The sequence below is a fragment of the Arthrobacter jiangjiafuii genome, assembly GCF_018622995.1.
In the GTDB taxonomy this organism is placed as follows: domain Bacteria; phylum Actinomycetota; class Actinomycetes; order Actinomycetales; family Micrococcaceae; genus Arthrobacter_B; species Arthrobacter_B jiangjiafuii.
The window spans coordinates 1869830-2099952 of the sequence record NZ_CP076022.1 but is presented as its reverse complement, the minus strand read 5'-3'; the positions used below and the strand labels follow the sequence as shown (position 1 = coordinate 2099952).

Here is a 230123-nt window from a genome sequence, read left to right as displayed (position 1 = left end):
GCCCGGATGATGAAGAAGGATGCCGCCCGGGCCTGATAACGGCATAGACAGGCATAAAGGAAGGGCTGCTCCAACCGGAGCAGCCCTTCCTTTTTTGGTTTGATGCGTTTTGCGCGCCTTGGCTAGGCGGGCTTTTCGCCGCGCTTGACGAGGGCCTTGGGCAGGCGGAACCGGCGCAGCTGCAGTGCGCGGGATACGCCGTACCAGACGTCGCCCGGATTGGTGGCGCCGAACTTGGCACTCACGCGCCGGCGGATGAGCGCCCGCAGGATGAATGAGTCGGCGATGACGGCCAGGATCAGGACCCAGAACGCCAGCATGATGATGCTCTGCACCGTGAGGTTCGGGATGAAACTGACCACCACAAAGACCAGGGCGGCGATCATGACAAACTCGCCGAGGTTCCAGCGGGAGTCCACCACGTCGCGGATGAAGCGGCGCTGCGGACCCTTGTCGCGCAGCGGCAGGTAGCGCTCGTCGCCGGTATCCAGGGCGGCGCGCGTCTTCAGCCGCTCCTCACGCATCGCTTCGCGGCTGGCATTCTTCGCGGCCTTGCGGTCCGTGGGGACCAGGGGACGCTGGCGTGCAGCTACCTGGTCTTTCCGCTTAGGAGTGGGTGTTCCCTTCCCCGCAGCGGCGCGGGCTGAGCTGGTCTGGGCTGCCGCGGCAGCCTGATCCACAGTTTCCTGCGCGGTGGGCGCTTCATTCTTTCGTCCGAACACCCCTCTAGGATACCTTGGCGCCGGCCCTGTGCGGGGAGGTTACGGTCGGCGGCCGCCGGGTGCACGGCTGTACTGTTTTGTTATGACTTTGAATCCAGAATCCTCTTCCCCGTCCGTGGACGTGGATGCCCTGCGCACAGCCGTGACTGCAGACTTCCCCCGGACGGTTGAACAGCTCAAGTCCCTGGTTGCCATTCCAGGCATCGCCTGGGACTCCTTCGACCCGGAACGCCTGAACGAGAGCGCCGCCGCCGTGGCAGCCTTGATCCGTGAGGCAGGCCTGTCCGATGTACAGACCCTGCGCGTGGACAACAATGGCAAGCCCGGTGGTCCGGCAGTCGTTGCCCGCCGGCCTGCCAAGGCAGGAGCGCCCACGGTGCTGCTCTATGCCCACCACGACGTGCAGCCGCCGGGGGACCTGGCCCTCTGGGAATCCGAGCCCTTCACGGCTACCGAGCGGAACGGCAGGCTTTACGGACGCGGTGCAGCGGATGACAAGGCCGGCATCATGGCGCACATTGGCGCCATCCGCGCCCTCGACGAGGTGCTGGGGGAAGAATCCGGCGTCGGCATTACCCTGTTCATCGAAGGGGAGGAGGAGGCCGGCTCTCCCACCTTCCGTGACTTCCTCGAAACGTACCGGGACCTCCTGGCGGCAGACGTCATTGTGGTGGCCGACTCCGGCAACTGGAAGGTCGGCGTCCCGGCCCTGACCACCAGCCTGCGCGGCCTGGTGGACGGCACCGTGGAGGTCCAGGTGCTGGACCACGCCGTGCATTCGGGCATGTTCGGCGGCCCCGTGCTTGACGCCCCCACTTTGCTGGCACGCCTGATCGCGACCTTCCACGACGACGCCGGCGACGTCGCCATCGCCGGGCTGGCGGCGTCCGACGACGCCGCCGTGGAATACGCCGAAGCCGACTTCCGTGCCGACTCCTCGGTGCTCGACGGCGTTCAGCTCGCCGGAACGGGGTCCATCGCCTCCCGCCTCTGGACCAAGCCGGCACTGTCCATCATCGGCATCGACGTTCCGTCCGTGGACATGTCCTCGAACACCATCCAGCCCAAGGCGCGTGCCAAGTTCAGTCTGCGCCTGGCTCCGGGGCAGAGCCCGGAAGCTGCCATGGCCGCCGTCGAGCGCCACGTCCAGGCGAACGCGCCGTTCGGCGCCAAGGTCACGTTCACGCCGGGGGAGCAGGGGCAGGCTTTCGCCACCGACACGTCCGCACCGGCCGCGCGCACCGCCCTGTGGGCGCTGCGGGAAGCCTGGAGCGGCGTGGATCCGGTGGAATCGGGCATGGGCGGCTCCATCCCGTTCATCGCCGATCTGACCGAGATGTTCCCCGCCGCGCAGATCCTGATCACCGGCGTGGAGGATCCGGATTCCCGTGCGCACAGCGCGAATGAATCCCTGGACCTGGGCGACTTCCGTAACGCCATCCTGGCCGAGGCGCTGCTGCTGGCCAGCCTGGGGCAGAGCAACTCCTAAGTCACCGGCCGGAAGCGGGTGGGTCAATCACCTGCAGCCGGCAGGGAGGCCGGGTTCGGAAATGTTTCCGGGCCCGGCCGCGTTGCCTCCACCGGGACGCTCGGACGTACCATGGAGAATGAACTGGCCCGGGGCCCGGGGGAGCGCAACTGCCCTCCCGTGCACGGACCACGTGAGAAAGAGAGAAGTTATGAGTACTTCCACCAGCGAAACGGCCACCGGCGTGGATACTGCGGCGGCCACCGCTCCTGAAACGGAACTGCCGACCCATGATGTTGCCCTCTCCGAGGTTGCTGCCGGCAAGGTACGCAGCCTGCTGGAGCAGGAAGGCCGGACCGACCTGCGGCTCCGCGTGGCTGTCCAGCCAGGCGGCTGCTCGGGCCTGATTTACCAGCTCTACTTCGACGAGCGTGTCCTCGACGGCGACGCCGTCCGGGATTTCGACGGCGTGGAGGTCATCGTCGACAAGATGAGCGTGCCGTACCTGTCGGGCGCGTCCATCGACTTCGAGGACACCATTTCCAAGCAGGGGTTCACCATCGACAACCCCAACGCAGGCGGATCATGCGCCTGCGGAGACTCGTTCCACTAGACTCCGTCCCGGATGCCCCGTTTCACTGACGGGGTCCCGGCGGAGCCGTAACAAGCGGAATTATGCCGGGACGCGGTGCGGTCTGTCACTGGATGGCCACGCGTGCGGGTAAGCTCTACACGTAGTAGTAAAACTGATCGTGCGCAGTTGGGGGCTTTTGTCTGCCTGCTGTGCCGCACTTGCACGTAACAAGAGGAAGGGCCGTCTGTGAGTTCGCAGGACCGAACCAGCAGCCGACGCGCCAGGATCTTTAAGATCTCAGCCGTAACGTCGGCCGGCGCGTTGTTTTTATCGGGTTGTTCGTCAGAAGTCCAAAGAGGCTGGTTGCCCACGGAACGCGACATGACCAACCACACCGGCCGAATCATGGACCTGTGGGTCAATTCATGGATCGCCGCTCTGGCAGTTGGCGTGCTGACCTGGGCACTGATTCTTTGGTGCATCGTCGCCTACCGCCGCCGGAAGAACGAAACCGGCTACCCGCGGCAGATGAGCTACAACCTTCCCCTGGAAATCTTCTACACGGCGATCCCGCTGTTCATGGTGCTGGTGCTGTTCTACTTCACCGACCAGGACATCCGTGCCATCAGCGAGCGGGTGGATGATCCCGACGTCGTTGTGGACGTACGCGGCAAGCAGTGGTCGTGGGACTTCAACTACGTCAATGAGGACAAGTACGACCTCAACGTCCAGGTGAACCTGGACGGCACGGAAAAGGCAGAGGCCGAAATGCCCACCCTTTACCTGCCGGTCAACCAGACCGTTGAGCTCCAGCTGAACTCCCGCGACGTGCAGCACTCGTTCTGGGTTCCCGCCTTCCTTCAGAAGATGGACCTCTACCCGGGACGCACGAACTACATCAACATCACTCCCGGCGTCGAGGGTACCTACGAAGGTAAGTGCGCCGAACTCTGCGGCGAATTCCACTCGGAAATGCTCTTCAACGTCAAGGTGGTTTCGGAGGCCGAGTACGACGCGTACCTGGCCACCCTGCCCGAAGGCCAGGCAGGCTCCGAGTACGACCGCGTGTACAACTCAGAATCAAGCGAAGTAAGGAGGTAGGAGGAAGCTGTGACTACTCTCGAATACACTTCGGAAGATACTCAGGTTGCACCGCGCGTCGTCCCCGTCTCCAAGGGACGCATCATTGTCAGTTGGATCACCTCCACTGACCACAAGACCATCGGGTACATGTACCTGATTGCATCGTTCATTTTCTTCTGTCTCGCAGGTGTGATGGCTCTGGTCATCCGTGCCGAGCTGTTTGAACCCGGTATGCAGATCCTGCAGACCAAGGAACAGTACAACCAGCTGTTCACCATGCACGGCACCATCATGCTGCTGATGTTCGCCACCCCGCTGTTCTCGGGCTTCGCAAACGTCATCATGCCGCTGCAGATCGGTGCGCCGGACGTTGCGTTCCCCCGCCTGAATGCCTTGGCCTTCTGGTTCTTCCTCTTCGGCTCCACCATTGCGGTGGCAGGCTTCATCACCCCGCAGGGTGCTGCGTCCTTCGGCTGGTTTGCCTACGCACCGCTCTCGAACACCACGTTCTCCCCGGGCGTCGGCGGAGACCTCTGGGTCTTCGGCCTGGCACTGTCCGGTTTCGGTACGATCCTGGGTGCGGTCAACTTCATCACCACGATCATCTGCATGCGTGCCCCGGGCATGACCATGTGGCGGATGCCGATCTTCACCTGGAACACCCTGGTCACCGGTATCCTCGTCCTGATGGCCTTCCCGCCGCTGGCAGCAGCACTGTTTGCCCTGGGTGCCGACCGCCGGTTCGGAGCGCATATCTTCGATCCCGAGCGTGGCGGAGCCATCCTCTGGCAGCACCTGTTCTGGTTCTTCGGGCATCCGGAGGTCTACATCATTGCGCTGCCGTTCTTCGGCATCATCTCTGAGATCCTGCCGGTCTTCAGCCGCAAGCCGATCTTCGGCTACAAGGGCCTGGTCTACGCAACAATCGCCATCGCAGCCCTGTCCGTGACCGTGTGGGCACACCACATGTACGTCACCGGCGCAGTCATGCTGCCGTTCTTCTCCTTCATGACGATGCTGATCGCGGTGCCAACCGGCGTGAAGTTCTTCAACTGGATCGGCACCATGTGGCGGGGATCGATCACGTTCGAGACTCCCATGCTGTGGAGCATCGGCTTCCTGATCACCTTCCTGTTCGGTGGCCTCACGGGCATCATCCTGGCGTCGCCGCCGCTCGACTTCCACGTTTCCGACACGTACTTCGTGGTGGCTCACTTCCACTACGTGATCTTCGGAACCGTTGTCTTCGCGATGTTCGCCGGCTTCTACTTCTGGTGGCCCAAGTGGACCGGCAAGATGCTCAACGAGCGCCTTGGCAAGATCCACTTCTGGATGCTGTTCGTTGGCTTCCACGCCACCTTCCTGGTTCAGCACTGGCTGGGCGTGCTCGGCATGCCGCGCCGCTACGCCGACTACCTGCCGGAAGATAACTTCACCCTGATGAACCAGTTCTCCACCTTCGGTTCGTTCCTGCTGGGCGCCTCAATGATTCCGTTCTTCTGGAACGTGTACATCACCTGGCGCCACGGCAAGAAGGTTGAAGTTGACGATCCCTGGGGCTTCGGTGGATCGCTCGAGTGGGCCACATCCTGCCCGCCGCCGCGCCACAACTTCACGTCCCTGCCTCGCATCCGTTCGGAGCGCCCGGCACTGGACCTGCACCACCCTGAACTGCAGCAGACCGTGACCGATGCCACGGCTGCCGGCAAGGTCTTCGGACCTGGCGACCGTAAGGAGAAGGTCAATTGAAGGTAGAGACTAAGCTCTTCGCTTATCTGGCCCCGTTCTTCCTGGTGGTCGGTGTTGTGTACGGCTTCCTCGTCGAGTGGATGGAGCCGGTCGGATATCTGGCCCTGTTCCTCACGGCCGGCATGTCGGCCATGATCGCCTTCTACATCGGCTTCACCGGACGCCGCATTGGTGCCCGTCCCGAAGACCGCCTCGACGCCGAAATCCACGAAGGATCCGGCGAGCAGGGCTTCTTCAGCCCCTGGAGCTGGTGGCCCCTGCTGGTCGGCCTTTCGGCCGCCGGCGGTTTCCTCGGCCTGGCCGTGGGCTGGTGGATCCTGTACATCAGTGCAGGCCTGGCGATCATCGCCCTGGTCGGCTGGGTTTATGAGTACAGCCGTGGAGCCCACGCACACTAGGGCCTCGGTACGGCAGGTTGTGCGCAGCTAAAACAGCTGCCGCACGGCTAGAGAACATGACAACGACGAAGGGCCCGCAGGCAACTGCGGGCCCTTCGTCGTTAATGCTTGTTATCCTTGGAGGAGCACCAGCGCCCAGGGAAGGAACCGGATGCGCAGCAGTACCCGTTCCGGAATCCGGCGGCCATGAGCGATCGCACCCTTGGCACCTTTCCGGACCTGATTGATCCGACGGCCGGAATCGCCAAGCACCTGCAGCTGCAGAACATCCTGAGGCGCTTCGTCGAACAGCGTGGAGCGGCCGGTTCCGCCATACCCTCGGAGCGTGAACTCGCCGACCACTTCGGCGTCGCCCGCATGACGGTACGGCAGGCCATCGACGCCCTTGTTGCCGACGAAGTACTCGAACGCGTGGTCGGCCTGGGCACCTTTGTCGCCCGCCCCAAAGTGGACCTGCAGATCAAACTGACGTCGTACAGCGAAGAAATGCACCGCCGCGGCATGGTTCCGGATGCCCGGGTCCTGAGCTTCGAACAGATCGGCGCGTCGCACCTGGTGGCCCGCGAACTGCAGATCGACCACGGACAGCCTGTGATCCGGTTCCGGCGGCAGCTGCTCGCTGACGGCGAGCCGATGAGCGTCGACGAGAACTTCATCCCGGCCGTGCATGTCCCCGGCATGCTCGACGAAGAGCCGCCCACGTCCCTCTACCGGGTGCTGAGCGAGCGTTACGGGATGCTGATCGAGTGGGGCGAGGACACCATCGAGGCTACGGCGGCGTCGGCTTCGATCGCCCGGCTGCTCAACGTCGAGCTCGGGGCGCCGCTGTTGAAAATCCAGCGGCACGCTTACGTCTCACGGTCCATGGTGGACTATTCCGTCTCCTACTACCGTGCAGACCGCTACAAGCTCTGGGTGCCGCTGCAGCGGCCGGGAATGCGGACTCCGCGTTCCTACCACCCGGGACGGCATCCCGGCTCCTGACGCGGTTCTCCGGACCGCCGGGATACCCGCCAGTCCAGCCGCCCGGGCACCTGCCAGCAAAGGCCGGCACTGTATGTGCGGGCACTGCGCCAGCCTTTTGGCCGGCCCAGCGGGGGAGAGCCTCCGCCGGGCGTGCCGTGGACGCGGTCGGCCCCCACACCACATGCTTCGATATTTCCGATCAGCCCAGAAAGGCTATGACCAATGAGCACTATCATGATGTACCACCGGGACGGCAAGGGGGTCCTGCATTTCCGTGAGGCCATGTATGACGAGGAGTCCGCGGAATTCATGATCACGCAGGGTCCTGTTGGCTTTATGGCCAACGGCAGCACTGTTGCAGGCATCGACGCCGAGGCCGCAGAGAAGAAGTTTGCTGCCTTTGCTGCGAAGTCCGCGGAACTTGGCTATGCGGAGATCCCGGCAGAGGAACAGTATTGGGTGGTTGCCCAGTACGCATTGAAGTCCGCCGAGGGCTCCGAGCGTGACCGCTACCTTGAGTACAAGGCCCGCACCGCACTGGAATCCTATTTCGCCTGGCGCGGGCTCGGCACCGTGGAAGAAAGCGAATTCGTGCCGGGCAAGCTCAACATTTTCTGCCTGGTCCCCGATGTGCCCAAGGCAGTGAAGGGCATGCTGGTGGTCCTGCGCGAAGCCAACCTGGACTTCACCAAGCTGGGCATCGGCTCGGCTCCGTTTGCCGACCCGACAGCGTGGAAGCGCCGGCACCCGCTGCCCGCTAAGAAGCCTTTCGTCCTGGGCTAGGGACACAGAGAAAGGGAGCCGGTCAGCAAATGCTGACCGGCTCCCTTTCGTTTATCTCAGTGTCGAATGAACCTAGCGGTTCGTGATCGACGTCTGGTCTTCTTCCACCGCTTCAACTTCAGCGGGGGACTCGTGGTGGTGCGCTGCTTCGAGTTCCTTCGGCGTGACCGGGGCAACCCGGTCCTCGAAGAAGAACCTTGAGAGCCTGCCGCGCAGCTTCTCCTTGCCGGAGATCTTGCCGCGGGCATCCGGCTGGGCCGGAGTCACTTCGTAGGAGCTGAAGTCAACCAGCTTGTAGCGCTTGTACTCGTCCACAGGCTCGTGGACCTCGATGTACTCACCGTGCGGAAGCCGGACGATACGGCCGCTCTCCACGCCGTGAAGCACGATCTCGCGGTCCTTGCGCTGCAGGGCGAGGGCAATCCGCCGGGTCACGGCAAAGCCGATCAGCGGTCCGAAGATCACCAGGAAGCGCAGCCAGTAGGTCACATCGTTCAGCGACACATGGAAGTGCGTGGCGATGAGGTCGGAGCTGGCAGCTGCCCACATGGTGCAGTAGAAGATGATGCCGGCAACGCCGACGCCGGTGCGGAACGGGGCGTTCCGCGGGCGATCCAGCAGGTTGTGGACGCGGGTGTCCTTGGTCAGCCAGGCTTCAATCCACGGCCAGGCGAACAGCAGGGTGAAGACGATGCCGGCCGGAACCAGCGCCGGGAACAGCACGTTCATGGAGAGCGTGTTGGTGCCCCACGGGAACGGAATGTTCCACTCCATCGGGATGTTGCCGATCCAACCCGGCATCAGGCGCAGCGCGCCGTCAACCCAGCCGATGTACCAGTCAGGCTGGGTACCGGCGGAGACCGGGGAGGGGTCGTACGGGCCGTAGTTCCAGATCGGGTTGATCGTGAACAGGCCGGCAATGATCGCGATGATGCCGAAGACGATGAAGAAGAATCCACCGGCCTTGGCGGCGTAGACCGGACCGACAGGGAAGCCGACAACGTTGTTGTTGGTGCGTCCCGGGCCGCGGTACTGGGTGTGCTTGTGGATGACCACCATGAACAGGTGGATGGCGATCATCAGCAGGATCAGGGCCGGTACCAGCAGGATGTGCAGCATGTACAGGCGGCCGATGATGTCGGTGCCGGGGAACTCTCCGCCGAAGAGGAAGAAGCTGATGTACGTGCCGACTACCGGGATGGCCTTGACGACGCCGTCGATGATCCGCAGGCCGTTGCCGGAGAGCAGGTCATCGGGGAGGGAGTAGCCGGTGAAGCCGGCTGCCAGGGACAGGATCAGCAGGACGCCGCCCACCACCCAGTTCAGCTCGCGGGGCTTGCGGAAGGCGCCGGTGAAGAAAACGCGCAGCATGTGCACGGATACAGCGGCAACAAACAGCAGTGCGGACCAGTGGTGGACCTGGCGCATGAAGAGGCCGCCGCGGACATCGAAGGAGATGTTCAGGGAGGACTCGTAGGCAACGGACATTTCCACGCCCTTGAGCGGGACGTAGCTGCCTTCGTAGTGGGTCTCAGCCATCGACGGATCGAAGAAGAACGTCAGGAACGTTCCGGAGAGCAGCAGGATGACGAAGCAGTACAGCGCCACTTCACCGAACATGAAGGACCAGTGGTCGGGGAAGACCTTGCGGCCGAATTCCTTGACCATGGCCGATCCGCTGACCCGGGAGTCGACGAAGTTGGTGACGCGGCCGAGACGGGTTTTAGCCTCGTAGGGAGTAGCAGAGGGAACACTCATGGTTAGCCACGCTCCCAGTAGCTCGGTCCAACGGGTTCATGGAAATCGCTCTGGGCGATCAGGTAGCCTTCGCTGTCAACGGCGATAGGCAGCTGCGGCAGCGGGTGGACAGCCGGTCCGAAGATGACCTTGCATTCCTGCGTGAGGTCAAAGGTGGACTGGTGGCACGGGCAGAGCAGGTGGTGGGTGTGCTGTTCGTACAGCGCAACCGGGCAGCCCACGTGCGTGCAGATCTTGGAGTAGGCGACGATGCCGTCCACGTTCCAGTCTTCACGGCCGGGGGAGGGGTTCAGGGACTCCGGGTCCAGGCGCATGAGCAGGACGACGGCCTTGGCCTTCTCCTCCAGCTTGTGCTCTGACTCGTTCAGGCCCTCGGGGATGACATGGAATGCGGAACCCAGGGTCACGTCCGAGGCCTTGATCCGGGTACCGCTGGGATCGCGGGTCAGGTGTACGCCTTCATCCCACATGGTGTGCCGCAGGGTGTTGCCCGGCAGCGGACCGAGATCGCGGAAAACGGCGATGGCGGGAAGCGGCGCGAGGACCATCGCGCCGAGGAGGGTGTTGCGGATCAGGGGACGGCGCTTGATGCCCGTTTCCTCGATGATGTCGCCGACAATCTTCTCGGCAACCACGCGGTCTTCCTCGGGACGGATTTCGTGCCGTTCCTCGGTGATTTCGTGGTCCGGCATAAGCGTCTTTGCCCAGTGGACAATGCCGACGCCGATGCCCAGCATCGCGAAAGCGGTGCCGAGGCCGAGGAGCAGGTTCTGCACCCGGATATCGGCGATGGTGTGATCGCCTTCAAGCTTGATACCGAAGTACCCGACAAAAAACACGAGCGTGCCGATGATGGAGACGACGAACAGCGCCGCCACCTGCTTCTCGGCCCGCTTCTCAGCGCGGGGATTCGTATCGGCCAACCGTGGGCGGTGCGGAGGAAGCCCGGGATTCCGGAACTTCTCCTCGTCGCCCTGGCCAGCCGTAGCGACGGTGCCCGAGGTGTTCGGACTGCCGTGACTATGGTCGCCCATGATCCCCCTCATCCTTCTCTTGAAACTGCATTTATAGACCTATGTGTAACTGTGATGTCACCCCGTGGGGGTGAGCGCGGGTGATGTCTAGGAAGACCGGGAGGTCAACCAAATGGTGAAAGCGATAATGAGGCCAAGTCCGGCCGTCCAGATGAACAGGCCTTCGGAAACAGGGCCGAGGGAGCCGAGTTCGGCGCCGCCCGGGGAGCCATTGGCTTCCGTGGTCTTCAGGAAGGTGATGATGCTCTGCTTGTCCTCGGGGGTGATGTTGGAGTCGTTGAAGACAGGCATGTTCTGCGGGCCCGTGACCATGGCCTCGTAGATGTGCTTCTCCGAGACGCCCTCCAGCGAGGGAGCGAACTTGCCTTCCGTCAGCGCGCCACCGGCACCGGCAGCGTTGTGGCACATTGCGCAGTTGACGCGGAAGAGCTCCCCGCCCTCGGCGGCATTGCCCTCGGCGTTTGCGATTTCGCTGCTCGGGATGGTGGGTCCGGCGCCCAGGCTTGCAACGTAGGCCGCAAGCTGGCTGGTCTGCTCTTCGGTGAACTGGACCGGCTTCTGCTGGGCCTGCGGTCCGTGCATTGCCATAGGCATGCGGCCGGTGCCGACCTGGAAGTCGACGGATGCGGCGCCCACGCCGACGAGGGACGGGCCGTTGTCGGAGCCGGAGGCGTCCATGCCGTGGCAGGTGGCGCAGTTGGCGATGAAGAGCTTCTCGCCCTGGGCTTCGTCATCAGGCGTGTAGCCGGCGGTGCTCGTGGCAGCCTTGGCTTCGTTGGCGCCGGAGACTGCTGCGTAGAGCCCACCCGTAACGAGGAGTCCCAGCAGCAGCAGCGCAACTGCTGCTAGGGGATGACGTCGCCTTTGCGATAGTGCCTTCACTTGGTGGTTCCTAACTTGTGTGGTCTTTTGTGTGCTGGTGCCACTTTGGGGGTTCTTAACTGTTGCCGGCTCTGGTGCCGCTGGGACTACTTCAGGAAGTAGATGATGACGAACAGGGCAATCCAGACTACGTCCACGAAGTGCCAGTAGTAGGACGTCACGATTGCGGAGGTCGCTTCGAAGTGCCCGAAGCGCTTCGCTGCATAGGCGCGTCCGATGATGAACAGGAACGCGATGAGACCGCCGGTCACGTGAAGGCCGTGGAAACCGGTCGTCAGGTAGAAGGACGACCCGTAGGAGTTCGACGAGATCGATACGCCTTCGGTCACGAGGGTTGCGTATTCGAAGGCCTGGACGGCAACGAAGACGGCGCCCATGACGAAGGTCAGGAGGAACCACTCGACCATGCCCCAGCGGGAAACGTTGAAGAGTCCCCCTGTGCGGCGCGGCTGAAGGCGTTCGGCGGCAAAGACGCCGAACTGGCAGGTAACGGAACTAAGAACGAGGATCACCGTGTTCGCGAACGCGAAGGGAACGTTGAGCTTCTCCGTCTCCATGGCCCACAGATCGCTCGACGTGGAGCGAAGGGTGAAATACATGGCAAAGAGGGCGGCGAAAAACATCAGTTCGCTGGCCAGCCACACTACGGTTCCAACGGAAACCATATTGGGGCGGTTCAGCGTGGGGTGAGCCGGGGTACTGGGGGCATGGGTCGCTGTTGTCACATAGACATTATGGACGTAAAACTCCCCACTTCTCCAACAGCTATAGACGGACGGCGCGTCTAAAAAGTGCCTAAACCCCGCGGATCCCAGTAACGGCGCGGAACTGGCTCACCAGAAACAAATCAGCATTTTCTACGATTCGTAGATAACCTTGGGGATGTGACTACGAATCCGAGCGCCGAACACACCTGGCCGCACCTGATAAACGCCCTCATCCTGCGGCAGGACCTGAGCAGCGGCCAGACACGCTGGGCGATGAACACCATCATGGCCGGAGACGCCTCGGATGCGCAGATGGCAGGGTTCCTCGTGGCGCTGAGGGCCAAGGGGGAAACGGTCCAGGAGCTGGCCGGACTCGTGGAGGCGATGCTGGAGAACGCCCGTCCCATCGAGATCCCCGGTGAGACCCTCGACATAGTGGGCACCGGTGGAGACCGGCACAACACGGTGAACATCTCCTCCATGGCGGCCCTGGTCTGCGCCGGCGCCGGCGCCCGGGTGGTCAAGCACGGCAACCGTGCGGCGTCGTCGGCCTCCGGGTCAGCCGACGTGATCGAGGCACTCGGGGTCCGCCTGGACCTGACGGTCGAGCGCGTTGCGAAAGCGGCGGTCCAGGCCGGCATCACCTTCTGCTTTGCCCAGGTCTTCCATCCCTCGATGCGGTTTGCCGCCGTACCCCGACGGGAAATGGGCGTTTCCACAGCCTTCAACTTCATGGGTCCGCTGACCAACCCCGCCCGGCCCAGCGCTTCGGCGATCGGCGTTGCCGACGCCCGGTTGGCGCCCCTGATGGCGGGCGTGCTTGCTGCGCGGGGCGTGCGTGCACTGGTGTTCCGGGGCGAGGACGGCCTGGACGAGATGACGACCACCGGTATCTCCACCGTCTGGGAGGTCCGTAACGGCACCGTGGAGGAGTCAAAGGTGGATCCGCTGGACCTGGGGATACCCCGGGCCACGCTGGACGATCTGAGGGGCGGGGACGCCTTGGCGAACGCGGCCGTGGTGCGCAGCGTCCTGGCGGGCGACCGCGGTCCCGTGCGCGACGCCGTCGTGCTCAACGCCGCCGCAGCGCTGGTGGCACTCGATACCCACGCCGACGGGCCCCTCACCGGCCGGCTGGCCGCAGCGCTGCGCCGGGCCGAGGCAGCGATCGACACGGGTCAGGCGCAGGCCGCTCTTGACCGCTGGATCGACGTCACCCGCTAGGTTTTTCGGGAATTTTCCGGAATTTTCAGGGTTGCAGCAGCCCGCAAAACCACCCGCGGAGCGCCCGGAATTTTCCGCAGGCGGGGTGGGTCCGGAGCCTAAAGCGGCTTTTCTCAGCACCTAATTGTTATCAAAATGAGACCCAAAGGTCGCCCATCCGTGATAAAACGGCTGCCCGCTGCAGTTGTTTAGCTGTCGAACCCGAGGGAAAATGCCGCGTCGAGATCATGCTGGGAATAGGCGCGGAAGGCAATCTGGGTGGTGGTCTCCACGACGCCCTCGACCTTGGAGAGACGGTTGGCAATGGTGTCGGCCAGGTCCTCGTGGCGGCGCACCCGGGCAATCGCGATGAGGTCCCACTCGCCGGTGACGGAGTAGACCTCGCTGATGCCGTCGAGCTCGGAGATCTCCTCGGCGCACTCGGGGATGCGGGCCGAGTCGGTCTGGATGAGTACAAAAGCGGTGATCATGGTTTGAGCCTTTCGTGTGCTGCCGCGGTGCCGGCTGCCGGAGGGGGATTGGGACTGCTGCGGGGCGTCAGGCCCTGTCTGTGAGCCTATCTCCTGCGGATGCCGGCTGCCCGGACCGCCCGGGCTGCCGGTTCCGCCGGCTGCGGCGCACCAGTGCCGCCACGGCGCGGGGCAGGAGCAGGAAGAGTCCCAGGACCAGGAGTGTCACCACGGCAAAGCTGGGCGCGACGCCGCCTCCGGCCAGGGCACGGATCCCCAGCCCGGCGGCCACGGTGAACAGCCACAGGATGATGCCGGCGGGCCAGATGCGCGCGGGGGAGCGCCAGCGGCCCAGCAGCGCCCACCCGGCCAGGCAGGCCGCCAGGAAAGGGGAAGCAGTCACGAGAACGCCGGCCGGGTCCAGGCCGTGTTCGTGGGTGTCGCGGCCGAGTGCGGCAAAAACGGTGATCAGGACGACGTCGAGGGCCAGGAGCGCGAAGCGGCTGCGGCTGGCGGGAGAGATGTTTGTGGCGTTCACGGCTGCGACTTTCCGCGGTCACCGCTGCGGTGCCCGCGTACGTAGGGTTCGAGGAGTTCGGTGACGCGGGCGTTGACGGATTCAACGGGCGAGCCGGACTCAAGCAGCTTCGTGGCCGAATGCACAATGGCGTTGATCAGCTCGGCCGTGGCGGCCGGATCTTCGGCTCCGAGTTCACGGAGGGTGCCAACGAGCGGATCCAGGAGCTGGCCGTGCATCAGCGAGCTCTGGGCATTGAGTTCCTCACTGGGCGCCACTGCGGCCAGTGCACTGCCGACGGCGTGCTCGCCTTCGGCGACCAGGGCAATGTTGGTGAGCACGTAGGCGAGGACCCGGTCTGCAGGATCCTGCTCGGCGGCCATTGCCTCTTCAACCCGCTGCGCCCAGCGTGGAAACACGTCGAGCACGAGGGCATTCAGCAGGTCGGTGCGGGACTTGTAGTACTGGTAGGCACTGGGCCGGGCGAGGCCCGCCAGCGCGGCGACTTCCGCCATGCTGGGTGCCTCGCCCGTTTTTGCCAGGAGGGTCTTGGCGGCATCCAGGAGTGCCCGTTGCTGGGCAGCCCGGTGCTCGGCAACCGTCGGGGCATTAATACGGGGCAAAGACCCCTCCTGTTCCTGTGTGCTCTAGCCGGCCAGCCGGCCATCCACCATCTCTACGACCCGGTCGCAATGATGTAGGACATCGTGGTCGTGCGTCACCATAACTGTAGCAACGCCCTGTGTATGGGTTTCCCTGGCAAGCAGCTCCACCACCTCCTGGCTCCGCCGGCGGTCCAGCGCTGCGGTGGGCTCATCAACCAGCAGCAGGGTGGGCTTGGTCACCAGTGCGCGGGCAATCCCCACCCGCTGGCGTTCGCCGCCGGACAGCTGATCCGGGCGGCTCTTGAGCTTGTGTCCCATTCCCACGGCATCAAGCAGGTCGTGTGCGTTGAAGACCCCCGGCATTTTGGCCATTCGGTGGACAAGCTCCAGCTGTTCCGCTGCGGTCAGGGCCGGAATCAGGTTGCCGGACTGGAAAACGAAACCGATGTTCTCCAGGCGGAAGCGGGCCTTGGCCGCCTTGCCCAGCCCGGAGAGGTCAGTGCCGTTGACGCTGACCCGGCCGGAATCGGGGGTGGTGAGGGCGCCGGCGACAGCCAGCAGGGATGACTTGCCGGCTCCGGAGGGACCCACGACCGCGACCAGTTCCCCGGGTTCAACGCGGAGGCTCACGGCGTCCAGGGCCTGGACGCTTGACGAGCCGTCCCCGAGGGAAAGGCTTGCTCCCTCAATCGACAATCCGCGGGTGCGGACTGTATCTGCTGCATTTGTGGTCTGCATGCTCATCGCTGTCCTCCAAGGGCAGCCAGGGGGTCAACCCTGGAAATACGGACGATGGCCACGGCAGCGCCGAGAATACCCATCAGGATGGTAATCAGCGTCGCTGCGGCTATGGGTGCCGGCTCGAGGGCGAAGGGCATGGCGGTGCCGGACATCCAGGCACCCATTCCCAGCCCTGCGGCCAGGCCGACGGCGGTCGAGAGGACCAGGATGACGACGGCCTGGAAGATGCCGTCGCGCAGCAGGTATCCGGTGGATGCACCGAGGGCACGAAGGACTGCCAGCTCATGCTTGCGCTGGATGGTCCAGACGGTGAAGAAGGCGCCGACCACCAGGGCGCAGATGGCGTACAGGAAGACCTGGATCATCTGCAGCGTGAGGGTTTCAGCGGAATACCCGGGCGAGGCGCCGAAGGATTCCTTGAGTGTTGAGCTGACAGTCCCTGCCGCTGCATCGCCGGCAGCGAGGTCCAGCGTTGCGCCGTCGGCGGCGCGCAAGGCGATCGTGCTGGCGGTGTCAAAATCCAGGGCCGCGGTATCGGCTTCAGTAGGGGCGCCGGGGCTGGAAGAGCCGCTGGCGATCAGCTGCCACGTTTCCAGCGGCAGATAGGCCACAGTGACGTGTCCGAAAGTCGCCTGGCCCTCGGTGTACCCGACAACGGTTAGCTCGACGTCGAGGCGCTCCAGGGTGATGACCGATCCGATGTGCAGTCCTTCGTCTGCGCCGGTGGGGGAGACCACCACCTCATTGACGGCGTTGATGCCGCGCCCTTCGCCTACAACGGGAGCCAGGAAGGATTCAGTGTCGATGCCGAACAGGGAGAGATCAACCTGTGTGCCCTCATCCGTCACGCCGTTCATCATGGTCGAGCCCATCATGGTCACCTCCTCGACGCCCGGCTGCCCGCGCCAGGCCTCGGCCTGCGCGGGGTCGACGACGCTGCGGGAGAAGGCATTGTCGGTCTTGGTGCCTTCGTTGAAGGCAAAGGCGGTGGCGGGCATGCTCTTGAGCCCCGAAACGCCGTCGTTTACGAGACCCGAGGAAAGGCCGGACAGCAGGACCATCAGCACGGCGATAAGGGCGATGACGCCACCCATCAGTCCGAACCGGGCCCTGGCAAAGCGCAGTTCGCGCAGTGCTAGAAACATGGGAATACTCCGTGGGTAGGAAGTGATCCTGACGGACTGTCAGGAACATACCAACATCATGTCAGAAAAGTTTCACTTCCCTCAATCCCGCGCCGTCCCCCGGCTCACTGTTGTCCTGGGCGTCGCTCTGTTGTCCTTGATGGATGAACCGGCAGCGCATGGGAACCGCCTGGAGTCGTGCCAGGCAGTCCCGGCTTCTGCGCTGGGTTGTAGTGATCCTGGCCCTCGTGCTGGTGTTTGAGTATGTTGTCCTGCCTCAGCTGGTCGGATCGGACAATGTGATCTTGGCACTGCTGAAGCTGCCGCCGATCCTGGTGGTTCTAGCGGTCCTCCTGCAGGCGCTGTCGCAGGCCAGCTACAGTCTTCTCACCCGCGCCGTCCTGCCCGGCGAGACCCTCCCGGGGTTCTTCACTCTCTTCCGGATCGACCTGACCGACCTGGCAATCAACCACACTGTTCCGGGCGGCGGAACCACCGCCGCCGCAGCCCGGTTCCGCCTCCTGACGCGCTGCGGCGTCATGTCCCAAAATGCACTCAGTGCTGCAACCATCCAGGTTGTCGGTTCCAACCTTGTCCTGGCGGGACTGTTCGGGGGTGCGCTGCTGGCCACGCGCGGAGGCGTCGGCGGAGGTAGGTATTTCACGACAGCCGGCGCGGTGGTGGTGGCGCTGCTGGTGCTGTCGATTGTCGTTCTGATGGTCCTGGACCGGCATCTGGCCGGGGCTGTGCGGGCCGTGCGGGCGGCAGCGCGCGCAGTCCGGGTAATCAAGCCGGAGGCTGCTGAACAGTTCGTGCGGACCCTTGCCGCCGAGATCCACATGTTCCGCGAAAACCCCCGGCGGCTTGTGGCTGCCGTTGTGCTGGCCGCAGCGAGGTATGTCCTGGGCGCCGCCTGCCTCTGGGTTTTTGTCGCCGGTTTTGGGTATGCACTGGAGCCGCAGCTGCTGCTGCTGGCATATTCGCTCGCCACCCTGCTGGCGCTTGTGCCGTTGACGCCCGGCGGGCTGGGTCTGGTGGAAGCTGTGCTGGTGCCGATGCTCGCGGCCATGGGGGCGCCCCAGCATGTGGCAGTCATGGCCGTGCTGTGCTGGCGGGTGGTGCAGTTCTGGCTGCCGATTCCCGTGGGAGCCCTGGCATACCTGTCGCTGCGGCTGGGGGTGCTGCGGCATTCTGCGGCGCAGTGACGTGCGCCCGGCGCAGTAACAGCGGGTCCGGACGCGAGACCGGCCCCGGGCCCGGATACGGCGGCGGCCCCGGGCTCAAAGTCCCGGGGCCGCCGTCGTGCGTGCGGGTAAAGCGGCTGTACTGCCTACCCGCGGCAGGAGGATTCTCAGGCGGAGATGCTCTGCCCGCTGCCGCCCCAGATGTCGTCGCCGCGCAGGGTCGCGTCGGCGCCGCCGTCGGTGTAGATGGTCTGGCCGGTGGTGTGCGTGTTTTCCTCGCTCGTCAGCCAGGCCAGCAGCCGGGCGATGACGACCGGCTCGGAGTGGCCGTTCAGCGGCATCGGCACGGAGGAGTCGACCATCTGGCGACCCTCGGGGGTGGCCAGCAGGTCCTTGGTCATGGCGGAAAGGACGGTTCCGGGAGCGACGGCGTTCAGCGGGATCCCGGCGCCTGCCCACTGCTCGGAAATGCTTGCGCGGCGTACCCAGCGGCTCAGGGCGCGCTTGGAGGACGGGTAGTTCAGGTACCCCACGCGCGGACCCTGCTCGGCCAGGGCTGCACCGATTTCCAGCGCACGAGGCTCGTCTCCGGCCAGGAGCGCGTCCACGAGCTCGGGGGAGTTCGGCTGCAGGGATGCCATGGAGCTCACTACTGCGGCGCGCGGTGCATCACTCTTGGCCAGCGTCGGTGCCAGCAGCTCGAGGAATTCCGTGACGCCGAAGTAGTTGACGGCCACCGTGATCGGTGCCGGCGCGGAGATGCCGGCACAGGCGATGACGGCGTCCACCTTTCCGTTGGCGAGCTCAAGCGCCTTCTGGGCTGCGGTGCGGCGGCCCTCCGGCGTGCTGAGGTCCGCTTCAACCTCGGCGCCGCGCAGGTCCACGCCCACAACGGTGTAGCCGCGCTCACGCAGCAGTTCGGCCGTGGCGGCGCCGATTCCCGATCCTGATCCTGTAACGATGTATGTACGAGTCATATCTCTAGTTTACGCCGTATACATGGAAAAGCGTCCAACCCCGGGAGGATAGGCCAGCCGTTTCGGAGTTCGCCGGAAACTAGCCCAACAGGTCCTGCCAGTTCGCGGGTACCCGACCTGCCGGACCGGGGACGGCCTGGGTGGCCGGATGGTGCTGCGGCGGTGCCAGCAGCGGCCCTTTAAAGGTGGAAGAGGTCCGGTAGTCCCAGAACCAGTCCTCACCGGGTTCATAGCTGCGGATCACCGGGTGGCCGGTGGCCTCCTCATGTGCCGAGGCGTGGCGGTTCGGCGACGAGTCGCAGCAGCCGATGTGTCCACACTCCGCGCAGCGGCGCAGATGGAACCACCAGCTTCCCTCGGAGGTGCATTCCACGCAGCCGGGGCCGGAGGGTGGAACGCCTGCGTTGATGCCGGTTACGTCATACATGGAACCTTCTTCCGCGGACCACCCCGCATCCACGGTAGCCAGCGCAGCGGCGCCGGAACAGGGGGAGCAGCCTCTCAGGCCGCCCGCGCCAGCCCCACCATCCAGGCGCTCTCGTCCCAGAGCCGCGCGGCCAGGGCGGCGTCGTACGCGTCCTTGTTGGCGGTGGAGATCTTGCACTTGTAGTAGTACTTGCCCTGCTGCCAGTCGTGCCCGGGCTCGGTGGTGGCCAGCCAGAGAAGTGTCCGGGCGCCCTGGTCCGGTGAAATCAGGAACCGGTTCAGGATGCTCCGGTACATCACGCGCATGATGCTGGTGGACCCCTTGGCGAAGGAGGTGGCAACAGCGCCCGGATGGAAGGCCGCAGTGGAAATGCCGTCTGCGCGGTACCGGGAGTCGAGCTCGCGGGTGAACAGGATGTTGGCCAGTTTGGCGTTGCCGTAGGCCAGGTTCGGGGTGTATCTGCGGTGTGCTTCCAGGTCATCGATGTCGAAGTGCGCAAAAAGACTGTTGGCCACGCTCGACGTGTTGATCACGGACGCCCGCGAGTCAATCAGGCGCTCAGCAGCAGGTTGGTCAGCAGGAACGGTGCCAGATGATTGACCTGCAGCGTCTTTTCGTGGCCGTCGACGGTCTCTTCGCGGCTGCCCATTATCCCGCCGGCGTTGTTCACCAGGACGTCGATCCGCGGATACCGCTCCAGCAGGGTTCCGGCCAGGGAACGGACGTCGTCGAGCCGGGCGAAATCGGCAACCAGGTAGTCACAGTCCAGCCCGCGGGCCACCGCTGCGGTCTTCTCGGGAGAACGGCCGACGACGACGACGCGGTTCCCCAGGTTGTGCAGCGCTCGGGCCGCCGCGGCACCGATGCCGTCGCTGGCGCCGGTAATAACGATGGTTCGGTTGGACACAGGAGGCCTCTCGGGTGGGGACTCTCCCAGTATTGCCCGGTGCCCGCGATCAGCCAATGCATCGTTGCCCGGGTTGCGCCGTGTTACCCGTGCAGTGCGCCGCAGGTTCCTGGTTCAGCGACCGGAGCGTGGTTCAAGGATCCGGCAGGCAGCAGCAACGGCGGCGTTCCGGCGTCGTCCCCGTGAGTCCGTGTCCGGATCAGCGGCGCCGGTAAACAGGGCTTCGGGGGACTGCGCCCAGGCGGTGGCGAGGGAAAAGAGCAGGATGAGGAGGTCGTCGGGATTCCAGGCCGGGTCAATAACGCCTGCCTCCTGCGCGCGGAGCACTGCATCGGAGGTGGGCCCGGGCCGGCCGCAGGGGACCCGGGGCAGAAGGTCCGGATTCTCCTCCAGCCTGGCCCAGTCGAGCATGCGCAGGTGCTCGGGATGTTCCTCCGCGTGGTCAAACATGGCGCCGACAAAGCCGGACAGGTCCCGGGCGTCCCGCGGGATCAGGTCGGCGGTCTCCTGCAGGTTCAGGGCCAGGACAGTGGCAAACAGGGACCGTTTGTCACCGAAGTAGGCATAGAGGCGTTCCTTGCTGGCACGGGCTTCGCCGGCGATCCGGTCCACTCGTGCCCCGGCCAGTCCGTAGCGGGCAAATTCCGTCCGCGCAGCATCGAGGATCCGGCTCCGGGTCGCTTCGCCGTCTGATCTCATACCTGTAGTCTAGCTAAGCCAACCAACTAGTTCGTTTGAATGAGGATCTCCCGTATATGAACCGCCGCACCACCTCAGCCGGATTGCCTCCGGCTCACGACCATGCAGCGCACCCGCACCGCTGGTTGCTCCTTTCCGTCCTGGCCCTGGCCCAGCTGATGGTGGTCCTGGATGGGACCATCGTTAATATCGCCCTGCCGGACGCCCAGCGCGAGCTCGGCATGTCCGACGGCGACCGCACCTGGGTAGTTACCATCTACGCGCTGGCCTTCGGCTCGCTGCTGCTCCTCGGTGGACGCATTGCCGACTACTGGGGCCGCAAGCGCACGTTCATGGTTGGCATGGCCGGCTTCGCCCTGGCCTCGGCACTGGGCGGCTTCGCCGAGAGCACCGAAATGCTCCTTGTTGCCCGCGGCCTGCAGGGCGCCTTCGCCGCGCTCCTGGCACCTGCTTCGCTGGCTATCCTCACGATCACCTTCCCCTCCGGCAAGGACCGGATCAAGGCGTTCGCCGTTTACGGTGCCATCGGCGGCGGCGGCGCCGCGGTGGGGCTTCTGCTCGGCGGCGTCCTGACGCAGTACGCCTCCTGGCACTGGTGCCTGCTGGTGAACGTGCCCATCGCCGTCGTCGCCATAGCTGCCGGACTTCCGCTGATCCGCGAGAGCAAGGCGCACGGCAACACCCGTTACGACCTGCCCGGTGCCATCCTGGTGGTGGGCGGACTTGCCGCGCTTGTCTACGGTTTTGCGCAGGCTGAAAACGGCTGGGCCCGGACCGGGACCATCGGCTTCCTCGTAGCCGGCGTCGTTGTCCTGGCCGCCTTCGTGTTTGTGGAGTCCAAGGTCTCCAACCCGCTGCTGCCCTTGCGGGTGCTGACGAACCGGGTCCGCGGCGGGGCGTTCCTTGTCTCGACCCTGACCGGTGCGGCCCTGCTGGGCGGCATCCTGTTCCTGGTCTTCTACTTCCAGATTGTGCTGGGCTATTCGCCGCTGAAGTCCGGCCTGGCATCGCTGCCCATGACCCTGGCCATCACGGCGGGCGCGGGTGTGCTGTCCAACTTCCTGCCGCGCACCGGTGTCCGGCTGCCGATGACGCTGGGACCGGTGGTTGGCGCCGTCGGCCTCTTCTGGCTCTCCTTCATCACGGTGGAGGGCAACTACGCCGTGGAGGTCCTGCCCGGACTGGTGCTGCTGGGCTTCGGCCTCGCGATGATTTTCGTACCGCTGCAGAATGTCGCCCTGGCGGGTGTCAACGAGCACGACGCCGGTGTGGCCAGCGCCGCCGTTTCCGCCACCCAGCAGATCGGCGGTTCCATCGGAACCGCGCTGTTCACTGCCATCTACACCGCCGCCATCTCAACCTACTTGGAGAGCAATGGTGCCCTGCCGGATGCGCAGCTTCAGGCCCTGGTCAGCGGCTACTCGTCGGCCTTCGTCTGGGCCGGCGCCGCGATCCTTCTGGCGGCCCCGATCAGCTTCTTCATGATCCGCATGACCAAGGCGGACCTGGTGCAGGCTCCCGTGGTGGCACACGTCGGCTGATGTGCTGATGGATCTGATGTGCTGATGGATTAAGGAACACAGCTGTTCACACAGTGATGGACCGGCTCCTGCTTTTGCAGGGGCCGGTCCACACTTTTATGCGCACGTGTTTTATGTGCCGGTGCTCGTCAGGATGCGGAGGCTCAGGCCTTCTGCACCGTGATGGACCACTCCGCCGCGCCGATCTTGGAGAAATCGGTCACCGGGTAGCCGCTTTCGGCGGCCCAGCGGGGAATGGCATCGGTGGCCTGGGTGCAGTCAAACCGGATGACCAGTTCGTCGCCGTCAGCCATGGTGGTCATGGCCTCCTTGGCTTCGACGAGGGGGAAGGGGCAGACCTGCCCGTTGGTTTCAAGCAGTACCTGTGCCATGTGAATCGTTTCCTTTCAGGAGGGGTGCTGTGCGCCGGGGGATCAATCCCCGGGAAGGTTGGAGGGATGGAGGCATCAGGAGCGCGCCGGGGCAGCTGCCCCGGCAGGGCGTGCCGCACCCGAAACGGCTCCGGCACCGCCGCCGGAGCCGGCTGGCGGGCGCCGCTTCATGATGGTGAGCCGCGCGGCAAGACCGGTGCCGAGGATCATGCAGACCAGTGCGGTCCAGCCCTGGAAGCTGAACTGCGCGGTCTCGACCATGGCATTGCCGATGGTGCAGCCGCCGGCCAGTGCCGCTCCGACACCCATCAGCGCTCCACCGCCCAGGCTCTTGAGCACGGTATTGGCATCGGGCACCCGGATCCGGAACTCGCCGCTGCCCTTGGCCGCGATGAAGGAGCCCACCAGGATGCCCAGGACCAGGAAGACGCCCCAATCCACGAGTTCGGCATCTCCGGTGACCAGGAAGTTGACGGCGTTCGACGATGGCGTGGTGATGCCCAGTCCGGCCTCGCGCCCGGTGGCCCAGCTCAGCGGCCAGGCCGCAATTGCAATCAGCCCGATCACCACGGCGGTGGCAAAGGCGTTCCAGGGCTTCTCGAACAGGAGATGGGCCAGCCCGGACTTGGACGCCGGCAAGGCCGCCATTGTGAACTTCGGCTTGCGCAGGTGGTGGCGGACGGCGACGCCGACGGCGGCGGACAGCAGTGCCACAAGGATCCACGGAGAGACATTCAGTACCGAGTGGAACGTGCCCTGTTCCACAGTCACCGACCGCATGGAGGAAGTGAATCCGGCCAGCGGACCGGTCTTCATGATGGCGGCAAAGAGGGCGTAGGTGATGAGGGCCAGCCAGCTGCCCACCAGGCCTTCACCGGCACGGTAGTACGTACCGGTTGCGCACCCGCCCGCCAGGACGATGGCAAATCCGAAAATGAGGCCGCCCACGATGGTGGCCAGCCAGGGGAAGGCAGCCGGCTCGAGGGCGATCACGCCGGCGGCATCCAGGGCGAACACCCCGACACTCTGCACGGCCACAACCACCATGAAGGCAGTCAGCCAGCGGGTGTTGCGGGTGACCCAGATGTCCCGGAATGCGCCGGTGACGCAGAAACGCCCTCGCTGCATGACAAAGCCCAGGGCGATGCCCACAAACAGGCCGGAGATAAGCATGGAGAAGAATCCGTTCCGTGGAGGACAAAAGCTGCGGGATGAAGGCCATCAACGCTAGCCGCCGCGGTTTTGGTGCACCAAAGAATGTGGCTCCGCATGAACTTCCGGTCACCGGAATGTGGGCAATGCAACAACCGGGGTCACCCGGGACGGCCCATCAGCCTCCCCTCACAGCCTCCCCTCACAGCCTCCCACGCACCCCAAGAGCCCGGAATCAAAATTCCGGAACGCTAGCAATTACTAGGAAGTCCAAGTAAGTTGGCGTGCACGGCACCGATGGAGGGCAGGGCATGTTCGAACTTACGGAAGATCAGCTGGCGATCAGGGACATGGTGCGGGATTTCGCCGCCGAGGCGCTGGCGCCGAATGCCGCGAAATGGGATGAAACCAAGCACTTTCCCGTGGATGTCCTGGCCCAGGCCGGTGAACTGGGCATGGGCGGCATCTACGCTGCAGAGGAATACGGCGGCTCGGGCCTCTCCCGCTCCGACGCGGTGCTGATCTTCGAGGAGCTCTCCGCGGCAGACCCGTCGATTGCCGCCTACATCTCGATCCACAACATGGTGGTGTGGATGATCGATTCCTTCGGGACCGCTGACCAGCGCGCCCGGTGGGTCCCGGAGCTCGCCTCCATGACTGCCCTGGGCAGCTACTGCCTCACCGAACCCGGCGCAGGCTCGGACGCGGCAGCACTGACCACCAAGGCGGAGCGCGACGGCGGCGAGTACGTCCTGAACGGCGTCAAGCAGTTCATTTCCGGAGCCGGGGCATCGAAGTACTACATCGTGATGGCCCGGACCAGCGGCACCGGGGCACGCGGAATCAGCGCCTTCGTGGTGCCGGCGGATACCCCCGGGCTGTCCTTCGGCCCGGCCGAGCGCAAAATGGGCTGGAACGCCCAACCCACCGGACAAGTGATCTTCACCGACCTGCGCATTCCCGCGGGCAACCTGCTGGGCGCCGAAGGCGACGGCTTCGGCATCGCCATGAAGGGGCTGAACGGCGGCCGCATCAACATGGGCGCCTGTTCCCTGGGCGGTGCCCAGTCCGCCCTGGACAAAACTGTGGCGCACCTGAAGCAGCGCACGGCGTTCGGGAAGCCGCTGATCGAGCAGACCTCGCTGCTGTTCCGGCTCGCCGACATGGAGATGGACCTGCAGACCGCCCGCACCATGCTGTGGCGCGCCGCGCAGGCGCTGGACCGCGGCGCCCCCGACGTCGTAAAGCTCTGCGCCATCGCCAAGCGGGTGGCCACTGACAACGCCTTCCGGGTGGCCAACGAGGCCCTGCAGCTGCACGGCGGCTACGGCTACCTTTCCGAATACGGCCTGGAGAAAATCGTCCGGGACCTGCGGGTCCATCAAATACTGGAAGGCTCCAACGAGATCATGCAGCTCATTGTCGGCCGGAACCTGGCGGAGGCCGGAGCATGACGCACACCCACCCCGAACCCGAGGTCCGGTTCGAACGCACCGGGCATCTGGGCCGGATCATCCTGAACCGGCCGCGCGCCATCAACGCCCTGACCGCCACCATGGTCTCGCTGATCGCCGACACTCTCGATGCATGGGAGCACGACGACGGCGTGGCCACCGTCCTGCTCTCCGGCGCCGGCGAGCGCGGGCTCTGCGCCGGAGGGGACATCGTGGCGATCTACCGGGACGCAGCCAACGGCGGTGCGGACTCGGCCCGGTTCTGGGCCGAGGAGTACCGGCTCAACGCCCGGATCAGTTCCTATCCCAAGCCCTACGTCGCACTGATGGACGGGATTGTCCTGGGCGGCGGCGTCGGCATCTCCGCACACGCCCGGCACCGTGTCGTCACCGAACGGACCAAGGTGGGGATGCCCGAAACCGGCATCGGCTTCATTCCCGACGTCGGCGGCACCTACCTGCTCTCCCGTGCCCCCGGGGAGCTGGGTACGCATGCGGCCCTGACCGCCGGCACCCTGACCGGGCCGGATGCCGTGCTCATGGGCCTGGCGGACATCTACGTAGACAGCGGACGGCTTCAGGATCTTGCCGCCGCGCTCGCGGAAAAGCCGGTACAGGAGGTCCTCGACGCGTTCGCGCAGGAGGTGCCGCCGGCCCCGCTGGCCGCCGCGCGGCCCTGGATTGATGACTGCTACGGCCACGACGACGTCGAAACCATCGTGGATGCGCTGCACCGCGCCGGCACCGCCGACGCAAACCAGGCCGCCGGCGTCGTCCTGTCAAAGTCCCCGTCGGCGCTGAAGGTGACCCTGGAATCGCTGCGGCGGGCGCGGGCCCTGCCGGACCTGGAAAGCGTGCTCGAACAGGAATACCGGGTCTCGCTCAACGCGCTGGCCGCCCCCGACTTCGCCGAAGGCGTCCGCGCCCAGGTCATCGACAAGGACCGGTCCCCGCAATGGCGGCCGGCCACGCTGGCCGAGGTGCGGCAGGCCGATGTCCACGCGTACTTTGACGCGCCGCAGGGCCGGCCCGGCCTGTGGGAGAACCATCCACTCACATCCCAGGAGCAACGATGAGCGACACACAGCAGACCCTGCCCCGGCTGGGATTCATCGGTATGGGCAACATGGGCGGACCGATGGCCGCTAACCTGGTCGCTGCCGGCTACACCGTGACCGGGTACGACCCGGTACCGGCTGCGGCGGAGCGCGCAGCCGCGGCCGGCGTGCGGATGGCCGGAACGGGAGCGGAGGCGGTGGCGCAGGCCGACGTCGTGATCACCATGCTGCCCACCGGCCGGCATGTGCTCAACGCGCTGTCCGGCGACGGCGACACCCCCGGCCTGCTGGCCGCAGCGGACGGTGACACCCTGTTCCTGGAGTGCTCCACGATCTCCGTCGATGACGCCACCACCGCCCACGCGCTGATGCTCGAGACCGGGCACCGCGGGCTGGACGCGCCGGTCTCCGGCGGCGTGGTGGGCGCAGAGGCCGGAACCCTGACCTTCATGGTGGGCGGCGCCGCGGAGGACTTCGCCGCAGCTCTGCCGGTGCTGGAGGTCATGGGCGGCCGCGTGGTGCACTGCGGCGGACCCGGCGCCGGACAGGCAGCGAAAATCTGCAACAACATGATCCTTGGCGTCTCGATGATCGCCGTCAGCGAGGCCTTTGTCCTGGGCGAGGAACTGGGCCTGAGCCACCAGGCGCTGTTTGACGTCGCGTCTGCCGCCTCCGGGCAGTGCTGGGCCCTGACGACCAACTGTCCGGTTCCCGGCCCGGTGCCGGCCAGCCCCGCCAACCGGGACTACCGCCCGGGCTTTGCCGCGGCGCTGATGGCCAAGGACCTGGGCCTGGCCGCCGATGCCCTGGATTCGACCGGCGTCAGCGCGGAGCTGGGCCGGCGGGCCGGGGAAATCTACCGTAATCTCACCGAGTCCGGTGGCGGGGGAGAGGACTTCTCCGCAATCATCAACACCATCCGCGCCAACAGCACCCAGCCCGGTCCTGCCGGGTCCGCGGGCGTCGCAGGAACCGCAAGCCAGAGAACAGCCGGGCAGCAGCCGGCAGAACAGAGTGGAACAGCATGAGCGAGTACGAGAACATCCTCCTGGAGCGCAGCGGCCGGGTGGGCATCATCACCCTGAACCGGCCCAAGGCGCTCAACGCCCTGAACTTCGGGCTGATGCAGGACGTGGTGGCCGCAGCCACCAACCTGGACGAGGACCCGGAGATCGGCGCCATCATCATCACCGGATCGGAACGGGCCTTTGCCGCGGGAGCGGACATCAAGGAGATGTCCGAGAAGACCTACGTGGACATGTACCTCGGGAACTGGTTCCGCGGCTGGGACACCCTCGCTGCAGTGCGCACCCCGGTGATTGCCGCCGTCGCCGGCCATGCCCTGGGCGGGGGCTGCGAACTGGCGCTGCTGTGCGACTTCATCATCGCGGCCGACACGGCGAAGTTCGGGCAGCCGGAAATCAAGCTCGGCGTCATTCCCGGAATCGGCGGCTCGCAGCGCCTGACCCGTGCCGTCGGCAAGGCCAAGGCAATGGAAATGATCCTCACCGGCCGGACCATCGGTGCCGAGGAGGCCGAGCGGGCAGGAATGGTGGCACGGGTGGTGCCGGCTGCGGAACTGCTCGACGACGCCCGCTCCACTGCCGAGACCATTGCCTCCATGTCGGCTCCGGTGGCCATGCTCGGCAAGGAACTGGTGAACGCGGCGTTCGAGACCACGTTGGACTCGGGCATCCGGCTGGAGCGCCGGGTCTTCCATTCCGTGTTTGCTTTGGAGGACCAGAAGGAAGGCATGGCTGCGTTTATCGAAAAGCGCAAGCCGGAGTTCAAGCACCGGTAAGCGGGAGCTCTCCCAGCAGGCACGACAGCCCGGCAGGGCACCAATACCGGCAGCAGCAACCAGGGAACCAGCGGCAACCAGCGACCAACGAAAACGAGGGCACCATGACCGAGCTCAACACCCCGACGGACCCAGCGAAGGACACCACTGCAAGCCGTCCAGCCAGCGGTCCCGCCGGCACACCCGATTCCAGCGCTGGTGCCGACCACAGCGCGTTCCTCTCCGGGGTCGACCAGCCGATGTGGATCGGCGGCGAACCGGTGGAGGCTGCCTCCGGGCAGTGGCGCGAGGTGAAGAACCCGGCCCGTCGGGAAGCCGTCATTGCCCGCGTTCCTGCCGGCGGCCCGGAAGACGTGGACCGGGCCGTAGCGGCCGCCCGGTCCGCCTTCGGCGGCTGGAGCAGCGCCCACTTCACCGTCCGTTCCAGGGCCCTGAACCTGATCGCGGATGACATCGAGGCCCGGGCCGAAGACTTTGCCCGCCTCACCGCACTGGATACCGGCAACGCCCTGCGCACCCAGGCCCGGCCCGAAGTGGCCACCCTGGTGGCGCTGTTCCGCTACTTCGCAGGGATCGCCGGGGAGGTCAAGGGCGTGACGCTGCCGGCCGGGGACGGCCAGCTGCAGTACACCCGGCTGGAACCGCTGGGCGTGGTGGCCTGCATCCTGCCGTGGAACTCACCGCTGATGATCGCCGGCTTCAAGCTCCCCGCCGCACTGGCAGCCGGCAACACCGTGATCCTCAAGGCAGCCGATGATGCGCCGCTGACGATCCTGCTGCTGGCGGAGATCTGTGGACGGCACCTGCCCGCCGGCACGGTCAATGCGCTGACCGGCCGCGGCTCCGTCATCGGGGCGGCGCTGGCCGAGCATCCCGGCGTCGACAAAGTGTCCTTCACCGGATCCACCGAGGTGGGCCGCGGCGTCGCACGCACTGCCGGTGAGCGGCTCGCCCACGTCTCGCTGGAACTGGGCGGGAAAAACCCCTCGATCGTGTTCCCTGACGCCGTTGATGATGACCTGATCGACGGGCTGCTGCTGGCCTCCCGGTTCACCCGCCAGGGTCAGAGCTGCACGGCCGGTTCACGGTTGTTCCTGCACGAGGACATTTACGACGAGGTGTTGGAAAAGCTGGCGGCGAAGCTGGGCGCCCTGACCGTGGGCGATCCGCTGGACGAGGCCACCGACATGGGCGCCATCATCAACAACAGCCAGTTCTCCTCGATCAGCGGGTACCTGGACGAGGGGCGCAGCTCGATGACGACCATCCTGGGCGGCTCGGTTCCGGAGCAGGGCCCGCTCACCGAAGGCTACTTCCACCTGCCCACGATTTTCGGCGGGGGCCGCAATGACTTCCGGCTGGCGCAGGAGGAGATCTTCGGGCCGGTGCTGGTGGCCATCCCGTGGCGGGACACCGACGAGGTGATCCGGATGGCCAACGAGTCGCACTACGGACTGGCGGCCTTTGTCTGGTCGCACAACCTGGACAACGCACTGAACACCGCCCACCGGGTGGAAGCGGGCTGGGTCCAGGTCAACCAGGGCGGCGGCCAGGTGGTGGGCCAGTCCTACGGCGGCTACAAGCAGAGCGGAATCGGCCGCGAAGTGTCCCTGGAGGGGATGCTCGCCGGCTTCACCCAGACCAAGCAGATCAACGTCAAGCTGCGCGGCTAGAGGGCCATCATGGGCAAGGGGACGCTGCGGGTGGAACGGGACGGACCGGTGGCGACGGTCTTCCTGTCCAATCCCGGCCGGCGCAACACGCTGACTGCGGGGATGTGGCGCGAGTTCGCCGTCGTCCTGGCTCCGTTGGCGCAGGACGACGGCGTCAAGGTCGTCATCATCCGCGGCGAGGGAGAGGACTTTTCCGCGGGGGCCGACATCTCCGACCTGCGCACCATCCTGCACAATCCGGAGAACGGCCTGCACGACGGCGGCCATGTCACCGCCGGGGAGGAAGCCATTGCGGCGTTCCCCAAACCGGTGATTGCCGCAGTGGACGGCTACTGCCTGGGCGGAGCATGGCAGGTGGCCGGGGCCTGCGACTTCCGGCTGGCCTCGGACCGGGCCGTCTTCGGCATTACCCCGGCGAAGATCGGCATCGTCTATCCGCTCTCGGGCATCCGGCGGCTGGTCCGGCTGGCTGGTCCCGGAGCGGCCAAGTACCTGCTGTTCAGCGGCGACTTTGTGCCCGCCGAGCAGGCCCTGCGCCTGGGGCTGGTGGAGCGGGTGATTCCGCAGGCCGACTTCTGGACCGACGTCACCTCCTTTGCCCGCCGCCTGGCCGGCCGGTCCCAGCTGTCGCTGCAGGCCATGAAGGAACTCGTAGACGTCATTGCCGCCGTGGGCCCGGATGACGGAGCGGGCAATGAAGCCGGCACCGGCATCCCCGGCATCCCCGGTAGCCCCGGGCCCGTGGAGCAGGCAAGCCGCCGCTGGCAGCAGGAAATGTCAGCGTCACCGGATCCGGCTATTGGTGTCCGGGCGTTCCTCGCCAAGGAGGAGCCGGTCTTTATCTGGACTGCTCCGACGGTTGCGGCTGCTCCGGCGGCCTCGACTCCACACCGCCACGGCACCAACATCAACCAGGAAGAGGCACGATGACCCCGAAGAGCGCCACCACCGTGTTTTGCGAGGCCCGCGACGAGCTCCTGGCCCTGGCCGGCAACTATGAAAAGGCAGTCGAAACGTTCACCTGGCCGCGGCTCGAGGGCCGGTTCAACTGGGCCGTGGACTATTTCGACGCCATGGCCCGCGGCAACGACGCCTGCGCCCTGTGGATCGTGGAGGAGGACGGATCGGAGCAGAAATACAGCTTTGATTTCATGTCCTGCCGGTCCGACCAAGTAGCTGCCTGGCTCTCGGGACAGGGTGTACGTGCCGGTGACCCGGTGATGCTGATGCTCGGCAACCAGCTGGAACTCTGGGAGTGCATGCTGGCGGCGATGAAGCTGGGCGCCGTCATCATGCCCACTGCCTCCGCGGCGGGAACCGCCGACCTTGCCGACCGGATCGAGCGGGGAGGCGCCCGCTGGGTGATCGCGAATGCGGCCGATGCGGGAAAGTTCGACGACGTTGCCGGGGGGTACGGCCGGATCCTCGTCGGGGATGCCGGTTCCGGTCCCGGCAGCGGCTGGCTGGATTACGCCCGCTCTTCCGAGGTCGAAGCTGTCCCGCTGCAAACCGTCACCGATGCCGGCGATCCGTTGCTGTTCTACTTCACCTCGGGCACCACCAGCCGGCCCAAGCTGGTGGAGCACACCCAGGTGTCGTATCCGGTGGGCCACCTCTCTACCATGTACTTTCTGGGCCTGCAGCCAGGTGACGTGCATCTGAACATCAGCGCTCCCGGTTGGGCCAAGCACGCCTGGAGCAGTTTCTTCGCGCCGTGGAATGCCGGGGCCACGGTCTTCATCTACAACTACGCCCGCTTTCGGCCCGAGGCCCTGCTGGAGCAGCTGCACCGTGCGGAGGTCACCAGCCTGTGTGCGCCGCCCACCGTGTGGCGGATGATGATCCAGTCGACGCTGGGGGAGCGCCCGGCCCGGCTGCGGGAGCTGATCGGCGCCGGGGAGCCGCTGAACCCCGAAGTGATTTCCCGGGTGCAGTCGGCGTGGGGGCTGAGCATCCGCGACGGCTTCGGCCAGACCGAAACCACGGCCCTGGTCGGGAACACCCCGGGCGCTGACCTGCATCCCGGATCCATGGGCCGCCCGCTGCCGGGCGTGCCGGTGGTCATTGTGGATCCGGCGACCGGGGAGCCGGCCGACGAGGGGGAGATCTGCCTGGATCTGGCCCGCAGGCCCCTGAACCTGATGACCGGATACCGCGGTGATCCGGAACGGACCAGCGCTGTGATGGAGGGCGGATATTTCCATACCGGAGACATCGCTGTCCGTGATGCCGACGGGTACATCACCTATCTTGGCCGGACCGACGACGTCTTCAAGGCCTCCGACTACAAGATCAGCCCCTTTGAACTCGAGAGCGTCCTGATCGAGCATCCTGCGGTGGCCGAGGCCGCCGTCGTCCCCGCCCCCGACGAGCTCCGCCTTGCCGTGCCCAAGGCGTATGTGGCGCTCGCAGAAGGTTGGGAACCGAACCGGGAGACGGCGTTGTCGATCCTCACCTATGCCCGGGAGCATCTGGCCCCGTATCTGCGGGTACGGCGGCTGGAATTCCACGACCTGCCGAAGACGATGTCCGGAAAGATCCGCCGCGTGCAGCTGCGGGCCATGGAGAACGACGGCGACGGCGACGGCGACGGCGGGGGAGCGGGCAGCCGGGCGGGCCGGGCTGGCACGGAGTTTCGGGACGATGAGTTTCCGGAGCTGCGCCAGTGACGCCAGCACCTGGAACCGGATCTGGATCCGAACCTGAATCCGGATCATCACCTGACACGCCGGTCCCCGGAGCACCTGGCCTGGAATCCGCCCGGGATTCCTCGGTCTCCGGAACACATTCCTCGGTCCCCGGAACACCCGTTCCGAAGCCGGAGCCTCCGCCCCTGCCCCAGGACCCGATAGCCGAGGCACGGAGGCACTGGGAAGACCATGGGTGGGGTGCGGCCGCGGACGGTATGGCTGCAGTCACCGCAGTGATGCGTGCCCACCAGATTCTATTGACCCGGGTGGAGAAGGTGCTGAAGCCGTTCGGACTGACGTTCGCCCGGTTTGAGCTGCTGGCCCTCCTGAGTTTTACCGGAAGCGGAGCCTTGCCTATGGCCAAAGCCGGGGCGCGGCTGCAGGTCCATCCGACCTCGGTCACCAGCGCCGTGGACCGGTTGGAACAGGCAGGGCTGGCCTCGCGCAAGAGGCACCCGACTGACGGCCGGACCGTGCTGGTGGAAATCACCGACGCCGGGCGGGAACTGGTGCCTGTCGCCGCCGAAGCGCTCAACAGCGAGGTGTTCTCCCGCCCTGGGTTCTCCCGGCACGATCTGGCCGCCCTCACCGACATCCTGACCCGCTTCCGGCTGGAGGCCGGCGACTTCGAGAAGCCTGGAAGGCTGGAAGGTTAGAAGGGCGGCGGATCTGCGTCGGAATCAGGCAAGTCGTCCACCTCGGCTGGCGGCGGCACTTTGACTGGCAGCGGGACGACCGGGAGCGGCGCATCGGCTGCCAGCGGCACGGCCGGCGAGGTCACCATCTGCAGGTGGGGTTCTGTTCGGTAGGTCCGCCCACCCGGTGAGGTCCACTCGATAATCCCCGCTTCCGGTTGGCAGGCCTTCCAGAACCCTTCGGTTTTGAACATGTGGTGCCGCCGGCAGAGGTGCTCGAGATTGTCATGGTCGGTTTTCCCGCCCTGCGCCCAGGGCCGGGTGTGGTCGATCTCGGAGATCACCGCGTTCGACCGGCAACCCGGGAACCGGCAGGTTCCGTCCCGTGCGCGCAGCCAGCGCTGTAGCCCGGCGGGGATTTTCCGCCGTCGTCCGACCCGCAGGATTTCCTCGGTCACCGGGTCCCGTTCCACCGGTGTCCATTTCGCTGCCTCGCGGGCCATCCGGCGGGCGGTTTCCGGGCTGATGGGTCCGTAACCGTGTAGCTCCGCGGGCTGTTCGTCCGCTCCGAAGAGAGTTTCGGCGTTGATAAGGACCAGGATCTCGGTCCGTGCCTTGCTCCGGTTCGTCCTCCCGCGGGTCTTGCCGCCAGTCTTCCTGCCGCCAGCCCCCTTCCCACCACAGGAGGAGCCGCCCGAGGTATCGCGGTCATCCCGGTCCAGCAGCAGGTCCTCGAGGATGTCCGCCCGTAACTGATCCACCATGCGCGGGTCTCCGGCGGACCGCTCGCCCCGGGCGGCCTTGGTCAGCTGGATAAACACCGCCTGGGCCTTCTCCGACGGGAGCAGGGCCGAAAGCCAGGACATCCCGTCACAGTCCGGATCCAGCACCACACGGCGCTTCTCAAAGGCCGTGCGCTGCCGCTTCTGCATCGTCTCCGGATACTTGTTCTCCCGCAGCCGCCGGGCCTTGACCCGAAACTGGGAACCCGTCTGCCCCGCAACTGCCACGCCCAACAGCTCCGCCTCAAAACCCGGCAGCTCGCCGGCGGGAATGCTCTGGGACTGATCCAGCACCGTCTGCACATGTCCGTAGCTCAGCGCCCCGGACTCGAGCTTCGCCAGTGTGGCGGCGTGGGTCCCGCAGAGAGAGCCGGCTTCGTTCATCCGCATGGCCGCCGTGCCGGTGGGGATCCCCAGGATGGTGGCTGCCTCTTCGGCGGCGAGACTGAATGCCAGGCCGGGCTCGGGTTTCCCTGATGCGAAGAACATTTCGTCCCGGAAGATGTCCTCGATTCGGTGCAGGACTTTGGCCTGCTGTGCCTGCACCCATCTGCCCAGCTGATCCAGCCGGGTCAACACCACCCCGGCCTGGTCCTGATCCAGAATTTCGACGCCCTGCAGGACCAGCGACCCGGTGAAGGATTCCAGGCCGGCGTCGAAAACCGCCCGGCTGCGCTCCGCCGCGGTCGCGCCCGCCCCGCCACAACCGCCGTCGGCCCCACCGCCGTCGTCGTAGCCGGCGTTATTGCTGGCGCTGTTGCCGGGAAACGTCCTGTCATGATCCATGCCTTAAGGCTTTCATCTGCCTCTGACATTTCCGGCGCGAAAAGGGCCCCAAAAGCGCCAAATCAGCTGCTTTTTGGGGCCCTCAGATACCCGACTTTTCAGGTCAATTACCTGGCTAGGCGCTCCTTTACCTGTGTCGGGTACCTCAGCCAGGCGCCGGAGCAGAGCCTAGAGCAGACCCTGCCCGGCGCTTCCGGCGGGATGCGGCTGCAGCACCTGGACGTCCATGTCAGCAGCCATCTTTCCCTCCAGGGCAGCGGTCAGGGCCTTGAAGGCGGGGCTGACGGAATGGGCCTGAAGGTCCTCCGGCGTGGCCCACTTCTCGATCATGACCAGCCGGTCCCGGCCCTCGTTAAGGCTGTAAAGCTCACAGCCGGCATCTTCGGAGTGCACCCGGTCGATCACGGTCTCGAGGGTGGAAATGACCTCGTCCCGGAACTCGGGTTTGGGAAACATGGTGGCGACGATGACCAGGCTCATGCGTTTTGCTCCTTAAAGCTGTCCAGGGCGGTGTCAATGGCGACGCTGCCGTTGTTGAACTGGATGGTCTGCCCGATCGTACCGGGCCGCTCGAGAACGGCGGCAGCCACGAGGGCAACATCCTCGCGGGATACCTGGGTACCTTCGATCCCGGCTCCGATTTCAATCTTGCCGGTGCCTGGATCCATGGTCAGTGCACTGGGGCCCAGGATGGTCCAGTCCAGCCCGCTGTGGCGCAGGTACTCATCCGCGGCGGCCTTGGCTTCGGCGTAGGCATAGAAGCCGTTGTCCTCGGGAACACCGTGCTCAGGTCCGGCGCCGAAGTAGGACACCATCACATAGCGCCGCGCACCCGCTGCCACGGCTGCATCAATGGAACGGATCGCGGCATCGCGGTCAACGGCATAGGTGCGCTCCGGCGCACCTCCGCCCGCACCGGCCGACCAGACGACGGCGTCGGCGCCCTCAAGCTTCTGCGCGATTTCTTCGGTTGAAAGGTTCTCCACATCGGCGACGACGGCGGTGGCGCCCGTGGCCTCGACATCGGCCGTGTGCTGCGGGTTGCGGAACAGGGACGTGACCTGGTGCCCATTGGCGGTGAGGTCGCGGGCCAGGTGCAGGGCAACCTTGCCGTGGCCGCCGATGATGGTGATGCGTGACATGGGGAGTCCTTTCATGGGGAACAGTGTCCCTGCCACCCTAAGCACGCTGATCGTTTCACCGCCTACCCGTTCCGCTCATGGCTGAGCAGGCGGCGGACCAGGCGGCCCGGTTCAGACCGGCAGATCCCGCAGCAGCCCTCCGAGGCGCATCATTTCCACCGGAATGTGTTTGGCCAGGCTGAACCCGACAATCGGCGCCACGGCGGCTGCGTCGCTGACCAGCCGCACCAGCTCGGCACTCCGCAGACCACTGGTCTGCCGCCCCTGGGTATCAGTGAAATCGCGCGGATCGAGCACATCCAGGTCAACGTGCACGGCCAGCGCCGTGGCGCCGGAGGCCGCTATCCAGTCCATGACCCGGCGGTTGTCCTCCGGAGTTCCGGTAATGCCCACGCTCTGGATGCCCAGGCGCTCTTTGACGGCCATGCCCGCATCGTCGCGGTGCGCCAGCCCCACCAGCAGGATGTTCCTGGGCGGCACCAGCGCGGGCAGCGAGGCGACAATGCCGGGATCGCCCTCACCGGCGAGGGTGGCCAGCGCCATGGACCTGAACCCCGTGTAGGAATCCCCGGGTACGCCGGTGTCAGGATGCGCGTCAATCCACAGGACGGCCAGAGAGTCGCCGTAGACCGACGACAAATAGCTGAATGGTGCCACGCTCACGGAGCATTCCCCGCCAAAGGTCACCACCGATTCAGGTGCTGCGTCGCGGAGCACCCGCAGGGCCTCGCCAAGTTGCCGGACGATGGCGTCACGGGCGTAGATACCGTCCACCGTCGCCAGCGCCTCGTCGCTGGTGTCGGTACTGACCGGCACATACGCCGTAGGCCCGTCATGGTTGGGGGACATCAGCTCCAGCAGCGCCGGTCCCAGGTGATAGGAGAGCTGCCCCTCATGGCTGTCCACGCCGGGCAGCGCCTGGTGCCGCTGGGGTCCGGAGGCGCCCTGCCACTGCGGGAACATGAGGCGCAGCGCACCGGGTCCGGTTGGGGGAAACGACGTCATGGGCCCCAACTTACGCCGCCCGCGGCGGCCCGGATAAGGGTTAGGGCCCCTGCAGGCGGCCGGATCAGCAAAAAGCCCTCCGGGCACAAAATAGGATGGAGGTATGACTGCAACACTCGTAGCCCGGGATCTCTCCGGCGGTTACGCCCACCGCACCCTTTTCTCCCACCTGAACCTGACCGTCGCGCCGGGCGACGTCGTCGGCGTCGTGGGCTCCAACGGTGCCGGAAAATCGACCCTGCTGCGCCTGCTCGCCGGAGCCGACGAACCCCAGGCCGGCACTGTCTCCACCTCCCCGGCCGATGCCTTTGTCGGCTGGCTGCCCCAGGAACACGAACGCATCGAAGGCGAAACGATCGCCGGGTACATTGCCCGGCGGACCGGTGCCGCCGCCGCCACCGAGGCGATGGAAGCGACGGCGGAGGCGCTGGGGTCCGGGGCAAAGGGGGCCGACGACGCCTACGCCGTTGCCCTGGATCACTGGCTGGCGTGCGGCGCGGCCGATCTGGAAGACCGGATTCCCGCCGTCCTGGCCGAACTGGGCCTGGAGGTGGGGGCGGACGCCCTGATGACCTCGCTCTCGGGCGGACAGGTGGCACGGGTCGCACTGGCCGCCCTGCTGCTGAGCCGCTTCGACATTGTCCTGCTGGACGAGCCCACCAATGACCTGGACCTGGCCGGGCTGGCCCGGCTGGAGGAGTTCGTGCAGGGACTGCGCGGCGGCGTCGTCCTGGTGTCGCATGACCGCGAATTCCTTGCCCGCTGCGTGACCACGGTGGTGGAACTGGACCTGGCGCAAAACAAGGTGGCTGTGTACGACGGCGGCTACGATTCCTTCCTGGAGGAACGCGATGTGTCCCGCCGGCACGCCCGCGAGGCGTATGAGGAATTCGCCGACAAGAAGGCGGACCTGGTCTCCCGGGCCCGGACCACCCGGGAATGGAGCTCGCAGGGCGTCCGCAACGCGATGAAAAAGGCGCCGGACAATGACAAGATCCGCCGCCGCGCCTCGATGGAATCCTCCGAAAAGCAGGCCCAGAAAGTCCGGCAGATGGAGTCGCGGATCGCCCGGCTGGACGAGGTGGAGGAACCGCGCAAGGAGTGGCAGCTGCAGTTCACCATCGGGTCGGCTCCGCGCTCCAGCTCCGTGGTTGCCACCCTGAACAACGCCGTGGCAACGCGCGGCTCCTTCACCCTGGGCCCGGTCTCCGTGCAGGTCAACGCGGGTGAGCGGATCGGCATCACCGGCCCCAACGGCGCCGGCAAGTCCACCCTGCTGGCACTGCTGCTGGGCCGGCTGGAACCCTCCGGCGGAACGGCTTCCGTCGGTTCCTCCGTGGCGGTGGGGGAGATCGACCAGGCCCGCGGCCAGCTGGATCCGTCCCTGCCCCTGGGGGACGCCTTCGAGGCGGCCGTTCCGGCGCTGAACAGTGCCGAAGTCCGCACCCTGCTGGCCAAGTTCGGGCTGAAGGCTGACCAGGTGAACAGCTCCGTCCAGGCGTTGTCCCCAGGCGAACGCACCCGCGCCTCGCTGGCACTGCTGCAGGCACGCGGAGTCAATCTGCTGGTCCTGGATGAGCCCACCAACCACCTGGACCTGCCCGCCATCGAGCAGCTGGAAGAGGCGTTGGAAAGCTATGAGGGAGCCCTGCTGCTCGTCTCCCACGATCGGCGGCTGCTGGAAAACGTGCAGTTGGACGCCCGGTGGGACGTTTCAGGGGGCACCGTCACAATCCGGTGAGGCAGCCCCCGGTTACCACAGTGGGTAAACAGTGTGGTAAAAGTTACACACGGCGTGCATCGAAACAGGTAATGCAGCTGGATCCGGGGGGAGAAGTTAACATGGCTTCAACGCAGCTGCCTGCAGGGACTGACCTGTGAAAGGCCCGCACGTCATTGATGTGCCGGTACTGCTGAGCGTCTGGGTCCTCTGTGTCGCGACCGACTGGTCCACCGGCACCAAAATCGCCCTCAACGTTGCCGCTGTGGCAGTGCTGTGCCTGAAGGAAGTGCTGCTGCACCGCCGCCTTCAGCGGCTGGCCCTGACCGCTGCAGGCACGTCCGCAGCGAAAGCCCGGCACCGCTCCTTCGCGGCTGCCTAGCTGCCTCCGCTTCCCGGGCCTGTCGGCAGACTGAGCCAGTCAGCGGCCTGAACCTCTCAGCGGCCTGAGCCTCTCAGCGATCCTCCTGGACCTGGCGCCGACATGACCGCGCTCACAGGTCGACCGGCACAGGAGTAGTCTCGGTACCCCGGCACCCTGCCGGTCTGACTTGGGAGTATGCATGAGCAGCACAGCCACGGACCGCGCTTTGAAAACGCTGGGCGTGATCGCCACCTCGCGCAAGACCGACGAGCGGCGGCTGCCCCTTCACCCCCGCCACGTCGAACGGATCGACGCGGACCTGCGGTCCCGGATGATCCTGGAGCAGGGGTTCGGGGAAAGCTTCGGCCTCTCCGATGCCGAGCTTGCACCGCTGGTGGGCCGGATGGCTCCCCGCAGCGAGGTCATTGCGGCAGCAGATATTGTCCTGCTGCCCAAGCCGCAGCCCGCCGACCTGCAGGAACTCTCCGACGGCCAAGTGCTTTGGGGCTGGCCGCACTGCGTCCAGGACAGGGCCATCACGCAGTTGGCGGTGGACAAATCCCTGACACTTATCGCCTTTGAAGCCATGAACCACTGGACCGCAGACGGCGGCTTCGGACTGCACGTCTTCCACAAAAACAACGAACTGGCCGGCTACAGCTCCGTACTGCATGCCCTGGAGCTGACCGGGGCCACCGGCGACTACGGGCGTCGGCTCAGTGCCGTCGTCATCGGTTTCGGCGCCACCGCCCGCGGCGCCGTCACAGCCCTGAATGCTCTGGGGATCCATGACGTCCAGGTGCTGACCAACCGCGACACCGCGGCCGTGGGCTCTCCTATCCATTCCGCCCGGATCCTGCGCTTTGAGCGCGACGCCGATCAGCCGCACCTTAGCCACGTACTCACCGACGACGGCGCCGAGCCGCTGGCGCCCTTCCTGGCCAGCTTTGACCTCGTGGTCAACTGCACGCTGCAGGACCCCAACGCACCACTGACCTACCTGCAGGACGCCGACCTGGCCTCTTTCTCACCGGGCAGCCTCATCATTGATGTCTCCTGCGACGAAGGCATGGGCTTTGCCTGGGCCAAGCCCACCACGTTCGCGGCCCCCATGTTCGAGGTGGGGGACGGCATCCGGTACTACGCCGTGGACCACAGCCCCTCGCATCTGTGGGACTCGGCCACCTGGGAGATCAGCGAAGCCGTGCTGCCTTTCCTGCGCACGGTCATGTCCGGTCCTGCCGCCTGGGACCAGGACACCAGTGTTGCCCGGGCCATTGAGATCCGGGACGGGCGGATCCTGAACCCCGCCATCCTGGCCTTCCAGGACCGTTCCGCAGAGTACCCGTACGTGACGGCAGCCGGCTGACGGGCCGGGATTCTTGGCCGGGCGGGCCCTCCGCCCGGCCTGCTGCCTAGGAAGCGGACGAGGAACGGGTCTATGGTTTTAGGGCCGCCCGCCTGACCGTCGAGAGGAGCTGCTCATGAGCACGAACGTGGCCTCCCTGCTCGTCTCCACCGCTTCCGGCGTGGTCCGCGGCGTGGTCGACGACGGCGTCCGCACCTGGCGGGGCATCCCGTACGCCGCACCGCCAGTGGGCGAGCTGCGGCTGCGGGCTCCCGAACCGCCGCATCCATGGCGCGGCACCCGGGATGCGGGCAGCTTCGGAGCCACGCCCCCGCAGTCCCGCAATCCCTCGCTGACCGGGCGCCGCCGCGCGGTGACCATGGACGAAGACTGCCTGACCCTGAATGTCTCTGCACCGCTGGAACCGGCATCGGGGCGGCTCCCCGTGCTCGTCTATTTCTACGGCGGTGCGTTCAGCTCCGGCTCCGCCGCGGTCAAAACCTACCGCGGGTCCCGTCTGGTCCGGACCGGGGAAGCGGTGTACGTCTCGCTGAACTACCGGATCGGCGCCCTGGGGTTCATGGACTTCAGTTCCTTCTCCACCGCCGGCCGCACGTTCGATTCCAACCCCGGGCTGCGCGACCAGATTGCGGCACTGGAGTGGGTGCGGGACAACATCGCCGGTTTTGGCGGAGATCCGGGGAACGTGACCATCTTCGGCGAATCGGCCGGCGGGATCTCCGTGACCACGCTGATGTGCATCCCGGCGGCCGCAGGGCTGTTCCACCAGGCCTACGCCCAGAGTCCGGCTCCCTCCAGTGCGTACTCCCGCGAACTGCACGCTGCGTGGGCACGGGACCTGCTGAAGATCCTTAATGTCCCGTACACGGATGCCGCCGAGGCGCTGAGCGTCCTCCCGGCCAAGGCCCTGGTGCGTGCCACCAGCCGGCTGACCTCCAAGATCGGTCCGGTGGCGATGCCCGGTTCGCTGAGCGTTTCCCCGGTGATCGATGGCGTGATCCTTCCCCAGCACCCGATCGACACTTTCAGGGAGGGCCGGGCGGCTCCGGTGCCGCTGGTGTTGGGAACGATGGCCCGGGAAGGGGCGCTCTTCGCCAAGATCGTGGATATCCTGCCCTCCACGCCCGAGCGGATCGAGAGGATGTTCGCCGGCACCGATCCCGAGGCCCATGACCGGGTGGTTGCCGCGTACCCCGGTTATCCGTCCAAGGAACGGGCCGTGGAAATCAGTGGTGACCTGGTGTTCTGGTATCCCTCCACCATGGTGGCGGAGTCCCATTCGCTGGTCGCCCCCACATGGTCCTACCGCTACGACTTCGCCACGCCCCTGATGAATCTGCTGGGCTTCGGTGCGACCCATGCCATGGATGTTCCGGTGATGTTCGGGGAGACGGGGGAACCGATCACCCGGGCGCTGTCCCTGCTGGGAGGCGCCGCAGCGCTGAAGGAACTCTCGGCCAGGTTTCAGGGCACCCTCCTGAGCCTGGCCCGTACCGGCAGCCCGGGCCCGGACTGGCCCCGCTATGAACCGGTGGAACGCCGGACGAGGATCTTTGATCTGGAAGACCGGATCGAATCCGATCCTTTTCCCGAACGCCGTCGCGCGTGGTCAGGTTACCGCGGCTATGTGTGATGGAGTCCACAGGCCCGGCGTGAGAGGGTTAACCGAGCTTGTGAGTTTTAACCCCTGCCGCCGTTGCGTATAAGGAGAGTTGGCCAGCATGAGTGAACATTACGACGTCGTGGTCCTGGGAGCCGGCCCGGGCGGCTACGTAGCAGCCATCCGCGCGGCCCAGCTTGGCCTGAGCGTGGCCGTGGTGGAAGAAAAGTACTGGGGCGGGGTCTGCCTGAATGTGGGGTGCATTCCCTCGAAGGCACTGCTGCGGAACGCTGAACTGGCGCAGATCTTCTCCAACCAGGCCAAGACCTTCGGTATCAGCGGCGATGTCAGCTTCGATTTCGGTGCCGCTTTTGACCGCAGCCGGGTGGTGGCCGACGGGCGGGTCAAGGGCGTGCACTTCCTGATGAAAAAGAACAAAATCACCGAGTACGACGGCCACGGGGTGTTCTCCGACGACCACACGCTGGAGGTCTCGCTCTCAAAAGGCGGTACCGAAACCCTGACCTTCGACAACGCAATCATTGCCACCGGGACCTACGTCCGGCTGCTGCCCGGGGTGGAACTCTCCGACAACGTGGTGACGTATGAGGCGCAGATCATGGACCGGGACCTGCCGAAGAAAATAGTGATTGTGGGTGCCGGTGCCATCGGCATGGAATTCGCGTATGTCCACCGCAGCTATGGCGTGGACGTGACCATTATCGAATTCCTGGACCGTGCCCTGCCCAACGAGGACACTGACATTTCCAAGGAAATCACCAAGCAGTACAAGAAGCTGGGCATCCCCATCCTGACCTCCACCAAGGTGGAAACGGTCACCGACAACGGCTCCTCGGTCACTGTCACGTACAAGGATAAGGACGGTAAGCCCGGGTCCATCGAAGCGGACCGGGCAATGCTGTCGATCGGCTTCGCGCCGCGGACCGAGGGCTACGGGCTGGAAAAGACCGGTGTGTCGCTCACCGAACGCGGCGCCATAGCCATCGACGACTTCATGCGCACCAACGTGCCGCATATCTATGCGATCGGCGATGTCACCGCCAAGCTGCAGCTGGCCCACGTCGCCGAAGCCATGGGCGTGGTGGCGGCCGAGACCATCGGCAACGCCGAAACGATGGCGCTGGGGGACTACCGGATGATGCCCCGGGCCACCTTCTGCCAGCCGCAGGTGGCCAGCTTCGGTCTGACCGAACAGCAGGCCCGCGACGAAGGGCACGACGTCGTGGTCAGCACGTTCCCCTTCACCGCCAACGGCAAGGCCCACGGCCTGGGTGAACCGGTGGGCTTCGTGAAGCTCGTGGCAGACAAGGAGCATCTGGAGCTGCTTGGCGGACACCTGATCGGCCCCGATGTCTCCGAGCTCCTGCCCGAGCTGACGCTGGCGCAGAAGTGGGACCTGACCGCCCACGAACTGGCACGCAACGTGCATACGCATCCGACGCTCAGCGAAGCGCTGCAGGAGACATTCCATGGCCTGACCGGGCACATGATCAATTTCTGACTAGACCCGGGAACCCCCGGCACAGGGGCCCCACCGGAAGGGCGGCATCATGAGAACTAGCCGGATCATCATGTTGGTCGTGGGGAGCCTTTTGATCCTCATCGGACTTGGCCTGGCCGCCGGCGCGGCCGCCCTGGGGGTCTTGAACGCCAATCAGGGCGAGGACCGCTTCCTGTCCGTTCCGGACGAGCGCTACGAGGTGGACGGCCATGCCCTGACCCTGCCCGACATTGACGTGGACGACGGCGTCAGCGGGGAGGACGCGTATGGCACGCTGCAGGTATCCGGGGAGAGCGCCGGTACCGGCGGGGAACTGTTCATCGGCATCGGTCCCAGGATCGCCGTCGAGCGTTACCTCCTTGATGTAGCGCACAGTGAGCTCCAGGACGTGACGTTCAACCCGTTCCGCGCCTATTACCAGGACCTGGAAGGGACGGCCGAGCCGGCGCCTCCCGGGCAGCAGGATTTCTGGGCAGCCTCCGCCAGCGGCAGCGGAGAGCAGTCCGTGGAATGGAATCTCGAAGAAGGCGACTGGACGGTCGTGGTGATGAACGCCGATGGCAGCCGGCCGGTCGCCGCGGACTTGCAGATGGGAGTCCGCTCCGACCTGCTCGGGCCGCTGACCTGGACCCTGCTGATCAGCAGCATTGTCCTGCTCATCGCCGGAATCGGGCTGGCGGTGGCGGGTGCCGCCGGACTGCGGCGAAGGGATGCTGCAGCAGGTGTCGGCGGTGGGCAGGGTGGACAGCCCGGAGGCAGCGCCGGCGGTTACTCCGGTGCCGGCGGTTACGCTGCGGCCGGCCAGGGCCCGGGGACCGGCCCTCCGGCTGCGGCGGGACAGGCAGCCGGGCGGGCTCCGCAGACCTATGGACAGATGCAGGATGCGTACGGGCGGCAGCAGCAACAGGGCGTACCCGGGGCCGGCGGGACGGGGTCCGGCGCGGCGGGCGGCGTCACGGCGGCGGCGGGAGCTACCGCCGCCGGGATCGCCGGGGCAGGGGGATACCGCGGGGGATCCCGCGGAGGAACCGCAGTTGGAGTCAGGGACCCGGGGCTGTCCGGGCCACGCTATCCGGCGCGGCTCTACGGGGAGCTGGATCCGGGGCTTTCCCGCTGGATGTGGCTGGTGAAGTGGTTCCTGGCCATCCCCCACTACGTCGTGCTCTTTTTCCTCTGGATCGCGTTCTTCGTGGCTACGGTGATTGCCGGCATCGTGATCCTCTTTACCGGCCGGTACCCGCGGGGCCTGTTCGACTTCAATGTGGGAGTCATCCGGTGGAGCTGGCGCGTGACGTTCTACGCCACCCGGGTCCTGGGCACCGACAGGTACCCGCCGTTCACCCTCGAGACGACCGACTATCCGGCCGATTTCAGCGTCGACTACCCCCGCGAACTCAGCCGCTGGCTGGTACTGGTCAAATGGTGGCTGCTGGTTATTCCGCAGGCGCTGGTGGTCAGCGCCATCACCGAGTCAGCCACGGTGGTGTACCGTTTCTGGGGCCCCGGCGCCGGCGGAGCCAGTGCCGGAGGCTGGAACCAGGTCTGGGATGACGACGGCATGTTCTCCGGTAGCCGGTGGGGGCAGCAATGGCCGGCGGTCACCGTTTGGGAGGGCCTGTCGCTGCTTTCACTCCTGGTCCTGATTGCGGTGATCATTCTGCTGTTCACCGGCCGCTATCCGCGGCAGCTCTTTGACCTGGTGATGGGCCTGAACCGCTGGACCTACCGTGTCCTGGCCTACGGGGCACTGATGCGGGACGAGTATCCGCCGTTCCGGCTGGACCAGGGCCCGACCGACCGCCGCGACGAAGCCGCGGGGTTGGGCCGTCCGGTCCCCGGTCCAGGCGCCGGAACCGGTTAGGCCGGGGACGCCGGCTGCGCTGAGGCCTGTTCCTGACCCTGCGTCTGACCCTGCTCCTGCCGTGAGCCTAGGATGCAGAATTCATTGCCTTCGGGGTCCGCCAAGACAATCCAGGACACGTCCGGACCCTGCCCGACGTCGGCCCGTACGGCTCCCAGTGCCAGCAGCCGCTCCACTTCCTCTTCCTGCGTGCAGCCCACGGCATGCAGGTCAAGGTGCAGCCGGTTCTTGGCTGTCTTGTGCTCCGGCACCGGCAGGATGTCCAGCGGAGGACCGGAACCATCATTGGGAGCGAGGAAGATGAAGTCGCCGTCCTCTTCGGCGATCCGGTAGTCGAGGGCCTGGGTCCAGAACTCGGCCATCCGCCGGGTATCGACGGCATCGAGGGCAAAGGAAGAGAATGCACTGGTCATTTTCAGGCTCCTAAAGGTGGGTAGCGGTGGGGAGGCAACGGTGGTAGCGGCGGGAAGCGTGGGTAGCGGGAAGCGTACTGGCGGCAAGCGGTTATTCGAAGACGGGCACGCAGCAATGACGGAATTTCCCATGAGCACCCTTGCAGGTGGAACGACTGTTGCGGAAGGGGGATGGTTTATTCCAGGGCATGTTCCTGCTGCGGCTGGTCAGGAAAGAGGAGCGGGGCCCTCGCCGGCAACGGCGTCGATCTCAAAAGCGATCAGCAGCACCCGAAGGTGACCGGCAAGCAGCTCACGGTCCTGGTCGGGGAGGGAGGACATCACCTGCGCCTCATGGGCAGCCACCGCGGCCAGGACAGGCAGCAGGAAATCCGGAGCCCCTTCGCTCATGCGGACGAGGGCTCCGCGTCCATCCAGGGGATTAGCCTCGCGCAGGGCCAGCCCGGCCGCCACCAGCTTGCGGATCCGCTTGGTGGTCCCGGCTCCCGACGTCATCAGATCGGCGGCCAGTTCCGAGGGGCTCATGGGCCGCCCGGTCCGGTGGAGCAGCGACAGCAGATCAAATTCCGCGCGTGAGATGCCGTGGCGGAGGAGGACGGCATCGGTGCTTGCCTGCAGGTGCTGGGCCACGCGCTGGATGCGGCCGGCCAGCGCAGCTGTGTCCGTTACCAAATCCGGGTTCACGTCCCGCCACTGTTCCTGTGCACGATCAACGTAATCCTTCACGGGAAAATACCTTACGCTCACGGTGTTTCCCGTCACCGGGCGGCGACGGGAAACCCCGGCATGGCGGTGAAGGCGGAGAAGAGGCGGAGCGCGGCTGTGACCGTGGTCCGTCAGCCCGGTCACAGCCGTCACCCGGTGCCCTTTACGCCTCGTTAGTCTTGAAACATGGACCACGAAAACATTAATTTCCACACTCGGAAGTGGGTCCGTCCCGAAGACCTCAACGCCAACGGCACCCTGTTTGGCGGCAGCCTTCTGCGATGGATCGATGAAGAAGCCACTATTTACGCCATCCTGCAGATGGGCAACGGACGCGTCGTCACCAAATTCATGTCGGAGATCAACTTCGTGAGCTCGGCACAGCAGGGCGACATGATCGAAATGGGACTCCGTGCCACGAAATTCGGCCGGACTTCCCTGACCATGCGCGCCGAAGTGCGGAACATGATCACCCGGCGCAGCATCCTGACCATCGACCGCATTGTCTTCGTGAGCCTGGACGAGCATGGCCATCCGGTGCCCCACGGCTTCACCGAGATCACGTATGACCGGGACCGGCTTCCCGACCATCACATCCCCCCGGTGATGCTCGACGCCTGATCCGCAGCTGGATTTTTCGGCTGGGCGGAGTCGGCAGCACGCTTTCGGGGCAGGCAGGGGGCAGGCGGCCGTGGGATACTCGAGGCAAGCGGAGGAACGGAGCCTGCATGCCGAATCGCCAGCATCTCAGCACGGAATCGCTGATCGGAGACTGGCTGGAGAACCCCGCCGGCCGCACCGTCCTGATCGACATGCTCGCCCGCCGCAGTCCCGACGCGCGTGCCCTTTACGCCATCCGGGAACTGCCGCTGTCTTCGCTGATCACCCTCAGCAACGGGCGGGTGACCACTGACTACCTCCAGCTCCTCGTCGAGGCAGCCAACCGGATGACGGACCGGACCCCGGGGGACACCACGACGGGGCACCTCTTCGCCTCCGCCCCGCCGCCTGCTCCGGATGATTGGGAAGAACCACTGATCGAGGGCCGGTTCCGGGGCAAGACGGTGGTCGTCACCGGAGCCACCTCAGGGATCGGCCGGGCCACGGCAGTCCGTGTGGCCCGGGAGGGTGGCCATGTGCTCGCCATCGATCTCAGCACTCTGCGGATGGAGGCCCTGCTGGAGAAGAACCAGGACCTGGATATCACCGGCGTCGTGGGGGACATCTCCAACCAGGACGACGTCAACAAGATCGCCGTACGGGTTCGCGGTCGGGTCGACGCCCTCGCCGTTGTAGCCGGGGTAGCGGACAACATGGTGGCCCTGCACGAAGTGGAGGACGAGCTCTGGGAGAGCGTCTTCCGCATTAACGTGGACGGCCCGTTTCGGATCTCGCGGGCGCTGATCCCGATCATGCTCTCGCGGGGGGTGGGATCAATTGTCAACGTCTCCTCGCAGGCCGGCCTGCGGGGGTCCATCGCCGGCTCTGCCTACACCGCCTCCAAGCATGCGGTGATCGGCTTGACCCGAAGCGCCGCGTATATCTACTCCCCGCGGGGGATCCGGGTCAACGCCGTGATCCCGCGGCCCACCAAGTCTGCCCTGGAATCGAACTACGGCTCCCTGGGCGGCGCCGGCCCGCTGCCGTCCGGGCCGCTGACATCGCCCGAGACAGAGGCAGCGCAGATCGCCTCGCCGATGACCTACCTGCTGAGCGACGACGCCGCCAACGTCACGGGCGCCATCCTGCCGGCCGATGACGGCTGGGGCCTCGCCTAGCCTCGTCAGGATCCAGGGTCAGGCGGAGTTCAGGGCCAGACAGGATCCAGGGGTCAGGCTGAGGGACCGCCGGATCGCCTGAGGCCTGCCTCCAGCGTCTCCAGCACCTCCTCGGTCACCGGTGTTCCGGGAAACCGGGCGAGACGGTTCAACGGGAGGTTCCCGATGAGGGCCAAGGCGCCGCCGAGTCCGCCTCCGGTACCGCCGTCGTCGGCCGGGTCAGCCGCACCTGCCTCGCCCGTACCGCCCGTTCCCGTACCGCCCGCACCGCTCAGTGCAGCGACCAAGGCACCGGCAGCCTCCGGATTCTCCAGCCACTCCTGGATGGTGGACGAGGTAGTCAGCGCCCGGGCGGGAACCGTGCCGTCCAGGACCGCGGCCGAGGCCAGCCTGATGTCCCGTGAAGAGGCTCCGACTTCCACCCGGTATTCGCCGGCATCGGCCACCCACGCGTTCGACTGCGGATCAAAACGGGACAGGGCCCGGACATCCAGCTCGAACTCCACCCGCCGGCTTTCTCCGGGCGCCAGGGCCAGCTTTTCGAATCCGCGCAGTTCCCGCAACGGCCGCAGCGGACGCTGCTGGCCGCCGTCGTCCTCCGGGGCGCCCGTGTACAGCTGTACCACTTCGGTGCCGGTACGGCGTCCGGTGTTGGTGACTGTCAGCCCCACCCGCACCACCTGCCCGGACCCCGTCCCGGCGCTCCGGACCTCCAGGTCCCTGTACGCAAAGGTGGTGTAGGAAAGTCCGTGGCCGAAGGGAAAGGCAACGTCCAGGCCGCGGGTGTCGTACCAGCGGTATCCCACCAACAACCCCTCGCCGTAGCGGACGGTGCCACCCTCGCCGGGGTAGTTTCCGAAGGCGGGAGTGTCCTGCAGCCGGTGAACCATCGTTTCGGCCAGGCGGCCACCGGGATCGGCAAGCCCGAACAGGACATCGGCGACGGCGCTGCCGCCGGCCTGGCCCGGCAGCCAGGCTTCCAGCACCGCAGGGACGGCCTCCGCCCACCCGGTCTCCACCACGCCGCCGTTGCAGAGCACGACGACAGTCCGCGGGTTGGCGTCCAGGACGGCGGCGAGCAGCGCCAGCTGGGCAGCGGGCAGGTCCAGCGTGGTCCGGTCCCGGCCTTCGGACTCGGCCTCTTCGGGCAGGCCAAGGAAGACGACGGCGGTATCGGCGGCTGCTGCGGCTGCAGCGGCTGTCTCCAGCAGATCATCCGGGTTGCAGGGCGAATCGGCGCCCAGGACATACCCCGGTTCAAAGACCAACTCCGCTGCGGCATCCTGGAGCGCCGTCAGCGCGCTGACCAGCCGGACCGGATTCACCTGTGAGGACCCGCTGCCCTGGTACCGGGGGCGGCGCGCCAGCTCCCCGACCAGGGCGATGCTGCCGCCGGCGTCCAGGGGGAGGATCCCGCCGTCGTTCTTGAGCAGGACCATCGACGCGGCAGCTGCGCGGCGGGCCAGTTCGTGATGGGCGGCCAGGTCCACGGCATCCGGTCCTGTTCCCCGGCCAGTGCTGCGGGATCCATTGTCAGCTCGGTGGACCAGGTCGAGGATCCGGTTCACGGAGGTATCCACCTGCTCTTCGGTGAGGGTGCCGGCCTCCAGCCCCGCACCGAGTTCGCGTGCGCCCAGTCCATTGCTGAAGGGCATTTCCAGGTCCAGGCCGGCGGCGAGCGCAGCTGCGCGGTCCGTGACCGCACCCCAGTCCGAGACCACCACGCCGTCATAGCCCCACGTCCCGCGCAGCACGGTGTCCAACAGCCACGGATTCTCCGTGGCGTGCAGGCCGTTCACTGAGTTGTAGGCAGCCATCACGGTCCAGGGCTGCGCCTTGCGCACCACAATCTCAAACGCCTGCAGGTAGATCTCGTGGAGGGTGCGCAGGTCAACGACAGCATCCACCCGCATCCGGTCCGCCTCCTGGTTGTTGGCGGCGAAGTGCTTCGGGCAGGCCCCCACGCCGGCGGCCTGCACCGCTGCGGTCCAGGCGGCCCCGAGCTCCCCGGCCAGCATCGGATCCTCGGAAAAGTACTCGAAGTTGCGGCCGCACAGGGGAGTGCGCTTAATGTTCAGCCCCGGTCCGAGCAGGACATCCACGCCCTGGGCGCGGGCTTCGTGCGCGACGGCGGTGCCCAGTTCAGCGAGCAGGCTGCGGTCCCAGGAGCACGCCGTGGCACATTCGGCAGGAAAACAGGTGGCCGGCGCCGACTCGCCCGGCGCGGCCTGGCTCTCTTCGTCGGGCCGGCGAAGTCCGTGCGGGCCGTCAGCGAGCACCAGTGACCGGATCCCGCGGCCGGGAACAGCGGCTGTCCGCCACATGTCGGCCCCGGACAGCAGGGCGAGTTTTTCCTCCCGGGGCAGGTTCTCCTCCCGGGGCAGGTCCGGAAACGGTGGGATCTCCATGTGTGCGGCTTCCCCTCTGGCTTGGACCCGTATCCACGGCTCCCTTGCCCGCCCCGAGTCTAAGGCGCCGGCCTGAACTGCGAGAAGGCAGCGGGCCCTGTTCCAACGTCAGCCGGGACCGATAGGGTTCAAATGCGAGCCGTCGCCGGGAAAGGGGAGCTCAGCGTGAAGACCCACCTCGACCGCTACCGGCAGATTGCCGAGATCCTCTACCGCAACGGACTCGGTTACCTGGTGGCTGCCTCGGGCCTGGAGGAGCGGTTGCCGTTCGGCCGCAGACCACGGCCCGGAGACCGTCCGGACGGGCCCGCCAGCCGCCCCGAGTACCTGCGGATTGCCCTGGAAGAGCTGGGGCCCACCTTCGTCAAGCTGGGCCAGCTGCTCTCCACCCGGCAGGACCTGCTCCCGCCTGCGTACCAGGCGGACCTGGCGAAGCTGCAGGACAACGCCGAGCCAGTACCGTGGGAACAGATCGAGCCGGTGCTCACCGGGACACTGGGGGCCGGTGCCCTGCACCGCTTCACGCGGTTTGATACAACACCGCTGGCCAGTGCCTCCATTGGACAGGTCTACTCCGCCGGCCTGCCGGACGGCACCGACGTGGTGGTGAAGATCCGCCGCCCCGGAGTGGACGTGGAAGTGAACCGGGACCTGGACATCCTGCAGGGGCTGGCGGGGTACGCCGGCAAGCACTGGGAAGCTGCCCGGGACTACGACCTCCCGGGGCTGATGGACGAATTTGCCGACACGCTGCGCTCCGAACTGGACTACGCCAGGGAAGCCGCGAATACCGAACGCTTCAGGATGAACTTCGAAGCGAATCCGGCAGTGCAGATTCCAGCCGTCTACCGGGACTACAGCTCCTCAACGGTCCTGACCCAGGAACGCCTCTACGGGCTGAAGGTCACCGACACCGCTGCCATCGATGCAGCCGGAATCGACCGCAAGGCGCTCGCCGTGAAGGCAGCGGATGCCGAAATGAAGATGGTCTTTGACGACGGCTTTTTCCATGCCGACCCCCATCCGGGCAACATCTTCGTGGAATCCGGAGGCCGGATCGGGCTGATCGACTTCGGCATGGTGGGGGAGGTCGATGACAAGCTCCGGGCCCAGCTTTCGGCATTGTTTATCTCGATCATGCGCAGGGACCCGGACCGGATGGCCTCCTCCCTGCTGCGGATGTGTGCCACTGCCAGGCGCCCGGACCGGGTCCGGCTGAGCCTGGACCTGCGCCAGCTCATGCGGCTCTATTCCGGAAAGACCCTGGGCGAGGCGCCGGTGGGACGGATCATCAATGCAGCCCTGGCCATTGTCCGCAACCACCATCTGCAGCTTCCCCGGGAAATGGCGCTTCTGCTGCGCATGCTCATCATGACCGAAGGCATGGGCGAGGTGCTGGATCCGGACTTCAGCATGGGCAACACGCTGGCGCCCTACGCCCGGCGGATGACCATGGCACAGCTGAATCCGGTGAACTTCGCCCGACGCCTGGGCCAGGCGGGAGTCGAAACCCTGGAACTGGGAGCCGAGCTGCCGGACCAGGTCCGCCGGCTTCTGAACACGCTGGACATCGAGGGACTGGAGGTGCACCTGCGCGCCGCGGAACTGCTGCCCCTGGTCGAGCGGCTGGAACGTGTGGGCAACCGGATGGTGGCGGCGATTTTCGCTGCGGCCTTCATCCGGGGGGTGGGGGAACTGACCCTGGGAGACACTGACCGCTGGAAGACCTGGCAGGCGCCGCTGATGACCGCAGGTCTGGCTTCCACCGGCCTGCTGGGCGGGTATTTGGCGTGGTCAGCGCGCAGGCAACGGATTCGGGAGCTGTAAATGGACTTGTCACTGGCCGGAAAGAAAGTACTCGTTACCGGCGGCACCCGCGGCATTGGCCGCGCAGTGGTGCAGGCATTCGCCAGGGAGGGCGCCAGCGTTGGATTCTGTGCGCGCACCGCGTATGAGGTCCACATGACCGAGGAGCAGGTGGCGGCGAACGCCGAAGGCCGGATTGCCGGCTCCACCGTCGACGTCACCCATCAGGGCGAGCTGGCCCGGTGGGTCAGTGACTGTGCACTGCTCTTCGACGGAATCGACATCGTGGTGTCCTGCGCTGCCGTGATGGTCCTGGATGACACCGATGAAACCTGGGGCCTCGCCCTGCAGGTTGACCTGATGGGGACAGTGCGGCTGGTGAAGGCCGCCCTGCCTTACCTGATGGAAAGCCGCACGGCATCAATAGTGGCCGTCTCCGGCGTCGCGGGCCGCGAAGCTGACTTCGCCGCCGGTCCCTATGGCACTGCCAAGACAGCCGTCGTCGGTTACGTGGCAGGCCAGGCGCACCGGCTTGCGGCCCGGGGTATCCGGGCCAATACAGTCAGCGCGGGGCACACCTATTTCCCGGGCAGCTTCTTTGCGATCATGCAGGAAGAGGATCCAGAGGGTTTTGCATCGGCCCTGGGCGCCAACCCGACCGGGCGGATGGGCACTCCGGCGGAGGTGGCCGACGTCGTCGTCTTCGTTGCCAGCCCCCGTGCCTCAAGGGTCACGGGGGCCAACATACTGGTGGACGGCGGACTGTCCCGGGGGATCCAGCTTTAGCGCATGCCCAGCTGTGCGGTGGGAATCTTGTACGTTTCCTTGGCCGTCAGCGCCGATACGGACGCAATCAGGCTGATCGCCGCAGTGAAGAGGCTGATGACCACCCAGCCGCCCGGCTCCAGGCCACCCAGTGCGGCAACGATGGACGGCGCAAAGCCGGCCATGAGGAAGCCCAGCTGGGTGCCGATTGCCAGGCCCGAGAACCGCACCTTGGCGCTGAACATTTCAGCGTAGAAGGATGGCCAGACGGCGTTGGCCGCTGCGTAGCCGCCGGAGAAGACCGCCACGGACAGCACGAACTGCAGGAGCGTGTTTCCCGATTCCATCGACAGCAGGTAGAACGGCATGATCGCGGCGGAGGACAGGGCGCCGTAAATGAAGACGGGCTTGCGGCCGATCCGGTCAGCCAGGCTGCCGAACAGCGGCTGTGTGCCCAGGGCCACCACGTTGCCGGCCACCACCAGCCAGAGGGTGATGTCCTCCTTGACGTTGCCGACTTCCGTTCCGTACTTGATCGCCAGCGTTCCGTACACGGTGGAAACAGCGGCGATGAACGCGCAGCAGATCACGCGCAGCACGTCGCGCCAGTGGTGCTTCAGCAAATCGCCGACGGGGAGCTTGGAAATCTGGTTGTTGGCCTTGGCATCCGCGAAGGTGGGCGTTTCATGCAGGGAACGGCGGATGAAGTAGGTGACTACGACGACGACGGCGCTGAGCCAGAACGGAATGCGCCAGCCGATGCCGTATTTGATGTCATCCGGCAGCGCCAGGACGGGGATGAAGACCAGGGCGGCCAGGATCTGTCCACCCTGGGTGCCGGTGAGGGTCCAGGAGGTAAAGAAGGAGCGGCGGTTTTCCGGTGCGTGCTCGAGCGTGAGGGAACTGGCACCGGCCTGCTCGCCTGCGGCGGAGAGGCCCTGCATCAGGCGGCACAGCACCAGAAGAACAGGTGCCCACCAGCCGATGACGTCGAAGCTGGGAAGGCAGCCGATCAGGAAGGTGGAGGCACCCATGAGGACCAGCGTGAACATCAGGACCTTCTGGCGCCCCACGCGGTCCCCGAAGTGGCCCAGCACCACTGCGCCCACGGGGCGGGCAATGTAGGCGAAGCCGAACGTCGCCAGCGACATGACGGAGGCCTGCGCACTGGAGTCAGGGAAGAAGACAAACGGAAAGATCAGCGCTGCAGCTGTTCCGAAGATGAAGAAATCGTAGTACTCGACGGCGCTGCCCATGAAGCTGGCGGCCGCTGCCTTTTTGGGTGTTTTGGCCTGTGTCTTATCGGCCGGAACAGTCTCGGTCATGGGGGGGGTCTCCTGTTGGCAGGTGCGCTGTTGGTGATTTGGCGCGGTCTATCAACTGCGGCCATTCTCCACTGTGCGCTTAGCGCACACGTGTGCATAATTCGTACAGTTCAAGTAATGTAGCTCACAAGGGTGGGGTGCGGCAACGTGGCCCCCCAGATGACAAACCGGCAGGAAAGCACGGACACGGCGGGCAGCGCCCGGCGGCAGCGGAAGGAACATCGGTGTGAGCAGCCCCTCGGAATCCTATTTGGTCGGCCTCATCGGCGAGGGTGTCACGCCCTCGCTGACCCCGCCCATGCATGAGCAGGAGGCTGGCCAGCTGGGCCTGCGCTACCTCTACCGCCCCGTCGATCTCTCCACGCTGGTTCCGGTGGGTGGCGACGACGGCGGTCCCGGGGACACGGCAGCGCAGCTGCGGGAACTGTTGCACCGCGGCCGCGATCTGGGCTTCAACGCCTTCAACATCACCCATCCCTGCAAGCAGCTGGTCCTGCAGTTCCTGGACGAGGTGTCCGACGACGCCGCGCGGCTGGGTGCTGTGAATACCGTCCTGATCCGGGACGGAAAGTTCGTGGGGCACAACACCGATTTCTCCGGGTTCACCACGGCGCTGGCGGCCGGACTGCCGTCGGCGGCGCTGGACAGCGTGGTCCAGCTTGGCGTGGGTGGCGCCGGTGCAGCCGTGGCCTACGCCCTGCTGAAGGCGGGAGCGGCGGAGCTGACCCTGATCGACCTGGCTCCGGCCAGGGCGCAGGAGCGCGCCGAGGCCCTGGGCCGGCTGTTCCCTGAGGCCCTGGTAACCGCTGCCCCGGCGGCCGGGCTGCCGGCAGCCCTGGCCGAGGCGGACGGGCTGGTACACGCCACTCCGGTGGGAATGCACTCCCATCCCGGATTGCCGCTGGACCTGGACTTGATCTCCCCCGATCAGTGGGTGGCCGACGTCGTCTACCGCCCGCTGGAGACCGAACTGGTCCTGGGTGCGCGGGCCAAGGGCTGCGCGGTGCTCGACGGCGGGTATATGGCCGTGGGGCAGGCCGTTGATGCCTTTGAGCTGATCACGGGCATCCGGCCCGATGCGCAGCGAATGCGGGAGCATTTCCTGGACCTGATTGCACGCGGACTGTAGGGGAGAACCGATCATGCGTACCTCCATTGCCACGGTCTGCCTCAGCGGCACACTCGAAGAGAAGATGAACGCGTGTGCAGCAGCGGGATTCGACGGCATCGAGATTTTCGAGCAGGACCTGCTGGTTTCCCCCTCCAGCCCGGAGGAAATCCGCGATCTGGCTGCAGGGCTGGGCCTGACCTTGGACCTGTTCCAGCCCTTCCGGGACTTTGAAGGCGTGACCGAGGACCTCCTGGCGGAAAATCTGTACCGGGCGGAGGCCAAATTCGAGCTGATGAACCGTCTGGGCACCGACACCATGCTGGTCTGCAGCAACGTCGCCACCGCCACCATCGACGACGACGTCCTCGCGGCCGCCCAGCTGCGCCGCCTGGGCGAGCTCGCCGCCCGTTACGGTATCCGGCTCGCCTACGAGGCACTGGCCTGGGGCCGGTACGTGAACGACTTTGAGCACGCCCAGCGGATCGTGGACCTGGCCGATCATCCAAACGTTGGCACCTGCCTGGACAGTTTCCACATCCTCTCCCGCCGCTGGGATCCGGCCGGAATCGAGAAAATCCCTGCCGAAAAGATCTTCTTTGTCCAGCTGGCTGACGCACCGGAGCTGTCCATGGACGTGCTCTCCTGGAGCCGCCACTACCGGGTGTTCCCCGGTGAGGGCGCCTTTGACCTCACCACCTTCATGGCCCACCTGGTCCGGAGCGGTTACGACGGGCCTGTGTCACTGGAAATCTTCAATGACGTGTTCCGGCAGACCGCCGAGGAACGCACGGCCGTGGATGCCATGCGTTCGCTGATCTGGCTGGAGGAGCGCACCTCGGTTTTCCTGGCCGAACAGGATGCCGAAGCCAACGCCTACCCCATGAAGCTCGCCACGCTGCCGGCAGTGGCCGAGCCGACCGGTTTCAATTTCGCCGAGGTCAAGGCCGAAGAAACCGCCGACGTCGAGGAGCTGCTGTTCCAGCTCGGGTTCCGGTGCGAAGGCAGGCACCGCAGCAAGCCGGTGCAGCTCTGGAGTGCCGGAAGTGCCCGGATGATCATCAACCAGCAGCAGGCCCGCGGGCTGATGCCGGGCATCTCCGCGCTGGGGCTGGATGTCCAGGATCCGCTGGCGGCTGCCTCACGGGCCGTGCAGCTGAAGGCCCTGCCCGTCAGCAGGCGCAGCCAGGCCGACGAAGCCGTTCTGCAGGCAGTCTCGGCTCCCGATTCCACTGAAATCTTCCTTTGCGAATCCACTCCGGACGGCATAGTGGCCTGGGCGGAGGAATTTGGCGCACCGCAGGAGACGGCAGCCGGCTCCGGGCCGGATCCGGCCGGGCTGATCACGCACATTGACCACATCAACCTGTCCCAGCCCTGGCAGCACTTTGACGAGGCGGTGCTGTTCTACGAATCCACCCTTTCGCTGGCGCCCCGGGCCTCGCAGGAAGTTCCGAGCCCCATGGGCCTGGTGCGCAGCCAGGTGATGCGCAACGACGACGGCACGGTCCGGCTGGCCCTGAACATCGCGCCGCTTGCCCTGGAGCAGGGCGGCCCCCGCGGCGGTTCGGACTATCCGCAGCACGTGGCTTTTGCCTGCACCGACGTGGTGGCGCTGGCCCGGCAGGCGCAACAGCGTGGCCTGGAATTCCTGCCGGTCCCGCCCAACTACTATGAGGACCTGCGGGCCCGCTTCCGGCTGGACGGGAATCTGCTGGAGACCCTGAGGTCGCTGAACCTGCTGTATGACCGCGACGCCGACGGCGAATTCCTGCATTTCTACACGGCCACCGTGGGAAACGTGTTCTTCGAGGTCGTGGAGCGCCGGAGCGGTTACGACGGCTACGGCGCCCCCAACGCACCGGTGCGCCTTGCCGCACAGTACGCCCGTTCGCGCAGTGCCGGCAGCGTCCGCAGTGCCGGCAGGGCGGGACGGCGCTAGCCGTGGGGGCCGACGACCCGTACTACGTCAAATCCGTGGAGAAGACCTTCGCGGTCCTTGGAGCCTTTACGCCCGAACACCCCCGGCACAGCGTCAGCTCGGTGGCAGCGGCCGCTGATCTTAGCCGCGCTGCTGCACGGCGGTTCCTGCTGACGCTGTGCGATCTGGGCTATCTCAGCAGCAGCGGTTCCCTGTTTGAACTGGCGCCGCGCTCCCTGGACATCGGCTCTGCCTTCCTGGCCACGCTCTCCCTGCCCACGTTGGCGGAACCCCATCTCAAGGCGCTGGCTGCCGAGCTGGGGGAGACCACCTCACTGTGCATCCTGGACGGTATGCATGTCGTCTATGTCGCCCGGGTGGCACCGCCACGGCTGGTGCACGTTTCCGTGAATGTCGGAACCCGTTTTCCGGCCTGGGCAACGTCAATGGGCCGGGTCCTGATCGCGGCCCTGGAACCGGAAGCGCGTGAGGCCCACCTGAACGCCGTGGAACTGAAGCCCTACACGCCGCACTCCGTTTCGACCCTGGACGAGCTCCGTGCGGAAGTGGAGCTGGCCGGCAGCCGCGGCTGGGCCAGGGTCAGTGACGAACTCGAGGGCGGGCTGCGCGGGGTGGCGGTGCCGGTGTCCCGCTACGGGTCAGTGGTCGCAGCGGCCAATGTGTCCCTGCAGATGCACCGCGATCCGGATGAGTCGCTGGAGGAAACCGTGGTGCCCCTGCTGAGATCGGCGGCGCAGCGCATCACCGCCGATCTCAACATCCGCTGAACGGGCAGCACCTACTGGGCGAAGTCCGTCGCGTTGTAGATGTTCAGGTTCAGCGCCGAAGCCACTTGGGCTACCGCCTTCTGCGCCTTGACGCTGTTGCCCGCCGGATCCAGCGGCGGTGAGAACGCGGCGATGGCCAAGGTGCCCGGCATGATGGCCAGGATCCCCCCGCCCACGCCGCTCTTGCCCGGCAGACCCACTTTGTAGGCCCAGTCCCCGGAAGCGGTGTACAGGCCTTCCATCGTCATTTCCGCCAGGATCGGCGGGACCAGTGACGGGTCAAAGACCTGTTCGCCGCTCACCGGGTTCCGGCCGCGTGCAGCCACGGTAGCCCCCATGGTGGCCAGGTCAGCGGTGGTGACCAGGGTGGAACACTGGCGGGTGTACACCTCGCACGCCTCCATTGGATCCGAATACATGGTGCCGCCCGAATACAACAGCCACGCGATCGCCCGGTTGTGGAAGTTGGTGGACTGCTCCGAGTTGTTCACATCGTCACTCAGGCTGATCCGGCGGCCGGCAAAGGCGCTCTGCATATTGAGGATCTTTGCCCACCGTTCCTCCGGGGAGGCCGCCGGTATCAGTGAGACCGTGGACATGGCACCGGCGTTTACCAGCGGGGACAGCGGTTTGTCCCCGTGCAGTGCCAACGCAATGACGGAGTTGAACGGCTCACCGGTGGGATCGGCCCCCACCTTGTCGTGGAACTCCGGCAGGCCAACGTCCTGCATGGCCAGGGCCATGGAGAACACCTTGGAGATGGATTCGAGCGCAAATTCGAACCGGGCATCACCGGCTTCGAACACCTCGCCGTCTGCCGTCACCACGCATACGCCGAACAAGGCCGGATCCACCGACGCCAGATAGGGGATGTAACTGGCGTTGGCGCCGCCGGTGTCGTTGGCATGGTCGGCGTGGGCTGCCTGGACAGCCTGCCTGATGGCCGCTTTGTCGGGGATCACGGTGCTGCACTTCCTCCCATGGCCGGTCCCGGACGGGGCCGAAGCGGCGGTTTGCCGGCTTCTCCGGGTTGTCCTGCAGCAGGTGCGTCACCGGCTGCCGTGCCCGGTTGCCCCGCGGAGCTTCCGGCAGCGCCGAGCGCCCGGTCAGTCAGCACCGCGGTTGGAACCGAGGACTGTGTCTGCACCCCCGGATGGCGGTGCTCCAGCTCCCAGGTAAAGGGTGCGAAACTGTTGGCCGGATCCCGCCAGTGCGGTTTGCGCAGTGCGTAGATCACCAGGGGAAGGATGAAGAAGAACGCCGCCCCGCCCGCCAGGATGCCCACATAGAGCGCGGGGGATCCGACGGAAATCTGGTCCGGCGGGATGAAGCTGAAGATAAAGGCCATCAGCGAGCCCAGGAAACCGATGCCGCCCACCACCCACATGCCTGCTTCGCCGCCGGGCACCCGGTAGGGCCGGGGCCGGTTGGGCTGGGTGTACCGCAGGTACATGGCGGCCCCGAACATCAGCAGGTACATGATCAGGTACAGGATCACGGTGAGCTGGCTCAGGATCTGGTACGCGGCCTGCACTGAAGGCAGCACCACGTAGACCAGCCCCAGGGCCGTGACCACAAATGCCTGGAAAAGCATGATGTGGACGCCCATGCCGTGCTTGTTGGTGCGCTGCCAGAACCGGGGCAGATAGCCGGCCTTCGCCACTGCGAGCAGGCCGCTGGACGGACCGGCCACCCAGGTCACCACCCCGGCGAGGACGCCGATCAACAGCATGGCCGCAATGATGGGCCCGGCCCAGCCGATGCCGGCCCACTCGAACATGTCGTTGTAGGAGGTCAGCAGGGATTGGGTGAGGTTGATGTCCGCCTGCGGCACCACGAACGCAATGGCCAAGGTGCCCAGCACGAAGATGACCACGGTCCCCAGTGCAGCGATCAGCACGGCGAGCGGATAGTCACGGGTCGGGTTCTTCACTTCCTTGACGTGGATGGCGTTCATTTCCATGCCGGCGTAAAAGAGGAAAATACTCGCCGCCAGCACCACATTGGAGAAGTTGGAGAAGTCCGGAACCAGTTCACCCCAGCCCATCTCGATCTGCGGGGTGTTTCCTGCGAAGTAGTAGGAGAATCCCAGCACGATCAGGACGGCGGCCGGAATGATGGTGCCGACGATGCCGCCCCACTGGGCCACCTTCGAGAACGCGGAGGCGCCCCGGAAGGCGATGAAGGTAGCCAGCCAGTAGACCACCAGCACCACCGCCAGGACAAAGGCCTTGTTTCCCGAGAGCTGCGCATCAAGGTTTTGGTCGGTCCCGGTGTAGGCCAGTGACACGGCTCCAAACGTCAGGACGGTGGGGAACCAGATACTGACCTCGATGAACAGCATGAACATGGCGACGAAGGCCCAGCGCGGGCCGAACGCTTCACCCACCCAGCGGAACACGCCGCCCTGTTCCGGCCAGCCCGTGGCCAGTTCGGCGGCGACGAGGGACACCGGAATAAGGAAGACCACAGCAGCAAGCACGTAGTAGAAGATCGAACTCAACCCGTACTCCGCCTCGGCGGGCAGGCCGCGGAGGCTGACCACGGCCACGATGTTCATGACGGCCAGGGCGCCGATGGTGATTTTGGCTGTCTGCTTGGCCTTGGCTTTCGCCTGGTCGCCCGATGGGACGGATGAGCCGGTCGACGCCGTGGAGTCACTCGATGAAGTGGAATCAGTCATAGGGGCTCAGCTCCTGGGTCTAGTGGTGGAAGCCCGGCTGTTCGGCTTCCTGGGGCATCGGCGACTCAAGCCGGTCGAGGAACTCGGTTTCGGTCCGGATGTCCTGCAGGAGGCTGTCGGCCAGGTCCATGCTGAGACCGTTGCGGACCACGATGCGCTCCACAGTCAGGTTCTCCAGGTTGGAAGGCATTGGATACGCCGGGACGAGCCAGCCCTTGGTCCGCAGCCGGTCCGCCAGGTCGTAGAGGGTCCATTTGTCGGTGTGGCCTTCCTTGAGCCGCCACGCGAACACCGGGATATCCGAGCCGTCGTTCCACAACTCAAAGGCACCCAGCTCTGCAATGCCGGCGGATAGATACCGTGCCACGTCCTGGCAGGCCTGCTGGACCTTGGCGTAGCCTTCACGTCCCAGACGGAGGAACAAGTAGAACTGCAGGACGACCTGTGCCCCGGGCCGGGAGAAGTTCAGCGCGAACGTGGGCATGTCCCCGCCCAGATAACTCACATAGAAGATCAGGTCTTCCGGAAGCCACTGCCGTTCCCGCCAGATCACCCAGCCGAGGCCGGGATACACCAGCCCATACTTGTGACCCGAGGTGCTGATGGAATGCACCCGGCTTATCTGGAAGTCCCATTCCAGCTCCGGCTGGATGAACGGCGCGATCATCCCGCCCGAGGCCGCGTCCACATGGATGTTGATGTCCAGTCCGGTGGAGGCCTGGATCTCGTCCAGCTTGGCCGCGATCTGCTTCACCGGTTCGTACATGCCGGTGTAGGTGACGCCCATGATGGCGACGACGCCGATGGTGTTCTCGTCGACGTATTTCTCCAGCTCGAAGCCGTCCAGGCACTTATGCTCCTCGCTGATGGGAACCAGCCGGGCCTCGACGTCGAAATAGTTGCAGAACTTCTCCCAGCAGACCTGCACAGCCGAACTCATGACCAGATTCGGCTTGTCGGTGGGTTGGCCCTTCGCCTTGCGCGCGTTTTGCCATAGCCGCTTCAGGGCCAGCCCGCCCAGCATGCAGGCCTCGGAAGAGCCGACGGTTGACGTCCCGATGGTGCCGTCCGGATCCGGTGCATGCCACAAGTCGGCGAGGATCGTTGCGCAGTTCTGCTCGATCCGGGCGGTCTGCGGGTACTCGTCCTTGTCGATCATGTTCTTGTCGTACGTCTCGGCGTACAGCTTGTTGGCGTGCTCGTCCATCCAGGTGCTGACGAACGTCGCCAGGTTCAGGCGCGCATTCCCGTCCAGCATGGTTTCGTCGTGCACTATCTGATACGCCGTTTCGGGCAGCATCTGTCCGTCGGCGAGCCTGGTCTTCAGGGCAACCGAGTCCTCGCCGGGACGGGAAAACAACGGGTTTACGCTCAATGAACTTCTGTCGCGTTCAGGCATGGTCCTTGACCTTTCATGGCAGTCTCGGAATCGGAAAACCCGGCCGTAGTGAGCGGCTGCTGTGGCTTTCCGAAGCAGGTTGTGACCTCAGGGGGTAAGGCTGCGCGTGCCCCTGAAACGTTACGCGCGGCCCAAAGGGGTGGCTAGGTTCGGGCGCCCCGGGGACCGTTCGCGACCAGACTTTCGGCCAGTGGGGGTCCGGTTCGGCCCTCTCCGCCGGAGGAGCCGCCCGGACCGTTGAGGCTCCTGAAAGGCCCGCGTACTGTTTGAACCGCAACCGATGAACCACCATCCATCGCCCCTGGCCCGGCAACGCAGTGGCGCCGGTTACCCCAGCGGGGCACACCTGTGAGGAGAAACCCATGGCTGGACTTGCACGGCGTGACCGGTTTGAACTGCCCGAACCGGTCCGCAAATTCTTCGAAGGCGACTGGGAGGTTCCGGCGTTCCCCGTGGAGGAATACCGGGACGGCACCACCATGGTGGTGAAGGCCGAGCTGCCCAACATCGACCCGGACAAGGACCTGGACGTGACGGTGAGCGAGGGCGTTCTGCACATCCGCGGTGAGCGCCGGGAGCAGACGGAACACAAGAGCAAAAACGGCTACCGCTCGGAGTTCCACTATGGCTCCTTCACCCGCGATATTCCGCTGCCCGCCGGCTGCAGCCAGGATAGCGTCTCGGCTTCCTATAACGACGGCGTCCTGGAAGTGAGGATTCCGGTGCCGGACGTCGGTACCTCCACCACCAAGGTGCCCATCTCCCGGGGTTAGCACGGCGGGGGAGATCGGGTTAACCCGGTGACCGGCCGAAAGTATCCGGACTGGGTGGTCATAACCACCCTGGCCTGCGGCGGCGTCGTCGTCTCCCTGGAAAAGACGGCGGTGGTTCCGCTGCTGCCGGAGTATCCCCGGATTTTTGGCCTCTCCAGCGACGACGTCTCCTGGATGGTCACCATCACGCTGCTGACCGCCGCCGTGGCCACGCCGATCGTCTCCCGGCTCGCGGACATGTACGGCAAGCGGCGGATGCTGCTGCTGGCTATGGCGATGATGGTGGCCGGGTCATTAACCGCTGCCGTCGGTGGGACCTTCGCTTGGGCGCTGGTCGGGCGCGGGCTGCAGGGTTTCGGTGGAGCGGTGATTCCGGTGGGGATCAGCATCCTGCGCGATGCCCTGCCGCAGCGCAAAATCGCCGCTGCCGTGTCATTGATGAGTGCGAGCTTCGGGATCGGCAGCGCGTTGGGCCTTCCGCTGGCGGGGCTCATCTATGAGCGGCTTGGCTGGCGGGCAACGTTCTGGGTTGTCGGCGTGATCGCGGCGTTGCTGATCGTAGCCGTGGTGGTGTTTGTGCCTGAATCCCGGGTGCGGAGTCCGGGGCGCTTTGATTACCAGGGAGCGTTCCTGCTGTCCGGAGCCATGACCGCCCTGCTGCTGGCGATCACCAAGGGCGGCGTCTGGGGATGGACCAGCGACCAGGTTCTGGGTTTGCTCGCAGCCACCGCCGTGCTGCTGGGATTGTGGTTTCCCCTGGAGCTGCGCAAGGGTCAGCCCCTGGTGGACCTGCGGACCTCCGCCCGCCGGCCGGTCCTGTTGACCAACGTGGCAGCGGTCCTGGTGGGCTTTTCCATGTACGCGAACATGCTGATCACCACGCAGCAGCTACAGCTGTCCCCGGAAACCGGGTACGGCTTCGGGTTCAGCGTGCTGGTGGCGGGGCTGACCATGATCCCCTCGGGGCTGGCGATGGTGGCTGCGGCACCGCTGTCCGCGCGCGTCACCAACACCTTTGGTGCGAAGACCACCCTGGTGGCAGGGTGCGCCATCATGGCGGCCGGTTATCTGTGCCGGATGGTGCTGGTGCACACTGCCACGGGGATCATTATCGGAGCGGTGATTGTCTCGGTGGGAACGGCCATTGCCATGGCGGCCATGCCGACCATCATCATGAGTAACGTTCCACTTACGGACACCGCTGCCGCCAACGGCGTGAACACCCTGCTCCGGTCGGTCGGGACTTCCACCTGCAGCGCTGCAGCAGCCACCATTCTCGCCTCCATCACCATGGTGGCGGGGGAGAGGGTCTTCCCGGCACTGGATGCCTTCCGCCTGATCTTCGCCCTCGCCGGTTTCGCGGCGCTCGCAGCCACCGGCATTGCCTGCCTGATTCCCCGCTCCACCCGCCGGGAGTCCACCCACCCGCAGTTGCATGCAGCCCCGGGCAGGCACCAGCCGCCACAGGCCGGATCCAAGCAGGAGGTCATGGTGGCCGGTGCCCTGCTTGCCGCAGACGGCCGCACTGCGGTTCCCGGCGGCATCGTCACCGCGCTGGATGAGGACGGCGAGCCGGTGGACTGGGACCGGGCGGGCGACGACGGCCGATACGCCGTCGTTCTGCCGGGGAGCGGGCGCTATCTGCTGGTGGCGACGCAGCGGCAGTGGCGGCCCGTCTCGGGCATCCTGACGGTTCCCGGCGGGGCTGAAGTCGCCAGGCATGACATCAGCTTTTCCGAGCGGCTGGTCTTGACGGGGCAGGTGCGCCACAACCGGCGCCCGGTCGGCGGGGCGCTGGTGAGCCTGGTCGGGCCGGAGAACCGGAACACCGCGGCCGTCCGGGCCGACCGCCGCGGGAACTACGAACTGGAACTGCCCCGCCCGGGGACCTACGTACTGACAGTGGTGGAGCCCGACGGCATCACTACCCACACCCGGCGCGTGCTGCTGCCGGCACCGGGCACCGTGATCGACGTCGAACTCGGCAATGAAAGCCCCACCACCGGGCTGCGGATCTAAGGCCACAATGTCGCCCCGGCCGTTCCGGGGAGACCAAGGGCACATCCCTGTCTTTGGTCCCGGATCGGTTGAGCGCATAGGATCAATCTGGCGTAAAGCGGGTGCGGTGCCCTGGAGCACCGGAGGGGGCCCTGCAATCCGGGTTTGCCGGACTGCGCAAGCTGCGCCGCCGTCCGCCGCTTCGAAGCCCGCGGATGTGGTTTCGAGGGGGAGACGGGACTCCTTTTCCTTTTTGTCTTTTAGTTAGGGTATGTGGTGGATCTCACCCTCATGGTGGCGCTGGTGATCGCGCTTGCTTTATTCTTCGACTTCACCAACGGCTTTCACGACACAGCCAACGCAATGGCAACGCCCATTGCTACCGGCGCGATCAAGCCGAAGAACGCTGTGGCACTTGCCGCAGTCCTGAACCTGGTGGGCGCTTTCATGTCCACCGAAGTCGCCAAGACCATTTCCGGAGGCATCATCCGGGAAGGTGACGGCGGCATCCAAATTACTCCGGTGATGATTTTCGCCGGACTCCTTGGCGCCGTGATCTGGAACCTGATTACCTGGCTCCTCGGGCTGCCCAGCAGTTCCTCGCATGCACTGTTTGGAGGCCTGATCGGTGCCGCCATTGTTGGCGCCGGCTTTGGTTCCGTGGACTACTCGGTGCTGTTGTCCAAGGTGATCCTGCCGGCCTTTATTGCCCCGGCGATTGCCTTGAGCGTGGCGTACCTGGCAACCAGGCTCGCCTACTCCATCACGCGCCGGCACGATGCAGATTCCGGGGACAAGCTGCCCCGCAAGCGCGGCGGCTTCCGCTACGCCCAGATCTTCTCCTCCTCCTTGGTCGCACTGGCCCACGGCACCAACGACGCGCAGAAGACCATGGGTGTCATCACCCTGGTGCTGATTTCCGGCGGGTTCCAGGTAGTCGGCACCGGTCCGGTGTTCTGGGTTGTCGCAGCTTGTGCAGTCGCAATTGCTGCCGGCACCTACGCCGGTGGCTGGCGCATCATCCGCACCATGGGCACCGGCCTGACCGACGTCAAGCCGGCTCAGGGCTTCGCTGCCGAGACCAGCACCGCCGCAGCGATCCTGACCTCGACCCACCTTGGCATGGCGCTTTCGACCACGCAGGTCGCTTCGGGGTCCGTTATCGGTTCAGGCCTTGGCCGCAAGGGCGCCGAGGTCCGCTGGGGAACTGCCCGCCGGATCGCCGGCGGCTGGCTGCTGACCCTTCCCGCTGCCGCCGTTATGGGCGCCGCAGCGGCCGCCGTCGCCAGCATCGGCACGGTCGGCGTGATTATTGACGGCGTCCTTGGCCTGGCCATCATGCTGTTTATCTTCTTCCGGTCCCGCACCAACCGCGTCGGCCATGACAACGCCGTCAGCAACATCGATACCGCCGGGGGAGCCGTACGCATCAAGAAGCGCAAGTCCCGCACCAAGAGCGCCGCAGCGGCCCGCACCAAGAATGCAGACCGCACCAAGATCAAGGAGAACTCAAAGTGAGCATCAACTGGGTTGCCTACCTGATTGTCGCCGGAGTCACCCTGCTGGCCACGCTCGTCGTCGTCGGCCTGTATTCCACCGGTGTCCGCCTCTACGCCGTCGCATCCGACCGCAATCCGGGACCGGAGGCAAAGAACCGCCTGGCCCTGGTCAAGGCCGGCGCGTACGCCTGCTTCGCCGTCTGTGGAGCAGCTGTGCTCTTTGGCGTCTACCTGATCATTCCGGCCCTGCACGGCTAAGGGTTCCGGGTCAGCGCCCTCCGGAGACGAGAGCACGCAAAAGCCCGGCGGAGGCAACCTCAACAACGGTTGCTGCCGCCGGGCTTTTCTGTGCCTGAGAATAATGTGCCCAGGGATTTCCAGGTCCAGGAAGCTCCGTGCCTAGGAAGCTGTGGCGTACTCCGGGTAGTCCGTGTAACCGGCTGCGCCCTGCGTGTAGAAGGTGGAGGGGTCCATGGGGTTCAGCGGCAGGTCTTCCTGCCAGCGGTGCACCAGGTCAGGGTTGGCGAGGGCAGGACGGCCCACCACTACGCCGTCGCACAGGTCATTGGCGAGCAGGCCAATGGCTTCCTCGCGGGTGGTGACCATGCCGAAGCCCGAATTCAGCAGCACCGGTCCGCCGAAGGCCTTGCGCAGTTCCTGGACCAGGATGTCGGACGGGTCCTGGTGCAGGATGCTCAGGAACGCCGGCTTCAGCGGAGCGATTCCCCGCACCAATGCTGTGTATGTGGCCAGGACCTCGGCAGGATTGGTTTCCAGGGCGCCCTGGATATTGTGTTCAGGGGAAATGCGAAGTCCGGTACGGTCTGCGCCGATGGCTTCGGCAACTGCCTGGTAGACCTCGACGACGAAGCGGGCGCGGTTGTCGGGCGAGCCGCCGTACATATCTGTCCGCTGATTGGATTCCGCCGAGAGGAATTCGTGCAGCAGGTAACCGTTGGCACCGTGGAGCTCGACGCCGTCGAACCCTGCTTTCATGGCCGCGACGGCCGCCGCGGCGAACTCGGCGACGACGCCGGGCAGCTCGCCCGTTGTCAGGGCGTGCGGCACCGGGTAGGGCTGCTTGCCTTCATAGGTGTGGGTCATGCCGTCAATTGCGATGGCACTGGGAGCCACAAGCTCGCGGCCTCCGGTGATGCCGGGGTGGCTCACGCGGCCCGCATGCATCAGCTGGGCGACAATGCGTCCGCCGGCCGCGTGGACCGCGTCAGTGACATTCTTCCAGCCGGCAATCTGCTCGTCCGTGACAAGCCCGGGCTGGCCCGTGAAGCCCTGGGCCGTGAACGACGTATAGGTTCCCTCGCTGACGATCAGGCCCAGGGACGCACGCTGGCTGTAGTGCTCGGCCATCAGCGCCGTCGGGACGCCGTCCCGGCCGCTGCGGGTGCGGGTCAGCGGAGCCATGATCAGGCGGTTGGGCAGTTCAAGAGCGCCCAGGGTCATCGGTGAAAAAAGGTTCAAGGGTAAAGGCTCTTCCTGTAGATTGCGCTGGTGTTCAGCGTTCCAGTTCGCGTTGTGATGCAACGTTGTTGCTGGTGCAACTGGTTGGTATGCGCCTACTGGGCCAACCGGGACGGTGCGCTGAGTATTCCGCAGCTTCGGGTTCCGCAGCTTGGGTTCCATAGCTTTGGCGTTGCCCTCGGCTCGGTTCCGCAGCTTGGGCGTTGCGCCTCTCATGTGGGTGCCCCTCTCCTGTGTTTACCCGGCGGCGGGGCTAGCATGGGCGCCATGGCCACGACTGTTTATCATGTTGCTGCGTCCCTTGACGGCTATCTAACCGGGCCACGGCCGGCAGCGGGGCTCCAAGCAGCGGGCCCTGCGACGGGCGTGGAGGATGGCGGAGACTGGCTGTCGATTGTTGATCCGGCGTCGGTTGGGGCCATTGTCATGGGGGCGCAGACCTACCGGTCGTTCATCGAGGAAAACCCGGCCGCCTGGGCGTTCGGCACCATTCCTGCCTGGATCTTTACGCATCATGAGTTTCCCGGAATTCCGGGTGCCGATATCACCTTCGTCCGCGGTGACGTTGCCGAATTCCATCCGGATATTGCACACGATGCAGGCGTCAAGGACATCGGACTGATCGGCGGTGGCAACCTTGCCGCGCAGTTCCTGGATTCCGGACTCCTGGACGAGGTGGTGCTGACCCTTGTCCCCGTGGTCTTGGGCGGTGGGCGTCCGATGCTGCCGGTCAGCAATGCCACGGATTTCGCGGTCCTTTCCGGCAGTCGTTCCCACGGACCCGGGTTGGTCGAGCTGCACTATTCCTTTGCGCGTTAACGGATCCTTCGTGCATTAGTGCTGGTGTCAGCGGCCGCTAGTAATTGACGCTGCAAAAGTGAGTATAAGTCCGGTAGGGCAACCGCGTCAGGACTATTGAGTGGTGACTTCTAGGAAAATAGACTAGTAAACATGTTCGAATCGAGGCGGGCCCAAAGTGCGGAACCTCCACAAGAGAGTGTGGAGCCTGAACAAGGGTTTCCGGAAGTTTCCTCCTGGATGGAGCAGTTGGGCCGTTTTAGCGGCCACGAAATCCTGGACCAGCTACTTCAGGATCAGCACGTTGTAAGCATGGAACCCCCGCTGCAGACAGCTGCCTTCAACCCTGCGGCTGGAGACCCAGCCGGAGTGAGGCGGGCGGACGCCAACCCGGCTCAACTCATCGATCAGATCCGGGCCTTGGAGGAGTTGAAGGCAGCTGCCTCAGCGGCGCAGGTCCGGGTCACCGCGGTCTTTGACGCCCTGACCCGGCAGGCCCAGGCCACAGCCGGGTTGAAGGCCGATCAACTCGGTAAAGGGGTCGGGGCTCAGATCGGGCTGGCGCGGCGGGAGTCTCCGAACCGCGGCACCCGGATGCTTGGCATTTCCCGGATCCTGACCCGGGAAATGCCGCATACGCTGCACGCCCTGACCCGGGGAGTGATCAACGAGTGGCGGGCCACCATCCTGGTGAAGGAAACCGCCTGCCTGTCCCTGGAAGACCGGCAGCGCATCGATGAGCAGGTCGCCGGGAACCTGGCCGAGCTGGAATCCCTGGGGGATAACCAGTTGATTGCCCGGACCAAGACCCTCTCCTACGCCCTGGATCCGCACAGCGTGGTGAACCGGGCGTCCAAGGCGGCCTCGGAACGGTATGTGTCCTGCCGTCCGGCACCGGACACCATGACGTATCTGACCGGGCTGTTGCCGGTCGCCCAGGGCGTGGGGGTGTTTGCGGCGCTCACGCGGGAAGCGGACCGGCTGCGGGCGGCCGGGGATTCCCGCACGAAGGGCCAGATCATGGCCGACACCCTGGTGGAGCGGGTCACCGGCCGGGCGAAGGCCGAGGATGTGCGGGTTCAGGTGCAGCTGGTGATGACGGACCGGGCCTTGTTGGCCGGGTCCGCGGAGCCGGCGGTGCTGCCCGGATACGGGATGGTTCCGGCGCAGTTCGCCCGGGATTTGGTGCGGAAGACAGGCAGCCGCACTGATAAGGCCACCCGGACTTGGCTGCGGCGGCTGTACACGGAGCCCTCCACCGGCCAGCTGGTCGGGATGGACTCCCTGGCGCGGCTGGTGCCGGAGGGTTTGGCACGGTTCATTGCGGTCCGGGACCAGGTTTGCCGGATGCCGTGGTGCGGGGCGCCGATCCGGCACTTCGACCACATCAAACCATTCCGCGACGGCGGCACAACCAGCGCAGAAAATATCCAGGGCTTATGCGAGGCCTGCAACCAGGCCAAGGAAGCACCGGGCTGGAGCGCGGCCGTGGTGACACAACCCGCTCCTGGCAACACGGGCGCAGCAGCCGCAACCAGGCACACGGTCGAGACCATCACACCCACCGGACACCGCTACGGATCCACGTCACCACCGCTGCCAGGAGCCACGGAGTCTGCTCAGTCCGAATCCGACTCCAATGAGCACCTCTTTAATGAGTCAGTCTCCGCAGCGGAGGCAATCATTAGACCGTTCACCGTTGTTCCGCATCCGGACGGGCTGTTTCCGTTGCAGTTCATCGATTTGCGGGCGGCATGATCAAGAACCCGGCGAGCAAGAACCTAGCGGGCGTCCCGGAGCATGTTCGTCATCCGGGCGGTGCTGAGCCGGCGTCCCTGCTCGTCGGTCATGACAATCTCGTGGGTCACCAGGGTTCCGCCGAGATGGATTGCAGTCGCAGTACCGGTCACGAGTCCGGACGCAACCGCGCGGTGGTGGGTTGCGTTGAGTTCAATCCCCAAGGCCTGCCGCCCGGGACCACCATGAATCGCGGCACCGAACGAGCCCAAAGTCTCGGCCAGTACCAGATGGGCACCGCCGTGAAGGATGCCGGCCACCTGCTGGTTGCCCTCCACCGGCATCGTGGCCACCAGTCGTTCCGCCGACATCTCGGTGAACCTGATACCCAGCTTCACCACCAGGGATCCAGGGCCGTGAGCGCTCAACCAACCGTGCATCTCGGACGGGATCCCAGCCGCCACCAGCTCCTCCGTGTAGTCCCGGGGAGCCTCGGAGGGGGCGCCGGCGCCCGGCGTGAAATTGTCGCTCATGCCCACTAGGCTTACATCTGTGAGTGAATCTACCAAACTGGCCGATGTACAAGCAGAAATCCCTGCCGAAACCGTTCTCGACGGGGTAGCGGAACCCGGTTCTGCACCCGCACCCGAAGCGCTCGGAAACGCTTCAGCGGGAGGGCACAGCCGGTTGCTGGTGATTGATGGACACTCCATGGCGTTCCGTGCCTTCTATGCACTTCCCGCCGAGAATTTCTCCACCGACACCGGTCAGCACACCAACGCCGTCTACGGCTTCACCTCCATGCTGATCAACCTCATCAAGGAGGAGAAGCCCACCCACCTGGCGGTGGCCTTCGACCTCGACACCCCCACCTTCCGCTCCGAGGAGTACACCGAGTACAAGGGCGGCCGGAACAAGACGCCCGAGGAGTTCCACGGCCAGGTGGACCTCATCATCAAGGTGATGGAAGCCATGCGTATCCCTACCCTCTCGATGGACGGATACGAGGCAGACGACATCCTGGCGACCCTGGCCGAGAAGGCCTCGGCCCGGAGCTGGGACGTCATGGTGGTCTCCGGCGACCGGGACGCATTCCAGCTCGTCGATGACCGCGTCACCGTGTTCTACCCGAAAAAGGGTGTCTCCGACCTGCCACGGATGGATGCCGCCGCGGTGGAGGCCAAGTACCTGGTGCCGCCGGACAAGTACTCCGACCTGGCCGCCTTGGTGGGGGAGTCGGCAGACAATCTTCCGGGCGTTCCGGGCGTCGGACCCAAGACCGCAGCCAAGTGGATCAAGCAGTACGGCGGGCTCGAGGGCATCCTGGAGAATCTCGACGCCATCAAGGGCAAGGTCGGAGACTCGCTCCGCGCCAACATTGAAGACGTCAAGCGCAACCGCCGCCTGAACCGGCTGCTCCGCGACCTGGACCTGCCGGTGGATCTCGATGCCATGGTGGCGCAGCGTCCGGACCGCGAAGCGGTCGAGGAACTTTTCGACGCGCTGCAGTTCAACGCCCTGCGCAAGCGGCTCTTCGACATTTACGGTGAGGAGGAAACGGCTTCTGCGGGAGCCGAACTCACCCCTCCCGCGCATGTCGTCATCACAGACGCGGCCGCCCTGAAGGACTGGATCGCTTCCACCAACCAGGCCAAGACCGCCGTCCAGCTGGTGACCGAGGGCGCCGCGGGAGGACGCGACGTCGTCGGCCTCGCCCTGGTGACGCACACCGTGGCCGCTTATGTGCCGCTGACCGAGATCGACGCCGATACCGAGCAGGTGCTCGCCGGCTGGCTCGCGGACCTGGACGCGCCGAAGGTTGTGCATGACTTCAAGGATGCCTACAAGGCGCTGGCCGCCCGCGGACTCCACCTGGCCGGCGAAGTGGATGACACCGCCATTTCCGGCTACCTGATCCAGCCGGACCGGCGCAGCTATGACCTCGCGGACCTGAGCCTGCACCACCTGCGGATGTCCCTGGCCACGTCCGCTCCGGGCTCCAACCAGCTCCAGCTCGCGCTCGAAGAGGAAGATGTTGCTTCCCCGGCCGTGATGGAGGCCTTTGCGGCGCTGGCTCTGAGCGACCACTTCGCCGGCCAGCTGGTGGACCGCGGTGCCAACCAGCTCCTCGGTGGGTTGGAACTGCCGCTCTCCGAGGTCCTGGCCGAAATGGAGCTGGCCGGCATCGCCGTCTCCACTGAAAAGCTGGAACGCCTGCTGGACGATTTCAGTGCAACCATCGCCCAGGCCAGCAGCGAAGCTTTCAGCATCATCGGCAAGGAAATCAACCTTGGCTCTCCGAAGCAGCTGCAGGTGGTGCTCTTTGACGAACTTGGCCTGCCCAAAACCAAGAAGATCAAGACCGGCTACTCCACCGACGCCGATGCCCTTGCGGACCTGATCATCAAAACCGGCGGGCACCCCTTCCTGGCCAACCTGATGGCTTACCGTGATGCCACCAAGCTGCGCCAGACCGTAGAGGGTCTGCGGAAGGCAGTGTCCGACGACGGACGCGTGCACACCACGTACGTGCAGACCGCGGCGGCCACCGGACGCCTGTCCTCAACCAACCCCAACCTGCAGAACATCCCCATCCGGTCCGAGGAAGGCCGGCGCATCCGCGAGGTCTTCACCGTGGGCGAGGGGTACGAAACGCTGCTGACCGCCGACTACTCGCAGGTGGAAATGCGGATCATGGCGCACCTTTCCGGTGACGAGGGCCTGATCCAGGCTTTCCGCGACGGCGAGGACCTGCACCGGTTCGTCGGCTCCCACATTTTCGGTGTCGCGCCGGAGGAAGTCACCAGCGCCATGCGCTCCAAGGTCAAGGCAATGTCCTATGGGCTGGTCTACGGGCTGAGCTCCTTCGGGCTGTCAAAGCAGCTGACCATTCCCGTGGACGAGGCCCGCACCCTGATGCGCGACTACTTCGACCGGTTCGGTGCCGTCCGCGACTACCTGCGCGGCGTCGTCGAGCAGGCCCGCAAGGACGGCTTCACCTCCACCATCGAAGGCCGCCGCCGCTACCTTCCGGACCTCTCCAGCGACAACCGGCAGCTGCGCGAAATGGCCGAACGCGCCGCCCTGAACGCCCCCATCCAGGGTTCCGCAGCGGACATCATCAAGAAGGCCATGCTGGGCGTGGACGCCGAACTGAAGGCGCAGGGCCTGAAATCCCGCATGCTGCTGCAGGTCCATGACGAACTGGTGCTCGAAGTCGCCTCGGGGGAACGGGACGCGGTGGAGAAGCTGGTGCGGGAGCAGATGGCCTCCGCAGCGGACCTGTCCGTCCCACTGGATGTTTCGGTCGGTATTGGTGTCAGCTGGCACGAAGCCGGGCACTAGGCAGGCGCCGGTGCACCCTGCTGCAGCGAGCGTTTCTGAGGGAGCATCAGATTACCCGCAGGAAAGTGTCCCCGGTGCTTTGACCTGAGTTGCACGCTGCGGCTAGACTGATCTGGCGCGTAATTGCGCAGTAGATTACCAATTCTGTCCATCTCCGGACAAACACGCACTGTCTTGCGGCAGGCCTCCATGGCTGTCCTAGTTCGGTGGGAGCCCATCCGGAATACAAAACAACTTCCACATCGGAGTCCCAACTACATGACCATCACCACCACCGAGAAGTCCGGTACCCCGCAGGTCGCTATTAACGACATCGGAACTGCCGAGGACTTCCTCGCCGCCATTGACGCAACGATCAAGTACTTCAACGACGGCGATCTCGTCGAAGGTACCGTCGTCAAGGTTGACCGCGACGAGGTCCTGCTCGACATCGGTTACAAGACCGAGGGTGTCATCCCTTCCCGTGAGCTTTCCATCAAGCACGACGTAGATCCCGGAGACGTAGTTTCCGTCGGCGATCTGGTCGAAGCTTTGGTCCTCACCAAGGAAGACAAAGAAGGCCGCCTGATTCTCTCCAAGAAGCGCGCACAGTACGAGCGCGCCTGGGGCGACATCGAAAAGGTCAAGGAAGAAGACGGTGTCGTCACCGGTACCGTTATCGAGGTTGTCAAGGGTGGCCTCATCCTGGACATTGGCCTGCGAGGCTTCCTGCCTGCATCCCTCGTCGAGATGCGTCGTGTCCGCGATCTGGCTCCGTACATCGGCCAGCAGATCGAAGCCAAGATCATCGAACTGGACAAGAACCGCAACAACGTTGTTCTGTCCCGCCGTGCATGGCTCGAGCAGACGCAGTCCGAGGTTCGCTCCACGTTCCTCAACAAGCTGGAAAAGGGCCAGGTTCGTCCGGGCGTTGTTTCCTCCATCGTCAACTTCGGTGCATTCGTGGACCTTGGCGGCGTAGACGGTCTCGTCCACGTTTCCGAGCTGTCCTGGAAGCACATCGACCACCCCTCCGAGGTCGTTGAAGTTGGCCAGGAAGTCACCGTTGAGGTTCTGGAAGTTGACCTCGACCGCGAGCGTGTCTCCCTGTCGCTGAAGGCTACGCAGGAAGATCCGTGGCAGACCTTCGCCCGCACCCACGCCCTGGGCCAGGTTGTGCCGGGTAAGGTCACCAAGCTGGTTCCGTTCGGTGCGTTCGTTCGCGTCGAAGACGGCATCGAAGGCCTGGTCCACATCTCCGAGCTGGCAGTCCGCCACGTAGAGCTGGCCGAGCAGGTTGTTTCCGTTGGAGACGAACTGTTCGTCAAGGTCATCGACATCGACCTCGAGCGTCGCCGGATCTCCCTGTCGCTGAAGCAGGCCAACGAGGGTGTAGACCCCGAAGGCACCGAGTTCGACCCGGCTCTGTACGGCATGGCCGCAGAGTACGACGAAGCCGGCAACTACAAGTACCCGGAGGGCTTCGACCCCGAGTCCAACGAATGGCTCGAAGGTTACGAGACCCAGCGTGCAGCTTGGGAGCAGCAGTACGCTGACGCCCAGGCTCGTTGGGAATCCCACAAGAAGCAGGTTGCACAGCACGCTTCCGAGGACATCGCAGCTGCTTCGGATACGTCCGAATCCGGCACCACGAGCTACTCCTCCGAGCCGGCCGTTGCTGAGACGGGTGCCGGCACGCTGGCTTCCGACGAAGCTCTCGCCGCTCTGCGCGAGAAGCTCACGGGCAACTAATTTCCCCTGGTTGAACTAACCGGTTGAAATAGCCAAAAAGCGGGCCCCCACTTCGGTGGGGGCCCGCTTTGCTGTGTCCTGTGAAAACCCGTGTCCGCTGAAGTCCCGCTAGGCGGAATCCCTGACCACCAGCGACGTCGGCAGCCGATGGATCCGTTCAGCGGCCCTGCCTTCGATCAGTTCCACCAACAGCTCCGCCATCTTTTCGCCCAGGGCGGCGATGGGATGGTGGATGGTGGTCAGCGCTGGACTGAGGCTGGTGGCGTACAGGTCGTCATCGAAGCCGACGACAGCGATGTCTTCCGGGATGCGCAGCCCGCGTTCCTTGATGACGGAGTAGGCGCCTGCCGCCATCTGGTCATTGGCAGCGAAAACCGCGTCCAGTGGCTGGCCGCGGTCCAGCAGCCGGCGCATCGCGACCGCCCCCGATACCACGGTGAAGTCACCGGTTTCGGCCAGTGAGTCACTCAGCCCGGCATCAAGGAGGGCTGAGCGCCAGCCCTGGAGCCGGTCCACGCCCGGAGGCATGTCCTGCGGGCCCGCGATGGTGGCGATATGGCGGCGTCCGCCCTCGATCAGGCGGGACGTTGCTGCCGATGCACCCTCCTCGTTGTCCACTTCCACGAAATAGCTGTTGGCGGCGTTGACCAGGGGCCTGCCCGCGAAGACAGTGGGCAGGGAAGCGTTCAACTGCGTCCAGGAGTGGTCTCCGCTGTGGTGGGAGACCACGAGGACGCCGTCCACGTTGCCGCCCAGCAGGTACCGGCGGGTCTTCTCCGGATTCGCCTCCGAAGAGGTCACCATGTTCAGCATGTAGTCGGTGGTGTTCAAATACCGGGCCACGCCTTCCACCACGGTGGCGAAAAACGGATCGGCAAAAACCTTCGACGTGGACTCCGGAACGAGCAGGGTCACCGTATAGGTTCTCCGGCTGGCCAGGGTCCGCGCCGCCCGGTTGGGGACGTAATTCAGGGTTTGAACCGCCTTCTCCACCGAGCTGGCCAGATGCGGGTCAACGGATGGTGCGCCGTTGACCACGCGCGACACTGTGGCCCGGGATACGCCAGCCAGGGCCGCCACCATTTCGAGGGTGGGGGTGGGCCTGTCGGCACCGGATTCAGCACTCACTTCTGGCTCCCTGCATGGTTGGGCCGGATTTGCGGCTGGAGGTCCATTTTATGGGTTTTCAAGCTACCGGAGCGGCAGCGTTGGCCCGGTCCGAATCCGCGTCGCGGCTGCGGCTGTCCGCTATCAACCGGCTGTAGGCCAGTCCGCTGTCCTTGATGGTGCGGAGCTGTGTCTCGTAGTCCACGCGGACAATGCCGAACCTGCGCTCATAGCCCCAGGACCACTCAAAGTTATCCAGCAGCGACCAGACAAAATAGCCGCGGACATCTGCGCCGGCGTCGATGGCCTGGCCAACGGCGGCGATGTGGTCGAGGATGAACTGCTTGCGCTCAATGTCCGGGACGCTGCCGTCGGAGGCGACGACGTCGTCGTACGCTGCGCCATTCTCCGTGATGTACAGCGGAGGCAGGGACGGGTACTCCTTCCCCAGACGGACCAGCAGTTTGCGCAGGCCGTCGGGATTGACCTCCCAATCCATCGCTGTGCGCGGCAGCCCCCGGCTCGGAAAGCTGATGTGCTCCGCACCGATCCAGCATGACGGCGCTTTGCGCCCCGAACCGCCGGAGTGCCCGTCCGCCCCGGAGGTGTCCGGATGCCCGCTGATCTGGTCATCGTGGTAGTGGTTCACGCCGAGGAAATCGATGGGCGCGGAAATGATCTCCAAGTCGCCGGGCCGGATGACCTCGGACAGGCCGAAGGGTTCCAGGTCCCGCAGGGAATCCGCCGGATAGGCCCCACGCAGGATGGGGTCGAGGAAAATGCGGTTCTGCAGGGAATCGAAGAGTCTCGCCGCTTCAAGGTCCACCGGATCGGCCGGGTCGCGGGGGATGGAGTTGCTCAGGTTCAGGGTGATCCCCACGTGCTGGGCGCCACGGCTGCGCAGTTCGTTAACGGCCAGGCCGTGGGCCAGATGCTGGTGATGCACAGCGGCGATGGCTGCGCGGGGCTCTTGGCGGCCGGGGGCGTGGACGCCTGATCCGTAGCCCAGCAGCGAGGAGCAGAAGGGCTCATTGAAGGTGGTCCAATGCTGCACCCGGTCGCCGAGAGCCGCGTAGACATCGTTGGCGTAATCCACGAAGCGGTAGGCGGTGTCCCGGTTGGCCCACCCGCCGGCTTCTTCCAGTGCCTGCGGCAGGTCCCAGTGGTACAAGGTCAACCAGGGCAGGATCCCGGCCTCAAGCAGTTCGTCCACGAGCCGGGAGTAGAAGTCCAGGCCCTTGGCGTTGGTGGTTCGGCCACCGGGCCGGACCCGCGCCCAGCTGGTGGAAAACCGGTAGGAATCCAGGCCCAGCTCCTTCATGAGCGCGACGTCGGCCGGCATCCGGTGGTAGTGGTCCACTGCAATGGCCGGTGTGTCCCCGTTCAGGACGTTGCCGGGGGTATGGGCGAAGGCGTCCCAGACTGAGTCCTCCTTGCCATCCTCGGCGGCGGCGCCTTCGACCTGGGCGGCCGCGGTGGCCGAGCCCCAGATGAATCCGTCCGGCCAGTTGTTCCCCTTCGGGGTGTTGTTCGTCATTAACCCTTCACTGCTCCCTGCATAATTCCGGATATAAGTTGTTTTCCTGCCACTACAAAGAGGATCAGCAGGGGGATGGTCGCCATGACGGCGCCGGTGAGGACCACCGAGTAGTCCACGTACCTGTTGGACTGCAGCTGGCTGAGGGCCGTCTGCAGCGTCGGGTTGCCGGGGTCGAGGACCAGCAGGGGCCAGAGGAAGTCGGTCCAGGCCATCATGAAGGTAAACAAACTGAGGATGGCCATGGCCGGCTTGGCAGCCGGCAGTGCCACATGCCAGAACGTCCTGATCATATTGGCGCCGTCCATACGGGCGGATTCGATGAGCTCATCCGGAATGACGTCCACGAGATACTGCCTCATGAAGAAGACACCAAACGCGGTGACGAGCGTGGGAATGATGACGGCGCCGATTTCGCCCGTCCAGCCGAAGGTCCTCATGACCATGAAGAGCGGAATGATGCCCAGCTGGGTGGGAATGGCCATGGTGGCTACGACCGCCACCATCAGGGCGGCGTTTCCGCGGAACCGGAGTTTGGCGAAGGCATAGCCGGCCAAGGTGGAGAACGTCACCACTGACACAGTGATGATGGTGGAGATCAGGATGCTGTTCCATAGCGCGGTCCAGAAGGGGATGGTGTCAAAGACCTCCCCGACGTTGGTCCAAAAGTTGCCGCCCGGAAGCAGCGGAGGCCATTCCAGCCCCAGCGCCTCATTAGACCGGCTGCCGACGACGGCGGACCACCACAGTGGATAGGCCGACCCCAGGAAGAATGCCAGGAGCAGGCCATAGGTCAGGTACCCCGGCCGAAGTGCATTGCCGAAGATCCGCTGGCTGAGGGGCCGCCCGGTGCGGGCGGGCACGGAAGCGGTGTGTTTCGGTGTGTTTTTTTCCAGGATGCTCATCTGCGTTTCCCTTCGGCGGCGGCGCGGCGCTGGGCCCGGTTTGCCGGGGCCTTGGTATCGGCTGACGCAATCCTCTTCGAGATGGAGAAGTTGACGATTCCGATGATGACGATCAGCACGAACAGCAGCCAGGCAATGGCGGAGGCCTTGCCGAAGTTCTGCCGCTGGAAGCCCATCTCCCAGAGGTAGAGCACCGTGGTCTGGAACTGGCGCTGGGCTCCGCCGGCATCGGTGGGATCGAAGAGCCGTGGTTCCGTGAAGATCTGCAGGCCGCCGATGGTCGAGGTAATGATGACGAAGATCATGGTGGGACGGATGCTCGGCAGCGTGATGCTGAAGAAGCGGCGGACTGCTCCCGCCCCGTCAATGGCAGCGGATTCGTACAGGTCACGGGGAACTGATTGCATGGCGGCCAACAGAATCAAGGCGTTGTAGCCGGTCCAGCGCCAGTTGACCATGGTGGCAATGGCAATATGGCTCGGTATGGTGTCCGTCCGCCACATGATGGGGTCAATGCCGAAGTTGCCCAGGATGTTGTTGATCAAGCCGTAATCCTCGCCGAACATGTTCGTGAAGATCAGCGCGACGGCCACGGGCGTGACGACGTAGGGGAGGAGGACGCTCATCCGCCAGAAGGTTTTGGCCCGCAGGTTCTGGTCCAGCACCGCAGCAATAACCAGGGCGCACACGAGCTGCGGAATGGAGGAGAGCAGGAAGATGCTCATGGTGTTGCGAAGCGAGTTCCAGAAGAACCGGTCCTGCAGCACTTCGATGAAGTTTGATATTCCCACGAAGTCGCCCTGGCCCTTGAGCAGGTGCCAGTCGTGCAGCGATACCCAGAAGGTATAGCCCAGCGGGAACAGGCCCACGAGTGCAAAAAGCAGGAAAAACGGAGAAATGTAGAGATAAGGAGAGAACTTTACGTCCCAGGCACTCAGCCGGTGCTTAAACGGGGACTTGGTTTTTTGCGGCAGCGCCGCTGGGGCAGGAGGCTTCAGGGTAACGGTCATGACTGGTCTCGCAGTCCATCTGGGGGGCCTCCGGCTGCGCCGGAGGCCCCGCGGTCGACGATGTGCTAGTTGTTGACTACGAGCTCGTTCAGGAGGGTAATCGCTTCGTTCCACGCGGCTTCACCATCGGCGTCGCCGGCGTCGAGCTTGCCCAGCGCGGCGCTGAAGACCTTGTCCTGGATGATCGAGTCCTCCGGACCCTTGAACTGAGCCTTCACGCCTTCCGCGCGCGACGCGAGGATTGCTCCGGTGGGTGCGTCGTTGAAGAGCGCGTTCGGTGTGGCTTCCTCTGCCAGCTGCTTCTGCGCTTCGACGGTGCTGGGGAAGTTGTTCGCCGCGGCGGACTGCTTCACCTGCTGCTCCGGTGCAGTCAGCCAGGCAGCGAGGGCTGCGGCCTCTTCCTTGTGCTCGGACATTTCCGGAACTGAGAGGAAAGCGCCGCCCCAGTTGGAGGCTCCGCCGGGGAACACATCGGCAAAGTCCCAGCCGGCTTCTTCGCCCGCATTTGCGGACTCGAGCTGGGTCTTGATGGTGCCAAGCATCCAGCCCGGGCAAACGAAGGTTGCAAAGGAGCCGTCGGTGAAGGCCTTGCCCTTACCCCAGTCCCACTTCTTCTCATTGGCAGACAGTCCTGCCTCTGTTCCGGCGGCCAGCTGCAGGAACTGCTCCTTCATGGCGGCATTGCCTTCGATGTTCAGCTCGCCCTCTGCGGTGTAGTAACCCTCTTCCATCTGGTTCACCATGGAGTTCCAGACAAACCCGGACTGGTCATACCAGGGGTTGCCCGTGGCGGCGTGGTACTGCTGGCCGATCTCGAAGTACTTCTCCCAGGTGGCGTCGTCTCCGCCGAAGAGTTCAGCGACAGCCTCGCGGTCACTCGGCAGCCCGGCGGCTTCAAAGAGCTTGCCGTTGTAGCACAGGCCCTGGGGCCCGATATCCGTTCCGTAGCCGATAACCCGGCCGTCCGGATCGGTGCCCTGGTTGAACTTCCAATCGACCCAGTTGTCCTTGATGTCCTCCGCACCGTATTCGTTGAGATCAACGAACTGATCGGAGACCTCCATGATGGAACCCAGCCAGCCTTCTTCGATGGCCACCACGTCGCTGAGGCCGGAGCCGGCAGAGATTTTGGTGAAGGCATCGGTGCGGGCGTTCTCACCACGGTCAATATTGGTGGGCTTGATGGTGATGCCCGGGTTGGCTTCCTCGTACTCGGCGTACAGGTCGTCATACCCGAAGGTTCCGAAGGTGGTCACGGTCAGCTCGACGGGATTGTCGGCGCTTGCCGCTTCCTTGTCGCCGCCGCCGCAGCCTGTGGCGAGCAGCGCCACGACGGCAGCACCGGCAATTGCCGCTGCGGGATGTCGGAAATTCTTCACGGTCACTCCTTTGTGTGTGGATAGAGCACATTTGATATCCCGGAGCAGTGGACCGTGCCGTGTGGAACTGGGAGGCCTGATCAACGGAAGCGGGAAGCGAAGGCGAAAGCGGAACAGAGTCGTACGCTCCGGTGGAAACGGGTGGAATTCCGTGTCCGTGTGAGAGAGCGCTCTCTTGACTTCACCCTCACCCTAGGAGTGATGGGGATCACTGTCAAGAGAGCGCTCTCTGAGATTTTTCGGCAGGCACGCAGGACGCTGGGCTTCCGGCCGGCGCTGACTCCGGTGGGCTAGGCTGATCGACGCCGCACACGACCACGCACCGTCCATAACCAGGGGGAAAACATGCCGGTGTCCAACGCCGGGCAGGCCGAGCCCGGGCCGCCGCCACCACCGCAGATGTATCAACCGACGCCGCAGGGACAGATGTACTCCGGGCCGCCACCACCGCAGATGCATCAACCGGCGCCGATGTATCAGCAGCCCCCGCCGCTGGCGTATGGCCAGCAGCCGCAGTGGCCGGACCCTGTGCACCGCCCCAAGCGGCCCGCCGCCGAGCTCGGGGTCCTCATTGGCGGTTCAGTTCTCATACTGGTCGTCGGAGGGCTGACGATGGCGCTTGGACTGTTCGCATGGGCCGGGATCTTCCTGGTCCCTGAGTACTCGAATGCGCCGCGGGACGAGGCCGCTGACCGGTTCCTGGCGTCCGTGCTCTTTCCGGGCCCGGTGGTGGCACTGGCAGCGGCGTGGGCAGGCTACGGAATCCTGCGCCGGCTGTCGCTGCGGGTGGCGGGGCTGGTCCTGTTCGGTGCCGTGCTGCTGGCTTGGCTCGTCATCCTTACCGTCGTCGCCGGACCGGTGCTGCTGTGAGCCGTGCCTATCCTGCGGATGCTTCCGGGCAGCATCCGGAGGATGATATCCGCAGGCGCACCAGGGCCGCCGTGGGGACCCTGGACCCGGTCCGGATGGCTGACCTGATCCACGGCGGACATGAGACGCAGCAGGCTCTTCGGCAGCGAGGACTACTCCGGTCTCAGCGGCGTGTACTGACGGTCACGGTGAATTTGGGGTTCCGGGCGACCTCCCGGGTGGGGCCGACCAGCCGGTTGAGTGCCGGCTTGTACATGAGGTGGCTGTTCCAAACGGTCCAGAGTTCTCCGCCGGGCCGCAGCACGCGGCCGGCGTCAGCGAAGAGTTTCAGCGCAATCCCGGCGTGCACTGTGGCGCCGATGTGGAACGGCGGATTGAGCACGATAAGGTCCTCGGAACGCTCGGGGAGCCAGCTCAGCCCGTCGGCCCGGGTCACCACCGCCCGTTCCGACACCCCGTTGGCGTAGAGGGTCTTGGCGGTGGACCGCACAGCGGCCTCCGACTGGTCCGACGCCATGATCTGCAGGTCCGGCCGGGTCAAGGCCAGATAGGCCGCGATGGTGCCGGTGCCGCAGCCAAGATCCACGGCGCGTTCCGCGTCCCGTGCGCCGGACAGGTGGGGGAGCAGGAACCGGGTGCCGGGGTCCAAGGCCGAACCGCCGAAGGCCGCGCCGTAGGCCCAGAGTTCCAGCGGTGCCGCCAAACCGACGTCGTGCCGTTCGCACACCGGAAAGCGGCGGGGTCCACGCGCCTCCGCAGGCAGGGGAGCCGAAACGGTGAGGACCCGGGACTTCTGCCGGGCCAGCCCCGCCGTGACGGAGCCGAAGTACCGTCCCAGGACGCCGTTCATGGCCGTGGTCATGTGCTTGAGCCGGCCGCCGGCGAACACCATGACATCGGGAGCGGCATGTTCGGCCATCAGCGAGGCAATTTCCTCGAGCGCGTTCAGGGAGCGCGGCAGCCGAAGCAGCACCACCCGGGCGCCGGCCAGCAGCCGGGCGTCCAGATGGTGGTGCGCATACGCGTCTTCCAGTCCCAGGCCTGTGGCGTTGGCCTCGAGCGCCTGCTCACCGGTGAGCGGATCCTGGTGCACCCGGATGCCGCGCAGTCCGTGGCCGGCTGCAGCGCCCAGGGTCAGGGCGCCGTAGGCGTCACCGATGACGACGACGCCGCCATCCGCCGCGCCGTTTCCAGCCCGGGTGGCCGCTGTTTCCAGTTCGTGGGCGGCGGTGTCGAGCAGGAGCCGGTCAGCGGCGTCGTACGCCTGGAGGTTCTCCGCCTCCACATCGGGGCGGCGGCGCAGGCCCGTGAAGTCGAAGCCCGGGGCGGAGTCAGTCAAGGTCGATCCATTTCGTTCCGAGGGGGACCGGGTCGGAGGTTCCGGCGGTCAGGGCGGCAAGCCGGGCATGGAAGGTCTCCAGTGCGTCCGGGCGGTCCGGCAGCGCGACATTGAGTTGCACGCCGTCGGCCCCGTAGTCGGTGCCCAGCACGCTCACGCCGGCCGAGCGGAGGTCGTTCTCCAGCCGTCCCGCGGCGGAGTGCCCGGCAGGTATGCCGTACAGCTGCATCCGTCGGCGCCGGATGAGCCGGGCCGTTGCCACTGCGGAGGAGACCGACTCGGAGTATGCGCGCACCAGGCCGCCGGCACCGAGCAGGATGCCGCCGAAGTAGCGCACGGTGACGGCTGCGATGTCGCTCAGGTCGGCGGCGCCGTCGAACGTCTCACGTTTGGTCAGGGCCTCCAGCATGGGAATGCCGGCGGTTCCGGAGGGCTCGCCGTCGTCGCTGGAGCGCTGTACGCTCCGGTCCGGGCCCAGCACAAAGGCGCTGCAGTGGTGCCGGGCGTCATGAAACTCGCGGCGAAGCCCGGCCACCAGCTCGCGGGCCTGCTCCTCGGTTTCCACCCGGCGCAGGACGGTGATGAAGCGTGAGCGCTTGATCTCCAGCTCATGGCGGTGTTCGCCGGCGACGGTGGTGTAGCGTCCCGCTGTGCCCACCAGTTCATTCACCCCTCCAGTTTAGGCGGTGTGGGGCGGCGCCCTGGGCCGTCCGCACGGGCCAAGGTTCCACGGTAGCCTTGGCCCATGCTGAGAGTAGGACTGACCGGCGGAATCGCCGCGGGAAAATCGTTGGCCGCAAGCACACTGCGGGAGCTGGGGGCGCTGGTGATTGATGCCGACGCGCTGGCCCGCGAGGTGGTGGAGCCCGGCACCGAGGGGCTGGCCGCCGTCGTCGAGGCCTTTGGATCCGGAATGCTCGACGGCGAGGGCCGGCTGGACCGCCCGGCGCTGGCCGCCGTCGTCTTCGGTGATGAGGAGAAACGGAACACCCTGAACGGCATCGTCCATCCCCGGGTCCGGGCGCGGGCCGCGGAGCTGGAGCAGGCTGCGGCACCGGGGAGGATCGTCGTCCACGACATTCCTCTGCTGGTGGAGACCGGCCAGCATCGGAACTTCGACTTCGTGCTGGTGATTGACGCCCCCGAGGAGGAACGGATCCGCCGCATGGCCGCTGACCGCGGCATGAGTGAAGAAGCGGCCCGGGCACGGATTGCCGCCCAGGCCGGCGCCGAGGAGCGCGCCGCGGCTGCCGACGTCGTCCTCATCAACGACGGCGCGGCGCAACAATTGGTGGACGCGGTGCGCGAGCTGTGGGAGAGCCGGCTGGTGCCGATGAATGCCGCCAAACGGGATGCGGGGAAGTGATGGCCGTGCGGTTCCGCCGATAGCTAACCGCCGTCTCTGCGGACGTGACCTGACCGCAGTGCGGAGTAGCTTTTAATCATGAGTCTTGCGCAGGACATCAAGAGAGTTGTTGCCCCCTTCGAAGTAATCAGCGATTACTCCCCGGCAGGCGATCAGCCAACCGCCATCAAGGAACTTGCCGAGCGCATCAACGCCGGCGAAAAGGACGTGGTCCTCCTCGGTGCCACCGGTACCGGTAAGAGTGCGACGGCGGCCTGGCTGGTCGAGCAGGTCCAGCGGCCCACGCTGGTGATGGTGCAGAACAAGACCCTCGCCGCGCAGCTCGCCAACGAATTCCGTGAGCTGCTGCCCAACAACGCGGTGGAGTACTTCGTCTCGTACTACGACTACTACCAGCCCGAGGCCTACGTCCCGCAGACTGACACCTTCATCGAGAAGGACTCCTCGATTAACGAGGAAGTGGAACGCCTGCGGCACTCCGCGACCAATGCGCTGCTGACCCGGCGCGACGTCATCGTGGTGGCCACCGTTTCGTGCATTTACGGCCTGGGCACGCCGGAAGAGTACATCGAGGGCATGGTCACGCTGCGCAAGGGCCAGCAGATGAACCGCGACGACCTGCTGCGCCGGTTCGTGTCGATGCAGTACGCGCGCAACGACATGGACTTCCACCGGGGCACCTTCCGGGTGCGCGGGGACACCGTGGAGATCATCCCGATGTACGAGGAAAACGCGCTGCGCATCGAGTTCTTCGGCGACGAGATCGAGAACATCTACACCCTGCATCCGCTGACCGGAGACGTCATCCGGGACGAAGAGGAAATGTACGTCTTCCCTGCCTCGCACTATGTGGCAGGGGAAGACCGGATGCACCGGGCGATTAGGCAGATCGAGGATGAGCTGCAGGTGCGGCTGGCGGAACTGGAATCCCAGAACAAGCTGGTTGAGGCGCAGCGGTTGCGCATGCGCACCACCTACGACCTGGAAATGATGCAGCAGATGGGCTTCTGCAACGGCATCGAGAACTATTCGCGGCATATCGACGGCCGCGGACCGGGAACGGCACCGCACTGCCTGCTGGACTACTTCCCGGACGATTTCCTGCTGGTGGTGGACGAATCACACGTGACCATCCCGCAGATCGGCGCCATGTACGAGGGCGATATGTCCAGGAAGCGGACCCTGGTGGACCACGGCTTCCGGCTGCCCTCTGCCATGGATAACCGGCCGCTGAAGTGGGACGAGTTCCTGGAGCGCATCGGCCAGACGGTCTACATGTCCGCGACGCCGGGCAAGTACGAGCTCTCCAAGTCCGACGGCTACGTGGAACAGATCATCCGTCCCACCGGGCTGGTCGATCCGCAGGTGATCGTCAAGCCGTCCAAGGGCCAGATTGATGACCTGCTGGGGGAGATCCGGATCCGCACCGAGCGGAACGAACGCGTGCTGGTGACCACATTGACCAAGCGGATGGCCGAGGACCTGACCGGCTACCTGCTGGAGCACGGAATCAAGGTCGAGTACCTGCACTCCGACGTCGATACCCTGCGCCGCGTGGAGCTGCTCCGCGAACTGCGGATGGGCACCTTCGACGTGCTGGTCGGCATCAACCTGCTCCGCGAAGGCCTGGACCTGCCCGAAGTGTCGCTGGTGTCGATCCTGGACGCCGACAAGGAAGGCTTCCTGCGCTCCTCCACCTCGCTGATCCAGACCATCGGCCGTGCTGCCCGTAACGTCTCCGGCGAAGTGCACATGTACGCGGACCGGATCACCGACTCCATGGCCAAGGCCATTGACGAAACCAACCGCCGCCGCGCCATCCAGGTTGCGTACAACAAGGACCACGGCGTGGATCCGCAGCCGCTGCGCAAGAAGATCGCCGACATCACCGATTCCCTCGCCCGGGAAGACGCCGATACCAAGGCGCTGCTGGCCGAAGCGGCGGAGAAGAAGAACCGCAAGACCACCGGCAAGGGCAAGGGCGGCATCCGCAAGGACGGCCTGGCTGCCGCTCCGGCCGAGGATCTGGCCGGGCTGATTGCGTCGATGACCGAACAGATGCACGCCGCCGCGGCGGAACTGCAGTTCGAACTCGCCGCCCGGCTGCGTGATGAGGTGGGCGACCTGAAGAAGGAACTGCGCCAGATGCAGAACGCCGGGCACGCTTAAAGAGCGCGAAAACGAAGCCCGGCCCGACCCCGTGATTCGGGAGTCGGACCGGGCGCCTCGTGGATGTGAATGGTGACAGGCTTAGCGTGATACCAAAGACGGGACGAATCGGCGAAGGGCGTTCAGCGAAGATCCTTTGGACTGTGGGTCTTCGACCCGCCCGCTGCGCGGATAGAGTTTTAAAGCTTCGGCACGCTTTTGGTCGGTGAGTTTCCCTAGCTTAGTGCGTAGGGCCTCGACACCCGGCGGGATTTTATTGACAGGCGCATCGGGAGTGTCCAGGGCCCAGCCGCTGCCCAGCGAAATCAGAGAGGTGTGCTTGATGTCGTAGTACCCCTGCTTGACGCCGTAGGCGATGCCACGGGCGCCTGCTGCGGATGCCAGCAGATGAAAGTGGAAGCGGGTGGTAATCCAGACGTGATTGGACCCGAGAGGCAGTCCTTCCTCCCAGACCCTTGTGAAGGGGAGAAAGTCCTCCTCGGGGATCAGATCGGAGAGCAGGTCGTACGCCGGGCGGTCGATGCCCGGGATGGCCTCGAGATAATAGACCTTCTTTCCCTGATCCACTGCGGCCCTGATATGTACCCGTGCAGCAGCTACAATGTCGCTAAAGCGGCCTTCATCATTCATATCGCTTTGAATGCAAACAAACATGGCAGCGGGACCATTGACTGCCTTTGCCGTCTCGGCAGCCGCACCCAGGAACGCATCGTCGATGCCCAGTTGAAGCGAGTAGGCCTGGGCGCTCTCGGCATCCCGCACGCTGACATGGTCGAAGCCATCGAACAACTCAAAGGCTTCCGAAGTCGTGCCGACTAGGGGCATCAGACCTTGCCCGGTTGCGAACAGCTGTGCTCCGGTGATCTCTTTGACCGCCTTCATGCCGCTGACCAGGGCAGCATGATGAGGCCAGATACCATTCACGTAGCCCCCGCCCAAAAGGTGCAGGGATTTTGCTGTACGAAGTTTGACCAACCCCAGATCGTAATTGGGTGACCCCAGGTTGTGGACGAGGTCCGACACCCGCTTAGAGACGTCGCTCGGGACGAGGTCCCCGGCCTCCCAAATCGCGCGCCAGAGAGTGTTGGTAATTCGCAGGCGCGGGTGCAGGTTCTCAAATAGCAATTGCGCAACGCCGGGCTGTGGGCAATCGAGCCAGACATCAGTGTCCGGAGCGGTCTCCGCGAGGAAGCGAAGCCAAGAGGCAGTTATGAATTCGTCGCCGAAATTTGGGTAACCGGCCGTTGCAACCAAATAGTGGGATGGGGTGTCCATACCGTCAGACTATCGGAACTTCCGTGCCGAGCGGGTTCAAACTCGCCAGGCCGCACGAGTGGTGCAGTGTGACCGGGAAGAGTCTGTAGGGACTACCTGCCGACCCTTCCCGGCCCTGTTGTACCATCGCGGCTACGGCTTTGCTGGGGCGCCGGGGCACTGCCGGGACCCCTCGGCTGCCGCTCCAATCACAACGACGTGAAGGAACGCGATGAAGACACGTGCAGCTGTTTTATGGGAAGCACCCGGAAAATGGACAGTCCAGGAAGTCGATCTGGATGAACCGGGCCCAACAGAAGTCCTGGTGGAAATGGTGGCCACCGGGCTCTGCCATTCCGATGACCATTTTGGCACCGGTGATCTGCAGATTGGCATGACACCAATGGTGGGCGGCCATGAAGGGGCCGGAGTTGTCCGGAAGGTCGGGACCGAGGTCCATGACCTGGCGGAGGGCGACCATATTGTCACGGCCTTCATCCCTGCCTGCGGGAAGTGCCGCTGGTGCGCGATGGGAATGCAGAATCTCTGCGACTACGGGGCCATTATCCTCGAAGGGGCCCAGCCCACGGGCGGCTTTCGGATGCACGCTGACGGAACGGACGTCGGCACAGTCAGCACACTGGGCACCTTTGCCCAGTGGCAGGTCTATGACCAGATGTCAGTGGTGAAGATCGATCCAGAGGTTCCGTTGGACGTTGCCTGCCTGGTGGCCTGCGGTGTTGCCACAGGCTTCGGCTCGGCCACGAACGCCGCAGCGGTCCGCGCCGGGGACGTGGTGCTGGTCGTCGGTGCCGGCGGCATTGGCATGAACGCCGTCCAGGGCGCTGCGCTCTCAGGTGCTGCCCATGTGGTGGTGGTGGACCCAGCGCCGGCCAAGAAGGACTTCGCCCCGCAGTTCGGTGCCACCGAGGTGTTTACAGACTTCGACGAGGCTGATGCCTTCGTCAAGAGCATCACCAACGGACAGGGAGCCGACTCGGCGATCATTTGTATCGGCGTGGTGTCGGGCGCAGACATCGGGCGGGCGTACGGTGCCATCCGCAAAGGCGGAACCGTCGTCGTTACCGGCATCGGCAAGGACACCGACGACGGGATTCCCGGCATCAATGCCTTCACGCTGGCCATGTTCCAAAAGCGCATCCAGGGTGCCCTCTACGGCATGGCGTCCCCGCGCGAGGCAATGCCCATGCTCCTGCGCCTCTACCAGTCCGGCAAGCTGAAGCTCGAGGAACTGATCACCCGGCGCTACTCACTCGACGAGATCAACGAGGCCTACGACGATATGCGTGAAGGCATCAATATCCGCGGAATCATCGAGTTCAACAGGTCCTGAATCCGTTCCGGATCTGGCTTGGTGACAGCCCCGGGGAGGTGTGGGCGGCGGCCGATAGGGTGAGCAGATGCTGTCCATCCTCATCACTCCGCCGCCGGCTTCTCCGCCGGACATTGCCTCCACCGCGGGCAGCTACGCCCAATGGTGGGAGGTTCTCGGCGCCCTGGGGCCGCTGGCCGTCCTGATGGCCGCGGTCCTGACTTTTATCATTGGTTGGAAGACCCTGGACCAGCGCCGCAGGGCGGATCAGCGGTCCGAATGGTGGAACCGCGCCCAGTGGGCTATCGAGGCGTCTATGTCGGATGATCCCCGGCGGCAGGAAACCGGACTGGGAGTACTGGACCTGCTGGCGCAGAGCGATCTGGCCGGAGAGGAAGAAACCGCTATCATCAGCATTGCCTGGGCGCGCCCGCTGACGGCTCTAATGGACTCCAACGCTGAGATGGGCCAGAATGAAACCACTAGTACACCCGGATCGGAGGAAGCTGACGATGAGCACAGCAGCACTGCCGCTGGCACACGGAGGTAAGTCCGCCGCCAGGGCCGAGAAGGACACCCGGGACAGGGACCGCGAACGGGTGCAGATCCGGGCTGCACGGCTTCGGCTGACCACTGACCGGAAACTCGGAAAGACTACTCCGGACTGGGTTGTGGAGCTCGCCAGAAAGCCGCTGTAGCCGAAGGGCGGAGGAACGAACCCGTCCAGCTGGTTTTGACTTTTCGCCGCTGCCGACCACGGCGGCTGATGTAGAACGCCGGTTTCGACGCCGGTCGTGGGGGACAGAGTGTTACAGGGTAGCCGTCAGGAACCGGCCGTTCGGCGTACCGGGGTCGTTTCTCCGGCGATCCATGTAGACCAGACACTGGTTTTCGACTTTGACTCCTTGGAGCAGAAATCCCTGGACCCGGCGGTGGATCCCGGGAATGGCCCCGCGGGACGGCTGCCCTTCGCTGGAGTGCTCCGTGCTGCCGACATCCTCAGTCAGCGGATCCTCCTGCTCGACGTGCAGGTTCTCGACGGTGCGTTGTTCCTGACCCTGGGCCCTGATGGCATCCGGAATATTCTGGCCCGCACCGATTCCCTGGACGGGGTCCTCGCGGTGGCCTCTCGGAAGCCGACCCTCGCGGAAAGCCTGCGATCCATTCTGCTCGGGAGCGATCTGGACAGGACTGTCCTGGCGCGCTTTGAATTCTCCGCGCTTACCGCGTTCTGCGTGCAGCCGCTTCCGCTGGCGGACCGGCTCCAACTCCGCGACAGTGAGAGACTGCGGAACTGCCCGCCGGAGGAGGTGGCCAGAACGGTGGCCGCGGAGCTCCAGGCTGCCGCGGAGTCGGATAACCCGGCGCACCAGGTCCATGAACCCACCGGGCCCTTCGCCCAATTGGAACTGGCGTGGTCGGCTTGGATCGACGAGGTGGATTCGGGCCGCCTGAGCCTGAAGGAATGGGACGGTGGCTTCGACCTCGCCGCGGCCTTGGAGCGGCGGGTCGTCCCGTCCGGGCTGGCCACCGCAGGGGATCCGGCGGTTGACGCTGCTGTGGCTTTCCTGTCGAGAAGTGTCTACCGGACCGAGGCTTTGGCCTATCTCAGCGATCATGCCGCAGCACTCAACGACCGGGAGCAGCTGCTGCGCGATTGGTGGATGAACGCCTACTTTGATGCGCTGGCCGCCATGCATGGCACCAACTGGCTGCGGTTCAGCCCGGATCCGGGCACCCAGGACTCCTTGCCGCCCAGGCGGTTTGGGTCTCGGCGCCGGGCAATGGGACGGAACGGTGCGACCATCCAGTTCCAGGGCAGTCTAGTGAGCACCCTGCATGAAATGCAGCCTCCCGTGTACGCGCTCCTGCGGCACCAGGCCAGGGCGGCCATCCGCGAATGGCAGCGCAGTCCGAGCCAGAAGTCCTCTGATGAACTTGCCTACGCGGTGGCCCGGGCGGACGCAGTAATCAGCCGCAGGCAGGCCCGCCGCACCGTGCGGACGAGGGTGCTGCTGACACTCTTCCCGGTGCTGGTGGGTACGCTGGCGTCAAACATCACTGCAGGCCTGGTATCCGCAGTTGCCGCAGTACTGCTGGGGGTTCCCCTGGCTGAGTTCCTTGAACTGCGTGAGAGCGGCAGGAAGAAAATGCGGGCACACATCCATTTCCCGGCGGTGCCGCGGTGAACATGGAAGGCGCAGGGCCCGAGTTGGCCTACGCATGGGACGGACCTCCGCGGCTGGAGCTTTGGACGCAGCAGGTCTCCCATAACGGCAGGTCGTGGCGGCAGCACCGCCTGGTCGCTGACAACGGGACACCGGGCGTGGTGGTTGTGGGAGTCCACGGGGGCCGCTTCGCCATGGTTGAACACTGGCGCCCTGCCGCCGGCCGCAGCTTCCTCGAGTTCCCGCGCGGTTTCGGCACGCCGGGAGCGGGACCCGGACGGGATGCCGCTGAGCGGGTGCTGGAGGACGCCGCACGCGAACTGCGCGAGGAGACCGGGCTGGCGGGAACCCACTTCAGGTTACTGGGCCAGGTCTGGGCTGACACGTCGCTGCTGGCCGGTTCTGCATCGGTGGTCACCGCCGATCTCTGCCCGGCTGACACCTTAGGGCCGCTGGACGGCGAGATTGACGGCCTGCGGTGGGTCGACGTCGAGGAGTTCCCGAGGCTGATGGCTTCCGGGGAGATTGCCGACGCACTCACCCTTGCCGCGCATGCCCATTGGCTGGCCGCCCGCTGACTGGCTCTGCGTCCGGGGGAGGTAGGGTCGGCTAGGCCGTTGACTCCTGCTCCGGTCCGCCCCGCACCATCCCCAGCAGCCGGGTAAAGATACCCTCGCCGTCGTCGGCAATGCCGTCATGGTGGAAGTCGGCGCTTTCCCAGACCTGCAGGCCCTTCACTGCCCCCGCCGTTTCCAGGGACAGGTCCCGGTCCACGTAAATGTCATCGGTGTAGACGGCTGCGGCGACCGGCACGGTGTTCCGGGCCAGCTGCCCGACGTCGTACAGGGCCGGCCAGTCCGCCTTGGCCGCCAGCAGTTCCGCGGTTTCCTTCAGCGGGACCAGCGCGGGATCTTCCTCGAAATACCAGGGGTAGACCATTTCACCGGTGTACAGCGGCTCGGCCGCCGTGGGCTCGAACTCCGGGAACTCCGCCAGAACCCGCTCCGCTGCCCAGTTCGTCGCTTCGCCCTGGCCGTAGATGGACTCGTGGATCAGCGCGTACAGCGGGTTGGAGGCCCGGCTGACCAAGGAGTGGACCTGCTCCAGGAAGGAATCCGAGAGCCGGTCGCCGTGGGGCGTGGGAACGAAGGCGTCCTCCAGCAGATGGTGCAGGCCATCCATCCGGGTGTTCCCGCCCAGGAACGAGCCGGCCATCTGGAACCGGCGGACGGTCAGCCGCTCACCGGAGGGCAGGAACTCCGGGACGGCCTCCAGATGCCGGGCAATGCGCGTGGTCGCTTCCCGATCCTGCGGATACTTGGCGAAGTATTCGGCGTTACGCGCGGCGACACGGCGGAAGGTTGCGCGGTAGACGCGGTCCGCCGGCCCGGTCAACGGAGCCAGTCCGCCGGTGATGAGCGATTCGCGCAGCCCATGCGGAGCAAAGGACAGATACGTCAACGTGCAGAAGCCGCCGTAGCTTTGCCCGTAGGTCGTCCATGGACCGGACCCCAGAGTCTCACGGATGAGTTCCGCATCGGCCACGATTGAATCCGCCCGGAAGCGGCTCAGGTACTCCGCCTGCGCCGCGGCATCGCCCCGCAGGGCCAGAGTCTGCCGGGTGGCCGGGGTGGAGAGACCGGTGCCGCGCTGGTCCAGCATCAGGATGCGGAAGTGCTTGGAGGCTGCCTTGGTCCAGCCGCCGAACTGCAGCAACCGGTTGCCCCGGCCTCCGGGTCCGCCCTGCAGGTACAACAGCCAGGGCAGCTGCTCCGCTTCAGCCTGCGGCAGCTCCGCGTCGCTGTATTCGCGGGCAAACACGGTGATGCTCTCGCCATCGGGCTCGGCGTGGTCCAGGGGAACCGTGAAGCGGTGGTCCGTGACCCGCATGCCGCGGACGTCATAGGGCGCCGAAGCGGTGTGTGGGATGCTCATGCCGGCTGTTCCGATTCCGATGCTGCAGCCGCCGTGCCGCCGAAGGACTCCAGCGCCTCACCGGTGAGCCGGTAGGTGGTCCATTCGTCCTGCGGCACGGCGCCGAGGGAATCGTAGAAACGGATGGAGGGTTCATTCCAGTTCAGCACGCACCATTCCACCCGGGCGTACCCGCGCTCGACGGCGATCGCGGCCAGAGTGCGCAGCAGGGCCTTGCCGGCACCCTTGCCCCGGGTCTCCGGGCGGACGTAGAGGTCCTCCAGGTAGATCCCATGGACGCTCTCCCATGTGGAGTAGTTCAGGAACCAGAGGGCGAAGCCCTGCACCGTCCCCTGTTCCACAGCCACGTGGGCGAAGATGGCCGGGTGCTCCCCGAAGAGGTTCTTCTCCAACGCCTCGACCGTGTTCTTGACGGCGTGCGGCTCTTTTTCGTAGATCGCCAGGTCATGGATCAGCTCAAGGATGACCGGGACATCTTCAGGGCGGGCGGGGCGGATTTCCATGCTGCCCAGCCTAGTCGAGCCGGCCTGCGTGGATCACCTTGATGACGGGGTAGCCGGCCTCGTCGGAGGCGGCGAGGTCCACCTCGGCGTTGATGCCCCAGTCCAGATGGTTGGCCGGATCCTTGAAGATCTGCCGGACCTCCCATTTGCCCGGGACCTCCTTGATGATCAGCAGGTTCGGGCCGCGGCCGTCGGGGCCGTCGTCGATGTCCTCGTGCTCTTCAAAGTAGGCGTCCAGGACGTCGGCCCACCGGTCGGCGTCCCAGCCGTTGCCGCCGTCGAGCTCTCCCAGCGCCTTGTCATCCTCGTCGGCGAAGAGCTTCACGCGGGAGAACATCTCGTTGCGGACCATGACGCGGAAAGCACGGACGTTGGCGGTGAGCTTGTCCGGCACCGGCGGCAGGACGGGCTCGGCTGTGGCATCGGGGTTGATGCCGTTGGTCAGCTCTTCCCATTCGTCCAGCAGCGAGGAGTCGGTCTGGCGGACGAGTTCGCCGAGCCACTCGATGATGTCCTCGAGGTCCTCGCGCAGCCGCTCCGGCGGAACGGTGTGCAGCAGCGCCTTGTAGGTGTCCGAGAGGTAGCGCAGCAGCACGCCTTCGGAGCGGGCCAGCGAGTAGAACTGCACGTACTCGCCAAAACTCATGGCGCGCTCGTACATGTCCCGCACGATCGACTTGGGGCTGAGCTCAAACTCGCCCAGCCACGGCGCACCGGAACGGTACACCTCGAAGGACTGTTCCAGCAGCTCAGCCAGCGGCTGCGGATAGGTGACTTCCTCCAGCAGGGCCATCCGCTCGTCGTACTCGATGCCCTGGGACTTCATCGCCGCGATCGCCTCGCCGCGTGCCTTCTTCTCCTGGGCGGAGAGGACCTGCCGCGGCTTTTCCATGATCGCCTCGATCACCGACACCACGTCCAGGGCGTAGGACGGGCTCTCCGGGTCCAGGATCTCCAGGGAGGCCATGGCAAACGGGGACAGCGGCTGGTTCAGGGCAAAGTTGGGCTGCAGGTGCACCTTCAGGCGCACGGTACGGCCGTCGACGTCGGGCTCCGGCAGGACCTCCACGATCCCGGCGGTCTTCAGCTCGCGGTAGATGCTCAGCGCCTTTTTCATCAGGGCCAGCTGCGAGGAGCGGGTCTCATGGTTGTGCGTGAGCAGCTTCTTGGCCGCGGCAAACGGATCACCCGGACGCTCCAGCAGGTTCAGCAGCATCGAGTGGGTGATGTTGAAGCTGGAGGTCAGCGGCTCAGGAGTGCCGTCCACCAGCTTCTCGAAAGTGGGCTTGCCCCAGGACACGAATCCGGCCTGCGGCTTCTTCTTCACCACCTGGCGCAGCTTCTTCTGGTCGTCGCCGAACTTGGCGTGCGCCTTGGCCATCGCCTTGACGTTTTCGATCACGTGTTCCGGTGCCTGCACGACGACGGTGCCCGCCGTGTCGTAGCCGGCGCGGCCGGCGCGGCCTGCGATCTGGTGGAACTCGCGGACCTTCAGCGGCCGGGTGCGCACGCCGTCGTACTTGGACAGGGCGGTGATCAGCACGGTGCGGATGGGCACGTTGATGCCCACGCCCAGGGTGTCGGTGCCGCAGATGACCTTGAGCAGTCCGGCCTGTGCCAACTGCTCCACCAGACGGCGGTACTTGGGCAGCATGCCGGCGTGGTGCACGCCGATGCCGTGCCGGACCAGCCGGTTCAGGGTCTTGCCGAAGCCGGGGGCGAAGCGGAAGCCGGCGATCAGCTCACCGATCTTGTCCTTTTCCTCGCGGGTGCAGACGTTGATGCTCATCAGGGCCTGGGCCCGGTCTATCGCCTCGATCTGGGAGAAGTGCACCACGTAGACCGGCACCTGCTTGGTGGCCAGCAGCTCCTCCAGGGATTCCTGGACCGGGGTCTCCACGTAGTAGTAGTGCAGGGGAATGGGCCGCTGTACCGAGGAGACCGTCACGGTGTCCCGGTTGGTCAGCTCGCTGAGTTCGTTGGCGATCCGGGTCATGTCGCCCAGGGTGGCGGACATCAGCAGGAACTGCGCCTGCGGCAGCTCCAGCAGGGGCACCTGCCAGGCCCAGCCGCGCTGCGGATCGGAGTAGAAGTGAAACTCGTCCATGATGACGGTGCCCAGGTCTGCGTCCGGACCTTCGCGCAGGGCAATGTTCGCCAGGATCTCCGCGGTGCAGCAAATGATCGGGGCGTCCTTGTTCACCGAGGAGTCGCCGGTGACCATGCCGACGTTTTCGGCGCCGAAGATCTCGCACAGGGCGAAGAACTTCTCCGAGACCAGCGCCTTGATGGGCGCGGTGTAGTAGCTGCGCTCGTCGTGCGCCATGGCGTGGAAGTGCGCGGCGATGGCAACCATCGATTTGCCGGAACCCGTGGGCGTGGCGAGGATGACGTTGTTGCCGGTCACCAGCTCCATCACCGCTTCATCCTGCGCCGGGTACAGCGACATGCCCCGGCTCTCGACCCATTCCAGGAAGGATGTGTAGGTCTCGTCGGGGTCGACGGTGCGGGTGCTGGACGGGCCGGAGGCAAGCTGTTCAAGAAGTTTCATGTCCATACCAGACTATCGGGCGTGGCTATGCCCCATGGACCGTCGCTTGGGCCGCCCCTTGGATCGGCTACGAGAAGTGACGCACCTGCGCCCATGCGGCATGACCCCGGATGAAGGGCATGCAGCTGCCGGTGGGACCGCTTTGCTAGGCTCGGCGGCATGAAATGGGACCCCCGGAAGTACACACAGTTCTCCTCGCACCGTGACCGGCCGTTTTTTGACCTCACGGCCCGCATCGCAGCAGACGCGCCCCGCCGGGTGGTCGACCTGGGCTGTGGACCGGGAACCCTGACCGCGGCGCTCGCCGCCCGCTGGCCCGGCGCGCAGGTGACCGGCGTCGACTCCTCGCAGGACATGGTGGACCAGGCACAGGCGCTGGATCAGGCACCGGACAACCTGGACTTTGTCCAGGCGGGCATCGAGGAGTGGGAGCCGCAGCCCGGAACGGACGTGGTGGTCTCCAACGCCGCGCTGCAGTGGGTGCCGGGACACCAGGACCTGATGCGCCGCTGGGCCAAGCAGCTCGACGCCGGTGCCTGGCTGGCGGTCCAGGTTCCGGGAAACTTCGGGGCGCCCTCGCATGCCCTGATGCGGGAGCTGGCCGCGAGCGCGCCATGGAAGCACAAGCTCGACGGCGTCCTGCGGCACGGCGACGCTGTCGACGAACCGGAGGACTACCTCGGCCTGCTCACGGAAACCGGCTTCGAGGCCGACGTCTGGGAGACCAGCTACTCCCAGGTCCTGCACGGTGAGGACCCGGTGCTGGAGTGGGTGCGCGGCACGGCGCTCCGCCCGGTCATTGCCGCCCTGGAGCCGGAAGACTTTTCCCGGTTTGAGGCGCAGTACGCGCACCAGTTGCGCGCGGCGTACCCGGCCCGTTCCTGGGGCACCGTGTTTCCTTTCCGCCGCATCTTTATGGTGGGGCGGAAGCTGGGTTAGCCCTTCCGGTAGGACCGGCGTGCCGCCCGCATCAGCGGAGTGCCGAGGGTCTCGATCTGCCGGTTGGCCTGGGCCCGGGTTCCGCGGCCTCCACGCTCCGCATGCCGGGCCAGATACAGGGCTCCGCCCAGGCCTGTAAGGAGGAAGCCCGTGAGCAGGGCTGTCGGGTCCAGCGACGGCAATTGGCTGGCAGCGGCCAGAATCGCCAGGACCGGAATCACCGGCCCCAGCGGCAGCCGTGCTCCATCGCCGGGCCATTTGCGCAGGCCCAGCACTGCGGCGGCAACGCTGACGATGATCATCGCGATGATCGCGGCCACGTTGGCGATCGACACAACGAAGGTGGTGTCGTTGAGGAAAACCAGGATGACCGTGATGATGCCCAATAGGAGCACGCTCACATAGGGATGGCCGCTGCGGGTGTGCCGCCCCAGCGCCGGCGGGACGTCACCGCGGCCCACCAGCCGCAGCATGATCTCGGAGGCGCCGAGCACATTGGCGTTGGCACCGGAGAAGGTGGAGAGGCAGGCGGCAACGGCAATCAGCGGGCCGCCCCAGGAACCCATAACGGTCTCTGCTGCCTGGGAGACTCCGGTGGCGGTGAAGACGGTGATGCCGCTGGCCATCATGGCCAGGACTGTTCCGAGGTAGATGAGACCGGAGACCAGCAGCGTCAGCAGGATTGCGCGGGGAACGGTCTTGCGGGGGTTCTTCACCGAACCGGCCATGTTTGTAATGACGTTGAAGCCGGTGTAGGCCGTGAAGAGCAGCGCAGCCGCTGAGAAGACCCCGCCGGTGCCCTGCGGCAACGGACGCTCCAACTGTTCAGGTTTCAGTTCGGTGAGGCCCCAGACCGCAAAGAGGACAAGCAGGACGAGCTTGATGCCCACCACCGATGTTTCCGCCTTCGCCACCAGCGCCGTCGGGCCCAGGTTCAGCGCGGTGACCAGGACGGTTGCCGCCAGGGCCAGCACCAGCGTCCCGGCAGCCGGCAGGAAGTACTCGTGGAGGTAATCTCCGAACGAATCCACCAAGTAGGCGATGATCGTGGCGCCGTTGAGATAGAACGCCCACATCACCACGAAGCGCCAGAACGGGCTCAGGATGGTGCCGACGGGGCCATACCCGGACTCGCCGTCCTGCGCACGGGTGGACACTACGATGAACGACAGCGCGCAAAGGCACATCACCAGCCCGGCAATGACATAGCTCAGGACCGCCCCGGACCCGGCCAGATTCACGGCAGTGCCGGAGAGGGTGAAAACACCGCCTCCCACCGTAGTCCCCACACCGAAGGCCACGCACGAGAGGAGCCCGATCTGCGGTTTACGCGGAGACTCCGGGGACGAAGAAGCCGCGGACGGTAAGTTTTCCACAGCTGCACGCTTTCATCCGGTTCCTTTTGGGCCTGAACTTGGAGCCTAGGGGCGCTCGCCGGAGCCGGTCAATGGGACAGCAGCCGCAGGACCCCTACCAGCCGCGTTCCTTCCATTCCTGCAGGTGCGGACGCTCCGCGCCGAGGGTGGTGCCGGCACCGTGCCCCGGGTGAACCACGGTGTCATCAGGCAGGTAATCGAACACACGTTCGACTACGTCGGCGTAAAGCGAGGCAAACCGTTCCGGATCCTTCTGCGTATTTCCCAGGCCGCCGGGAAACAGTGAATCTCCGGTGAACAGGTGGGCCGGGCCAGCCGGGTCCCGGTACAGCAGGGCAACGGAGCCGGGGGTATGCCCGCGCAGCTTGATCGCCTCGAGCTCGAAACCGTCGAACCGCCGGATATCCCCGTGCCCCAGTGGCACATCCGTGGGTACCAGGATGTCGGGTACGTCCTCGGCCCCGGCCGCCGTCCGGGCTCCGGTCTCCTGAACGGCTGCGGCGAGCGCCCGGACATGGTCCCAGTGGCTGTGCGTGGTTGCGATGAGCTCCACGTGCGCCGGGGCGGCGGTGTCTGCGGCTGCTTCGGCCAGTAGCTCCCGGATTGCCGGCAGGTCGTCGGCGGCGTCGATGAGCACCTGGGACCCGCTGTCCTTTGCGGTGATGACGTAGACGTTGTTGTCCAGGCTGCCCACGGACCGGCTGCGGATGGTGACGTTCTGCAAATCAATCATGGCGGCCAGTCTAGTTCCGGCCCGCCCTGACCTGAACTGCGCGCTCGCAGGTGTCGGTGCAGGTATTGCCTGCCGGTGAGGGCGGGCGTACGTTCGGATGGTGCCGGGGACCGAATCCGGCAGGTCCAGGAGGAAAGCGTGCTCCTTCGGCTCGTCCGGCAGTACCTGGCGCCCTACAAAGGCGCCGTTGCCGCCGTCGTCATCCTGCAGTTCCTGCAAACAGTGGCCACTCTGTACCTGCCCACGCTGAATGCGGAGATCATTGACCGCGGCGTGGTGAGAGCGGACAACGGCGTGATCCTGAGCCTCGGTGGCTGGATGCTGGCCATAACGGCCGGTCAGGTGGCCTGCGCCATCACCGCCACCTACTTCGCCGCCCGGGTGGCCATGAGGGTGGGGCGGAATATCCGTTCCAGCCTTTTCACCACCGTGGAGTCCTTTTCCTCCCGGGAGATGGGGGTCTTCGGCGCCCCGTCCCTGATCACCCGCACCACCAATGACGTGCAGCAGGTGCAGATGGCGCTTCTGATGACCTTCACCGTGATGGTGTCGGCGCCGATCATGGGCGTGGGCGGCGTACTCCTGGCGCTGAACCAGGACATTCCGCTCTCCGGCATCCTCCTGCTGATCCTGCCGGTCCTGTTCGCGGTGATCGGGCTGGTGCTGCGCCGGCTGATTCCCCTTTTCCGCCGGGCGCAGAAGCAGATCGACCGCGTGAACTCCGTGCTGCGCGAGCAGATCATGGGCATCGCGGTGATTCGGGCCTTTGTGCGGGAGCGTACCGAGGAGGACCGCTTCGACGCCGCCAACCGGGACCTGACCGGAACCCAGCTGCGCACCTCGCAGTACCTGGCGCTGCTGTTTCCGGCCGCGATGCTGGTGGCGAACCTCGCCTCCGTGGCCGTGGTCTGGTTCGGCGCCTACCGGATCGACGCCGGTCAGATGCAGATCGGCGCCCTCACCGCCTTCCTCGCGTACATCATGCAGATCCTGATGGCCGTCATGATGTCCATGTTCATGATCATGATGCTGCCGCGCGCCGCGGTCTGCGCGGAGCGGATCTGCGAGGTCCTGGACACGGAGAGCACGGTGCGGGACGCGGCGGCAGCCGTGCCGCTGGTGTACGACGGCGGCACCCTGGTGTTCGACGACGTCGGCTACAGCTACCCCGGGGCGGAGTCCCCGGTACTCCATGGCATCAGTTTCACCGCGGAGTCCGGGCAGACGACGGCCATCATCGGCTCCACCGGCGCCGGCAAGTCCACCCTGCTGAACCTCGTGCCGCGGCTGCTGGATGCCACGTCCGGGGGAATCAGCATCGACGGGCAGGACATCGCCGCGGTGACGCTGCACTCGCTGCGCAGCGGCATTGGCCTGGTGCCGCAGAAGGCCTACCTTTTCGCCGGAACCATCGGCTCCAACCTCCGCTTCGGCAGACCCGAAGCCACTGACGCGGAACTGTGGGAGGCCCTGGAAATTGCCCAGGCTGCGGAGTTTGTCCGGAACGCGGAGGGGGCGCTGGAACACCGCGTGGAGCAGGGCGGAGGCAACTTCTCCGGGGGGCAGCGGCAACGCCTGGCCATCGCCCGGGCCCTGGTGGTCAAGCCCGCCATTTACCTCTTCGACGACAGCTTCTCCGCGCTGGACTTCGCCACCGACGCCCGGCTGCGGGCAGCCCTGAGGGAGCGGACCCGGAACTCCACCGTCCTGATCGTGGCCCAGCGGGTCAACACCATCACCGACGCCGCGAAGATCGTCGTGCTGGAGGAAGGGCGGATCGCCGGAACGGGTACCCACGCCGGGCTGATGGACTCCTCGCCCACCTACCGGGAGATCGTGGAATCCCAGCTCACCGCCGAGGAAGTCGCGTGAGTGCCATGCGGGGAGGGCCGGCACTCCGGGGTCCCGGACCGCGCGGACCCGGCGCCGGTGCTCCGGTTGCAAAGCCCCTGAACTTCCGGGCCACCGTCCGGCGGATCCTGCACCTCATGGCCCCGGACCGGCTGCGGGTGGCACTGGTCATCGTGACCGCCGTCGTCTCCGTGGCGCTCACGGTCACGGCACCGCGGATCCTGGGCGAAGCAACGAACGTGATTTTCGACGGCGTGATCGGTGCCGGGCTGGAACCGGGCCTGAGCAAGGACGAGCAGGTACAGGCGCTGCGCCGGACCGGACAGGACCAGCTGGCGGACATGCTCGCCGCAATGGACGTGGTCCCCGGGCAGGGGCTGGACTTCGGCAGGCTCGGAGTCCTCGTGCTGGGGGTGCTGGGCATCTACCTGGCCTCGTTTGCTTTCGGATGGCTGCAGGCACGGGTCACGGCCCGGGTGGTGCAGAACGCCATGTACCGGCTGCGGAAGGATGTGGACGGCAAGCTGTTCCGGTTGCCCATGTCCCATTTCCAGCGCGGATCCCGGGGAGACGTGCTCAGTCGGGTCACCAACGACATCGACAACCTGGCGCAGACCCTCGCCCAGACCCTGACCCAGATCATCACCTCGGTGCTGACCATTGTGGGGGTGCTGGGCATGATGCTCTGGCTCTCTCCGCTGCTGGCCCTGATCGCAGTGGTGACGGTGCCTGTTTCCGCCGTCGTCACAGTGCTCATTGCCCGGCGCTCGCAGGTGCAGTTCATGCAGCAGTGGAAATCCACGGGGGAGGTCAACGGCTACATCGAGGAAATGTTCAGCGCCCACGATGTGGTGAAGGCCTTCGGCCAGACCGAACGCGTGGTGGCGGGATTCACCCCGGCCAACGAGACCCTCTACCGTTCATCCTTCAGGGCACAGTTCGTGTCCGGCGTCATCATGCCCGTCATGCAGTTCGTCTCCAACCTCAACTACGTGGCGGTGGCAGTGGTGGGCGGCCTTCTGGTGGCCAACGGACGGCTCACCATCGGGGGAGTGCAGGCCTTCATCCAATACAGCCGGCAGTTCTCCCAGCCGCTGGGGCAGCTCGGCTCGCTGATCAACATGCTGCAGTCCGGCGTCGCCTCAGCCGAACGTGTGTTCGAATTACTCGACGGCAGGGAACAGGACCCGGATCCGGCGGATCCGCTGACCATCCCCCGGGTGCGCGGCCAGGTGGCCTTTGAGCACGTGGACTTCAGCTACTCCTCGGACGCACCACTGATCAAGGACCTGTCCTTCACGGCAGAGCCCGGGCAGACCGTGGCGATCGTCGGCCCCACGGGGGCGGGGAAGACCACGCTGGTGAACCTGCTGATGCGTTTCTATGACGTGGACGCCGGGCGGATCACCATCGACGGCGTCGATACCGCTGCGATGCGGCGCGATGACGTGCGGGGATTGATCGGCATGGTGCTGCAGGATGCCTGGCTGTTTGAGGGGACCATTAGGGAGAACCTTGCCTACGGCGCTCCGGGCGCCACGGAGGAGCAGATTGTCCAGGCAGCGCAGGCCACCCATGTGGACCACTTCGTGCGCTCGCTGCCCCACGGGTATGACACCGTCCTGGGGGATGACGGCGGATCCCTGAGCCAGGGACAGCGCCAGCTGATCACCATCACCCGCGCCTGGCTGGCGGATCCGTCCATCCTGGTCCTGGATGAGGCCACCAGCTCGGTGGACACCCGGACCGAGATTTCCATCCGGCTGGCCATGAACGCGCTGCGCCAGGCACGGACCAGCTTCGTGATTGCGCACCGGCTCTCCACGATCCGCGATGCGGACGTGATCCTGGTGGTGCGGCAGGGGGAGATCGTGGAACAGGGGACCCACGAGGCACTGCTCGCCGCTGAGGGGTTCTATGCCGGGCTGTACCGCTCCCAGTTCGCCGGACCCGCCGAACCTGAGGAACGGGACGAATCCGACGCCGTCGACCCCGCCGCAGCGGCAGAGGCAGGCGCCGCCGGACACGGCGAAGCAGGCGGCGTGGCAAAATAGACACAGCGGCACCTGTGAACTGCAGCGGCCCGTCCTGCCGGAGGATCCCGGGAGGTTCCAGCACTGAAACGAAGAAGGCGGTCCCATGAGCGACGACGTCCTGTCCTGGGTCCGCATCGACGCGGCCAGCTCGGTCCCTCCCTTTGAGCAGCTGCGGGTGCAGATTCTCGACGCCGCCAATGAGGGACGCCTCGCCGTCGGAACCCGCCTGCCCCCGGTCCGCGCGCTCGCCGCCCGGATGGGCCTGGCCGTCAACACCGTGGCGCGGGCCTACCGCGAACTCGAACAGGCCGAAGTGGTCACCACGCGCTCGCGGGCAGGAACCGTCATTGCGGCCGCCGGTGACAACGGACGACGCCGGGTAGCCGAAGCCGCCCGCGTTTTCGCTGATTCCGTGCGCGCCAACGGGCTGGACGCGAAGGAAGCCCTCACGTACGTCGAGACCGCTCTTCGCCTGCGGTGAACACCGCGGTGTCGAATACTTCTTCGAACCAACCGGTGAACTACAGTGGAATTTGTGTCTACAGCTACCTCTTTGATGGCCGATAACGCCAACGAGCCGCATCGCGGCAACGATCTTTCCCGCCTCATCGTCAAGGGCGCCAGGGAACACAATCTGCGCAACGTGGACCTGGATCTGCCACGCGACGCCATGATTGTCTTTACCGGCCTGTCCGGCTCGGGAAAGTCTTCCCTGGCCTTCGACACGATCTTCGCCGAGGGGCAGCGGCGCTATGTGGAGTCCCTGTCGTCCTATGCACGGATGTTCCTGGGCCAGGTGGACAAGCCGGACGTCGACTTCATCGAAGGCCTGTCCCCGGCGGTCTCCATCGACCAGAAATCGACCTCGAAAAACCCGCGCTCCACGGTCGGCACCATCACCGAGATCTACGACTATATGCGCCTGCTCTGGGCCCGTGTCGGCACCCCCTACTGCCCGGTGTGCGGCGAGCCCGTCTCGCGGCAGACCCCGCAGCAGATCGTTGACCAGCTGCTGGAGCTGCCCGAGGGTACCCGGTTCCAGATCCTGGCGCCCATGGTGCGCGGCCGCAAGGGCGAATTCGTCGACCTGTTCAAGGAACTTGCCGCCAAGGGCTACTCACGGGCCCGGGTCGACGGCGAGCAGATCCAGCTCTCCGACCCGCCCAAGCTGGGCAAGCAGTACAAGCACACCATCGAGGTGGTGGTGGACCGCCTGGTGGCCAAGGACGGCATCCGGCAGCGGCTCACCGATTCCATCGAAACCGCCCTGGGCCTCGCGGACGGCCGGGTCCTGGCCGACTTCGTGGACCTGGACGAGAAGAGCGAGGACCGGATCCGGGCCTTCTCCGAGCACCTGGCCTGCCCCAACGAACACCCGCTGGCGATCGACGAGATCGAGCCGCGGTCCTTCTCCTTCAACAACCCCTTCGGCGCCTGCCCGGTCTGCACCGGCATCGGCAGCCGGCTGGAGGTTGACGAGGAACTGGTCATCCCCAACCCCAACCTGAGCCTGGCCGCCGGAGCCGTGGCACCCTGGGCCCTGGGCAACGCCACCCTTGAATACTGGAACCGGCTGCTGGCCGGCCTGGCCAAGGAGATGGACTTCTCCATGGACGTGCCGTGGAAGAAGCTGCCCGCCAAGGCCCGCGAAGCCATCCTCAACGGCAAGGACCACAAGGTTGTGGTCCAGTACAAGAACCGTTTCGGCCGGGAGCGCAAATACAGCACCGGCTTCGAAGGCGTCATCCAGTACATCCACCGCAAGCACCTCGAGACCGAATCCGACAGCGCCCGCGACCGGTACGAGGAGTACATGCGGGAAATCCCCTGCCCCGAGTGCGGGGGAGCCCGCCTGAACCCGGCCTCGCTGTCCGTGCTGATCAACGGCAGGAACATCGCCCAGGTGGCGGCCATGCCGCTGCGCGAGGCCGCGCAGTTCCTCAGCGGACTGGACCTCACCGCCCGCGAAGCCAAGATCGGCGACCAGGTCCTGAAGGAAATCCTGGCCCGCCTGACCTTCCTGCTCGACGTCGGCCTGGAGTACCTTTCCCTGGAGCGGGCCGCCGCCACCCTGTCCGGCGGCGAGGCCCAGCGCATCCGCCTGGCCACCCAGATCGGCTCCGGGCTGGTCGGAGTGCTGTACGTTCTCGACGAGCCGTCGATCGGACTGCACCAGAAGGACAACCGCCGCCTGATCGAGACCCTGGCCCGGCTGCGCAACCTGGGCAACACGCTGATCGTGGTGGAGCACGACGAAGACACCATCCACGAAGCCGACTGGGTGGTGGACATAGGACCCGGCGCCGGTGAACACGGCGGTGAAGTGGTCCACTCCGGGTCCCTGGAGGACCTGCTCACCAACGAGCGGTCACTGACCGGTGCCTACCTCTCCGGACGCCGGAAGATCGATATTCCGGCCAAGCGCCGCAAGGTGGACAAATCCCGCCAGCTGAAGATCGTCGGGGCCCGGGAGAACAACCTGCGCAACATCGACGTCTCGATTCCGCTGGGGGTCTTCACCGCGGTGACAGGTGTCAGCGGTTCGGGTAAATCCACCCTGATCAACGACATTCTCTACAAGACCCTGGCCGCCAAGCTGAACGGCGCCAAGCACGTCGCGGGACGCCACCTGCGCATTGACGGCCTGGAGAACCTGGACAAGGTCATCCACGTGGACCAGAGCCCGATCGGACGCACCCCGCGCTCCAACCCGGCCACCTACACCGGCGTCTGGGACCACATCCGCAAGCTCTTCGCGGAGACCACGGAAGCCAAGGTCCGCGGCTACCTGCCGGGCCGGTTCTCCTTCAACGTCAAGGGTGGCCGCTGCGAGGCGTGCCACGGCGACGGAACGCTGAAGATCGAGATGAACTTCCTGCCGGACGTCTACGTGCCCTGCGAGGTCTGCCACGGCGGCCGGTTCAACCGCGAAACCCTTGAGGTGAACTACAAGGGCAAGAACATCGCCGAGGTCCTGGCGATGTCGATCGAGGAGGCAGCGGAGTTCTTCGCCGCGTTCTCACCGATCTCCCGGCACCTGAACACGCTGGTGGATGTCGGCCTGGGCTATGTCCGTCTCGGCCAGCCTGCCACCACCCTCTCCGGCGGCGAGGCGCAGCGCGTCAAGCTGGCGGCGGAACTGCAGAAGCGCTCGAACGGGCGCAGCGTGTACGTCCTTGACGAGCCGACCACCGGCCTGCACTTCGAGGACGTCCGCAAGCTGCTGCTCGTGCTGCAGGGGCTCGTGGATAAGGGCAATACCGTGATTACCATCGAGCACAACCTCGACGTCATCAAGAGTGCTGACTGGATCATCGATATGGGCCCCGAGGGCGGCAATGGAGGAGGCCAGGTCATCGCCCAGGGAAGCCCCGAAAAGGTCGCGAAGTCCGATGTCAGCCATACCGGGCATTTCCTGGCGGAGATGTTTGCCAAGCAGGCCTGAGCCCTGCCGGTGAATGCCGGACCGGGTATTTTTTAGACATAATGGAAAAAGGTATTCCCGACCGGGAATACCTTTTTCCGTCCCGGGCCGCAGGTGTGGGAAACTGTCCCGGTGAAAGAATCCCGGCTCTTAGTGCTCTTTGACCTTGACGGAACCCTGGTGGATCCGGCGGGGGCCATCACCGGCGGCATCAGCGCCGCCCTGGCCTCCTGCGGGCTGCCCGTTCCGCCGGCTGCCGACCTGCAGCGCATGGTCGGACCGGCACTGGTGACTTCACTCCGGGATATCGCCGGCGTCCCCGCGGACCGTGTTGACGAGGTCATCGCCATCTACCGGGCCGGTTACCGCTCCGCGGGAATGGCACAGAGCCGTCCCTACCCGGGAATTGCCGATACGGTGGCCAGGCTTCGCGCGGAAGGCTGCCTCGTGGCCGTGGCTACCCAGAAGCCCGAGCCGCTGGCCATGGAGCTGCTCACCACCCAGGGCCTCCTGGTTCTGTTCGATTCCGTCCATGGCTCTCCCGCCGATGAACAGGCCGCAGCGGCCCTGGACGGGAAAACCACGATCATCGCTGCCGCCCTGGCCCGTCATGCGGGCAGTTTCGACCGGGCGGTCATGGTGGGGGACCGCCGGCACGATGTGCACGGCGCCGCAGCCAACGGGCTGGACTGCATTGGCGTGGACTGGGGGTTCGCCGCTGCAGGTGAACTGGAAGCGGCAGGCGCCGTTGCCGTCGTCGGCACCGCAGAAGATCTGCTCGCCGAACTGCGCAGCCTCACCGAACCGCACAGCCTCACCGAACCGCACAGCCTCACCAAGCCGCACAGTGGACAGCACGGCTTCCGTGCGCAGGAAGGGGCCTGCGCAAATGGGAGTCTATGACCTCACCCGGGCCTCCACCCGCGGCCTGATCGCCACCCTGTGCCGGCCCACGGTCACCGGCCTGGAGAATGTTCCCAGCTCCGGCGCCTTTATTGTTGCGGCCAACCACCTCTCCTTCCTGGACAGCGTGCTGACCCAGGCGCTGATGCCGCGGCCGGTCGCCTTCTTCGCCAAGGCTGAATACTTCACCGGCACCGGGGTCAAGGGCGCCGCCATGCGGACGTTCTTCGAGGGGGTGGGATCCATCCCCGTAGAGCGCGGCCAGCAGGCTGCGTCCGTTGCCGCCCTGAAAACGCTGCTGGACCGCTTGGAGGCGGGCAGCGGGATAGGGATCTACCCCGAGGGGACGAGGTCCCGCGACGGACTGCTCTACCGCGGCCGCACCGGCGTGGGCTGGCTGGCCCTGACCTCGGGCGCACCGGTAGTGCCCGTGGGTCTGATCGGAACCGAAAACCTGCAGCCCGCAGGTAAGAAATGGATCAAACCACAGCACTTCACGATGAAGATCGGGCGGCCGCTGTACTTCCAGAAAACCGGACCCGACCACGCGCTGCCCGCCCGCCGGCAGGCAACCGACCGGGTCATGGATGCCATTGCCGAACTGTCCGGGCAGGAACGCGCCGGCAGCTACAACCAGAGCAAGCCCGAAGGCTAGCCGTTTCAGCGTCCGGCGAAAGCCCCCTGTGGCGGCGCAGGGGGTACCAGCGCCGACCGTAGGATGGAAGCGTGGCAGATCCAGCAACATACCGGCCCAAAACCGGGGAAATCCCTACCGCCCCCGGCGTCTACCGTTTCCGTGACGAGCACCGCCGGGTCATTTACGTGGGCAAGGCCAAGAACCTCCGCTCCCGCCTGAATTCCTACTTCGCCAATCCGCGGGGCCTGCTGCCCAAGACCCGGGCAATGGTCCATACCGCGGCGAGCGTCGAATGGACGGTGGTGGGAACCGAGCTGGAGGCCCTCCAGCTGGAATACACCTGGATCAAGGAATTCAACCCCCGGTTCAACATCATGTTCCGGGATGACAAGTCCTACCCCTATCTCGCCGTGACCATGGGGGAGAAGTACCCGCGGGCGCAGGTCATGCGCGGCGACCGGCGCAAGGACACCCGCTACTTCGGCCCGTTCTACCCGGCCAAGGCCATCCGCGAGACACTCGACACCCTGCTGCGCGTCTTCCCCGTCCGCACCTGCAGCTCCGGTGTCTTCAAGCGCGCCGAGCGCACCGGCCGCCCGTGCCTGCTCGGCTACATCGACAAGTGCTCAGCCCCCTGCGTCGGCCGGATCAGCCCCGAGGACCACCGCGACCTGGCCGCCGAGCTGTGCGACTTCATGTCCGGCGAGGGCAAGCGCTTCATCTCCACCCTGGAGAAGGAAATGCAGGCAGCCGTCGCCGAGCTGGACTATGAAACAGCAGCCCGGCTGCGCGATGACATCGCCGCGCTGCGGAAGGTCTTCGAACGCAACAACGTGGTGCTCAGCGAAGACACCGATGCTGACATCTTCGCCCTCGAAGAGGATGAACTCGAAGCCTCGGCCCAGGTCTTCCACGTCCGCGGCGGGCGTATCCGCGGCCAGCGCGGCTGGGTGGTGGAAAAGGTTGAGGACGCCGAGACCGGGGACCTCGTGGAACACCTGATCCAGCAGGTCTACGGCGAGGCAGCCTCCACCGACCGCATTCCCCGCCAGGTGCTGGTTCCGGCGCTTCCGTCCAATGCCGATGAGCTCGGCGAATGGCTTTCCGGGCTGCGCGGTGCCCGGGTGGACATCCGGGTCCCGCAGCGCGGCGACAAAAAAGCGCTGATGGAAACGGTGGCCCGCAACGCCGCTGACGCGCTGCGGCTGCACAAGAGCCGCCGGGCCGGGGATATCACCACCCGCTCCGCCGCGCTCCAGGAACTGCAGGAAGCCCTGGACCTGCCCGTGGCTCTGCTGCGGATCGAGTGCTACGACATCTCCCATGTCTCCGGCACCAACGTGGTGGCGTCCATGGTGGTGGCCGAGGACGGGCTGCCCAAGAAATCGGACTACCGCAAGTTCTCCATCACCGGGGACGCCGCGCGGGACGACACCTCGGCGATGTACAACGTGATCTCCCGGCGCTTCCGCAACTACCTCGCGGAGAACGCCGATCCGGCGGCCGACCCCGATGCTCCCGCAACGCTGCCCGTCGAGCGCACCGGCACCGACGTCCAGCCGCTCACCGATACGCTCACTGCCGCGCCGCGGACAAAATTCGCCTATCCGCCGAACCTGGTGGTGGTCGACGGCGGGCAGCCGCAGGTGGCTGCGGCCTCCCGTGCCCTGGCCGACCTGGGCATCACCGACATCTACGTGGTGGGCCTGGCCAAGCGCCTGGAAGAGGTCTGGGTGCCGGACAGCGACTTCCCGGTGATCCTGCCCCGTGCCTCCGAGGCGCTCTTCCTGCTGCAGCGCATCCGCGATGAAGCCCACCGGTTCGCCATCACCTTCCACCGGCAGAAGCGGGCCAAATCGATGACGGCGTCCCTGCTGGATGAAATCTCCGGACTGGGTCCGGCCAAGCGTGCCGCGCTGCTCAAGGAATTCGGCTCGGTGAAGAAGCTGCGAACCGCCTCCGCCGAGGATCTGCAGCGGGTTCCCGGTATCGGTCCGGCGCTGGCCGCATCGGTGCACGCGCAGCTGGCGGCGAAGGGCGGGGCGGGCGCGGCGCCGGCCGTCAACATGACCACCGGCGAAATCCTGGAAACTTAGCTAGGCTGGTAAGCCGCCTCACCATACAGCGCAGCCGGCACCCAAGCGTGCGGCTGCGCTGCTCCGGGAGCCGAAAAACCACTAGGACGGGACAACAGATGATGGAACAGGACGCGCTGACCCCGGTCAAGCCCGACGAGTCGGAACTGCTGGTGGTCACAGGCATGTCCGGAGCCGGTCGCAGCACGGCCGCCAACGCCCTCGAAGACCACGGCTGGTATGTGGTGGAGAACCTGCCTCCGATGATGCTGGGCACCCTCACCGAGCTGGTATCCCGCATGCCCCAGTCCATTCCGAAGCTGGCAGTGGTCATCGATGTGCGCAGCAAGGAGCTCTTCCAGGACATCCGCGAGGCGCTCAGCAACCTGCGCGCAGCCGGCGTCACCTACCGGCTGCTGTTCCTGGACGCCGAAGACGAAACGCTGGTCCGCCGGTTCGAGCAGGGCCGCCGGCCGCATCCGCTGCAGGAGGACGGCTCCATCCTGGACGGCATCGGCGCGGAACGCGATGTGCTCAAGGAACTGCGGGAATCCTCCGACGTCATCGTGGACACTTCCAAGCTCAACGTCCACGCCCTGGCCACGACCATCACCGAACTCTTCACCGAGTCCGGGCCGATTGTGCTGCGGCTGAACGTGATGAGCTTCGGCTTCAAATACGGGCTGCCGGTGGACGCCAACTACGTGGCGGACGTCCGGTTTATCCCCAACCCGCACTGGGTACCGCAGCTGCGCCCGCACACCGGCCTGGACGCCGACGTACGCGACTACGTCATGGGTGCCGCCGGCACCGGGGACTTCCTGGACCGCTACGTGGACGCCCTGGAACCGGTCATCGACGGTTACCGCCGGGAAAACAAGCACTACGCCACCATCGCCGTGGGCTGCACGGGCGGCAAGCACCGTTCCGTGGCAGTCACGGAGGAACTGGCCAAGCGGCTGGCCCAGCTGCCCCACGTGACGGTCAGTGCACACCACCGCGACCTGGGACGCGAGTAGATGACCTTCCTTACCGGGCCCCTGCCGGTGCTTCCGCAGACCGGCGCGGGCCGGGGCGGAGACACTGACGGGGCCCCCGCCGTCGTCGCCCTTGGAGGCGGCCACGGCCTCTCCGCGTCACTGTCCGCCCTGCGCCTGCTGACCACTGACCTGACCGCCGTGGTCACGGTGGCCGACGACGGCGGCTCCTCCGGGCGGCTGCGTCATGAACTGGACGTGCTTCCGCCCGGGGATCTGCGGATGGCCCTGGCTGCACTGTGCGACGACACGGACTGGGGGCGCACCTGGCGGGATGTCATGCAGCACCGCTTCCAGTCCCGGCCCGGGATCAGCGGATCCCTGGACAACCACGCGCTGGGCAACCTGCTGATCGTGACCCTCTGGGAACTCCTTGGCGACCCCGTCGCCGGGCTCCAGTGGGCCGGTGCGCTGCTCGGCGCCCGCGGGCAGGTGCTGCCCATGTCCACGCACCCGCTGACCATCGAAGGTGATGTGCTGCGCCGCACGGCACAGGGCACCCGGCTGGAGGTGGTGACAGGGCAGGCGCGCCTGGCCGCCGCAGGGGTGCAGAGCAAGGTCAGCGAGGTGCGGCTGAGCCCGGCCGACGCCCCGGCCTGCGCCGAAGCGCTCACCGCGATCGAGCGCGCCGACTGGATCATCCTCGGCCCGGGCTCCTGGTACACCTCGGTCCTGCCGCACCTGATGCTTCCGGAGCTGCGCACTGCCCTGTGCAAGACCAAGGCCAAACGCTGCCTCACCATGAACCTGAGCAACGAAACCACGGAAACAGCCGGCATGTCGGCGCTCGACCATCTGGCCGAGGTCCGCCGCTATGCCCCGGATCTCCGCGTGGACGCCGTCCTCGCCGATCCCTCGGTCATCGAGGACCAGGACGCGTTTGCCGAGGCGGTAGCCGGGATGGGAGGCCGGCCGGTCTTCGGTAAGGTGGGGGCAGCGACCGGGCGGCCGATCCATGATCCGCTGCGCCTGGCCACCGCGTACCACGATATGTTTGGGGAGAACTAGGAGTGTATTTGTGGCATTGACCGCAGCAGTAAAAGAGGAACTTTCACGGCTGGATGTGAAAAAGTCCTCCGTCCGCAAAGCGGAAGTATCGGCATTGCTGCGATTTGCCGGGGGACTGCACATTATTTCCGGCCGCATAGTCATTGAAGCCGAGGTGGACCTGGCGTCCACCGCCCGGCGGCTGCGTGCCGCCATCGCCGAGGTGTACGGCCACGCCTCGGACATCATTGTGGTCTCCGGCGGCGGGCTGCGCCGCGGCAACCGCTACGTGGTGCGCGTGGTCAAGGACGGCGAGTCCCTGGCCCGCCAGACCGGCCTGCTGGACGCCCGTGGGCGTCCGGTCCGGGGGCTGCCGTCCGCCGTCGTCAACGGCTCAGCTGCCGACGCTGAAGCCGTATGGCGCGGCGCCTTCCTGGCCCACGGGTCCCTGACCGAGCCAGGCCGCTCATCCTCCCTGGAAGTAACCTGCCCGGGACCGGAGGCCGCACTGGCACTGGTCGGTGCCGCCCGCCGGATCGGTATCGCTGCCAAGGCCCGCGAGGTCCGCGGAATCGACCGCGTGGTCATCCGCGACGGGGACACCATTGCCGCGCTGCTCACCCGCATGGGGGCCCACGACGCGCTGATGGTCTGGGAAGAGCGCCGCATGCGCAAGGAAGTGCGGGCCACGGCCAACCGGCTCGCGAACTTCGACGACGCAAACCTGCGCCGTTCCGCCCAGGCCGCCGTTGCCGCCGGTGCCCGGGTGGACCGCGCCCTGGACATCCTCGGCGAGGACGTGCCCGAGCACCTGCGCTACGCCGGCGAGCTGCGGGTGGCGCACAAGCAGGCGAGCCTGGACGAACTGGGGCACCTGGCTGATCCTCCCATGACCAAAGACGCCATCGCCGGACGCATCCGCCGGCTGCTGGCCATGGCGGACAAGCGTGCCGCCGAATTGGGCATCCCGGGCACTGAGGCCAATGTGACTCCTGAGATGCTTGACGAGTAGCGTTAAGTCATAGGATGGACTAAGTCTGCTGCCTTTCGGCGGCACCTTGGTTTCCGGGCGGAAACGCCGTCCGGAGGACCGATCCGACGTTATCTGGAGGATTTTGTGAACGAGTACACACTGCCGGAACTGCCCTACGACTACGCTGCCCTGGAGCCGAATATTTCGGCCCGGATCATGGAACTTCACCATGACAAGCACCACGCCACCTACGTTGCCGGTGCCAACACGGCACTGAAGCAGATGGCTGAAGCCCGCGAAAAGGGCGACTTCGCCACGATCCCGAAGCTGTCCAAGGACCTGGCCTTCCACGTTGGCGGCCACGTCAATCACAGCATCTTCTGGAACAACCTCTCTCCCGAGGGCGGCGACAAGCCGGTTGGCGAGCTTGCTGCCGCCATCGATGACTTCTTCGGCTCCTTCGACGCCTTCCGCGGCCAGTTCACCGCAGCCGCGATGTCGCTGCAGGGTTCGGGCTGGGCACTGCTGGCCTACGAGCCGCTGGGCAAGAACCTCGTCATCGAGCAGCTCTATGACCAGCAGGGCAACGTGCCCGTGGGCACCATCCCGCTGCTGATGCTGGACATGTGGGAGCACGCTTTCTACCTGGACTACGTGAACGTGAAGGCAGACTACGTCAAGGCCTTCTGGAACATCGTGAACTGGGCAGACGTGGCAACCCGCTTCGAGGCTGCCCGCAACGGCGCCCACGGACTGGTTCTCCCCGCGTAATCAGCGTCGCCAAGGCACAAATCTGCTCCCGCACGGGTCCCCCTGAGAGACCCGGCGCGTAAGATGAGTCCGAGGGCACCCGCCCGGGCCGTTGAGGCCCGGCGGGCTCCTCGGGCCGGCCGGAAGGGTGTCCACCGGCCGCTTCGATAACAGTCCCGGCACCCCGAAACCTGTCAGACCAGTGGCCTTCCCGCACACCGAGGTCACATTTCTTCGATAACCCCACATCAAGGAGACAGAAAAGTGACTACTCGTGTTGGAATCAACGGCTTCGGACGCATTGGGCGAAACTACTTCCGCGCCGCACTGGAGCAGAACGCCGACCTTGAAATCGTGGCCGTCAACGACCTCACCAGCCCCGAAGCCCTGGGCCACCTGCTGAAGTACGATTCCGTCACCGGCCGCATCGGTGCCGACGTCGAAGTCCGCGGCGGCGACCTGGTTGTAGGCGGCAAGACCATCAAGGTCCTCGCCGAGCGGGATCCCGCCAACCTCCCGTGGAAGGACCTGGGCGTAGACGTCGTCATCGAGTCCACCGGGTTCTTCACCAAGGCCGAGGATGCGAAAAAGCACCTCGACGCCGGAGCCAAGAAGGTCCTGATTTCAGCTCCGGGCAAGGGAGCGGACCGGACCATCGTGATGGGCGTGAACGACGGCGACTACAACCCGGCCACCGACAACATCGTCTCCAACGCCTCCTGCACCACCAATTGCCTGGGTCCGCTGGCCAAGGTGATCCATGAGGCCTTCGGCATTGAGCGCGGCCTGATGACCACGGTGCACGCCTACACCGCCGACCAGAACCTGCAGGACGGACCGCACCGCGACCTGCGCCGCGCCCGTGCTGCGGCACTGAACATCGTGCCCACCTCAACCGGCGCCGCCAAGGCGATCGGCCTGGTCCTTCCGGAGCTGGAAGGCAAGCTGGACGGCTTCGCGCTGCGCGTGCCCGTACCCACCGGATCGGTCACCGACCTCACAGTGACGCTGGCCCGGGAGGCCTCGGTCGACGAGATCAACAGCGCCTACAAGGCGGCGTCGGACGGAGCACTCAACGGCATCCTGCGCTACACCGACGAGCCCATCGTGTCCTCGGACATCGTCACCGATCCAGCGTCGTGCATCTTCGACTCCGGACTGACCCGCGTGATGGGCAACGAGGTCAAGGTGGTGGGCTGGTACGACAACGAGTGGGGTTACTCCTGCCGCCTGGTGGACCTGACCGCGCTCGTCGGCTCCAAGCTCTAAGCGTCCCTGCACGCACCCCGATCCAAGATCCCAATGCCCGCAAGGGACGTAAAGGTAGACATGACAGTCAAGACTCTTGATCAACTGATCAGCGACGGCGTCGACGGCCGGTACGTGCTGGTCCGCTCGGACCTGAATGTACCGCTCGAGAACGGCCGCGTTACTGACGACGGACGCATCCGCGCCTCCATCCCCACCCTGCAGAAACTGGTGGAGCAAGGTGCCAAAGTCATCGTCATGGCCCACCTGGGACGGCCCAAGGGCGCTCCGGACGAGAAGTACTCGCTGCAGCCCGCCGCGGACCGGCTGGATGAACTTTCACCGTTCCCGGTGGAGTTTGCCGCCGACGTGGTGGGGGAGAGCGCGCACAGCCTCGCCGGCTCGCTGGCCGCCGGATCGGTCCTGGTGCTGCAGAACATCCGCTTTGACCCGCGTGAGACCTCCAAGAACGACGACGAGCGGTTGGCGCTGGCGCGGGAACTTGCCGGGCTGACGGATAACTCCGGCGCCTATGTCGATGATGCGTTCGGTGCGGTGCACCGCAAGCACGCCAGTGTCTACGACATCGCGGAGGTCCTTCCGGCGTATGAGGGAGACCTGGTGAACACCGAGGTCCAGGTGCTGAAGCGGCTCACGGAGAACCCCGAGCAGCCCTACGTGGTGGTCCTGGGGGGTTCGAAGGTCTCCGACAAGCTGGCGGTGATCGAGAACCTCATGGACCGCGCAGACTACCTCCTGGTCGGCGGCGGCATGGTCTTTACGTTCCTGGCAGCGCAGGGCCACAAGGTGGGCGCGTCGCTGCTTGAAGCGGACCAGATCGAGAACGTCAAGGGCTACCTCTCCCGTGCCAAGGAAGTGGGTTGCGAGTTCGTGCTGCCCACCGACATCGTGGTGGCGGACAAGTTCGCTGCCGATGCCGACGTGGAGGTGGTGCCTGCAGACGGGATGGAGAACAGCCGCTTCGGTGCTTCCGGCATCGGGCTGGACATCGGCCCCGATTCGGCCGCCGCCTTTGCTGAACGGATCCGATCAGGCAAGACCGTGTTCTGGAACGGACCGATGGGTGTCTTTGAATTCGATGCCTTTGCCAACGGGACCCGCACCATTGCGCAGGGCCTGAAGGATTCATCCGGCCTGACCGTGGTAGGCGGCGGAGACTCGGCCGCCGCCGTCCGCAAGCTCGGCTTCAGCGACAGCGACTTCGGCCACATCTCCACCGGCGGCGGTGCCTCGCTTGAATACCTTGAAGGCAAGAAGCTGCCCGGCCTGACCGTCCTGGGCCTGTAGCTCCACAGTGCGGGCCCGCCTGATGGGGCGGGCCCGCACTTCTATGTCCGCCCTTTGTATCTTTACGCCTATTCTTACCCCGGATCCGCCCGAAGCGGACCCACCCCAACAGATCTACTGATGAAACCGGAGCGATGATGACCACCTCGACCAATGGAAAGTTTGACCGGAAGCCGCTGATCGCGGGCAACTGGAAGATGAACATGGACCACGTCCAGGGCATCACGCTCCTGCAGAAGCTGGCCTGGACCCTGAAGGACGCCCAGCACGACTACAACCGCGTTGAGGTGGCCGTTTTTCCTCCGTTCACGGACCTGCGCAGCGTCCAGACCCTGATCCGGGGCGACAAGCTGGACATTGAGTTCGGTGCCCAGGATCTTTCCCCCAAGGACTCCGGCGCCTACACCGGCGACATCTCCGGGCAGTTCCTGTCGAAACTGGGCTGCCGGTATGTCCTGGTGGGGCACAGCGAACGCCGCACCGTGCACGGTGAGACCGATGAGCTGCTCAACGAGAAGCTGGTCGCGGCCTACCGCAACTCCCTGGTGCCGCTGCTCTGCGTCGGGGAGGGGCTGGAAATCCGCCAGTCAGGCAAGCATGTCCAGCACACCCTGGAGCAGGTCCGCCGCGACCTCGCCGGCCTGGACGCCGAGCAGGTATCCGCTCTGGTCATTGCCTATGAGCCGGTCTGGGCCATCGGTACCGGCGAGGTCGCCGGCCCCGAGGACGCACAGGAAATGTGCTCGGCCATCCGCTCTGAGATCGCGGATCTGTACGACGACGCCGTGGCGGCGAAGACGCGCCTGCTCTACGGCGGGTCCGTGAAGGCGGCAAATGCGGCCAGCATCCTGAAGCAGCGGGATGTCGACGGCGTGCTGGTTGGCGGGGCCAGTTTGGATGTGACCGAATTTGCTAATATTGTCAGGTTCGAACAACATCTGGTGACCGACTGATTGCAGCTGACCTGCACCGCAGCGTCCGTCTCCATCCATGCGTCACCCTTGAAAGGCCGTAAGTGGAAATTCTGAAGATTGTCCTGCTGGTTCTTCTTGCCATCACCAGTCTGTTGCTGACCTTTCTCATCCTCCTGCACAAGGGGCGCGGCGGCGGCATGTCGGACATGTTCGGCGGCGGCATGACCAGCAGCATGGGATCCTCAGGTGTTGCCGAAAGGAACCTCAACCGCTTCACCGTCATCCTTGGACTGTCCTGGGGTGCCGTCATCATTGCCCTGGGCCTGATCCAGCGTTTCGCCGGCGAAGCGTAGACAAGCCATTTGAGCGCAGCACCCCAACGGGGAGCCAAAAGCCCCGCAGGCCACACGGCCTGCGGGGCTTTGTGTTTGGCGTCGGTCGCGGCTGAGAAAACCAGCGCCTGGCGGCCCGCCCGCAGCGACGCGGCCGGCCACCTGTCCGGGCACCGCACCAGGGCTGGTGCGGCAGGTCCTGATGCAGCAGGGCCTAGTGTTCGGAGCGGATGCTGTCCTCCGTGCTGCCGGCATCCCTGCCCGCGCCTGTGCCGTCCGGGTCCAGCAACCGCTCAGGCAGCTGTGACGCCGCGGCCTGGTCGATGAGCCACCGGGTCTTGGACCGGCCGTGGGCGCCTGCGGCCGGAACCTGCACCGGCCCGGCGCCGGCGAGGGCCAGGCCCACGGCAGCGGCCTTATCCTCGCCCGCCACGGCCAGCCAGACTTCCTCTGCCGTGTTGATCGCCTCCAGCGTCAGGGAAACCCGCTCCGGCGGCGGCTTGGGGGCGTCGGTGACTGCAACCACGGTTTCACCGGTGGTGCGGACGCCAGCCATTTCCGGGAAGAGCGAGGCGATATGGGCATCGGGCCCGACGCCGAGCAGCAGCACATCAAAGCGGGGGAGCCGGGGGTCCACGGCATCAAAGCCGGGTGCAAGCTGCTCTGCGGCAGCGGCCTCGGCCAGGTTGCGGGCATAACCCAGGGCGGCGTCTTGGACAGAGGCTGCATCGTCGGACGAGGGCACCGGATGCACGCGGTCCGGGCTTACCGGCAGCCGGGAGAGCATCGCTCCGGCGGCCTGCACCGCATTCCGGTCAGGGGAGTCCGCGGCCAGGAAGCGTTCATCGCCCCACCAGAAATTAACCCGTGACCAATCCACGGCCGCCCTGGCCTCGGCAGAGGCAACGGCGTCGAGCACCGCCGTACCCACCGTGCCCCCGGTCAGCACCACAGTGGCGACACCGCGGCGGCTCTGCACATCCACCAGCTTGGTGATGAGCCGTGCAGCGGTGGCCGCCGTCAGCGACTGGATATCGGGATGGATGCTCACTCCGTTGGGGAAATTCCTCATGCCGGGACCCCTTCCTGGGACAGGCATGCTGCCAGCCCCTGCGTCAGTACTTCGCCGTAGACTTCATCCGGATCCAGCCGGCGCAGTTCCTCCGCCAGACAGTCCCGGAGGCTCCGCCGGGGCAGCGAGATCTGCTGCTCGGGCTGGCCGGGCTGGGTCAGGTGTGCGGTGGCCTGGTCCGGGCGGAACAGCTCCACCTTGCCGCCGTCGCGTTCGAAGACAACCTGGCGGATGCCGGTTCCGGGTTCCCCTTCAACGATCTTCACTGGAACCTTCAGGGCGTGCTTCAGCCACGCCGCGAGCAGGAAGGTGCTGGCCGAATCCGAGGCTCCGGCCACCGTCACGGCCCGCACCCGGTCTCCCCGGGCCAAGTCCAGCACCGCTGCCAGCTGGATCCGCCAGTTGGTCAGCCGGGTCCAGCTCAGGTCGGTGTCGCCGTCGGCGTATTCCTCGCCCAGGGCCAGCAGGGCCTTCTTGGGATCTTCCTCGGTAGCGGCGTCTGTGATGCGCCGATGGGCAATGCTGCCCAGCGGCGTCTGGGCCGGGTTGGCCGGCACGCCGTGGGGCCACCACACCACGATCGGGGCATCGGGCAACAGGAGCGCCGAAACAAGCGAGACGGACTCCCCGGCCAGCTCACCGGAGCCGGACAAGACGATCACCTCGGAGGCACCGGCGTCGCCGCCCACCCGGATTTCGGCATCGAGGCGGGTTTCATCGGTGGGTGAACCCTCAGCGAGCACGATAATGCGGCAGGGATGTTCCCGGCTGGCCTCGTTGGCGGCGGCAATGGCTTCCTCGACGAAATCGGGCTGGGTGTCCACCACCAGGGTCAGCACGCGCCCCAGGGTGACCACCCCGCCCTTTTCGCGCATGGCCACGATTTCCTTGGATACCTTGGACGTTGTTGTGTCCGGCAGTTCTACAATCACGGCCTTCTCCAGGTCCTTCCGTCTTGGGCGAGCAGTTCATCGGCCGATTCCGGCCCCCAGCTGCCCGGGGCGTACGGCTCGGGCTGTGTGCCCAGGGATGCCCAGTATTCCTCGAACGGGTCGACGATCTTCCAGGACAGCTCCACCTCCTGATGCCGCGGGAACAATGGCGGCTCGCCGAGCAATACGTCCAGGATCAGGCGTTCATAGGCTTCGGGACTGGATTCGGTGAAGGAATGTCCGTAGCCGAAGTCCATGGACACATCCCGGACTTCCATCTGCGTGCCCGGGACCTTGGACCCGAAGCGGATGGTGGCGCCTTCGTCGGGCTGGACCCGGATCACCACGGCGTTCTGGCCGAAGTCGTGGTCATTGTGGTCGCGGAAGAGCAGGTTGGGAGCCCGCTTGAACACCACGGCAATCTCGGTCACCCGCCGGCCCAGGCGTTTGCCGGCGCGCAGGTAGAACGGGACGCCGGCCCAGCGGCGGGTGTTGATGTCCAGCCGGATCGCGGCGAAGGTCTCGGTGGTGGAATCGGGGTTGAAGCCCTCTTCCTCCAGGAATCCGGTGACCTTTTCGCCGCCCTGCCAGCCGCCGGTGTACTGCCCGCGTGCGGAGTGCTTGGACAGGTCCTCCGGAAGCCGGACGGCCGCGAGCACCTTTTCCTTCTCCGCGCGCAGGTGGTCGGCGTCGAAGGAAATGGGCTCTTCCATGGCGGTGAGCGCCAGGAGCTGCAGCAGGTGGTTCTGGATGACGTCGCGGGCCGCGCCCACGCCGTCGTAATATCCCGCCCGCCCGCCAATGCCGATGTCCTCGGCCATGGTGATCTGGACGTGGTCCACGAAGTTCGCATTCCAGATCGGTTCGAAGAGCTGGTTGGCGAAGCGCAGGGCCAGGATGTTCTGGACCGTTTCCTTGCCCAGGTAGTGGTCGATCCGGAACACCGAATCAGCGGGGAAGACCGACTCCACCACGTTGTTCAGCTCACGGGCCGATTGCAGGTCGTGGCCGAAGGGCTTTTCGATAACCACGCGCCGCCATTTGCCCTGCGAGGTCTTGGCCAGCCCGTTGCGGGAGAGCTGTTGGCAGACCTCCTCAAAGGACTTGGGCGGAACCGACAGGTAGAAGGCATGGTTGCCGCGGGTGCCGCGCTCCGCGTCGAGGCTCTGCAGCGTGTCTTTGAGGTTCACGAACGCCTCGTCGCTGTCGAAGCCGCCCTCAACGAAGCGGATTCCTTCCGCCAGCTGCTTCCACACGCCGTCGTCGAACGGGGTGCGGGCATGGGCCTGGACCGATTCCTTGACCTGGGCGGCGAAATCCTCATGGCTCCAAGGGCGGCGGCCGAAACCGACCAGGGAGAAACTCGGCGGGAGCAGGCCGCGGTTGGCCAGGTCGTACACGGCCGGAATGAGCTTCTTCCGTGCCAGGTCGCCGGTAACACCGAAGATCACCAGCGAGGAGGGGCCGGCGATCCGGCTGAGCCGCCGGTCGCGGGGATCCCGGAGCGGGTTGGAACTGTGCTTCTCATCCGCCATTTATGCGTTACCCCCTTCTGCGGACAGGGAACGGACAGCAGCCTCGAGCTCGCGGACCCCCGCCTCCCGGTCCAGCAGGTTCAGCCGCAGCACGGGCCGGCCCTGGTCAGCGAGGACCTGGGCGTCTCCGGTTGCCTGGGCACTGATGAGCTGGCCGAAGGTGAAGGGCCGGCCCGGAATGGCCAGGTCCTGGCGCGGGGTGCCGGTGACCTGCAGGTAGACACCCTGCGCCGGTCCGCCCTTGTGGAACTGCCCGGTGGAGTGCAGGAACCGCGGCCCCCAGCCGAAGGTCACCGGCCGGCCGGTGACGGCGGCCAGTTCCGGCCGGATGCCTGCCAGTTCGCCCTGGGCCTCGCGGTCCAGGTAGACCTGGATGCTCAGGTAGCCGTCGGTGTCCAGCGCGCCCAGCAGGGCGTCCAGCGCGCCGCGCAGCGTGCCGGCGTCGCCGAGCAGCTCCGCCGGACCGCGAACCTCCACGGAGCCGTCCACGAAGGACGGTTCGGTGGCCTCGGGGCGCGCGTCGAGCAGGCCGCGCGCAGCCACCTTGGCTGCTTCGACGTCGGGCTGGTCAAACGGGTTGATGCCCAGCAGGCGCCCGGCGACGGCGGTGGCGAATTCCCACAGCATCATCTGCCCGCCGAGGGAGCCGGCCACCACCACCTGGTCGCCAACGGGTTCGGCGTCGGAATCAACGGCCACCAGCCGGGCGGTCAACACGTCGGCGGCGCCGGATGCGGTTTCCGGTGCTCCGGGTTCGGCGACGACGGGCAGCAGGCCGGTGCCGAGCTTGCCGGTGGATTCGGCAATGAGCTGTTCGGCCCAGTCGGGGAAGCCGGCCAGCCCGGATCCTTCATCAACGATGACGACCTTGTTGCGCAGCGGGTCGGTGCCGCCCAGTGCGGCACCGAGTTGCAGGCCGATGTTGTCTTCGGCGTTGTCGCTGAGGATTTCCAGGGCATCCTCAGCGTCGTCCAGCAGTGCCTCGATGTCGGCGCCGGCAAGTCCCGAGGGGACCAGGCCGAAGGCGGTGAGCGCCGAGTAGCGGCCGCCGACGTTGGGATCGGCGTTAAAGACTGCGCGGTAACCGGCCGCGCGGGCGGCCTCATCCAAGGGTGAACCCGGGTCGGTGACAATGACGATGCGGGACTTCGCGTCGATACCGGCGTCGGTAAACGCCTGCTCGAAGGTGCGCCGCTGGGAGTCGGTCTCCACCGTGGAACCCGACTTGGAGGAGACCACAATGACGGTCTCCTGCAGCCCGGTGGCCAGGGCGGCCCGGACAGCGTCCGGATCCGTGGAGTCCAGGACCGTCAGCTCCACTCCCGCGGTGCCGGTGATGACTTCCGGGGCCAGGGAAGAACCGCCCATGCCGGCGAGGACCACGCGGGTCACTCCCTCGGCGGCCAGTTCTTCCCGCAGCCTGCGGATCTGTCCAACGAGCGGCCGGGAGGCTGCTGACGGGTTCAACCATCCCAACCGGATGGAAGCCTCTGCTTCGGCGTCGGGGCCCCACAGGGTGGGATCCTGGGCGAGCAGGCGGGTGGCGACTTCGTCACGGACCAGGGCAGGAACGTTCTTGTCGACGGCGGCCAGCGCAGCTGCGGCTGCTTCGAAGGACAGTGTGGTCATTTTGCTTATGCCTCTTTTGCGTTGTCCAGCGCGGTCTTCACGGTCTCCAGGAGTTCTCCCCAGCTGACCACGAACTTGTCCAGGCCTTCGGTTTCAAGCTGTTCGACGACGTCGGTGTAGGAGATCCCGAGCCCGTCCAGCTGGTCCAGGACCGCGTTGGACTCCGCGTAGGTGCCGGTGATCGTGTCTCCGGTCACCTCGCCGTGGTCCGCCGTGGCGTCCAGCGTCTTCTCCGGCATGGTGTTCACTGTGTGCGGGGCCACCAGGCCGGTGACGTACAGGGTGTCCGGCAGGGCCGGATCCTTGACGCCGGTGGAGGCCCACAGCGGGCGCTGGGCATTGGCGCCGGCTTCGGCCAGCACTGCCCAGCGCTCGGTGGCGAACTGCTCTTCGAAGACCTGGTAGGCCAGGCGGGCATTGGCCAGTCCGGCCTTGCCCTTCAGGGCCAGGGCCTCGTCGGTGCCGATGGCCTCGAGGCGCTTGTCGATCTCGGCGTCCACGCGGGAGACGAAGAACGACGCCACGGAATGGATCTTGGACAGGTCGTGGCCGTTTTCCCGGGCCTGCTCAATGCCCACCATGTAGGCGTTGATGACCTCGCGGTAGCGCTCCAGGGAGAAGATCAGCGTGACATTGACGCTGATCCCGGCGGCCAGCGTCGCGGAGATTGCCGGCAGGCCCTCCTTGGTGGCCGGGATCTTGATCAGCACGTTGTAGCGGCCGACCTTGTCGAACAGCTCGCGGGCTTCCTTGATGGTGCCTTCGGTATCGCGGGACAGGCGGGGGTCGACCTCGATGGAGACGCGGCCGTCGACGCCGTGCGTGGCCTCGGCCACCGGGGCGAACACATCGCAGGCCTGGAGCACATCATCGGTGGTGATTTCGAAGACGGCCTTGTCGACGTCGGCTCCCGAGCGGGAGAGCTGCTGCACCTGGGCGGCGTAGGACTCACCGTTGGCAAGGGCCGCAGCGAAGATGCTCGGGTTGGTGGTGACGCCGACGACGTTCTTGTGCTCGATCAGGTCCTTGAGGGAACCGGAGACGATGCGTTCGCGGGACAGGTCGTCCAGCCAGATGGATACGCCGGCTTCGGAAAGCCGTGCGGTGGGGGTGGAAGTCATGAATGTCTCTCCTTGTAAGTGCTTTGCGTAGCTGTGGAAATGCGACGCTGGAATTACTTCTGGTCGCCGGTCTCGGTGGACTCTTCCCCGGACGGCGCCGCAGTGGTACCCGCCGGCGCCGTGTCGGAGCCGTTGGCTGCAGCCATGGACTCACGTGCTGCTTCCGCAACCGCCTCGGCGGTGATGCCGAATTCGCGGTAGAGCGTCTTGTAGTCGGCCGAGGCGCCGAAGTGCTCCAGCGAGACGCTGCGGCCGGCGTCGCCAACCAGTTCGCGCCAGCCCTGGGCAATCCCGGCTTCGACGGACACGCGTGCCTTGATGTCCTTGGGCAGCACGGCTTCGCGGTAGGCGGCGTCCTGTTTGTTGAACCACTCCAGGGAAGGCACGGACACGACGCGGGCGGCGATGCCCTCTGCGGCCAGGGCCTCGCGGGCAGCCACGGCCAGCTGGACCTCGGAGCCGGTGCCGATGAGGATTACATCGGCAGGAACGACGGCGCCGTCGCGGACCGCTTCGGCCAGGACGTAACCGCCGCGGGAAACACCCTCTGCGGAGGCGAAGGACTCAGCCGTGGCTTCGCCGTCGCCGCGCGGGTAGGTGGGGATGTTCTGGCGGGTGAGCACGATGCCGGCCGGGTTCTCCGTGTTCTCCAGGATGGTCTTCCAGGCCACGGCCACCTCGTTGGCGTCGCCGGGGCGGACAACGTCCAGGCCCGGGATGGCGCGCAGCGAGGCCAGCTGCTCCACCGGCTGGTGGGTGGGTCCGTCTTCACCCAGGCCGATCGAGTCGTGCGTCCAGACGTAGATCGAGGGAACGCCCATCAGGGCACCCAGGCGGATGGCCGGGCGCTGGTAGTCGCTGAAGATCAGGAACGTGCCCGAGAAGGCGCGGGTCCCGCTGTGCATGGTGATGCCGTTGACGATGGCGGCGGCGGCATGCTCGCGGATGCCGAAGTGGAGCACCCGTCCGTACGGGCTGCCGGACCAGGCGCTGGTCTGCTTGGAGGCCGGGATGAAGGACGGGGATCCCTCGATGGTGGTGTTGTTGGATTCGGCCAGGTCAGCGGAGCCGCCCCACAGCTCGGGGAGTACCGGGCCGATCGCGGAGAGGACCTTGCCGGAAGCGGCGCGGGTGGAGACATCCTTGCCGGCTTCGAACTCCGGCAGTGCCTTTTCCCAACCCTCGGGCAGCGTTCCGGTGCTGATGCGCTCCAGGAGGGCGGCGCCGTCGTCGTTGGCTGCCTTCCAGGCCTCGAAGCCCTTGTTCCACTCGGCGCGCTCTCCGGCGCCGCGGGCAACGGCCTGGCGGGTGTGCTCCAGGACGGCGGGATCGACGTCGAAGGACTTCCGCGGATCGAAGCCGAGAACTTCCTTCAGTGCGGCAACCTCGTCCTTGCCGAGCGCAGAGCCGTGGATCTTGCCCGTGTTCTGCTTCGTCGGGGACGGCCAGCCGATGATGGTGCGCAGCGAAATGATGGACGGCTTGTTGGTCTCGGCCTTGGCAGCGAGCAGTGCGCCGTAAAGCTCGTTGACATCCTCGACGTATTCGCCGGTCTTGGTCCAGTCCACGCGCTGGGTGTGCCAGCCGTAGGCCTCGTAGCGCTTGAGGACGTCTTCGGTGAAGGCGATGTCCGTGTCGTCTTCAATCGAGATGTGGTTCTCGTCGTAGATGACAACGAGGTTGCCCAGTTCCTGGTGGCCGGCCAGCGAGGAGGCCTCGGACGTGACGCCTTCCTGCAGGTCGCCGTCGGACGCGATCACCCAGATGGTGTGGTCGAACGGGCTCTGCCCCTGCGGCGCATCGGCGTCGAGCAGGCCGCGGAGCCGGCGCTGGGCAAACGCGAAGCCCACGGAGGAGGCCAGGCCCTGGCCCAGCGGTCCGGTGGTGATTTCGACGCCGGCGGTGTGGCGGTATTCGGGGTGGCCGGGGGTCTTGGAGCCCCAGGTGCGCAGTGATTCCAGATCTTCGATTTCCAGTCCGTAGCCGGAGAGGAACAGCTGGATGTAAAGCGTCAGTGACGTGTGTCCGGGGGAGAGCACGAAGCGGTCACGGCCGGTCCACTGGGGGTCCGAGGGATCGTGGCGCATCAGCTTCTGGAACAGCAGGTAGGCTGCCGGGGCCAGGCTCATGGCCGTGCCCGGGTGTCCGTTGCCGACCTTTTCGACGGCGTCGGCGGCCAGGACGCGGACAGTGTCCACTGCCTTGCGGTCCAGGTCTGTCCAGGTCAGTTCTTGCTCTTCCATATGTGGCACGTTTACCGGGCCCCTCTCTTTACAGATGACCGGCGATGAAACGCCGGAGACTGACCGGGCACCCTTTTCATAGCGCCCGGTTCACTAACCACTACAACCGGCGGATGCGGATAATCCATACCGCCGGTGGCGGTTTTATTTTTGCCCTGCATGGTGCTGCCCCTGGCGGCGATTGTGATGCCGCCGGGAAAGGTCCGTTCCAACCTTATCCCGTGGGCTGGGGCAATGGGCGTATCCTTTCCGGAGTGAGACCCCGAAGGCAGATATGCGGCCTGCGGGCAGGGCAACGCAGGGCTTCGTTTTCTACAGCCGATAGAGGCTATGATGATGGTGGACTTTTCCGGCCCAGAATGGATGATGTGATCGCCCCGTGACAACGCAGCAAGCCCCCGCCGACCTTCCGGTGCAGACCGGCAAGATGACGGCAGGCCGTAAGCTCCGTGCTTATGTGGCACTGACCAAACCCCGGGTCATTGAACTGCTGCTGGTGACCACGCTGCCCACAATGATCTTCGCCCAGGGTGGCCTTCCGGATCTCTGGCTGGTGGTCTTCACCATGATCGGCGGTGCCCTCGCAGCCGGCAGCGCAGGTGCGTTCAACTGCTATATCGACCGCGACATGGACAAGCTGATGAAGCGGACCAAGAACCGTCCGCTGGTCACCGGCGAGGTGACTCCGCGCGAGGCCATGGTGTTCGCCTGGGTCCTGGGCATCATTTCCATCGCCCTGCTGTGGTTCGGCGCCAACCCGCTCACCGGACTCCTGGGCGTGGGTGCCATCCTGCTGTACGTGGTCCTCTACACCCTGATCCTCAAGCGCCGCACCACCCAGAACATTGTCTGGGGCGGAGCCGCAGGCTGCATGCCGGCGCTGATCGCGTGGGCCGCAGTCACCAACTCGGTGGAATGGCCGGCCGTCATCCTCTTCATGATCATCTTCCTGTGGACGCCGCCGCATTACTGGCCGCTGTCCATGAAGTACGGCGAGGACTACCGCAATGCGTCGGTGCCGATGCTCGGCGCCGTGGCCGGGGCCAAGCTGGTCTCCGTCCAGGTTGTCCTTTACGCCTACGCCACCGTGGCCTGCTCGCTGCTGCTGGTCCCCGTGGGCGGCGCCGGCTGGGTATACACCGTGGCTGCCGTGCTCAGCGGTGTCTGGTTCCTGGCCGAAACGCACCGGCTGCACAACCGGGCCCAGCATGAGAACCTCACCGACAAGACGGCCATGAAGGTCTTCCATGGTTCGATCAGCTACCTCACCGTGCTGTTCCTGGCCCTGGCGATCGATCCGTTTGTGGGCGGCCCGCTGCTCTAGCAGCTGGTGAAGTGATGAAGGACCGGAGCAGGCTCCGGTCCTTTTTTGCTGTCCGGGAGGGCTGGGCTGCCTTGGGCCGGGCGGCCTTGGAAAGGTCGAGTGTTGAGGTCAGGCCCTGCCGGCCCGCCGAGTGTCGGCGTGACGCCTTCGCCGGCCCGCCGAGTGTCGGGACGATGCCGGTATCCCTCGGCCTTTCCGGGATTGGCTCCACACTCGGCGAAGCAGAACGGCATTAGCTGCACACTCGACGCCGAGAGTGCACATAACGCCGGAAAGGACCCCTCCCCGGACCGCGAGAGTACATGTGTGGCGACTATCAGCGGGCCGCAATCTCCATAACTGCACTCTCGGCGCTCGGTGGCGCGGGGACAAGGTATCACAAGCCGTCACGGAGGTGGACGACGAGTGGGACCCAGTGGGCGAAGCAGAACGTCATTAGCTCCACACTCGCGGCGCTCGGAAGGTCGAGTGTCGGGGTGATGCCCTGCCGGCCCGCCGAGTGTCGGGACGATGCCGGTATCCGTCGGCCTTTCCGGCATTAGCCCCACACTGGGGTGGAACGCAAAAGGGCCGGATTCCCGAAGGAATCCGGCCCTGGACCTTGGTGGCAGCCCCCGAAAACGCCCGGGCTTACCGGCGGCCGGCACTCCGGGACTGCACAGTCTCCGAGGACGTCGCGTCGACGGGATCCACGCCGGGCACGCGGCGGGCGAAGCCGGTATAGACCACATGGGCGGCAGCAGCGGTGAGCAGTGAGGCGCCAAGCATGTGCAGGCCCACCAGGATGATCGGCAGGTGCAGGAAGTGCTGCGTGTATCCAATGACTGCCTGGATCAGGACGACAGCGGTCAGCAGCAGCAGGGAGCGGCGCAGCCGGCCGTCCGTGGTGTGCCGGTGCACCAGGTACAGGGACACGATCAGGGCAAAGACCAGCAGGTAGACCGGAACCACGTGGAGCCGGGTCATCAGGTCCGGGGACAGCCCGTTGCGGGCCGCACCATGGTCCCCGGCATGCGGGCCGGAGCCGGTGACGATGACGCCGAGTACCACTGACAGGGCTGAAAGCACGCCCAGCGCGCCAAGCAGCGGCCGCAGGGTCCGGCCGGCCAGCGGCCCGTTCATGGCAACCAGCTGCGCCGGGGTGAGCCAGGCCCGGTTGACCAGGACGGTGGCCAGGACAATGAGCACCATGGACAGGATGAAGTGCCCGCCGACGATCCAGGGGTTCAGCCCGGTCCAGACGGTGATGCCGCCGAGGAGGGCCTGGGCGGGAATCCCGGCGAGCAGGATGACCGAAAGCCGGAACAGGTCCGGGCGCGCGGCACGGTCCTTCCAGACGCTGAAGACCATGGCGAAGGCGATGGCTGCCAGCACGAAGGTCAGCATCCGGTTCCCGAACTCGATGACGCCGTGCAGGCCCATCTCCGGTGTGGTGGTGAGCGAGTCCGGGGTGCACAGCGGCCACTCCGGGCAGCCCAGGCCGGACGCAGTCAGTCGGACGGCGCCGCCGGTGACGACAATGGCGATGTTGGCCGCCAGCGAGGCGACCGCCAGGGAGCGCACCGTCTTGCGTGCCGCCGGCGTGCCGGGTGCGGGGGAGGAACTAACCGGCGTGCCGGCGGATGTTGGGGACACGGAATCTAACTCCATTTGAACCAGCGGACGGCCGCGAGGCCGCCCAGGACTGTCCACGCCAGCAGGATCAGCGTGGCGGGGATATTGAATGCTGCATCAATCAGCGCCGACCGCATGGCTTCACCCAGTGCGGCCGAGGGCAGGATCTCCACGAAGGGCTGCATCAATTCCGGCAGGTTTCCCGCCGGAATGATGATACCGCCGAGAGCTGCCAGGAGGATCCACAGCAGGTTGGTCACGGCCAGTGTGGCCTCAGGCCGGGCGGTGCCGGCTACGAGCAGTCCCAGTGCGGTGAACGCGGCGGCGCCGAGCAGCAGCGAAACCAGGCCCAGCGGAATGCCGGTCCAGGACGGCTGCCAGCCGAAGAAGGCGGCCACGATGCTGACGACGACAACTTGGATTGCCAGGACGGCGACGACGGCGATGCCCTTGCCGGCGATCAGCCCGGCCTTGCCCAGGGGAGTGGTGGAGAGGAACCTCAGGACACCGTAGCGCCGGTCAAATCCGGTGGCGATGCCCTGTCCGGTAAAGGCGGTGGACATGGCGCAGAGTGCCAGGATCCCCGGGGTTGCCATGTCGACCCGGCTGCTGCCGTAGCCGTCGAGGATCGGCGTCACGCACAGTGCCACCAGCGCCATCAGCGGCAGGAAGACGGCCAGGATCAGCTGTTCTCCGTTGCGGAGCATGGTGATCGCCTCGTAGCGGCCCTGGTTCAGGATGCGCACGGGCAGGGAGGCGGGGGCACTCATCGGATTTCCCTTCCGGAAAGGTCAAGGAAAACGTCCTCGAGGGAACGCGAGGCCATGTGGATTGCGGTGGGAAGCAGGTCCATCGCTGCCCACCACGCGGCGAGGGCGGCAATGTCGGCCGGTGTCACGGCGCCGCGGAGGGTGTAGTGGCCCGGGACCCGCTCGTCCGCCTTGAGGTGGGGGAGCCCGACGGCGGCCAGGTCCAGTCCCGGCGCCGCGTCGAAGGTGATCAGCCGCTGGTCGGCCACGTCGCCGGTCTGTGCCGTCAGCTCGGCGACGGTGCCCTGCGCAATGGTCTTGCCGGCGTCGATGATGTAGACGTAGTCGGCGAGCTTCTGTGCATCGTCCATCAGGTGGGTGGTCAGGATGATGCCCAGTCCCTCGGCCCGCAGTTCCGAGATCAGGTCAAAGACAATCTGCCGGGACTGCGGGTCCAGGCCGGCGCTTGGCTCGTCCAGGAACAGGACCTCGGGGCGTCCGATCAGCGCGGCCGCCATGGCCAGGCGCTGCTTTTGGCCGCCGGAGAGCCGGCGGATGTTCGAATTCGCAAAGCTGCCGATTCCCAGCCGGGACACCAGTTCATCCACGGGCCGGGGATCGGCATACATCGAGGCGATGTGGTGCAGCAGCGGGACGGGGCGCGCGGACGGGGGAAGGCCGCCGTCCTGCAGCATCACGCCTACCCGGCTGCGCAGGTCGGCGCCGGCACCGTAGGGGTCCTGGCCCAGCAGCCGCACTTCGCCCCCGTTGATGGATTGCAGGCCCTGTGCGCATTCCAGGGTGGTGGTCTTCCCGGCGCCGTTGGCGCCGAGCAGGGCAGTGACGGCGCCGCGGCGGGCAGTGAAGTCCACGCCGGCGAGCACCCGGATCATTTTGCCGTCGAGACCGGCTACCGGACCGCAGTCCTTAATCAGGCCTTTAATGGTCAGGCAGGGTTCGTCGTTAGGCACCGTCATATTCTACGTTAGGTAGTACTGGCTGCCGCACCCCCGAACCCCGGCCGGAGGACCGCAGCGGATGCCGCTGCGGACACCGCCCGCAGCGCAGCGTGGCAGTGGGAAGCCTGTCCTTAGTGGCACGTGGGAACAGATTAGGTCATGCTTGTGTTGTGTATTCTATGAGCAACTCTGAGCCGGAGGCAGTGGCCAAGCCGGCAGCAGTCCGCGAAGCGGAGGAACGCACCCGGGACCGTGTCCTGGGTGCGGTGCTGGAGCACGGCCCGGTCAGCGCAGCTGAACTTGGCGAGCGTCTGGGTTTCACCCCCGCCGCCGTCCGCCGGCACCTCGACGCGTTGTCTGCGAAGGGCCTGATCGAGGTCAAGCGGGTCAGCAATCCGTCGTCGGGCGCAGGCCGCCCGGCGCGCAGATACGTCCTGAGCCCTCAGGGGCAGGCCTATCTGGGCAACGACTACCTGGATATCGCAACGGAAGCCCTGCGCCAGCTCGGACTGGCCGCGGGTCCCGAAGCCATCGAACAGTTCGCCGCCGACCGTTTTGCCCGGATGGAAGAGAAGTACCGTCCGGCCGTCGAAGCGGCAGGACCGGACATCGCCGACAAGGCACAGGCCCTTGCGGCCGAGCTGACCAAGGATGGATTCGTGGGATCCACCACCATGATCGGCACGGCCAAGAAGCCCAGCACCCTGCTGAGCGTGCAGCTGTGCCAGGGGCACTGCCCCATCCAGGGTCTTGCCAGCGCCTACACGGTCTTCTGCGACAAGGAAACCGAAGTTTTTGCCCGCCTGCTGGATGTGGACGTCCGTAGACTGTCCACGTTGTCCCGCGGCGGTCACGTATGTACGACCCACATACCCGTGGGTCGAACACGGTCTGCGGCGCACGTTCCAGTGCACGCCGAAACCACCCAGTCCACATCCATTCATCAGCAAGAAAGGCCGTGATGACGGATCAAGCAACCCAGAAGCCAACGGCACCCTCAGCGGTGCCGGAGTCTGTGATTTCAGACATCCTGGAGAAGAACCCTGAACTTGAGGGCATCGGCACGTACGAGTACGGATGGGCTGACTCCGACGTCGCCGGCTCCAACGCGCGCCGCGGCCTCAGCGAGGAAGTCGTCCGGGACATCTCGGCGAAAAAGAACGAACCCCAGTGGATGCTGGACCTTCGCCTGAAGGGCCTGAAGTACTTCGACCGCAAGCCCATGCCTACCTGGGGTGCAGACCTCTCCGGCATCGACTTCGACAACATCAAGTACTTTGTGCGTTCCACGGAGAAGCAGGCCAACACCTGGGAAGACCTGCCCGAGGACATCCGCAACACGTACGAGAAGCTCGGCATTCCCGAAGCAGAGCGCGGACGCCTGGTTTCCGGTGTCGCGGCGCAGTACGAGTCCGAGGTTGTCTACCACCAGCTCCGCGAGGACCTGGAGCGCCAGGGCGTCATCTTCCTGGACACCGACACCGCGCTGAAGGAACACCCGGAGATGTTCCAGGAGTACTTCGGCACCGTCATTCCGGTGGGCGACAACAAGTTCGGTTCGCTGAACACCGCTGTCTGGTCCGGCGGCTCCTTCGTCTACGTCCCCAAGGGCGTCCACGTGGACATCCCGCTGCAGGCCTACTTCCGCATCAACACGGAAAACATGGGGCAGTTTGAGCGCACGCTGATCATTGCCGACGAGGACTCCTACGTCCACTACATCGAAGGCTGCACCGCGCCGATCTACACCTCGGACTCGCTGCACTCCGCTGTGGTGGAGATCATCGTGAAGAAGGGCGCCCGCGTCCGCTACACGACCATCCAGAACTGGTCCAACAACGTGTACAACCTGGTCACCAAGCGGGCCATTGCACACGAAGGCGCCACCATGGAGTGGATCGACGGCAACATCGGTTCCAAGGTCACCATGAAGTACCCGGCCGTCTACCTGGTCGGCGAGCACGCCAAGGGTGAAACGCTGTCCATCGCCTTCGCCGGCGAAGGCCAGCACCAGGACACCGGATCCAAGATGGTCCACATTGCCCCCAACACCAAGAGCTCCATCATCTCCAAGTCCGTGGCCCGCGGCGGCGGACGTGCTGCCTACCGCGGCCTGGTCCAGGTCCGTGAAGGCGCCAAGCACTCGGCCAACACCGTGCGCTGCGACGCCCTGCTGGTGGACACCATCTCCCGTTCGGACACGTACCCGTACGTGGACATCCGCGAGGATGACGTCACCATGGGCCACGAGGCCACCGTGTCGCGCGTGAGCGAAGAGCAGCTGTTCTACCTCATGTCCCGCGGCCTGCCCGAGGACGAGGCAATGGCAATGATCGTGCGCGGCTTCATCGAGCCGATCGCCCGCGAGCTGCCGATGGAATACGCCCTTGAACTCAACCGCCTCATCGAACTCCAGATGGAAGGAGCCGTCGGTTAATGTCGAAGCTTAACGACGTCGTCGAAACCGTGACCGAACAGGTCAGCAAAACCGTAGAGGGCGTCAAAGCCAGGATCGGTGCCCCCTCCGGGGACAGCCGCATTCGGATTGACGGTTTCACCGAAGAGGGCGAGAACCTCTCTCCGCTGAACGAATCCTCCGCAGTCCTCGGCGGCGACAGCAGCAAGTCCCACAGCCACGGCGCAGGGGCAGGCATTCCGGACAGCTCACGCGCCGGACGCCTGACCTCCTACAGCCGCGGCGACTTCGGCAAACTGACCGGACGTGAAGAAGACTGGCGGTTCACCCCGCTCAAGCGCCTTCGCGGCCTGCATACCGCTGAATTGACCGGCACCGCCCCCGGGGTTGCCGTTGTGGCACCCGAGGGCGTCCGCGTGGAAAACGTGGCGCGCACCGATGCCCGCATCGGCACCGCCGGTATCCCGGAGGACCTGGTGGCAGCTGCCGCCTGGGAAGCCTTTACCGAGGCCACCGTTGTCACCATCCCGGCCGAAACCGTCGTCGAGGGCAGCACCACGCTGACCATGACCGGTGCCGGCAAGGATCCCGCGGCGCAGCACATCGTGATCACCGCGGAGAAGTTCTCCAAGGCAGTGGTGGTCCTGGACCACAAGGGCTCGGCCACGCTGTCCCAGAACGTGGAAATCGTTGTCGGCGACGGCGCTGAACTGACCGTTGTCTCGGTCCAGGACTGGGACGACGACGCCGTTCACGCCTCCGCCCAGTACGCCAAGCTTGGCCGCGACGCGAAGTTCAAGCACGTAGTGGTCAGCCTCGGCGGAGACCTGGTGCGGATCACGCCGTCGTCGCGCTTCACCGCTGTTGGCGGCGACGTGCAGATGTTCGGCCTGTACTACGCCGACGCCGGGCAGCACCTGGAACAGCGCCTGTTCGTGGACCACGCGGTCCCGAACTGCAAGTCCCGCGTCATGTACAAGGGCGCCCTGCAGGGCCGCGATGCGCACACCGTCTGGGTGGGTGACGTCCTGATCCGCAAGGAAGCAGAAGGCACCGACACATACGAGGTCAACCGCAACCTGCTCCTGACCGACGGCGGCCGCGCCGACTCGGTGCCGAACCTGGAGATCGAAACCGGACTGATCGAGGGCGCCGGCCATGCCAGCGCCACCGGCCGGTTCGACGATGAGCACCTGTTCTACCTGATGGCCCGCGGCATCCCCGAGGATGTTGCCCGCCGCCTGGTGGTCCGAGGATTCCTCAATGAGATCATCCAGCAGATCAAGGTTCCGGCACTGGAAGAACGGCTCACCGAGGCCGTCGAGCGCGAGCTCGCAGCAGTCGAAAGCTAGCCGGCGTTCCCCGGGGGCCACGCGGCTCCCGGGGAACCGGCGCACCCACACTTTTTGAAGCTTAAATACGCACCAGAGCGTGCAAAGGAGAAAGCGTAACTCGTATGTCTACTCTTGAGATCAAAGATCTTCACGTCAGCATTTTGACCGACCAGGATGTCAAAAAGCAGATCCTGAAGGGCGTCAGCCTGACCATCAATACCGGTGAGACCCACGCCATCATGGGCCCCAATGGCTCCGGCAAGTCCACGCTGGCCTCCACCATCGCCGGACACCCGCGCTACATCGTCGACAGCGGCTCCATCACGCTCGACGGCGAAGACGTCCTGGAAATGAGCGTGGACGCCCGCGCCCGCGCCGGCCTGTTCCTGGCCATGCAGTACCCGGTCGAGGTTCCCGGTGTGACCATGACCAACTTCCTGCGCACCGCCAAGACCGCGCTCGATGGCGAAGCCCCCTCGCTGCGCCACTGGACCAAGGACGTCAAGGCGGCCATGTCCCAGCTGCGCATCGACGCCGACTTTGCCTCGCGCAACGTCAACGAAGGCTTCTCCGGCGGTGAGAAGAAGCGCGTGGAGATCCTCCAGCTCGAGCTCTTCCGCCCGAAGTTCGCCATCCTCGACGAGACCGACTCCGGCCTCGACGTCGATGCCCTGAAGGTTGTCTCCGAAGGCGTGAACCGCGAACACTCCAAGGGCGAGATGGGCACCCTGCTCATCACGCACTACACGCGGATCCTGCGCTACATCAAGCCGGATTTCGTGCACGTGTTCGTTGATGGCCGCATCGCCGAGCAGGGCGGCCCCGAGCTGGCCGACCGCCTCGAAGAAGAAGGCTACGACCGCTTCACCGGCGCCAACGCCACGGCCGCCACGGCTACCGCCAACGCCCTGAAGGCCTAGGCTTAACCCTGTCCGCTACAACTGCCAAGGAGCAGATGATGAGTGAGTCGAATCTGGCCCAGACGTCCCTGGAGGACGTCGAAGAGGCCTTGAAGGACGTCATCGACCCCGAGCTGGGCGTGAACGTTGTGGACCTGGGTCTGCTCTACGGCCTGCGGTACGCCGAGGACGGCGCGCTGCTGATCGACATGACGCTGACCACTGCCGCCTGCCCGCTGACCGATGTGCTCGAAGAGCAGGTTGGCCAGGCCCTGGACGGCGTCGTCGACGACTGGCGCCTGAGCTGGGTCTGGATGCCGCCGTGGGGTCCGGAGAAGATCACTGACGACGGCCGCGACCAGATGCGCGCGCTGGGCTTCAACATCTAGCCTCCGGTGCTGACTGCCGCGTCCTAACGGACAGGCGCTTCCTAACGGACAAACGCGTCCAGACGGACAAACACCGAAGGGCCGCTTCCCCGACACGGGGGAGCGGCCCTTCGTGCGTGCCTGACTGTTATGGCGGCCGGGGGATGTAGCGTGTGCGGCATGGAAAACTCCGCGGATTTTCACGAACAGTATCTGGATGCCTGGAACGAGGCGATGGCATCGGGGGATGCCGGCCCTATTGAGGCCTTCCTGGCGCCGGATTACCACGGCTGGCTGGGGCAGGAAGCGGCCGCCGCCGTCCCCTTTGACGGTGCGTCGGCTCGGCAGGGATTCCGGGAGGCGGTCTCGGGCATGCGCGGGGCCACCGTCCATGCTGCATTTCGGACTGTTGCCCCGCGCGGTGCCGGGGAGGCGGTGGTCTGCTACGAAATGACCTACCGGACCGGCGGAGACGTCACCGGACGCGCGCTGCTGATGGAGTCGTGGCGGCGTGAGGCAGATAGCTGGCTGCTTTGCCGGGATTTCACCGAAGTGAACGTCGGGGCTGCCTCGTAGCCGGTCGGGCCCGCCTGCGTCCTGGGGGAGGCTAGGCGCCGGGGCTGCCCAGATCGGCCGCGCTGAAGGTATCGCAGACGCCGAGGCCGCCATCGTTGTTGGTGTAGCCCTGCATGAACCATGCCTGCCGCTGGTCCCCGGAGCCGTGGGTCCAGCTTTCGGGGTTCACCTGGCCGGTGGCCATGGACTGGATCCGGTCGTCACCAATGGCGGACGCGGCTGATAATGCGTCCTGCACATCGGTGGCCGTCAGCTCCGCGAGGAAAGGTTCGGCGCTGCCGGGTGCCGGAATGTGGGCCGCAGCTCCGGCCCACATTCCGGCATAGCAGTCGGCCTGCAGTTCCGTGCGGACCGCCGCAGAATCAGCACCGCGCGGATCCTGCGCGGAGGCGCCGAGGACACCGGTGAGGTTCTGGACATGGTGCCCGAATTCGTGGGCCACCACGTACTCCTGAGCCAGCGGACCGCCGGAGGCACCGTACTGCGCCACCAGTTCGTCGAAGAACGCGGTGTCATAGTAGGTCTGCTCGTCGGCCGGGCAGTAGAACGGGCCCACTGCGCTGGTTGCCGCTCCGCAGCCGGTGTCGACGCGGCCGGTGAACAGGGTGACCCCGGGCTCGGTATAGGTCAGCCCCTCGGTGGCCAGGGCCGGAGCCCAGAAGCTGTCGAGGCTTTGTGCGGTGCCGACGATCCGGCAGTCCAGGCGCTCGTTTGCGTCGGCTCCATCGAGGCACTCGGAGATGCTCTGCGAGGTTCCCGCCCCGGTGCCGGCGGGGCCGCCGTCGCTCAATCCGAGGCCGTCCATCACATCCGTTCCGAAGATCAGCGACAGGATCAGGATCAGGCCGCCGCCGAGTCCGCCGCCCACGGCAATCCCTTTGCCCTTGCCGCGCCGGTCGCTGACCCGGGAGGAATCCAGCCGTGCATTTTCGTTAAAACTCATGGTTCCGATTATCCCCGACGCTCAGCAGGCTGACGTTACGCCGTGTCGGCGGGTTCACCGATGCCGCGGGCGGCCAGCGCGTCTCCGGTCTGCTGCGCGTACGCCACCGCCTTGATGACCACTGGAACGGTCAATGCCCGTGGGTTGCGTTCCAGGCCGCGGGCCATGGCGGACTGCCTCACGTCCCGGGCGGATCCCAGCAGGTACGGAATGCTGCGCATCATCAGGGCAAGGGTCAGCCCGAACCGCTCCGGGTCGGCGCCCAGGAACCGCAGCGGCCGCACCAGTGCCACCAGCCCGTCCAGCAGGTCCTGTGCAGGAGTAGTCAGCGTCAGCAGCCGGGCGGCAGCCACGCAGGCCACGATGCTTCCGCACACCAGCACGGCTGCGGCGGGCCCGTTCGTCCAGGCCTGGAACGCTGCCAGCAGTGCCAGCACCGGCCACATCAGTTTCAACGGCTGCCAGAGCTCGCGCAGCAGCCGCGCCGCAGCGTAGGCAAGGCAGAGCAGCGCGGCGGCGGCGGCCAGCCCCGGCAGGGTCCGGTTGGCCAGCACGGCAACCGAGAGCGCGACGACGGCGGCTGCCTTCAGCCACAACGGCGCCCGGTGCACCGGTGAGGTGCCCGGGCGGTAGGCGCCGAGCAGGTGTGCGTTCACTGCACACCCAGCGCCAGTGCGCGGTAGGCAGCCAGCGCAGCCCCCGGGGCGCCGTCGTACACAATCCTGCCGCCGTCGATCACCAGTACCCGCGCGGCATCCGCGGCGAAGTCGAGGTCGTGCGTCGTATAGATCACCTGCTGCGGGAGCTCGGCGAAGATTTTCCGCAACCGGGCGGTGTTGCGCAGATCCAGGAGTGTGCTGGGCTCGTCGGCGACGAGGACCAGGGGATCAACGGCCAGCACCGAGGCCAGCGCCATCAGCTGCCGTTCCCCGCCGGACAGGTCGTAAATACTGCGGTCGGCCAGTGCCAGCAGGCCCATCGCCTCCAGCCGGGCTTCAGCGGCGGCCCGCCGCTCACCGCGCCGGGGCAGGGAAGCGCGCAGGGAGAGTTCGACGTCGTCGCGCCCGGTGGGCATGACCAGCTGGGAGAGCGGATCGGTGAAGACAAACCCCACCCGGCGGCGGACCTTGTTTCCGTGCCGTGCGGTGTCCAGCCCGTCAACGGTGACTGTCCCGCTGTCGGGACGAGCCAGGCCGTTGAGCAGCCTCAGGAAAGTGGACTTGCCTGATCCGTTGGCGCCGATCACCGCGATCCGGTCCTCGGTAAGTTCCAGGGACAGCGGATGCAGGATCGGCACGGCCGGGACCTCCGAAGACAGCACCGACGCATTGTGCAGCGAGATCCGGGGCATCAGCGGCGTTTCGCTGCCAGCCGGGGAAAGGCCTTCAACACGGTGACGGCCACGGCTGCCGCCAGCAGGTTCTTGAGCAGGTCGCCGGGCCAGAAGACCATGTCGGCGGTGAGGGCGGCGCGGAAGTCGAGCCGTGCGTTGAGCATCATCCCGCCGATCCCCAGCGGATGCACCACCAGGAAGCTGACCGTCATCGCTGCGGCGAACAGCAGCAGGAACCGGGCACGCCGCCGGCGCGCCGGGGCGTGCCGCAGCACCGCCCGGGCCAGCAGCCCCACCGCGAACGCGGCAGGGAGGAAGGCCAGCAGGTAGCCGGCCGACGGTCCGGCCAGGACACCCAGGCCGCTGCGGAAACCGCTGAAGACCGGCAGGCCCGCCAGTCCGGCCAGCAGATACAGCCCCACTGCTGCGGTACCCCGCGACGGACCCAGGAGGATGCCGGTGAGCATCACGGCGAACGTCTGCAGGGTGATGGGCACGCCGGCCCCCAGCGGCACGCCCGGCAGCAGTGAAAAGGCGGCTATCAGGGCCGCGAAAACGGCAATCATGGCCAGGTCGGCCGGGGTCCACCGGCTGCGGTGTCCGGTGTCGCGGTGGCGGGAGGACGCCGGGGGAGCGGGGAAAGTGCTCATCGGGGCTCGCTTGGTGGGAGTTCTATGAGAGTGATGGAAATCACCCCCGGAGGCTTCGCGGCGGCCCTGCCTGCCACTGAGGGCCGGTGCGGGCTGTGCTGCTTTCGACAGTAGCGGCGCCGGACTGTAAATCCTTTGGAGGTTTTCTACAAATCCGTGCGGGACGGTAGACTTGAAAGGCTGCCATTGCAGTTCAGGTTTTGTTTCCCCCACCCCCTCGAAAGGTCCACTGAGTGATTTCCGTATCTAATCTCGAGCTCCGTGCCGGCGCACGTTTGCTCATGGAAGCGGTCTCATTCCGTGTAGACAAAGGCGACAAGATTGGATTGGTGGGTCGCAACGGCGCGGGCAAAACCACTCTGACCAAGGTCCTGGCCGGAGAAGCCCTGCCGGCCAGCGGGCACGTGAAGCGTGTCGGCGAAATCGGCTACCTCCCGCAGGATCCCCGGACGCCGGACATGGAGCAGCTGGGGCGGGACCGGATCCTCTCTGCCCGCGGCCTGGACAAGGTCTCCGCCGAGCTGAAGAAGTGCCAGGACGAAATGGCCAGCGAGGACCCGAAGATCTCGCAGAAGGCCATGAACCGCTACGACCGCCTGGAGGCAGAATTCCTGTCCGCCGGCGGGTACGCCGCGGAATCCGAAGCCGCAACCATCACCGCGAACCTGGCTCTGCCGGACCGCCTGCTGAACCAGCCCCTGAGCACCCTCTCCGGTGGCCAGCGCCGCCGCGTGGAGCTGGCCCGGATCCTGTACTCGGATGCCCAGACCATGCTCCTCGATGAGCCCACCAACCACCTTGACGCCGACTCGATCGCCTGGCTGCGTGAGTTCCTGAAGAACCACACCGGCGGCCTGATCGTGATCAGCCACGACACCGAGCTGCTCGAAGCCACGGTCAACAAGGTCTTCTCCCTTGACGCGAACCGCGCCACGATCGACATCTACAACATGGACTGGAAGCGCTACAAGATCCAGCGCGAGACCGATGAGCGTGCCCGCAAGCGTGAGCGCGCCAACACCGAGAAGAAGGCCGGCATCCTGCTGGCCCAGGCCAACAAGATGAAGGCCCGCGCCTCCGGCGCCTCCGCCGCGCAGAGCATGCTCAAGCGCGTGGACCGGCTCATGGGCGGCCTGGACGCCGTGCGTGCCAGCGACCGCGTTGCAGCCCTGCGCTTCCCGGATCCGGCGCCCTGCGGCAAGACCCCCATGATGGCCGAAGGCCTCAGCAAGAGCTACGGCTCGCTGGAGATCTTCACCGACGTGGACCTGGCCATCGACCGCGGTTCCAAGGTGGTCATCCTGGGCCTGAACGGTGCCGGAAAGACCACCCTCCTGCGCATGCTGGCCGGCGTGGACAAGCCGGACACCGGACGGATCATCCCGGGCCACGGGCTGAAGGTCGGCTACTACGCCCAGGAGCATGAAACGCTCGACACCGAGCGCACCGTCCTGGAGAACATGCGCTCGTCCGCACCGGACATGGATGATGCCGAGGTCCGCAGCGTCCTGGGTTCGTTCATGTTCAGCGGCGACGACGTCGAGAAGAAGGCGGGGGTGCTCTCCGGTGGAGAGAAGACCCGCCTGGCCCTGGCGACCATTGTGGCGTCATCGGCCAACGTCCTGCTCCTGGATGAGCCCACCAACAACCTTGACCCCGCCTCCCGCGCGGAGATCCTGGGTGCCCTGAGCAGCTACTCCGGGGCAGTGGTCATGGTGAGCCACGATGAGGGAGCAGTGGCGGCGCTGAACCCGGAGCGCGTGGTCCTCCTGCCGGACGGCGACGAGGACCACTGGAACGAGGACTACCTCGATCTGGTGACACTGGCCTAGAGCCCGGGGCGGCCGGACTCAGGTTCCAGCCGCTGCCGGCACGTCCTGGACCCTGTACACGCTCCATTCGCCGAAACCGGCCACGGGTTCGGCGTTCTCCAAAGCCTGCCCGACGGTAGTGAGGCCGAGGATTTCGACGTTCGACCGCACGATCGGCCCGACGATGATCCAGTCGATGGCCTGCCAGCCTTCGGGGTGTTCGACCGCAAACCGGCTGTCCAGGTCAGCCTTTTCCGTGACGATCATCGTCCACGGGTCATCCCAGCCGGCGGAATTCAGGTCCTGCCACATGGAGTACGGGGTCAGCACCGTGTCCTGGCGCGGCACGTTCTCCTGGACCCAGGTCAAGGTGCTGCGCCACTCGTCGTTGGCTTGGCTCGTCAGCAGGGTGCGGTCCTGCTCAAACCACTGGGGTACGGACATGAGCGCAACGCCGGAGGCAATCACGGCAGCGGCTGTTGCGCGGACCACCGGTTTCAGGCCCGGCGGTCCTGCCGCGGCAGACTTTTCAACCTGGTCCCAGAGCATATTGAGCGCGCCGCCCAGGGCCAGGACTAGATAGGGCAGGACCCCTACGATGTACATAGCCGGCAGATAGCCCTGGCCGATGAACACCGGGATAGCGAAGGAGAGGATGGCCACCGCCACCCAGAGCGTCCGGCGCCGGAACAGGCACACCACCGCTGCCACGCACCCGGCCGCGATGATGTAGCGGTCGAAGTACAGCCAGCCGTTGAGGAGCTCGGCCCGGTCAGAGCCTGCTTCCCAGATGTAGCCGGAACCGGACCGCGCGAAGAACTGGTATTCCAGCGCCTCCTGCAGCGACACGTGGTCAGGTCCGGCCGTCAGTTCGCCCCGCAGCAGTGCCATCAGCGGGTAGAAACTCAGGATCAGTCCGCCCACGACGAGGAAGCCGGCAACGGAGAAGCTCCGGTTGGACCAGGACCGCCGGTTGAGCATGGCCACCAGCAGCGCCGGACCGAAGATGGCAAGGGTTTCCTTGGACAGCACCGCGATGGCGAAAAATGCTCCGGCGGCAACGTGGTGCCACAGGGCCTTCCTCGGCGAAAGGGCCAGATAGAACGCCAGGAGCAGCCACGGAGCGCCGATGTTGTCGAGGTGGACCTGGCGGCCCAGGGTTAGCGACAGGGGAGACAGGACCAGGATGACGACGGCCAGGGCAGCCAGGGGCCGGCGGACCCGGAACCGTCGGGCAAGCAGGAACACCAGCAGCGCCGTCGCCACAAAATACACCGTGATGACATACCGGGTTGCACCAATGAAGGTTCCGTCGCCGAAACCGAGATTGTAGGGGATCCAGGCCAGGGCGCCGAGTTGGATCCATCCCAGAGGCGGATGGTCGTACCAGTAGGTATAGGGTGCCAGGCTGCCTTCCAGCACGCTGAATGCCTGGGCGGTATACGTCCCGCCGTCCTCGGAATAGGACGGGGAACCATTCAGGTTCCATAGGCTCAGGACGGTGGCCAGGACACCCAGGGCGGCCAGCGCGTAACGGTCCAGCCTTATTTCGCGGCGCAATGCCTTGCGCCGGGCCGGCGGCAGCGTGGGAATGCGCCGAACCTGCTCTTCATGCGCTGTTGCAGGGGTGGTGACGGTGCTCATGCCTCCACCAACCGGTGGGTCGCCTGGACCGATGCGAGATGGGCTCCGGAATGCGCTGTCTTTTCCCAGCGGAAGTCGCCGAGCCAAAACTTGCCCAGCGCGCGGAGGGCTGCGATGGCGAGCACCATTTGGTAAAACGGTGTGCCTGCGACGAGCCGGAAATAGTCGTACGCGGTAATCCGGTATTTGTGGTCCCGGCCGAACTCATGCAGCATGCAGGCGTCGAAGGCTATGGTGGCCAGCGTGGGAATCAGCGGTGCAAAGGCTGCCAGGGTCACCACCAGCGGGAAATTGCCCCAGATGGCGGCCGCGATGGCCAGCGGAATCACCAAGCCGGCAAAGGCCATGAAGTGCTGTTGCATCAGGGTCCACCAGCCCAGGAGGCGGCGGCGCCGGGTGGGCAGGTTTTTCCAGTCGCCTTTGGCGAGGACCTGCATAAAGCCCAGCGACCACCGCGTGCGCTGCCGGATGAGGTTGCGCAGTGAGTCCGGTGTTTCCTCCCGGGTCACCAGATCGGCGGAATAGGCGACGACGATTTCGTGGCCGAGGGTGGAGAGCCGGACGCCGAGGTCGCAGTCCTCCGCCAGGCAGCTCGGGTCCCAGCCGCCCACCTCCTCCAGCAGGTCCCGCCGGACGAAGACGGTGTTCCCGCCGAGGGGAATGAACCCCCGGTCTGCCTGCGCATGCAGGCGGGACCGGAACCATGTGAAGTACTCCAGGCAGTTGCGCAGCGAATACCAGGTATCGCGGAAGTTCACGAGCTGCACCGCGCCCTGGACCACATCCGCATTCCGGGTCACAAAGCAGCTGTCGATATTGCGGAGCAGCCCCGGTGCCGCGATGGACTCGGCGTCGAAAACTCCCACAATCTCGTTGCTGCACATCGACAGCGCCGTATTCAGCTGCAGCGGTTTGTTCTTGGTCGCTCCGGAGTCGATGCTCACCCGCACGCTGTCCGGGTATTCGGCTGCGAGCTTTTCGGCAATCGCTACGGTGGCGGCGTCATCGTGGCCCACCGAGATGATGATTTCCTTCCGGCGGTGAGACTGCGCAAGCAGCGCTTCGAGCGTGGCCTGCATGACCGGTTCCTGTTCGTCCCGGCACGGCATGATCAGCGAAAAGGACAGGGTTTCGGCCGGGTGCAGGGCGCCGTAAAAGGTCCGCTGCTGGGTCTTGGGATCCCACCAGGCGTAGGTGTTCAGCCGCAGGGTTGAGGCGGCGATGCCAAAGAGGGCAAGGGAAATAAGCACGATGAGGATCGAGAGGATGAAGGTGAGCATGCTGGGCTCCTGGTCTGGGTGCAAAGGAAGGGCGAAGGTGCGTGGCATCGGCCGGTGCGGTGCGGTCCGCCGGCGGTGGGCATGAAAGGGGGTGGCGGGGGTCAGTCGCCTGTTCCGCAGGCAATGCCGTCGGCGGTGGCATCGAGGTGTTGCGGGTCGGTTCCCGGAATCCGCACGGGCAGGCCGTCGGGGAAGTAGTTGCGGACCTCCGCGCATGACCAGTGATGGGGCATGGACGAGGGGTCTAATCCGGCTGCTTTCATCTGCGCAAGATGGCTCGCCAGGCTGGGCGGAACCACGGGAAGGCACTGCCCGGCGGCTCCGTACTCCGGAAGGCAGCCGCCCGTGTTGGGTGCCGTACCGCTTCCCGGGTCGCCCCGGGCGGGCGAAGCACCCCGTTCGGACAGCCCTGCCGTCCGGTCAGCCCCGGCAGGACCCAGCTTTCCGCGCGGAACCCCGTGCGCCGGTTGCTGCCCTGCCGCCTCGGCAAGGTGCAGGTGGCGGGTTCTCCCCGGAGCACCTGCCGATTCCCCCTGCCCTATCCCGGAGACGATGCCGTGGGGCGCTTCCTCCGGCGAGGAGGCTGGGGCTGCGGACACAGCCGCAGTGCCGGCATCAGAACCAGGGGCCGCCGGCCCCGGGTGGGCATGATCGGAGCTTTTCGCGGCGCCGCCACTGTCCCGGCCTCCTGCGGGTTCTGCGGCAGCGCCGCCCCAAAGGGTTGATACCGCCAGCAGGATCGTTAGTGCCAGCAGGGCAGCGATCACAGCATGCCGTTGTTGGTCCCTCACGAGATCCACACCCATCGGGCTGTGCTGGGGACTCCGGCGCCGTCGAGCACGGTGAACATGTACGGCCCGGGGGGAACCAGGTTTCGGTTCTCTGGAACCTGCACCGTGTAGGTGTTCCCGGTTCCCGAGATCGGCAGATCGATCAGGCGGGCGTTTGTGTCGGTCTGGTGCGTGGCGGACATGGGGGACATCAGCGAGGCGGCAGTGGCTTCGCCGTCCACCTGCACGGTGAAGCTCTCGCCGTAGCCGGCGCGCTTTGGTGCCTCAAGGATCCGGGGCCGGTCAGCCGCCATGTAGGGCGGGCTGTAGACGGAGATCCGGAATTCAAAGGAATTATCCAGTGGGTTTGACCCCAGGACCGCGACGCGGCCGTCCGGAAGGAGGATGGCGGTTGAGTGGTAATTCCTCGCGACCGGATCAGCCGGCACACTCTGCCACTGGTTGTCTGCCGGATCGTAGAGGGCGGCCGTGAGCACGTCGGACGCCCGGTTGTGGCGGGCCCCATTGGATGCGAGGACGGTCCGGTCCGGAAGGTTGACCAGATTGACGTAGGCCTTCCCGGGGCCGGGGAGGTCAGGGCCGGGGGAGTAGGAGGGTGTCGGGGAGTTCAGGTCGACGATATCCACCAGGCTGATGGCGGGTTCGTTCGTCTCGGTATTGCCGCCGCCGACGATCATCAGCCGCTGGTCCTGGACAGGTCCTATGAACACGGATCCAGCCTGGTCCCGGAGGTCCTTTTGCCGCAGGCCGGGAACGTCCCACATCCGGGCGGTCTGCCAGTTGTAGATGGAGGCTCCCGTCCCCGGCAGTCCGCTGCCGAAGGTGTGGCCCCCGGTGTAGAACATGGTGCCGTCGTCGAGCAGGAACATGTGCGGATAGGTGCCCCAGAAGCTCCACGTCTGCGGAACTGCTGCCTGTGGCAGCCAGCTCATGGACGAGTAGTCGAACATTTCGGTGAGGACTGTCCCCTCCGCTTTTTCGTTAAGTCCGCCGGCGGACCAGACATCGCCGCTGCCGAGCTTGGTCAGGCTGGGATACCAGTGGGCGCCGGCCATGTCCGGGAGGCGGTGAAAGGAATCGTCGGCCGGATCGAAGTAGTAGCTCTGCTTTGATCCTTCAAAGGTGGTGGGGCCGTCCTGGGCGCCGGGGTACTCCTGAGTTCCTCCGGCCAGCAGGACCTTCCCGTCGGGCAGCGTGACATGCCCGGCGCAGAACATGTCATACGGGACCGGCACCTCGGTGAATTCTCCGGTGGCGGCGTCCCACAGGACGGCGCGGAATTCCCCGGCGGCAAAGAGGTTGCCGTCATTGCCCGATCCTGCGATGAGCAGCAGCCGGCCGTCATGCAGCAGTGTGGTGTGGACGGCCCTGATGGGGAGCTCGGATTCCAGTACCTCCCAGGAACCGGTGAGCTCCGGCTGTCCCGGGTCCACTGGTTCAGGAAGGGGGTCCGGGGGAGCGGGCAGCAGGGCGTAGTTGGTGGTCTTGAGGGTGCCCGTTCCGAAGAGGGCGATGCCGAAGGAGACCCGGTCGGTTCCTGCCGGAACCTTCTCGAGGCGGGCCTTTGCCGTCGTCCAGCCGGGTGCAGCCGGCAGGACAGCCAGGTCCGTCCAGTACTGCCAACCGGCCGGGGTGTGCACAAAAACGGTGAAGGAGGCAGAAGCGGTGGTGGAGAGATAATCAATACTGAGGTCCCAGGGCCCGTTTCCAGTGACGGAAGGGGCGCACCCCGGGGCTTCGGATGGAATGAGTTTGGCATCCCCCGAGATGTGGTTGGACATCACCAGTTCGAATGCGCGGGTGCCTGGCGCGGACCCGGCGGGGACGTCGTCTGTCAGGGAACCGGACACGGTGTTCTCCCCCCAGCCTGCGGAGACGAAGCACTCCGGAAGCGGTCCGGATCCGGCGGAGAGGTTCGGATTGAGGACTCCGGCCGGCCCGGGGGGTCCGGTCTCCTGGGGCGGGGCGGCGGCCCGGAGGGAGTAGTCGTCGGTGGTCAGGGTGCCGCTGCCCGCCAGTGCGAGCCCAAAGGACATCATGGTGGTGCCGGGAGGTACCACCGGGGTTTGTTTCCTGGCGGCTGACCAGCCGCTGGAAGCAGGGAAGGTCTGCAGATCACCCCAGTAGCTCCACCCTGAGGTCCCGTGCACAAAGGCCGTCAGGGTCACCGGGACGTCCGACTGGTACCAGATTTCCATCTCGTAGCCGGTGCCCGCGGTCACGGCCGGAGCGCAGTCGGGGCTTTCGGTCTGCAGCAGCTTTCGGTCACCGCTGACATACTCCGCGATGCTGACCGATGCGGCCCGTCCGCCGCCGCGCCCTGCCGCCACAGCCCAGGCTCCTTTCGAGCCCCAGCCGGAGCGTGAGAAGCAGTGGGGGAGGTCGGCGCCTTCCTCCAGCCCCGGATTCTGAACCAGGTTGACGGCTTCGGGCCTGTCGGCGGCATTGCCGGGATTGACGGCGCTGAACAGGCCCAGCACCAGGACCAGCACGAGACCGGCCAGCAACGCCGGTGAGCGGGTGCCGGTTCCCTGCGACTGGCGGTTCTGTCCTGCCGTCCGGGAGATCCGGTTTCCGCGGCCTGGCGAGTGGTACGTCAAATTGGCTCCCTTGTTTCCAGGACTCCCTCCGACTCCTGGCCAATGGAAATCAGGCTAGGAGGGGCGGGGAGGGGAGCGCACGGGTAAGGTGCACGCGTTCTGTCCCCTGCATTTACGCGGATCGGGACTCGCCGCATACCCGCAGGTCACGTGGGCGGTACTCCCCGGATCTTATGGATTCTCCCGAAACTGCGTTCTACCCCTTCCAATTCATATCCCTCTTTATCAACCAATATCCAACTTTCTGGATATAGCGCTAGGATGGGGGGTATGCACAGTGCCACCAACCCGTACTCACCAGGCGCAGGCCGCAAGCCCTTCGAATTAAGCGGCAGAACAGCCTTGATGAATGATTTTGACCTCCTGGTTTCGCGGGCCGCAGCCGGCCGCACGGACCGGGGGATTGTCCTGCATGGCCTCCATGGAGTGGGTAAGACCGTGCTGCTCAACGACTTCCGGCGCCGTGCCGAGGATGCCGGCTTCCTCGTGGTCTCGCTGGAAGGCCGGGATGCCGGGGGTGGGCCCAAGGCCGTCCGGGCCAAGCTGGCACGGGGGCTGCTGCAGGCCGGCCGCAAGGCACACTCGCAGGGAAACACCCCGGCTCTTGCTGCCGCCCTGGGAACCATCACGTCCTTCGCCGACGGCCTGCAGGTCGGCGGCATCGACGTGGGTGTTGGATCCCGGCACGGGCGGGGTGATTCGGGGGAGTTCGCCGTCGACCTCGAAGAGACGGTGGAGGATATCTCCCTGGCCCTGGCCGAACGCCGGTCGGCGCTGATCATCGTGGTGGATGAGATGCAGAACCTGGACCCCGCACTGCTCTCGGCGCTGCTCGGCGCGCAGCACCAGGCCGGGCAGCGGGACTGGCCGTTCTATCTGGTTGCAGCCGGGCTGCCGAACCTCCCCGCCACGCTCAACCAGTCGCAGCGTTATGCCGAAGGGCTGTTCACCTATCGCCGGGTGGGCGCCCTTGACCGGGAAGATGCCGGCACCGCACTGGCCGCTCCGGCCCGTGAGCTGGGGGTGTCCTATGAGCCCGAAGCCCTGGATCTGCTCCTGAATGCAGCCGGGGGATACCCCTACTTCCTGCAGGAATACGGTTCCGCCGCCTGGGAATCGGCACCCCGGGAACTGATCACGGCCGCAGATGCCCGGGTAGCCGTCGAGATCGGGCGGGCCCAGCTGGACCAGGGCTTTTTCCCCATGCGATGGCGCCGGGCCACAAAGGCCGAACGCGAGTTCCTGCGCCTGATGGCAATGGATGGTGCCGCCGGGTCCGGAACCGCCACCCTCGCAGCCCGGGCAGGGAAGAAGATGACCTCCATGACGATGACGCGCGGCTCCCTGATCCGCAAGGGCATCATCTACGCACCGTCCCTGGGCCAGGTGGCGTTCACGGTCCCCGGCATGGCTGAATATGTGCAGCGGGTCAGCAGCCGGCCCTGACGCTCCGGGGGAGGGCGGGACCACGGGCCGGCCGGGCTAGTAGCCCTGGGCGTCCAGGAGTGCGTCCTCTTCATTCTCCTGGGTGCTGCCGCGCTGCCTGCGCGGACGACGCCGCTCGCTCGGTGCGGGATGCGCGGCGATCATTTCGTCGTCGTCCTCATCCTCATACTCGTCTTCATCGGCGTACCGCAGGTTCAGTGCCTCCTGGCGGGCAGCGTAGCCCAGGCCCACAAACAGCATGAAGCCGAAGGCGTACCACTGCATGGCATAGGACAGGTGCGGGCCTTCATCCACTGACGGCTTCGGCGCCGCTTCCGGTACCTCAGCAGGGGCCGGATCTTCTGTGGCCATCAGGCCATAGGCACCCTGCACCAGCTCGTAGCCCACCTCGTCCTGGTACCGGGCCAGGTCGATGGAGGCCAGTTGACCCTCCGGGGCCCCGCGGTCCAGGGCGGGTTCAGCCGGTTTGATACGCGCGACGACGGTGACCTCGCCGGAGGGTGCGGCCGGAACGGTGTCAGGGCGCCCCGCCTCGTCGTTGCCGATGGGCAGCCAGCCGCGGTTGATGACCACGGCGGTGCCGTCGGAGAGCTTCAGCGGGACAACCACTTCGTAGCCGGCACGCCCGCTGAGCGGACGGTTGCGGACGATGCGCTGGTTCTGCGTGTCGTAAACACCGGTCATCTCAACCGGCGTCCATTCCCTGGACGGGTCATAGGAGTCGAACAGTCCGGCGGCCTCCTCGAAGGGGACCGGATCGGCGTCGTAGTTGTTGACCACATTGCCGATGTCCTCGCGGATGGCGTCCCGGCGGTCCATCTGCCATGAGCCCAGCATCACGCAGATGGCTGAGAGCGCGCAGACCAGGGCAAGCCAGCCCAGCCAGCGGCCGGAGAGAAGGAACCGGTACATTTACGCGTTCCCGCTTCCGCTGTCCGCCGGCGATGACGTTCCGGCCAGCGGAAGCGTTTCCTTCCAGAGATCGCGTGTCTGCAGGTACTCTTCGAGCCAGCCGCGGTGTTTGCCGCAGGCCAGCCAGGTCTTCCGGCGTTCCGGGGTGTGGATCCGCGGGTTGTTCCACAGCAGCCGCCAGGCGGCTTCGGCGCGGCAGCCCTTGCGTGAACAGACGGCGGGCTCGTCGGGCTCCGGACCCATCGGGCCGGATCCGGGCTGCGGGGCGCCGGTTCCCCGGGCTAGCTGGTCAAGAAGGTTCATGCTGTGGGTGGTGCCTTATCATCGTGGTGGTCCTCGGCGGGGTCATCGTCTATGACCTCGCCGTGCAGCAGTGCGGTCTCCGGGGAATCATCGGGTTCCTGCGGACGGGGCGCTTCAAGCTGGGGTGGAGGCAGGGTGTCGATCAGGGAATCCGACGCCGTCATGTTGCGGGTGTCACTGCCGGCATTGGCGATGATCACGGCGAAATACGGAAGCACGACGGCGCCCGCGATGACCACCCAGAGCAGCCATCCGTGGACAACAAACAGCAGGCCAAGGCAGACGATGCGGATGCCCATGGACACCGAATACTTGATCATGCGTGCGCGCATCTCATCGGTGTGCGCCGTGCGGGCATCGGTGATCCGGGGGATCTGGACGCCGCGGCTGGATTCCTTGTTCATCACTCTCCCAAACAGATTCACCCATTGTCGCACTGGAAACCGTGATGGTGAAGTTGGTTCCGGCCCGGCTAGGATCGAAATCCAACCACCCCCATACTCCCAGCGGAGGAAATCTGTGCAGAACACCCCCCAGCCGTCCACCGGCCGCAGCGTCCTGGTTACCGGCGGAAACCGTGGCATCGGCCTGGCCATCGCCCAGGCCTTCCTTGCCAACGGCGACCAGGTAGCCATCACCTACCGCAGCGGCGAGGTGCCCGAGGGGATGCTCGGCGTCAAGGCCGATGTCACCGACATGGCCTCCGTAGATGCCGCATTCACCGAGGTCGAGGCTGCGCACGGGCCGGTCGAGGTCCTGGTGGCCAACGCAGGAATCACCCGCGACACGCTGCTGCTGCGGATGAGTGAGGAGGACTTCACCGACGTCGTCGATACGAATCTCACCGGCGCCTTCCGCGTCATCAAGCGCGCCTCCCGCGGCATGATCAAACTGCGCCGCGGACGGGTGGTGCTGATCTCCTCCGTGGTGGGCCTGTACGGCTCTCCCGGACAGATCAACTACGCGGCGTCCAAGGCCGGGCTGGTCGGCATCGCCCGTTCCCTGACCCGGGAACTGGGCTCCCGGAACATCACCGCCAACGTGGTGGCGCCGGGCTTCATTAACACTGACATGACCCGGGCGCTGCCGGAGGAGACACAGAAAAACTACCTCTCCTCGATCCCGGCCAACCGCTTCGCAGAGCCGGAGGAGGTAGCCGGCGTGGTGCGGTGGATCGCCAGCCCCGAGGCCGCCTACATTTCCGGCGCCGTCATCCCCGTGGACGGCGGACTGGGGATGGGCCACTAACCAGCCTTTCCGCCGGGCCGCCATGCCCGCCACACGTCCCCGGGGCCATCCTTTGGAGGTTTCCACCACTGTGCCCGGCCCCGGGGGCTGGCAGGATGGGATGAGTTGCGCAAAAAGTTGGACACATTCCACAAATCTTTATGAAGGAGCACTTATGGGCCTGCTGGACGGCAAAGCTGCCATCGTCACCGGATCCTCACGCGGCATCGGAGCGGAAGTGGCCAAGTTCCTGGCCGCCGAGGGCGCCGGCGTAGTGGTCAACTACCGGCAGAAGGCCCCGCGGGCCAACAAGGTGGTTACCGGCATCGAGAACGACGGCGGCCGGGCAGTTGCCGTTGGCGCCGACCTGACCTCCGCGGAAGGGCCGGCGGCGCTGGTCGACGCCGCTAAGGTGAACTTCGGCGGGCTGGACATCCTGGTGCTGAACGCGTCCGGCGGCATGGAATCCGGTGTGGAGGAGGACTACGCGCTCAAGCTCAACCGCGACGCGCAGGTCAACATGCTCACGGCCGCCGCCGAGGCCATGCCCGCGGGATCACGGGTGGTGTTCGTGACCAGCCACCAGGCGCACTTCATCAACACGGTTCCCACCATGCCCGAATATGAGCCCGTGGCGCGCAGCAAGCGGGCCGGCGAGGACGCCCTGCGCGAGCTGCTCCCGCAGCTCGAAGCCAAGGGCATCACCCTGGTGGTGGTTTCCGGAGACATGATCGAGGGAACCGTCACCGCCACCCTGCTGGACCGCGCCAACCCCGGTGCCATCGAGGCCCGCCGCGAGGAAGCCGGACGCCTCTACTCCGTGCAGGAGTTCGGAGCCGAGGTGGCCCGCATGGCCACCGCCGACGTACCGTCCGGCCACACCGAATACGTGGGCGGCGCCGACTACCTCGGCGTTGCCGGCTAGCACCGGTACGTTCCTACAGCTTCACGAAGTGCTGCACCACGTCCAGATTGGGCAGGTTCAGCACGGCATCCGCGGCGGCCTGCACTGCCGGCTTGGCATTGAACGCCACGCCCAGTGCGGCCGCCGCCAGCATGTCCAGGTCGTTCGCGCCGTCGCCCACGGCAATGGTGTGCCGCTCCTCGATCCCCAATCCGGCAGCCCACTCCCGCAACGACCGGGCTTTCACCGCGCGGTCCACCACCGGCCCCTCCACGGAACCGGTCAGCACACCGCCGGCGATGCCCAACAGGTTCGCCCGGGCATGGGTCAACTGCAGACGCGCGGCCAGCGGGTCCAGCACCTGGCTGAAGCCGCCCGAGACCACTGCCACGGCATGCCCGGCGGACAGGAATTCCTTGACCAGGGCTTCGGCACCGTCGGAGAGCTCAATCCGCGCACCTACTTCGTCGATGACTGAGACCGGCAGCCCGGCCAGGGCTTTCACCCGGTGGTGCAGGCTCTGGGCGAAGTCCAGATCGCCGCGCATCGCTGCCTCGGTCACCGCCGCAACTTCGGCTTCGCGTCCGGCGTGCGCGGCCAGGAGCTCAATGACTTCCTGCTTGATCAGGGTGGAGTCCACATCCATGACCAGCAGCTTCCGCGCCGGTTCCAGCAGCGAAGACGGTACGACGGCGGTCTGCCCGCCTGCCGCCCCCTGCTCCCCGGAAACCTGCTCCCCGGAACCCTGTTTCTCCTGGCTCCGGACCGCTGACGCAGCAGCGGCGACGCCCAGGCGCAGTGTCTCGATCCCGCCGTCGTACGCCACCAGCAGCTTGGTGACGACGTAACCGTCGCCGGCCGCGTTCTCCAACTCCAGGATCCGCCCGCCCAGCGTGGCCACGGCCTGCTGGACGGCCGACAGATAGGCATCGTTCAGTTCGCGGCCGTAGCTGACCACGCCGTATTCCGGCGCGGTGCCGGCTTCGGGGGCAGGGCTGGAATCGGGGAGGTTCTCTGCGGGCATTACGTATCCGTTTCGTGAAATTAGGGTTGGAGCTGTGTCGTCCCGGCTCGGCCGGACAGGTAGGCGCGGGGCGGGCTGCGGCGGCGCGTTTAGCCATCGGCCCTTTCTTTAGCCTAATGTCTAGTGCTATGAGTGATGTTCTTGAATTTGCTGCCGTGAGTGTCGTACGCGGCGGCAAGACCCTGTTGGATGCCGTTGACTGGCAGGTCAAAGAGGGTGAGCGCTGGGTCATCATGGGACCCAACGGGGCCGGAAAGACCACTCTGCTGCAGATCGCAGGCGGACGCATGCATCCCACCCGCGGCGTTGCCGGCATCCTCGAGGAAGTCCTCGGAGCCGTCGATGTCTTTGAACTCCGCCCGCGGATCGGACTGGCCTCCGCAGCCCTGGCCAACCAGATTCCCGAGCATGAAACCGTCCTGAACGTCGTGCTGACCGCGTCCTACGGCATGACCGGCCGCTGGCGGGAAAAGTACGAAAAGCTCGACGAGCGCCGCGCCTTCCACCTGCTCCACGAGTGGGGCATGTCCACCTTCATGAACCGCCCGTTTGCCTCGCTGAGCGAGGGCGAACGCAAGCGTGTGCAGATCGCCCGTGCCCTGATGACCGACCCCGAGCTGCTGCTCCTGGACGAGCCGGCCGCCGGGTTGGACCTGGCTGGCCGCGAAGACCTGGTGGCACGCCTGGCTGGCCTGGCGGCCGACGAGGAAGCTCCGGCCATGGTCCTGGTCACGCACCACCTCGAAGAGGTTCCGCCGGGCTTCACCCATGCACTGCTCCTGCGCGACGGCGGTGTGGTTGCCTCGGGTCCCATCAGTGAGGTCTTCACCGAAGAGAATCTCAGTGCTGCCTTCGACCTGCCGCTTCACGTCCAGCACGACGGCGGCCGCTGGTCCGCCACCGCGCGCCGCTGATCCGTCCCTGACGGCACCTGCTCCGTGGATCTGTTTCATGACGCCGTGGTCTTTTTCGCCGGTTTGTGGGCGGGAACCATCAACGCCGTTGTCGGCTCCGGCACACTGGTCACCTTTCCGGTGCTCGTGGCCCTGGGGTATGCCCCGGTAGCTGCGACCATCTCAAATGCCACCGGCCTGATTGCCGGAAACATCGCCGGTTCCTGGGGATACCGCCGGGAACTGGCCGGGCTGAAGCCCACCCTGCTGAGACTGCTGCCGGCCTCCATCCTGGGCGGGATCACCGGTGCCGCATTGCTGCTGCACCTGCCCGAGGACGTCTTCGGCACCGTGGCTCCGTACCTGGTGGTTCTCGCCCTGCTGTTCGTCATCTTCCAGCCCTCCCTGCAGGCCTGGGTCCGCCGGCGGGCCGAGGCATCGGTGCCCGTCCTGCCGCTCCAGGAAGTGTTCGGCGACGGCAGCGACGATGACGGCGGCGGTGCCTCGTCCGCTAGCACTCCGGGCCCCGGCAGCATCGCCGTGGCGGCACCGGCGAAACCGCCCCGCCGCCAGACAGTGCTCCTGACGATCCTGATCTACCTGGCCGGGGTGTACGGCGGCTACTTCGTGGCGGCCCAGGGGATCCTGCTGGTCGGCATCCTGGGCATCTTCCTGCACGGCACCATCCAGCACGCCAACGCCATGAAGAACATCCTGGTGCTGGGCGTGAACATCGTGGCCGCCTCCTCCTACCTGATCTTTGCCTCCGACCGGATTGTCTGGCCGGTCGTAGCGCTGATCGCGGTGAGCTCACTGATCGGCGGCTTCCTGGGTGCCGCCGTCGGCCGCCGCCTCCCGCCGGTGGTGCTGCGCATCGTCATCGTGCTGCTGGGCCTGCTCGCCCTGTGGAATATGCTGTCCTAAGTGAGCCTTTTGTACCTATCCACCGCCACTGACCCGCGGGTAGCCGACTACACCAACCTGACCGACACCGCGCTGCGCCGCCGCCGTGAGCCCGAAGAGGGCATGTACATCGCAGAATCCTCCAAGGTCCTGCGGCGTGCCCTCGACGCCGGCCATCGGCCCCGGTCCTTCTTCCTGGCCGAGAAATGGATCCCGGACCTGCAGGACCTGCTGGACAGGTACCCGGATGTCCCCGCCTATGTGGGATCCGCGGAAGTCCTCGAGGAGATCACCGGCTTCCACCTGCACCGCGGGGCCCTGGCCGCCATGGAACGCCCCGCCCCGCTGGAACTGGCACCCCTGCTGGCTTCAGCCCGCCGGGTGGCGGTGCTGGAGGACATCGTTGACCACACCAACATCGGCGCCATCTTCCGCTCTGCAGCGGCACTGGGCGTGGACGCCGTCCTGATCAGTCCCCGCTGTGCCGACCCGCTGTACCGCCGGGCGATCCGGGTCAGCATGGGGACCGTCTTCCAGGTGCCGTGGGTGCGGCTCGCCGAATGGCCCGGGCAGCTGTCCATGCTGCACGACGCCGGTTTTGTCACGGCCGCACTGGCCCTGACGGAGGAATCACTCACCTTGGACCAGCTCAGCGCACGCCGGGACGAACGCCTGGCCCTGGTGCTCGGCACTGAAGGTGACGGGCTCGCCGACGGTACCCTGTCCGCCGTCGACCTCACCGTACGGATCCCGATGAGCGGGGGAGTGGACTCGCTGAACGTGGCGGCTGCCAGTGCCGTGGCGTTCTGGGAATGCCGCCCGCAGCAAGGTTGAGGAAAACCTGACCGGATAACGCCGCTGCGCTTACCCTTGGCCGCCCCGGGTGCAACACTGACGGCGTCATCACCCACCTGAACCTTCCTCCGGGGACGCCATGAACATTGGTCAAGGCAAACGGTCCACGCGGTCCTCAAACCGCCGGGCTGCGCTGCCCTACCGCCTGCTGTTGGGCATGGCGGTGGGGCTGCCACTGGTGATTCCGCTGGCATCCTGCGGTCCCACGGCGGAGCAGATGAGGAACCAGGAAACCGCCCCGGCGTTCCCCTCGGGCCGCCCGCTCCAGCCATCAACCCCGGCTCCGGCGGCACCGACAACCGCGCCGTCCGTGGCGACACCCACGGCGCCTGCCCCCTCACCAACACCGGCCCGGGTGGGCGTCAGCGGCAGCCAGGCAGGAATGCCTGAGCCGGTCCAGGATGCATGCCAGTTCCTGTTGCGCCGGGACGGGGCACCCATGCCGCCGGCGGAGGCCGCCACCTGCATCGGGGCCGCGATGACCGCCGGCGGCCGCGGCACCCAGACCGTCGAGACCGCGTCGAGCTGGCTGCCGCAGGGCACCCACACGGTGGAATTCACCACCGCGCCGGAGTTTTCGCTCGTCCTGGTCAATCCCGAGCTGAAGCTGCGGATCACTGCGGGGGCAGGCGGGGGCAGCGTAGACACCGGCACCGGCAAAATCACGGCCAACCCTTCCGGCACCCCGGAGGAGGCCTACGCAGCGGTGCTGGCCGACGCTGCGGAACTGACCGTGAATCCGGAACGGGTCGCAGCTCTGCTGGCGGGAATGTCGTCGCTGGATGTTGACTACGAAGCCGTGCTGAACGGGGCCGTTCGAACCAGGATCAGTGGAATCCCGCCAGCGGCGCCGGAGGAGGATGCCGGTGCGGAAACGGGTTCCCCGGCGGGGGCCGGCGAGATGCTGCCCACCGGGCTGACCATATGGCTGGATGACTATTACCGGCCGGTCCGGTTGGAGATCGCCGGGCGGGCCAGGGGCATCACCTCCAGCATCACGGCGGTAACCACCGGCTGGGGAGTGCCGCTTTAACCAGCGCCTGCGGATGCGGTATGCTGAATTGCTGATCCCCGTGAATGTGCCTCACTGCGCGGCACGGGGACAATCCAAGCTTTCAACCACCAGTGCCTGGCAAAATCCAGTCACCAAAAGAAGGTAATACATTGAAGTCTGATACTCACCCGAAGTACGGCCCGGTTGTCTTCCGCGATCTCGCGTCCGACACCGCGTTCCTGACCAACTCCACGGCTACGTCCGCCAAGACGATCGAGTGGGAAGATGGCAACACCTACCCCCTCATCGAGGTGGAAATCTCCTCCGCGTCGCACCCGTTCTACACGGGCAAGCAGCGCATCATGGACTCCGCCGGCCGTGTCGAGCGCTTCAACGCACGCTTCAAGGGCTTCGGCTCCAAGAAGTAATACGTTCGAACAGAACAGCACAGGTTCTAGACTAAGAAGGTCCGCCCGGTATCTCCGGGCGGGCCTTTTTACTTGCGGAAAAGGAAACCGAATGAGCAGCATGGAACAGGACAGCGCCCGCCTCCACGGTGAGTTCAAGGTAGTGGGCGGGAAACTGGTCGTGGTGGACCTGGAAGTCCGTGACGGAAAGCTGGCAGACGTCTCGCTCAGCGGTGACTTCTTCCTCGAGCCCGATGACGCCCTGGCCGATATCAATGCGGCGCTGGAAGGGCTTCCCGAGGATACGACCGGCGCCGACATAGCGGCCGCGGTCCGGGCCAACCTGCCCGCAGACGCCGTGCTGTTCGGATTCTCGCCGGAGGCCGTTGCCACCGCCGTCCGCCGGGCGCTGGCCAAGGCTACGGGCTGGACAGACCACCAGTGGGAGATCATCGGACCCACGCCCCTGTCCACGCCGATGCACGTGGCCATGGACGAAGTCCTTGCCGAGGAGGTGGGTGCGGGCAAGCGCAACCCCACGCTCCGGTTCTGGGAATGGGAAGCCCCGTCCGTGGTGATCGGCAGTTTCCAGTCACTGCGCAACGAAGTGGACCCTCAGGGAGCAGAAAAGCACGGCGTAACGGTGGTCCGCCGGATCAGCGGCGGCGGTGCGATGTTCATGGAGCACGGCAATGCCATCACCTATTCCATCTATGTACCGCAGTCGCTGGTGGACGGCCTGAGCTTTGCGGACTCCTACCCCTTCCTGGACTCGTGGGTGATGGAGTCCCTGGAAAAGCTGGGCATTAAGGCCTGGTACCAGCCGCTGAATGACATCGCGACCGACCAGGGAAAGATCGGCGGCGCCGCGCAGAAACGCTTCGGCAACGGCGGCATGTTGCATCACGTGACCATGTCCTATGACATCGACGCCGATAAAATGCTCGAGGTGCTGCGGATCGGCAAGGAAAAGCTCTCCGATAAGGGCACCACCAGCGCCAAGAAGAGGGTCGACCCGCTGCGCCGGCAGACCGGCCTGAGCCGGGAAGAGATCATCGCCACCATGATGGAGACCTTCACCGCCCGTTACGGAGCCGTTCCCGCCGGGATCACCGATGAGGAGCTGGCGCTGGCCGAAGCGAAAGTAGCGGAGAAGTTCGGTACCCCCGAATGGCTGAACCGGGTTCCCTAGCTTCGGTGAGGCAGGCACGTAGACTGCCAGGCATGGAAAAAAAGTCCCTGACCGCCTTGGTGCGGAATCAACTGCAGATCGCCGGCAGCGCGTCGAGCGGCCGCAGTGCCCAGACGGTCTACGGCGGCCACGAACATGTCCTGCGGCAGACCATCATCGCTCTGACCGCCGGATTTGTCCTGGACGAGCATGAGAATCCGGGTGAAGCCACGGTCTACGTGCTGAAGGGCCGGGTCCGGCTGCTGTCTGAGGGGGAGACCTGGGAGGGATCCGCCGGGGACCTGCTAATCATTCCGCAGGCCCGGCACTCGGTGGAAGCCGTCGAAGACTCAGCCGTACTGCTCACCGTGGCCAAGACGGACCGCCAGGGCTAGTTCCCGCCCGTATCCCCGCCGGTCTCCCGGCGGGGACGGATGCCTACCTGCCCGCGGCCTGGGCTCGCAGTGCCCGCAGCAGCTGGTCCTGCTGCTCGATGATGATGCGGCGCAGTGCTGCCGGAGCCTGCGGGTTGGCCTCGAGCCAGTCCATGGTGGCCATCAGGACCGGGTGATCGGCCGGAACCATGTGTTCGGGCAGATCCTGCGCTCCCGGGAACAGTCCGCCGACGACCCGGCTCGCCAGCTCGATGCTCCTCGCGCTCCAGACCAGGGTCAGGGACGCGAAATAGTCGGCGGAGAACATGGACAGCAGTTCGGTGCTGCCGATGGTCAGGCCCTCGATGGTGGCCGAGAGCAGCTGGTTGGACAGTTCATCCGAATGGACCGCCTCCTGCCAGGCCGAGGCTTTCACGGCAGGCTCGGGGAACGCAGCCGCTGCCGTTGTGAAACCGACCCGCCCGGAGGCCGTGGAATCACGCTCCAGCTCCGCTTCCAGCTCGGCCCGGGCCGCACTTCCGGTTGCTGCCAGTGCCTGCCAGAGCTGCCAGCGCAGGTCCGAGTCCACTGCCAGGCCGGGGATCTCCGTGCGGCCCTTCAGCAGGCCGCGCAGCAGGTCGGTATGGGTGGTGCTGCGCCGGCCCAGGGCCGCCGCGTTCCGGGCCCAGATCAACTGGCGGTCACTGCCCGGCTCTGCAGCGTGCAACTGTTCCACCACCAGCGAGTAGAGGCTTTCACGCAGGGCGCTGCGGCGTTCGGCCGGTGCATAGCGCTCCACCGCGTAACGCGCATTGTCCAGCAGGACCTGCAGCACGCCGGCACCGGTCTCCATCGGTGCGGCATGGGCGATCAGCCGGACATAGTCGGAGGCGCTCAGGGCGCCGTCGCGCACGCCGTTCCACAGTGCCGAGAAGCAGACCGCCCGGGCCAGCGGATCGGGGATCCGGCCGAGGGATGACATCAGGGTCTGCAGTGAGTCATTGTCGAACCGGATCTTGGCGTAGGTCAGGTCCTCGTCATTGAGCAGCAGCAGTGCGGGCCGCTGGATGCCGACCAGCTCGGGAACCTCGGTCCGGTGCCCGTCGACGTCGATCTCCACACTGTCGGTGCGGACCAGGGCGCCGCCGGCGTCTGGGTTGTACAGGCCGATCCGCAGGCGGTGCGGGCGGGGCACCTGTTCACCACTGACCGGGTCCGGCGCATCCTGGATGATCGTGACCGAGGTGAGGGCGCCGTCGTCGTCCGTTTCCAGCTGGGGCGTGAGGGTCGGGACTCCGGCGGTTTGCAGCCAGAGCCGGGACCAGACGCCCATGTCCCGGCCCGAGGCCGAGCTCAGGGCGTTCAGCAGGTCGGTGAGGGTGGTGTTTCCGTAGGCATGGTCACGGAAGTAGCCGCGGGCCGCTTCGATAAACGCATCGAAACCCACATAGGCCACCAGTTGCTTGAGCACCGAAGCGCCCTTGGCGTAGGTGATGCCGTCAAAATTCTGCTTCGCTGCTTCGAGATCGGTGATGTCGGCGACAATCGGATGGGTAGTGGGCAGCTGATCCTGGACGTAGGCCCAGGCCTTGCGCCGGTTCGCGAAGGACACCCAGGAATTGGTGAAGTCGGTGGCGTTGGCCACGGCCAGGGCACCCATGTAGTCCGCGAAGGACTCCTTCAGCCACAGGTCGTCCCACCACTTCATGGTCACCAGGTCGCCGAACCACATGTGCGCCATCTCGTGCAGGATGGTGTTGGCGCGGGCCTCGTACTGCGCCTCGGTGGCCTTTGACCGGAAGACGTAGGCCTCCGTGAAGGTCACCAGCCCGGGATTTTCCATGGCACCGAGGTTGTACTCGGGGACGAAGGCCTGGTCATATTTGCCGAAGGGGTAGGGGTAGGCAAACAGTGTGTGGAAGTAATCCAGGCCGCGCTTGGTAATGTCGAAAACGTTCTGCGGATCAAAGTACTCGGCCAGCGAGGCACGGCAGTAGGCGCCCAGCGGGATCTCCAGGACCGAGCCGTCATCCAGGACACCGGACCAGAAGTCCTCGGCCTTGAAATACGGACCCGCCAGCACGGACGTGATGTAGGTGGAGATGCGCTGCGTGGGGGCAAACTCCCAGCGGCTGCACTGTGGTGCTGCAGAAGCTGTTTCAGAAGCTGCGTCAATGGGAGTGCGGGTCACCTCGGCACCGTTGGAAACGACTGCCCAGTCCGACGGCGCCGTGACGGCGAAGGTGAAGCTGGCCTTGAGGTCGGGCTGTTCAAAGTCAGCGAACACGCGGCGGGCATCAGCGGGTTCATACTGCGTGTACAGATAGGTTTGGCCATCGGCGGGATCGGTAAACCGGTGCATGCCCTCGCCGCTGCGGCTGTACAGGGCGGTGCCGTCCACGGTAACCGTGTTCTCTACTGCCAGGTCCGGCAGCTGGATCCGCGACCCGTCCACGGCAAGATCCAGGGGCAGCTCGCGTCCGTTCAGGGTCACCGAGGAGACTCCGCCGTGGATGAAGTCCAGGAACGTGGAGCCGCCCGGGCGGGCACAGCGGAACGTGATGGTGCTCCGGGAACGGAACCCGGCCGTCTCCGGGTCCTGCGCTGAGCTCAGATCGAGCTCTACGTGGTAGGCATCTACGGTCACAAGGGCGGAGCGGGCGGCGGCTTCTTCACGGCGCAGGTTCTGGTTCGACACTCCATCATTCAACCACTTCCGTCACTGCGGCACTTTTGTGTCGCCCAAACCGCCCGTCGCCTCACCGCCGCCGTCCCTGGCCGGCAGCAGCTTGTCCATGATCGTTTGGAAGGACAGGGAGGCCAGCAGGATGAAGTAGGGCACGTACAAGTACAGGAACCGGGCCCGGCCTTCGGAGAGCAGCAGGAAAAGCAGCAGCCCCAGGAGAGCGATGCGGAGGGCGGTGACCTCCGGCCGCATCAGGTTGGGGGAGCGCAGGACCAGCGGAACGGCCACCAGCGCCAGGACAAGGAACCAGGTTCCCTGCCACAGCGACAGCAGCCAGGGAAACCCGGGACGGTTGTTCCCGAAGAAGTCCTGGATCACCCTGTCTCCCGGGTCAGCGGAGACAAAGTTGTTCCCGGTCAGCCGTCCCTCGCCCCAGGAGAAGAATGAACCGTCGCCGGTGACCCAGAGCAGCTTGTGATTCAGGAAGGAAAGATATCCGCCTGGTCCCATGGCAGCCACCCGCTCCTGATAAGCGTCCAGTCCTTGGCGGAACTTCTCCTCCGGGTCGGCGACGGTGACGGTGCCCAGATAATCTGCCTCGTTGTAGCAGCCGTAATAGAGTCCGTGCGGTCCGGCAAAGCTCTGCGCCCCGACTTTCAGGAAATGGGTCGGCGGCATGGCAGCCGGGTTGTCTTCGACGTTGAAACTGATCACCGGAGTCTGCTGTTCGAAAACCGTGATCAGCCGGTGCCCGGCAAAAAAACTCCCTGCCACGACGGCAAAGCCCAGAACCACGGCCATGGCCCCGGGGCGACGGCGGCGCAAGGCCGGCGAGCAGGCCGCTGTCAGGGCGGCTGCCACCAGGCAGATAAGCACCGTGGGTTTGATTCCGTAGCCCACAGCTCCGGCCCCTCCGGCCAGGACCCACAACGGAATCCGGACGGCCAGTGAGCGTGCCCGGCCTGCTGCCAGCAACAGAAACAGAATCAGGACCGGAAACACCAGACCAACCGTGTCCGAGTAGACAACGCCCAGCCAAGGCGAGAGCAGGACAAAAACGGTTGAGGGAAGCAGCGTGAACGCAGCCAGGGTGCGTCCGCCGAGTATCCGTGCAGCTGCATAGGTCAGGGCAATGCCCGTGAACAGGACGACGGCGTTTAGGACAGCGGCGGCCATCTCCAGGTCGGCGACGCCCAGGAAGACGGCCAGGCGGAAATATGCGGAGAGCAGCAGGGTAATCAGGATGTTGTTGGTGTTCAGGGAAAAGTAACCGGGATCGATTTCGGTCTGCGTTCCCTGGGCCAGCCCGGCAGCGGAGCTGTACACGGCGTAGGCGTCCCAGTCAGCCGGCAGCCGGACGGCATATGCAAGCCGGACCTGCAGGGCGAACAGGAGGACCCATACTGCCGCAGCCCCCAATCCCGCCAGGACCCGGTGGCGGACCAGAAACTGCGCGGCCTTACGCAGACCGAGATACAGCCCCGCCATGAGCGCCAGCACCGCCGCCGTGGCCGCGAGCGCCCACCAGGTGCTGTAACGGGAGTTGCCGTAGTGCGGGTCAACCAGATTGCCCAGAAGGCACCAGAGCGCAACGCCGCATAGCACCAGGCCTGCCGCTGTTGCCGGCTGGTAGCCCTTGCCCGAGGCCTCCGGTGACCGGACAAGGCCGGCAGGACTGCTTTGCGACAGCGAGGTGCCGCCGCCGGATTCCGCTGTTGCATCCGTCGGAGGCGGCTGGTCAGGTGATCCGGTCATCGCGTCGTCCCGTCTTCAGGCAGCAACAGTAGGGGCGCGTCGGTGGCGCCGCAAGGGTCCTCCCGCGGAAGCCCTGCTGCCCTTGCCCTACCCCGCGAGCAGCAGCGCCAGGCCCAACCCCAGCCCGCCAACCAGCAGCCAGGACACCAGCGCGGCAGCGAGCGCCCGGGCCCCCGACGCGAACAGGGCACTAAACCGCACCCCCGCGCCAAGGGAAAACAGGGCAGCGGCAAAAAGGATCTCCTGAACAACCCCTGCAGCTTCAAGGGCGGCCTCGGGGAGAATCCCGGCGGTACGGACCAGGATCAGTGCCAGGAAACCGAGGACAAACAGCGGAACCAGCGGCGGCCGCTTGCCGCGCCCCTGTTCCACGCCCGTCGGCGTTTCCATGGCCTGGCTCCTGGCATCCTGCCGCCGCCCGAGGAATCCCACGACAGCAGTCATCGGGGCGAGCATGACCACGCGGGCCAGCTTGACGACGACGGCGGCCGCGAGCGCCGCTGTCCCTGCGGTCTGGGCCGTGGCCACCACCTGGCCGACGTCGTGAACCGACGCTCCTGCCCACAGGCCAAACGTCTCGTCCGGCAGGCCGAACAGGGACGCCAGCAACGGCAGCACGCCGATCGCCAGCGTTCCGCAGAGCGTCACCAGCGCGATCGGCACCACCGTATCCTCGTGCCTCACCCTCCGGGCAGCGGCTATCGCCCCGATGGCGGACACCCCGCAAATGGAGAAGCCGGCGGCAATCAGCAGCGGCTCCTCCCCGGGCAGCCGGAACGCCCGGCAGATCAGATAGGTCCCGGCAAATGCCCCCGCGACCAGTGCGGCGATCAGCAGAAGTGCTGCCCACCCCAGTGAGGCAATATCGATCAGCGACACCTTCAGTCCCAGCAGTACAATCCCGGCACGCATCAGCCGCCTGGCAGCGAGGGACAGGCCAGGCTTCAACGGGCCGGAGACTGATGAAGACAGGCCGGGAACGTTGGCCACGGCCAACCCCAGGACCACGGCTATGGTCAGGACCGGCAGCCAGGGAATCAGCCGGTGCAGGAGGTAGGCGGCAACGACGGCGGCCGCAGCGGCAGTCAGCCCGGGCAGCAGCGCAGTGCCTTGGAGTCGCGGGGGAGAGCTGTTCACCGTCCCACCCTGCCGCAGAATCTACCGCCAGCCAAACCCCGGATAGGTCCCGGGTGCGGTTTCCTTGGGGCGCCGTTGTTAGAGTGAGGAGCAACACCCCCAGCAACACCCCCTATCGCCAGAGGCAGCCCCATGCATGCGGATAATCAACTCGGGGTGCCGGAATACCCCTGGACCCAAACACCTTCCCAGGTGGCCGACGAGCTGGACGTGGATCCGGCCACCGGGCTCAGCCCGGACCAGGCGGCCCAGCGCCTCCAACGGTACGGACACAATGAGCTCGCCGCCGGACGGAAGGTTCCGGCCTGGCGGAAAATCCTGGCACTGCTGACGGACCGGCTCATCCTGGTGCTGATCGCGGCGGCCGTCATCAGCGCCGTTGTCTCCCGGGAGTGGGAGACCCCGGTGGTGATCCTCGCTGTCATCGCCCTGAACACGGTCCTGAACTATGTGCAGGAACAGCGGGCGGAAAGCAGCCTGGAAGCGCTGCGCAGCACCTCTGTCGCGGTGGCCACGGTGCGACGGGGCGGGCAGCCCGTGGACGTGCCGCGGACCGAGCTGGTGCCGGGCGACGTGGTGCTCCTGGAGGCCGGCGACACAATCCCCGCTGACGGCCGGCTGATCGAAGCGGTACGGCTGCAGGTGGCCGAAGCTGCGCTGACCGGGGAGTCGCAGCCGGTGAACAAGAACCCGGCCGTGTTGACCGACCCCGAACTGGGCGTGGGGGACCGGACCAACATGCTCTACATGGATACCGATGTCAGCCGCGGGCGCGCTGTCCTGCTGGTCACGGGAACCGGGATGGATACGCAGATCGGACGGATCGCGCATCTGCTGGGTTCAACGGTTGAGGAAAAGACCACCCTGCAGCGCAGCATCGACCAGTTGGCACGCCTGCTCACCTATGTGGCCCTGGTAGTGGTGGCCATCGTCTTCATCCTGGGCCTGCTGCGCGGTGACAGCTGGGGGGACCTGTTCCTGACCGCCGTATCCCTGGCCGTGGCGACCATCCCGGAGGGACTCACCGCCGTCGTCGCCTTCACCCTGGCGATGGGGGCGTCCCGGCTGGCCGCGCGGGGGGCGATCATCAAGCAGCTGGCGGCAGTGGAGACCCTGGGCAGCACCTCGCAGATCTGCACCGACAAGACCGGCACCCTGACCTTGAACGAGATGACGGTCCGCCGCGTTGCCACCGCCTCGGGCCGGGACTTCCGGGTTTCCGGATCCGGCTATTCCACCGAGGGGAAGGTGCTCAGCGCGGACGGCCGGCCGTCTCCGGTCCTGACGCGGGCGCTGCTGGGCTTTGCCCTCTGCAATGATGCCTCTGTACGCGACGGCATGCTCACCGGCGATCCCACGGAAGGGGCCTTGGTGGTGCTGGCCGAAAAGGGCGGTATCGACACCGACGGCGCCCGCGCCTCCCATCCCCGCATCGCTGAGGTCCCCTTCGATTCGGACTACAAGTTCATGGCCACGTTCAACCGTCTGCCCATCGATGGCGAAGCCGACGACGACGCCGGCACGTCTTCCGGGGATGCAGGCGACGGCGTCGTCTGCTATGTGAAGGGCGCCCCGGGAGTGCTGCTGGAGCGGTCGGACTTCCTGGCCACGGCCGACGGCGCCCGGCCCCTGCTGCCGGAGGACCGCCAACGGATCCGCGATGAAGTGGATGCCCTTGCCAGGCAGGGCCTGCGGACAATGGCCGTGGCCAGCCGGACGGCCGACGGCACCCCGCCCGCTGATCCCGATGCGCTGCGGAACAGCGTGTCAGGGCTCGTGTTCCATGCGGTGGCCGGCATTATGGATCCTCCCCGCACTGAGGCCGCCGAGGCCATAACCCGCGCCCACGAAGCAGGGATCAGCGTCCATATGATCACGGGCGATCACTTGGTCACCGCATCGGCGATCGCCCGCGACCTGGGGATCGGCGGGGAGGCAGTCTCCGGGACTCAGCTGGACGGCATGGATGATGCCGAGCTGCAGCGGCGGGCGCCGGACTACGGCGTGCTGGCCCGGGTGTCGCCCGAGCACAAGATCCGGATGGTCGCCGCCCTGCAGGCCGACGGCGCGGTCGTGGCCATGACCGGCGACGGCGTCAATGACGCCCCGGCACTGAAGCGGGCGAACATCGGCATCGCCATGGGAATCACCGGCACCGATGTGTCCAAGGGTGCCGCCAAGATGATCCTCACGGATGATAACTTCGCCACCATCGTGGCAGCGGTGCAGGAAGGCCGCGGGATCTACGCCAACATCCTCAAGTTTGTCAGCTTCCAGCTGACCACTGCCTGGGGCTTCGTGCTGATTTTCCTTGCCGCCGCGGCGTTCGGGCTCGCCGGCGGGGCGCCCTTCACCGCGCTGCAGATTCTATGGGTCAACATCATCATGGATGGCCCGCCGGCGCTGGCCCTGGGCGTGGACCCCGCCGATAAGGCACTGATGAAGCAGCCGCCGCGGCCACCGCGGGAGCCGTTGCTGACCGGCCAGCGGATAGCCCGGATCCTCACCATGGGCATCATTATGGCCGTGGGAACGTGCAGCGTGCTGTACCTGGCACCGCAGATGTATCCGGAGAGCGCCGGTGATCCGCTCTTCGCCACCACCCTGGCCTTCACGACCTTCGTCTTCTACCAGACCTTCAACCTGCTCAACGTCCGCTCGGCGAACGGCAGTGTGTTCTCGCTGCACACCTTCACCAACCGGGCCGTCTGGGTGTCGCTGGCCGCCGTCGTCGTCCTGCAGATCCTGGTGGTCCAGCTGGAGGTGCTGCAGGGTCTGTTCGATACCACCGACCTGACCGACGGCCAGTGGTTCCTGGCCATCGCCGTAGGATCAACGGCCCTGTGGGTCTCCGAAATCCGCAAGGCCGTCTCGCGGTTCCAGGCGCGGAAGTCGGCTCCGGCTTACCAGGGAGAGGGCTTGTAGTCCTTCAGGAAGACCCCGTACTGGTCGACGCCGGCTTCACCCATGACAATCGGGTCGTAAACGCGGGCAGCACCGTCCACCAGGTCCAGGGGAGCGTGGAAGCCCTCCTCGGCCAGGCGGACCTTCGTCGGATGGGGACGTTCGTCGGTGATCCAGCCGGTGTCCACTGCGGTCATCAGGATGCCGTCGGTTTCCAGCATTTCACCGGCGCTTGTGCGGGTGAGCATGTTCAGCGAGGCCTTGGCCATGTTGGTGTGGGGGTGCCCCGGTCCCTTGTAGCGGCGGGCAAACTGGCCCTCCATCGCTGAGACGTTCACGATGTACTTCCGGTGGGCAGCGGAGGCTGCCATTGCCGGGCGCAGCCGGTTGACCAGCAGGAACGGGGCGGTGACGTTGCAGAGCTGCACTTCGAGCATCTCCAGGGGCTCCACCTGGTCCACCACCTGGGTCCAGCTGTTGATCGGGGCGGTGTCCGGAACCAGCCCGCCGGCGTCGATCGCGGTGCCGGCGCCGAGCTTCTCCAGGGAGGACGAGCCGGCGGTCAGGGCCAGCGAGGTGACGGCGTCGCCGGCCAGCACCGGATGCTCGGCAATGGACCCGGCCAGTGCGGTCGGGTGCGCGTTGTGGGTGTGGCCGAAGGTGACCAGCTCGGGCATGTTCCCGGCAGGCAGGGTCTCGAGCTCGGCGTCCACCAGCGGCTGGTATGCGTTCGAGGTCCGGCGCACTGTCTGGGCCGCGTTGTTGATGAGGATATCCAGTGGTCCAGCCTCGGCAACCGAATCGGCCAGCGAGATGACCTGGGCGGGGTCGCGCAGGTCGATGCCGACGATCTTCAGCCTGTGCAGCCAGTCAGCTGAGTCCTCCATGGCGGCAAAGCGGCGGGCTGCGTCCTTGGGGAAGCGGGTGGTGATGGTGGTGTGCGCGCCGTCGCGCAGCAGCCGCAGGGCAATGTACATGCCGATCTTGGCGCGGCCGCCGGTCAGCAGGGCACGCTTGCCCGTCAGGTCGGTGCGGGCATCGCGCTTGGCATGGCTGAAGGCGGCGCACTCGGGGCAGAGCTGGTGGTAGAAGGCGTCCACCACGGTGTACGGCTGCTTGCAGATGTAGCAGTTGCGCGGCTTGAGCAGTGTCCCGGCCGAGGGGCCGTGGGCGGAGGTCCGCAGCTGGGCACCGCGGGTTTCATCGTCAATGCGGTCGGAGGCACCCGTTGCGGTGAGGGCGACGACGGCGCGGTCCGCCTCGGCGACGGCGCTGCGCTTTTCGATTTTCTTGTGCTTTTTCACGGATTTGAACATCTTGGCCGTCGCCCGCCGGACGGCAATGTAATCGGGGTGTTCTTCATCCAGGACGTGGATGGAGGACAGGACGCGCAGACAGGCCTGCAGGTCTTCGGGGCTCAGGTCGGGGGTGCTCATGAAAGTCGTTTCTGCCGTGTTTTCCGCTGTGTAATCCGCCGGCGAGAACACGGCGGGGGCATTTTTGGTGCTTTCCGACCTTACAACGAAACGCTGCGGCGCCCGGTATCCGGACGCCGCAGCGGGGAAAAATCACAGGCCGGTGTGCCGCGGCACGCCCGGCGGCTCAGGCAGGGGCAGGCTCCGGCTCCGGTTCCGGTTCCGGCAGGGACACCCGCTGGCCTTTGCTCAGTACGGTCAGGCCCGAGGCCGTCACGGTGAACCCCCGCGCGAGGTCCAGCTCCCGGTCCACGCCAATGGTGGCACCCGGCGGGATCTGAACGAACTTGTCGATGATCGCCCGGCGCACCACCGCTCCGGCACCGACATGGATTCCGTCCATCAGCACCGAGTCGGTCACCACAGCGCCGGAGTCCACGTAAACGTCCGGAGCGAGCACGGAACCGGTGACGGTACCGCCGGAGATCACGACGCCGTTGGAGACGATGGAGTCGAAGGCGGTGCCGGCCTGGTCGGCGGCGCTGCGCACGAACTTTGCGGGCGGGGAGATGCTCTGCCTCGTGTAGATGGGCCACTGCAGGTTGTACAGGTTGAACGCCGGCAACGGGGAGATCAGGTCCATGTTGGCGTCGTAGTACGAATCGAGGGTACCGACGTCGCGCCAGTACTGGTGGTCGCTGCCGGTGGCTCCCGGAATGACATTGTGTGAGAAGTCGTAGACGGCGGCGTCGTTGCGGTCCACGAAGTAGGGAATGATGTCGCCGCCCATGTCGTGCTTGGTGATGAGCCGCTCGGCATCAACCTTCAGGGCTTCGACCAGGGCATCGGTGTTGAAGACGTAATTGCCCATGGAGGCCAGGAACATCTCCGGATCATCGGGCAGGCCGGGCGTGGTGGCAGGCTTTTCGACAAAGGCGCCGATCCGTCCCGGGCTTTGGGGATCCGTTTCAATGACGCCGAACTGGTCCGCCAGGTGCAGCGGCTGCCGGACGGCGGCCACCGAGACTGATGCGCCGGAGGCGATGTGGGCCTCGACCATCTGGGAGAAGTCCATCCGGTACACGTGGTCTGCTCCGATGACCACCACGATGTCCGGCCGGGCGTCATCGATGAGGTTCATGGACTGGTAGATCGCGTTGGCGCTGCCCAGGAACCAGCTCTTGCCGACCCGCTGCTGGGCCGGTACCGAAGCGACGTAATTCTGCAGCTGCGTGGAGAGCCGCCAGGTTTCGGAAATGTGCCGGTCCAGGCTGTGCGACTTGTACTGCGTCAGCACCACTATCTGCAGGTATCCCGAATTCACCAGGTTGGATAAGGCGAAATCGATGAGCCGGTAACGTCCGGCAAAAGGTACTGCGGGTTTTGCCCGGTCCGCAGTCAGGGGCATGAGGCGTTTGCCTTCTCCGCCGGCAAGGACAACGGCCAGAACCTTCTTTGGCGCCATTTCGTAATTCCCCTGTTTATCGCTGCGTCGTCTGCTGCTGCAAGTCCACGCGGTGTGTTGGTGCTTCTTGCTGTGGTGCTGCCTGTGGTGCTGCCTGTGGTGGTGCTGCCTGCTGCTGCGGGTAGTAGCTGTTCCGCGCAGTAATAAGTCTGCTGTTCTTCACACTAGATCACCCGAGTGGCAGTGCACTACGTTGGTTTAGTGCGAGTTGATATTGTGTCCAAGGAATTCCCGCCCGAAATCTACGGCGGAGCAGGCGTCCACGTAGCCGAACTCAGCCGGGTGCTGGCCGAGCATGTGGACCTCCATGTCCATGCCTTTGGTGCCCCCCGGCCCGAGGACTACCACGGTGCCGTAGTGCGCTCCTACGGCGTGCCGGCCGAACTCGGGGCCGCCAACCCCGCGGTGCAGACCCTCGGCACCGACCTGGAGATCCTGCAGGGCCTGGCCGGAGCGGACCTGGTGCATTCCCACACCTGGTACGCCAACATGGCCGGACATCTCGGCTCGCTCCTGTACGGCATCCCGCATGTCCTCAGCGCCCACAGCCTGGAGCCGCTGCGCCCGTGGAAGGCCGAGCAGCTCGGCGGCGGTTACGCCGTCTCCTCCTGGGTGGAGAAAACGGCGTACGACGCCGCCGCGGCCATCATTGCGGTGTCGGAGGGGATGCGCCAGGACATCCTGCGCAGCTATCCCGAGGTTGATCCGAACAAGGTGCGCGTGGTGCACAACGGCATCGACGTTGACCTGTGGCGCCCCGATACGGATCCGGAAGGCATCCGGGCCCTGGGGATCGATCCGGACCGTCCCAGCGTCGTCTTTGTCGGACGCAATACCCGGCAGAAGGGGGTCCCGTACCTGCTTCGCGCCGCCGCCCTGCTGCCGCCGGAGGTACAGCTCGTCCTGTGCCTCGGCGCCGCCGACACCCCGGAGCTGGCGGCGGAAACCGCGGTGCTGATCGAGGAGCTGCGGGAGCACCGCAGCGGCGTCGTCGTCATTGAGCGGATGCTGCCGCGCGCCGAACTCATCAAGGTCCTCAGCTCAGCCACCGTTTTTGCGTGCCCGTCCATCTATGAGCCGCTGGGCATCGTCAATCTGGAGGCCATGGCCTGCGGAACGGCCGTTGTGGCTTCCGCTACCGGCGGCATTCCCGAGGTGGTTGCCCCGGGCCTCACCGGGCTGCTCGTCCCGTTGGAGCAGGTCTCGGACGGCACCGGAACACCGCTGGATCCGAATGGCTTCGTGCGGGACTTCGCCGCGGCGCTGACCGAGGTTGTCACTGACCCGGACCGGGCGCAGCGCATGGGCGAGGCCGGACGCCGCCGGGCCACCGAGGAGTTTTCCTGGTCATCCATTGCCGCCGCCACCTTGGAGGTTTACAGGTCGGTCCTGCCGGAAGCCCGCTGACCCGGACCGCGTTTGCGGTCCGGGCCTGCTTCCCTACCGGTACTTAGCGGTTGCCCTTGGCTGCCTGCTTCTTGCGCTGGATCAGGATTTTCTCATCCACCGGAGCGGCGCCGGAGGCGCGCATCAGCCGCTGGTATTCCATGGCCTCGTCCTGCCGCGTCTTCTCGGCGCCGGTGGCAACCGAAGCACGCAGATGCTCGGGACCGTAACCGAAGGCATCCACCAGATCCAGGGCATGGGGCCGGATCTTGGCCAGAAGCCGGTTGATGTACGGACCCAGGGTGCGGGCCCGCTGTGAGGACAGCCGGCCGTGCATCAGGTACCAGGAGAGGTTCTTCTCGATCAGGCACAGGCCGAACAGATCGCGCACCCACGTCATCACCTGACGGGTGCCGGCATCCTCGATGGTGTCCAGCCCCCTGGTGAAGGCCTCCCACTGCAGCAGTTCGGAATGCGCCCGTGCAGCCTCGATCAGGGCATGCTGGTTGTCGTTGAAGACAGCCGCACCCTTGTCCTTGGGCAGCTTGCGGGCACCGCGCAGGGCACCGGCAACTTCGGCAACCATGGTCCCCACCCGGTCCGTCAGCAGGTCCCGCTGCGTCTTGGGGTCGCGCAGGGCAATGGCGGATTTCTTTTCCGAGCCGGTGTCCGCAAACGCCTGGACAATCTGCCGCAGGCCGGTGCGGTGCATGGTGCGGTCGGTGGCCTGGCCGACGGCGTACCGGGCGAGGACGCCGAAGTCAGCTCCCACGAATTCCTTGGCGTAGTCGGCGAGCAGGCGCTTGGCGACCAGTTGCAGCAGGACGGTGTTGTCGCCCTCGAATGTGGCGTAGATATCCAGGTCGGCACGCAGGGCGGTCAGCCGGTTTTCGGCCAGGAAGCCGGCGCCGCCGGTGGCCTCGCGCGCTTCCTGCAGCGTGTCCAGGGCGTGCCAGGTCGAGAGCGACTTCAATCCGGCTGCCAGCGTCTCCAGATCCTGGCGGTCTTCGTCAGTGTCGTGGGCGCCGGAGAAGACGTCGTCGAACTTATGCAGCAGTTCCTCGTGCGCGAAGGCCGCAGCGTACGTGGTGGCCAGCCGCGGCAGGAGCCGGCGCTGGTGCTGCTGGTAGTCCATCAGGACTTCCTCGGTGATGTCCGACGCGCCGTTGAACTGCCGCCGCTCGGTGCCGTACTGGATGGCGGTCTTCAGGGCCAGCTTGCTGGCGGCCACTGCGGCGCCGTCCAGGGACACCCGGCCCTGGACCAGGGTGCCGATCATCGTGAAGAAACGCCGGCCCGGGCTCTCGATCGACGACGTGTAGGTACCGTCGGCTGCAACATCGCCGTAGCGGTTGAGCAGGTTGGTGCGGGGAACGCGGACGTTGGAGAAGTGCAGCCTGCCGTTGTCGATGCCGTTCAGGCCGCCCTTGACGCCGTCATCCTCGCCTCCGACGCCGGGCAGGAAGCCGTTGTCGTCGCGCAGTTCGACGTAGAACGCGTGCACTCCGTGGTCCACCCCTGCGGTGATGAGGTGGGCGAAGACCACGGCGGCCTTGCCGTGGACTGCGGCGTTGCCGATGTAGTCCTTCCATGCGGCGCGGAACGGAGTGTTGATGATGAACTCTTCCGTGGCGGCGTCGTATTCGGCGGTGGTGGCAATGCTGGCCACATCGGAACCGTGTCCGGTTTCAGTCATCGCGAAGCAGCCGGGGATCTCCAGGCTCATGATGCCGGGCAGCCACTTCTCGTGGTGTTCCTTAGTGCCCAGATGCATGACGGCGCCGCCGAACAGGCCCCACTGCACGCCAGCCTTGATCTGCAGCGACGGGTCAGCCACCACCAGTTCGCCGAAGCCGGCCACGTTGCCGCCATGGCTGTCCTCGCCGCCGAGGGAGGAGGGGAACGCCCGGTGCACGGCCTTGGCGTCCACCAGGATCTTCAGCTGCGTCATGACGCGTTCGCGGTGCTCTGTGTGCGACAGGCCTGCAGGCGTGTGCAGGGCGTCGCTGCCGGCGAGCGCGCGGGCCTGGAGGCGTTCGTCAGCCCATTTGCCCAGCAGTACCCGGCTCAGGGCGTCCACGTTGATGACTGCGCTGTCATCATCGCGGACGGAGGCACCGGCGGGGATCTGGCGTTCGGTACTGGAGATTGCTTGCGTCATTGCGTGTCCTTCTCGTTGTTGTAGTGCCTGTGGGATTTCGCAGTGCGTGGAACTGCGGGGAGGAAGCTTGTGGAAAGGCGCTGCCCGGTCACCGGGTGCCCTGCTCGTACCCGATGCCGTCAAAAAGCCAGGTGGTGAGCTGGCGGGTCATTTGTTCTTCGGTTGGCTTGCCGGGACCCGGTTCGGCCGCGAGCCAGCGTTCACCGGCAGCCCGGACCATCCCCAGTGCCGCGGTGGGCCAAAAACCGGCAGCAGCTCCCAGGCGCGGCGCATCGGGGCCGGCGGGGGAGTCGGCGGCGGATTCTGCCGGGGATTCAGTGTCGAGATAAGCCCGCATGGCGCGGGCCATCATCGCTGTGATGGCATCCAGGAAATGGGACAGGCTCTCAGCGAACCGCGGCTCGGCGTTTCCGGCGGCTTCACCTGCGGAACGCCCGGTGACGAAGGCGTAGACCTGGGGCGAGGTCTGGGCCATCTGCAGGTAAGCGGAGACCATGGCCTGCATACCCGCCCGGGGTGATTCCGCCGTCCGTCCGGCAGCCAGGATCCGCTCCTGCATCTGCGTCAGGACCAGGTCGCCCATGGCCTGCTGCAGCCCGGCTTTGTCCCCGAAGTACCGGTAGTACACCGACTTCGACGTGCCCGACGCTGCGGCAATTTCCTCCATGGAAGCGCCCGCCCCCAGGGCGTGCACGGCCCTTCGCGCTGCCTTGATCAGTTCATGGCGGCGTTCGGTCCGGTGGGCTTCCCAGCGCAGGGACCGTCCATCCGACGGTGCGGGGGAGGGAGGATCCTCAAGAGCAGTGTTCACGATACTGAGCGTATCAGGTACGCTGGGTTGCAGTAACCTCCCTCACATTTTTGCAGCCACCCCCAAGGAGATCAGAGTCATGGCCGTACACCCCCAGGCCGAGTCCGCCGCAACCGGCGGGTCCACCCCTGCTCCCACCGCCCGGAAGGCCGTCGTCATCGGCGGAAACCGCATTCCCTTTGCCCGGTCCGGCGGCAAGTACACCTACAGTTCCAACCAGGACATGCTGACCGCAGCCCTGGACGGGCTCGTGGCCCGGTTCGGGCTCCAGGGCGAGCGCATCGGCGAAGTCGCCGGCGGCGCCGTGCTGAAGCACTCCCGGGACTTCAATCTGACCCGCGAGGCAGTGCTGGGATCCGCACTGTCCGCTGAAACCCCCGCCTACGATGTGCAGCAGGCATGCGCCACCGGACTCGAGACCGTGATCAGCCTGGCCAACAAGATCAAGCTCGGCCAGCTTGAGTCCGCAATTGCCGGCGGAGTGGACTCCGCTTCCGACGCGCCGATCGCCGTCAGCGAAGGCCTGCGCCGGGCCCTGCTGGACCTGTCCCGGGCCAAGACCACCAAGCAGAAGCTGGCTGCGGTTGCCCGGATCCGACCCAAGGACCTGGCCCCCAACGCTCCCTCCACCGGCGAGCCCCGCACCGGGCTGTCCATGGGCGAGCACCAGGCACTCACCACCGCGCAGTGGAAGATCACCCGCGAAGCACAGGATGAGCTGGCGCTGGCCAGCCACCGCAACATGGCGGCTGCCTACGACCGCGGCTTCTTCGACGACCTGGTGACTCCGTACCGCGGCCTCTCCAGGGACGCCAACCTGCGCCCGGACACCACCATGGAAAAGCTGGGCAAGCTGAAGCCCGCCTTCGGCCGTGCCCTGGGCGATGAAGCGACCATGACCGCCGGCAACTCCACCCCCCTGACCGACGGAGCCTCGGTGGTCCTGCTGGGGTCGGAGGACTTCGCCCGCGAGCATGACCTGCCGATGCTGGCCAATATCGTTGATGCCGAAGCCGGTGCCGTGGACTTCGTGCACGGCAAGGACGGCCTGCTGATGGCCCCCGCCTTTGCCGTGCCGCGCCTGCTGGCCCGCAACGGCCTGACGCTGGATGACTTCGACTTCTTCGAAATCCACGAAGCCTTCGCCGGCACCGTGCTCAGCACGCTGGCTGCCTGGGAGGACGACGAGTTCTGCCGCACACGCCTCGGCCTGGAAGGCCCGCTGGGAACCATCGACCGTTCCAAGCTGAACGTCAACGGCTCCTCGCTGGCCGCAGGCCACCCGTTCGCCGCCACCGGCGGACGCATCGTTGCCTCCCTGGCCAAGATGCTCCACGAAAAGGGCTCCGGCCGCGGCCTCATTTCCATCTGCGCCGCAGGCGGCCAGGGTCTCGTCGCGATCCTTGAGGCACGCTGATCATGGGCGACACCTACCTGAACCTCGTCAATTCCGGCATCACCAAGGAAATCGCGAAGAAGCTGGGCCTGCCCCGGCCGTCCGTCCTGCGCCGCTTTGATCCGTCCAAGCCGCTGGTCCCCGGACCGGTGCTGGTCCTGGGCAAGGGTGAGGCAGCCGATGAGCTCTCGCAGCTGCTGCTGCGCTGGGACCAGGACGTCCGCCGGCACGCAACGCCCAAGGAGAAGCTCGGCGCCATCCTACTGGTCCTGGATACCGCTGGCGCACCCGAAGACCTGGGCGAGGCAACCCTGGCCGCCGGTGCCGCCCTGCGCGACCTGGCCCCGGGCGGCCGCGTTCTCACCATCTCCCGGCCCGCGGCGGAAGCCCTGGCTCCCGAGGCCGCCGCTGCCCGGCAGGGCGTGGACGGTTTGCTGCGTTCCATTGCCCACGAACTCCGCGACGGTGCCACCGCCAACGGAATCGTGCTGGCCAACGGCGTCCAGGCCACGGCCCCGTCGGTTGCGGCGGCCCTGCGCTTCCTGCTCTCGGGCAAGAGCGCCTATGTCAGCGGCCAGTTCATAACCGTTGGTTCCGAGGCCGGGGTCTTGCCCGCGGACTGGAACGCTCCGCTGGCGGGCAAGGTTGCAGTCGTGACCGGAGCCGCCCGCGGCATCGGCGCCGCCATCGCCCGCACCCTCCACCGCGACGGCGCCACCGTCATCGTCGTCGATGTTCCGGCCGCCGGCGAGCAGCTGGCGAAGGTCGCCAACGAGATCTCCGGCACCGCCCTGCAGGTGGACATCACCCGCGACGACGCCGCCGAGCGCATCCTGGCGCACGCCAAGGAACGCTACGGCCACCTCGATATCGTCATCCATAACGCCGGCATCACCCGCGACAAGCTCCTGGCCAACATGGATGAGTCCCGCTGGGGCTCGGTCATCGCCGTGAACATCGCTTCACAGCTGAAGATGAACACGGCCCTGCTGGCCTCGGACACCTTCACTCCGGAAGGCCGTATCGTGTCGCTGGCTTCCACCAGCGGCATTGCCGGTAACCGCGGCCAGACCAACTATGCCGCGTCCAAGGGCGGTGTGATTGGCATGGTGCGCGCCACGGCACCGCTGCTGGCACCGCGCGGCGGGTCCATTAATGCCGTCGCCCCCGGGTTCATCGAGACCGATATGACTGCCGCAATTCCGGCGCTCACCCGCCAGGTGGCCCGCCGCCTGAGCAGCCTGCAGCAGGGGGGCCTGCCCATCGATGTTGCCGAGACCATCGCCTTCCTGGCCTCTGACGCCGCTGCCGGCGTCAACGGACAGGTTGTGCGTGTGTGCGGCCAGAATATGGTGGGCGCATGAGTGAGACGGTTTTGAATGAGACGGTGCTGTCCGAGATCCCGTCGCTCGGCCGGCTCTACCTTGGTGCCGCGGGCGCGGCTGCCAAGGCCCGCCTGTCATCAGCGGAGGCCCCGACCGAGCTGCCGGCAGCCCGGCACACCGTGCATTCCGCCCGCGTTGAGCTTGACCGGCTGGCAGCCTTCCAGCGCCTGGTGCTGCACAGCGCCTCCGACTACCTCCCTTCGGGCTACGTGCATACTTTTGCCTTCCCGGTGGCGCTGAGCCTGATGGCCCGGGACGATTTCCCGCTGCCGCTGCTGGGCATGGTCCATTTGGGCAACCGGGTGCAGCACTTCCGGCCCATCCACTACACCGAGCCGCTGACGGTTACCGCCTGGGCGGAAAACCTGGCCGGACACCGTTCCGGCACCCAGGTGGAACTCGTGGTGGAGGTTCGGGCGCCGGATTCGGCAGCAGCCGATCCGGCCGGCGAGCTGGTGTGGCGCGGCCGATCAACCTATCTGGCCAAGGGCGTGTTCCTGACCCGCTTTGACCGCCCGCAGGCACCGGCCCAGCGGCCGGACTTCGTCCCTCCGCAGCCCACCGCGCTGTGGCGGCTCGGGGCCGACGCCGGGCGCAACTACGCCATGGTCTCCGGTGACTTCAACCCCATCCACCTGTCCCGGCTCTCGGCCAAGGCGCTGGGGATGAAGCGCTCCCTGGCGCACGGCATGTATCTCGCCTCCCGCGTGGTGGGGGATGCGGTGCCCGACGCCCTGGACGCGTTCGAATGGAAGATCGATTTCGAGGCGCCGGTATTCCTTCCGGCGACGCTGTCCCTGAATGTCTGCGACAGGGAGGAGGACGGCGGTTACGCCGGGACGACCTTTACCGGCTGGAACGCCCGTTCCCTGCGCCGGCACTTCGCCGGGACCGTCACGCCGCTGGACACCGCCGCGGCAAAAGTGGGGGAAACGGCGGAAACGCTTTCATGACTGAGGTGGATGACCTGCTGCTGGCAGCCAAGGAACTCGACGCGGCGGATCCGCTGGCCGGCTACCGGGACAGGTTCCTGGAAGCCGGCGGCGTCCGGTCCTATCTGGACGGCAACTCACTGGGCCGTCCGCTGAAGTCCACTGCGGAGCACCTGCAGCAGTTCGTGCGTGAGCAGTGGGGCGGGCGGCTGATCCGCGGTTGGGACGAGCAGTGGCTGGAGCTTCCCGGGCTGATCGGGGATGCGCTGGGCGCGGCAGCGCTCGGTGCCGCGCCCGGCCAGTGCATCGTCGCCGATTCCACCACTGTCCTGCTGTACAAGCTCGCGCGCGCGGCGGTTGCCGCGCGTCCGGGCCGCAGCGAGATTGTGCTGGACGCCGACAACTTTCCCACTGACCGCTACGTCATGGAGGGCATCGCCCGCGAGTGCGGGCTGACCCTGCGCTGGGTGGCCGCCGACTACAACGGCGGGGTCACACCTGACGCCGTGGCAGCCGCCGTCGGCCCCCGGACCGCCCTGGCGGTGTTCAGCCACGTTGCGTACCGTTCCGGATTCCTGGCCGACGCCGCAGCCATCACGCAAACAGTTCACGACGCCGGCGGGCTGGTGCTCTGGGACCTTTGCCATTCGGTTGGTGCGGTCCCGGCGCAACTCGACGCCTGGGACGTGGATTATGCGGTGGGCTGCAGCTACAAGTACCTCAACGGCGGCCCAGGCGCTCCGGCCTGGGCCTACGTGGCACAGCGGCACCACGAGGACTTCGTACAACCAATCCAGGGCTGGCTGGGCAGTGCAGACCCCTTTGGCATGGCGCAGGGATTTGAGCCGGCCGCCGGTATCCGGCGGCTCGTCTCCGGCACCCCTCCGGTCCTGGGGATGATCGCCATGCAGGACATGATCGGCCTGATCAGCGAGGCCGGGATCGAGGCCGTCCGCGCCAAGTCGGTGGCCCTGACCGAATACGCCCTTTCCGCCGTCGACGCCCTGCTGGCGCCGCTAGGGGTAACGGTGGCATCCCCGCGGGACGCCTCCAGGCGCGGCAGCCACATCACCATCGACCATCCCTCGTTCAAGGCAGTGACCGCAGCCCTCTGGGAGCAGGGCATCATTCCCGACTACCGCAACCCCGAAGGGATCCGGCTGGGACTCTCGCCGTTGTCGACGCCGTTCGAAGAGACCCTCATCGGTGTCGAAGCCATCCGGGTGGAACTCTCCCGGCAGGGCAGGAACCCGGGCAGCTAGGAAGTGGCCTTCACGGCCAGCACCGGGCAGTCGGCCTGCAGCAGGACCCGCTGCGCCGTGCTGCCCAGCAGCATCTTGCCCACCGGGGTGCGGCGCCGCAGCCCCAGAACGACCAGTTCAACCTCCGCACCCGAGGCGACGTTGAGGATTTCCTCGGCCGGGTCATAGTCGCCCACGGGGTGGACCAGGCGGTACTCGGTTCCGGCGGCGGTGAGTTCGGCCTCGAGTTTCTCCAGCGCCGCGTTGTTGGCGTCTTCCTGCTCCTGGTGGTGGAGGCCGTGGCGGGGGAAGGCCACGTTGACGATTACCAGCGGCACCGAGCGGAGAAGGGCCTCGCGGCGGGCCGCATCCAGGGCGGCAGTGCCCTCCGGGGTGGGAAGAAATCCGACGACAATACTCATGGCGTTCCTGACGTTGAGGGTGGAAACGGGCGGGGCACCTTAGCCCCGGAGTTCTTCGGCGTCGGTGAAACGCGTCTTCTGGGCGCGCACTGCCCGGTTCCAGAACCAGGTCAGGACCCAGAGCACCAGTCCCAGGAGCAGCAGCAGACCCGCGATCTGGTATTCGATCGGGTCCTGGGCCCACGGCCCCAGCAGGAACGCGCAGGTGAACACCCCCACGTAGGGGAGGAAGCCGGGGGAGCGGAAGTGCTTGCCCTCGTGCGGGGTGCGGCGCAGTACCAGGCAGGCCACGTTGACCACGGTGAACACCGCCAGCAGCAGCAGCGCGGTGGTTCCGCCCAGGGCGGTGACGGTTTCCTTGCCCATGAAGTTGGTGACGAGGATGATCAGGCAGAGCGCAATGGCGGTGGTGAACAGGATGGATGCCCACGGGGTGCGGCGGCCGGGAAGCACCTTGGACAGCGACCGGGGAAGGACATCCTGCTTCGCCATGCCGTACAGCAGGCGGCTGGCCATCAGCATGTTGATCAGCGCGGTGTTGGCCACGGCAAAGATGGACAGGAAGGGGTAGATGACGTCGACCGGCAGGTTGGGCGCTCCGGTACGGACCACTTCGAGCAGCGGCGTTGCGCTTTCGGAAAGCTGTCCCACGGGAACAATGGCCACCGCGGCAATCGATACCAGGAGGTAGACAATCAGGGTAATGCTCAGGCCGGTCAGCATGACTTTCGGGAAGATCTTCGCCGGGTCCCGGGTTTCCTCGGCCATATTCACCGAGTCTTCAAACCCGACCATGGAGAAGAAGGCCAGCGACGTGGCGGCGGTCAGGGCCAGGAAGATGCTCTTGTTGCCTTCGGTTTCAAAGACCATGACGCGGGAGAAATCAACGTTTCCCTGGCCCATGGCCCAGAACCCGATAAGGATGACGATCAGCAGGCCGGTGAGTTCAATAGCGGTCAGCACCACGTTGAATTTGATGCTCTCACCCACGCCACGCAGGTTGATCGCGGCCAGGACCAGCATGAAGATGACTGCCACCCAGGTGACACCTGTCTGTCCCCACTCAAGGTTGAATCCGACAATGAAGTTCTCGGCAAGGAATTTCGCGGCTGTGGACGCGGAGGTGATGCCCGAGCTGAGTACGGCGAAGGTCACCAGAAAGGTAACAAAATGGATGCCGAAGGCTTTGTGGGCGTAGAGCGCTGCGCCTGCAGCCTGCGGGAATTTCGTCACCAGCTCCAGGTAGGACAGGGCGGTGATGGTGGCGACGGCGAACGCCACCAGGATGGGTGCCCAGGCGGCACCGCCGATTTCCCCGGCAACCTGGCCCGTCAGGGCATAAACACCGGTGCCCAGAATATCGCCGACAATGAAGAGGAGCAGGAGCTTTGTCCCCATCACCCGCTTGAGTTCTGGTTCGCCGGCGCTGGTGGTGGTATCGGCCATGGCTGCATTCCTGCTTTCTGTCTATCTGTGGTGCATGCGGGCTGCGTGCCGTAAGGAGTCTGCGGAAAAGAGCCGCAGCACGTTGCCCGGTAATTCTCTGCGCTGTTAACGGGCAAAGCAATGTTACGGGAAACAACGAGGGTTCGCGGTGCCGGACCGGGAACTGCACAGCGGCCCGAGTGCTGCTATTCCGCTTTTGCCCGCTCCGGGATGACCCGAACGCCGGCAATCCGCCGGCGCTGCATGCTCAGCACCTCCAGTTCGCATCCCGGTGCGCCGACGACGTCGCCGGGCCGGGCAATCCTTCCCAACCGCTCAAGGATGTAGCCACCAACCGTTTCGTACTGCCCCTCGGGAAGGGCAACACCGGTAAGCCGCTCGAATTCCTGCAGGATCAGCGCACCGTCCACCACCAGGTCGCCGCGGATCCGCCGGTACCGGTCTTCGGGATCGCGGGACGTGTCGTATTCGTCGTAGATTTCCCCGACGAGTTCCTCGACCAGGTCCTCCAGGGTGACAATGCCGTCCGTGCCGCCATACTCGTCGGCGACAATCGCGATCTGGCTGCCGTCCCGCCGCATCCTCGACAACGAAGGGACCACCGCCGCCGTGCCGGGGAGGAACAGGATCGGGCGTACGATGTCGCCGACTGTGAGCCCGGCCGTACCGCCGTCGTCGTCATTTCCCCGGACCAGGTCACGCACATGGACGAAGCCCAGGACATCATCGGGGGACTGGCCGATGACGGGATACCGCGAATAGGGCAGGGTGTGGACTTTCGCCCTGGCCTGGGCCAGGGTCAGGGCCGCGGGCAGGAAGGTCACCTGCGGCCGGGGACGCATCACCTCCTGCAGCAGGCGGCTCCCGGCGCCGAATACATCCGAGAGAATCCGCCGGCTGTCCTCGGCCAGGACAGGGCTCGCCGCCACCATGTCCCAAAGCTCCTGTGAGCTGACCGGGGGAGTGCGGAGTTTCGGGTCCCCGCCGAGCAGGCGCACCACGGTGTCGGTGGAAACGGACAACAGTTTGATCACCGGGCGCATGACGACGGCGAATACGTTCAGCGGGGGTGCCAGGAGGCGGGTGAACCGTTCGGCATTCTGCATGGCCAGGCGCTTGGGCACCAGCTCCCCAAAGACCAGTGAAAGGTAGGCGACGGCGAGGGTCAGCAGGATAAAGGCGACGGCGTCAGCTGCCGGCTCCGGCATGCCCAGGCTGCGCAGCGCCGGTGACAGGGCCGGGGCCAGGGCGGACGCGCCGTAGGCGGCAGAGAAAAAACCCGACAACGTGACGCCGATCTGGATCGAGGACAGGAAGAGGTTCGGATTGCGGGCCAGTTCGGCAATTTTCCGGCCTCCGGCGCCGGAGGCCTCAATGCGGCTGATCTGGCTCTCGCGCAGGGATACCAAAGCCATCTCTGTACCGGCGAAAATCCCGCCCAGCAGCACGAAAAACACGACGAGAAGAGCATTGATGAGCGTGCTGCCGTCCATAGACTGAAGGCTACCGGCGCCCGGCGGCAGTGACCACGCCGAGTGCCCCGCAGGGTGCCGGCCGGTGCGGTCCGGCGGGTTTGGCCGGTTCAGCGGCCAAGCCTGCCCCGCCATTGACCCGCATCGAAGGCGGGGAAGATAATTGATGTACTACGCGTCTTCCGACACGGCTGCGGCCGGCAAGAGACCGACGGCAGTGCCTCCAATCGAAAGCGGCGGCACCATGAGTACTGTCCAGCAACCCCTCACTTCCTCCGGCTGGACCGATTGGATCCGCTTCGCCGGCGTCATCCTGTTGGTTAACGGGATCTTCAGCGTCGTCCAGGCGCTGGTCGCCCTGATCGGTTCCAACACCTACTATGCGGTGGTGGAAGGGGACCTGTTCCTCTTTGACACCACGGGATGGGGTTGGTGGAACCTGTTCATCGGGGCGTTCCTGATCCTCACGGCCTTTGGACTCTTCGCCCAGGCCGTCTGGGCCCGGGTGGTCGGCGTAATCCTGGCCGTCCTCAGCGCGGTGGTGCAGCTGCTGCTGGTCCCGGTCCAGCCGTGGTGGTCGCTGATCGTGATCGCCATTGATGTGCTCATCATTTACGCGATCATCGCGCACGGCAACGACCGGCGGGCCGCAGCCTGAGCGCATTCCCGTCGGCTCCTGAAGACCTCCCGTCCCAGCGTGGTTGAGATCACGCCCGGCAGGTTTGTGGGGTCGGCGAATGGGTGCCTGGGCATACAAAAGTGCCCCTCGGAATCCGAAGATTCCGAGGGGTACATATTGTGCGCGGAGGGGGACTTGAACCCCCACCCTCGTTAGAGGACTAGCACCTCAAGCTAGCGCGTCTGCCATTCCGCCACCCGCGCTTGGGTGTTTGCCGCAAGCTCTTTAGTCGTTCAAAAGCTGCGGAAGCAACGGGAAAAACTCTAACACGGTTTTGGCCGCAACCGTAAATCGGCGCTGGTCAGGCCTTCGGTGACTAGGCTGGCAGCAACGCAATCGAAGGAGAAACCATGCCTGAGTCCACCGCTCACGGGAGTACCGCCGAAGACGAAGTCACGCGGATCTGCCAGGAGCTGATCCGCTTTGACACGTCAAACTTCGGAGACGGCTCGGGGCCGGGGGAGCGTGCAGCAGCCGAGTACACCGCCGGCCTGATCGAGGAGGCCGGACTCCATGCCGACCTGTTCGAGTCAGCCCCCGGCCGGGCGTCCGTGGTGACCCGGATGGAGGGCCTCGATTCTTCCCTGCCGGCCCTGGTGGTCCACGGACACCTGGACGTGGTGCCGGCCCAGAAGCAGGACTGGTCGGTGGACCCGTTCAGCGGGGAGGAACGCGACGGACTGATCTGGGGCCGCGGTGCCGTGGACATGAAGGACATGGACGCCATGATCCTCTCGGTGATGCGCAGCATGGCGCGCACCGGAACCAAGCCGAAGCGGGACATCGTGTTCGCCTTCTTTGCCGATGAGGAAGCCGGGGGGAACTACGGCGCCGGCTGGGCCGTGGAACACCGCCGCGACCTGTTTGAAGGGGCCACGGAAGCGATCTCGGAAGTTGGTGGATTCTCCGCGACGATCGGCGGCAAACGGACCTACCTGCTGCAGACGGCCGAGAAAGGCATCTCCTGGCTGCGGCTGGCCGCCCACGGCCGTGCCGGCCACGGGTCGCAGATCAACACCGACAACGCCGTGACCCGGCTGGCCCGCGCCGTAGCGACCATCGGCGCCCATCCCTGGCCGATCCAGCTCACCGACACCACGCGGGCCTTCCTGGACGGCGTCACCGAACTCACCGGCGTCGAGTTCGACCCGCAGAACCCCGAACGGCTGCTGGCCGAACTGGGAACCGTGGCCCGGTTCGTGGGTGCCACGCTCCAGAACACCGCCAATCCCACCGTCCTGAAGGCCGGCTACAAGCACAACGTGATCCCCGGTACGGCGGAAGCGCTTATTGATGTCCGGACCCTGCCCGGGCAGGAGGAACAGGTCCTGGCCACCATCAAGGACCTCGCCGGCCCCGGCATCGACGTCACCTACGACCACAAGGACGTCTCCCTCGAAGTCCCGTTCAAGGGCAACCTGGTGGATTCCATGATCGGCGCCCTGCAGGCCGAGGACCCGGGGGCACCGGTGCTGCCCTACACACTGTCGGGCGGCACTGACAACAAGTCCCTGAGCCGGCTCGGGATCACCGGCTATGGTTTTGCACCGCTGCGCCTGCCGGAAGACCTGGACTTCACCGGCATGTTCCACGGCGTCGACGAACGGGTGCCCGTTGACTCACTGAAGTTCGGCACCAGGGTCCTGTCCCGCCTGCTGGCCGGTTACTAGGAAGTGGCACCCGTGAAGGTTACCGATATCCTGACCCCCGCCCTCCTGGAACGTTTGCGCAGCCGGGCCGCCGGCTACGACCGGGACAACAGCTTCTTCACCGAAGACCTGGCTGACCTGCGCAGTGCCGGCTACCTCGCCCTGTTCAGCCCGAAGGAGTCGGGCGGCGCGGGCTTCACCGTCGGGCAGGTAGTCCAGTGCCAGCGGCTGCTCGCCACGGCGGCGCCGGCCACGGCGCTGGCGGTCAACATGCACCTGGTCTGGTGCGGAGTAGCGCACCTGCTGGCATTACGCGGCGACGCCTCCCTGGCCTTTGTGCTCGACGACGCGGCCAAGGGGGAGCTCTACGCTTTCGGTGTCTCGGAGCCGGGCAACGCCGCGGTGCTGTTCGATTCCTTCACCGCGGCCCGGCCGCAGGGCGACGGTTCGTATGCGTTTACGGGAACCAAGATCTTCACCAGCCTTTCCCCGGCCTGGACCCGGCTGGGGATCTTCGGACGCGACGATTCCGATCCGGCCGACCCCCGGCTGGTGTTTGGCTTCGCCCCGCGCGGTACGGCCGGAATCACCGTCAGGGACGACTGGAACACCATGGGCATGCGTGCCAGCCAGTCATGCACCACAGTGCTGGACAACGCGGTGCTGACCGCTGATCAAGTGGTGCGTACAACTCCTGTGGGCCCGCACTCCGACGCTTTCGTCTTTGGCATCTTCAGCCTGTTCGAGACCCTGCTCTCCGCTGTGTACACGGGGGTGGGCGACCGCGCCGTCGAGCTGGCAGTCCAGGCGGCGCAGCGGCGGACGACGCGCGGCGGCGGGTCTGCGGCGCATGACCCGCACACCCGGTGGAAGGTGGCGGACGCCGCTATCCGGATGGACGGCATCCATCCCCAGCTGGAGGCTATTGCCCGGGACCTCGAAGATGGCACCGACCACGGCAGCCTCTGGTTCCCGCGCCTCTCCTCGCTGAAATACCGGGCTACCGAAACGGCCCGCTCCGTGGTGGAAACCGCTGTCCGGGTCAGTGGCGGTGCCAGCTATTCGAAGGGCAACGAGCTGGAGCGGCTGTACCGGGACGTCCTGGCCGGCATGTTCCATCCCTCCAGCGAGGACTCGGTCCATGCCTCGGTGGCCAATGCCTGGCTTGGCCCGGTGCCCGATGAGGCGCCGGCGAGGTCCGGGGGCGCAGCGCAGGGATCCTGAGCCGGGGTTCAGGCGGTGCGGTGCACGCGCATGATGCGGCGGCGGAGCCAGAACCGCCGCGCGCCGCCCGAGTAGATGCAGCTGCGGTGCAGTTCCCACTTGCCATATTCGGCGTGTTCAACGATGATCCTGCGGGCCTCGGAGACTGAATCTCCGGGATTTACCGAGACCACCAGATATTCGTAGTCACGGCTGTTTTCGTCTGCCCGCCGGGTTCCGGGCCGGAGAATTTGTTCGCGCATATCCCTCCAATTTTGCCTACTTTACCGCTAACGTCTAGGGCATGAGCATAGATCCGCGCATCGCGCTCCAATCCCTGATGGCTGCCCTCGAAGAGCATTTGACGGCCGCCTCGCGGCGCCGCGGAGACAAGGATCCGCTGGTCGAATCCGCCTATCTGGCTGTCGCTGATGCCTTCGAGGTATACGAGGAGGTCCTCTACGACGCCTACGGGGAGGTCACCCCCTTGGAGATCTATGAAGACGACGACGAAGACTTTGACGGCGATTTCGAGGACGACGGCGAAGACGCCAGCGAAAACGCCTCCGGACTCCAGCCCGGAAAGTAGTCCGGGGCCGTCCCCTCCGGGACGGCTGGCAGGGCAGATGCGGGCCGTGGCCTAGAGTTCTATGTTGTGAATTGGTTTGAAGCGCTCTTCCTCGGTCTCATTCAAGGTCTGACAGAATTCCTCCCCATCTCGTCCAGTGCCCACCTGCGGATTGTGGGTGAACTGCTGCCCGGAGCCCAAGACCCGGGCGCGGCGTTCACCGCGATAACCCAGCTGGGCACGGAGACTGCGGTAGCGGTGTACTTCTGGAAGGACATCGTCCGGATCATCAAGGCATGGTTCGCCTCCCTCGCCGGCCGGGTGCCCCGCAGCGACCCCGACGCGCGGATGGGCTGGCTGATCATTATCGGAACGCTGCCCATCGTCATCCTGGGCCTGCTGTTCCAGGACCAGATCGAAAGCACCTTCCGCAGCCTGTGGATCGTGGCAACCATGCTGATCGTCTTCGGCATCATCCTGGCTATTGCCGACGCCGTCGGCAAGCAGGAGCGCAGCCTCGAAAAGCTCACGTACAAGCACGGCATCCTCTATGGATTTGCGCAGGCCCTGGCCCTTATTCCGGGCGTCAGCCGGTCCGGCGGCACCATCACCGCAGGCCTCTTCATGGGCTACACCCGGGAAGCGGCCGCGCGGTACGCCTTCCTGCTTGCCATTCCGGCGGTCTTCGGCAGCGGGCTGTTCCAGCTGGTGAAGTCCCTGGACGAGCCCATGGTTTACGGCGGTTGGGAAACCGCAGGTGCCACCCTCGTGGCCTTCGTTGTGGGATTCATCATCATCGGCTGGTTCCTTCGCTACGTCTCGACCCGCGGCTACAGCCTGTTTGTCTGGTACAGGATCCTCCTCGGCGTCGTGATTTACATTCTGCTGGGCCTCGGCGTACTCAGTGCCTGACAACGGAAAGTAGAGTTGAACCTGTGATTGCGTGGAAATCCTCCCCCCTGCCCGCCCTGCCCGGAACCTCGCCGGAGGTACGCCTCCACGACACCGCCCTGCACCGCACCGTGCCGGTGCACACCGGAGGCCAGGCCAGCCTCTACGTCTGCGGCATCACCCCGTACGACGCGACACACATGGGACATGCCTCAACGTATGTGGCCTTTGACCTGCTCAACCGGCAGTGGCGTGATGCGGGCAACACGGTGCGTTATGTGCAGAACGTGACTGACGTTGACGATCCGCTGCTGGAGCGTGCCAACGCCCGCGGGCTGGACTGGCGGGAACTGGCGCAGGAACAGACCCAGCTCTTCCGTGACGACATGGAAGCCCTGAACGTGCTGCCCCCCGAGAACTACATCGGCGCCGTGGAATCCATCGAGTGGATTGTGCCAGTGGTCGAGGACCTGCTGCGCCGCGGCCTCGCCTACCGGGTGGACGGCGAGGGCGATGAGCCCGACGGCGACGTCTACTTTTCCGTGGATGCGGCGAACCGCCTGGATCCCGAAGATCCCAACGCGTGGCGCCTGGGTGCAGTCTCCGGCCTCGCCCCGGAGCAGATGCTCCCCCTGTTCGCTGAACGCGGCGGGGATCCGGCGCGGCCGGGCAAGCGCAACGCCCTGGATCCGCTCCTGTGGCGCGTTCAGCGTCAGGGTGAGCCGTTCTGGGACGGCTCCTCTCTGGGCAACGGCCGCCCCGGCTGGCACATCGAATGCTCGGTCATCGCGCAGCGCTTCCTTCCGGCGCCGTTCACCGTGCAGGCAGGCGGCTCCGACCTGGTGTTCCCGCACCATGAGATGAGTGCCGGCCATGCGTATGCGTGCTCCGGGACACCGCTGGCCAGCCACTACGCCCACGCGGGCATGGTGGGCCTGGACGGCGAAAAGATGAGCAAGTCCCTGGGCAACCTGGTGCTGGTGTCCCGGCTCCGCGAGCAGGGCACAGATCCGGCCGCCATCCGGACGGTCCTGCTCAGCCATCATTACCGCACCGACTGGTTCTGGACGGCAGAGCAGCTCACCGACGCCGAGGAACGCCTCTCGCGCTGGCGCCGCGCCCTGCCCCTGACCGCACGGCCGGACGCTGAAGCCATGCTCGCCGCCGTGCGTGCCGCGTTGGCAAATGATCTGGACGCCCCCGCTGCACTGAAGGCAGTGGACGCCTGGGCAACGGCTGCGATGGCAACTCCGGCGTCGGACACCACGGGAGAGGCCGCGGAGCTTGCGTCGTCGGCCGTTGACGCGCTGCTGGGCATCCGCCTCTAGGAGCTTAACCAGGTCCAGCCGCGCTACGCCTGGGCGCGCCTGGTCCGGCTGCGGCCGGTCTAATCGCGCCTGGTCTAATCGCGCCTGCGGCGCTTGAGGTAGCGTTCGAATTCCCGCGCGATCGATTCCCCGCTGGCTTCGGGCAGATCGGCCGTGTCCTTGGCCTCCTCCAGCTGGCGCACGTACGCGGAGATTTCCGGATCATCCGTGGCCAGTTCGTCGACCCCGCGTTCCCACGCATCCGCCTCATCGGTGAGCAGCGTGGTGTCCAGGGGGGCCTGCAGCAGTTCCTCGATGCGGTGCAGCAGCGAGAGCTGGGCCTTGGGTGAGGGGGAGTGGCCCACATAATGCGGCACTGCGGCCCACAGCGAGATGGCCGGGATGTCCGCCAGGCCGGCCATCTCGGCGAGTACCCCCACGATTCCGATCGGACCCTCATAGTGGGAGGACTCCACTTTGAGTTCCTCGCGCAGGCTGGCCTCCTCGCAGGTCACGGTAACCGGAATCGGGCGGGTGTGCGGAACGTCCGCCAGCAGCGCACCGGCCAGGACAATGCAGTCGACGTCGAGCTCCTTCGCCAGCGCGATCAGTTCCGCCGTGTACGCACGCCACCTGTAGGACGGCTCGACACCGGAGACGAAGATGACGTCCAGATTGGAGTCCGGAACCTCCGCCCGGGAGATCCGGGTGGTGGGCCATTTAATCCTGCGCTCACCGGACGCCAACCGTTCAATGGCAGGGCGGGTGAACTGGAAATCGTAGTAATCGTCGGCATTCAGGCTCGCGATCTTCTCGCTCTCCCAAAACACGCTCAGGAATTTCAGCGCGTCGCTGGCGGCCTCGCCGGCGTCGTTCCAGCCCTCGAAGGCTGCCAGCATCACTGTGGTGCGCTCCTGGGAGACGCCGAAAAAGTCCTGCAGCCCTACGGGCGGGGTTTGGTCGGTATTGCTCACAGACTCACCCTATGACGACACCGGCGCCCTGTCAGGACCACCGGAGGGCGCAGTCGCTCGGAGCAATGTAAACCCGCGTCCGGCCGCGCCCCGTAGACTGGGAAGCATGTCTTTCTCTGTTCCGGACCCCCTGCAGACCTATCCGGCGCCCGGCCCGCTTCAGGCGGTGCTGTGGGATATGGACGGAACCATCGTTGACACCGAACCGTACTGGATCCAGGCGGAAAAGGACCTCGTGCACAGCTTCGGCGGATCCTGGACCGATGCCGACGCAGAAGCCATGGTGGGCCAGGCGCTGACCTATGGAGCGGCGCTGCTGCAAAAGGCAGGCGTGAAGCTCGGCATCCGTGACATCATCGACCGGATGATCGGCCAGGTTACCGAGCAGGTCCGTTCCGCTGTGCCCTGGCGGCCGGGAGCGCGGGAACTGCTGGCCGGGCTCGCTGAGGCAGGCGTTCCGTGCGTCCTCGTGACGATGTCCGAGCCGGTCCTGGCCCGTGAGATCCAGAACCAGTTGCCTGCCGGAACCTTTGCCTTCGCAGTTACCGGTGACATGGTCGAACACGGCAAGCCCGACCCGGAGCCATACCAGCTCGCCTTTGACCGCCTGGCCGGACAGGTGCCGGGCCTGGCCAAGGACCGGGTCGTTGCCATCGAAGACTCCCTGCCCGGAGTTACCTCCGCCCGGGCCGCCGGCCTTCTCACGCTGGGGGTCCCGCATTTCCTGCCGCTGCCGGCGGATGAGGGGCGCCATGACTGGCCCACGCTGGCCGGGCGCACCGTCGCAGACCTCCAGGCACTGGTCCGCGGTGCCGCCGGCTCCGCCGTCGACGGCCCGGCTGCCGAAGCGGCGGCCCCTGCCCCGACAGCAGGCGTCCAGCCTGCGGGAGCCCGGCGTTGAGTAGCAGCTCTCCGGGCGCACACACGCCGGCTCCGGTGAAGCGGGACGGAATTCCACTGGGGCGGATCGCGGGGGTCCCCGTGTACCTGGCCTATTCGTGGTTCATCATTGCGGCCTTCATCGTCATCTTTTTCGGGCCGCTGGTGAGCAGGACCTTTCCGTTCCTCGGGGGCGGCGCCTACGTGGTGGCGCTGGGCTACGCGCTCCTGCTCCTGCTCTCGGTCCTGGCCCACGAGCTGGCGCATGCGCTGACTGCCAAGGCCTACAGCTGGCCCACGGCCAAGATTGTCCTCACGCTATGGGGCGGTCACACCTCCTTCGGCACCGTGCGCTCCACGCCCGGGCGGTCCCTCCTGGTGGCGCTGGCCGGCCCGGCAGCGAACCTGCTCCTGGCCGTCGCCGGCTGGCTGGTCCAGCCCCTCCTGGAACCGGCAAGCGTCGGAAACCTGCTGGCCCAGATCTTCATCTGGGCGAATCTCCTGGTGGCGCTGTTCAACGTCCTGCCGGGGCTGCCCCTGGACGGAGGACGCATTGTCGAGTCCGCCGTGTGGAAAGCCACCGGCTCCCAGGACCGGGGTACCGTCGCAGCCGGTTACGCCGGCCGGATCATCGCCATCGGGCTGGCCGCCGCCGTCGTCGTGCCCCCGTACCTGCGCGGCGCGGCGCCGGACCTGCAGGTGATTCTGCTCACGGCACTCGTCTCCGGCTTCCTTTGGATGGGCGCCGGTGCCAGTATCCAGAACGCCCGCGTGCGCCTGCGGCTGCCCTCGGTCAGCGCCGGGGCCCTGATGCAGCCTGCGGTGTCCCTGCCCGCCGGTTCCTCCGCGGCAAATGCCCGGGAACTCCTTGCAACCCGCCCCGGCACGGCACTGGTCATCACCGCGCCCACGGGCCAGCCCTGGGCAATTGCGGACCAAACGGCGCTGGCCGGAATCCCGGAACAGCTGGCCGCTGCCACTCCGGTTGACGCCGCCGCCCGGACACTGGCGCCCGGCGCATATGTGCCGGCAGCCGCAGCGGGTTCTGAACTGGTGGAGTATCTCGCTAAACTGCAGGGCAGCGAATATGCCGTCATCGATCAGGACGGAGCCGTTGTAGGCCTCCTGACACAGGCCGCCGTCCTCGGAGCCATCAAGGCCCGGAGCGGCCGCACCCGGCCTCCGCAGTCCTGACGCCCCCAAAACCAGCATCACCTAAATCCAAAGGAACGTTACCCATGAACTCGGAGACCCCGGTCCAGACTGCCGCCACAGCCCCACACGGCGCCGACCACCGCAGGGGGCCGCTGCGTCCGGGGGAGCGCGTCCAGCTCACCGACGAAAAAGGCCGGCACAGCACCATCACCCTGACTGAGGGCGGCGCGTATCACACCCACCGCGGGTTCCTGCCCCATGACAGCATCATCGGCCTCCCCGAAGGCACGATCGTCACCAACACCACCGGCCAGCAGTACCAGGTCCTGCGGCCGCTGCTGTCCGACTTCGTGCTGTCGATGCCCCGCGGTGCCGCCGTCGTTTATCCCAAGGATGCCGGCCAGATTGTCACCATGGCCGACATCTACCCGGGTGCGCGCGTGGTGGAAGCCGGTGTCGGATCCGGTGCCCTCAGCATCTCCCTGCTCCGCGCCGTCGGCGACCACGGCAGCCTGCATTCCTTTGAACGCCGTGAAGAGTTTGCCGACATTGCCCGCGGCAACGTGGAGACCTTCTTCGGCGGCCCGCATCCGGCCTGGAACATCACCCTGGGTGACTTCCAGGAAGAGGTTGTCCGTACCGAAGAGCCCGGCAGCGTGGACCGCGTGGTCCTGGACATGCTGGCACCCTGGGAATGCACCGACGCCGTAGCGACCGTCCTGGCCCCGGGCGGTGTGTGGATTTCCTACGTCGCCACCGTCACCCAGCTCTCCCGCACAGCGGAGGCCATCCGCGCCGACGGCCGGTTCACCGAGCCCGACGGCTGGGAGTCGATGGTCCGCGGCTGGCACCTCGAGGGACTGGCCGTCCGGCCGGACCACCGCATGGTCGCCCACACAGGCTTCCTGCTGACCGCCCGCCGGCTTGCCGAGGGTGCCACCGGGCTCGTCCCCAAGCGCCGCGCCTCGAAGACCAACTTCAGCGCAGAGGACCTCAACGCCTGGACGCCTGCAGCAGTGGGGGAGCGCGAAGTATCCGCCCACAAGCTGCGCCGGGCGGCAAAGGACGCCAGCTCCAAGATCCAGCGCGGTGCGCTGGAGAACGCCGAGAAGTTCATGGCGGATAAGGAAGGTACGCCTGAAACCCCGTAGGGGCAATCTCTCCGGCGGATAACCGCCGGGGGGAAACACAAGAGGCTGCAACCGGTGTGTTGCCTGCGCTGCTGGGTTACTGTCGAAGCTGGAACCTAAGCGCAATGTGAAGGTGGTCGCAACCATGACCGAAGCAGACAACACCATCGATCCCGGCGCCGAGGAAACCCGCGGCTACGGCCGCGGAACCGGCGCTCCGGCGGACCCCGCCCAGCTTCATATCCTCCGGGACAAGCTGCGCAACGTGGACCGGCAACTCGCGGCACTGACCCACAACAACGCACGGCTGGTGGCGATGCTGGAGGCGGCGAAGGCGGAAATCATCCGCCTTAAGGACGCCCTCGATAAAGAGGGCGCCACGCCGTTCAGCTTCGCCACCGTGATCGCGGTGAACCTGCGGTCCCCCGCCAGCAGCGGGCGCACCACTACCGCTGCAGTCCAGGACAGCCTGGATATCATCCAGTCCGGCCGCAAGCTGCGGGTTTCGGTCAGCCCGCTGCTAGACATGCACCAGATTGTCCCCGGCCAGGAGGTGCTCCTCAACGAGTCCCTGGTGGCTGTCGCCGCTCTGGGGTTCGAACGCAGCGGCGAGATGTTTACCGTCAAGGAACTCCTGGGCAGGGACCGCTGCCTGGTCATTGGCCGGGCCGACGACGAGCGTGTGGTCCGGCTCAACGGGCCGCTCGAAGCGGAACGGGTGAGGGTCGGGGACGCACTGACCGTGGATACCCGGATCGGCTATGCCCTGGAGAAGATCCCGCGCAGCGAAGTCGAGAACCTGGTGCTGGAGGAAGTTCCGGACATTGCCTATTCAGACATCGGCGGCCTCGGCCCGCAGATCGAGCAGATCCGGGACGCCGTCGAACTGCCGTTCCTGCACCCCGACTTGTACCGGGAACACGGGCTCAAGGCGCCCAAGGGCATCCTGCTCTACGGCCCTCCGGGCTGCGGCAAGACGCTGATTGCCAAGGCGGTGGCAAACTCGCTGGCGGCGCGCGTCATGGAGCAGACCGGCTCGCTGGGTACCAAGAGCTACTTCCTGAACATCAAGGGCCCCGAGCTGCTGGACAAGTACGTGGGGGAGACAGAACGGCATATCCGGCTCATCTTCGCCCGCGCCCGGGAAAAGGCTTCGGGCGGCAGCCCGGTGGTGGTGTTCTTCGACGAAATGGACTCACTGTTCCGGACCCGTGGCACAGGTATCTCCTCCGATGTCGAAACCACCATCGTTCCGCAGCTGCTTTCCGAGATTGACGGCGTGGAGAAGCTGGAAAACGTCATCGTCATCGGAGCCTCGAACCGGGAGGACATGATTGATCCGGCGATCCTGCGGCCGGGCCGGCTGGATGTGAAGATCAAGATCCTGCGTCCCGACGCCGAGGGAGCCGCAGAAATCTTCGCCAAGTACCTCACCCCCGACCTGCCGCTGCACCGGGAGGACCTCGCCGAGAACGCCTACGATCCCGAAGCCACCGTCCGCGAAATGATCCGCCGGACGGTCGAAAAAATGTACGCCGAGGACAAGTCCAACGAGTACTTGGAAGTCACCTACGCCAACGGGGACACCGAAATGCTCTATTACAAGGACTTCAACTCCGGCGCGGTGATCCAGAATGTTGTTGACCGGGCCAAGAAGTACGCCATCAAGGACCTGCTCACCCTGCACCAGCGGGGCCTGCGCATTGAGCACCTGATGCGCGCCGTCGTGGACGAATTCCGCGAGCACGAAGATATGCCCAACACCACCAACCCGGATGACTGGGCACGCATTTCCGGCAAGAAAGGCGAGCGCATCACCTACATCCGGACCATCATCCAGGGCAAGGCCGGGCAGGAACCCGGACGCAGCATCGAAACAACCGCCAACCCCGGGCAGTACCTGTGAGCGTGCGCCGGGTGATGGGCACCGAAACAGAATACGGGGTGCTGGCCCCGGCGCTGCCGGCAGCAAACGCAACAGTGCTTTCCAGCCAGATCATCAACGCGTACGCTGCCACGCGCCGCATCGGCATGGGGAACTTCTCCGGCACCCGCTGGGACTACACGGACGAAGCCCCGTTGAACGACGCGCGGGGCTTTACCGTGCCCCGTACCGCTGCCGACCCAACCCAGCTCACCGACGCCCCGCCGGTGCTGGACGCGGAGCAGATCGCCATGGAGGGCGGCGGCCCGGCAGCCCTCTACGGCGAGCAAAGTTCGGACAACCCGGTGCTGATGAACATGGTGCTCGCCAACGGCGCCCGGCTGTACGTTGACCACGCCCATCCGGAGTATTCCTCCCCGGAGGTGACCACCCCGCGCGATGCGGTCTTGTGGGACAAGGCCGGAGACGCCGTCGTACTGGCGGCGATGCGGCACATCGCGGCGGCCCCGGGTTTCTCGCCGGTAAACCTGTACAAGAACAACACCGATTCCAAGGGCGCCTCCTACGGCTCCCACGAGAACTATCTGGTGCCCCGGGCGGTGCCGTTTCCGGATCTGGTCCGCGGACTCGTGCCGTTTTTCGCCAGCCGGCAGGTCATCGTCGGATCCGGACGGGTGGGGATCGGCACCAACAACCAGCGGCAGGGTTACCAGCTCAGCCAGCGTGCCGACTTTTTCGAGGCCGAGGTAGGCCTGGAGACGACCATCCGCCGGCCCATCATCAATACCCGCGACGAACCCCACGCCGTGGCTGAAAAATACCGGCGGTTGCACGTCATCATCGGCGACGCGAACCTCAGCGAGATCTCTGCCCTGCTGAAGGTCGGCACCACCTCGATTGTGTTGTCCATGATCGAAGCGGGAACCGCCCCCGAGGTGGAGCTGCGGGATCCGGTGGGTTCGCTGCGGGCCATCAGCCACGACCCGACCCTTCAGGCGCTGGTTGAGCTCAAGGACGGGCGGAAAGTCTCAGGGCTCGACCTGCAGGAGATCTATCTGGAGGCCGCAGCCCGCCACTGCCGCAGGAGGGGAGCAGACGCCGAGACGGAGGACATCCTGACCCGGTGGACCTCGCTTGTGGGCACCCTCAAGCGGGATCCGCTGGAAGCTGCGTCCCAGGTCGACTGGGTCGCCAAGCTCAAGGTGCTGCAGGCGTACCGGGACCGTGACGGGTTGTCCTGGTCCGATGCCCGGCTGCATCTGGTGGACCTGCAGTACTCCGACATGCGGCCGGAGAAGGGCATCTACTACCGGTTGGCGGCGCGCGGCCAGATGGAGCGTATCCTCGCCGACACTGAGATAGCGCGGGCCGTTAACGAGCCGCCCGAAGATACCCGGGCCTACTTCCGCGGCAAATGCGTCAGCCGTTTCCCCAACCAGGTGGTCGGTGCCAGCTGGGATTCGATCATCTTCGAACTGCCCTCGCACCGCCGCCTGCAGCGCATTCCGACCCGCGAGCCGCTGCGCGGAACCAAGGCACTGACGGAGGAACTTTTTGCGGCTTCGTCGGATGCGGAGGATTTTGTCGCCCGGCTCCTGACCGGTCCGGAACATAGCGTGGCACCATAGGAAGAACCCACAGGAACCGCTCTTACCGTCAGGACAGTCAGGACCCGTTAAGAGGCCTCGAATCCAGCCAAGGAAGGCAGCACCATGGCAACCCAGGACCGCAGGAACACAGGATCGCGCACCACGGAAGAAGAGCTGGAGGAGACACCGCCGCCGGCAGCGGAACCTTCAGAGGCAGCATCGGCACAGACTGAAGGCGTGGATGACCTGTTGGACGAAATCGACGGCGTACTGGAAAACAATGCCGAGGAGTTCGTGCGGGGCTTCATCCAGAAGGGCGGACAGTAGGGGATGACCCACCGGGACCCGGCAGCAGCGATCAACGGGGCGGACTCACCGTCCTTCAGCGACCATCTCGCGCGGCACCACCCTGACCTGCTGCCGTCTTCGCGCCGGCTGGGAACCGCCCCGGCCGGCTCGGCGTCCGCCGCTGCCCCGCAGGCAACCACCATCGTCTCGCTCACCTACGCCGGCGGCGTCCTGATGGCCGGCGACCGGCGGGCGACCATGGGCAACATGATCGCCAGCCGGCACATCAAGAAGGTTTTTCCGGCCGATACCTATTCGGTGGTGGGTATCGCCGGCACCGCCGGCCTGGCCCTGGACATGATCCGCCTGTTCCAGGTGGAGCTGGAGCATTACGACAAGATCGAGGGCACGCCCATGAGCCTGGACGGCAAGTCCAACCGGCTTGCGGCCATGGTGCGGTCGAACCTGCCGCTGGCCCTGCAGGGCCTGGCAGTGGTCCCGCTGTTTGCCGGCTACGACACCGAACGCCATCTGGGCAGGCTCTTCTCCTACGACGTCACCGGGGGCCGCTACGAGGAATACGAACACCACAGCGTGGGGTCGGGCTCGGTCTTTGCCCGCGGCGCCCTGAAGAAGCTGTGGCGTCCGGGGCTGGACGAGGAACAGGCCGTTGCCGTGGCTCTCGAGTCACTTTATGACGCGGCCGACGACGACTCCGCCACCGGGGGACCGGACCTGGTCCGGCGGCTGTGGCCGGTGGTCTACGTGGTCAACAGTGCCGGAAACCGGGAAATCCCCGAGCGGGAGCTGCAGCTCATGGCCAGGGAACTGGTTGAGCGCCGCTCCGCGGCAGGATTGGAGAGCTGACCATGACCCAGCAGTTCTACGTCTCGCCCGAACAACTCATGAAAGACCGGGCGGACTTCGCCCGGAAAGGCATCGCGCGCGGCCGCTCGGTGGTGGTGCTTACCTGCCGCGACGGGATCGCCCTGGTCGCAGAGAATCCCTCGCCGTCGCTGCATAAGCTCGGCGAAATCTATGACCGGATCGGGTTCGCCGCCGTCGGCAAGTACAACGAATTCGAAAGCCTGCGCCAGGCCGGTGTGCGCTTTGCCGACGTGCGCGGCTATTCCTATTCCCGGGACGACGTGACGGCCCGCGGCCTCGCCAGCGTGTATGCCCAGAGCCTGGGGTCGGTGTTCACCACTGAAGGCAAACCGTTCGAGGTTGAGCTGGCGGTGGCGGAGGTGGGCCCGGAACCCTACGCCGACCACCTCTACCGGTTGACCTTTGACGGGTCGATCGCCGACGAGAGCAACTACGTGGTGATGGGCGGTCAGGCGGACGTGGTCAATGAGGCGCTGGCCCGGACCTGGAACCAGGAGACCGGCTTTCCCGAGGCCATCCGCACCGCTGTGGCTGCCCTGTCCGCTACCCGCATCGCGACGGCGCCGTCGGGGGCGGCGGGGGCGGCGTCGAACGGCAACGGCTCCGCCTCCGGCGGATCCCCGCCGTCGGCTGCCGGAGCTGTAGGGGAACCGGCCCAGGGGGAGACGGATCAGCTGGGGGCCGGGTTATTGGAAGTAGCCGTCCTGGACCGCAGCCCGCTGTCCTCCCGCGGCACGGTGCGGGCCTTCCGCAGAATCAACACGGTGGAGCTGGACCGTTTGTTGTCCGGCCCGGAGGGAGACTGATGGACCGCAGGATCTACGGAATTGAGACCGAGTTCGGAATCGCCTATTCCGGTCCCGACTCCCGTCCGCTTTCCCCCGAAGAAGTTGCACGGTACCTGTTCCGCAAAGTGGTCAGCTGGGGCCGGTCGTCGAATGTCTTCCTCACCAACGGCTCACGGCTCTACCTCGACGTGGGCTCGCATCCGGAATACGCGACGGCGGAATGCGACGATCTGGCGCAGCTTGTGGCCCACGACCGCGCCGGCGAGCTGCTCCTGGACGACCTCGTGGAAGAGGCCGAGGACCGGCTGCGGGCCGAAGGATTCAACGGCAGCGTGTACCTGTTCAAGAACAACACCGACTCCGCCGGCAACTCCTACGGCAGCCATGAGAATTACCTGATTCCCCGGCGGCTGGAATTCTCGCGGCTGGCCGACATCCTGATTCCGTTCCTGGTGACCCGGCAGCTGCTGGTGGGGGCCGGGAAGGTCCTCAAGACCCAGTCCGGATCCCTGTACGCGTTTTCGCAGCGGGCGGACCACATCTGGGAAGGCGTCTCATCGGCAACCACCCGGTCCCGCCCGATTATCAATACCCGCGACGAGCCGCACGCCGACGCCGAACATTACCGCCGGCTCCATGTGATCGCGGGCGATTCGAATATGTCGGAGACGACCACCCTGCTGAAGGTCGGTTCGGTGGACCTGCTGCTTCGCGTCATCGAGGCGGGCATGGTTATCCGTGACCTGCGCCTGGAGAACCCGATCCGCAGCATCCGCGAAATCTCCCACGACCTGACCGGCACGGTCCCGCTGAAGCTGGCCAACGGCTCGACCATGACGGCCGTGGAGCTGCAGCGCATCTACCTGCAACGGGTACAGGACTTCGTGGGCGCCAACGGGGAGCACAACCGGCATGTGGGTCGGGTGCTTGATCTCTGGGAGCGGACCCTGGATGCCGTCGAGAGCGGGAATACGTCGGCTATCGACACCGAAATCGACTGGGCGATCAAGAAGAAGCTGGTGGACGGCTACTCCGAACGCAACTCCTTGGAACTGTCCTCGCCACGGGTGGCACAGCTGGATCTGACCTATCACGACATCTCCCGCGGGCGCGGCCTGTTCTACCTGTTGCAGGCGCGCGGGGAAACCGCCCGCGTGGTGGAGGACAGCGACGTCAAGGAGGCCATTGACGTGCCTCCCCAGAGCACGCGTGCCAAGCTGCGGGGAGATTTTGTCCGCCGCGCCAAGGCCGCCAACCGCGATTTCACCGTCGACTGGGTCCATTTGAAGCTCAATGACCGGGCGCAGCAGACGGTGCTGTGCAAGGACCCCTTCGCCGCCGTCGACGAACGGGTCGAAGCGCTCCTCGCGACGCTCTGATCCTGGCCGGATCGCCGGGGATTTCCCGCTTTCAGCGCCTCCAAGGCACTGCACAGGCAGAAACGCTACGCTGGGTAAGACTGCCCGCGCCCTATCCGGCCACCCGCAGGGCAACCCGGCAAGGGAAACCCTGCACGACCCGGAGCCGCCGCGGGCCCATCTGTCCACCACTGAAAGAAGTACTGTGCGCAAAGTACTAGCCGTTAGTCTGTCCGCCCTGTTGTTCCTCTCCGCCTGCTCCGGCGGGGAAGGCGAGGCCGGCAAATCCGCCGGCCAGGACGGGGTCTTTGACTCCGTGAAGGTCAAGGTCAAGGATCAGGAGACCGCTCCCGAGGTGGAGTTCGACGCTCCGCTGGACATCACCGAGAGCGCTGCAAAAATTGTCTACTCCGGCGACGGCGATACCGTCGGCGAGGGACAGAGCATCACGTTCAAGTTTGTGGCACTGAACGCCGAGGACGGCAGCGTCCTCGGCGACACGTACGCCGATGCTGCCTCCGCCCTGCCTGTGACCGAGGATCTGAAGAAGCAGGACCCGGTTCTTTATGAGGTGCTGCTCGGCGCCAAGGTCGGCTCCCAGATCGCCTACGCCTTCCCGGATGCCCAGGCAGCAAGCAGCGAAGCAGGCGCAGAACAGCCGACCCAGGTCATGATCCTGAACGTGCTGAGCACCCAGGACACCGTCACGGGCCTCAGCCCCGACGAGGCAGCGGCCCGCAACGCCGAGGGCAACCTCCTGATGAGCTCCGATGACGTTGCCGCACTGGACTCCGAGGGCAAGCTGCCCAAGGTCACCTTCGGCGAGGACGGCGTACCCTCCGTTGAGATCCCCGAAGGTGTTGAAGAACCGGAGAAGCTCATCGTGAAGGTACTCGAGGAGGGCGACGGCGCGGCCCTGGCCGAGACCGGAACCGTTACCGCCAACTACCTGGGCGTCAGCCTGCGCGACGGCAGCACCTTTGACTCCAGCTATGAGCGGGGCGAGCCTGCCGAATTCCCGCTGGCCGAGGTCATTCCGGGCTGGACCTACGGTCTGGCCGGCCAGAAGGCCGGATCCAAGGTCCTGCTGGTCCTTCCGTCCGAGCTTGCCTACGGTGATCCGGCCGGTGGAACCGCACCCTCCGGCCCGCTTGCCTTTGTCGTGGAGATCCAGGAAGTCAAGTAGCGTTAGAGCTGAACACAGCGTCAACGCGGGAACGAACCGCAGCGAGGAGCACCATGTCATTTGGTAAGCGTGAATATGACCGCCAGAAGCCCGAGATTGATTTCCCGGACCACGAGGTCCCCACGGAACTCCGTATCGAGGACATCGTCGTCGGTGACGGCCGCGAGGCCAAGGCCGGGGACACCGTCTCCACGCATTATGTGGGCGTTGCCTTCTCCACCGGCGAGGAGTTCGACGCATCGTGGAACCGGGGCACCCCCCTGGACTTCCGTGTAGGCGTCGGCCAGGTCATTGAGGGCTGGGACCAGGGCCTGCTGGGCATGAAGGTCGGCGGCCGCCGCCGGCTGGAGATCCCCTCGCACATGGCCTACGGCGACGCCGGTGCCGGCTCCGCCGTGGCTCCGGGTGAATCGTTGATCTTCGTCGTGGACCTGCTGGGCGTCCGCTGACGCGGAGCACTGCAGGAACGGGAGCGGGTCCGCAGCAGCGGACCCGCTCCTTTTCCGTTCCCCGGGCACGGTAGATTGGCTTCCGTGTCCGTCAACAGAACCGAACGCCTCCTGAACCTGGTTATTGCCCTGCTGTCCACCCGCCGTGGATTCACCAAGCACGAGCTGTTCGAAGAAATCGAGCTTTACGGCGAAGCGCCTTCCACCGCCGCGCGGGAGAAACTCTTCGACCGGGACAAGGCGTTCCTGCGCGAGCAGGGCATCCCGGTGGAGTCCTACAGCGAGGAAACCCTCTACGACCAGGACAACTCGGTGCGGCGCTACCGGATCAGGGCCGACGCCTACCGCCTCCCCGGCGTCCGCTTCACAGCCGAGGAATCCGCCGTCCTCGCCCTGGCCGCCAGCATGTGGGAACAGGCGTCACTGGGGTCCGCGGCAGCTCGGGCGCTGCGCAAGCTCCAGGCCCGCGGCGTTGCCCCTGACGATGCGGCGGCAAGCCCGCTGCAGCCCCGGATCCGCACCAACGACCCGAATTTTGAAGCCGTGTGGAAGGCCACCACTACGCGCACACCCATCTCCTTTGGCTACCGCCCGGCTACCCGGTCCGCCGGAACCCCGCAGCAGCAGGCCAAGCCCGCCAGGCGGCGGCGCAGTACGGTACGGCATGTCCAGCCGTGGGGGATGGGCAGCCGTTTTGGACACTGGTACGTGGTGGGATACGACCTTGACCGCAAGGCCGAGCGGTTCTTCCGGCTCTCCCGTATGACCACACCGGTGGCTTTGGGTGAGGGCAGCTACGAGGTACCGGGCGATTTCAACATCGACGCGTCCCTGGCGTCGCTGGACCAGGTCTTCGCCCCGGTTACCGCGGTGGTCCGGGTAGTGGAAGGAAGCGCTGCCGAGCTGCGGCTGAGGGCCGCCGGCGCGCCTGCACCGGCAGAGCAGCCCGGCTGGGAAGTCCTAACGTTGACCGTTCCGGACATCGACGCCCTGGCAGCGGATACCGCGGCCCTGGGCCCGGCCGCGGTGGCGATGGAGCCGCCCGAGTTCCGGCAAACGGTTGCCGAGCTGCTGCGCGGGGCCCTGGATGCTCAACTGTTGCCCGTACCGGCCTTCACCCTGGTCCGGCGTTTCCCCGCGCCGGCCGCCTCGGCCACCGCGGCCCAGAGCCACCTGACCCGCCTGCTGGACCTGGTGCCGTTCATCCTGGGCAACCAGGGGGCCGACATGGAAGAAACGGCCCGGCGCTTCGGGGTCAGCCCTGCCCAGCTGGCGAGCGACCTGAATCTGCTCTTTGTCAGCGGCCCGCGCCACTATCCCAACGGGCTGATGGACGTGAACTTTGAGAACGGGCAGATCTTCATCGACAACGCCGAAGATCTTTCCGAACCCGTGCGGCTGGGTATGGATGAGGCGGCAGCGCTGATCGTGGGCCTGGAAACGCTGTCATCGCTCCCGGGCATCGGCGATGCTCCGGGGCTGGCCAGTGCCCTGGAGAAGCTCAGCGAGGCAGCAGGTGAGGCCGGCCGGGTGGGCAGCTCCGTCGCCGCGCGGCTGGCGGAGACCGAAGGCACGGCCGACATCCTGGCCCGGCTGCAGCAGGCGATAGCCGGGCACCGGCAGCTGGACCTGAAGTATTTGGTTCCCAGCCGGGACGAGCTGACCGACCGCACCGTCGATCCGCGCAGGCTCTTTTCGGTCAACGAGCTGTGGTATCTGGAAGCCTGGTGCCATCGTTCCGAAGGAGTCCGGAACTTCCGCGTGGACCGGATCCACGGCATGACCGACACCGGGCCAGCCTCCTGGCAGGGGCCGGACCCGGACAACGCCTTCCCCGCCAGCCTCTTCCGCCCGGGAACTGAGGACGAGGTGGTCACCCTGGTGCTGGAGCCCTCTGCCGCGTGGGTGGAAACAGCGTACGACGCCGGCCGGCGGGCCGAGCTCCCGCGCGGCCGTACGGCGGTGGAGCTGCGGGTGGGCAACACCCGCTGGATTCCCGGCTTCACAGCCCGCCAGGGCGGTTCCGTCACCGTCGCCGGACCCGACGAACTGCGGGCCCGGACCCTGGCGTGGCTGCAGGAAGCCGTGGCCGGGTACCAGCTGTAACTAACATGGACCCACAACTGTGTAACTAATGACCACCAGCCCTTCAGCGGTCCGCCAGACGCGGGGAAGGGTCCTCCCGGACAACGGCAGAAGCCAGCCGGCGGCTCCACTATGCTGGAACCATGCCTTGGTGGTCCTGGATCCTGATTTGGTCGGCGCTTGTCGTCGCCGCAGCCGCTTTTTTCGCCCTTGTGGGGTGGCGGCTGTTCCGTCGGTTCATGGCTGTCCTGCGCGAAGCTGAAACCGCCATGTCGGCGCTGAATATCCAGGCGCCGGCGCCCGGTGCCTCCGAAGTCGTACGCACCGCGCCGGAACCTGCGATCTTCGAGGATCCAATCCTGGTGCGCACCCGCTACGAAGAAGGCAAAGAGGAACGCAAGGCCGCCCGCCGGGAGCGCCGGGTCCGCCGTCGCACGGCAAGCGGACAGCCCCGCGCCCTGCGGGACTTCCCAGACCTCTGACGTAAACTGTCTCAAAACGAAAGGACACCGGCATGAACATTCAAGGCTGGCACATTGCAATTCTGGTCGTTCTGGCCATCCTTCTCTTCGGTGCACCCAAGCTTCCCGGGCTGGCGCGCAGCGTGGGTCAGTCCCTGCGTATCTTCAAGTCCGAGGTCCGCCAGATGAAGGACGAGAACACGTCCGACACCGCTTCCTCCGACCCCGTCGAGGGACGGGTCGTTAACAACCCGGTTGACCTTGGCAAGCCGGCGGCGCAGGCTCCGCCTGCCACTCCCGGCGCCCACGGCGCGGCAGCAGCACCCGGCACGGACCAGCGGCCTGCCGGTAACCCGCCCACCAGCCTCTAACGGCAGTGCCGCTGACCAAAGGGCGCAAATCCAACCCAGAAGGGCGGATGGCCCTTAAGGAACACCTGCGGGAAGCCCGCAACCGCCTGTTCAAATCGGGCATAGCCGTGATTTTAGGGACTGTGGCGGGTTTCTTCCTCTACATGCCTGCCTTCAACGCCCTCACCCGGCCGGTCCTGGACGTGGGAAACCAGGACGGCCGGTTTGCCACCATCAACTTCGAAGGTGTGGCAACCCCCTTCGACCAGATGATTCAGGTCTCCGTCTTCCTCGGTCTGCTCATGTCCTGTCCGGTATGGCTGTACCAGCTGTGGGCGTTCATCACGCCGGGCCTGAAGACCAAGGAGCGCCGTACTGCCCTGGGATTCCTAGCCGCCTCCATACCGCTGTTCCTCGGCGGTGTGGTGCTGGCTTGGATTCTCCTGCCCAGCGCCATCGACGTGCTCACCGGATTCACCCCCGAAGGCAGCGCCAACGTCATCACCGCCAGCGTCTATCTTGCTTTCGTGCTGCGCCTGCTGCTGGCTTTCGGCATCGCGTTCCTCATACCCGTGGTGCTGGTGGGCCTCAACATGACCGGGATCCTCCCGGGCAAGCTCATCATCAAGTACTGGCGGATCACGATCTTCCTCATCTGCGTGTTCGCTGCCATGGCAGCGCCGGGCGGGGATGCACTAACCATGTTCTACATGGCCGCACCTCTGTTGCTGCTCTTCGGTGTGGCGGTGGGTATCTGCCTCATCAATGACAAACGCCGTGCCCGCAGGAATGCTGCCCGTGAAGCGGCCGTCAGTGCCTCGGCGGACACAGCAACTCCGCTGGACAAGCTCTGAACGTGAGCGACATCACCCGCCAGCGGTTCAGCCCAACGCTGAGCGGCAGCCCGCTGTGCGGCGGCCGGGCCGCCCAGAGTCTAGGCTGGGAATATGACCTCCCCGTCGGAGCGGTACCTGGCCGCGAAAGAACGTGCCGAGCACTCCAAGACTTCCCTGGGAGTCTTTGAGCAGCAACTCGGTTTTGACCTTGACCCTTTCCAATCGGAGGCGTGCCGGGCCGTTGAAGCCGGCCGCGGCGTCCTTGTGGCCGCCCCGACCGGTGCCGGCAAAACGGTGGTAGGGGAGTTTGCCGTATACCGGGCACTGGAGCGCGGACTCAAGGCGTTCTACACCACCCCCATCAAGGCCCTCAGCAACCAGAAGTACCTGGAGCTCTCGGCGTCCTACGGCTCGGAGCGGGTGGGGCTGCTCACCGGGGACACCAGCATCAACCCTGAAGCAGACGTGGTGGTCATGACCACCGAAGTGCTGCGGAACATGCTCTACTCCAACTCCGCCACCCTGGATGACCTGGGCTATGTGGTGATGGACGAGGTGCACTATCTCGCAGACCGGTTCCGCGGGGCCGTGTGGGAGGAAGTCATCATCCACCTGCGCTCCGACGTCCAGTTGGTCTCGCTCAGCGCCACCGTCTCCAACGCCGAGGAATTCGGTGCCTGGCTGGACACAGTCCGCGGGGACACCGACGTCGTCGTCTCCGAGCACCGCCCGGTGCCGCTGTGGCAGCACGTCATGGTGGGCCGGGACATCATGGACCTGTTCGAATCGGATGTCTCCTTCGATGAGGCGGCCGGACCCGAACAGCAGGGCGGCGTGCAGGAACGCTACCGGGTGAATCCGGAGCTGCAGGAGCTGGCCCGCGCGGAATCCCGCATCAACCAGCGCGGCCATGGCGGGCACTGGGGTGGCTCCCGCGGGTCCTCCCACTCCAGCCGCCGTGACGGGTCGCGGCGCGGACACGCCGGACCGCCGATCAGCCGCATCCCCAAGGCCTCCCGTCCCGCCGTCATCGCCCAGCTGAACAAGCGCGGGCTGCTGCCGGCCATCACCTTCATTTTCTCCCGCAACGGCTGTGACGGCGCCGTGCGCCAGTGTGTCGAATCCGGGCTCTGGCTCACCAACGAATCCGAGCGCATGGCCATCGCCCGGATCGTCGACGAAGCCAGCCAGGACATCCCCGAGGATGACTTGGAGGTGCTGGGCTTCTGGACCTGGCGCGAAGGGCTGATCCGGGGCTTCGCTGCCCACCATGCCGGCATGCTGCCCACCTTCAAGGAAGTAGTGGAGCGGCTCTTCACCGCTGGCCTGGTCCGTGCCGTCTTCGCCACTGAAACGCTGGCGCTGGGCATCAACATGCCTGCCCGCACCGTGGTCCTGGAGAAGCTGGATAAGTTCAACGGTGAAGCCCACGTCGACATCACCGCGGGGGAGTACACCCAGCTCACCGGCCGCGCCGGCCGGCGCGGCATCGACGTCGAGGGCCACGCCGTCGTCCTCTGGCAGCCCGGCACCGATCCCGCTGCCGTCGCCGGCCTGGCGTCCCGGCGGACCTATCCGCTGAACTCCAGCTTCCGGCCCACCTACAACATGAGCATCAACCTCATGGCCCAGTTCGGGCGCGAACGTTCGCGTGAAATCCTCGAATCCTCCTTCGCCCAGTTCCAGGCCGACCGCTCCGTGGTGGGCCTCGCAAAGCAGGTGCGGTCGCGGGAGGAATCCCTGGCCGGATATGAAAAAGCGATGACCTGCCATCTGGGGGACTTCACCGAGTACTCGGCACTGCGGCGGGAACTCTCTGATCTGGAGGCACAGGCGTCCAAGACACATGCACGGGACCGCCGCTCCGCCATCGCGGCGTCGCTGGACGGGCTCGCCCCGGGCGACGTCATCCTGATCCCCGGCGGTCGGAACTCCGGGTACGCAGTGGTTCTGCCGGATGCCTCCCAGCCAGGACGCGATGCCCGGACCACCGTGCTGACCGAGGACAAGCAGATCCGCCGCATCACCGCTTCCGAGTTGGACGGGGCCGTGGAGAACGTCTCGCATATCCGGATCCCGAAGGCCTTCAACTCCCGCACGGCCAAGGACCGCCGCGATCTGGCATCCTCGGTCCGCAACGCCCTGCATGACCACAGGCCTCCGCGCCCCGCCGCCAAACGCCGCGCGGACCTGCACCAGGGTGGCGCCAACCGGCAGGAGCAGGCCATCACCGAGCTGCGCCGGAAACTGCGGGCCCACCCCTGCCACGGCTGCAGCGACCGGGAAAACCATGCCCGCTGGGCCGAGCGCTGGTGGAAACTGCGCCGGGAGACGGACAATCTCGCGGCGCAGATCCGCGGCCGCACCAACACGATCGCCAAGACCTTTGACCGGGTGTGCAATGTACTGGGCCACTACGGCTACGTGGCGCCGGACGAGAACGGGCGCGCCGTCGTTACCCCTGCGGGCCAGAAACTGCGGCGCATCTACGGTGAAAAGGACCTGCTGATTGCCCTGTCGCTGCAGCACGGGGCGTTTAACGACGTCGACGCCGCCGAGCTGGCCGCCCTTGCCACAGCGTTGGTCTACCAGGCCAAGCGGGAGGAGCGTGGCGTGCGTCCGCGCCTGCCCAGCGTTTCGCTTGAGGTGGCCACGGATGCCATCATCGTCCAGTGGTCCCGCCTCACCGATCTGGAGGACGCTGAGCGGCTGCCGCAGACCGGCGAACCGGATCTCGGTTTGGTCTGGCCAATGTACAAATGGGCCAAGGGCAAGCACCTGCAGCTGGCGCTGAACGGAACCGAACTGGCCGCCGGCGACTTTGTGCGCTGGACCAAGCAGGTTATCGACCTGCTGGACCAGCTCGCCAAGGTTCCGGACCTGCCGCCGGGCCTGCGCCGCCGCTGCATCGATGCGATCGCCCTGATCCGCCGCGGCGTCGTCGCGTACTCAGCCGTCAGCGAATAAGCACCGGATCCGTCCTCTCCCGACCCGCAGTTTGAGCACCAACTCCAGCCAAGCCGCCCCCGTCTGCCCGGGTGCGGAAATACATCCAGCCCTACCGAAAACAGGTGAGTCCTTGAACGCCACATCCCTTCCCGCTTCATCACAGCTGACGCTTTACCGCAACGGGTCCGTGTACAGCGCCGCGGACCCGTTTGCCACAGCGATGCTGGTGGACGGGGACACCGTGGCGTGGGTGGGCTCCGAACACGCCGCCACGTCCATCCAGGATGCCCGGATGAAGGTCGTGGACCTGCAGGGCGCCCTCATCACCCCCGGGTTCGTGGACTCGCACGCCCACATCACCGAGACCGGAGCCGCGCTGTCCTCCCTGGACCTCTCCAATGCCGGGTCGCTGGCCGAACTGCTGGAGCTCGTCGCCAAAGCCGCCGCCGGCAGTGAGGGGCTGATCGACGGGTATGGATGGGACGAGTCCTCGTGGCCCGAACGCAGGGTGCCGACTGCAGCGGAACTGGATGCCGCCTCCGGCTTCCGTCCCGTCTACCTTGCGCGGACGGATGTGCACTGCGCAGTGGTCTCCGGAACGCTTGCTGCCTCACTGGACCTGGCCGCGCACGAGGGCTGGGACAACGGCTTCGTGGTGCGGTCGGCGCACACCCTGGCACGCACCGCTTCCCGCTCCCTGGACCTGGCCCAGCGCTCCCGCTACCAGCAGGCAGCGCTGAAGCACGCCGCGGCGCAGGGCATCATCGCCGTAACGGAAATGGCTGCACCGCATATTGGCCCGGTCGAAGACCTGCGCGAGCTGATGGGCCTGGAAGGCAGCCTGGGGGCGGACCCGCTGCCGCAGGTGCTGCCGTACTGGGGCCAGCTGGCGCAGAGCGAAGCGGAGCTGGCCGAAATCACCGCGCCGTTCGAAGGCCGCCTGCTGGGACTGGCCGGTGACCTGAACATGGACGGCTCCATCGGTGCCCGGACAGCCGCCCTGCGCACCCCCTATGCAGACTCACCCGGTTCCACGGGAACGCTCTTCCTCACGGCGGAACAGGCCGGCCGGCACCTCGAGCTCACCACGCGGGCCGGGATCCAGGGCGGTTTCCACGTCATCGGTGATGCCGCTCTGGATACGGTGCTGGCCGGGCTCCGGATCGCCGCTGACGCCGTTGGTGAGGACCGCATCCGCGCCTCCCACCACCGCATGGAACATCTGGAACTGGCCGACGACGCCGCCATCGCCGAACTTGTCCGCTACGGGGCCGTGGCCAGTATGCAGTCCGGATTTGATACAGCATGGGGCGGCGAGGGCGGCTTGTACGAGCAGCGGCTGGGGGCGCGCAGCCGCTCCATGAACCGGTTCGCTTCCCTGCTGTCTGCCGGCGTCATGGTAGCCCTGGGTTCTGATGCTCCGGTTATTCCGACTGATCCGTGGTCGGCGGTCCGGGCAGCGGTCAACCACACGAACCCCGCAGAGCGGATTTCCGCACGTGCTGCATTCATTGGGCATACCCGTGCCGGCTGGCGTGCTGCAGGTTCCGGCAACTTCATGCTGGGGCAACTCGCACCGGGTGCCCCCGCTTCCTACGCAGTTTGGGAGGTCGAAGAACTGATGGTGCAGACTCCGGATGCCAAGGGTGCATCGTGGAGCACCGACCCCCGGGCCGGCACGCCTCTCCTTCCCGCGCTGGATACCGCGCACCAGCCGCGTTGCCTGCTGACCGTCCACAACGGGGCAGAACTCTACCGATCAGTAGGGTTCTAAACTACTGACCGGTAGTTTTCGCTTAACTACTGGGTCCGGCCACTGGCACAAAACGGGCGGTTGACCTGCGATCAGAGGCAATATCCCTAGTCAGCGGCGTATTGACACATCTGGAACAGCACGTAGGCTAGGGGAATCGCAGGCGGTCATCGGGAAACCGGGTCCGTCATGCGCCGGATAGATCAGTACGCCGCGCCCGACTGCACGCCAGTGCACGTCGGGACCACGTGCACAAGCAGGGCAGGTTCCCACGTCAGTAGAAAACAGCCCCGGCTCCGGCCGGGACTGGCCCGAAGGCGGAAGAACCTGCCCTGTTGTGCGTCCGCGGTACGCTCCATGGATGTGACCGGCACGGCAGGCATGCCTACCGGACGCGGTGAAGCTCTCCCATATACTGGGAAGTCTTGTCGGGGTAAGAACCCCACCGGCTGCCATCTTGCGCGGCCTATCCCCACCGAAAGGCTTTTGCGTGCGCGTCCTGACCATCATCCCGACTTACAACGAGATCGAGTCCCTGCCGAAAACGCTTCAGCGGCTGCGGGCGGCAGTTCCGGACTCGGACGTGCTGATCGCGGACGATAACAGCCCGGACGGCACCGGCGACTACGCAGACGGCATTGCCGCCGTCGACCCGCAGGTCCACGTGCTGCACCGCAAGGGCAAAGAAGGACTGGGTGCGGCCTACATCGCCGGCTTCCGCTGGGGCCTGGAACGGGACTACGACGTCCTGGTGGAAATGGATGCCGACGGCTCACACAAGCCGGAGCAGCTGCCGCTGCTGCTGGCAGCTGCCGAAGACGGCGCAGACCTGGTCATCGGATCCCGCTGGGTACCCGGCGGTTCAGTGGTCAACTGGCCGTTGCACCGCAAGATCCTCTCGCGTGGCGGCAGCACCTACTCCCGCCTGATGCTCGGTGTCAGGGTGCGGGACATTACCGCAGGCTACCGGGCATTCCGCCGGACCACGCTGGAAAAGCTGGATCTTGGCGCCGTCGAATCGGTTGGCTACGGCTTCCAGGTGGACATGACCTTCCGGGTAGCCCGGCTGGGCCTCCAGATCAGGGAAGTGCCGATCACCTTCGTCGAGCGGGAGTTCGGTGCCTCCAAGATGAGCGGCAACATCGTATTCGAGGCCATGGCCAACGTCACCAAGTGGGGCCTGGGTGCCCGCTGGAAAAAGTTGACCCGCCGGGGCTGAACAAGCAAAAAGGGAGGGTGGCTGCCTAATGGCAGCCACCCTCCCTTTTTTGCGACCTTGTGCGTCCGGCTACTTCTTGGAAGTGGTCGTGCGCTCTCCGCGGCGTTCCCGCAGGATATTCAGGCGATCCTGCAGGATCGTTTCCAGCTCCTCGATGCTGCGGCGTTCCAGCAGCATGTCCCAGTGCGTACGCACCGGCTTGTCATTGCTGGTGTCTGGCTTTTCGCCGTCGACCAGGAGGGCTTCCTTGCCGGTCTTGGAAACCCAGACCGGAGGAACGTCGGCCTCGGCGGCGAACGTGACAAACACGCGTTCGCCATCCTCGCAGCGGTATTCCACCCGCTGGCGGGGAGCCGGCTCAACACCGGATTCAGTCTCCATGCTCTGCGCGCCAAGGCGCATACCCCGCAGGCTGCGATCGCTCATCTTTTCTCCCTCTTCAAGTCTGTTGGACCCCGTAAGGGACCCGTCTGTCGTGCTGGTGGCCCACCGAAGTCAACGCCGGTTCCGCACCGAATGTTCCCGTGCGGGCGTCCGCGGGCAGGTCTTCAACGGGCTGGCCGAGGGACAGGCCCCGGCAAACAACCAATTATACCGGGCGCGGGCCGCTTGCGGTAACCGCGGCACCGCCGACTGCTAGCGGGGAGCCTCGGGGGAGTCGGCCAGGGTGGGGGAGTGCGCCGGGGAGGGCGCCGGTGAGGCTGCCTTGGCCGGTCCGTGGCCCATGCCGTTGCCGGTCGGGGCATCGGGTACAAAGTTGCCCAGCGCACTGCCGACGCCCTTGAGAGCTTCACCAAGTTCGCTGGGGATGATCCAGAGCTTGTTGGAGCTGCCCTCAGCCAGCTTCGGCAGCGTCTGCAGGTACTGGTAAGCCAGCAGGTTCTGGTCAGGGCGGCCCTTGTGAATGGCTTCGAAGACCTTGTGGATGGCCTGGGATTCGCCGTCGGCCCGCAGGATGGCTGCCTTGGCATCACCCTCGGCGGCCAGGATGGCTGCCTGCCGGTGTCCTTCGGCGTTCAGAATCTGGGCCTGCTTGGTTCCCTCGGCGGTGAGGATGGTGGCGCGGCGTTCGCGCTCGGCGCGCATCTGCTTCTCCATGGAATCCTGGATCGACAGGGGCGGCTCGATGGCCTTGAGCTCCACGCGGGAAACGCGGATGCCCCAGCGGCCGGTGGCGTCGTCGAGCACGCCGCGCAGCTGGCCATTGATCGCGTCACGCGAAGTCAGGGCCTCTTCGAGGTTCAGGCCGCCGACGACGTTGCGCAGGGTGGTAGTGGTCAGCTGTTCAACGGCGTGGATGTAGTTCGCGATCTCGTAGGTGGCAGCACGGGGATCAGTGACCTGGAAGTAGACGACCGTATCGATCGAGACCACGAGGCTGTCCTCGGTGATGACCTGCTGCGGCGGAAAGGACACCACCTGTTCGCGCAGATCCAGCAGCGGCAGCAGGCGGTCCACGAACGGGATCAGGATGGTCAGTCCGGGATTGAGCGTGCGCTGGTACTTACCCAGCCGCTCCACCACGCCGGCGCGTGCCTGCGGAATGATCTTGACCGATTTGACGAGGATGACCAGGACAAAAATTATGAGTACAGCAAGAATGACGATGAGGCCGGTGGTTCCGGGACCCATGTTCCCCCCTTTTTTGGGTTTCGGCCGGCCCGGGGGCCCGCCTTGTTGGTGGCGCCGGTCCGCGTCAGCGCAGCCGGACCCGATCAAATCTGTGGGCGCGTCAGCGCGCTCCGCTGCCGTGCTCGTCCGGCTTCGTGTCGTGCTGATGGGCTCCCGAAGGCGCGGGCACGACGACGGCGGTGGCGCCGTCGATTCGGGTCACCAGAACGGGTTCGCCCGCAATGAGGCTGGAACCGTCCGGTGTGCGTGCCGTCCAGACCTCTCCGCCGAGCTTGACGGTCCCCGCGGTGCCGGACACCGCTTCCAGCGTCAGGGCGGGCGCGCCGATGAGCCGGTCAATGTTGGACCGCTGATCCCGTGGACCGCGTTCGAGGTGCTTCAGTGCCACCGGTCGGACCAGGACGATCATCAGCAGCGCCACGATGCAGAACACCAGGACCTGCAGGAACAGCGGCGCGCCGAGGATGGCTGCAAGCATGGCTCCCAGCGCACCGACGGACAGCATGGCGAAGAAGAGATCCAGGGTCAGCGTTTCGATCGCGGCCAGGGCCAGGAAGAGCACGAGCCATACGGCCCAGCCATAGTCCAGCAGCCATTGGTATACGTCTTGCATGTCGATCCCTTCGGCACCGCCCCCAAGCCGGGACGGAGGTCGGATGATGCGGCGGTGGTGCCTATTCTGCCCGAAACCGGCCCGCTTTGTCCGGATCGTGCCCTTAGTGTCTATAACGTTTGGGTGCCGCTTGCAGTGTCCGGGCTCACCGGAGCGTCCCGGCCCAGGAGGCCAAAGGCCTAGGCGGCCCGGAACAACTGCAGCGCGAATGAGGCGGTAACTGCCACCGGGCCCGGCAGTTCCGCCAGGCGTCCGCGCAACGCGTCGCGGTCCAGGTGCCGGGCCGAGGGTCCCATCAGCGCGGCGTTGCTGATGTCCGCAGCACGCAGGTGCATCAGGTATTCACAGTGGACGGTCTGTTCCGGATCGAAACGGCCCTCGAGGGACCCTGCCACCCGGCTCTCTTTCTCGTCGCCGATATCCAGCATGCCGGCAAGGCCGCGGATTTCCTGCAGATGGGCAGGCTGCGGCGTCACTACGGCCAGGATGCCTCCGGGACGCAGCACCCGGCGGAACTCCGCCGCGTTGCGCGGGGCGAAGACGTTCAGGACGGCGTCCACCGAGGCATCCGCCAGGGGCAGCGTCCGCCACACATCCCAGACCAAGCAGTGGGCATGGGGCAGCGCCCGGGCGGCGCGGCGCAGTGCGAACTTGGAGATGTCCAGGGCCACCGCCTCTGCGGCCGGGAGCGCCCGGTTGACGACGTCGAGGTAGTACCCCGTGCCCGCGCCGGCATCCAGGATCGTGGGTGCCGATGGAACGGAGCCGGCGACCAGGCGTGCCAGCTCGTTCGCCATGGGCTGGTAGTGGCCAGCGGAGAGGAAGTCGACGCGGGCCTGCACCATCTCCGCCGTGTCAGCCTGGAACTTGGTGCCGGAGCCGGTCAGCAGGTTGAAATACCCCTGCTTGGCGGCGTCGTACCGGTGCCCCTGCGGGCAGGAAAGGGCTGGAACCGAGCCAGGGCCGGCGGCAAGGAGCTCCCCGCGGCAGAGTGGACAGAGCAGCAGGGGAGAGGCAGCGGGGGGCATCCTTCCATCTTAGGTGTGCCGCTGCCGGGTCCCTTAATCCCCGCAGTAGTAGGCTCGGCCGGGTGAAACCACGTGATCTTGATCTCCTGAACTCCGTCTCAGTTCCTACTATGCATCCGGACGGCACCCGGTGTGTCGTGTCAGTGACCCGGCCCGATTTCGCCGCTGACGCCTACGTTGGGCAGCTCTGGTCCGTGCCCCTGGATGGCGCCGGCAAGCCGCGGCGGATTACCCTCGGATTTGCCGACAGCCAGCCGCAATTCTCACCTGACGGCACGGTGCTGGGTTTCCTCCGGAGGCGGCCGGGTTCCCCGCCGCAGCTGTATGCGGTTTCTGCTGCCGGCGGCGAGCCCGTCCAACTTACCGAGCAGAAGCTGGGCGTCGGATGGTTCGGTTTTTCCCCGGATTCCGCGCAGGTCCTGTTCACCGCCCGCGTCCCGCAGCAGGGCCGCTATGGCACCGTCGACGGCGTCGGTCCAGGCGCCGAGGACCCACGGCTGATCAGCAGCTACCAGTACCGCGCCAACGGTGCCGGTTACACGGCCGACAAGCGGGTACAGGTGTTCCTGCTGGAGCTTCCGGCACTGGACGCCGAGCCGTGGATCGAGCCGGCGGGCCGCGCCAGGGACGCAGCAGGGAAGAGCAAGGCTGCATCGCCGGATGACGATGACCCTGCTGCCGGAAGGTTCCCGCAGGCCCGCCAGCTGACGGACGCAGACGCCGATCATCAGACCCCGGTGTTCACCCCCGACGGCCGGCGGATCCTGTTCACTGCCGCCTTGCACCCGGAGGCGGACAACAATCTGGTCTCCGATGTCTATCTGCTGGAGCCGGCGGCTGTATCCAATTCAAGTGCTGTATCGACTGCAAGCGCTGTACCCGATTCAAGCGCTGGGTCGGATTCAAGCGCTGCGAAACCCGCAACACCGGTCCGCCTGACCAACCGGGGCAGCGGTCCGCTGCTCGGTGCTTCCAGCCCAACCCCCAGCGCCGACGGCAAGTGGCTGTACTTCCTGGGCCACGAGCTCTCAGCCTCGGGCATCGACTTCGTCGCGCGGAACACGGCGCTCTATGTGCTGCCGATGGACGCTGCCGACAACCCCGGACCGGCCGGAGTGCCGCGGCGGCTGACCGACCCGGAGGACACCGACCTCACTGAACCCGGGATTGTTGCCGCCGGAGGCTCCCGGGTGCTGGTCTTCAACCGCACCAGGGGCGCCGTTGAGCTGCTGGAGCTCGACGCCGAGGGGTCCCGCAAGGTCCTGCTGGACGGACCGCGCGTGGTGAGCGGGGCAGCGGAGGCGGCAGGCGCCGTCGTCGTCAGCTTTGCCGACCCGCAGACCATGGGGGACGTTGCGGTGTTGGAGCCCGCGGGCCTGCGGACGCTGACCGACTTCTCCACCCCGCTGCGGGCCGGGACACGGGTCGCTGTCCCCGTCGAAGCGACGTACGCCTCAGCCGATGGATATCCGGTACACGGATGGATGTTCCTGCCCGAGGGCCCGGGGCCGCATCCGGTCCTGCTGAACATCCACGGCGGTCCGTTCTCACAGTTCGACTGGGGCTACTTCGACGAAGCGCAGGCCTATGCCGCTGCCGGCTACGCCGTCCTGCAGTGCAACCCGCGGGGTTCCGCCGGTTACGGGCAGGAGCATGGCGCAGTAATCAGGGAAGCCATGGGGACCAAGGACCTCGACGATGTGCTGGCGTTCCTGGACGGCGCCCTGGCCGCGCATCCGGAGCTGGATCGGGAGCGGCTCGGCGTGATGGGCGGTTCCTATGGCGGCTACCTGAGCGCCTGGGCCATTGCCAACGACCACCGGTTCACTGCTGCGATTGTGGAGCGCGGGTTCCTGGATCCGCTGTCCTTTATCGGCTCCTCGGATATTGGCTGGTTCTTCAGCGCCGCGTATACCGGTACTGATCCCCAGCATGTCCTGGCGCAGAGTCCGATGGCGCGGGTGGGCGAGGTCCGGACGCCGGCCCTCGTCATTCATTCCGAGGAGGACCTGCGCTGCCCGCTGGAACAGGCCCAGCGCTACTACACCGCCCTGAAGCACCATGGCGTCCCCACCGAAATGCTGCTGTTCCCGGGGGAGAACCACGAACTCTCCCGGGCCGGCACGCCCTGGCACCGTATGCAGCGCTTTGAGCACATCCTGCGCTGGTGGGGCCGGTGGCTGCCGACGCCGCTCAACCCGGCTGTGGGGGTGGCTGCGGAGAGCACATTGGAAAGCGCCGGCGCCGTTTAGCGGCTGCTGGTCAGAACCCCAGCGCCTGCCGGGCCTCGTCCACCGTGGGCGAGGCCCAGCGGCGCAGGTATTCGGCGTTGCTGCACAGCGAACGGGTCAGCACTTTGTCGACGTACACCACGCCGTTCAAATGGTCGGTTTCATGTTGGGCGATCCGTGCCTGCCAGCCCTCGAAGGTGCGGCTGCGGCTGATGCCCTCGGCATCGGTGTACTGCAGATTCACGGCCCGGTGCCGGGGGACTACGCCCTGGTAGCCGCTGAAGGACAGGCACCCTTCAAAAAACGTGGCGGTGTCCGTCCCGACGGGGGTGTAGTGGGGATTAATGGCGGTCAAGAAAGGCAGCGGACGGCGTTCCCGGACGTCGGTGAGGTCCGGATCGGCTTCGAAGCTGTCCTCCAGCACCGCTATGCTCAGCGGAATGCCCAACTGCGGCGCGGCGAGCCCGACGCCGGGCGCCGCGTGCATGACACGGCGCATCAGCGTTATAAAAACGTGGAGTTCCGTGTAGCTCAGCTGCCCGTCGAAGGGGATCGCAGCCCGGCGGAGAGCTGGATGTCCCAGCTGGACAATCGGCGGCAGATCGGCGTCCAGCAGGGGAAGGACCAGATCGCGGATATAGGAGGTTTCTGTTGGCACGGCCCCATCCTAGTTGCCTGACCCTGTTTCCACGCCCTGGCCAGGCAGGTACGCTCTGGCCACCATGACAGAGCAACAGCGGTATGAGGTGCTGCAGGAGTACTCCGGCTTTGAGCTGCGCCGGTATCCGGCCCATCTGGCGGCCCAAGTCACTGTCAACGCCGATTTCGAACAGGGCGGCGGCAGTGCCTTCAGCCAATTGTTCGGCTATCTGCGCAGTGGACAGATTTCCATGACTGCTCCGGTCCTTGTGCAATCGGGGGATCCGGAGGGCTGCGTGACGGTGGCGTTCATTCTGCCGCGGTCCTTGCCCGCCAGCGATGTTCCAGTGCCGGCGGACCCGGCCGTGTCTGTTGTTGAGATTCCCGAGGGCAGGGGAGCGGCGGCGGGATTCTCCGGCCGCTGGACCTCGCGGAACTTTTTGAACCAGGACGCGGAACTGGAGAATGCAGTGCGCGGAGCCGGTCTTGTGCCGCTGGGCCCCACACGGTTCGCCTTATTTGATCCGCCCTACAAGCCTGCGTTCCTGCGCAGGAATGAAGTGATCCGGCCGGTGAAATGAAGCGGGTTTTGCGGTGGAACGAGGAAGTGACCGGTTTGGGTGCCACGGCCATGCCGTTGACACCCAAGCCGGACGCAGCGTGGTGCGGTTTTAGCCTTCGCAGTCCACGCAGTACTTGTCGCCGTTCTTTTCCTTGGCGATCTGTGAGCGGTGGCGCACGAGGAAGCAGGACATGCAGGTGAACTCGTCAGCCTGGGCCGGAACTACCTTGATCAGCAGCTCTTCGCCGGACAGGTCGGCGCCCGGAAGTTCGAAACCGTCGATGGCATCCGTTTCGTCAGCGACGTCCCGAACAGCCGTCATAGCGCCGCCGCGCTGCTGGGCTTTCAGCCCTTCAAGGGAGTCGCTGGGGCGGTCTTCTTCCTTGACGCGGGGAGCATCGTAATCAGTAGCCATGTGAAGTGCTTATCTCCTGAAATGTGGGGGGTTGAGCGTAGAGCATATAGGCAGAGGGGGGTATTTCTCCAACTGGAGGGCGCACCGGCATATCATAGGGCCTGTTTTGCTGTTCCGGAAGTGATCCGTGTCCCTTTTTGTAACAGATTCGGGGGTTGAAGCAGCTGGCGGCTGCCGTTTCGGAAACGAAAGCGGAAGGCCCGGGAGAGCGGCTATCGGCGGCGCAGGTTGGAAGCTGGGAGCGATGGTCGGGATGACGCTGCAACAGTTATGTCAATCGTCGCCAGCCGGCACAGCGGCACAGTTCGGCACGTTATGACAAGCGCCTGGCGGCGATGCCGGGCGCCCGAGGGGGACGGCGTTATGTCAACAAGCAGACTCTAGACGGAAACCCTCCCGGACAGGCTCCGGGGGACGTTATGTCAACTCATTTTGACGGCCACCGGAAGCGGGGCCGAGGTTGATTGTGCAGACCAGGTCGCGCAGTCAGGGGCACGCGATGCCCGGAGAGCCAGCCCAAGGGTTCTGCGCCAGAATTCCCGCTGGCCGGCAGCTTCGCTGCTGGGGGCAGAAAAGCAGCAAAAAACGGGGGATTGCGCACCCGAGGGCATGAGGGGGAGAAAGCAGGAACAACCCCTTCCGGTGGCCACACTTATAACGCCGATAATCTACATTATGTAAAGTAACGTTGAGGAGGGCATCCCCCGGATGACCTGTCCCCGGGTTCTGCCGTCTCGTTCCGCCGTTTGGTTAGGATCTAGTGCCGGTCCAGAAAGTAACGCACGTGCAGTGTGATCTAGTGCCGGTCCAGAAAGTAACGCACGTGCAGTGTGGAGCTCCAGTGCTCGCTGCCCGCCAGCTGCAACTGCGCCTGCGGTGGCCCGGCGAAGAGCCGCAGTCCGTCGCCCAGGGCCACCGGGGCAATGAACAGGTCCAGCTCATCGAGTTCTCCGGCGGCTAGCAGTGCATGAACGACGCTCAGGGAACCCCAGACCAGCAGGTCGCCGCCGCTGCTTCGGCGGTTCCGGACGTAGCTGACAGGGTCGGAAGCTACGGTGGCGTCGTCGAACGGGTCCCATGGCGCCCGGGTAAGGCTGTGTGAAAAGACGGTCTTGGGAATCGTATTCACGCCCCGGGCGACCGCATCGTCTGCCGTCGGCCAGTACTGAACGAACAACTCGTACGTCACCCGCCCCAGCAGTACCTCAGCCACTCCGGCCAGCAGCCCCTGGTTCCACTGCTGGCTGGCAGCATCAGCAAGAGGTTCGACGGCGGCGAACAGGTCGGCTTCCCCGCCGGGCCCGGACGCGAAGCCGTCCAGTGATACCCATTCCTGTGCAATGACGCGGGTGCGGAAATCCTTCGGCTGGTCCCTCATGCCCGTTATTGTGCCGTCCACGTTCTGCCGATGCACAGGGCCACTCCCCCACGATCAGCACCGCTTTCCAAAAAGTTTCCCTGCTGCGTCGATATCCCTGCATGCCGTTCGACGGCATAGTAGAAGGCACACACCGCGACTTCCTGATGGAGAAGGAGCTAGCCGTGAAGTACATGCTCATCATGCGTTCCACTGACACAGCCAACGAAGCCTACAAGGATGTGCCCTTCGAGGAGGTCATCAACCGAATGGGCGCCTACAACGAGTCGCTGATCAATGCCGGGGTCATGCTCGCGGGAGAAGGCTTGGCCGATGTGGCGCAGGACACGGACAATACCTTCGTCGTGGATTTCTCCGAGGACCCGCCGCTGGTCACCGACGGCCCCTATGGCGAGACCCATGAACTCTTCAACGGCTTCTGGATCCTGCAGGTTTCATCGAAGGACGAAGCTGCCGAATGGGCCAGGCGCTGCCCACTGGGCCCCGGATCGAAGCTTGAGGTCCGCCGGGTGACCGAAGCCGAGGATTTCGCCGCATTCGCCGACAACGAGTACATCCAAAAGGAAGAAGGATGGCGAGAAGAAGAGGCGAAGCTGCGCGCGAAAAACGCGTAGCCGCCGGGCTGGAAGCCTTCGTGGACCCGACGGACGCCCTGCGGGCAGCGGCAGTCCCCCGTCGTATCGAGGCGCTGTGGCGGATTGAAGGACCCCGGATTGTCGCTGCCCTGGCACGGGTCACCGGTGACATTGGCTTCGCTGAGGATATGGCGCAGGAAGCCGTTGCGGACGCGCTCGTGCAGTGGCCCGCCGACGGCGTGCCGCGGAAGCCGGCCGCCTGGCTCACTGCGGTTGCCAAACGCAAGGCCATTGACGCCTGGCGGCGGGCCGAACGGTTGGACGTGCGGTACCGCCAGCTTGCGCGGGAGGCGCCGGCCGACGTCGTCGTGGACTGGGACCCGGTGCCCGATGACGTCCTGCGGCTGGTCTTCACGGCCTGCCATCCGGTGCTCGCCCGGGAAGCGCAGATCGCGTTGACGCTTCGGGTGGTGGGCGGATTGTCGACCGGGGAAATTGCCAGGCTGTTCGTGGTCCCCGTGGCTACGGTGCAGCAGCGCATTGTCCGGGCCAAGAAGACCCTGGCGGCGGCGAAGGTGCCCTTTGAAGTGCCCGAGCCAACGGAATGGGGTCCACGGTTGGCTGGTGTCCTCCGCGTGATCTACCTGATGTTCACCGAAGGGTATGCGGCCACATCGGGCGACCAGTGGATCAGGCCCGATGTGGCCGCCGAAGCGCTGCGGCTGGGCCGGGTCCTGGAACGGCTCGTGCCCCGGGAACCGGAGGCGCATGCGCTCGTGGCGTTGATGGAATTCCAGGCCTCCCGCTTTGCCGCCCGCACCCACGCTGACGGCACACCGATCCTGTTGGCGGACCAGGACCGGAGCCGGTGGGACCGGGGCCAGATTGAACGTGGACGCGAAGCGCTGGCACGCGCCGATGCGTTCGGCCGCGGACGGGGCAGCTATGGACTGCAGGCAGCTATCGCCCAATGCCACTCCGTGGCTCCCCACGTGGATGACACGGACTGGCCACAGATTGTGCTGCTGTATGACGCCCTCAGCCGGCTGGCACCGAGCCCGGTTGTGGAATTGAACCGGGCTGTGGCCGTATCGATGGCTACCGGCCCGGCAACAGCCCTGGCGATAACCGACCACCTCGTGGCGCAGGGATTGCTGCGGGGATCCTATCTGCTGCCAAGCGTTCGCGGCGGGCTTCTGGCGCGTCTGGGGCGTTCGGCCGAGGCCCGTGCCGAGTTTGCCGCGGCTGCGGCGCTTGCGGGGAACACCAGGGAACGGGAGTTGCTGTTGCGCCGGGCTGCCGCGGTTTGAGGGCCGGCCGCCTCTCCCGGCGCCTTCACCGCCCGGGGGTACTTCAGCGCCCGGCGGGGCGCGACAAATACAGCGCCAGGCACAGGGCGGCTCCCCAGATGAAGAACAACGGGTCCCAGAGCCACGCATGGCCGATCATCGCCGCCTTGTCGTAGCCGCCGGCCGGTCGGATGATCCCGGCCAGGACGGCGTTGCTGACGAGTATGTTCAGGCCGCCGTAGAGCAAGAGGGCGATACCGCCGAACCAGCACAGGGTGCGCCATGCGCGGGGACGGGGCAACCGTCCGTAGATGACCACAACGGGAAGTACTGCGGCCAGCAGCTTTGCTCCGGCCACGATCAACAGGGTCGGACGGACTGCAGCCGGATCCTCCGCGGCCCGGGCGACCGCCCACTGGCCTACCGTGGCCAACAACCACTGACCACCCAGGGCCCAGTATGTACTGAATGCAGCGTGCACCGTCCCGGCCGCGAAGGCCGCCCAGGCCAGGGTCCGGCTTGCCTGCGTCCGGCTGGCCTGGGCCCGCTGAGGCATCATGCTGTGCAGTGTAGTGACGCAGGCAGTGACCCTCGAGCATGTGCTCCGGATCGGCGAGCGCCGATCGAAGGAACCGCTGGTGCAGGTCCGGCATCCGCGAGCGCTGCCGGCGGAGGGCTGGCTGGATGGAGAGCTGCGCTAAACGGTGAACCCGATCTCTCCGCTGGCCGCCACGGCGGCCGTTCGACCCGGAGCCGTTTCAAACTGCCAGTACAGATTCGTGTGCGTTATGACCTCAGTGGGAGACGGAGCTCCCCACGAACTGTTGTCGTCCGTCGTATGGGCATCGCCAACCAGCGTGACGTCATACCCCCGGGTAAATGCACCATGAATGGTTGACCTGATGCACGCATCGGTCTGGGCTCCGGCAACCACCAGCCGCCCGACACCAGCCTTTCCCAGCACATGCTCAAGGTCCGTTCCCTCGAACGAATCACCGAAGGACTTGTGGACAAGGGGCTCGGAATCCTGACGGGACAGCTCCGGCACATATTCCCAGTCGTCGCTTCCCAGCTCCAGCTCGTCGTCGTGGTGCTGGATCCAGACGAGAGGGACGCCCTCTCCCCTGGCCCGTTCCACCAGAAGAGCGATGTTGGCGATGACTCCCTCCCTGTTGTGAGCCTCGCGGACCACTCCCTTTTGCATGTCGATCACCAGCAGTGCGGTGTTTGGCCGGTTGATCAGTGTTGTCACGATGCCTCCTCGTCAGTGCCGGCTGCCGGAGCTATCCGGGGCCGGCCCTGCCGGCTTACTGGAGCATACGGGCTGACACGGGAAGCTGCCACGCTTTCAGGTGGTGGATGAGTGGCTATTGTTCTATTGCGTCTAGAACAATAGGATCGGGTCATGCTCATCCGCCTCGCACCCCATTCCTCCTCTGCCCTGCACGAGCAGGTTGCCAGGGCGCTGCGCACCGCGATCGTCAACGGCGATGTGCGCAACGGTGAGCGCCTTCCCTCAGCGCGGACACTCGCCGAATCCCTGGGGATCAACTTCCACACCGTGCTGCGCGCTTATCAGGACCTCCGTGATGAGGGCCTTATCGAGCTGCGCCGGGGGCGGGGCGCCGTCGTCACGGGACTGCCCGAACCCGCACGCGATGCAGCTGCGGAGATTCTCGACGAGGCGGCAGCCCGGCTGGGGGCCCTCGGGGTCGCACCCGAAGTCATCCTGTCGATGCTGCGCCAACGCCTGCAACCCGAAGGGACCCCGTGACCAGTAACCCCATGACCGACGTCGGCCATTCCTCCCCCGGCGGGGCGCGGCTGTGGTGGGGAGCCGTCATTCCGACAGCCGGGATCATCCTGGGTGCCGCCGTCGTCCTGCTCGGCTGGTACCCCCTGTTGCCCGAACTGTTGGCGAACCAGTGGAAAGACGGTGCCGTCAGCACGGTGCGCCCGTTCCTGGCAACGGTGGCGCCGATCCTGGCATCTGCCGTTGCGGCGCTGTTCTGCCTGCTGATCCTGCACTGGACCGGGAAGCTGGACGGATGGGGCCGACGCCTGAGTATTGCGGCGCTGACCGCCCTGCCCGCCTTCCTGGCCGGAACCACGCTGCTGCTGGCCGGAACCCAACGCGGCCTGCCTGATCCCTACCTGGCGCCCGATCCCATGTGGAACGCAGCCTGGCTGGCCGGCGTCGCCCTGGCCTGGGGCGTGGTGGCCTGCCTCCTTGCCGGAGGCGCGCCGCTGACCGCGGCGGATAGGGATGCGAGCGCCCCGGAGCTCCTGCCCCTGGCAGACGGCGAGCGCGCACTGTGGATGCGGACGGAAACCGGATGGGTGTTCCTGGTGGCGGGAGTTGGTGGCGGCTTGGTGATGGTCCTGTCCGGGCTGCTGACGCCCTTCTGGATCCTGTCACTGCTCGGCGCCGTGCTGATCGTCCTTGGCCTGCCACTGAGCCGCTGGATCGTCACCGTCTCCTCGGCGGGGGTGGACGTCCGCAGCGTGGCTGGACTGGTGCGGCTGGAAACGCCCGTACATCCCGACGCCGTTGCCCGGGCGGACAACATAGCCGGACCGCTGGAGGTCCTGGGCTGGGGGCTGCGGATCGGGGCCAAGGGTTCGAAGGGGCTGATCCTGCGCAACGGTGAAGTGTTGGCGGTCAACCGCCCCGGGGCAAGGAGCTTCACCGTCTCCGTGAAGGACGCGGCCACCGGCGCTGCGCTGTTCAACGCCGAGGTGCAGCGGCAGTCTGGCTGAGCCGTATTCGAATACCTGTTCTAATGGCCGCAATTCCCCTGCCTGAGAGCCGTTCCACGTGCTCGTGCCGGCACAACGGGACCGGTAGGGTGTGCGGCATGGAATCGGTACAGTGCCTGGGCAGCTGACGCAGGAGCCGGCGCTCTGGCGGCAGGCGGTGGACTACGTCAGGGCACAGGTGCAGGGGCCCCCGCTTGTCGGAACCCTGGATATCACGGTGCACTTCCATCCGGACGCCCCGGTCCGCGGCCGCCCGCTGCTCGAGCATCTGGCTGGCGACGGGCTGTACCGGTCACAGTTCGAGACCGGCACCGGCAACGGCGGCCTGACCGCATGGGAGGGCGGCGACCGCTGGCGCTGGGAGCAGCGCATGTTCGGCGGGGTGTACGACGGCGCCGCGCCGGATCAGCGGCCCAAGTACGGTTCGCTGAACTACCGGCGCCGGGATGTGGGCGGATCGGTGCGTTTTGGTTCTGCGCACTTCCGGCTGAAGCGTTCCGAATACCCCCGGGTGACCTTCTGCTATCCGGACAGCAGTACCGAGCCGGAACACTTCGGGACCGCAGATTCCATGCCCCTGGTACCGATGGCGCTCGAGGATGCACCGCGTCGCGGCCTGGATGTCCTTGATGACCACATAGAAGCCCACATCCACGGACCATTGCGGATCGGCCGCCACATCGAGGCACTGGTGCTTGACCCCTCCTACCGCGGAACCGCCGTAGAGGCCGCAGCCAATGCGCTGCCGTGCCCGCTCGAATGGCATTCCGGCTTCCGGCTGCGGCAGGAGGAGCTTGAGCGCCACCCGGACTACCGGGGCCGGCACGTTGTCGCCGCCGGGCGGAGCATGGCCCGGGGCGGCTGGCTTGACCCCCGGATTCTGGGCGAGGCTGTCCGGGAACAGCGCTTTGACCGGCAGACCCTGAAGCAGGTGTGGCACTGTGTGGCCCGGTTCGGGCATGACTGGGACACGTGCGGCTCCCCCGACGGGTTCAGCGCAGCCAGACCGGAGGGCCGTGAAGGTGCCCGGCCCACCCTTGACGGCCGGGACCCCACAGAGGCAGGGTAAGAAATTCTTCAGCATGCTGCCTAAAACGTGCCTAAGGGGAACCTGATGCGGTCAATGGTGTACCGCGGACCGTACAAGGTCCGGGTTGAGGAAAAAGACATCCCGAAGATTGAACATCCGAACGACGCCATCGTCCGGGTGACTTCAGCCGCCATTTGCGGATCGGACCTCCACCTGTACCACGGCATGATGCCCGATACCCGGGTGGGAACGACGTTCGGGCACGAATTTGTGGGCGTGGTCCACGAAGTGGGGCCCTCGGTGGAGAACCTCGCCGTGGGAGACCGGGTCATGGTTCCCTTCAACATCTACTGCGGCTCCTGCTATTTCTGCAGCCGAGGGCTGTACTCCAACTGCCACAACGTCAACCCGAATGCCACTGCCGTGGGCGGCATCTACGGCTACTCGCACACCTGTGGCGGGTACGACGGCGGCCAGGCCGAATTCGTCCGCGTCCCCTTCGCTGACGTGGGCCCGAGCCTGATTCCGGACTGGATGGACGAAGAGGACGCCGTCCTGCTCACGGACGCCCTGGCCACGGGCTATTTCGGCGCCCAACTGGGCGGCATCCGCGAAGGTGACACCGTCGTCGTCTTCGGTTCCGGACCGGTAGGCCTGTTCGCCGCCCAGTCGTCCTGGCTCATGGGCGCGGGGAGGGTGATCGTCGTCGACCATCTGGACTACCGGCTGGAGAAGGCCCGGACGTTTGCGCACGCCGAGACCTACAACTTTGCCGAGTACGAAGACATTGTGGTCGAAATGAAAAAGACCACCGACTATCTCGGCGCGGACGTGGCGATCGATGCGGCGGGGGCTGAAGCAAGCGGCAGCTTTCTCCAAAACGTGAGCGCTTCCCAGTTGAAGCTCCAGGGCGGGTCGCCGGTCGCGCTGAACTGGGCCATCGACTCGGTCCGGAAGGCAGGCACCGTCTCCGTCGTCGGGGCGTACGGGCCCATCTTCAGCGCGGTGAAGTTCGGCGATGCCCTGAACAAGGGACTGACGCTCCGGATGAACCAGTGTCCGGTGAAGCGGCAGTGGCCGCGGCTGTTTGAACACATCCGCAATGGCTACCTCAAGCCGAGCGACATCATTACGCACCGCATTCCACTGGAACACGTCGCCGAGGGTTATCACATGTTCTCGGCCAAGCTCGATAACTGCATCAAGCCGCTGGTTATCCCCAGCGCGTCCTGAAAGGCGCCGAACCATGTCACCCACTGCGAGCGCTCCCTCACCGAACACCCCGTATGTGGCCGGCGGACCGCAGCGCAAGGCCTCCGCCGAGGAACTGCGGGCCCGCATCCCCGGCTGGGGCGCAGACCTGGATCCTGCCGACCGGCCCTCGGTGCCGAAGGAACGGACCGACCTCAGCACCGGGGCACACTGGGTCTTTCCGGAGCAGCAACAGGAAAAGCAGCCGCGGGAACGGTCCATCGAGCATGCCTTCCTTACCCCGGTTTTTGGCACCTCTGTGCCGCTGAAGGGGATATCGGGTGCGATGCGCCGGTATGCGTACAGGTGCAGCGAGGCGCGGGCAGCCCACTGGCTCATCCTGATTGCCGCAGATCGGGTCGACGCCGGGGGAAGCCACCTGCGGTCCTTCCTGACACTGCATCCTGATGATCCCATTACGGAGACGGGGGTCCTCGGCGAATTCAGGCGCCACGGGATTTCCTCCCGGTTCGGCAGGAACCGGGCAGATTTGAAAGAGCAGGCGCTGGTGCCCGTCTTTGCCGCCGGGCCGTGGGCTGTCCTGGCCGGTGTCGGCGGCTATGCGGCCTTCCGTGCAGTCCGTCGGGCAGTCAGGGGCTAGGCAGCATTTCCCCGTTCCCGGAGCACTGCTGCGCGAACCTGTGCCGCGTCAGCCCCCAGCGAGGCGAGCGTGCGCGCCGCCAGGCCGGATTCCTCGGCCATCAGTCCGAGCAGGATGTGCTCGGCGCCAATTGTCTTATCGTTCAACGCTATTGCCTGGCGCAGCGCTTGTTCCAGCGCCCCCTTGGCTGAAGAGGTGAAAGGAATGTGGCCGGCGCTGCGGCGGCCCGGGAACCGGGAACGCCTGCGGGGCGTCCGGTCCAGGGCTCCGGGGCCAAAGCTCGCTTCCACGCGCTCGCGGATGGCGTCCAGATCCACGCCGATGGCTTCCAGTGCCTGGGCGTCAGCGGAGCCGAGCCCCCGTGTGCGCTGTTCCACCGTGTCTCGCTCGATGCCGAGTTGGTGCAGGGCCAGGGTGGCGGGATTGTCGCGGCCGGCCAGGATGCCGAGCAGCAGGTGCTCTGCCGTGATTTCCCTGGCCCCGAGGGCCCTGGCCTGTTCCTGTGCGCCGATGACCACGTCACGGGCACCCGGCGTAAACCTTTCAAACATCGCTGCCTCCTCTGCTTGGGGACGGGTCCAGCCGTCCCGCATGTTTTTTGTGCACCGCCTGCTTTGACACTCCGATGACGGCGGCAATCTCCGCCCAGGACCAGCCCAGCCGCCTGGCGTTCTCCACCTGGAGGTCCTCGAGCTGTTCGACGAGGCGCCGCAGGGCTGCCACCGCGCGCAGTCCCACAGCCGGGTCGCGGCTGGTGCCGTCATTGATCAATTCATCCTGTGTAGCCATAGCGTCAACGTAAGCTGACGCAACGGAAGCCGTCAACCCTTGTTGCCAAGAAAAAAAATATTCCGCCCGGGTGTCAGAATAAGGCCATGCCAGGAACCCGAGGTTTAGACGATCAGCGGCTGATCCGCGAAATCCGTCCCCGCCAGGGAGCAGATATTCCAACGGGCCGTTGGCCTGCCTCCATCCCTGCGGTCGCAGCCGTCCTCGCGGACGGTCTGGAACTCCCGGCCGGCGTCACCTTCCTGGTCGGCGAGAACGGCAGCGGCAAATCCACCCTGGTGGAAGCAGCCGCGGCTGCGTACGGCCTGGGACCGGAGGGCGGCACGGTGCATTCCGCCCACACCACCCACGGCACCGAGTCCCCGCTCAGTGACTGGATCACGCTCGTGCGCCAACCCGGCGCGCCGAAATGGGGGTTCTTTCTTCGTGCGGAAACCATGCACGGCTACTACACGTTCCAGGACCAGCTCCAGGGCGGCCAGGACTTTCACACCATGAGCCATGGAGAGTCCTTTCTCGCCGTCGCGGAAACCTACCTGAACACCCGGGGCTTCTACTGCCTGGACGAGCCCGAAGCAGCACTGTCCTTCGGCTCCACCCTGGCCATGATCGGAGTCCTGGATGACCTCGCTGCCAACGGCTCCCAGAT

At 65.9% G+C, this 230123-nt stretch carries 210 protein-coding genes, 1 tRNA gene and 1 pseudogene (2 of these 212 running past the window's edge); 123 read left to right on the top strand and 89 right to left on the bottom strand.

Annotation, left to right across the window (positions count from 1 at the left end; genetic code table 11):
- Positions 1-36 carry the final stretch of a quinone-dependent dihydroorotate dehydrogenase gene (locus KKR91_RS09885; RefSeq protein WP_210229131.1) on the top strand. 1053 nt of this gene lie to the left of the window's left edge, so the window shows 36 of its 1089 coding nt (coding positions 1054-1089); its start codon lies off the left edge, out of view; it ends in the stop codon at positions 34-36.
- A gap of 86 nt (positions 37-122) precedes the next feature.
- Here KKR91_RS09885 and KKR91_RS09880 read toward each other — a convergent pair whose 3' ends face one another.
- Positions 123-722, bottom strand: coding sequence for a DUF3043 domain-containing protein (locus KKR91_RS09880; RefSeq protein WP_210229129.1), 600 nt, complete (start codon positions 720-722; stop codon positions 123-125).
- Between the two features lie 82 nt (positions 723-804).
- Here KKR91_RS09880 and KKR91_RS09875 point away from each other — a divergent pair, with 82 nt between their 5' ends.
- The 7 genes from KKR91_RS09875 (at position 805) to KKR91_RS09845 (ending at position 7743) form a co-directional block, all read left to right on the top strand.
- Positions 805-2211 carry a dipeptidase gene (locus KKR91_RS09875; RefSeq protein WP_210229127.1) on the top strand — a complete coding sequence of 469 codons (1407 nt, stop codon included), beginning with the start codon at positions 805-807 and terminating at the stop codon, positions 2209-2211.
- Positions 2212-2401: 190 nt separating this feature from the next.
- On the top strand, positions 2402-2803 hold the full coding sequence (locus tag KKR91_RS09870) for a HesB/IscA family protein (protein WP_210229125.1): 402 nt from the start codon (positions 2402-2404) through the stop codon (positions 2801-2803).
- Positions 2804-3010: 207 nt separating this feature from the next.
- Positions 3011-3865 (top strand): aa3-type cytochrome oxidase subunit II, encoded by an 855-nt coding sequence (ctaC, locus tag KKR91_RS09865; protein ID WP_210229123.1) that lies wholly within the window; start codon positions 3011-3013, stop codon positions 3863-3865.
- A gap of 9 nt (positions 3866-3874) precedes the next feature.
- A complete protein-coding gene (ctaD, locus tag KKR91_RS09860) occupies positions 3875-5596 on the top strand; it encodes an aa3-type cytochrome oxidase subunit I (RefSeq protein WP_210229121.1) in 1722 nt (573 codons plus the stop codon).
- Positions 5593-5994: a cytochrome c oxidase subunit 4 gene (locus KKR91_RS09855; RefSeq protein WP_210229119.1), complete on the top strand. Its 402-nt coding sequence runs from the start codon at positions 5593-5595 to the stop codon at positions 5992-5994. The genes ctaD and KKR91_RS09855 overlap by 4 nt, the downstream gene beginning before the upstream one ends.
- Before the next feature lie 186 nt (positions 5995-6180).
- A complete protein-coding gene (locus tag KKR91_RS09850; RefSeq protein WP_210229117.1) occupies positions 6181-6978 on the top strand; it encodes a GntR family transcriptional regulator in 798 nt (265 codons plus the stop codon).
- A 204-nt stretch (positions 6979-7182) separates the two neighbouring features.
- Positions 7183-7743, top strand: a complete 561-nt coding sequence (locus KKR91_RS09845; RefSeq protein WP_210229115.1) for a hypothetical protein — start codon at positions 7183-7185, stop codon at positions 7741-7743.
- A 72-nt stretch (positions 7744-7815) separates the two neighbouring features.
- Here the strand turns inward: KKR91_RS09845 and qcrB are convergent, their stop codons facing one another.
- The 4 genes from qcrB to ctaE all read right to left on the bottom strand — a co-directional run bounded on the left by qcrB (position 7816) and on the right by ctaE (position 12142).
- Positions 7816-9501 carry a cytochrome bc1 complex cytochrome b subunit gene (qcrB, locus tag KKR91_RS09840; protein WP_210229113.1) on the bottom strand — a complete coding sequence of 562 codons (1686 nt, stop codon included), beginning with the start codon at positions 9499-9501 and terminating at the stop codon, positions 7816-7818.
- Between the two features lie 2 nt (positions 9502-9503).
- Positions 9504-10535: a cytochrome bc1 complex Rieske iron-sulfur subunit gene (gene qcrA / locus KKR91_RS09835; protein WP_210229111.1), complete on the bottom strand. Its 1032-nt coding sequence runs from the start codon at positions 10533-10535 to the stop codon at positions 9504-9506.
- A gap of 87 nt (positions 10536-10622) precedes the next feature.
- A complete protein-coding gene (gene qcrC, locus KKR91_RS09830; protein WP_210229109.1) occupies positions 10623-11417 on the bottom strand; it encodes a cytochrome bc1 complex diheme cytochrome c subunit in 795 nt (264 codons plus the stop codon).
- A gap of 86 nt (positions 11418-11503) precedes the next feature.
- On the bottom strand, positions 11504-12142 hold the full coding sequence (gene ctaE / locus KKR91_RS09825) for an aa3-type cytochrome oxidase subunit III (protein WP_210229107.1): 639 nt from the start codon (positions 12140-12142) through the stop codon (positions 11504-11506).
- Positions 12143-12301: 159 nt separating this feature from the next.
- Here ctaE and trpD point away from each other — a divergent pair, with 159 nt between their 5' ends.
- On the top strand, positions 12302-13348 hold the full coding sequence (gene trpD / locus KKR91_RS09820) for an anthranilate phosphoribosyltransferase (RefSeq protein ID WP_210229105.1): 1047 nt from the start codon (positions 12302-12304) through the stop codon (positions 13346-13348).
- Between the two features lie 188 nt (positions 13349-13536).
- On the opposite strand, the gene KKR91_RS09815 is transcribed toward trpD, so the two are convergent.
- The 5 genes from KKR91_RS09815 to KKR91_RS09795 form a co-directional block, all read right to left on the bottom strand.
- Positions 13537-13818, bottom strand: a complete 282-nt coding sequence (locus KKR91_RS09815; protein ID WP_210229103.1) for an Lrp/AsnC family transcriptional regulator — start codon at positions 13816-13818, stop codon at positions 13537-13539.
- 67 nt (positions 13819-13885) lie between these two features.
- Positions 13886-14335, bottom strand: a complete 450-nt coding sequence (locus KKR91_RS09810; protein WP_210229101.1) for a DUF3054 domain-containing protein — start codon at positions 14333-14335, stop codon at positions 13886-13888.
- A complete protein-coding gene (locus KKR91_RS09805) occupies positions 14332-14937 on the bottom strand; it encodes a TetR/AcrR family transcriptional regulator (protein WP_210229099.1) in 606 nt (201 codons plus the stop codon). Before KKR91_RS09805 ends, KKR91_RS09810 begins: the two co-directional genes overlap by 4 nt.
- 24 nt (positions 14938-14961) lie before the next feature.
- Positions 14962-15657, bottom strand: a complete 696-nt coding sequence (locus KKR91_RS09800; protein WP_210229768.1) for an ABC transporter ATP-binding protein — start codon at positions 15655-15657, stop codon at positions 14962-14964.
- Between the two features lie 2 nt (positions 15658-15659).
- Positions 15660-16805 (bottom strand): ABC transporter permease, encoded by a 1146-nt coding sequence (locus tag KKR91_RS09795; RefSeq protein WP_210229097.1) that lies wholly within the window; start codon positions 16803-16805, stop codon positions 15660-15662.
- Positions 16806-16948: 143 nt separating this feature from the next.
- Here KKR91_RS09795 and KKR91_RS09790 point away from each other — a divergent pair, with 143 nt between their 5' ends.
- The gene (locus tag KKR91_RS09790; protein WP_210229095.1) at positions 16949-17989 is read left to right on the top strand and encodes a lysylphosphatidylglycerol synthase transmembrane domain-containing protein; all 1041 of its coding nucleotides are present in this window, start codon (positions 16949-16951) and stop codon (positions 17987-17989) included.
- Between the two features lie 146 nt (positions 17990-18135).
- Here KKR91_RS09790 and KKR91_RS09785 read toward each other — a convergent pair whose 3' ends face one another.
- The 5 genes from KKR91_RS09785 to KKR91_RS09770 form a co-directional block, all read right to left on the bottom strand.
- Complete coding sequence (locus tag KKR91_RS09785) at positions 18136-18945, bottom strand: SDR family oxidoreductase (RefSeq protein ID WP_210229093.1); 810 nt, start codon at positions 18943-18945, stop codon at positions 18136-18138.
- Between the two features lie 79 nt (positions 18946-19024).
- Positions 19025-19372 (bottom strand): UBP-type zinc finger domain-containing protein, encoded by a 348-nt coding sequence (locus tag KKR91_RS09780; protein WP_210229091.1) that lies wholly within the window; start codon positions 19370-19372, stop codon positions 19025-19027.
- Positions 19373-19446: 74 nt separating this feature from the next.
- Positions 19447-19887, bottom strand: a complete 441-nt coding sequence (locus KKR91_RS17210; RefSeq protein WP_420481386.1) for a Rossmann-fold NAD(P)-binding domain-containing protein — start codon at positions 19885-19887, stop codon at positions 19447-19449.
- Positions 19888-19922: 35 nt separating this feature from the next.
- The gene (locus KKR91_RS17205) at positions 19923-20279 is read right to left on the bottom strand and encodes an SDR family NAD(P)-dependent oxidoreductase (protein ID WP_420481385.1); all 357 of its coding nucleotides are present in this window, start codon (positions 20277-20279) and stop codon (positions 19923-19925) included.
- A 114-nt stretch (positions 20280-20393) separates the two neighbouring features.
- The gene (locus KKR91_RS09770; RefSeq protein ID WP_210229089.1) at positions 20394-20978 is read right to left on the bottom strand and encodes a TetR/AcrR family transcriptional regulator; all 585 of its coding nucleotides are present in this window, start codon (positions 20976-20978) and stop codon (positions 20394-20396) included.
- 56 nt (positions 20979-21034) lie between these two features.
- Between KKR91_RS09770 and KKR91_RS09765 the strand changes: the two genes are divergently transcribed.
- Positions 21035-22519, top strand: coding sequence for an MFS transporter (locus KKR91_RS09765; RefSeq protein ID WP_210229087.1), 1485 nt, complete (start codon positions 21035-21037; stop codon positions 22517-22519).
- A gap of 143 nt (positions 22520-22662) precedes the next feature.
- On the opposite strand, the gene KKR91_RS09760 is transcribed toward KKR91_RS09765, so the two are convergent.
- Together KKR91_RS09760 and KKR91_RS09755 are read right to left on the bottom strand one after the other, a co-directional pair.
- Positions 22663-22890 carry a sulfurtransferase TusA family protein gene (locus KKR91_RS09760; protein ID WP_210229085.1) on the bottom strand — a complete coding sequence of 76 codons (228 nt, stop codon included), beginning with the start codon at positions 22888-22890 and terminating at the stop codon, positions 22663-22665.
- 75 nt (positions 22891-22965) lie between these two features.
- Positions 22966-24063: a YeeE/YedE family protein gene (locus KKR91_RS09755; protein ID WP_210229083.1), complete on the bottom strand. Its 1098-nt coding sequence runs from the start codon at positions 24061-24063 to the stop codon at positions 22966-22968.
- Positions 24064-24353: 290 nt separating this feature from the next.
- Between KKR91_RS09755 and KKR91_RS09750 the strand changes: the two genes are divergently transcribed.
- The 8 genes from KKR91_RS09750 (at position 24354) to KKR91_RS09715 (ending at position 33374) form a co-directional block, all read left to right on the top strand.
- Entirely contained in the window at positions 24354-25496 is a 1143-nt protein-coding gene (locus KKR91_RS09750; RefSeq protein ID WP_210229081.1) for an acyl-CoA dehydrogenase family protein, read from the top strand.
- A complete protein-coding gene (locus KKR91_RS09745; protein WP_210229079.1) occupies positions 25493-26572 on the top strand; it encodes an enoyl-CoA hydratase/isomerase family protein in 1080 nt (359 codons plus the stop codon). The genes KKR91_RS09750 and KKR91_RS09745 overlap by 4 nt, the downstream gene beginning before the upstream one ends.
- The gene (gene mmsB, locus KKR91_RS09740; RefSeq protein ID WP_210229077.1) at positions 26569-27582 is read left to right on the top strand and encodes a 3-hydroxyisobutyrate dehydrogenase; all 1014 of its coding nucleotides are present in this window, start codon (positions 26569-26571) and stop codon (positions 27580-27582) included. The genes KKR91_RS09745 and mmsB overlap by 4 nt, the downstream gene beginning before the upstream one ends.
- A complete protein-coding gene (locus tag KKR91_RS09735; RefSeq protein WP_210229075.1) occupies positions 27579-28355 on the top strand; it encodes an enoyl-CoA hydratase in 777 nt (258 codons plus the stop codon). Before mmsB ends, KKR91_RS09735 begins: the two co-directional genes overlap by 4 nt.
- Positions 28356-28594: 239 nt before the next feature.
- Complete coding sequence (locus KKR91_RS09730; protein ID WP_210229767.1) at positions 28595-30028, top strand: aldehyde dehydrogenase family protein; 1434 nt, start codon at positions 28595-28597, stop codon at positions 30026-30028.
- A 9-nt stretch (positions 30029-30037) separates the two neighbouring features.
- Positions 30038-30958, top strand: a complete 921-nt coding sequence (locus tag KKR91_RS09725; RefSeq protein ID WP_210229073.1) for an enoyl-CoA hydratase/isomerase family protein — start codon at positions 30038-30040, stop codon at positions 30956-30958.
- Positions 30955-32697: an AMP-binding protein gene (locus KKR91_RS09720; protein WP_210229071.1), complete on the top strand. Its 1743-nt coding sequence runs from the start codon at positions 30955-30957 to the stop codon at positions 32695-32697. Before KKR91_RS09725 ends, KKR91_RS09720 begins: the two co-directional genes overlap by 4 nt.
- A 236-nt stretch (positions 32698-32933) precedes the next feature.
- Positions 32934-33374 carry a MarR family winged helix-turn-helix transcriptional regulator gene (locus tag KKR91_RS09715; RefSeq protein WP_210229069.1) on the top strand — a complete coding sequence of 147 codons (441 nt, stop codon included), beginning with the start codon at positions 32934-32936 and terminating at the stop codon, positions 33372-33374.
- Here the strand turns inward: KKR91_RS09715 and KKR91_RS09710 are convergent.
- From KKR91_RS09710 to KKR91_RS09695, 4 genes are all read right to left on the bottom strand, one after another.
- On the bottom strand, positions 33371-34921 hold the full coding sequence (locus tag KKR91_RS09710) for an HNH endonuclease (protein WP_210229067.1): 1551 nt from the start codon (positions 34919-34921) through the stop codon (positions 33371-33373). The two genes, KKR91_RS09715 and KKR91_RS09710, sit on opposite strands and share 4 nt — an antisense overlap.
- Positions 34922-35089: 168 nt before the next feature.
- Positions 35090-35401 (bottom strand): putative quinol monooxygenase, encoded by a 312-nt coding sequence (locus KKR91_RS09705; protein ID WP_210229065.1) that lies wholly within the window; start codon positions 35399-35401, stop codon positions 35090-35092.
- Positions 35398-36063 (bottom strand): SDR family oxidoreductase, encoded by a 666-nt coding sequence (locus KKR91_RS09700; protein WP_210229063.1) that lies wholly within the window; start codon positions 36061-36063, stop codon positions 35398-35400. The genes KKR91_RS09705 and KKR91_RS09700 overlap by 4 nt, the downstream gene beginning before the upstream one ends.
- A gap of 111 nt (positions 36064-36174) precedes the next feature.
- Entirely contained in the window at positions 36175-37068 is an 894-nt protein-coding gene (locus KKR91_RS09695) for an arginase family protein (protein WP_210229061.1), read from the bottom strand.
- 103 nt (positions 37069-37171) lie between these two features.
- Here KKR91_RS09695 and abc-f point away from each other — a divergent pair, with 103 nt between their 5' ends.
- The 6 genes from abc-f to KKR91_RS09665 all read left to right on the top strand — a co-directional run bounded on the left by abc-f (position 37172) and on the right by KKR91_RS09665 (position 45504).
- The gene (abc-f, locus tag KKR91_RS09690; protein WP_210229059.1) at positions 37172-38809 is read left to right on the top strand and encodes a ribosomal protection-like ABC-F family protein; all 1638 of its coding nucleotides are present in this window, start codon (positions 37172-37174) and stop codon (positions 38807-38809) included.
- Between the two features lie 136 nt (positions 38810-38945).
- Positions 38946-39170, top strand: a complete 225-nt coding sequence (locus tag KKR91_RS09685; protein ID WP_210229057.1) for a hypothetical protein — start codon at positions 38946-38948, stop codon at positions 39168-39170.
- 181 nt (positions 39171-39351) lie between these two features.
- A complete protein-coding gene (locus KKR91_RS09680) occupies positions 39352-40521 on the top strand; it encodes a N(5)-(carboxyethyl)ornithine synthase (protein WP_210229055.1) in 1170 nt (389 codons plus the stop codon).
- 115 nt (positions 40522-40636) lie between these two features.
- A complete protein-coding gene (locus KKR91_RS09675; RefSeq protein ID WP_210229053.1) occupies positions 40637-42154 on the top strand; it encodes a carboxylesterase/lipase family protein in 1518 nt (505 codons plus the stop codon).
- Between the two features lie 88 nt (positions 42155-42242).
- Entirely contained in the window at positions 42243-43643 is a 1401-nt protein-coding gene (gene lpdA, locus KKR91_RS09670; RefSeq protein WP_210229050.1) for a dihydrolipoyl dehydrogenase, read from the top strand.
- Positions 43644-43692: 49 nt separating this feature from the next.
- Positions 43693-45504 carry a DUF4389 domain-containing protein gene (locus KKR91_RS09665; RefSeq protein ID WP_210229048.1) on the top strand — a complete coding sequence of 604 codons (1812 nt, stop codon included), beginning with the start codon at positions 43693-43695 and terminating at the stop codon, positions 45502-45504.
- Here KKR91_RS09665 and KKR91_RS09660 read toward each other — a convergent pair.
- Positions 45501-45917: a VOC family protein gene (locus tag KKR91_RS09660; protein ID WP_210229046.1), complete on the bottom strand. Its 417-nt coding sequence runs from the start codon at positions 45915-45917 to the stop codon at positions 45501-45503. The two genes, KKR91_RS09665 and KKR91_RS09660, sit on opposite strands and share 4 nt — an antisense overlap.
- Before the next feature lie 207 nt (positions 45918-46124).
- Complete coding sequence (locus tag KKR91_RS09655; RefSeq protein ID WP_210229044.1) at positions 46125-46643, bottom strand: MarR family winged helix-turn-helix transcriptional regulator; 519 nt, start codon at positions 46641-46643, stop codon at positions 46125-46127.
- A 165-nt stretch (positions 46644-46808) separates the two neighbouring features.
- Between KKR91_RS09655 and KKR91_RS09650 the strand changes: the two genes are divergently transcribed.
- Both KKR91_RS09650 and KKR91_RS09645 read left to right on the top strand, forming a co-directional pair.
- A complete protein-coding gene (locus KKR91_RS09650; protein ID WP_210229042.1) occupies positions 46809-47243 on the top strand; it encodes an acyl-CoA thioesterase in 435 nt (144 codons plus the stop codon).
- Positions 47244-47350: 107 nt separating this feature from the next.
- Entirely contained in the window at positions 47351-48400 is a 1050-nt protein-coding gene (locus KKR91_RS09645) for an SDR family NAD(P)-dependent oxidoreductase (RefSeq protein WP_237686340.1), read from the top strand.
- Positions 48401-48453: 53 nt separating this feature from the next.
- Here the strand turns inward: KKR91_RS09645 and KKR91_RS09640 are convergent, their stop codons facing one another.
- Entirely contained in the window at positions 48454-50808 is a 2355-nt protein-coding gene (locus KKR91_RS09640) for a beta-glucosidase family protein (RefSeq protein WP_210229040.1), read from the bottom strand.
- 165 nt (positions 50809-50973) lie between these two features.
- Here KKR91_RS09640 and KKR91_RS09635 point away from each other — a divergent pair, with 165 nt between their 5' ends.
- A complete protein-coding gene (locus KKR91_RS09635) occupies positions 50974-52635 on the top strand; it encodes an ABC1 kinase family protein (RefSeq protein WP_210229038.1) in 1662 nt (553 codons plus the stop codon).
- Positions 52636-53400, top strand: coding sequence for an SDR family NAD(P)-dependent oxidoreductase (locus tag KKR91_RS09630; protein WP_210229036.1), 765 nt, complete (start codon positions 52636-52638; stop codon positions 53398-53400).
- Here KKR91_RS09630 and KKR91_RS09625 read toward each other — a convergent pair.
- Positions 53397-54704: an MFS transporter gene (locus tag KKR91_RS09625; RefSeq protein ID WP_210229034.1), complete on the bottom strand. Its 1308-nt coding sequence runs from the start codon at positions 54702-54704 to the stop codon at positions 53397-53399. The genes KKR91_RS09630 and KKR91_RS09625 overlap by 4 nt on opposite strands.
- 226 nt (positions 54705-54930) lie before the next feature.
- Here KKR91_RS09625 and KKR91_RS09620 point away from each other — a divergent pair, with 226 nt between their 5' ends.
- The 3 genes from KKR91_RS09620 to KKR91_RS09610 are packed head-to-tail and all read left to right on the top strand — an operon-like array spanning position 54931 to position 58521.
- Positions 54931-55833, top strand: a complete 903-nt coding sequence (locus tag KKR91_RS09620) for a shikimate dehydrogenase (RefSeq protein ID WP_210229031.1) — start codon at positions 54931-54933, stop codon at positions 55831-55833.
- 13 nt (positions 55834-55846) lie between these two features.
- Complete coding sequence (locus KKR91_RS09615; RefSeq protein WP_210229030.1) at positions 55847-57754, top strand: bifunctional sugar phosphate isomerase/epimerase/4-hydroxyphenylpyruvate dioxygenase family protein; 1908 nt, start codon at positions 55847-55849, stop codon at positions 57752-57754.
- Between the two features lie 2 nt (positions 57755-57756).
- Positions 57757-58521: an IclR family transcriptional regulator domain-containing protein gene (locus tag KKR91_RS09610; RefSeq protein WP_210229027.1), complete on the top strand. Its 765-nt coding sequence runs from the start codon at positions 57757-57759 to the stop codon at positions 58519-58521.
- A gap of 11 nt (positions 58522-58532) precedes the next feature.
- On the opposite strand, the gene glsA is transcribed toward KKR91_RS09610, so the two are convergent.
- From glsA to gad, 3 genes are read right to left on the bottom strand one after another with little or no spacing between them, the layout of a single operon-like run.
- A complete protein-coding gene (gene glsA, locus KKR91_RS09605) occupies positions 58533-59483 on the bottom strand; it encodes a glutaminase A (RefSeq protein WP_210229025.1) in 951 nt (316 codons plus the stop codon).
- Positions 59480-61204 (bottom strand): glutamine/gamma-aminobutyrate antiporter GadC, encoded by a 1725-nt coding sequence (gene gadC, locus KKR91_RS09600; protein WP_210229023.1) that lies wholly within the window; start codon positions 61202-61204, stop codon positions 59480-59482. Before gadC ends, glsA begins: the two co-directional genes overlap by 4 nt.
- Positions 61205-61223: 19 nt before the next feature.
- Positions 61224-62603 (bottom strand): glutamate decarboxylase, encoded by a 1380-nt coding sequence (gene gad / locus KKR91_RS09595; protein WP_210229021.1) that lies wholly within the window; start codon positions 62601-62603, stop codon positions 61224-61226.
- Positions 62604-62965: 362 nt separating this feature from the next.
- On the opposite strand from gad, the gene KKR91_RS09590 reads away from it, so the two are divergent.
- The 4 genes from KKR91_RS09590 to KKR91_RS09575 all read left to right on the top strand — a co-directional run bounded on the left by KKR91_RS09590 (position 62966) and on the right by KKR91_RS09575 (position 67131).
- Complete coding sequence (locus KKR91_RS09590) at positions 62966-63376, top strand: Hsp20/alpha crystallin family protein (RefSeq protein ID WP_210229019.1); 411 nt, start codon at positions 62966-62968, stop codon at positions 63374-63376.
- A gap of 27 nt (positions 63377-63403) precedes the next feature.
- A complete protein-coding gene (locus KKR91_RS09585; RefSeq protein WP_210229017.1) occupies positions 63404-65395 on the top strand; it encodes an MFS transporter in 1992 nt (663 codons plus the stop codon).
- A gap of 255 nt (positions 65396-65650) precedes the next feature.
- Positions 65651-66892: an inorganic phosphate transporter gene (locus tag KKR91_RS09580; protein ID WP_273544872.1), complete on the top strand. Its 1242-nt coding sequence runs from the start codon at positions 65651-65653 to the stop codon at positions 66890-66892.
- On the top strand, positions 66889-67131 hold the full coding sequence (locus KKR91_RS09575) for a hypothetical protein (protein ID WP_420481384.1): 243 nt from the start codon (positions 66889-66891) through the stop codon (positions 67129-67131). Before KKR91_RS09580 ends, KKR91_RS09575 begins: the two co-directional genes overlap by 4 nt.
- A 141-nt stretch (positions 67132-67272) precedes the next feature.
- Here KKR91_RS09575 and KKR91_RS09570 read toward each other — a convergent pair whose 3' ends face one another.
- Complete coding sequence (locus KKR91_RS09570; protein ID WP_210229761.1) at positions 67273-68334, bottom strand: alkene reductase; 1062 nt, start codon at positions 68332-68334, stop codon at positions 67273-67275.
- Between the two features lie 285 nt (positions 68335-68619).
- Here KKR91_RS09570 and KKR91_RS09565 point away from each other — a divergent pair, with 285 nt between their 5' ends.
- Positions 68620-69171 carry a dihydrofolate reductase family protein gene (locus tag KKR91_RS09565; protein WP_210229013.1) on the top strand — a complete coding sequence of 184 codons (552 nt, stop codon included), beginning with the start codon at positions 68620-68622 and terminating at the stop codon, positions 69169-69171.
- 291 nt (positions 69172-69462) lie between these two features.
- Positions 69463-70908 (top strand): HNH endonuclease, encoded by a 1446-nt coding sequence (locus tag KKR91_RS09560; protein WP_210229011.1) that lies wholly within the window; start codon positions 69463-69465, stop codon positions 70906-70908.
- Between the two features lie 23 nt (positions 70909-70931).
- Here KKR91_RS09560 and KKR91_RS09555 read toward each other — a convergent pair whose 3' ends face one another.
- The gene (locus KKR91_RS09555; RefSeq protein ID WP_210229008.1) at positions 70932-71420 is read right to left on the bottom strand and encodes a hotdog fold thioesterase; all 489 of its coding nucleotides are present in this window, start codon (positions 71418-71420) and stop codon (positions 70932-70934) included.
- Between the two features lie 178 nt (positions 71421-71598).
- On the opposite strand from KKR91_RS09555, the gene polA reads away from it, so the two are divergent.
- Together polA and rpsA are read left to right on the top strand one after the other, a co-directional pair.
- A complete protein-coding gene (gene polA, locus KKR91_RS09550; protein WP_237687611.1) occupies positions 71599-74232 on the top strand; it encodes a DNA polymerase I in 2634 nt (877 codons plus the stop codon).
- A gap of 258 nt (positions 74233-74490) precedes the next feature.
- Entirely contained in the window at positions 74491-75963 is a 1473-nt protein-coding gene (gene rpsA, locus KKR91_RS09545) for a 30S ribosomal protein S1 (protein ID WP_210229004.1), read from the top strand.
- Positions 75964-76071: 108 nt separating this feature from the next.
- Here rpsA and KKR91_RS09540 read toward each other — a convergent pair whose 3' ends face one another.
- The 5 genes from KKR91_RS09540 to KKR91_RS09520 form a co-directional block, all read right to left on the bottom strand.
- Positions 76072-77046, bottom strand: coding sequence for a LacI family DNA-binding transcriptional regulator (locus KKR91_RS09540; RefSeq protein ID WP_237686453.1), 975 nt, complete (start codon positions 77044-77046; stop codon positions 76072-76074).
- A 103-nt stretch (positions 77047-77149) separates the two neighbouring features.
- Positions 77150-78607 carry a GH1 family beta-glucosidase gene (locus tag KKR91_RS09535; RefSeq protein ID WP_210229000.1) on the bottom strand — a complete coding sequence of 486 codons (1458 nt, stop codon included), beginning with the start codon at positions 78605-78607 and terminating at the stop codon, positions 77150-77152.
- On the bottom strand, positions 78607-79512 hold the full coding sequence (locus KKR91_RS09530; protein WP_210228998.1) for a carbohydrate ABC transporter permease: 906 nt from the start codon (positions 79510-79512) through the stop codon (positions 78607-78609). The genes KKR91_RS09535 and KKR91_RS09530 overlap by 1 nt, the downstream gene beginning before the upstream one ends.
- Positions 79509-80522, bottom strand: a complete 1014-nt coding sequence (locus KKR91_RS09525) for a carbohydrate ABC transporter permease (RefSeq protein ID WP_210228997.1) — start codon at positions 80520-80522, stop codon at positions 79509-79511. Before KKR91_RS09525 ends, KKR91_RS09530 begins: the two co-directional genes overlap by 4 nt.
- A gap of 65 nt (positions 80523-80587) precedes the next feature.
- Positions 80588-81901, bottom strand: coding sequence for an ABC transporter substrate-binding protein (locus tag KKR91_RS09520; RefSeq protein ID WP_210228994.1), 1314 nt, complete (start codon positions 81899-81901; stop codon positions 80588-80590).
- Between the two features lie 471 nt (positions 81902-82372).
- On the opposite strand from KKR91_RS09520, the gene KKR91_RS09515 reads away from it, so the two are divergent.
- Positions 82373-82771: a hypothetical protein gene (locus KKR91_RS09515; RefSeq protein ID WP_210228992.1), complete on the top strand. Its 399-nt coding sequence runs from the start codon at positions 82373-82375 to the stop codon at positions 82769-82771.
- 163 nt (positions 82772-82934) lie between these two features.
- Here the strand turns inward: KKR91_RS09515 and KKR91_RS09510 are convergent, their stop codons facing one another.
- Both KKR91_RS09510 and KKR91_RS09505 read right to left on the bottom strand, forming a co-directional pair.
- Positions 82935-84110: a class I SAM-dependent methyltransferase gene (locus KKR91_RS09510; RefSeq protein WP_210228990.1), complete on the bottom strand. Its 1176-nt coding sequence runs from the start codon at positions 84108-84110 to the stop codon at positions 82935-82937.
- Entirely contained in the window at positions 84103-84780 is a 678-nt protein-coding gene (locus KKR91_RS09505) for an IMPACT family protein (protein ID WP_210228989.1), read from the bottom strand. The genes KKR91_RS09510 and KKR91_RS09505 overlap by 8 nt, the downstream gene beginning before the upstream one ends.
- Positions 84781-84855: 75 nt before the next feature.
- On the opposite strand from KKR91_RS09505, the gene coaE reads away from it, so the two are divergent.
- Together coaE and uvrB are read left to right on the top strand one after the other, a co-directional pair.
- On the top strand, positions 84856-85476 hold the full coding sequence (gene coaE / locus KKR91_RS09500) for a dephospho-CoA kinase (RefSeq protein WP_210228986.1): 621 nt from the start codon (positions 84856-84858) through the stop codon (positions 85474-85476).
- A gap of 78 nt (positions 85477-85554) precedes the next feature.
- Positions 85555-87645, top strand: a complete 2091-nt coding sequence (gene uvrB / locus KKR91_RS09495; protein WP_210228984.1) for an excinuclease ABC subunit UvrB — start codon at positions 85555-85557, stop codon at positions 87643-87645.
- Between the two features lie 81 nt (positions 87646-87726).
- Here the strand turns inward: uvrB and KKR91_RS09490 are convergent, their stop codons facing one another.
- On the bottom strand, positions 87727-88920 hold the full coding sequence (locus KKR91_RS09490; protein ID WP_210228982.1) for a polysaccharide pyruvyl transferase family protein: 1194 nt from the start codon (positions 88918-88920) through the stop codon (positions 87727-87729).
- Positions 88921-89131: 211 nt separating this feature from the next.
- Here KKR91_RS09490 and KKR91_RS09485 point away from each other — a divergent pair, with 211 nt between their 5' ends.
- From KKR91_RS09485 to KKR91_RS09465, 5 genes are all read left to right on the top strand, one after another.
- On the top strand, positions 89132-90253 hold the full coding sequence (locus tag KKR91_RS09485) for an NDMA-dependent alcohol dehydrogenase (protein ID WP_210228980.1): 1122 nt from the start codon (positions 89132-89134) through the stop codon (positions 90251-90253).
- Positions 90254-90320: 67 nt separating this feature from the next.
- Positions 90321-90782 (top strand): hypothetical protein, encoded by a 462-nt coding sequence (locus tag KKR91_RS09480; RefSeq protein ID WP_210228978.1) that lies wholly within the window; start codon positions 90321-90323, stop codon positions 90780-90782.
- Positions 90745-90930 (top strand): hypothetical protein, encoded by a 186-nt coding sequence (locus KKR91_RS09475; RefSeq protein ID WP_210228977.1) that lies wholly within the window; start codon positions 90745-90747, stop codon positions 90928-90930. Before KKR91_RS09480 ends, KKR91_RS09475 begins: the two co-directional genes overlap by 38 nt.
- Positions 90931-91137: 207 nt before the next feature.
- Entirely contained in the window at positions 91138-92421 is a 1284-nt protein-coding gene (locus KKR91_RS09470) for a hypothetical protein (RefSeq protein WP_210228975.1), read from the top strand.
- A gap of 2 nt (positions 92422-92423) precedes the next feature.
- Positions 92424-92978 (top strand): NUDIX hydrolase, encoded by a 555-nt coding sequence (locus KKR91_RS09465; RefSeq protein ID WP_237687610.1) that lies wholly within the window; start codon positions 92424-92426, stop codon positions 92976-92978.
- A gap of 31 nt (positions 92979-93009) precedes the next feature.
- On the opposite strand, the gene KKR91_RS09460 is transcribed toward KKR91_RS09465, so the two are convergent.
- From KKR91_RS09460 to KKR91_RS09450, 3 genes are read right to left on the bottom strand one after another with little or no spacing between them, the layout of a single operon-like run.
- Positions 93010-94335: an alpha/beta fold hydrolase gene (locus KKR91_RS09460; RefSeq protein WP_210228971.1), complete on the bottom strand. Its 1326-nt coding sequence runs from the start codon at positions 94333-94335 to the stop codon at positions 93010-93012.
- Positions 94332-94838 carry a GNAT family N-acetyltransferase gene (locus tag KKR91_RS09455; RefSeq protein ID WP_210228969.1) on the bottom strand — a complete coding sequence of 169 codons (507 nt, stop codon included), beginning with the start codon at positions 94836-94838 and terminating at the stop codon, positions 94332-94334. The genes KKR91_RS09460 and KKR91_RS09455 overlap by 4 nt, the downstream gene beginning before the upstream one ends.
- A 10-nt stretch (positions 94839-94848) precedes the next feature.
- Positions 94849-97389, bottom strand: a complete 2541-nt coding sequence (locus tag KKR91_RS09450; RefSeq protein ID WP_210228967.1) for a DEAD/DEAH box helicase — start codon at positions 97387-97389, stop codon at positions 94849-94851.
- A 159-nt stretch (positions 97390-97548) separates the two neighbouring features.
- On the opposite strand from KKR91_RS09450, the gene KKR91_RS09445 reads away from it, so the two are divergent.
- Positions 97549-98328, top strand: a complete 780-nt coding sequence (locus KKR91_RS09445) for a trans-aconitate 2-methyltransferase (RefSeq protein ID WP_210228965.1) — start codon at positions 97549-97551, stop codon at positions 98326-98328.
- On the opposite strand, the gene KKR91_RS09440 is transcribed toward KKR91_RS09445, so the two are convergent.
- Both KKR91_RS09440 and KKR91_RS09435 read right to left on the bottom strand, forming a co-directional pair.
- The gene (locus KKR91_RS09440; RefSeq protein ID WP_210228963.1) at positions 98325-99704 is read right to left on the bottom strand and encodes an APC family permease; all 1380 of its coding nucleotides are present in this window, start codon (positions 99702-99704) and stop codon (positions 98325-98327) included. The genes KKR91_RS09445 and KKR91_RS09440 overlap by 4 nt on opposite strands.
- 94 nt (positions 99705-99798) lie before the next feature.
- Positions 99799-100437, bottom strand: a complete 639-nt coding sequence (locus KKR91_RS09435; protein ID WP_210228961.1) for an MBL fold metallo-hydrolase — start codon at positions 100435-100437, stop codon at positions 99799-99801.
- Between the two features lie 138 nt (positions 100438-100575).
- Between KKR91_RS09435 and KKR91_RS09430 the strand changes: the two genes are divergently transcribed.
- The 15 genes from KKR91_RS09430 (at position 100576) to secG (ending at position 118933) form a co-directional block, all read left to right on the top strand.
- Positions 100576-102309 (top strand): ABC transporter ATP-binding protein, encoded by a 1734-nt coding sequence (locus KKR91_RS09430; RefSeq protein WP_210228959.1) that lies wholly within the window; start codon positions 100576-100578, stop codon positions 102307-102309.
- A 5-nt stretch (positions 102310-102314) separates the two neighbouring features.
- A complete protein-coding gene (locus tag KKR91_RS09425) occupies positions 102315-104342 on the top strand; it encodes an ABC transporter ATP-binding protein (RefSeq protein WP_210229759.1) in 2028 nt (675 codons plus the stop codon).
- Between the two features lie 85 nt (positions 104343-104427).
- Positions 104428-104805: a GntR family transcriptional regulator gene (locus KKR91_RS09420; RefSeq protein ID WP_210228957.1), complete on the top strand. Its 378-nt coding sequence runs from the start codon at positions 104428-104430 to the stop codon at positions 104803-104805.
- 75 nt (positions 104806-104880) lie between these two features.
- On the top strand, positions 104881-107769 hold the full coding sequence (gene uvrA / locus KKR91_RS09415; protein ID WP_210229757.1) for an excinuclease ABC subunit UvrA: 2889 nt from the start codon (positions 104881-104883) through the stop codon (positions 107767-107769).
- A 111-nt stretch (positions 107770-107880) separates the two neighbouring features.
- Complete coding sequence (locus KKR91_RS09410) at positions 107881-108651, top strand: HAD hydrolase-like protein (RefSeq protein ID WP_237687337.1); 771 nt, start codon at positions 107881-107883, stop codon at positions 108649-108651.
- On the top strand, positions 108638-109306 hold the full coding sequence (locus tag KKR91_RS09405; protein WP_210228953.1) for a lysophospholipid acyltransferase family protein: 669 nt from the start codon (positions 108638-108640) through the stop codon (positions 109304-109306). The genes KKR91_RS09410 and KKR91_RS09405 overlap by 14 nt, the downstream gene beginning before the upstream one ends.
- Before the next feature lie 71 nt (positions 109307-109377).
- Entirely contained in the window at positions 109378-111384 is a 2007-nt protein-coding gene (gene uvrC, locus KKR91_RS09400; protein WP_210228950.1) for an excinuclease ABC subunit UvrC, read from the top strand.
- A gap of 98 nt (positions 111385-111482) precedes the next feature.
- The gene (gene rapZ, locus KKR91_RS09395) at positions 111483-112382 is read left to right on the top strand and encodes an RNase adapter RapZ (protein ID WP_210228948.1); all 900 of its coding nucleotides are present in this window, start codon (positions 111483-111485) and stop codon (positions 112380-112382) included.
- The gene (locus KKR91_RS09390; RefSeq protein WP_210228946.1) at positions 112383-113408 is read left to right on the top strand and encodes a gluconeogenesis factor YvcK family protein; all 1026 of its coding nucleotides are present in this window, start codon (positions 112383-112385) and stop codon (positions 113406-113408) included.
- A gap of 10 nt (positions 113409-113418) precedes the next feature.
- The gene (gene whiA, locus KKR91_RS09385) at positions 113419-114399 is read left to right on the top strand and encodes a DNA-binding protein WhiA (protein WP_210228944.1); all 981 of its coding nucleotides are present in this window, start codon (positions 113419-113421) and stop codon (positions 114397-114399) included.
- Positions 114400-114504: 105 nt separating this feature from the next.
- Positions 114505-115131, top strand: coding sequence for a superoxide dismutase (locus tag KKR91_RS09380; protein WP_210228942.1), 627 nt, complete (start codon positions 114505-114507; stop codon positions 115129-115131).
- Between the two features lie 243 nt (positions 115132-115374).
- Positions 115375-116379 carry a type I glyceraldehyde-3-phosphate dehydrogenase gene (gap, locus tag KKR91_RS09375; RefSeq protein ID WP_210228940.1) on the top strand — a complete coding sequence of 335 codons (1005 nt, stop codon included), beginning with the start codon at positions 115375-115377 and terminating at the stop codon, positions 116377-116379.
- Between the two features lie 60 nt (positions 116380-116439).
- Positions 116440-117666, top strand: coding sequence for a phosphoglycerate kinase (locus tag KKR91_RS09370; protein WP_210228938.1), 1227 nt, complete (start codon positions 116440-116442; stop codon positions 117664-117666).
- Between the two features lie 137 nt (positions 117667-117803).
- Entirely contained in the window at positions 117804-118619 is an 816-nt protein-coding gene (tpiA, locus tag KKR91_RS09365; RefSeq protein WP_210228936.1) for a triose-phosphate isomerase, read from the top strand.
- A gap of 62 nt (positions 118620-118681) precedes the next feature.
- Positions 118682-118933 carry a preprotein translocase subunit SecG gene (gene secG / locus KKR91_RS09360; RefSeq protein ID WP_210228934.1) on the top strand — a complete coding sequence of 84 codons (252 nt, stop codon included), beginning with the start codon at positions 118682-118684 and terminating at the stop codon, positions 118931-118933.
- Between the two features lie 193 nt (positions 118934-119126).
- On the opposite strand, the gene pgl is transcribed toward secG, so the two are convergent.
- The 6 genes from pgl to tkt are packed head-to-tail and all read right to left on the bottom strand — an operon-like array spanning position 119127 to position 127444.
- Entirely contained in the window at positions 119127-119984 is an 858-nt protein-coding gene (gene pgl / locus KKR91_RS09355) for a 6-phosphogluconolactonase (RefSeq protein WP_210228932.1), read from the bottom strand.
- Positions 119981-120916: a glucose-6-phosphate dehydrogenase assembly protein OpcA gene (locus KKR91_RS09350; protein WP_210228930.1), complete on the bottom strand. Its 936-nt coding sequence runs from the start codon at positions 120914-120916 to the stop codon at positions 119981-119983. Before KKR91_RS09350 ends, pgl begins: the two co-directional genes overlap by 4 nt.
- Positions 120913-122451 carry a glucose-6-phosphate dehydrogenase gene (zwf, locus tag KKR91_RS09345; RefSeq protein ID WP_210228928.1) on the bottom strand — a complete coding sequence of 513 codons (1539 nt, stop codon included), beginning with the start codon at positions 122449-122451 and terminating at the stop codon, positions 120913-120915. Before zwf ends, KKR91_RS09350 begins: the two co-directional genes overlap by 4 nt.
- Positions 122452-124080 carry a glucose-6-phosphate isomerase gene (locus tag KKR91_RS09340; protein WP_210228926.1) on the bottom strand — a complete coding sequence of 543 codons (1629 nt, stop codon included), beginning with the start codon at positions 124078-124080 and terminating at the stop codon, positions 122452-122454.
- A gap of 5 nt (positions 124081-124085) precedes the next feature.
- On the bottom strand, positions 124086-125201 hold the full coding sequence (tal, locus tag KKR91_RS09335) for a transaldolase (RefSeq protein ID WP_210228924.1): 1116 nt from the start codon (positions 125199-125201) through the stop codon (positions 124086-124088).
- A 53-nt stretch (positions 125202-125254) separates the two neighbouring features.
- Complete coding sequence (gene tkt / locus KKR91_RS09330) at positions 125255-127444, bottom strand: transketolase (RefSeq protein WP_210228922.1); 2190 nt, start codon at positions 127442-127444, stop codon at positions 125255-125257.
- A 427-nt stretch (positions 127445-127871) separates the two neighbouring features.
- Here tkt and KKR91_RS09325 point away from each other — a divergent pair, with 427 nt between their 5' ends.
- Positions 127872-128768, top strand: coding sequence for a heme o synthase (locus tag KKR91_RS09325; protein WP_210229755.1), 897 nt, complete (start codon positions 127872-127874; stop codon positions 128766-128768).
- 630 nt (positions 128769-129398) lie between these two features.
- Here the strand turns inward: KKR91_RS09325 and KKR91_RS09320 are convergent.
- From KKR91_RS09320 to KKR91_RS09310, 3 genes are read right to left on the bottom strand one after another with little or no spacing between them, the layout of a single operon-like run.
- Positions 129399-130403, bottom strand: a complete 1005-nt coding sequence (locus KKR91_RS09320; RefSeq protein WP_237687336.1) for a COX15/CtaA family protein — start codon at positions 130401-130403, stop codon at positions 129399-129401.
- Positions 130404-130408: 5 nt separating this feature from the next.
- Complete coding sequence (locus KKR91_RS09315; protein ID WP_210228918.1) at positions 130409-131152, bottom strand: ABC transporter permease; 744 nt, start codon at positions 131150-131152, stop codon at positions 130409-130411.
- On the bottom strand, positions 131149-132108 hold the full coding sequence (locus tag KKR91_RS09310; RefSeq protein ID WP_210228916.1) for an ABC transporter ATP-binding protein: 960 nt from the start codon (positions 132106-132108) through the stop codon (positions 131149-131151). Before KKR91_RS09310 ends, KKR91_RS09315 begins: the two co-directional genes overlap by 4 nt.
- Before the next feature lie 161 nt (positions 132109-132269).
- Between KKR91_RS09310 and KKR91_RS09305 the strand changes: the two genes are divergently transcribed.
- The 6 genes from KKR91_RS09305 to KKR91_RS09280 all read left to right on the top strand — a co-directional run bounded on the left by KKR91_RS09305 (position 132270) and on the right by KKR91_RS09280 (position 137683).
- On the top strand, positions 132270-133052 hold the full coding sequence (locus KKR91_RS09305) for a helix-turn-helix transcriptional regulator (protein ID WP_210228914.1): 783 nt from the start codon (positions 132270-132272) through the stop codon (positions 133050-133052).
- Positions 133052-134527 carry a Fe-S cluster assembly protein SufB gene (gene sufB / locus KKR91_RS09300; protein ID WP_237687335.1) on the top strand — a complete coding sequence of 492 codons (1476 nt, stop codon included), beginning with the start codon at positions 133052-133054 and terminating at the stop codon, positions 134525-134527. The genes KKR91_RS09305 and sufB overlap by 1 nt, the downstream gene beginning before the upstream one ends.
- The gene (gene sufD, locus KKR91_RS09295; RefSeq protein WP_210228912.1) at positions 134527-135858 is read left to right on the top strand and encodes a Fe-S cluster assembly protein SufD; all 1332 of its coding nucleotides are present in this window, start codon (positions 134527-134529) and stop codon (positions 135856-135858) included. The genes sufB and sufD overlap by 1 nt, the downstream gene beginning before the upstream one ends.
- A 104-nt stretch (positions 135859-135962) precedes the next feature.
- On the top strand, positions 135963-136760 hold the full coding sequence (gene sufC / locus KKR91_RS09290) for a Fe-S cluster assembly ATPase SufC (RefSeq protein ID WP_210228910.1): 798 nt from the start codon (positions 135963-135965) through the stop codon (positions 136758-136760).
- 38 nt (positions 136761-136798) lie between these two features.
- Entirely contained in the window at positions 136799-137128 is a 330-nt protein-coding gene (locus tag KKR91_RS09285; protein WP_210228908.1) for a metal-sulfur cluster assembly factor, read from the top strand.
- A 159-nt stretch (positions 137129-137287) separates the two neighbouring features.
- Positions 137288-137683 (top strand): DUF4440 domain-containing protein, encoded by a 396-nt coding sequence (locus KKR91_RS09280; RefSeq protein WP_210228906.1) that lies wholly within the window; start codon positions 137288-137290, stop codon positions 137681-137683.
- Between the two features lie 31 nt (positions 137684-137714).
- Here KKR91_RS09280 and ypfJ read toward each other — a convergent pair whose 3' ends face one another.
- From ypfJ to KKR91_RS09260, 4 genes are read right to left on the bottom strand one after another with little or no spacing between them, the layout of a single operon-like run.
- Positions 137715-138626 (bottom strand): KPN_02809 family neutral zinc metallopeptidase, encoded by a 912-nt coding sequence (gene ypfJ, locus KKR91_RS09275; RefSeq protein WP_210228903.1) that lies wholly within the window; start codon positions 138624-138626, stop codon positions 137715-137717.
- 35 nt (positions 138627-138661) lie between these two features.
- Positions 138662-139282, bottom strand: coding sequence for an energy-coupling factor transporter transmembrane component T (locus KKR91_RS09270; RefSeq protein WP_210228901.1), 621 nt, complete (start codon positions 139280-139282; stop codon positions 138662-138664).
- The gene (locus tag KKR91_RS09265; protein WP_210228899.1) at positions 139279-139977 is read right to left on the bottom strand and encodes an energy-coupling factor ABC transporter ATP-binding protein; all 699 of its coding nucleotides are present in this window, start codon (positions 139975-139977) and stop codon (positions 139279-139281) included. Before KKR91_RS09265 ends, KKR91_RS09270 begins: the two co-directional genes overlap by 4 nt.
- Positions 139977-140609: a biotin transporter BioY gene (locus KKR91_RS09260; protein ID WP_210228896.1), complete on the bottom strand. Its 633-nt coding sequence runs from the start codon at positions 140607-140609 to the stop codon at positions 139977-139979. Before KKR91_RS09260 ends, KKR91_RS09265 begins: the two co-directional genes overlap by 1 nt.
- Before the next feature lie 233 nt (positions 140610-140842).
- Here KKR91_RS09260 and KKR91_RS09255 point away from each other — a divergent pair, with 233 nt between their 5' ends.
- The gene (locus tag KKR91_RS09255; protein ID WP_210228895.1) at positions 140843-142441 is read left to right on the top strand and encodes an ABC-F family ATP-binding cassette domain-containing protein; all 1599 of its coding nucleotides are present in this window, start codon (positions 140843-140845) and stop codon (positions 142439-142441) included.
- Between the two features lie 18 nt (positions 142442-142459).
- Here the strand turns inward: KKR91_RS09255 and KKR91_RS09250 are convergent, their stop codons facing one another.
- The 4 genes from KKR91_RS09250 to KKR91_RS09235 all read right to left on the bottom strand — a co-directional run bounded on the left by KKR91_RS09250 (position 142460) and on the right by KKR91_RS09235 (position 148735).
- Positions 142460-144064 carry an ArnT family glycosyltransferase gene (locus KKR91_RS09250; RefSeq protein ID WP_210228892.1) on the bottom strand — a complete coding sequence of 535 codons (1605 nt, stop codon included), beginning with the start codon at positions 144062-144064 and terminating at the stop codon, positions 142460-142462.
- Positions 144061-145344, bottom strand: a complete 1284-nt coding sequence (locus KKR91_RS09245) for a glycosyltransferase family 2 protein (RefSeq protein ID WP_210228891.1) — start codon at positions 145342-145344, stop codon at positions 144061-144063. The genes KKR91_RS09250 and KKR91_RS09245 overlap by 4 nt, the downstream gene beginning before the upstream one ends.
- 101 nt (positions 145345-145445) lie before the next feature.
- Complete coding sequence (locus tag KKR91_RS09240; protein WP_210228889.1) at positions 145446-145943, bottom strand: hypothetical protein; 498 nt, start codon at positions 145941-145943, stop codon at positions 145446-145448.
- 188 nt (positions 145944-146131) lie between these two features.
- Positions 146132-148735, bottom strand: a complete 2604-nt coding sequence (locus KKR91_RS09235; protein WP_237687334.1) for a galactose oxidase early set domain-containing protein — start codon at positions 148733-148735, stop codon at positions 146132-146134.
- A 261-nt stretch (positions 148736-148996) separates the two neighbouring features.
- On the opposite strand from KKR91_RS09235, the gene KKR91_RS09230 reads away from it, so the two are divergent.
- Positions 148997-150181, top strand: a complete 1185-nt coding sequence (locus KKR91_RS09230) for an ATP-binding protein (protein ID WP_337925334.1) — start codon at positions 148997-148999, stop codon at positions 150179-150181.
- Positions 150182-150217: 36 nt separating this feature from the next.
- Here the strand turns inward: KKR91_RS09230 and KKR91_RS09225 are convergent, their stop codons facing one another.
- The 3 genes from KKR91_RS09225 to KKR91_RS09215 are packed head-to-tail and all read right to left on the bottom strand — an operon-like array spanning position 150218 to position 151800.
- Complete coding sequence (locus KKR91_RS09225; protein WP_210228886.1) at positions 150218-151093, bottom strand: SURF1 family cytochrome oxidase biogenesis protein; 876 nt, start codon at positions 151091-151093, stop codon at positions 150218-150220.
- Complete coding sequence (locus KKR91_RS09220) at positions 151094-151396, bottom strand: hypothetical protein (RefSeq protein WP_420481383.1); 303 nt, start codon at positions 151394-151396, stop codon at positions 151094-151096.
- Positions 151393-151800 (bottom strand): DUF3099 domain-containing protein, encoded by a 408-nt coding sequence (locus KKR91_RS09215; protein ID WP_237687332.1) that lies wholly within the window; start codon positions 151798-151800, stop codon positions 151393-151395. Before KKR91_RS09215 ends, KKR91_RS09220 begins: the two co-directional genes overlap by 4 nt.
- 115 nt (positions 151801-151915) lie before the next feature.
- Here KKR91_RS09215 and fabG point away from each other — a divergent pair, with 115 nt between their 5' ends.
- Together fabG and KKR91_RS09205 are read left to right on the top strand one after the other, a co-directional pair.
- Positions 151916-152644 carry a beta-ketoacyl-ACP reductase gene (gene fabG, locus KKR91_RS09210; RefSeq protein ID WP_210228884.1) on the top strand — a complete coding sequence of 243 codons (729 nt, stop codon included), beginning with the start codon at positions 151916-151918 and terminating at the stop codon, positions 152642-152644.
- A 154-nt stretch (positions 152645-152798) separates the two neighbouring features.
- On the top strand, positions 152799-153548 hold the full coding sequence (locus KKR91_RS09205; RefSeq protein ID WP_210228882.1) for an SDR family oxidoreductase: 750 nt from the start codon (positions 152799-152801) through the stop codon (positions 153546-153548).
- A gap of 13 nt (positions 153549-153561) precedes the next feature.
- On the opposite strand, the gene serB is transcribed toward KKR91_RS09205, so the two are convergent.
- Positions 153562-154551 carry a phosphoserine phosphatase SerB gene (gene serB / locus KKR91_RS09200; RefSeq protein WP_210228880.1) on the bottom strand — a complete coding sequence of 330 codons (990 nt, stop codon included), beginning with the start codon at positions 154549-154551 and terminating at the stop codon, positions 153562-153564.
- Positions 154552-154679: 128 nt separating this feature from the next.
- Here serB and KKR91_RS09195 point away from each other — a divergent pair, with 128 nt between their 5' ends.
- Genes KKR91_RS09195 through KKR91_RS09185 form a run of 3 tightly spaced genes read left to right on the top strand, consistent with a single transcriptional unit; the run spans position 154680 to position 157181 of the window.
- Positions 154680-155465, top strand: coding sequence for an ABC transporter ATP-binding protein (locus KKR91_RS09195; protein ID WP_210228878.1), 786 nt, complete (start codon positions 154680-154682; stop codon positions 155463-155465).
- A gap of 24 nt (positions 155466-155489) precedes the next feature.
- Positions 155490-156368, top strand: a complete 879-nt coding sequence (locus KKR91_RS09190; protein WP_210228876.1) for a sulfite exporter TauE/SafE family protein — start codon at positions 155490-155492, stop codon at positions 156366-156368.
- On the top strand, positions 156369-157181 hold the full coding sequence (locus KKR91_RS09185; RefSeq protein WP_210228874.1) for a TrmH family RNA methyltransferase: 813 nt from the start codon (positions 156369-156371) through the stop codon (positions 157179-157181).
- Between the two features lie 159 nt (positions 157182-157340).
- Here KKR91_RS09185 and KKR91_RS09180 read toward each other — a convergent pair whose 3' ends face one another.
- Positions 157341-157766 (bottom strand): hypothetical protein, encoded by a 426-nt coding sequence (locus KKR91_RS09180; RefSeq protein ID WP_210228872.1) that lies wholly within the window; start codon positions 157764-157766, stop codon positions 157341-157343.
- On the opposite strand from KKR91_RS09180, the gene KKR91_RS09175 reads away from it, so the two are divergent.
- The 4 genes from KKR91_RS09175 (at position 157753) to KKR91_RS09160 (ending at position 160169) form a co-directional block, all read left to right on the top strand.
- A complete protein-coding gene (locus tag KKR91_RS09175; protein WP_210228870.1) occupies positions 157753-158235 on the top strand; it encodes a hypothetical protein in 483 nt (160 codons plus the stop codon). The two genes, KKR91_RS09180 and KKR91_RS09175, sit on opposite strands and share 14 nt — an antisense overlap.
- Before the next feature lie 131 nt (positions 158236-158366).
- Complete coding sequence (locus tag KKR91_RS09170; RefSeq protein ID WP_210228868.1) at positions 158367-158624, top strand: type B 50S ribosomal protein L31; 258 nt, start codon at positions 158367-158369, stop codon at positions 158622-158624.
- A gap of 91 nt (positions 158625-158715) precedes the next feature.
- Positions 158716-159795 carry a lipoate-protein ligase LplAB gene (locus tag KKR91_RS09165; protein ID WP_210228866.1) on the top strand — a complete coding sequence of 360 codons (1080 nt, stop codon included), beginning with the start codon at positions 158716-158718 and terminating at the stop codon, positions 159793-159795.
- 32 nt (positions 159796-159827) lie between these two features.
- Positions 159828-160169, top strand: coding sequence for a cupin domain-containing protein (locus tag KKR91_RS09160; protein ID WP_210228864.1), 342 nt, complete (start codon positions 159828-159830; stop codon positions 160167-160169).
- A gap of 43 nt (positions 160170-160212) precedes the next feature.
- Here the strand turns inward: KKR91_RS09160 and pepN are convergent, their stop codons facing one another.
- From pepN to KKR91_RS09145, 3 genes are all read right to left on the bottom strand, one after another.
- Positions 160213-162846 carry an aminopeptidase N gene (gene pepN, locus KKR91_RS09155; RefSeq protein ID WP_210228862.1) on the bottom strand — a complete coding sequence of 878 codons (2634 nt, stop codon included), beginning with the start codon at positions 162844-162846 and terminating at the stop codon, positions 160213-160215.
- A gap of 21 nt (positions 162847-162867) precedes the next feature.
- Complete coding sequence (locus KKR91_RS09150; RefSeq protein WP_210228860.1) at positions 162868-164589, bottom strand: hypothetical protein; 1722 nt, start codon at positions 164587-164589, stop codon at positions 162868-162870.
- Positions 164590-164676: 87 nt separating this feature from the next.
- Positions 164677-165726, bottom strand: coding sequence for a YeiH family protein (locus KKR91_RS09145; RefSeq protein ID WP_237687331.1), 1050 nt, complete (start codon positions 165724-165726; stop codon positions 164677-164679).
- 132 nt (positions 165727-165858) lie between these two features.
- On the opposite strand from KKR91_RS09145, the gene KKR91_RS09140 reads away from it, so the two are divergent.
- Positions 165859-168651 carry a cation-translocating P-type ATPase gene (locus KKR91_RS09140; RefSeq protein WP_210228858.1) on the top strand — a complete coding sequence of 931 codons (2793 nt, stop codon included), beginning with the start codon at positions 165859-165861 and terminating at the stop codon, positions 168649-168651.
- Here KKR91_RS09140 and KKR91_RS09135 read toward each other — a convergent pair.
- Entirely contained in the window at positions 168630-170066 is a 1437-nt protein-coding gene (locus KKR91_RS09135) for an SDR family NAD(P)-dependent oxidoreductase (protein WP_210228856.1), read from the bottom strand. The genes KKR91_RS09140 and KKR91_RS09135 overlap by 22 nt on opposite strands.
- A gap of 196 nt (positions 170067-170262) precedes the next feature.
- A pseudogene (glgC, locus tag KKR91_RS09130) lies at positions 170263-171651 on the bottom strand (glucose-1-phosphate adenylyltransferase); the annotation flags it as partial.
- Positions 171652-171711: 60 nt separating this feature from the next.
- On the opposite strand from glgC, the gene glgA reads away from it, so the two are divergent.
- On the top strand, positions 171712-172917 hold the full coding sequence (gene glgA, locus KKR91_RS09125) for a glycogen synthase (protein ID WP_210228852.1): 1206 nt from the start codon (positions 171712-171714) through the stop codon (positions 172915-172917).
- Positions 172918-172960: 43 nt separating this feature from the next.
- On the opposite strand, the gene KKR91_RS09120 is transcribed toward glgA, so the two are convergent.
- On the bottom strand, positions 172961-175057 hold the full coding sequence (locus KKR91_RS09120; RefSeq protein ID WP_210228850.1) for an acyl-CoA dehydrogenase family protein: 2097 nt from the start codon (positions 175055-175057) through the stop codon (positions 172961-172963).
- A gap of 88 nt (positions 175058-175145) precedes the next feature.
- Positions 175146-175868, bottom strand: coding sequence for a TetR/AcrR family transcriptional regulator (locus KKR91_RS09115; RefSeq protein ID WP_210228848.1), 723 nt, complete (start codon positions 175866-175868; stop codon positions 175146-175148).
- A 79-nt stretch (positions 175869-175947) separates the two neighbouring features.
- Between KKR91_RS09115 and KKR91_RS09110 the strand changes: the two genes are divergently transcribed.
- The 4 genes from KKR91_RS09110 to KKR91_RS09095 are packed head-to-tail and all read left to right on the top strand — an operon-like array spanning position 175948 to position 180843.
- Positions 175948-177285 (top strand): acetyl-CoA C-acetyltransferase, encoded by a 1338-nt coding sequence (locus KKR91_RS09110; protein ID WP_210228846.1) that lies wholly within the window; start codon positions 175948-175950, stop codon positions 177283-177285.
- Between the two features lie 2 nt (positions 177286-177287).
- Entirely contained in the window at positions 177288-178628 is a 1341-nt protein-coding gene (locus tag KKR91_RS09105; RefSeq protein ID WP_210228844.1) for a 3-oxoacyl-ACP reductase, read from the top strand.
- Complete coding sequence (locus KKR91_RS09100) at positions 178625-179602, top strand: MaoC family dehydratase (protein WP_210228842.1); 978 nt, start codon at positions 178625-178627, stop codon at positions 179600-179602. Before KKR91_RS09105 ends, KKR91_RS09100 begins: the two co-directional genes overlap by 4 nt.
- Entirely contained in the window at positions 179599-180843 is a 1245-nt protein-coding gene (locus tag KKR91_RS09095) for a kynureninase (protein WP_210228841.1), read from the top strand. The genes KKR91_RS09100 and KKR91_RS09095 overlap by 4 nt, the downstream gene beginning before the upstream one ends.
- Here KKR91_RS09095 and KKR91_RS09090 read toward each other — a convergent pair.
- The 3 genes from KKR91_RS09090 to KKR91_RS09080 all read right to left on the bottom strand — a co-directional run bounded on the left by KKR91_RS09090 (position 180840) and on the right by KKR91_RS09080 (position 184183).
- Positions 180840-181244, bottom strand: coding sequence for a universal stress protein (locus KKR91_RS09090; RefSeq protein WP_210228839.1), 405 nt, complete (start codon positions 181242-181244; stop codon positions 180840-180842). The genes KKR91_RS09095 and KKR91_RS09090 overlap by 4 nt on opposite strands.
- 39 nt (positions 181245-181283) lie before the next feature.
- Positions 181284-182690 carry an APC family permease gene (locus tag KKR91_RS09085; RefSeq protein ID WP_210228837.1) on the bottom strand — a complete coding sequence of 469 codons (1407 nt, stop codon included), beginning with the start codon at positions 182688-182690 and terminating at the stop codon, positions 181284-181286.
- Between the two features lie 185 nt (positions 182691-182875).
- Complete coding sequence (locus tag KKR91_RS09080; protein ID WP_210228835.1) at positions 182876-184183, bottom strand: hemolysin family protein; 1308 nt, start codon at positions 184181-184183, stop codon at positions 182876-182878.
- A gap of 223 nt (positions 184184-184406) precedes the next feature.
- Between KKR91_RS09080 and KKR91_RS09075 the strand changes: the two genes are divergently transcribed.
- Positions 184407-184820, top strand: coding sequence for a DUF7144 family membrane protein (locus KKR91_RS09075; protein WP_210228833.1), 414 nt, complete (start codon positions 184407-184409; stop codon positions 184818-184820).
- 141 nt (positions 184821-184961) lie between these two features.
- Here the strand turns inward: KKR91_RS09075 and KKR91_RS09070 are convergent.
- Positions 184962-185044: transfer RNA gene (locus tag KKR91_RS09070), tRNA-Leu, on the bottom strand.
- Between the two features lie 147 nt (positions 185045-185191).
- On the opposite strand from KKR91_RS09070, the gene KKR91_RS09065 reads away from it, so the two are divergent.
- Positions 185192-186511 carry a M20/M25/M40 family metallo-hydrolase gene (locus KKR91_RS09065; RefSeq protein WP_210228831.1) on the top strand — a complete coding sequence of 440 codons (1320 nt, stop codon included), beginning with the start codon at positions 185192-185194 and terminating at the stop codon, positions 186509-186511.
- A 12-nt stretch (positions 186512-186523) separates the two neighbouring features.
- Positions 186524-187714, top strand: a complete 1191-nt coding sequence (locus KKR91_RS09060; protein ID WP_210228829.1) for an acyl-CoA dehydrogenase family protein — start codon at positions 186524-186526, stop codon at positions 187712-187714.
- Between the two features lie 8 nt (positions 187715-187722).
- Here KKR91_RS09060 and KKR91_RS09055 read toward each other — a convergent pair whose 3' ends face one another.
- A complete protein-coding gene (locus KKR91_RS09055) occupies positions 187723-187956 on the bottom strand; it encodes a DUF5703 family protein (RefSeq protein WP_210228827.1) in 234 nt (77 codons plus the stop codon).
- A gap of 41 nt (positions 187957-187997) precedes the next feature.
- Between KKR91_RS09055 and KKR91_RS09050 the strand changes: the two genes are divergently transcribed.
- The 3 genes from KKR91_RS09050 (at position 187998) to mshC (ending at position 190480) form a co-directional block, all read left to right on the top strand.
- Positions 187998-188282 carry a hypothetical protein gene (locus KKR91_RS09050; RefSeq protein WP_210228825.1) on the top strand — a complete coding sequence of 95 codons (285 nt, stop codon included), beginning with the start codon at positions 187998-188000 and terminating at the stop codon, positions 188280-188282.
- 66 nt (positions 188283-188348) lie between these two features.
- Positions 188349-189173 carry an undecaprenyl-diphosphate phosphatase gene (locus KKR91_RS09045; RefSeq protein ID WP_210228822.1) on the top strand — a complete coding sequence of 275 codons (825 nt, stop codon included), beginning with the start codon at positions 188349-188351 and terminating at the stop codon, positions 189171-189173.
- A gap of 23 nt (positions 189174-189196) precedes the next feature.
- Positions 189197-190480 (top strand): cysteine--1-D-myo-inosityl 2-amino-2-deoxy-alpha-D-glucopyranoside ligase, encoded by a 1284-nt coding sequence (gene mshC / locus KKR91_RS09040; RefSeq protein WP_210228820.1) that lies wholly within the window; start codon positions 189197-189199, stop codon positions 190478-190480.
- A 74-nt stretch (positions 190481-190554) separates the two neighbouring features.
- On the opposite strand, the gene KKR91_RS09035 is transcribed toward mshC, so the two are convergent.
- Complete coding sequence (locus tag KKR91_RS09035; protein ID WP_475561699.1) at positions 190555-191433, bottom strand: PAC2 family protein; 879 nt, start codon at positions 191431-191433, stop codon at positions 190555-190557.
- A gap of 106 nt (positions 191434-191539) precedes the next feature.
- Between KKR91_RS09035 and KKR91_RS09030 the strand changes: the two genes are divergently transcribed.
- The 18 genes from KKR91_RS09030 to KKR91_RS08945 all read left to right on the top strand — a co-directional run bounded on the left by KKR91_RS09030 (position 191540) and on the right by KKR91_RS08945 (position 212681).
- On the top strand, positions 191540-192334 hold the full coding sequence (locus tag KKR91_RS09030; RefSeq protein ID WP_210228818.1) for an HAD family hydrolase: 795 nt from the start codon (positions 191540-191542) through the stop codon (positions 192332-192334).
- Positions 192331-193506, top strand: a complete 1176-nt coding sequence (locus KKR91_RS09025; RefSeq protein ID WP_237687330.1) for a site-2 protease family protein — start codon at positions 192331-192333, stop codon at positions 193504-193506. Before KKR91_RS09030 ends, KKR91_RS09025 begins: the two co-directional genes overlap by 4 nt.
- Positions 193507-193550: 44 nt before the next feature.
- Positions 193551-194618 carry a tRNA (adenine-N1)-methyltransferase gene (locus tag KKR91_RS09020; protein WP_210228816.1) on the top strand — a complete coding sequence of 356 codons (1068 nt, stop codon included), beginning with the start codon at positions 193551-193553 and terminating at the stop codon, positions 194616-194618.
- Between the two features lie 124 nt (positions 194619-194742).
- Complete coding sequence (arc, locus tag KKR91_RS09015) at positions 194743-196503, top strand: proteasome ATPase (protein WP_210228814.1); 1761 nt, start codon at positions 194743-194745, stop codon at positions 196501-196503.
- Positions 196504-196517: 14 nt separating this feature from the next.
- Positions 196518-198110: a depupylase/deamidase Dop gene (gene dop, locus KKR91_RS09010; protein ID WP_210229739.1), complete on the top strand. Its 1593-nt coding sequence runs from the start codon at positions 196518-196520 to the stop codon at positions 198108-198110.
- An 84-nt stretch (positions 198111-198194) separates the two neighbouring features.
- On the top strand, positions 198195-198398 hold the full coding sequence (locus KKR91_RS09005) for a ubiquitin-like protein Pup (RefSeq protein ID WP_210228812.1): 204 nt from the start codon (positions 198195-198197) through the stop codon (positions 198396-198398).
- Positions 198399-198401: 3 nt separating this feature from the next.
- Positions 198402-199226 (top strand): proteasome subunit beta, encoded by an 825-nt coding sequence (gene prcB / locus KKR91_RS09000; RefSeq protein WP_210228810.1) that lies wholly within the window; start codon positions 198402-198404, stop codon positions 199224-199226.
- 2 nt (positions 199227-199228) lie between these two features.
- The gene (gene prcA, locus KKR91_RS08995; protein ID WP_210228809.1) at positions 199229-200053 is read left to right on the top strand and encodes a proteasome subunit alpha; all 825 of its coding nucleotides are present in this window, start codon (positions 199229-199231) and stop codon (positions 200051-200053) included.
- Entirely contained in the window at positions 200053-201414 is a 1362-nt protein-coding gene (gene pafA, locus KKR91_RS08990; RefSeq protein ID WP_210228807.1) for a Pup--protein ligase, read from the top strand. The genes prcA and pafA overlap by 1 nt, the downstream gene beginning before the upstream one ends.
- A 184-nt stretch (positions 201415-201598) precedes the next feature.
- Positions 201599-202579: an FKBP-type peptidyl-prolyl cis-trans isomerase gene (locus KKR91_RS08985; protein WP_210228804.1), complete on the top strand. Its 981-nt coding sequence runs from the start codon at positions 201599-201601 to the stop codon at positions 202577-202579.
- A 53-nt stretch (positions 202580-202632) separates the two neighbouring features.
- Positions 202633-203028: an FKBP-type peptidyl-prolyl cis-trans isomerase gene (locus KKR91_RS08980; RefSeq protein WP_210228802.1), complete on the top strand. Its 396-nt coding sequence runs from the start codon at positions 202633-202635 to the stop codon at positions 203026-203028.
- Positions 203029-203112: 84 nt separating this feature from the next.
- On the top strand, positions 203113-205134 hold the full coding sequence (locus tag KKR91_RS08975) for a helix-turn-helix transcriptional regulator (protein WP_210228800.1): 2022 nt from the start codon (positions 203113-203115) through the stop codon (positions 205132-205134).
- Positions 205135-205256: 122 nt separating this feature from the next.
- Entirely contained in the window at positions 205257-205595 is a 339-nt protein-coding gene (locus KKR91_RS08970) for a hypothetical protein (protein ID WP_210228798.1), read from the top strand.
- Between the two features lie 32 nt (positions 205596-205627).
- On the top strand, positions 205628-205945 hold the full coding sequence (tatA, locus tag KKR91_RS08965) for a Sec-independent protein translocase subunit TatA (RefSeq protein WP_210228796.1): 318 nt from the start codon (positions 205628-205630) through the stop codon (positions 205943-205945).
- 47 nt (positions 205946-205992) lie between these two features.
- The gene (tatC, locus tag KKR91_RS08960; RefSeq protein WP_210228794.1) at positions 205993-206778 is read left to right on the top strand and encodes a twin-arginine translocase subunit TatC; all 786 of its coding nucleotides are present in this window, start codon (positions 205993-205995) and stop codon (positions 206776-206778) included.
- A 93-nt stretch (positions 206779-206871) separates the two neighbouring features.
- Complete coding sequence (locus KKR91_RS08955) at positions 206872-209727, top strand: DEAD/DEAH box helicase (RefSeq protein WP_210228792.1); 2856 nt, start codon at positions 206872-206874, stop codon at positions 209725-209727.
- 112 nt (positions 209728-209839) lie between these two features.
- Entirely contained in the window at positions 209840-211483 is a 1644-nt protein-coding gene (locus KKR91_RS08950) for an amidohydrolase (protein ID WP_237687329.1), read from the top strand.
- 469 nt (positions 211484-211952) lie between these two features.
- A complete protein-coding gene (locus KKR91_RS08945) occupies positions 211953-212681 on the top strand; it encodes a polyprenol monophosphomannose synthase (protein ID WP_210228790.1) in 729 nt (242 codons plus the stop codon).
- Between the two features lie 69 nt (positions 212682-212750).
- Here KKR91_RS08945 and KKR91_RS08940 read toward each other — a convergent pair whose 3' ends face one another.
- From KKR91_RS08940 to KKR91_RS08925, 4 genes are all read right to left on the bottom strand, one after another.
- Positions 212751-213107, bottom strand: coding sequence for an RNA polymerase-binding protein RbpA (locus KKR91_RS08940; RefSeq protein ID WP_210228788.1), 357 nt, complete (start codon positions 213105-213107; stop codon positions 212751-212753).
- A 210-nt stretch (positions 213108-213317) separates the two neighbouring features.
- Positions 213318-214313 carry an SPFH domain-containing protein gene (locus KKR91_RS08935; RefSeq protein WP_210228785.1) on the bottom strand — a complete coding sequence of 332 codons (996 nt, stop codon included), beginning with the start codon at positions 214311-214313 and terminating at the stop codon, positions 213318-213320.
- A gap of 100 nt (positions 214314-214413) precedes the next feature.
- Positions 214414-214926, bottom strand: a complete 513-nt coding sequence (locus KKR91_RS08930; protein ID WP_210228783.1) for an NfeD family protein — start codon at positions 214924-214926, stop codon at positions 214414-214416.
- A gap of 179 nt (positions 214927-215105) precedes the next feature.
- Positions 215106-215954 (bottom strand): methyltransferase domain-containing protein, encoded by an 849-nt coding sequence (locus KKR91_RS08925; RefSeq protein ID WP_210228780.1) that lies wholly within the window; start codon positions 215952-215954, stop codon positions 215106-215108.
- A gap of 110 nt (positions 215955-216064) precedes the next feature.
- Between KKR91_RS08925 and KKR91_RS08920 the strand changes: the two genes are divergently transcribed.
- Positions 216065-218206: a S9 family peptidase gene (locus tag KKR91_RS08920; protein WP_237688335.1), complete on the top strand. Its 2142-nt coding sequence runs from the start codon at positions 216065-216067 to the stop codon at positions 218204-218206.
- A gap of 10 nt (positions 218207-218216) precedes the next feature.
- Here KKR91_RS08920 and KKR91_RS08915 read toward each other — a convergent pair whose 3' ends face one another.
- Positions 218217-218843, bottom strand: a complete 627-nt coding sequence (locus KKR91_RS08915) for a peptide deformylase (protein WP_237687328.1) — start codon at positions 218841-218843, stop codon at positions 218217-218219.
- Between the two features lie 64 nt (positions 218844-218907).
- Here KKR91_RS08915 and KKR91_RS08910 point away from each other — a divergent pair, with 64 nt between their 5' ends.
- Positions 218908-219405, top strand: a complete 498-nt coding sequence (locus KKR91_RS08910; RefSeq protein ID WP_210228776.1) for an SOUL family heme-binding protein — start codon at positions 218908-218910, stop codon at positions 219403-219405.
- Between the two features lie 90 nt (positions 219406-219495).
- Here KKR91_RS08910 and KKR91_RS08905 read toward each other — a convergent pair whose 3' ends face one another.
- Both KKR91_RS08905 and KKR91_RS08900 read right to left on the bottom strand, forming a co-directional pair.
- Positions 219496-219801: a DUF4193 domain-containing protein gene (locus tag KKR91_RS08905; RefSeq protein ID WP_104054271.1), complete on the bottom strand. Its 306-nt coding sequence runs from the start codon at positions 219799-219801 to the stop codon at positions 219496-219498.
- Positions 219802-220597: 796 nt separating this feature from the next.
- Positions 220598-221179 carry a dihydrofolate reductase family protein gene (locus KKR91_RS08900; RefSeq protein WP_210228774.1) on the bottom strand — a complete coding sequence of 194 codons (582 nt, stop codon included), beginning with the start codon at positions 221177-221179 and terminating at the stop codon, positions 220598-220600.
- A 164-nt stretch (positions 221180-221343) separates the two neighbouring features.
- Here KKR91_RS08900 and KKR91_RS08895 point away from each other — a divergent pair, with 164 nt between their 5' ends.
- Together KKR91_RS08895 and KKR91_RS08890 are read left to right on the top strand one after the other, a co-directional pair.
- Positions 221344-221793 (top strand): YciI family protein, encoded by a 450-nt coding sequence (locus tag KKR91_RS08895; RefSeq protein ID WP_210228772.1) that lies wholly within the window; start codon positions 221344-221346, stop codon positions 221791-221793.
- Positions 221751-223064 (top strand): RNA polymerase sigma factor, encoded by a 1314-nt coding sequence (locus tag KKR91_RS08890; protein WP_210228770.1) that lies wholly within the window; start codon positions 221751-221753, stop codon positions 223062-223064. The genes KKR91_RS08895 and KKR91_RS08890 overlap by 43 nt, the downstream gene beginning before the upstream one ends.
- 43 nt (positions 223065-223107) lie before the next feature.
- Here KKR91_RS08890 and KKR91_RS08885 read toward each other — a convergent pair whose 3' ends face one another.
- On the bottom strand, positions 223108-223602 hold the full coding sequence (locus KKR91_RS08885; protein ID WP_237687327.1) for a DUF3995 domain-containing protein: 495 nt from the start codon (positions 223600-223602) through the stop codon (positions 223108-223110).
- Between KKR91_RS08885 and KKR91_RS08880 the strand changes: the two genes are divergently transcribed.
- Complete coding sequence (locus tag KKR91_RS08880) at positions 223601-223744, top strand: hypothetical protein (protein ID WP_210228768.1); 144 nt, start codon at positions 223601-223603, stop codon at positions 223742-223744. The genes KKR91_RS08885 and KKR91_RS08880 overlap by 2 nt on opposite strands.
- Here the strand turns inward: KKR91_RS08880 and KKR91_RS08875 are convergent.
- Positions 223741-224295: a cysteine hydrolase family protein gene (locus KKR91_RS08875; protein ID WP_210228766.1), complete on the bottom strand. Its 555-nt coding sequence runs from the start codon at positions 224293-224295 to the stop codon at positions 223741-223743. The two genes, KKR91_RS08880 and KKR91_RS08875, sit on opposite strands and share 4 nt — an antisense overlap.
- A gap of 153 nt (positions 224296-224448) precedes the next feature.
- On the opposite strand from KKR91_RS08875, the gene KKR91_RS08870 reads away from it, so the two are divergent.
- The 5 genes from KKR91_RS08870 to KKR91_RS08850 all read left to right on the top strand — a co-directional run bounded on the left by KKR91_RS08870 (position 224449) and on the right by KKR91_RS08850 (position 228685).
- On the top strand, positions 224449-224817 hold the full coding sequence (locus KKR91_RS08870; RefSeq protein WP_210228764.1) for a GntR family transcriptional regulator: 369 nt from the start codon (positions 224449-224451) through the stop codon (positions 224815-224817).
- Entirely contained in the window at positions 224814-225803 is a 990-nt protein-coding gene (locus KKR91_RS08865) for a hypothetical protein (protein ID WP_210228762.1), read from the top strand. Before KKR91_RS08870 ends, KKR91_RS08865 begins: the two co-directional genes overlap by 4 nt.
- A 112-nt stretch (positions 225804-225915) precedes the next feature.
- Positions 225916-226872: a DUF3626 domain-containing protein gene (locus KKR91_RS08860; protein ID WP_237687326.1), complete on the top strand. Its 957-nt coding sequence runs from the start codon at positions 225916-225918 to the stop codon at positions 226870-226872.
- Positions 226873-226917: 45 nt separating this feature from the next.
- Complete coding sequence (locus KKR91_RS08855) at positions 226918-228066, top strand: zinc-dependent alcohol dehydrogenase (RefSeq protein WP_210229729.1); 1149 nt, start codon at positions 226918-226920, stop codon at positions 228064-228066.
- 13 nt (positions 228067-228079) lie between these two features.
- On the top strand, positions 228080-228685 hold the full coding sequence (locus KKR91_RS08850) for a hypothetical protein (RefSeq protein WP_210228760.1): 606 nt from the start codon (positions 228080-228082) through the stop codon (positions 228683-228685).
- On the opposite strand, the gene KKR91_RS08845 is transcribed toward KKR91_RS08850, so the two are convergent.
- Positions 228682-229236 (bottom strand): Clp protease N-terminal domain-containing protein, encoded by a 555-nt coding sequence (locus KKR91_RS08845; protein ID WP_210228758.1) that lies wholly within the window; start codon positions 229234-229236, stop codon positions 228682-228684. The two genes, KKR91_RS08850 and KKR91_RS08845, sit on opposite strands and share 4 nt — an antisense overlap.
- The gene (locus KKR91_RS08840) at positions 229229-229474 is read right to left on the bottom strand and encodes a hypothetical protein (RefSeq protein WP_210228756.1); all 246 of its coding nucleotides are present in this window, start codon (positions 229472-229474) and stop codon (positions 229229-229231) included. Before KKR91_RS08840 ends, KKR91_RS08845 begins: the two co-directional genes overlap by 8 nt.
- Before the next feature lie 86 nt (positions 229475-229560).
- Between KKR91_RS08840 and KKR91_RS08835 the strand changes: the two genes are divergently transcribed.
- A protein-coding gene (locus tag KKR91_RS08835) for an AAA family ATPase (RefSeq protein ID WP_210228753.1) crosses the window boundary here: on the top strand, positions 229561-230123 show its 5' portion. Its footprint extends 172 nt past the window's final position; 563 of the gene's 735 nt are visible here — the first part of the coding sequence; the start codon lies at positions 229561-229563; its stop codon lies off the right edge, out of view.

Excerpts from the sequence above, each read along its gene's own strand:
- KKR91_RS09700 (WP_210229063.1), bottom strand. The coding sequence starts at position 36,063 with ATGTCACGCATCACCATCATCGGCGGCCACGGCAAGGTTGCCCTGCAC.
- KKR91_RS09800 (WP_210229768.1), bottom strand. The coding sequence starts at position 15,657 with ATGCAGACCACAAATGCAGCAGATACAGTCCGCACCCGCGGATTGTCG.
- KKR91_RS09735 (WP_210229075.1), top strand. The coding sequence starts at position 27,579 with ATGAGCGAGTACGAGAACATCCTCCTGGAGCGCAGCGGCCGGGTGGGC.
- KKR91_RS09150 (WP_210228860.1), bottom strand. The coding sequence starts at position 164,589 with ATGACCGGATCACCTGACCAGCCGCCTCCGACGGATGCAACAGCGGAA.
- prcA (WP_210228809.1), top strand. The coding sequence starts at position 199,229 with ATGACCCAGCAGTTCTACGTCTCGCCCGAACAACTCATGAAAGACCGG.
- sufB (WP_237687335.1), top strand. The coding sequence starts at position 133,052 with ATGACGGATCAAGCAACCCAGAAGCCAACGGCACCCTCAGCGGTGCCG.
- KKR91_RS08870 (WP_210228764.1), top strand. The coding sequence starts at position 224,449 with ATGCTCATCCGCCTCGCACCCCATTCCTCCTCTGCCCTGCACGAGCAG.
- KKR91_RS09875 (WP_210229127.1), top strand. The coding sequence starts at position 805 with ATGACTTTGAATCCAGAATCCTCTTCCCCGTCCGTGGACGTGGATGCC.
- KKR91_RS09205 (WP_210228882.1), top strand. The coding sequence starts at position 152,799 with ATGGGCCTGCTGGACGGCAAAGCTGCCATCGTCACCGGATCCTCACGC.
- KKR91_RS09555 (WP_210229008.1), bottom strand. The coding sequence starts at position 71,420 with ATGAGCGACAATTTCACGCCGGGCGCCGGCGCCCCCTCCGAGGCTCCC.
- tal (WP_210228924.1), bottom strand. The coding sequence starts at position 125,201 with ATGACTTCCACCCCCACCGCACGGCTTTCCGAAGCCGGCGTATCCATC.
- lpdA (WP_210229050.1), top strand. The coding sequence starts at position 42,243 with ATGAGTGAACATTACGACGTCGTGGTCCTGGGAGCCGGCCCGGGCGGC.
- KKR91_RS09485 (WP_210228980.1), top strand. The coding sequence starts at position 89,132 with ATGAAGACACGTGCAGCTGTTTTATGGGAAGCACCCGGAAAATGGACA.
- KKR91_RS08925 (WP_210228780.1), bottom strand. The coding sequence starts at position 215,954 with ATGCCCCCCGCTGCCTCTCCCCTGCTGCTCTGTCCACTCTGCCGCGGG.
- KKR91_RS09815 (WP_210229103.1), bottom strand. The coding sequence starts at position 13,818 with ATGATCACCGCTTTTGTACTCATCCAGACCGACTCGGCCCGCATCCCC.
- KKR91_RS09570 (WP_210229761.1), bottom strand. The coding sequence starts at position 68,334 with ATGACCCTGGGCGCTCTTGAACTGCCCAACCGCCTGATCATGGCTCCG.
- KKR91_RS09095 (WP_210228841.1), top strand. The coding sequence starts at position 179,599 with ATGACTGAGGTGGATGACCTGCTGCTGGCAGCCAAGGAACTCGACGCG.
- KKR91_RS09325 (WP_210229755.1), top strand. The coding sequence starts at position 127,872 with ATGACGGCAGGCCGTAAGCTCCGTGCTTATGTGGCACTGACCAAACCC.
- KKR91_RS09870 (WP_210229125.1), top strand. The coding sequence starts at position 2,402 with ATGAGTACTTCCACCAGCGAAACGGCCACCGGCGTGGATACTGCGGCG.
- KKR91_RS09795 (WP_210229097.1), bottom strand. The coding sequence starts at position 16,805 with ATGTTTCTAGCACTGCGCGAACTGCGCTTTGCCAGGGCCCGGTTCGGA.
- uvrA (WP_210229757.1), top strand. The coding sequence starts at position 104,881 with ATGGCCGATAACGCCAACGAGCCGCATCGCGGCAACGATCTTTCCCGC.
- KKR91_RS09720 (WP_210229071.1), top strand. The coding sequence starts at position 30,955 with ATGACCCCGAAGAGCGCCACCACCGTGTTTTGCGAGGCCCGCGACGAG.
- ypfJ (WP_210228903.1), bottom strand. The coding sequence starts at position 138,626 with ATGAGTTTTAACGAAAATGCACGGCTGGATTCCTCCCGGGTCAGCGAC.
- KKR91_RS09020 (WP_210228816.1), top strand. The coding sequence starts at position 193,551 with ATGAACTCGGAGACCCCGGTCCAGACTGCCGCCACAGCCCCACACGGC.
- KKR91_RS08885 (WP_237687327.1), bottom strand. The coding sequence starts at position 223,602 with ATGATGCCTCAGCGGGCCCAGGCCAGCCGGACGCAGGCAAGCCGGACC.
- tatC (WP_210228794.1), top strand. The coding sequence starts at position 205,993 with ATGGCCCTTAAGGAACACCTGCGGGAAGCCCGCAACCGCCTGTTCAAA.
- KKR91_RS09445 (WP_210228965.1), top strand. The coding sequence starts at position 97,549 with ATGAAATGGGACCCCCGGAAGTACACACAGTTCTCCTCGCACCGTGAC.
- KKR91_RS09530 (WP_210228998.1), bottom strand. The coding sequence starts at position 79,512 with ATGAGCATCCTGGAAAAAAACACACCGAAACACACCGCTTCCGTGCCC.
- KKR91_RS09455 (WP_210228969.1), bottom strand. The coding sequence starts at position 94,838 with ATGGAAATCCGCCCCGCCCGCCCTGAAGATGTCCCGGTCATCCTTGAG.
- KKR91_RS09750 (WP_210229081.1), top strand. The coding sequence starts at position 24,354 with ATGTTCGAACTTACGGAAGATCAGCTGGCGATCAGGGACATGGTGCGG.
- KKR91_RS09845 (WP_210229115.1), top strand. The coding sequence starts at position 7,183 with ATGAGCACTATCATGATGTACCACCGGGACGGCAAGGGGGTCCTGCAT.
- KKR91_RS09725 (WP_210229073.1), top strand. The coding sequence starts at position 30,038 with ATGGGCAAGGGGACGCTGCGGGTGGAACGGGACGGACCGGTGGCGACG.
- KKR91_RS09055 (WP_210228827.1), bottom strand. The coding sequence starts at position 187,956 with ATGCGCGAACAAATTCTCCGGCCCGGAACCCGGCGGGCAGACGAAAAC.
- KKR91_RS09160 (WP_210228864.1), top strand. The coding sequence starts at position 159,828 with ATGGAAAAAAAGTCCCTGACCGCCTTGGTGCGGAATCAACTGCAGATC.
- KKR91_RS08930 (WP_210228783.1), bottom strand. The coding sequence starts at position 214,926 with ATGCAAGACGTATACCAATGGCTGCTGGACTATGGCTGGGCCGTATGG.
- tpiA (WP_210228936.1), top strand. The coding sequence starts at position 117,804 with ATGACCACCTCGACCAATGGAAAGTTTGACCGGAAGCCGCTGATCGCG.
- KKR91_RS09075 (WP_210228833.1), top strand. The coding sequence starts at position 184,407 with ATGAGTACTGTCCAGCAACCCCTCACTTCCTCCGGCTGGACCGATTGG.
- KKR91_RS08880 (WP_210228768.1), top strand. The coding sequence starts at position 223,601 with ATGCTGTGCAGTGTAGTGACGCAGGCAGTGACCCTCGAGCATGTGCTC.
- KKR91_RS09090 (WP_210228839.1), bottom strand. The coding sequence starts at position 181,244 with ATGAGTATTGTCGTCGGATTTCTTCCCACCCCGGAGGGCACTGCCGCC.
- KKR91_RS09260 (WP_210228896.1), bottom strand. The coding sequence starts at position 140,609 with ATGAGCACTTTCCCCGCTCCCCCGGCGTCCTCCCGCCACCGCGACACC.
- rpsA (WP_210229004.1), top strand. The coding sequence starts at position 74,491 with ATGACCATCACCACCACCGAGAAGTCCGGTACCCCGCAGGTCGCTATT.
- KKR91_RS09850 (WP_210229117.1), top strand. The coding sequence starts at position 6,181 with ATGAGCGATCGCACCCTTGGCACCTTTCCGGACCTGATTGATCCGACG.
- sufD (WP_210228912.1), top strand. The coding sequence starts at position 134,527 with ATGTCGAAGCTTAACGACGTCGTCGAAACCGTGACCGAACAGGTCAGC.
- KKR91_RS09165 (WP_210228866.1), top strand. The coding sequence starts at position 158,716 with ATGAGCAGCATGGAACAGGACAGCGCCCGCCTCCACGGTGAGTTCAAG.
- mmsB (WP_210229077.1), top strand. The coding sequence starts at position 26,569 with ATGAGCGACACACAGCAGACCCTGCCCCGGCTGGGATTCATCGGTATG.
- KKR91_RS09215 (WP_237687332.1), bottom strand. The coding sequence starts at position 151,800 with ATGAACAAGGAATCCAGCCGCGGCGTCCAGATCCCCCGGATCACCGAT.
- arc (WP_210228814.1), top strand. The coding sequence starts at position 194,743 with ATGACCGAAGCAGACAACACCATCGATCCCGGCGCCGAGGAAACCCGC.
- KKR91_RS09590 (WP_210229019.1), top strand. The coding sequence starts at position 62,966 with ATGGCTGGACTTGCACGGCGTGACCGGTTTGAACTGCCCGAACCGGTC.
- KKR91_RS09460 (WP_210228971.1), bottom strand. The coding sequence starts at position 94,335 with ATGAGCATCCCACACACCGCTTCGGCGCCCTATGACGTCCGCGGCATG.
- KKR91_RS08855 (WP_210229729.1), top strand. The coding sequence starts at position 226,918 with ATGCGGTCAATGGTGTACCGCGGACCGTACAAGGTCCGGGTTGAGGAA.
- KKR91_RS08980 (WP_210228802.1), top strand. The coding sequence starts at position 202,633 with ATGTCATTTGGTAAGCGTGAATATGACCGCCAGAAGCCCGAGATTGAT.
- KKR91_RS09490 (WP_210228982.1), bottom strand. The coding sequence starts at position 88,920 with ATGGACACCCCATCCCACTATTTGGTTGCAACGGCCGGTTACCCAAAT.
- KKR91_RS09245 (WP_210228891.1), bottom strand. The coding sequence starts at position 145,344 with ATGCTCACCTTCATCCTCTCGATCCTCATCGTGCTTATTTCCCTTGCC.
- qcrA (WP_210229111.1), bottom strand. The coding sequence starts at position 10,535 with ATGGGCGACCATAGTCACGGCAGTCCGAACACCTCGGGCACCGTCGCT.
- KKR91_RS09615 (WP_210229030.1), top strand. The coding sequence starts at position 55,847 with ATGCGTACCTCCATTGCCACGGTCTGCCTCAGCGGCACACTCGAAGAG.
- KKR91_RS09785 (WP_210229093.1), bottom strand. The coding sequence starts at position 18,945 with ATGACTCGTACATACATCGTTACAGGATCAGGATCGGGAATCGGCGCC.
- KKR91_RS08935 (WP_210228785.1), bottom strand. The coding sequence starts at position 214,313 with ATGGGTCCCGGAACCACCGGCCTCATCGTCATTCTTGCTGTACTCATA.
- KKR91_RS09305 (WP_210228914.1), top strand. The coding sequence starts at position 132,270 with ATGAGCAACTCTGAGCCGGAGGCAGTGGCCAAGCCGGCAGCAGTCCGC.
- gad (WP_210229021.1), bottom strand. The coding sequence starts at position 62,603 with ATGCCTGAACGCGACAGAAGTTCATTGAGCGTAAACCCGTTGTTTTCC.
- KKR91_RS09390 (WP_210228946.1), top strand. The coding sequence starts at position 112,383 with ATGACCTTCCTTACCGGGCCCCTGCCGGTGCTTCCGCAGACCGGCGCG.
- KKR91_RS09085 (WP_210228837.1), bottom strand. The coding sequence starts at position 182,690 with ATGGCCGATACCACCACCAGCGCCGGCGAACCAGAACTCAAGCGGGTG.
- KKR91_RS09110 (WP_210228846.1), top strand. The coding sequence starts at position 175,948 with ATGGCCGTACACCCCCAGGCCGAGTCCGCCGCAACCGGCGGGTCCACC.
- KKR91_RS09560 (WP_210229011.1), top strand. The coding sequence starts at position 69,463 with ATGGAACCCCCGCTGCAGACAGCTGCCTTCAACCCTGCGGCTGGAGAC.
- coaE (WP_210228986.1), top strand. The coding sequence starts at position 84,856 with ATGCTGAGAGTAGGACTGACCGGCGGAATCGCCGCGGGAAAATCGTTG.
- pgl (WP_210228932.1), bottom strand. The coding sequence starts at position 119,984 with ATGAGGAATTTCCCCAACGGAGTGAGCATCCATCCCGATATCCAGTCG.
- KKR91_RS09760 (WP_210229085.1), bottom strand. The coding sequence starts at position 22,890 with ATGGCACAGGTACTGCTTGAAACCAACGGGCAGGTCTGCCCCTTCCCC.
- KKR91_RS09435 (WP_210228961.1), bottom strand. The coding sequence starts at position 100,437 with ATGATTGATTTGCAGAACGTCACCATCCGCAGCCGGTCCGTGGGCAGC.
- KKR91_RS09695 (WP_210229061.1), bottom strand. The coding sequence starts at position 37,068 with ATGACGTCGTTTCCCCCAACCGGACCCGGTGCGCTGCGCCTCATGTTC.
- sufC (WP_210228910.1), top strand. The coding sequence starts at position 135,963 with ATGTCTACTCTTGAGATCAAAGATCTTCACGTCAGCATTTTGACCGAC.
- KKR91_RS09340 (WP_210228926.1), bottom strand. The coding sequence starts at position 124,080 with ATGACCACACTGTCCTTCGAAGCAGCCGCAGCTGCGCTGGCCGCCGTC.
- KKR91_RS09770 (WP_210229089.1), bottom strand. The coding sequence starts at position 20,978 with ATGAGATCAGACGGCGAAGCGACCCGGAGCCGGATCCTCGATGCTGCG.
- KKR91_RS09080 (WP_210228835.1), bottom strand. The coding sequence starts at position 184,183 with ATGGACGGCAGCACGCTCATCAATGCTCTTCTCGTCGTGTTTTTCGTG.
- KKR91_RS09315 (WP_210228918.1), bottom strand. The coding sequence starts at position 131,152 with ATGAGTGCCCCCGCCTCCCTGCCCGTGCGCATCCTGAACCAGGGCCGC.
- KKR91_RS09525 (WP_210228997.1), bottom strand. The coding sequence starts at position 80,522 with ATGACCGTTACCCTGAAGCCTCCTGCCCCAGCGGCGCTGCCGCAAAAA.
- KKR91_RS09480 (WP_210228978.1), top strand. The coding sequence starts at position 90,321 with ATGCTGTCCATCCTCATCACTCCGCCGCCGGCTTCTCCGCCGGACATT.
- KKR91_RS09535 (WP_210229000.1), bottom strand. The coding sequence starts at position 78,607 with ATGACGAACAACACCCCGAAGGGGAACAACTGGCCGGACGGATTCATC.
- KKR91_RS09220 (WP_420481383.1), bottom strand. The coding sequence starts at position 151,396 with ATGAACCTTCTTGACCAGCTAGCCCGGGGAACCGGCGCCCCGCAGCCC.
- KKR91_RS09660 (WP_210229046.1), bottom strand. The coding sequence starts at position 45,917 with ATGACCAGTGCATTCTCTTCCTTTGCCCTCGATGCCGTCGATACCCGG.
- KKR91_RS09625 (WP_210229034.1), bottom strand. The coding sequence starts at position 54,704 with ATGACCGAGACTGTTCCGGCCGATAAGACACAGGCCAAAACACCCAAA.
- uvrB (WP_210228984.1), top strand. The coding sequence starts at position 85,555 with ATGAGTCTTGCGCAGGACATCAAGAGAGTTGTTGCCCCCTTCGAAGTA.
- KKR91_RS09630 (WP_210229036.1), top strand. The coding sequence starts at position 52,636 with ATGGACTTGTCACTGGCCGGAAAGAAAGTACTCGTTACCGGCGGCACC.
- KKR91_RS09745 (WP_210229079.1), top strand. The coding sequence starts at position 25,493 with ATGACGCACACCCACCCCGAACCCGAGGTCCGGTTCGAACGCACCGGG.
- KKR91_RS09030 (WP_210228818.1), top strand. The coding sequence starts at position 191,540 with ATGTCTTTCTCTGTTCCGGACCCCCTGCAGACCTATCCGGCGCCCGGC.
- rapZ (WP_210228948.1), top strand. The coding sequence starts at position 111,483 with ATGATGGAACAGGACGCGCTGACCCCGGTCAAGCCCGACGAGTCGGAA.
- abc-f (WP_210229059.1), top strand. The coding sequence starts at position 37,172 with ATGACTGCAACACTCGTAGCCCGGGATCTCTCCGGCGGTTACGCCCAC.
- KKR91_RS09475 (WP_210228977.1), top strand. The coding sequence starts at position 90,745 with ATGAGCACAGCAGCACTGCCGCTGGCACACGGAGGTAAGTCCGCCGCC.
- KKR91_RS09225 (WP_210228886.1), bottom strand. The coding sequence starts at position 151,093 with ATGTACCGGTTCCTTCTCTCCGGCCGCTGGCTGGGCTGGCTTGCCCTG.
- KKR91_RS08940 (WP_210228788.1), bottom strand. The coding sequence starts at position 213,107 with ATGAGCGATCGCAGCCTGCGGGGTATGCGCCTTGGCGCGCAGAGCATG.
- KKR91_RS09680 (WP_210229055.1), top strand. The coding sequence starts at position 39,352 with ATGAGCAGCACAGCCACGGACCGCGCTTTGAAAACGCTGGGCGTGATC.
- KKR91_RS09730 (WP_210229767.1), top strand. The coding sequence starts at position 28,595 with ATGTGGATCGGCGGCGAACCGGTGGAGGCTGCCTCCGGGCAGTGGCGC.
- KKR91_RS09370 (WP_210228938.1), top strand. The coding sequence starts at position 116,440 with ATGACAGTCAAGACTCTTGATCAACTGATCAGCGACGGCGTCGACGGC.
- KKR91_RS09405 (WP_210228953.1), top strand. The coding sequence starts at position 108,638 with ATGGGAGTCTATGACCTCACCCGGGCCTCCACCCGCGGCCTGATCGCC.
- tatA (WP_210228796.1), top strand. The coding sequence starts at position 205,628 with ATGAACATTCAAGGCTGGCACATTGCAATTCTGGTCGTTCTGGCCATC.
- KKR91_RS08920 (WP_237688335.1), top strand. The coding sequence starts at position 216,065 with ATGCATCCGGACGGCACCCGGTGTGTCGTGTCAGTGACCCGGCCCGAT.
- KKR91_RS09780 (WP_210229091.1), bottom strand. The coding sequence starts at position 19,372 with ATGTATGACGTAACCGGCATCAACGCAGGCGTTCCACCCTCCGGCCCC.
- KKR91_RS09565 (WP_210229013.1), top strand. The coding sequence starts at position 68,620 with ATGGCCACGACTGTTTATCATGTTGCTGCGTCCCTTGACGGCTATCTA.
- KKR91_RS09715 (WP_210229069.1), top strand. The coding sequence starts at position 32,934 with ATGGCTGCAGTCACCGCAGTGATGCGTGCCCACCAGATTCTATTGACC.
- KKR91_RS09705 (WP_210229065.1), bottom strand. The coding sequence starts at position 35,401 with ATGAGCCTGGTCATCGTCGCCACCATGTTTCCCAAACCCGAGTTCCGG.
- KKR91_RS09140 (WP_210228858.1), top strand. The coding sequence starts at position 165,859 with ATGCATGCGGATAATCAACTCGGGGTGCCGGAATACCCCTGGACCCAA.
- KKR91_RS09420 (WP_210228957.1), top strand. The coding sequence starts at position 104,428 with ATGAGCGACGACGTCCTGTCCTGGGTCCGCATCGACGCGGCCAGCTCG.
- KKR91_RS08840 (WP_210228756.1), bottom strand. The coding sequence starts at position 229,474 with ATGGCTACACAGGATGAATTGATCAATGACGGCACCAGCCGCGACCCG.
- KKR91_RS09710 (WP_210229067.1), bottom strand. The coding sequence starts at position 34,921 with ATGGATCATGACAGGACGTTTCCCGGCAACAGCGCCAGCAATAACGCC.
- KKR91_RS08890 (WP_210228770.1), top strand. The coding sequence starts at position 221,751 with ATGGCGAGAAGAAGAGGCGAAGCTGCGCGCGAAAAACGCGTAGCCGCC.
- KKR91_RS09515 (WP_210228992.1), top strand. The coding sequence starts at position 82,373 with ATGTATCAGCAGCCCCCGCCGCTGGCGTATGGCCAGCAGCCGCAGTGG.
- KKR91_RS09250 (WP_210228892.1), bottom strand. The coding sequence starts at position 144,064 with ATGAGCACCGTCACCACCCCTGCAACAGCGCATGAAGAGCAGGTTCGG.
- serB (WP_210228880.1), bottom strand. The coding sequence starts at position 154,551 with ATGCCCGCAGAGAACCTCCCCGATTCCAGCCCTGCCCCCGAAGCCGGC.
- KKR91_RS09425 (WP_210229759.1), top strand. The coding sequence starts at position 102,315 with ATGCGGGGAGGGCCGGCACTCCGGGGTCCCGGACCGCGCGGACCCGGC.
- KKR91_RS09790 (WP_210229095.1), top strand. The coding sequence starts at position 16,949 with ATGAACCGGCAGCGCATGGGAACCGCCTGGAGTCGTGCCAGGCAGTCC.
- KKR91_RS09465 (WP_237687610.1), top strand. The coding sequence starts at position 92,424 with ATGGAAGGCGCAGGGCCCGAGTTGGCCTACGCATGGGACGGACCTCCG.
- KKR91_RS09005 (WP_210228812.1), top strand. The coding sequence starts at position 198,195 with ATGGCAACCCAGGACCGCAGGAACACAGGATCGCGCACCACGGAAGAA.
- KKR91_RS09310 (WP_210228916.1), bottom strand. The coding sequence starts at position 132,108 with ATGACGGTGCCTAACGACGAACCCTGCCTGACCATTAAAGGCCTGATT.
- KKR91_RS08970 (WP_210228798.1), top strand. The coding sequence starts at position 205,257 with ATGCCTTGGTGGTCCTGGATCCTGATTTGGTCGGCGCTTGTCGTCGCC.
- KKR91_RS08910 (WP_210228776.1), top strand. The coding sequence starts at position 218,908 with ATGACAGAGCAACAGCGGTATGAGGTGCTGCAGGAGTACTCCGGCTTT.
- KKR91_RS09100 (WP_210228842.1), top strand. The coding sequence starts at position 178,625 with ATGAGTGAGACGGTTTTGAATGAGACGGTGCTGTCCGAGATCCCGTCG.
- KKR91_RS09135 (WP_210228856.1), bottom strand. The coding sequence starts at position 170,066 with ATGAGCACCCCCGACCTGAGCCCCGAAGACCTGCAGGCCTGTCTGCGC.
- KKR91_RS08900 (WP_210228774.1), bottom strand. The coding sequence starts at position 221,179 with ATGAGGGACCAGCCGAAGGATTTCCGCACCCGCGTCATTGCACAGGAA.
- KKR91_RS09280 (WP_210228906.1), top strand. The coding sequence starts at position 137,288 with ATGGAAAACTCCGCGGATTTTCACGAACAGTATCTGGATGCCTGGAAC.
- KKR91_RS09755 (WP_210229083.1), bottom strand. The coding sequence starts at position 24,063 with ATGCTTATCTCCGGCCTGTTTGTGGGCATCGCCCTGGGCTTTGTCATG.
- KKR91_RS09675 (WP_210229053.1), top strand. The coding sequence starts at position 40,637 with ATGAGCACGAACGTGGCCTCCCTGCTCGTCTCCACCGCTTCCGGCGTG.
- KKR91_RS08845 (WP_210228758.1), bottom strand. The coding sequence starts at position 229,236 with ATGTTTGAAAGGTTTACGCCGGGTGCCCGTGACGTGGTCATCGGCGCA.
- KKR91_RS09285 (WP_210228908.1), top strand. The coding sequence starts at position 136,799 with ATGAGTGAGTCGAATCTGGCCCAGACGTCCCTGGAGGACGTCGAAGAG.
- tkt (WP_210228922.1), bottom strand. The coding sequence starts at position 127,444 with ATGGAAGAGCAAGAACTGACCTGGACAGACCTGGACCGCAAGGCAGTG.
- KKR91_RS09265 (WP_210228899.1), bottom strand. The coding sequence starts at position 139,977 with ATGCCCCGGATCTCGCTGCACAATGCGTCGGTGCTGTCTTCGGAGGTC.
- KKR91_RS09230 (WP_337925334.1), top strand. The coding sequence starts at position 148,997 with ATGGGGGGTATGCACAGTGCCACCAACCCGTACTCACCAGGCGCAGGC.
- qcrB (WP_210229113.1), bottom strand. The coding sequence starts at position 9,501 with ATGAGTGTTCCCTCTGCTACTCCCTACGAGGCTAAAACCCGTCTCGGC.
- KKR91_RS09540 (WP_237686453.1), bottom strand. The coding sequence starts at position 77,046 with ATGGTGGCGGCCCTGGCTGGCGTATCCCGGGCCACAGTGTCGCGCGTG.
- KKR91_RS09650 (WP_210229042.1), top strand. The coding sequence starts at position 46,809 with ATGGACCACGAAAACATTAATTTCCACACTCGGAAGTGGGTCCGTCCC.
- prcB (WP_210228810.1), top strand. The coding sequence starts at position 198,402 with ATGACCCACCGGGACCCGGCAGCAGCGATCAACGGGGCGGACTCACCG.
- KKR91_RS09640 (WP_210229040.1), bottom strand. The coding sequence starts at position 50,808 with ATGGAGATCCCACCGTTTCCGGACCTGCCCCGGGAGGAGAACCTGCCC.
- pafA (WP_210228807.1), top strand. The coding sequence starts at position 200,053 with ATGGACCGCAGGATCTACGGAATTGAGACCGAGTTCGGAATCGCCTAT.
- KKR91_RS09065 (WP_210228831.1), top strand. The coding sequence starts at position 185,192 with ATGCCTGAGTCCACCGCTCACGGGAGTACCGCCGAAGACGAAGTCACG.
- KKR91_RS09195 (WP_210228878.1), top strand. The coding sequence starts at position 154,680 with ATGAGTGATGTTCTTGAATTTGCTGCCGTGAGTGTCGTACGCGGCGGC.
- KKR91_RS09105 (WP_210228844.1), top strand. The coding sequence starts at position 177,288 with ATGGGCGACACCTACCTGAACCTCGTCAATTCCGGCATCACCAAGGAA.
- KKR91_RS09050 (WP_210228825.1), top strand. The coding sequence starts at position 187,998 with ATGAGCATAGATCCGCGCATCGCGCTCCAATCCCTGATGGCTGCCCTC.
- dop (WP_210229739.1), top strand. The coding sequence starts at position 196,518 with ATGGGCACCGAAACAGAATACGGGGTGCTGGCCCCGGCGCTGCCGGCA.
- KKR91_RS09765 (WP_210229087.1), top strand. The coding sequence starts at position 21,035 with ATGAACCGCCGCACCACCTCAGCCGGATTGCCTCCGGCTCACGACCAT.
- polA (WP_237687611.1), top strand. The coding sequence starts at position 71,599 with ATGGCGTTCCGTGCCTTCTATGCACTTCCCGCCGAGAATTTCTCCACC.
- KKR91_RS08955 (WP_210228792.1), top strand. The coding sequence starts at position 206,872 with ATGACCTCCCCGTCGGAGCGGTACCTGGCCGCGAAAGAACGTGCCGAG.
- KKR91_RS08850 (WP_210228760.1), top strand. The coding sequence starts at position 228,080 with ATGTCACCCACTGCGAGCGCTCCCTCACCGAACACCCCGTATGTGGCC.
- KKR91_RS09120 (WP_210228850.1), bottom strand. The coding sequence starts at position 175,057 with ATGACGCAAGCAATCTCCAGTACCGAACGCCAGATCCCCGCCGGTGCC.
- gadC (WP_210229023.1), bottom strand. The coding sequence starts at position 61,204 with ATGACTGATTCCACTTCATCGAGTGACTCCACGGCGTCGACCGGCTCA.
- KKR91_RS08905 (WP_104054271.1), bottom strand. The coding sequence starts at position 219,801 with ATGGCTACTGATTACGATGCTCCCCGCGTCAAGGAAGAAGACCGCCCC.
- zwf (WP_210228928.1), bottom strand. The coding sequence starts at position 122,451 with ATGGCGGATGAGAAGCACAGTTCCAACCCGCTCCGGGATCCCCGCGAC.
- KKR91_RS09665 (WP_210229048.1), top strand. The coding sequence starts at position 43,693 with ATGAGAACTAGCCGGATCATCATGTTGGTCGTGGGGAGCCTTTTGATC.
- KKR91_RS09450 (WP_210228967.1), bottom strand. The coding sequence starts at position 97,389 with ATGAAACTTCTTGAACAGCTTGCCTCCGGCCCGTCCAGCACCCGCACC.
- KKR91_RS09645 (WP_237686340.1), top strand. The coding sequence starts at position 47,351 with ATGCCGAATCGCCAGCATCTCAGCACGGAATCGCTGATCGGAGACTGG.